Annotated in this window: 187 protein-coding genes, 1 tRNA gene and 6 pseudogenes (2 of these 194 only partly in view); 100 read left to right on the forward strand and 94 right to left on the reverse strand. The window is 57.4% G+C overall.

Annotated elements, in window-relative coordinates; translation table 11 throughout:
* Positions 1 to 665 carry the 5' portion of a uroporphyrinogen decarboxylase gene (hemE, locus tag GA0071314_RS00535; protein WP_074394823.1) on the reverse strand. Its footprint begins 451 nt before the window's first position, so 665 of the gene's 1116 nt are visible here — the first part of the coding sequence; the start codon lies at positions 663 to 665; its stop codon lies off the left edge, out of view.
* Positions 666 to 892: 227 nt separating this feature from the next.
* Here hemE and ribA point away from each other — a divergent pair, with 227 nt between their 5' ends.
* Both ribA and trhA read left to right on the forward strand, forming a co-directional pair.
* Positions 893 to 1528: a GTP cyclohydrolase II gene (gene ribA / locus GA0071314_RS00540; RefSeq protein ID WP_074394824.1), complete on the forward strand. Its 636-nt coding sequence runs from the start codon at positions 893 to 895 to the stop codon at positions 1526 to 1528.
* 46 nt (positions 1529 to 1574) lie between these two features.
* Positions 1575 to 2261, forward strand: a complete 687-nt coding sequence (gene trhA / locus GA0071314_RS00545) for a PAQR family membrane homeostasis protein TrhA (protein WP_231896489.1) — start codon at positions 1575 to 1577, stop codon at positions 2259 to 2261.
* 50 nt (positions 2262 to 2311) lie between these two features.
* Here the strand turns inward: trhA and GA0071314_RS00550 are convergent, their stop codons facing one another.
* From GA0071314_RS00550 to GA0071314_RS00575, 6 genes are all read right to left on the reverse strand, one after another.
* A complete protein-coding gene (locus tag GA0071314_RS00550) occupies positions 2312 to 2806 on the reverse strand; it encodes a metallophosphoesterase family protein (RefSeq protein ID WP_231896490.1) in 495 nt (164 codons plus the stop codon).
* Entirely contained in the window at positions 2806 to 3429 is a 624-nt protein-coding gene (locus tag GA0071314_RS00555; protein ID WP_074394825.1) for a glutathione S-transferase family protein, read from the reverse strand. The genes GA0071314_RS00550 and GA0071314_RS00555 overlap by 1 nt, the downstream gene beginning before the upstream one ends.
* A 69-nt stretch (positions 3430 to 3498) precedes the next feature.
* Entirely contained in the window at positions 3499 to 4257 is a 759-nt protein-coding gene (djlA, locus tag GA0071314_RS00560) for a co-chaperone DjlA (protein WP_074394826.1), read from the reverse strand.
* A 30-nt stretch (positions 4258 to 4287) separates the two neighbouring features.
* Complete coding sequence (gene dxs, locus GA0071314_RS00565) at positions 4288 to 6225, reverse strand: 1-deoxy-D-xylulose-5-phosphate synthase (RefSeq protein ID WP_074394827.1); 1938 nt, start codon at positions 6223 to 6225, stop codon at positions 4288 to 4290.
* Between the two features lie 17 nt (positions 6226 to 6242).
* Positions 6243 to 7136, reverse strand: a complete 894-nt coding sequence (ispA, locus tag GA0071314_RS00570; RefSeq protein ID WP_074394828.1) for a (2E,6E)-farnesyl diphosphate synthase — start codon at positions 7134 to 7136, stop codon at positions 6243 to 6245.
* Positions 7130 to 7417: an exodeoxyribonuclease VII small subunit gene (locus GA0071314_RS00575; protein WP_074394829.1), complete on the reverse strand. Its 288-nt coding sequence runs from the start codon at positions 7415 to 7417 to the stop codon at positions 7130 to 7132. Before GA0071314_RS00575 ends, ispA begins: the two co-directional genes overlap by 7 nt.
* Positions 7418 to 7695: 278 nt before the next feature.
* On the opposite strand from GA0071314_RS00575, the gene serA reads away from it, so the two are divergent.
* Positions 7696 to 8940, forward strand: a complete 1245-nt coding sequence (gene serA / locus GA0071314_RS00580) for a phosphoglycerate dehydrogenase (RefSeq protein WP_074398366.1) — start codon at positions 7696 to 7698, stop codon at positions 8938 to 8940.
* A 123-nt stretch (positions 8941 to 9063) separates the two neighbouring features.
* Here the strand turns inward: serA and GA0071314_RS00585 are convergent, their stop codons facing one another.
* The 4 genes from GA0071314_RS00585 to GA0071314_RS00600 all read right to left on the reverse strand — a co-directional run bounded on the left by GA0071314_RS00585 (position 9064) and on the right by GA0071314_RS00600 (position 13385).
* Positions 9064 to 10104: a WD40/YVTN/BNR-like repeat-containing protein gene (locus GA0071314_RS00585; RefSeq protein ID WP_156524083.1), complete on the reverse strand. Its 1041-nt coding sequence runs from the start codon at positions 10102 to 10104 to the stop codon at positions 9064 to 9066.
* A 159-nt stretch (positions 10105 to 10263) separates the two neighbouring features.
* The gene (locus tag GA0071314_RS00590; protein WP_074394831.1) at positions 10264 to 11394 is read right to left on the reverse strand and encodes a WD40/YVTN/BNR-like repeat-containing protein; all 1131 of its coding nucleotides are present in this window, start codon (positions 11392 to 11394) and stop codon (positions 10264 to 10266) included.
* Positions 11395 to 11527: 133 nt separating this feature from the next.
* The gene (locus GA0071314_RS19950) at positions 11528 to 12238 is read right to left on the reverse strand and encodes a hypothetical protein (RefSeq protein ID WP_074394832.1); all 711 of its coding nucleotides are present in this window, start codon (positions 12236 to 12238) and stop codon (positions 11528 to 11530) included.
* 499 nt (positions 12239 to 12737) lie between these two features.
* Positions 12738 to 13385 (reverse strand): RHS repeat-associated core domain-containing protein, encoded by a 648-nt coding sequence (locus GA0071314_RS00600; RefSeq protein ID WP_074394833.1) that lies wholly within the window; start codon positions 13383 to 13385, stop codon positions 12738 to 12740.
* Positions 13386 to 13446: 61 nt separating this feature from the next.
* Here GA0071314_RS00600 and GA0071314_RS19705 point away from each other — a divergent pair.
* Positions 13447 to 13596: pseudogene (locus GA0071314_RS19705) on the forward strand (transposase); the annotation flags it as partial.
* On the forward strand, positions 13563 to 14567 hold the full coding sequence (locus GA0071314_RS00605; RefSeq protein WP_231896491.1) for an IS3 family transposase: 1005 nt from the start codon (positions 13563 to 13565) through the stop codon (positions 14565 to 14567). The pseudogene GA0071314_RS19705 and the gene GA0071314_RS00605, both read left to right, overlap by 34 nt.
* A 16-nt stretch (positions 14568 to 14583) precedes the next feature.
* On the opposite strand, the pseudogene GA0071314_RS00610 reads toward GA0071314_RS00605, so the two are convergent.
* The 6 genes and pseudogenes from GA0071314_RS00610 to GA0071314_RS00655 all read right to left on the reverse strand — a co-directional run.
* Positions 14584 to 14835: pseudogene (locus tag GA0071314_RS00610) on the reverse strand (type VI secretion system tip protein VgrG); the annotation flags it as partial.
* Positions 14836 to 14986: 151 nt separating this feature from the next.
* Positions 14987 to 15127, reverse strand: coding sequence for a hypothetical protein (locus GA0071314_RS19425; protein WP_156524084.1), 141 nt, complete (start codon positions 15125 to 15127; stop codon positions 14987 to 14989).
* On the reverse strand, positions 15124 to 16755 hold the full coding sequence (locus tag GA0071314_RS00615) for an RHS repeat-associated core domain-containing protein (RefSeq protein ID WP_074394836.1): 1632 nt from the start codon (positions 16753 to 16755) through the stop codon (positions 15124 to 15126). Before GA0071314_RS00615 ends, GA0071314_RS19425 begins: the two co-directional genes overlap by 4 nt.
* A 389-nt stretch (positions 16756 to 17144) precedes the next feature.
* On the reverse strand, positions 17145 to 20729 hold the full coding sequence (locus GA0071314_RS19710) for an RHS repeat-associated core domain-containing protein (protein WP_231896570.1): 3585 nt from the start codon (positions 20727 to 20729) through the stop codon (positions 17145 to 17147).
* Positions 20730 to 20843: 114 nt separating this feature from the next.
* Positions 20844 to 22820, reverse strand: a pseudogene (locus tag GA0071314_RS19715) (type VI secretion system Vgr family protein); the annotation flags it as partial.
* Between the two features lie 214 nt (positions 22821 to 23034).
* Complete coding sequence (locus GA0071314_RS00655; protein WP_074394838.1) at positions 23035 to 23724, reverse strand: pirin family protein; 690 nt, start codon at positions 23722 to 23724, stop codon at positions 23035 to 23037.
* A gap of 211 nt (positions 23725 to 23935) precedes the next feature.
* On the opposite strand from GA0071314_RS00655, the gene trhO reads away from it, so the two are divergent.
* From trhO to ybiO, 4 genes are all read left to right on the forward strand, one after another.
* A complete protein-coding gene (trhO, locus tag GA0071314_RS00660) occupies positions 23936 to 24889 on the forward strand; it encodes an oxygen-dependent tRNA uridine(34) hydroxylase TrhO (protein WP_074394839.1) in 954 nt (317 codons plus the stop codon).
* Between the two features lie 134 nt (positions 24890 to 25023).
* Entirely contained in the window at positions 25024 to 25848 is an 825-nt protein-coding gene (locus tag GA0071314_RS00665; RefSeq protein WP_074394840.1) for an IclR family transcriptional regulator domain-containing protein, read from the forward strand.
* A complete protein-coding gene (locus GA0071314_RS00670; protein WP_074394841.1) occupies positions 25848 to 26276 on the forward strand; it encodes a YqaA family protein in 429 nt (142 codons plus the stop codon). Before GA0071314_RS00665 ends, GA0071314_RS00670 begins: the two co-directional genes overlap by 1 nt.
* A gap of 235 nt (positions 26277 to 26511) precedes the next feature.
* Positions 26512 to 28914, forward strand: coding sequence for a mechanosensitive channel protein (ybiO, locus tag GA0071314_RS00675; RefSeq protein WP_074394842.1), 2403 nt, complete (start codon positions 26512 to 26514; stop codon positions 28912 to 28914).
* A gap of 69 nt (positions 28915 to 28983) precedes the next feature.
* Here the strand turns inward: ybiO and GA0071314_RS00680 are convergent, their stop codons facing one another.
* Positions 28984 to 29730 (reverse strand): SDR family NAD(P)-dependent oxidoreductase, encoded by a 747-nt coding sequence (locus GA0071314_RS00680; RefSeq protein WP_074394843.1) that lies wholly within the window; start codon positions 29728 to 29730, stop codon positions 28984 to 28986.
* Between the two features lie 148 nt (positions 29731 to 29878).
* On the opposite strand from GA0071314_RS00680, the gene folK reads away from it, so the two are divergent.
* The 5 genes from folK to hglS all read left to right on the forward strand — a co-directional run bounded on the left by folK (position 29879) and on the right by hglS (position 37174).
* The gene (folK, locus tag GA0071314_RS00685) at positions 29879 to 30316 is read left to right on the forward strand and encodes a 2-amino-4-hydroxy-6-hydroxymethyldihydropteridine diphosphokinase (protein ID WP_074394844.1); all 438 of its coding nucleotides are present in this window, start codon (positions 29879 to 29881) and stop codon (positions 30314 to 30316) included.
* 84 nt (positions 30317 to 30400) lie between these two features.
* Entirely contained in the window at positions 30401 to 31222 is an 822-nt protein-coding gene (locus tag GA0071314_RS00690; protein WP_074394845.1) for a flagellin N-terminal helical domain-containing protein, read from the forward strand.
* Positions 31223 to 31429: 207 nt separating this feature from the next.
* Positions 31430 to 32683: a 2-aminoadipate transaminase gene (locus GA0071314_RS00695; RefSeq protein ID WP_074394846.1), complete on the forward strand. Its 1254-nt coding sequence runs from the start codon at positions 31430 to 31432 to the stop codon at positions 32681 to 32683.
* On the forward strand, positions 32680 to 35799 hold the full coding sequence (ydiJ, locus tag GA0071314_RS00700; protein WP_074394847.1) for a D-2-hydroxyglutarate dehydrogenase YdiJ: 3120 nt from the start codon (positions 32680 to 32682) through the stop codon (positions 35797 to 35799). The genes GA0071314_RS00695 and ydiJ overlap by 4 nt, the downstream gene beginning before the upstream one ends.
* 1 nt (position 35800) lies before the next feature.
* Positions 35801 to 37174, forward strand: a complete 1374-nt coding sequence (hglS, locus tag GA0071314_RS00705) for a 2-oxoadipate dioxygenase/decarboxylase HglS (protein WP_074394848.1) — start codon at positions 35801 to 35803, stop codon at positions 37172 to 37174.
* 146 nt (positions 37175 to 37320) lie between these two features.
* On the opposite strand, the gene amaA is transcribed toward hglS, so the two are convergent.
* From amaA to amaB, 3 genes are all read right to left on the reverse strand, one after another.
* The gene (gene amaA / locus GA0071314_RS00710; RefSeq protein WP_074394849.1) at positions 37321 to 38613 is read right to left on the reverse strand and encodes an L-pipecolate oxidase; all 1293 of its coding nucleotides are present in this window, start codon (positions 38611 to 38613) and stop codon (positions 37321 to 37323) included.
* Between the two features lie 54 nt (positions 38614 to 38667).
* Positions 38668 to 40125 (reverse strand): Na+/H+ antiporter NhaC, encoded by a 1458-nt coding sequence (gene nhaC / locus GA0071314_RS00715; protein ID WP_074394850.1) that lies wholly within the window; start codon positions 40123 to 40125, stop codon positions 38668 to 38670.
* A 70-nt stretch (positions 40126 to 40195) separates the two neighbouring features.
* The gene (amaB, locus tag GA0071314_RS00720) at positions 40196 to 41689 is read right to left on the reverse strand and encodes an L-piperidine-6-carboxylate dehydrogenase (protein ID WP_074394851.1); all 1494 of its coding nucleotides are present in this window, start codon (positions 41687 to 41689) and stop codon (positions 40196 to 40198) included.
* 123 nt (positions 41690 to 41812) lie between these two features.
* Between amaB and gcvA the strand changes: the two genes are divergently transcribed.
* Entirely contained in the window at positions 41813 to 42697 is an 885-nt protein-coding gene (gene gcvA / locus GA0071314_RS00725; RefSeq protein WP_074394852.1) for a transcriptional regulator GcvA, read from the forward strand.
* A 41-nt stretch (positions 42698 to 42738) separates the two neighbouring features.
* Here gcvA and GA0071314_RS00730 read toward each other — a convergent pair whose 3' ends face one another.
* Complete coding sequence (locus tag GA0071314_RS00730; RefSeq protein ID WP_074394853.1) at positions 42739 to 44298, reverse strand: BCCT family transporter; 1560 nt, start codon at positions 44296 to 44298, stop codon at positions 42739 to 42741.
* A 245-nt stretch (positions 44299 to 44543) separates the two neighbouring features.
* Positions 44544 to 45296 (reverse strand): DUF481 domain-containing protein, encoded by a 753-nt coding sequence (locus GA0071314_RS00735; RefSeq protein WP_074394854.1) that lies wholly within the window; start codon positions 45294 to 45296, stop codon positions 44544 to 44546.
* A gap of 147 nt (positions 45297 to 45443) precedes the next feature.
* Here GA0071314_RS00735 and GA0071314_RS00740 point away from each other — a divergent pair, with 147 nt between their 5' ends.
* The 19 genes from GA0071314_RS00740 (at position 45444) to GA0071314_RS00830 (ending at position 65798) form a co-directional block, all read left to right on the forward strand.
* A complete protein-coding gene (locus tag GA0071314_RS00740) occupies positions 45444 to 47138 on the forward strand; it encodes an ATP-binding protein (RefSeq protein WP_074394855.1) in 1695 nt (564 codons plus the stop codon).
* Between the two features lie 63 nt (positions 47139 to 47201).
* On the forward strand, positions 47202 to 47933 hold the full coding sequence (locus GA0071314_RS00745) for a response regulator (protein ID WP_074394856.1): 732 nt from the start codon (positions 47202 to 47204) through the stop codon (positions 47931 to 47933).
* Between the two features lie 158 nt (positions 47934 to 48091).
* Positions 48092 to 49090: a Bug family tripartite tricarboxylate transporter substrate binding protein gene (locus GA0071314_RS00750; RefSeq protein ID WP_074394857.1), complete on the forward strand. Its 999-nt coding sequence runs from the start codon at positions 48092 to 48094 to the stop codon at positions 49088 to 49090.
* Positions 49091 to 49186: 96 nt separating this feature from the next.
* Positions 49187 to 49669 (forward strand): tripartite tricarboxylate transporter TctB family protein, encoded by a 483-nt coding sequence (locus GA0071314_RS00755; protein ID WP_074394858.1) that lies wholly within the window; start codon positions 49187 to 49189, stop codon positions 49667 to 49669.
* 49 nt (positions 49670 to 49718) lie between these two features.
* Complete coding sequence (locus GA0071314_RS00760; protein ID WP_074394859.1) at positions 49719 to 51215, forward strand: tripartite tricarboxylate transporter permease; 1497 nt, start codon at positions 49719 to 49721, stop codon at positions 51213 to 51215.
* A gap of 365 nt (positions 51216 to 51580) precedes the next feature.
* Positions 51581 to 52936 (forward strand): urea ABC transporter substrate-binding protein, encoded by a 1356-nt coding sequence (urtA, locus tag GA0071314_RS00765; RefSeq protein WP_074394860.1) that lies wholly within the window; start codon positions 51581 to 51583, stop codon positions 52934 to 52936.
* Positions 52937 to 53091: 155 nt separating this feature from the next.
* Positions 53092 to 54681, forward strand: coding sequence for an urea ABC transporter permease subunit UrtB (urtB, locus tag GA0071314_RS00770; protein ID WP_074394861.1), 1590 nt, complete (start codon positions 53092 to 53094; stop codon positions 54679 to 54681).
* A gap of 6 nt (positions 54682 to 54687) precedes the next feature.
* Complete coding sequence (gene urtC, locus GA0071314_RS00775) at positions 54688 to 55821, forward strand: urea ABC transporter permease subunit UrtC (RefSeq protein ID WP_074394862.1); 1134 nt, start codon at positions 54688 to 54690, stop codon at positions 55819 to 55821.
* Positions 55818 to 56654 carry an urea ABC transporter ATP-binding protein UrtD gene (gene urtD, locus GA0071314_RS00780; protein WP_074394863.1) on the forward strand — a complete coding sequence of 279 codons (837 nt, stop codon included), beginning with the start codon at positions 55818 to 55820 and terminating at the stop codon, positions 56652 to 56654. Before urtC ends, urtD begins: the two co-directional genes overlap by 4 nt.
* Entirely contained in the window at positions 56654 to 57364 is a 711-nt protein-coding gene (urtE, locus tag GA0071314_RS00785) for an urea ABC transporter ATP-binding subunit UrtE (RefSeq protein WP_074394864.1), read from the forward strand. Before urtD ends, urtE begins: the two co-directional genes overlap by 1 nt.
* Positions 57361 to 58263, forward strand: a complete 903-nt coding sequence (locus tag GA0071314_RS00790) for an urease accessory protein UreD (protein WP_074394865.1) — start codon at positions 57361 to 57363, stop codon at positions 58261 to 58263. Before urtE ends, GA0071314_RS00790 begins: the two co-directional genes overlap by 4 nt.
* A 37-nt stretch (positions 58264 to 58300) precedes the next feature.
* Positions 58301 to 58603, forward strand: a complete 303-nt coding sequence (gene ureA, locus GA0071314_RS00795; RefSeq protein ID WP_027337131.1) for an urease subunit gamma — start codon at positions 58301 to 58303, stop codon at positions 58601 to 58603.
* Positions 58604 to 58615: 12 nt separating this feature from the next.
* Positions 58616 to 58936: an urease subunit beta gene (locus tag GA0071314_RS00800; RefSeq protein WP_074394866.1), complete on the forward strand. Its 321-nt coding sequence runs from the start codon at positions 58616 to 58618 to the stop codon at positions 58934 to 58936.
* Entirely contained in the window at positions 58933 to 60648 is a 1716-nt protein-coding gene (ureC, locus tag GA0071314_RS00805; RefSeq protein ID WP_074394867.1) for an urease subunit alpha, read from the forward strand. Before GA0071314_RS00800 ends, ureC begins: the two co-directional genes overlap by 4 nt.
* A 174-nt stretch (positions 60649 to 60822) precedes the next feature.
* Positions 60823 to 61353 (forward strand): urease accessory protein UreE, encoded by a 531-nt coding sequence (gene ureE / locus GA0071314_RS00810; protein WP_074394868.1) that lies wholly within the window; start codon positions 60823 to 60825, stop codon positions 61351 to 61353.
* Positions 61343 to 62056 carry an urease accessory protein UreF gene (locus GA0071314_RS00815; RefSeq protein ID WP_197668835.1) on the forward strand — a complete coding sequence of 238 codons (714 nt, stop codon included), beginning with the start codon at positions 61343 to 61345 and terminating at the stop codon, positions 62054 to 62056. The genes ureE and GA0071314_RS00815 overlap by 11 nt, the downstream gene beginning before the upstream one ends.
* Before the next feature lie 13 nt (positions 62057 to 62069).
* The gene (gene ureG, locus GA0071314_RS00820) at positions 62070 to 62699 is read left to right on the forward strand and encodes an urease accessory protein UreG (RefSeq protein ID WP_027337126.1); all 630 of its coding nucleotides are present in this window, start codon (positions 62070 to 62072) and stop codon (positions 62697 to 62699) included.
* Positions 62700 to 62997: 298 nt separating this feature from the next.
* On the forward strand, positions 62998 to 64755 hold the full coding sequence (locus GA0071314_RS00825; RefSeq protein ID WP_074394870.1) for a methyl-accepting chemotaxis protein: 1758 nt from the start codon (positions 62998 to 63000) through the stop codon (positions 64753 to 64755).
* Positions 64756 to 64844: 89 nt separating this feature from the next.
* Entirely contained in the window at positions 64845 to 65798 is a 954-nt protein-coding gene (locus tag GA0071314_RS00830; RefSeq protein ID WP_074394871.1) for a D-2-hydroxyacid dehydrogenase family protein, read from the forward strand.
* A 22-nt stretch (positions 65799 to 65820) separates the two neighbouring features.
* Here the strand turns inward: GA0071314_RS00830 and GA0071314_RS00835 are convergent, their stop codons facing one another.
* Genes GA0071314_RS00835 through GA0071314_RS00845 form a run of 3 tightly spaced genes read right to left on the reverse strand, consistent with a single transcriptional unit; the run spans position 65821 to position 68594 of the window.
* Positions 65821 to 67080, reverse strand: a complete 1260-nt coding sequence (locus tag GA0071314_RS00835) for a TRAP transporter large permease (protein ID WP_074394872.1) — start codon at positions 67078 to 67080, stop codon at positions 65821 to 65823.
* A complete protein-coding gene (locus tag GA0071314_RS00840; protein ID WP_074394873.1) occupies positions 67077 to 67601 on the reverse strand; it encodes a TRAP transporter small permease in 525 nt (174 codons plus the stop codon). The genes GA0071314_RS00835 and GA0071314_RS00840 overlap by 4 nt, the downstream gene beginning before the upstream one ends.
* Positions 67602 to 68594 carry a TRAP transporter substrate-binding protein gene (locus tag GA0071314_RS00845; RefSeq protein WP_074394874.1) on the reverse strand — a complete coding sequence of 331 codons (993 nt, stop codon included), beginning with the start codon at positions 68592 to 68594 and terminating at the stop codon, positions 67602 to 67604. It abuts the gene before it with no gap.
* Between the two features lie 143 nt (positions 68595 to 68737).
* On the opposite strand from GA0071314_RS00845, the gene GA0071314_RS00850 reads away from it, so the two are divergent.
* Positions 68738 to 68814, forward strand: a tRNA-Arg gene (locus GA0071314_RS00850).
* 154 nt (positions 68815 to 68968) lie between these two features.
* Here the strand turns inward: GA0071314_RS00850 and GA0071314_RS00855 are convergent.
* Positions 68969 to 69667, reverse strand: coding sequence for a hypothetical protein (locus GA0071314_RS00855; RefSeq protein ID WP_074394875.1), 699 nt, complete (start codon positions 69665 to 69667; stop codon positions 68969 to 68971).
* Positions 69668 to 70021: 354 nt separating this feature from the next.
* On the opposite strand from GA0071314_RS00855, the gene GA0071314_RS00860 reads away from it, so the two are divergent.
* The 3 genes from GA0071314_RS00860 to tnpC are packed head-to-tail and all read left to right on the forward strand — an operon-like array spanning position 70022 to position 72229.
* The gene (locus GA0071314_RS00860; RefSeq protein ID WP_074394876.1) at positions 70022 to 70234 is read left to right on the forward strand and encodes a hypothetical protein; all 213 of its coding nucleotides are present in this window, start codon (positions 70022 to 70024) and stop codon (positions 70232 to 70234) included.
* A complete protein-coding gene (tnpB, locus tag GA0071314_RS00865) occupies positions 70231 to 70587 on the forward strand; it encodes an IS66 family insertion sequence element accessory protein TnpB (protein WP_074394877.1) in 357 nt (118 codons plus the stop codon). Before GA0071314_RS00860 ends, tnpB begins: the two co-directional genes overlap by 4 nt.
* A gap of 46 nt (positions 70588 to 70633) precedes the next feature.
* The gene (gene tnpC / locus GA0071314_RS00870) at positions 70634 to 72229 is read left to right on the forward strand and encodes an IS66 family transposase (protein ID WP_074398367.1); all 1596 of its coding nucleotides are present in this window, start codon (positions 70634 to 70636) and stop codon (positions 72227 to 72229) included.
* 288 nt (positions 72230 to 72517) lie between these two features.
* Here tnpC and GA0071314_RS00875 read toward each other — a convergent pair whose 3' ends face one another.
* The 3 genes from GA0071314_RS00875 to GA0071314_RS00885 all read right to left on the reverse strand — a co-directional run bounded on the left by GA0071314_RS00875 (position 72518) and on the right by GA0071314_RS00885 (position 75495).
* Positions 72518 to 72940 (reverse strand): hypothetical protein, encoded by a 423-nt coding sequence (locus tag GA0071314_RS00875; RefSeq protein WP_074394878.1) that lies wholly within the window; start codon positions 72938 to 72940, stop codon positions 72518 to 72520.
* Positions 72941 to 73164: 224 nt separating this feature from the next.
* The gene (locus tag GA0071314_RS00880; protein WP_074394879.1) at positions 73165 to 74739 is read right to left on the reverse strand and encodes a transposase; all 1575 of its coding nucleotides are present in this window, start codon (positions 74737 to 74739) and stop codon (positions 73165 to 73167) included.
* A 132-nt stretch (positions 74740 to 74871) separates the two neighbouring features.
* Positions 74872 to 75495, reverse strand: a complete 624-nt coding sequence (locus GA0071314_RS00885) for a peptidase E (RefSeq protein WP_074394880.1) — start codon at positions 75493 to 75495, stop codon at positions 74872 to 74874.
* Positions 75496 to 76159: 664 nt separating this feature from the next.
* On the opposite strand from GA0071314_RS00885, the gene GA0071314_RS00895 reads away from it, so the two are divergent.
* Entirely contained in the window at positions 76160 to 77716 is a 1557-nt protein-coding gene (locus tag GA0071314_RS00895) for a Na+/H+ antiporter NhaC family protein (protein WP_074394882.1), read from the forward strand.
* A 99-nt stretch (positions 77717 to 77815) separates the two neighbouring features.
* Here the strand turns inward: GA0071314_RS00895 and GA0071314_RS00900 are convergent.
* Positions 77816 to 78154 (reverse strand): annotated as a pseudogene (locus tag GA0071314_RS00900) (NYN domain-containing protein); the annotation flags it as partial.
* Between the two features lie 101 nt (positions 78155 to 78255).
* Between GA0071314_RS00900 and GA0071314_RS00905 the strand changes: the two are divergent.
* Complete coding sequence (locus GA0071314_RS00905; protein ID WP_074394883.1) at positions 78256 to 79248, forward strand: IS30 family transposase; 993 nt, start codon at positions 78256 to 78258, stop codon at positions 79246 to 79248.
* A 6-nt stretch (positions 79249 to 79254) separates the two neighbouring features.
* Here GA0071314_RS00905 and GA0071314_RS19720 read toward each other — a convergent pair.
* Both GA0071314_RS19720 and GA0071314_RS00915 read right to left on the reverse strand, forming a co-directional pair.
* Positions 79255 to 79338: pseudogene (locus GA0071314_RS19720) on the reverse strand (NYN domain-containing protein); the annotation flags it as partial.
* A 203-nt stretch (positions 79339 to 79541) separates the two neighbouring features.
* Positions 79542 to 81164: a BCCT family transporter gene (locus tag GA0071314_RS00915; protein WP_074394884.1), complete on the reverse strand. Its 1623-nt coding sequence runs from the start codon at positions 81162 to 81164 to the stop codon at positions 79542 to 79544.
* Between the two features lie 305 nt (positions 81165 to 81469).
* Between GA0071314_RS00915 and GA0071314_RS00920 the strand changes: the two genes are divergently transcribed.
* Positions 81470 to 82441 (forward strand): AraC family transcriptional regulator, encoded by a 972-nt coding sequence (locus tag GA0071314_RS00920; RefSeq protein ID WP_082934163.1) that lies wholly within the window; start codon positions 81470 to 81472, stop codon positions 82439 to 82441.
* 107 nt (positions 82442 to 82548) lie between these two features.
* Here GA0071314_RS00920 and GA0071314_RS00925 read toward each other — a convergent pair whose 3' ends face one another.
* The 4 genes from GA0071314_RS00925 to GA0071314_RS00940 form a co-directional block, all read right to left on the reverse strand.
* A complete protein-coding gene (locus GA0071314_RS00925; protein WP_074394885.1) occupies positions 82549 to 82896 on the reverse strand; it encodes a hypothetical protein in 348 nt (115 codons plus the stop codon).
* Positions 82897 to 83231: 335 nt separating this feature from the next.
* Positions 83232 to 84725, reverse strand: a complete 1494-nt coding sequence (locus GA0071314_RS00930; protein WP_074394886.1) for a tripartite tricarboxylate transporter permease — start codon at positions 84723 to 84725, stop codon at positions 83232 to 83234.
* A 12-nt stretch (positions 84726 to 84737) separates the two neighbouring features.
* The gene (locus tag GA0071314_RS00935; protein WP_074394887.1) at positions 84738 to 85187 is read right to left on the reverse strand and encodes a tripartite tricarboxylate transporter TctB family protein; all 450 of its coding nucleotides are present in this window, start codon (positions 85185 to 85187) and stop codon (positions 84738 to 84740) included.
* Positions 85184 to 86176, reverse strand: a complete 993-nt coding sequence (locus GA0071314_RS00940; protein WP_074394888.1) for a Bug family tripartite tricarboxylate transporter substrate binding protein — start codon at positions 86174 to 86176, stop codon at positions 85184 to 85186. The genes GA0071314_RS00935 and GA0071314_RS00940 overlap by 4 nt, the downstream gene beginning before the upstream one ends.
* Before the next feature lie 138 nt (positions 86177 to 86314).
* Between GA0071314_RS00940 and GA0071314_RS00945 the strand changes: the two genes are divergently transcribed.
* From GA0071314_RS00945 to GA0071314_RS00955, 3 genes are read left to right on the forward strand one after another with little or no spacing between them, the layout of a single operon-like run.
* Positions 86315 to 86983 carry a response regulator gene (locus GA0071314_RS00945; protein WP_074394889.1) on the forward strand — a complete coding sequence of 223 codons (669 nt, stop codon included), beginning with the start codon at positions 86315 to 86317 and terminating at the stop codon, positions 86981 to 86983.
* Complete coding sequence (locus GA0071314_RS00950) at positions 86980 to 88377, forward strand: sensor histidine kinase (protein ID WP_074394890.1); 1398 nt, start codon at positions 86980 to 86982, stop codon at positions 88375 to 88377. The genes GA0071314_RS00945 and GA0071314_RS00950 overlap by 4 nt, the downstream gene beginning before the upstream one ends.
* Complete coding sequence (locus tag GA0071314_RS00955) at positions 88377 to 89420, forward strand: ABC transporter substrate-binding protein (protein ID WP_082934164.1); 1044 nt, start codon at positions 88377 to 88379, stop codon at positions 89418 to 89420. The genes GA0071314_RS00950 and GA0071314_RS00955 overlap by 1 nt, the downstream gene beginning before the upstream one ends.
* Positions 89421 to 89849: 429 nt before the next feature.
* On the opposite strand, the gene GA0071314_RS00960 is transcribed toward GA0071314_RS00955, so the two are convergent.
* From GA0071314_RS00960 to GA0071314_RS00980, 5 genes are all read right to left on the reverse strand, one after another.
* The gene (locus tag GA0071314_RS00960; protein WP_074394891.1) at positions 89850 to 90569 is read right to left on the reverse strand and encodes an LrgB family protein; all 720 of its coding nucleotides are present in this window, start codon (positions 90567 to 90569) and stop codon (positions 89850 to 89852) included.
* A gap of 3 nt (positions 90570 to 90572) precedes the next feature.
* Positions 90573 to 90926 (reverse strand): CidA/LrgA family protein, encoded by a 354-nt coding sequence (locus GA0071314_RS00965; RefSeq protein WP_074394892.1) that lies wholly within the window; start codon positions 90924 to 90926, stop codon positions 90573 to 90575.
* 202 nt (positions 90927 to 91128) lie between these two features.
* Positions 91129 to 92436 carry an ATP-grasp domain-containing protein gene (locus GA0071314_RS00970; RefSeq protein ID WP_074394893.1) on the reverse strand — a complete coding sequence of 436 codons (1308 nt, stop codon included), beginning with the start codon at positions 92434 to 92436 and terminating at the stop codon, positions 91129 to 91131.
* Between the two features lie 507 nt (positions 92437 to 92943).
* Positions 92944 to 94284 carry an HlyD family type I secretion periplasmic adaptor subunit gene (locus GA0071314_RS00975; RefSeq protein ID WP_074394894.1) on the reverse strand — a complete coding sequence of 447 codons (1341 nt, stop codon included), beginning with the start codon at positions 94282 to 94284 and terminating at the stop codon, positions 92944 to 92946.
* Entirely contained in the window at positions 94281 to 96050 is a 1770-nt protein-coding gene (locus tag GA0071314_RS00980) for a type I secretion system permease/ATPase (RefSeq protein ID WP_074394895.1), read from the reverse strand. Before GA0071314_RS00980 ends, GA0071314_RS00975 begins: the two co-directional genes overlap by 4 nt.
* A 643-nt stretch (positions 96051 to 96693) precedes the next feature.
* Between GA0071314_RS00980 and GA0071314_RS00985 the strand changes: the two genes are divergently transcribed.
* Entirely contained in the window at positions 96694 to 111435 is a 14742-nt protein-coding gene (locus GA0071314_RS00985; protein WP_156524085.1) for a carbohydrate-binding protein, read from the forward strand.
* Positions 111436 to 111738: 303 nt separating this feature from the next.
* Here GA0071314_RS00985 and GA0071314_RS00990 read toward each other — a convergent pair whose 3' ends face one another.
* Entirely contained in the window at positions 111739 to 112122 is a 384-nt protein-coding gene (locus tag GA0071314_RS00990; RefSeq protein ID WP_074394897.1) for a histone-like nucleoid-structuring protein, MvaT/MvaU family, read from the reverse strand.
* 479 nt (positions 112123 to 112601) lie between these two features.
* Here GA0071314_RS00990 and GA0071314_RS00995 point away from each other — a divergent pair, with 479 nt between their 5' ends.
* Together GA0071314_RS00995 and GA0071314_RS01000 are read left to right on the forward strand one after the other, a co-directional pair.
* The gene (locus GA0071314_RS00995; protein ID WP_074394898.1) at positions 112602 to 113543 is read left to right on the forward strand and encodes a cobyrinic acid a,c-diamide synthase; all 942 of its coding nucleotides are present in this window, start codon (positions 112602 to 112604) and stop codon (positions 113541 to 113543) included.
* A 48-nt stretch (positions 113544 to 113591) separates the two neighbouring features.
* Entirely contained in the window at positions 113592 to 114848 is a 1257-nt protein-coding gene (locus tag GA0071314_RS01000; RefSeq protein WP_074394899.1) for a toxic anion resistance protein, read from the forward strand.
* A gap of 9 nt (positions 114849 to 114857) precedes the next feature.
* Here GA0071314_RS01000 and GA0071314_RS01005 read toward each other — a convergent pair whose 3' ends face one another.
* The 21 genes from GA0071314_RS01005 to GA0071314_RS01105 form a co-directional block, all read right to left on the reverse strand.
* Positions 114858 to 115145, reverse strand: a complete 288-nt coding sequence (locus GA0071314_RS01005) for a conserved coiled coil protein (protein ID WP_074394900.1) — start codon at positions 115143 to 115145, stop codon at positions 114858 to 114860.
* An 81-nt stretch (positions 115146 to 115226) separates the two neighbouring features.
* The gene (gene arfB, locus GA0071314_RS01010; RefSeq protein ID WP_074394901.1) at positions 115227 to 115640 is read right to left on the reverse strand and encodes an alternative ribosome rescue aminoacyl-tRNA hydrolase ArfB; all 414 of its coding nucleotides are present in this window, start codon (positions 115638 to 115640) and stop codon (positions 115227 to 115229) included.
* A 99-nt stretch (positions 115641 to 115739) separates the two neighbouring features.
* Positions 115740 to 116339, reverse strand: a complete 600-nt coding sequence (locus GA0071314_RS01015; RefSeq protein ID WP_074394902.1) for a 4'-phosphopantetheinyl transferase family protein — start codon at positions 116337 to 116339, stop codon at positions 115740 to 115742.
* On the reverse strand, positions 116339 to 117598 hold the full coding sequence (locus GA0071314_RS01020) for a beta-ketoacyl-ACP synthase (protein WP_074394903.1): 1260 nt from the start codon (positions 117596 to 117598) through the stop codon (positions 116339 to 116341). Before GA0071314_RS01020 ends, GA0071314_RS01015 begins: the two co-directional genes overlap by 1 nt.
* The gene (gene fabG, locus GA0071314_RS01025) at positions 117598 to 118323 is read right to left on the reverse strand and encodes a 3-oxoacyl-ACP reductase FabG (RefSeq protein WP_074394904.1); all 726 of its coding nucleotides are present in this window, start codon (positions 118321 to 118323) and stop codon (positions 117598 to 117600) included. The genes GA0071314_RS01020 and fabG overlap by 1 nt, the downstream gene beginning before the upstream one ends.
* Positions 118320 to 118814: an ApeP family dehydratase gene (locus GA0071314_RS01030; protein WP_074394905.1), complete on the reverse strand. Its 495-nt coding sequence runs from the start codon at positions 118812 to 118814 to the stop codon at positions 118320 to 118322. The genes fabG and GA0071314_RS01030 overlap by 4 nt, the downstream gene beginning before the upstream one ends.
* Positions 118807 to 120000: a beta-ketoacyl-[acyl-carrier-protein] synthase family protein gene (locus tag GA0071314_RS01035; RefSeq protein ID WP_074394906.1), complete on the reverse strand. Its 1194-nt coding sequence runs from the start codon at positions 119998 to 120000 to the stop codon at positions 118807 to 118809. The genes GA0071314_RS01030 and GA0071314_RS01035 overlap by 8 nt, the downstream gene beginning before the upstream one ends.
* On the reverse strand, positions 119985 to 120551 hold the full coding sequence (locus GA0071314_RS01040) for a DUF3261 domain-containing protein (RefSeq protein ID WP_074394907.1): 567 nt from the start codon (positions 120549 to 120551) through the stop codon (positions 119985 to 119987). The genes GA0071314_RS01035 and GA0071314_RS01040 overlap by 16 nt, the downstream gene beginning before the upstream one ends.
* Positions 120552 to 120554: 3 nt before the next feature.
* Positions 120555 to 121814: an NAD(P)/FAD-dependent oxidoreductase gene (locus tag GA0071314_RS01045; RefSeq protein WP_074394908.1), complete on the reverse strand. Its 1260-nt coding sequence runs from the start codon at positions 121812 to 121814 to the stop codon at positions 120555 to 120557.
* Between the two features lie 23 nt (positions 121815 to 121837).
* Positions 121838 to 124147, reverse strand: coding sequence for an MMPL family transporter (locus GA0071314_RS01050; protein WP_074394909.1), 2310 nt, complete (start codon positions 124145 to 124147; stop codon positions 121838 to 121840).
* Positions 124144 to 124719 (reverse strand): LolA family protein, encoded by a 576-nt coding sequence (locus GA0071314_RS01055; RefSeq protein ID WP_231896492.1) that lies wholly within the window; start codon positions 124717 to 124719, stop codon positions 124144 to 124146. The genes GA0071314_RS01050 and GA0071314_RS01055 overlap by 4 nt, the downstream gene beginning before the upstream one ends.
* On the reverse strand, positions 124716 to 125156 hold the full coding sequence (locus GA0071314_RS01060) for an acyl-CoA thioesterase (RefSeq protein ID WP_074394910.1): 441 nt from the start codon (positions 125154 to 125156) through the stop codon (positions 124716 to 124718). Before GA0071314_RS01060 ends, GA0071314_RS01055 begins: the two co-directional genes overlap by 4 nt.
* On the reverse strand, positions 125146 to 126717 hold the full coding sequence (locus GA0071314_RS01065) for an HAL/PAL/TAL family ammonia-lyase (protein WP_082934166.1): 1572 nt from the start codon (positions 126715 to 126717) through the stop codon (positions 125146 to 125148). The genes GA0071314_RS01060 and GA0071314_RS01065 overlap by 11 nt, the downstream gene beginning before the upstream one ends.
* Positions 126701 to 127642 (reverse strand): LpxL/LpxP family acyltransferase, encoded by a 942-nt coding sequence (locus GA0071314_RS01070; protein ID WP_074394911.1) that lies wholly within the window; start codon positions 127640 to 127642, stop codon positions 126701 to 126703. The genes GA0071314_RS01065 and GA0071314_RS01070 overlap by 17 nt, the downstream gene beginning before the upstream one ends.
* Positions 127639 to 128409, reverse strand: a complete 771-nt coding sequence (locus tag GA0071314_RS01075) for a glycosyltransferase family 2 protein (protein ID WP_074394912.1) — start codon at positions 128407 to 128409, stop codon at positions 127639 to 127641. The genes GA0071314_RS01070 and GA0071314_RS01075 overlap by 4 nt, the downstream gene beginning before the upstream one ends.
* Positions 128402 to 130105, reverse strand: a complete 1704-nt coding sequence (locus tag GA0071314_RS01080; RefSeq protein ID WP_074394913.1) for an AMP-binding protein — start codon at positions 130103 to 130105, stop codon at positions 128402 to 128404. The genes GA0071314_RS01075 and GA0071314_RS01080 overlap by 8 nt, the downstream gene beginning before the upstream one ends.
* Positions 130102 to 130638 (reverse strand): hypothetical protein, encoded by a 537-nt coding sequence (locus GA0071314_RS01085; protein WP_074394914.1) that lies wholly within the window; start codon positions 130636 to 130638, stop codon positions 130102 to 130104. Before GA0071314_RS01085 ends, GA0071314_RS01080 begins: the two co-directional genes overlap by 4 nt.
* Positions 130639 to 130641: 3 nt before the next feature.
* Entirely contained in the window at positions 130642 to 130908 is a 267-nt protein-coding gene (locus GA0071314_RS01090) for an acyl carrier protein (protein ID WP_231896493.1), read from the reverse strand.
* Positions 130898 to 131167: a phosphopantetheine-binding protein gene (locus GA0071314_RS01095; protein WP_074398372.1), complete on the reverse strand. Its 270-nt coding sequence runs from the start codon at positions 131165 to 131167 to the stop codon at positions 130898 to 130900. Before GA0071314_RS01095 ends, GA0071314_RS01090 begins: the two co-directional genes overlap by 11 nt.
* The gene (locus GA0071314_RS01100; RefSeq protein ID WP_074394916.1) at positions 131139 to 131927 is read right to left on the reverse strand and encodes a lysophospholipid acyltransferase family protein; all 789 of its coding nucleotides are present in this window, start codon (positions 131925 to 131927) and stop codon (positions 131139 to 131141) included. The genes GA0071314_RS01095 and GA0071314_RS01100 overlap by 29 nt, the downstream gene beginning before the upstream one ends.
* On the reverse strand, positions 131924 to 132595 hold the full coding sequence (locus GA0071314_RS01105) for a beta-ketoacyl synthase chain length factor (protein WP_074394917.1): 672 nt from the start codon (positions 132593 to 132595) through the stop codon (positions 131924 to 131926). The genes GA0071314_RS01100 and GA0071314_RS01105 overlap by 4 nt, the downstream gene beginning before the upstream one ends.
* Before the next feature lie 225 nt (positions 132596 to 132820).
* Between GA0071314_RS01105 and GA0071314_RS01110 the strand changes: the two genes are divergently transcribed.
* On the forward strand, positions 132821 to 133342 hold the full coding sequence (locus GA0071314_RS01110; protein ID WP_074394918.1) for a DUF4410 domain-containing protein: 522 nt from the start codon (positions 132821 to 132823) through the stop codon (positions 133340 to 133342).
* A gap of 270 nt (positions 133343 to 133612) precedes the next feature.
* Here the strand turns inward: GA0071314_RS01110 and GA0071314_RS01115 are convergent, their stop codons facing one another.
* Positions 133613 to 134521, reverse strand: a complete 909-nt coding sequence (locus GA0071314_RS01115) for a LysR substrate-binding domain-containing protein (RefSeq protein ID WP_074394919.1) — start codon at positions 134519 to 134521, stop codon at positions 133613 to 133615.
* A gap of 177 nt (positions 134522 to 134698) precedes the next feature.
* Between GA0071314_RS01115 and GA0071314_RS01120 the strand changes: the two genes are divergently transcribed.
* The 7 genes from GA0071314_RS01120 (at position 134699) to GA0071314_RS01150 (ending at position 141480) form a co-directional block, all read left to right on the forward strand.
* Entirely contained in the window at positions 134699 to 135499 is an 801-nt protein-coding gene (locus tag GA0071314_RS01120; RefSeq protein ID WP_074394920.1) for a citryl-CoA lyase, read from the forward strand.
* Positions 135500 to 135510: 11 nt separating this feature from the next.
* Complete coding sequence (locus GA0071314_RS01125) at positions 135511 to 136653, forward strand: CaiB/BaiF CoA transferase family protein (protein WP_074394921.1); 1143 nt, start codon at positions 135511 to 135513, stop codon at positions 136651 to 136653.
* 93 nt (positions 136654 to 136746) lie between these two features.
* The gene (locus tag GA0071314_RS01130; protein WP_074394922.1) at positions 136747 to 137688 is read left to right on the forward strand and encodes a dioxygenase family protein; all 942 of its coding nucleotides are present in this window, start codon (positions 136747 to 136749) and stop codon (positions 137686 to 137688) included.
* 64 nt (positions 137689 to 137752) lie between these two features.
* Positions 137753 to 138862, forward strand: a complete 1110-nt coding sequence (locus GA0071314_RS01135; protein ID WP_082934167.1) for a C4-dicarboxylate TRAP transporter substrate-binding protein — start codon at positions 137753 to 137755, stop codon at positions 138860 to 138862.
* An 81-nt stretch (positions 138863 to 138943) separates the two neighbouring features.
* Positions 138944 to 139525: a TRAP transporter small permease subunit gene (locus GA0071314_RS01140; protein WP_074394923.1), complete on the forward strand. Its 582-nt coding sequence runs from the start codon at positions 138944 to 138946 to the stop codon at positions 139523 to 139525.
* Positions 139522 to 140844 (forward strand): TRAP transporter large permease, encoded by a 1323-nt coding sequence (locus GA0071314_RS01145; protein ID WP_074394924.1) that lies wholly within the window; start codon positions 139522 to 139524, stop codon positions 140842 to 140844. Before GA0071314_RS01140 ends, GA0071314_RS01145 begins: the two co-directional genes overlap by 4 nt.
* Positions 140845 to 140880: 36 nt before the next feature.
* The gene (locus GA0071314_RS01150; protein WP_074394925.1) at positions 140881 to 141480 is read left to right on the forward strand and encodes a malonic semialdehyde reductase; all 600 of its coding nucleotides are present in this window, start codon (positions 140881 to 140883) and stop codon (positions 141478 to 141480) included.
* A 135-nt stretch (positions 141481 to 141615) separates the two neighbouring features.
* On the opposite strand, the gene GA0071314_RS01155 is transcribed toward GA0071314_RS01150, so the two are convergent.
* Positions 141616 to 142137, reverse strand: coding sequence for a DUF805 domain-containing protein (locus GA0071314_RS01155; protein ID WP_074394926.1), 522 nt, complete (start codon positions 142135 to 142137; stop codon positions 141616 to 141618).
* Positions 142138 to 142614: 477 nt separating this feature from the next.
* On the opposite strand from GA0071314_RS01155, the gene nfsA reads away from it, so the two are divergent.
* Positions 142615 to 143346: an oxygen-insensitive NADPH nitroreductase gene (gene nfsA / locus GA0071314_RS01160; protein ID WP_074394927.1), complete on the forward strand. Its 732-nt coding sequence runs from the start codon at positions 142615 to 142617 to the stop codon at positions 143344 to 143346.
* Between the two features lie 145 nt (positions 143347 to 143491).
* Here nfsA and GA0071314_RS01165 read toward each other — a convergent pair whose 3' ends face one another.
* On the reverse strand, positions 143492 to 144055 hold the full coding sequence (locus tag GA0071314_RS01165; RefSeq protein WP_074394928.1) for a flavin reductase family protein: 564 nt from the start codon (positions 144053 to 144055) through the stop codon (positions 143492 to 143494).
* 422 nt (positions 144056 to 144477) lie between these two features.
* Here GA0071314_RS01165 and GA0071314_RS01175 point away from each other — a divergent pair, with 422 nt between their 5' ends.
* The 10 genes from GA0071314_RS01175 to GA0071314_RS01220 all read left to right on the forward strand — a co-directional run bounded on the left by GA0071314_RS01175 (position 144478) and on the right by GA0071314_RS01220 (position 158162).
* Positions 144478 to 145707, forward strand: coding sequence for a CaiB/BaiF CoA transferase family protein (locus GA0071314_RS01175; protein ID WP_074394929.1), 1230 nt, complete (start codon positions 144478 to 144480; stop codon positions 145705 to 145707).
* Positions 145704 to 147083, forward strand: a complete 1380-nt coding sequence (locus GA0071314_RS01180) for an MmgE/PrpD family protein (RefSeq protein ID WP_082934168.1) — start codon at positions 145704 to 145706, stop codon at positions 147081 to 147083. Before GA0071314_RS01175 ends, GA0071314_RS01180 begins: the two co-directional genes overlap by 4 nt.
* Positions 147084 to 147190: 107 nt before the next feature.
* On the forward strand, positions 147191 to 148174 hold the full coding sequence (locus GA0071314_RS01185) for a tripartite tricarboxylate transporter substrate binding protein (RefSeq protein ID WP_074394930.1): 984 nt from the start codon (positions 147191 to 147193) through the stop codon (positions 148172 to 148174).
* A 228-nt stretch (positions 148175 to 148402) separates the two neighbouring features.
* Entirely contained in the window at positions 148403 to 149200 is a 798-nt protein-coding gene (locus GA0071314_RS01190) for an enoyl-CoA hydratase/isomerase family protein (protein WP_074394931.1), read from the forward strand.
* Positions 149197 to 151323 carry an acetate--CoA ligase family protein gene (locus GA0071314_RS01195; protein WP_074394932.1) on the forward strand — a complete coding sequence of 709 codons (2127 nt, stop codon included), beginning with the start codon at positions 149197 to 149199 and terminating at the stop codon, positions 151321 to 151323. The genes GA0071314_RS01190 and GA0071314_RS01195 overlap by 4 nt, the downstream gene beginning before the upstream one ends.
* Complete coding sequence (locus GA0071314_RS01200; RefSeq protein ID WP_074394933.1) at positions 151316 to 153427, forward strand: 3-hydroxyacyl-CoA dehydrogenase NAD-binding domain-containing protein; 2112 nt, start codon at positions 151316 to 151318, stop codon at positions 153425 to 153427. Before GA0071314_RS01195 ends, GA0071314_RS01200 begins: the two co-directional genes overlap by 8 nt.
* A gap of 5 nt (positions 153428 to 153432) precedes the next feature.
* On the forward strand, positions 153433 to 154647 hold the full coding sequence (gene pcaF / locus GA0071314_RS01205) for a 3-oxoadipyl-CoA thiolase (protein ID WP_074394934.1): 1215 nt from the start codon (positions 153433 to 153435) through the stop codon (positions 154645 to 154647).
* Positions 154648 to 154889: 242 nt separating this feature from the next.
* A complete protein-coding gene (locus GA0071314_RS01210; protein ID WP_074394935.1) occupies positions 154890 to 155393 on the forward strand; it encodes a tripartite tricarboxylate transporter TctB family protein in 504 nt (167 codons plus the stop codon).
* Positions 155394 to 155402: 9 nt separating this feature from the next.
* Positions 155403 to 156899 (forward strand): tripartite tricarboxylate transporter permease, encoded by a 1497-nt coding sequence (locus GA0071314_RS01215; RefSeq protein WP_074394936.1) that lies wholly within the window; start codon positions 155403 to 155405, stop codon positions 156897 to 156899.
* A gap of 48 nt (positions 156900 to 156947) precedes the next feature.
* Positions 156948 to 158162 carry an MFS transporter gene (locus tag GA0071314_RS01220; protein ID WP_082934170.1) on the forward strand — a complete coding sequence of 405 codons (1215 nt, stop codon included), beginning with the start codon at positions 156948 to 156950 and terminating at the stop codon, positions 158160 to 158162.
* Between the two features lie 7 nt (positions 158163 to 158169).
* On the opposite strand, the gene GA0071314_RS01225 is transcribed toward GA0071314_RS01220, so the two are convergent.
* Positions 158170 to 159069 (reverse strand): LysR substrate-binding domain-containing protein, encoded by a 900-nt coding sequence (locus tag GA0071314_RS01225; RefSeq protein WP_074398376.1) that lies wholly within the window; start codon positions 159067 to 159069, stop codon positions 158170 to 158172.
* Positions 159070 to 159530: 461 nt separating this feature from the next.
* Here GA0071314_RS01225 and GA0071314_RS01230 point away from each other — a divergent pair, with 461 nt between their 5' ends.
* The 10 genes from GA0071314_RS01230 to GA0071314_RS01275 all read left to right on the forward strand — a co-directional run bounded on the left by GA0071314_RS01230 (position 159531) and on the right by GA0071314_RS01275 (position 169968).
* Positions 159531 to 160184 carry a DUF1826 domain-containing protein gene (locus GA0071314_RS01230; protein WP_074394937.1) on the forward strand — a complete coding sequence of 218 codons (654 nt, stop codon included), beginning with the start codon at positions 159531 to 159533 and terminating at the stop codon, positions 160182 to 160184.
* 152 nt (positions 160185 to 160336) lie between these two features.
* A complete protein-coding gene (gene cysS / locus GA0071314_RS01235) occupies positions 160337 to 161773 on the forward strand; it encodes a cysteine--tRNA ligase (protein ID WP_074394938.1) in 1437 nt (478 codons plus the stop codon).
* A 15-nt stretch (positions 161774 to 161788) separates the two neighbouring features.
* Entirely contained in the window at positions 161789 to 162910 is a 1122-nt protein-coding gene (locus GA0071314_RS01240) for an NAD(P)/FAD-dependent oxidoreductase (RefSeq protein WP_074394939.1), read from the forward strand.
* Entirely contained in the window at positions 162904 to 163917 is a 1014-nt protein-coding gene (locus tag GA0071314_RS01245; RefSeq protein ID WP_074394940.1) for an arsenic resistance protein, read from the forward strand. Before GA0071314_RS01240 ends, GA0071314_RS01245 begins: the two co-directional genes overlap by 7 nt.
* Positions 163918 to 163933: 16 nt before the next feature.
* Positions 163934 to 165940: a threonine--tRNA ligase gene (gene thrS / locus GA0071314_RS01250; protein ID WP_074394941.1), complete on the forward strand. Its 2007-nt coding sequence runs from the start codon at positions 163934 to 163936 to the stop codon at positions 165938 to 165940.
* 141 nt (positions 165941 to 166081) lie between these two features.
* The gene (dksA, locus tag GA0071314_RS01255; protein ID WP_231896573.1) at positions 166082 to 166471 is read left to right on the forward strand and encodes an RNA polymerase-binding protein DksA; all 390 of its coding nucleotides are present in this window, start codon (positions 166082 to 166084) and stop codon (positions 166469 to 166471) included.
* Between the two features lie 6 nt (positions 166472 to 166477).
* Complete coding sequence (locus GA0071314_RS01260) at positions 166478 to 167569, forward strand: CobW family GTP-binding protein (RefSeq protein ID WP_074394943.1); 1092 nt, start codon at positions 166478 to 166480, stop codon at positions 167567 to 167569.
* Positions 167566 to 168456 carry a GTP cyclohydrolase FolE2 gene (gene folE2, locus GA0071314_RS01265; RefSeq protein ID WP_074394944.1) on the forward strand — a complete coding sequence of 297 codons (891 nt, stop codon included), beginning with the start codon at positions 167566 to 167568 and terminating at the stop codon, positions 168454 to 168456. The genes GA0071314_RS01260 and folE2 overlap by 4 nt, the downstream gene beginning before the upstream one ends.
* A gap of 211 nt (positions 168457 to 168667) precedes the next feature.
* Positions 168668 to 169132, forward strand: a complete 465-nt coding sequence (locus tag GA0071314_RS01270) for a DUF2243 domain-containing protein (protein ID WP_074394945.1) — start codon at positions 168668 to 168670, stop codon at positions 169130 to 169132.
* Positions 169129 to 169968, forward strand: coding sequence for a cytochrome c oxidase assembly protein (locus tag GA0071314_RS01275; protein ID WP_231896494.1), 840 nt, complete (start codon positions 169129 to 169131; stop codon positions 169966 to 169968). Before GA0071314_RS01270 ends, GA0071314_RS01275 begins: the two co-directional genes overlap by 4 nt.
* Here GA0071314_RS01275 and speB read toward each other — a convergent pair.
* Complete coding sequence (speB, locus tag GA0071314_RS01280; RefSeq protein ID WP_074394946.1) at positions 169912 to 170823, reverse strand: agmatinase; 912 nt, start codon at positions 170821 to 170823, stop codon at positions 169912 to 169914. The genes GA0071314_RS01275 and speB overlap by 57 nt on opposite strands.
* A 135-nt stretch (positions 170824 to 170958) precedes the next feature.
* Here speB and GA0071314_RS01285 point away from each other — a divergent pair, with 135 nt between their 5' ends.
* The 6 genes from GA0071314_RS01285 to katG all read left to right on the forward strand — a co-directional run bounded on the left by GA0071314_RS01285 (position 170959) and on the right by katG (position 180548).
* Positions 170959 to 171903: a LysR family transcriptional regulator gene (locus GA0071314_RS01285; protein ID WP_074394947.1), complete on the forward strand. Its 945-nt coding sequence runs from the start codon at positions 170959 to 170961 to the stop codon at positions 171901 to 171903.
* A 138-nt stretch (positions 171904 to 172041) separates the two neighbouring features.
* A complete protein-coding gene (locus GA0071314_RS01290; protein ID WP_074394948.1) occupies positions 172042 to 173616 on the forward strand; it encodes a Re/Si-specific NAD(P)(+) transhydrogenase subunit alpha in 1575 nt (524 codons plus the stop codon).
* A gap of 16 nt (positions 173617 to 173632) precedes the next feature.
* Positions 173633 to 175075, forward strand: a complete 1443-nt coding sequence (locus tag GA0071314_RS01295) for an NAD(P)(+) transhydrogenase (Re/Si-specific) subunit beta (RefSeq protein WP_074394949.1) — start codon at positions 173633 to 173635, stop codon at positions 175073 to 175075.
* 152 nt (positions 175076 to 175227) lie between these two features.
* Entirely contained in the window at positions 175228 to 176985 is a 1758-nt protein-coding gene (locus GA0071314_RS01300) for an ABC transporter transmembrane domain-containing protein (RefSeq protein ID WP_074394950.1), read from the forward strand.
* Positions 176986 to 177064: 79 nt separating this feature from the next.
* The gene (locus GA0071314_RS01305) at positions 177065 to 178075 is read left to right on the forward strand and encodes an aldo/keto reductase (RefSeq protein WP_074394951.1); all 1011 of its coding nucleotides are present in this window, start codon (positions 177065 to 177067) and stop codon (positions 178073 to 178075) included.
* 316 nt (positions 178076 to 178391) lie between these two features.
* Positions 178392 to 180548 carry a catalase/peroxidase HPI gene (gene katG, locus GA0071314_RS01310; protein ID WP_074394952.1) on the forward strand — a complete coding sequence of 719 codons (2157 nt, stop codon included), beginning with the start codon at positions 178392 to 178394 and terminating at the stop codon, positions 180546 to 180548.
* A 78-nt stretch (positions 180549 to 180626) separates the two neighbouring features.
* Here the strand turns inward: katG and GA0071314_RS01315 are convergent, their stop codons facing one another.
* Complete coding sequence (locus GA0071314_RS01315) at positions 180627 to 181079, reverse strand: Rrf2 family transcriptional regulator (protein ID WP_074394953.1); 453 nt, start codon at positions 181077 to 181079, stop codon at positions 180627 to 180629.
* Between the two features lie 208 nt (positions 181080 to 181287).
* Between GA0071314_RS01315 and hmpA the strand changes: the two genes are divergently transcribed.
* On the forward strand, positions 181288 to 182466 hold the full coding sequence (gene hmpA / locus GA0071314_RS01320; protein WP_074394954.1) for an NO-inducible flavohemoprotein: 1179 nt from the start codon (positions 181288 to 181290) through the stop codon (positions 182464 to 182466).
* On the opposite strand, the gene GA0071314_RS01325 is transcribed toward hmpA, so the two are convergent.
* From GA0071314_RS01325 to GA0071314_RS01335, 3 genes are read right to left on the reverse strand one after another with little or no spacing between them, the layout of a single operon-like run.
* Positions 182463 to 183398, reverse strand: coding sequence for a biotin-dependent carboxyltransferase family protein (locus GA0071314_RS01325; RefSeq protein WP_231896495.1), 936 nt, complete (start codon positions 183396 to 183398; stop codon positions 182463 to 182465). The two genes, hmpA and GA0071314_RS01325, sit on opposite strands and share 4 nt — an antisense overlap.
* Positions 183395 to 184114, reverse strand: a complete 720-nt coding sequence (gene pxpB / locus GA0071314_RS01330) for a 5-oxoprolinase subunit PxpB (RefSeq protein ID WP_269449423.1) — start codon at positions 184112 to 184114, stop codon at positions 183395 to 183397. Before pxpB ends, GA0071314_RS01325 begins: the two co-directional genes overlap by 4 nt.
* A complete protein-coding gene (locus GA0071314_RS01335; RefSeq protein WP_074394955.1) occupies positions 184111 to 184863 on the reverse strand; it encodes a 5-oxoprolinase subunit PxpA in 753 nt (250 codons plus the stop codon). Before GA0071314_RS01335 ends, pxpB begins: the two co-directional genes overlap by 4 nt.
* Before the next feature lie 278 nt (positions 184864 to 185141).
* Here GA0071314_RS01335 and GA0071314_RS01340 point away from each other — a divergent pair.
* From GA0071314_RS01340 to GA0071314_RS01350, 3 genes and pseudogenes are all read left to right on the forward strand, one after another.
* Positions 185142 to 186125: pseudogene (locus GA0071314_RS01340) on the forward strand (TRAP transporter substrate-binding protein).
* A 63-nt stretch (positions 186126 to 186188) separates the two neighbouring features.
* Positions 186189 to 186752: a TRAP transporter small permease gene (locus GA0071314_RS01345; protein WP_074394956.1), complete on the forward strand. Its 564-nt coding sequence runs from the start codon at positions 186189 to 186191 to the stop codon at positions 186750 to 186752.
* 24 nt (positions 186753 to 186776) lie between these two features.
* Entirely contained in the window at positions 186777 to 188081 is a 1305-nt protein-coding gene (locus GA0071314_RS01350) for a TRAP transporter large permease (protein ID WP_074394957.1), read from the forward strand.
* 14 nt (positions 188082 to 188095) lie between these two features.
* Here the strand turns inward: GA0071314_RS01350 and GA0071314_RS01355 are convergent, their stop codons facing one another.
* Positions 188096 to 189628, reverse strand: coding sequence for a sensor domain-containing diguanylate cyclase (locus GA0071314_RS01355; RefSeq protein WP_074394958.1), 1533 nt, complete (start codon positions 189626 to 189628; stop codon positions 188096 to 188098).
* 180 nt (positions 189629 to 189808) lie between these two features.
* On the opposite strand from GA0071314_RS01355, the gene GA0071314_RS01360 reads away from it, so the two are divergent.
* Positions 189809 to 192487: an EAL domain-containing protein gene (locus GA0071314_RS01360; protein WP_074394959.1), complete on the forward strand. Its 2679-nt coding sequence runs from the start codon at positions 189809 to 189811 to the stop codon at positions 192485 to 192487.
* On the opposite strand, the gene GA0071314_RS01365 is transcribed toward GA0071314_RS01360, so the two are convergent.
* From GA0071314_RS01365 to GA0071314_RS01380, 4 genes are all read right to left on the reverse strand, one after another.
* Positions 192484 to 193230 carry a sulfite exporter TauE/SafE family protein gene (locus GA0071314_RS01365; protein WP_074394960.1) on the reverse strand — a complete coding sequence of 249 codons (747 nt, stop codon included), beginning with the start codon at positions 193228 to 193230 and terminating at the stop codon, positions 192484 to 192486. The genes GA0071314_RS01360 and GA0071314_RS01365 overlap by 4 nt on opposite strands.
* Positions 193231 to 193330: 100 nt before the next feature.
* Positions 193331 to 194134 carry a 5-deoxy-glucuronate isomerase gene (iolB, locus tag GA0071314_RS01370; RefSeq protein ID WP_074394961.1) on the reverse strand — a complete coding sequence of 268 codons (804 nt, stop codon included), beginning with the start codon at positions 194132 to 194134 and terminating at the stop codon, positions 193331 to 193333.
* Positions 194135 to 194145: 11 nt separating this feature from the next.
* Positions 194146 to 195153, reverse strand: a complete 1008-nt coding sequence (gene iolG, locus GA0071314_RS01375) for an inositol 2-dehydrogenase (RefSeq protein ID WP_074394962.1) — start codon at positions 195151 to 195153, stop codon at positions 194146 to 194148.
* 32 nt (positions 195154 to 195185) lie between these two features.
* Positions 195186 to 196043: a MurR/RpiR family transcriptional regulator gene (locus GA0071314_RS01380; RefSeq protein ID WP_074394963.1), complete on the reverse strand. Its 858-nt coding sequence runs from the start codon at positions 196041 to 196043 to the stop codon at positions 195186 to 195188.
* Positions 196044 to 196251: 208 nt separating this feature from the next.
* Between GA0071314_RS01380 and GA0071314_RS01385 the strand changes: the two genes are divergently transcribed.
* The 7 genes from GA0071314_RS01385 to GA0071314_RS01415 all read left to right on the forward strand — a co-directional run bounded on the left by GA0071314_RS01385 (position 196252) and on the right by GA0071314_RS01415 (position 205311).
* The gene (locus GA0071314_RS01385; protein WP_074394964.1) at positions 196252 to 197181 is read left to right on the forward strand and encodes a sugar ABC transporter substrate-binding protein; all 930 of its coding nucleotides are present in this window, start codon (positions 196252 to 196254) and stop codon (positions 197179 to 197181) included.
* 49 nt (positions 197182 to 197230) lie between these two features.
* Complete coding sequence (locus GA0071314_RS01390; protein ID WP_074394965.1) at positions 197231 to 198367, forward strand: ABC transporter permease; 1137 nt, start codon at positions 197231 to 197233, stop codon at positions 198365 to 198367.
* Between the two features lies 1 nt (position 198368).
* The gene (locus tag GA0071314_RS01395; protein WP_074394966.1) at positions 198369 to 199265 is read left to right on the forward strand and encodes an ATP-binding cassette domain-containing protein; all 897 of its coding nucleotides are present in this window, start codon (positions 198369 to 198371) and stop codon (positions 199263 to 199265) included.
* 29 nt (positions 199266 to 199294) lie between these two features.
* Positions 199295 to 201253 carry a bifunctional 5-dehydro-2-deoxygluconokinase/5-dehydro-2-deoxyphosphogluconate aldolase gene (locus GA0071314_RS01400; protein WP_074394967.1) on the forward strand — a complete coding sequence of 653 codons (1959 nt, stop codon included), beginning with the start codon at positions 199295 to 199297 and terminating at the stop codon, positions 201251 to 201253.
* A gap of 1 nt (position 201254) precedes the next feature.
* Positions 201255 to 203102, forward strand: a complete 1848-nt coding sequence (iolD, locus tag GA0071314_RS01405; RefSeq protein ID WP_074394968.1) for a 3D-(3,5/4)-trihydroxycyclohexane-1,2-dione acylhydrolase (decyclizing) — start codon at positions 201255 to 201257, stop codon at positions 203100 to 203102.
* Between the two features lie 31 nt (positions 203103 to 203133).
* Positions 203134 to 204036 (forward strand): myo-inosose-2 dehydratase, encoded by a 903-nt coding sequence (gene iolE / locus GA0071314_RS01410; protein ID WP_074394969.1) that lies wholly within the window; start codon positions 203134 to 203136, stop codon positions 204034 to 204036.
* A 153-nt stretch (positions 204037 to 204189) separates the two neighbouring features.
* Positions 204190 to 205311, forward strand: coding sequence for a Gfo/Idh/MocA family protein (locus GA0071314_RS01415; RefSeq protein WP_074394970.1), 1122 nt, complete (start codon positions 204190 to 204192; stop codon positions 205309 to 205311).
* 67 nt (positions 205312 to 205378) lie between these two features.
* On the opposite strand, the gene mgtE is transcribed toward GA0071314_RS01415, so the two are convergent.
* The 3 genes from mgtE to GA0071314_RS01430 form a co-directional block, all read right to left on the reverse strand.
* Positions 205379 to 206734, reverse strand: a complete 1356-nt coding sequence (gene mgtE / locus GA0071314_RS01420) for a magnesium transporter (protein ID WP_074394971.1) — start codon at positions 206732 to 206734, stop codon at positions 205379 to 205381.
* Between the two features lie 157 nt (positions 206735 to 206891).
* The gene (locus GA0071314_RS01425) at positions 206892 to 207230 is read right to left on the reverse strand and encodes a DUF6482 family protein (protein ID WP_074394972.1); all 339 of its coding nucleotides are present in this window, start codon (positions 207228 to 207230) and stop codon (positions 206892 to 206894) included.
* Positions 207231 to 207359: 129 nt separating this feature from the next.
* The gene (locus GA0071314_RS01430; protein ID WP_074394973.1) at positions 207360 to 208376 is read right to left on the reverse strand and encodes a 1-aminocyclopropane-1-carboxylate deaminase; all 1017 of its coding nucleotides are present in this window, start codon (positions 208374 to 208376) and stop codon (positions 207360 to 207362) included.
* A 236-nt stretch (positions 208377 to 208612) separates the two neighbouring features.
* Between GA0071314_RS01430 and GA0071314_RS01435 the strand changes: the two genes are divergently transcribed.
* The gene (locus GA0071314_RS01435; RefSeq protein WP_074394974.1) at positions 208613 to 209119 is read left to right on the forward strand and encodes an Lrp/AsnC family transcriptional regulator; all 507 of its coding nucleotides are present in this window, start codon (positions 208613 to 208615) and stop codon (positions 209117 to 209119) included.
* Positions 209120 to 209282: 163 nt separating this feature from the next.
* Entirely contained in the window at positions 209283 to 211418 is a 2136-nt protein-coding gene (locus tag GA0071314_RS01440) for a PhoX family protein (protein WP_074394975.1), read from the forward strand.
* A gap of 76 nt (positions 211419 to 211494) precedes the next feature.
* Here GA0071314_RS01440 and GA0071314_RS01445 read toward each other — a convergent pair whose 3' ends face one another.
* Entirely contained in the window at positions 211495 to 211830 is a 336-nt protein-coding gene (locus tag GA0071314_RS01445; protein WP_074394976.1) for a hypothetical protein, read from the reverse strand.
* A 173-nt stretch (positions 211831 to 212003) separates the two neighbouring features.
* Between GA0071314_RS01445 and GA0071314_RS01450 the strand changes: the two genes are divergently transcribed.
* On the forward strand, positions 212004 to 212897 hold the full coding sequence (locus GA0071314_RS01450) for a LysR substrate-binding domain-containing protein (RefSeq protein ID WP_074394977.1): 894 nt from the start codon (positions 212004 to 212006) through the stop codon (positions 212895 to 212897).
* A 16-nt stretch (positions 212898 to 212913) separates the two neighbouring features.
* Here GA0071314_RS01450 and GA0071314_RS01455 read toward each other — a convergent pair whose 3' ends face one another.
* The 3 genes from GA0071314_RS01455 to gabT all read right to left on the reverse strand — a co-directional run bounded on the left by GA0071314_RS01455 (position 212914) and on the right by gabT (position 215446).
* Positions 212914 to 213402: an Lrp/AsnC family transcriptional regulator gene (locus GA0071314_RS01455; protein WP_074394978.1), complete on the reverse strand. Its 489-nt coding sequence runs from the start codon at positions 213400 to 213402 to the stop codon at positions 212914 to 212916.
* 75 nt (positions 213403 to 213477) lie between these two features.
* Positions 213478 to 214122, reverse strand: coding sequence for a hypothetical protein (locus tag GA0071314_RS01460; protein ID WP_074394979.1), 645 nt, complete (start codon positions 214120 to 214122; stop codon positions 213478 to 213480).
* Between the two features lie 31 nt (positions 214123 to 214153).
* Entirely contained in the window at positions 214154 to 215446 is a 1293-nt protein-coding gene (gene gabT / locus GA0071314_RS01465) for a 4-aminobutyrate--2-oxoglutarate transaminase (protein ID WP_074394980.1), read from the reverse strand.
* Positions 215447 to 215786: 340 nt separating this feature from the next.
* On the opposite strand from gabT, the gene GA0071314_RS01470 reads away from it, so the two are divergent.
* A complete protein-coding gene (locus GA0071314_RS01470) occupies positions 215787 to 216713 on the forward strand; it encodes a 2-hydroxyacid dehydrogenase (protein ID WP_074394981.1) in 927 nt (308 codons plus the stop codon).
* A 72-nt stretch (positions 216714 to 216785) separates the two neighbouring features.
* On the opposite strand, the gene GA0071314_RS01475 is transcribed toward GA0071314_RS01470, so the two are convergent.
* The 9 genes from GA0071314_RS01475 to GA0071314_RS01515 all read right to left on the reverse strand — a co-directional run bounded on the left by GA0071314_RS01475 (position 216786) and on the right by GA0071314_RS01515 (position 228710).
* Entirely contained in the window at positions 216786 to 218246 is a 1461-nt protein-coding gene (locus GA0071314_RS01475; protein ID WP_074398380.1) for an NAD-dependent succinate-semialdehyde dehydrogenase, read from the reverse strand.
* A gap of 32 nt (positions 218247 to 218278) precedes the next feature.
* Complete coding sequence (locus tag GA0071314_RS01480) at positions 218279 to 219937, reverse strand: ABC transporter ATP-binding protein (RefSeq protein WP_074394982.1); 1659 nt, start codon at positions 219935 to 219937, stop codon at positions 218279 to 218281.
* A gap of 4 nt (positions 219938 to 219941) precedes the next feature.
* Positions 219942 to 220850 (reverse strand): ABC transporter permease, encoded by a 909-nt coding sequence (locus GA0071314_RS01485; RefSeq protein WP_082934171.1) that lies wholly within the window; start codon positions 220848 to 220850, stop codon positions 219942 to 219944.
* On the reverse strand, positions 220847 to 221803 hold the full coding sequence (locus GA0071314_RS01490) for an ABC transporter permease (protein ID WP_074394983.1): 957 nt from the start codon (positions 221801 to 221803) through the stop codon (positions 220847 to 220849). Before GA0071314_RS01490 ends, GA0071314_RS01485 begins: the two co-directional genes overlap by 4 nt.
* Positions 221804 to 221905: 102 nt before the next feature.
* Positions 221906 to 223546, reverse strand: coding sequence for an ABC transporter substrate-binding protein (locus GA0071314_RS01495; RefSeq protein ID WP_074394984.1), 1641 nt, complete (start codon positions 223544 to 223546; stop codon positions 221906 to 221908).
* Positions 223547 to 223707: 161 nt separating this feature from the next.
* Entirely contained in the window at positions 223708 to 224982 is a 1275-nt protein-coding gene (locus GA0071314_RS01500) for an NAD(P)/FAD-dependent oxidoreductase (protein ID WP_074394985.1), read from the reverse strand.
* 34 nt (positions 224983 to 225016) lie between these two features.
* Positions 225017 to 225691 (reverse strand): haloacid dehalogenase type II, encoded by a 675-nt coding sequence (locus tag GA0071314_RS01505; protein WP_074394986.1) that lies wholly within the window; start codon positions 225689 to 225691, stop codon positions 225017 to 225019.
* A 159-nt stretch (positions 225692 to 225850) separates the two neighbouring features.
* A complete protein-coding gene (locus GA0071314_RS01510; RefSeq protein ID WP_074394987.1) occupies positions 225851 to 227182 on the reverse strand; it encodes an NAD(P)/FAD-dependent oxidoreductase in 1332 nt (443 codons plus the stop codon).
* 52 nt (positions 227183 to 227234) lie between these two features.
* On the reverse strand, positions 227235 to 228710 hold the full coding sequence (locus GA0071314_RS01515) for an aldehyde dehydrogenase family protein (RefSeq protein ID WP_074394988.1): 1476 nt from the start codon (positions 228708 to 228710) through the stop codon (positions 227235 to 227237).
* Positions 228711 to 228975: 265 nt separating this feature from the next.
* On the opposite strand from GA0071314_RS01515, the gene GA0071314_RS01520 reads away from it, so the two are divergent.
* The gene (locus GA0071314_RS01520) at positions 228976 to 229845 is read left to right on the forward strand and encodes a GNAT family N-acetyltransferase (protein ID WP_082934172.1); all 870 of its coding nucleotides are present in this window, start codon (positions 228976 to 228978) and stop codon (positions 229843 to 229845) included.
* A 14-nt stretch (positions 229846 to 229859) separates the two neighbouring features.
* On the forward strand, positions 229860 to 230686 hold the 5' portion of the coding sequence (locus GA0071314_RS01525) for an amidohydrolase (protein ID WP_074394990.1). Its footprint extends 469 nt past the window's final position; the window shows 827 of its 1296 coding nt (coding positions 1-827); it begins with the start codon at positions 229860 to 229862; the stop codon falls past the right edge of the window.

Below are 230686 nucleotides of genomic sequence, written 5' to 3' on the forward strand. Positions count from 1 at the left end.
AGGTAAGCCGGGGTAGACAGCGCGCCGCCCCAGGTATCAAAAATCTGTACCGCCTGGGCGCCCGCACGAATCTGCGCGTTGAGGTAGTCGGTTACCGCCTGGGCCAGCGTATCCAGCAGCTGGTGCATGGTGTCCGGCGTGTCATAGAGCATGGTTTTCAGGTGGCGGAAATCTTTACTCGAACCGCCCTCGACCATGTAGGTGGCGAGTGTCCAGGGGCTGCCGGAAAAACCAATTAACGGCATGCGACCGTTCAGTTCACGGCGAATGGTCGAGACCGCGCGCATGACGTAATCTAGGTCGCGCTCGGCGTCGGGGACGCTCAGCGCGGCCACCTCTTCTAGGGTACGCACGGTTTTTCTGAATTTGGGGCCTTCGCCAGTTTCGAAATAAAGCCCCAGGCCCATGGCATCGGGGATCGTCAGAATATCCGAAAATAAAATAGCGGCATCCAGAGGATAGCGCTCAAGAGGCTGCAGCGTGACCTCGCACGCCAGATCATGGTTGCGACACAGATCCATAAAACTGCCAGCATCGGCGCGTTTGGCACGGTATTCCGGCAGGTAGCGGCCTGCTTGGCGCATCATCCACACCGGAGTGCGGTCAACGGGCTGGCGAGCCAGCGCACGAAGAAAACGGTCGTTTTGCAAAGGTGTGGGGGTCATAAACACTTGCTCTTGAGAAATTTGCCCGCATTGTAGAGGAGCTATTGTACTGGAAGATAGACCGCCTGGCGGCGCGACGCGTGGCAAAAATTGTCGCACCGCGCCGATTTTCTCAATGCTTTGCGGCCAACCTAGCCGTGAGCAGACCGCCGCTTCCTGTTAAACTATCAGCTCATTTTGCCAACACTGGTAGGGGTAACCGGTTTGGTTAATTAGCGAGGTAACCTGTGACCATTCGCTTCATTGCCGCTTCGCGGCTGCCCACGCCCTGGGCGACATTCACCATGCATGGTTTCGAAGATGAAGCCACGGGGAAAGATCATATCGCCTTAACGTTGGGTGATGTGACCGGAGAAGAACCTGTGTTGGGGCGTGTGCATTCGGAGTGTTTGACTGGCGACGCGCTGTTCTCAATGCGCTGCGACTGCGGCTACCAGCTACAAGAAGCGCTGAAGCGAATTGCGGAAGAAGGGCGTGGCGTCTTGCTGTATCTGCGCCAAGAAGGGCGCGGCATTGGTTTATTGAACAAGATTCGCGCCTATCACCTGCAAGACCACGGGGCTGACACCGTCGAGGCCAACGAACAGCTGGGCTTTGGTGCCGATATGCGCCGCTACGACCTATGCGTGCCGATGCTCGACCATCTGGGTGTCAGTGCGCTCAAGCTGATGACCAACAATCCGCGCAAAGTCGATGCCCTGACCCGTGACGGGGTGAGTGTGGTTGAACGCCTGCCCATTACCACCGGTCTTAACCCCCATAACGAACAGTATCTCTCCACCAAAGCAGGCAAGCTTGGCCACATGATGCTGCTGGATGACTTCACCCAGGCCAGCGACGTGGATATTGAGCGCAAGGAATGATAGCGAAGGACGATCTTGAGCTGGTGTTGGACGTTTGGAGTGTCCTATGACCGACCCAATGCATGAGACACATGAGTCGCTCTGTGAATTCAGTCATTTAGAGGAGCGTCTGCATAGCATCACCCACGGCATCGGCGCTGTGCTTAGCTTGGTGGGGATGGCCGTGCTGCTGATAGCGGCGAGCTTCGCAGTCCAGATCGATCCGTGGAAGATCACCAGTTTGAGCTTATATGGCACCACGTTGGTACTGCTGTATACCGCCTCGGCCCTCTACCACACCATTTCTCATCGGCGATGGAAGCAGCGTTTTCAATCTCTTGACCACTGCGCCATTTATCTGCTCATTGCCGGGACTTACACACCGTTTCTGCTCGTCAATATGCGTGGCCCTATAGGCTGGGCCCTATTTGCCGCCGTATGGTCACTGGCGCTGGTGGGTATTGCTTGCAAACTGCGCTGGCCCCAGCGCTTTGCGGTATTACGCGTGGCGATTTATCTGCTCATGGGCTGGATGATTGTACTGGCGTCAGGGGATTTGTCGGCTAATTTATCGTCGACCGGCATAACGCTGTTGGCCGCTGGAGGCATCACCTACACACTGGGGGTTATCTTCTACGCCGTGCGTGCCATCCCCTATAATCACGCCATTTGGCATCTGTTTGTTATCGGCGGAAGCGTTTGCCATTACTTTGCCGTTTATAATGCCGTGCTGCCCCACCCCGCAGTCACCTAAGCGCTTAGCTGCCTCTTTTTCAGGGCGATGACGCGCGATGATGCGTAGCGTCATAGCGATAAATGCATGATCGCGCCACGCAGCTCACGATGGTCTACCCATAGCTTGCCTAAGGTAATAGGGAGCTTGAAACGGCGCTTTCCGGCAGCGCCAGGGTTGAAGAGCAGTTTTCCGGCCTTCCATTCGTTGCGGGGTTTGTGGGAGTGTCCGTGCAGTACAGCGTCGCAAGGCGTCGCCGGGTCAAAATCCTCCAATCGATGAACAAGATGCAGGTGCCGGTCATTAACAATAATGTCTTGATGGACCGGCAGCCTCGTCGACCACGACGCCGTATCGATATTACCCCGCACGCAGTGAACCGGCGCCAGTTTTTCCAGACGCTGTAAAATAGCGCTATCAGCTTCTTTGTTGCCCACATCCCCAAGATGTAGGATTAGCCCGCTCCCCTGCAGCAACACAAGCGCCTCATCGCGCAGTAGCCCGTGGGTATCGGCAATCACACCAATGGGAGAAGCGATGCTGTAATGCAGGGTCGTCGCGCTCACTAACGCTCAGCCGCCGCTTTTTCACGCGCAATGGCGCGTGCCATCGCGGGACGCTGGGCATGGCGTTCGCGGTAGGCGATAAACGGCTCGGGTAGGCGATGTTTCATGCTGGAAGCCCAGCTTAATGTGTGGGTCAGAAACAGATCCGCCAGCGTAAAGGTATTGCCCACTAGCGTTTCCTGGCCCTGATAGCGGCGCTCCAGCGCTTGCAGCGCACGCTGAAATTCCCAAGCGCAGGTGGGTAAAATGGCCGGGATGCGTTTATCCTGAGGCAAGGCAAACTGATGTTTGGCCTGGTTCCACAAGGGCTGTTCCAGTTCGGTGACGATAAAGCTCAGCCATTGCTCTACCTGCGCCCGCTTAATGGCCTCATGAGGCATTAAATGGCCATCGTCATATTGATCGGCCAAATAGCGGCAAATCGGTGCTGACTCAAACAGCTTAACGTCACCATCTTCCAATACCGGCACCTTGCCATCTGGGTGGCGCGCTAAGTGCTCTGGCGTTTGGCCTTCGCCTTTATCCAGCGCCACGTGCTGGCAGCGGTACTCCAGGCCCAGTTCTTCAAGCGTCCAGGTGGCTCGCAGCGAGCGTGACTGGGGAAAACTGTACAGCGTAATCATGATAGCGGGCGCTCCGGTAAATTAAGGTGCCTTCAATTTAGCGGTTGCTCGGCTAGCTGTCACTTAGGATTATTCACGCGCTTTTTGGATACGTTCATAAGCGTTACTGATCTCGCTAGTGCGCGCCTGGGCCACTTCGCGCATGCTTTCAGGTAGCCCTTTACCGGCCAGCTTATCCGGGTGATTTTGGCTCATCAGACGGCGATAGGCTTTCTTGATCTCGGCATCACTGGCGTCTTCCGACACGCCCAGTACCCGGTAAGCGTCTTTAAGCGCTTCTTCACTGGCGCCCTGGGAGTTAGCGGCAGCACCGTGCAGCATGGCTTCGATTTGTTGGACCTCGGCCTCGCTACAGCCCACGCCGCGGGCGACGCGCAGAATCATTTCGTGCTCGGCAGGGTGCAACACGCCGTCTGCGGCAATTGCCGAAAGCTGCACCTGCAGAAATACCTGGCGCATGACGGGCTGGTGCCGGGTGAGGTGGTTCACGCTGGCAAGCTCGGCGTTTAGGTCGAAGTCGTCGGCGCGGCCACGCTCAAAGGCGGCGCGTGCCTTGGCGCGATGCTCGCCTTGCAGGTGCATTTCGTCGAAGAGTTTCTCGGCGACGCCAAGTTCGCCGTCGGTGACTTTGCCGTCGGCTTGGCACAGGCAACCCATTACCGAAAAAATCGATTCCAAAAAGCCTTCTTGAATGCGTGTGCGCGCCACGCCTAAGCGGCGACTGATACGCGTACTCAGCCACCAGCCTAGGCCACCGCCGACTAGCAGGCCAACGGGGCCGCCAGCAGCAAGGCCGATCAGCGCAAATACAATAATCAGAAATAACATGGCAGTCTCTAGCGTTGAGAAAAATAAAGCTTACGGCAGCCGGGCACGGATCGCACGTTCGATGCCCTCGGCATCCAGGCCGCAGTCGTGGAGCAGCTCGGCGGGCGTGCCGTGTTCCACAAACTCATCGGGTAGGCCGAGGTTAAGCACTTCGATTTGAACGCCTTCGGCATGCAGCAGTTCATTCACGGCGCTGCCGGCCCCACCGGCGATAACGTTTTCTTCTAGCGTGACCAGCAGTTCGTGCTCGTCGGCGGCGTGGAGCACAGCATCACGATCCAGCGGCTTGATGGAGCGCATATTGATGTGGGTGGCATCAAGCGTCTCGGCGACCGCGGCAGCGGCACTGTTAACACTGCCAAACGCCAATAGCGCGATGCGAACGCCGTCGCCTGAAGCTTCACGGCGTACCTCGGCTTGGCCAATCGGTAGCGCGTCCAGGTGCTCGGGAATCGCCACGCCGGGGCCGGTTCCGCGGGGGTAGCGCACGGCCGCTGGGCCTTTGTGGTGGTAAGCGGCGCTCAACATTGCTCGGCACTCGGCTTCGTCGGCCGGGGCCAGAATCACCATGCCCGGTACGCAGCGTAAAAAAGAAAGATCCATGCTGCCGTGGTGGGTGGGGCCGTCTTCGCCTACTAGCCCCGCGCGATCAATAGCAAAGGTGACGTCCAGCGCCTGCACGGCGACGTCATGAATCAGTTGGTCGTAGCCGCGCTGTAGAAAGGTGGAGTAAATCGCCACCACGGGCTTCATCCCTTCGCAGGCCATGCCCGCCGCCAGCGTCACCGCGTGCTGCTCGGCAATCGCGACATCGAAATAGCGTTCTGGATATTCCTTGGAGAAGCGAATCAGGTCGGAGCCTTCGCGCATCGCCGGGGTAATTCCCATCAGGCGAGCATCCGCAGCGGCCATATCGCACAGCCAGTCGCCGAACACGTTGCAGTATTTTTTCTTGGCCACGGTTTTGGCCGTATGGTTCGGGGCTACGGGCGCGGCAGTGGGTTTTTGATGCACTGGCGCGCTGGGTTTTTCCAGCTTGGTGATGGCGTGGTAGCCAATCTGGTCGGCTTCGGCGGGCAAAAAGCCCTTGCCCTTGACGGTTTTGATATGCAGAAACTGCGGGCCGTCCAGGTCGCGCAGGTTGTCTAGCGTCTCGGTGAGCGCGTCAAGATCATGACCGTCGATGGGGCCGACATAGTGAAACCCCATCTCTTCAAATAGCGTGGCAGGGCTGACCATGCCTTTCATGTGCTCTTCAGTGCGCCGCGCTAATTCCAGGGCGCCAGGCAGGTGGGAAAGCACCTTTTTGCCTTCTTCACGCATCTTTAAATAGGGCTTGCTGGAGAGCACACGGGCCAAGTAGGTCGCCATGCCGCCAACGTTTTCGGAAATCGACATTTCGTTGTCGTTGAGGATGACCAGCAGTTTGGCATCCACGTGGCCCGCGTGGGCGAGGGCTTCAAACGCCATGCCCGCGCTGAGTGCGCCGTCACCGATAATCGCACACACGCGGCGTGGCACTTTCTGTGCCTGGGCGGCCAGCGCCATGCCCAACGCCGCTGAAATAGAGGTGCTGGAGTGGCCCACGCCGAAGGTGTCGTAGCCAGACTCGGCGCGGCGTGGAAAAGCCGCAAGGCCGCCATGTTGGCGAATGCTCAGCATGGCGTCCCGCCGCCCGGTGAGAATTTTGTGCGGGTACGCTTGGTGGCCGACGTCCCAGACTAAACGGTCTTCGGGTGTGTCGAACGCGTGGTGCAGCGCTACGCTCAGCTCAACCACGCCCAGGCCTGCGCCAAAATGGCCGCCGGAAACGCCCACGCTGTAAAGCAGGTAGGCGCGCAGCTCATCCGCTAGTTGGGCAAGTTGCTTAGCGTTCATGGCCCGCAGGGCAGCGGGGTGATCAAAGGTGTCGAGCAGCGGCGTCGCCGGGCGCTCGCGGGGTATTTCGTCGAACAGCTTCATGGGCATGTTTTCATGGACATTGTTTAGTGGTCGCGCTCGATCATGTAGTGGGCAAGATCGGCCAGTGGTGCGGCATGCTCACCCAGCGGGGCGAGGGCGGCAATGGCCTCGTCAATTAGAGTATGAGCTTTGCGCTGTGCACCCGCTAACCCCAGCAGGCTGGGGTAAGTGGGCTTGGCGCGGGCGGCATCAGCGCCCGATGTCTTGCCGAGCGTGACGGTGTCACCGGTCACGTCGAGGATATCGTCATGAATCTGGAAGGCTAGTCCAATGGCGCGGGCGTAGCGAATCAGCGCCTGTAAACGCGGGTCGTGCTCATCAACAGCGATCAGGCCGCCCAGGCGCACGGCGGCGACGATCAGCGCGCCGGTTTTGTGGGCATGCATATGCTCCATGGCCTCAACATTAGGATGATCGCCGACGGCGGCTAAATCCAACGCTTGACCCGCGACCATGCCGTCGCGCCCAGAGGCGCTGGCAAGCGTGGTCACTAAACTGCCCAGCCGTGGGTGCGCCGTGCGTGCCAATACTTCAAACGCCAGTGCCTGAAGCGCGTCGCCTGCTAATATCGCAGTAGCTTCATCAAACGCTTTGTGGACCGTTGGCTGGCCGCGGCGCAGGTCGTCATCGTCCATGGCAGGCAAGTCGTCGTGGATCAGTGAATAGGCATGGATCAACTCAATAGCGGCAGCGGGTGCGTCGAGATCGTCGTCATGGGCGCCCAGCGCCCGGCCAGCCAGATACACCAGTAACGGGCGCAGGCGTTTGCCACCCACCAGCAAGCCATGGCGCATGGCGGCTTCTAGCCGTGGCTCAGTGGCCGGGCGCGTATCAAACAGCGCATTCAAGGTGGCATCAACGCGGGTGTTGCTGGTGTTATGCTGTTGGGCCAGCCGAACGCCGGGGGGCGCTACCATGGGGGCGTCTCCTTGCTGTCGTCAGGGTCTTCCGTGGGCACCTCGGGGCCTGCAAAAGGGGTTACATCCAAGCGGCCTTCACTATCTTCGCTAAGGGCGCGTACTTTTAGCTCGGCACTGTCCAGGCGTTGCTGGGCGTCGCGGGTCAGGCGTACACCTTGCTCAAAGGCGGTCAGCGCGTCTTCCAATGAGAGTTCGCCAGACTCCAGGCGTTCCACGATCGTTTCAAGCTGCTCAACCGTGGCGGCAAAATCTTGTGCAGGGGGTGTGGTGTCGCTCATTGGGCAATGCCTACCGTTTTCCTGACGCCCTAAAACCGGGCAGCGTATGTGCTTACAAATGCGGTCTTCAAAAATAAGCCCACAGTATACACCGAGGCTAGGGGGTGGCGTCTGCCCTCATGGAGCTTCCCAACGTTCAACTTGTGTCGCGTTCATCTTGACAACGCACACTTTTCATCTCGCCAGCCCAGCGTGAGTGCAGGCGGATGTGCTACCATATTGGCCTTCCGCGAACCGTTACACGGCGCATGCCGCCGACCATAGAGGTTGATTCAGCCATGGCCAAAACGTCCCTGGACAAGAGCAAGATCAAGATCCTGCTACTCGAGGGCGTCCACCAAAGCGCGGTGGACAATTTTCACAACGCAGGTTACGAGAATATTGAGCATCTGCCTACATCGCTTGATGAAGCATCGCTGATCGAGAAGATCAGCGATGTTCACTTCATCGGTATCCGCTCGCGTACTCAACTGAGCGAGCGCGTATTTGAAGCGGCAGAAAAGCTGGTGGGCGTTGGCTGTTTCTGCATCGGTACCAATCAGGTCGACCTCAATGCGGCCCTCAAGCGCGGCATTGCCGTATTCAATGCGCCCTATTCAAATACCCGCTCGGTGGCCGAGTTAGTGCTTGCCGAAGCGATTATGCTGCTGCGCGGTATTCCGGAGAAAAACGCCCGCGCCCATCAGGGCGGTTGGCTGAAATCGGCGAAAAATTCCCACGAGGCGCGCGGCAAAACGCTGGGTATCGTGGGCTATGGCAGCATCGGCGCGCAACTTTCCGTGCTGGCCGAGTCGCTGGGCTTTAACGTCATTTATTACGATGTGATCGCCAAGCTGGGCATGGGCAACGCCAACCAGGTGGCCAACCTTGAAGAGCTACTGGGGCGCTCGGATGTGATCAGCCTGCACGTACCTGACCTGCCCTCTACACGCTGGATGATTGGCGCGAAAGAAATCGCCGCGATGAAGCCCGGGGCGATATTAATCAATGCCTCGCGAGGTAGCGTGGTGGAAATTGAGCCGTTGGCTGAGTCCATCAAAGCAGGCAGTCTCAACGGCGCTGCGATTGATGTCTTCCCGGTAGAGCCAAAAGGCAATGACGAAGAGTTCGAAAGCCCGCTACGCGGATTGGATAACGTCATCCTGACGCCGCATATCGGGGGCTCAACCCTGGAGGCCCAGGAAAATATCGGCATTGAAGTGTCAGAAAAACTGATCACTTACTCCGATAACGGCACCACGGTCACTTCGGTCAACTTCCCCGAAGTGGCGCTGCCCGCGCACCCGGACAAGCACCGCCTGCTGCACATTCACGACAACGTGCCGGGCGTGCTGTCGCAGATCAACCGGGTTCTGTCTGAAAATGGCATCAACATCTCCGGTCAGTATCTGCAGACCAACGAGAAAGTCGGCTATGTGGTCATTGATGTGGATAAAGCCTACGGCCCTCAGGCGCTGGAAGCATTGAAACAGGTGGAGCATACGCTGAAGATTCGTGCCCTTTATTCGGCGCAGAATAGCTAAAACTTAGCGTCAGCGGTACAAAACGGCCCCTCATTGTAGGGGCCGTTTTAGTCTGCTTTTCTTCAGAGCATTGATGACGCTTGCCAGAAAGCCGTGGTGGCCGCTGCCAAAGTGCTGCACGCTTTAGGGAATCTCACGCCGATACAGTGAATAACCAGCCACCCGCCAACGCTCGCCCGTGCGGGTGTCGTAGTAGCCTCCCTGAGCGCTACGGCCTTCATCCTCTATACGCCAGTCAGCACCGCCATCGTAGCTAACCGCAGTCACATCATTGCCCAACAGACTGCCTTCGTTCACACCATCAAACAACAAACCTTCTTCCGGCGTGATATAGAGGGCATAGCCCACCAGATCACTATCGAACTCGTGCAGCTCAGTGAGTTGATCGCCATTCCAGTGCCAGATCGAAGTAGGGTGATGTATCAACTGCTCCTTGGGCATCAGCGACATGGGGCGTCCTTTGCGGGCGAGAATATAGACCTCTCCTTGCTCATTCGCGGCAATATCGTTAACACCGTAATCGCCGATGGCGACCTCAAAGCGTGGTTCGGTTTCTCCCCACGGCAGTGAGTAGATAACGCTTTCGCCTCGGGCTTGATCGAAGAACGCCATACGCAGCACGTTATCCTGGCCAAGGGCAACTAAATCGAAACGCTGCCGTTCATTTTCCGGATCACGCGCTTCCGCTGGTACAGGGATTTCCTCCCAGTGCTCCCCGCCATCCTCGGTGCGCCAAATGTGGGGGCCCCAGCCAATCAGATAGCCCCGCTGGGCATCGAGAAACCGAAATGTCGAAATATTTTGATCTTCGGGCCAGCGTAACTTCTCCCAGGACTCGCCCTGGTCGGTAGATTTAAAAAGTTGGGTCGCCTGAGGGTGGTAACGCTCACCTGCAGGCTTATTAGCAGTACGGTCTGACCAGCCTGTCGCTAGATATAAGGTATTCCAATCTGGAGACAGCCACCAATCTGCCTGCTGAGCAGGTTCTTCAAAGCGTCGTTCAACACCTTTTTCTAGAGAGCCACTGAGAATACGTACCGTACGACGGTTGATTATTTCTGCGGGGCTGTACATCCAGCGCTCACTGTACTCAAGCTTAACATTCTCGTTTACTTCTTCATCTGTTCTATGCTTGAAAGTAGTTTCAGGGTTCGTGAGTTTCATTGACAAAATTTGCTCATTACGCATCCGAAAATCCCCTGGCCCGTAAGGGGTGTCCTCTTTCATAAAGTCGTTACTAACACGCTCCCACTCCGTGCCATGGATGAAGGCCCAGTAGACAAATAGCACGCTCCCTAATAGGAAGCCATAGCGCTTTTTCATTTAAGGAATTTCGCGGCGGTAGAGCGAATAACCAGCCACCCGCCAACGTTCGCCTGTGCGGGTGTCGTAGTAGCCCCCCTGAGCGCTGCGACCTTCATCCTCTATACGCCAGTCAGCACCACCATCGTAGCTAACCGCAGTCACATCATTGCCCAACAGACTGCCTTCGTTCACGCCATCAAATAACAAACCTTCTTCCGGCGTGATATAGAGGGCATAGCCCACCAGATCACTGTCGAACTCGTGCAGTTCTGCCAATTGATCGCCATTCCAGTGCCAGATAGATGTAGGGTGATGTATCAACTGCTCTTTGGGCATCAGCGACATGGGGCGTCCTTTGCGGGCGAGAATATAGACCTCACCTTGCTCATTCGCGGCAATATCATTTACACCGTAATCGCCGATGGCGACCTCAAAGCGTGGTTCGGTTTCTCCCCACGGCAGTGAGTAGATAACGCTTTCGCCTCGGGCTTGATCGAAGAACGCCATACGCAGCACGTTATCCTGACCGAGGGCGACTAAATCGAAACGCTGCCGTTCATCTTCCGGATCACGTGCTTCCGCAGGCACAGGGATTTCCTCCCAGTGCTCACCGCCATCCTCGGTGCGCCAAATGTGGGGGCCCCAGCCAATCAGGTAGCCCCGCTGGGCATCGAGAAACCGAAATGTTGAAATATTTTGGTCTTCGGGCCAGCGTAACTTCTCCCAGGACTCGCCCTGGTCGGTAGATTTAAAGAGTTGGGTGAGCTGCGGCGTGTAGCGCTCGCCCGGAGCAGGATCCATGTGATAGTCCATCCATCCCGTCGCGAGATAGAGGGTATCCCAATCAGGGGAGAGCCACCAGTCGGCCTGCTGAGCAGGCTCTTCAAAGCGCCGTTCAACCCCTTCCTCAAGCGAGCCACTAAGGATGCGTACTGTGCGGCGGTTGGCACGCTCAGCGGGACTGGCCATCCAGTGCTCACTGTACTCAAGCTTAACATTCGCGTTCACTTCTTCATCTGTTCTATGCTTGAAAGTAGTTTCAGGATTCGTGAGTTTCATTGACAATATCTGCTCACCACTCATTCGAAAATCCCCCGGCCCGTAAGGGGTGTCTTCCTTCATAAAGTTGTTACTGATGCGCTCCCACATGCCCCCACTCCCTATCACGTATCCTGCTATCAAAATGACCAATGTTGCTGCTGCCCACTGATATCGGCGCATAGTGGCTCCTAGCGTGTATGATTCATCAGCCGCGAGCGCCTGCTCCACAGCGCTGAGACCTTCATTTACCGCCCGCCCAGCCTTGAGCAACGCGCACCCAGCAACTGGCGGTGTCGTTGGGTTCGGCGTAGCAGTCCCAGGGGAACTGGACTTTCACCCGGCCGTGTTCGTCGCAGTGAATCTCTTCGCCTTCCGGGCCGACCACAAAGGCGACCTGTGGGCCATCGACGCGGGGTTTGGGGTTGGGCGTGGCCCGCCAGTGGGCATCGCCGTGGATCCGCATGACCTGGTTGTGGTAGCGGGTCATCCCGTTGGCATCCCCCTGGGTGATACCGTCCTCTTCCAGCGCCTGGGGTTGCTCGCCGATGTGGTTCACTTCAATGGCCTGCCAGTCGCGGTTGAGACTGTCGGTGTCGTGGTCGGTCAGACTAAAGCGCAGGCCGGTGCTACTGCCCACAAAGTGATAGCGCTCCTCCCGGCCCAGACTGTCGGTGACCAGGGTGTGATCCACATGATAGGTATAAGAGCGCGACAGCCCACCGGCTTCCTGCTGGCCCACCACCGGGCCATCCGGCGCGTGGCGATCCCAGGTGTAGTGGGCTTCCATGCCGCCGGGTACCCGGTGGGCTGTGAGCATATGCGCTTGCCACTCAAACTCGCGCACCACCTCGCCGTGGCGGTGGCGCACCGCAATCAAATCCCCCACCGGGCTATAGGAGTAGCGCACCAGCCAACAGTGCTGATCGTCATCTTTATATTGGTTAATAATCATTTGCAGTGCAGAAGCTCTATACAATACGCATGACTAATGCGCTACTCCAATACGCCGTATGACCGGAAATACGGCCAAAATACAAATAACCATCGACTATCGTTGTAATAGAGGGTATACCTTCGCCCCTATGACATAGCGTCATCTTATTTCCCCAGTATCACGGTCAATGACGAGACAGCTAGCGCTCTTCTTCTGCGAATGTGAAGGGACAATATCCAGGTTGCGATTATTGGTTGAATCCGGAATTAATATGGTCACATATAGTAATCGAGCACCATGGAAGTCAGTGCAGAAAAGTAAAGATTGATGAAAATCATTACTTTCCAAAATCCATCATCCTTTGGTACTCCCATAACCTGTGGATATAAAAATAATATTAACATCCATACGGCAAAGTATTCTCTATACAGCAGTAAACTAACCCATAAGAAAGCGCAAAAAAAACAAAAAGATATTAATGCTTTTACAGGTGTTTTAATTCCCATGAAACATTGCCTCAAGAGCTCGGTAGACAACTTCTTCGTTTTCCACATGAGGATTTTTTTTTGATTAGATCCTCTACCGCTTCGGACACATCACCATATAAAGCGGTAGGGCCCAAGCGGGTAAGTGTTCCCATGAAAGCTCTTCCAGCCATGAATCCTTCGCCGCAGTAATCCTTTACTCTGGAATTTGCCTCTTCGCGCACAAAGTCATTCGAAGCATAGAGCCTAGCTGCCTCATCAATTGTATTACCCTCTATTGTTACTCGCCTCATCTCTTCTCTACCTAGCAGCCCCACATTTCTAGATAGAGTTCTGAGGAAATTAACATTTCCTCCTATAACAGATGCAGCTCCCTGCCCAAAGCCAATCAAATGATTACTACTGACGCTACAGCTCTTAGTTGCTGATTCGGCCTGTTCCGCAGATCTGGAAATGAGACTTGACTGTGAATAAGGGCCGCCGCCTAGCCCATAAGGCCCACCACTCAACCCTAGCGGGTCCACCATCCCCGTCGGATTCGTCACATAGCTATACAAATTCGTGCCACCATTGAGCCCAATCGGATCCTGGCTGATATACCGCCCCTGCTGCGGGTCATAATAGCGGTGGCGGTTGTAGTAAAGCCCGCTCTCTTCGTCTTGCCATTGGCCCTGCGACATCACCCCCTGATTGAGTAGCGCTACACTTTAGAGTCCGATCCTATGGGTAAGGAGATTGGACATGAAGAAGCGTTTCAGCGAAGAACAGATCATTGGTTTCCTGGGCGAAGCCGAAGCGGGGCTGCCCATCAAAGAGCTATGCCGTCGGCACGGTTTCTCAGAAGCCAGTTACTATCTATGGCGGAGCAAGTTTGGCGGCATGAGCGTCCCCGATGCCAAGCGACTCAAAGAACTCGAAGCCGAAAATGGACGCTTGAAAAAGCTGCTCGCAGAGTCGCTACTGGAAATGGAGGTCACTCGCGAGGCGCTGAGAAAAAAGTGGTGAGCGCCCCGGCACGCCGAGACGTGGTGCGCTTTATGGTGTCACGTGGCCTGAGTGAGCGCAGAGCGCTCCGTGTCATTCGTATGAGTGCCAGTGCATTGCGCTACCAGCCGGCCCCTGACCGCAATGAGACATTGCGTGAACGCATTGTTGCCTTGGCACACCGGCATCGCCGCTATGGCGCTGGCATGATCTACCTGAAGCTGCGTCAGGCCGGAGAACCGGTCAATCACAAGCGTGTTGAGCGTCTGTATGCGGAAGCTCGCTTGCAGGTGAAGCGTCGCAAGCGCAAGAAGGTTCCCATGTCTGAGCGAAAGCCACTTGGTCGCCCTGGGGCTGCCAATCAGGTCTGGTCAATGGATTTTGTGTTTGACCGGACGGCAGACGGACGAGTGATAAAGAGCCTCACGGTTGTCGATGACGCCACCCATGAAGCCGTGGCGATCGTGCCTGAACGTGCCATTAGCGGACTGTTTTTAACACGTATTCTGGATCACCTGGCCCTACAACGTGGCCTACCGAGCGCCATTCGTACGGATAATGGAAAGGAGTTCTGTGGGCGCGCCATGCTGTCATGGGCGCATCTACGTGGCGTTGCCCTGTTTTTAATCGAACCTGGAAAACCCAACCAAAACGCCTACATCGAATCGTTCAATGGGCGCTTTCGAGATGAATGCCTAAATGAGCATTGGTTCACCAGCCTTCAACACGCCCAGGCTGTCATCGAGGCATGGCGGCGGGAGTACAACGAAGAAAGACCGAAGAAGAGTCTTGGAGGGCTGACACCGTCAGCCTATGCCGAGCAACTGGTGGTAAAACACGATAAAGTTATTTCTGACTCTAAACCCGGGTGCTACTGAAGATGGGGTGACGTCGAATCTCTTCGCCTTCCGGGCCGACCACAAAGGCGACCTGGGGGCCATCGACGCGGGGTTTGGGGTTGGGCGTGGCGCGCCAGCGGGCATCGCCGGGAATCAGCGTGACCTGGTTGTGATAACGGGTCATACCGTCTTCTTCCTGCGCCTGGGGTTGCTCGCCGATGTGGTTCACTTCAATGGCCTGCCAGTCGTGGTTGAGGCTGTCGGCGTCGTGGTCGGTCAGACTAAAGCGCAGGCCGGGGGCCACTGCCAACAAAGTGGTAGCGCTCCTCCCGGCCAAGTATGTTTAACCCAGGCATGTGATTAACTTTTCATTACTGATCCTTTTTTTTGTAAGAAAAATTAGAGTGGCAATCCCTAAAGCTACTAATAAAATAGAGTAAATTTTTCTCAGGCTTTCATCATTTAATACCCCCCCCCCTCCCTATTTCTCCAGTGAAAAAAACATTTATACCAGCAGCTATTGACAGCACTCCAAGAAGCAAAAAACCAAAATTAATTTTTTTAGCCTTTCTTAATAGTTTTTCTTGATATTTTTTCATCTCAAAACCTCTTTGGGGCTTGTGAAGAAGTCTATTAAAAAACCGCCAGCACCATAAAAGTCCGGCGTAGGGCTAGTTCCTCCCACAGCGCTATCAATGAAGTCTAAAGCCGCGCCTTGTACACCTGGATTCGCTACTCCAACAGCCGCCCCCGGCGAGACGGTCGCAACACTGCACAGAGCACGCAGGCTAAGTTGGTTGGCGCCTGCGGCGGAAGCACTACTTGCCCCAGGTGCGGCGGCACCTACCATGGGGGCTCCCAACGCGGCTGAAGCTGCAGGCAGCGTGATGTTGTTACGTGATGCGCCCTGGAATTCTAGCGCTTCTGCGTATTGTGGATCTTTCGCAAAGGCTGACGTGCTGGATGGGAATAATGCACCAATACCGGGACGGTAATCCCCGCCTGTCAAGTGCTGCCCCGCAGGCTTTGGTGTAGGTGCTGGCCTATTAGCACCTTGTGCTTCCCGTGCAGCTACACCAAATGGCTCTAAATGATGCATATTTGCCCCAAACAACCCCAGCGGATCCAGCATCCCCGTCGGATTGGTGACGTAGCCATACAAATTCGTGCCGCCATTGAGGCCAATCGGGTCCTGACTAATGTACCTACCTTGCTGCGGGTCGTAGTAACGGTGGCGGTTGTAGTAGAGGCCGCTCTCTTCGTCATGCCATTGGCCCTGGAAGCGGATGGGTTGGGTGACGTTGCGCATAGCGCGCTGGTTTTTGACGGCTGCCCAGTCGTCGGGTTCGGCGAGCCAACGGGATTGGCCGTTGGGGGTAACCAGTTGCATCGGTGTGCCCAGGGCGTCGGTGATGTAGGCGCTGACTAATGGGCCCTGTTGGGTGTCATCGATACGCAGCATGGGCACAAAACTGCCCGGCTCGTAGACGACGGTGGTGCGCTGGTCGTCCGTTTCTTCCCGAACGATTCGATCACCGTCCCAGCCGTAGTGGGTGGTGGCCGTGGTGCCGTTAGGGTGGCGCACGGTTTTGCTGATGCGGCGGCCTAGGCCATCGGAGCGGTAAGTTGCTTCGCGGGTAGCCCCTAGCTCGCTGGTGTGGGTCAGGTGCACTAGGCGATTGGCGCCGTCGTAGCTCAGGGTTAAACGTTCGCCGTTGGGCTGTTGGCGTTCGATCAGGTTACCAGCACCGTCGTAGCGGTAGCGGGTACCGTTGAGCTGAGAGAGGCGGTTATCCGGTAGCGCCTGCTGATTGTCTTGCTGCTCTAACCGATTACCCGCCGCGTCCACGCTGTAGCGGTGGGCATGATCGCCGTGCTGGCTGCCGATCAAGCGCCCGGCGGCGTCGTAGCGATAGGCGATCACTTTTTCTGCTGGATCATCTTGCAGGCTGCGGAAACTCATCTGGCCCAGGGCGTCGTATTGATAGGATTGCTGACTGGTGGTGTCCGGGCTGCGCAGGGTGAGGTGATCCAACTGGCTGAGGTTGGTATACCCTCGTTCCAGCATTAATGGCTGATGGTACGCATTGGCACCGGTGCTGAGGCGGCGTTGGGTCTCCCGATGCAGGGCATCGGGTTCCAGGGCGATCTCAAGATCCAGGCCGGGGGCGTTCATACCGTGCAGGTGGCCGCTGCTGACGATATACCGAAGTTTTATGTAAGTCATGCCGAAAGGTGCTTACTGGTACGCTACCGCCAAGGAAAACAGAACATGCCTCCTTTGGTGGGTGATGAATAGGCGCAACATCCATGTTGCGTTTTTTTATTACTCCCTTTTTCAGCCTATCAATAGGCATAAAAGAATAGAGCAGGAAGTAAGAGCCAGATAAACAACGCAAAGCCAAGTCTAGGTATGGCTTTAAGAAATGATGGCCTAGTTATAAAAAAAAACTTATACAGCGGCGAAAAGCTAAAAAAACCAATTATAAAAAAAAACAATTGAATTAATCCGGGAAGCTTAATAATGGCTAGAAAATAAAGGACATACAATGGAAGCATTACCACGCCTTCCACCAGCCTTATTCTCCAAATATCCGAACTTACTTGTTTAATCATTTAATTTTCACCCGGGACACACGTCCCCGCTTCAAAGTGTCTATCCGAAAGCCCATCACCATCAAGATCATAGTATCTGGATTGCTTGACACTAATATCGCTGATATTAATCATCCCCCCCACAAAAACAAAGAAAGGGTGAACTTTCGAAACCGCAGCAGTAGCAGGGTCAATCTTGGAAAGTCCACCAGTAACTTTGCCCCAGACCTTATTTAACCCCCAGTTCCCTATCTTTTCTAAATTTGATCTAGGCGCAGGCGGAAAGCGAGAATAAGGATTGCCGGTACGCCTTATTGGCCGACTAGATTGATCGCCTGGACGACGTCCTTGGCGACCAGATCGATCAATATCCCCTGGGCGATCAAACAACCCCAACGGATCCACCATCTCTGTCGGATTGGTCACATACTCATACAAGTTCGTACCACCGCTGAGCCCAATCGGATCCTGACTAATATACCGCCCCTGCTGCGGGTCATAATAGCGGTGGCGGTTGTAGTAAAGCCCGCTTTCTTCATCGTGCCACTGGCCTTGGAAGCGGATCGGTTGGGTAACGTTGCGCACGGCGCGTTGGTTTTTGACGGCTGCCCAGTCGTCGGGTTCGGCGAGCCAGCGGGATTGGCCGTTGGGGGTGACCAGCTGCATCGGGGTGCCCAGGGCGTCGGTGATATAGGCGCTGAGTACTTGGCCTTGCTGTGTGTCGTCGATACGCAGCAGGGGCACAAAACTGCCTGGCTCGTAGACGACGGTGGTGCGCTGGTCGTCCGTTTCTTCCCGTACGATTCGATCACCGTCCCAGCCGTAGTGGGTAGTGGCGGAGGTGCCGTTGGTGTGGCGCACGGTTTTGCTGATGCGTCTTCCCAGGCCGTCGTAGCGGTAGGTGGCTTCGCGGGTCGCTCCCAGCTCGCTGGCGTGGATCAGGTGCACTAGGCGATTGGCGCCGTCATAGCCCAGTGTTAGGCGTTCGCCATTGGGCTGTTGGCGTTCGATCAGGTTGCCGGCGCCGTCGTAGCGATAGCGCGCCCCTTTGAGTTGGGTGAGGCGGTTATCCGTCAGTCCTTGCTGCTTGTCTACACCCTGCTCTAACCGGTTACCCGCCGCATCCACGCTGTAGCGGTGGGCATGATCGCCGTGCTGGCTGCCGATCAAGCGCCCGGCGGCGTCGTAACTGTAGGCGATGACTTTTTCTGCCGGATCGCCTTGCAGGCTGCGGAAACTCATCCGGCCCAGAGCGTCGTACTGGTAGTCCTGCTGGCTGGTGCTGTCCGGGCTGCGCAAGGTGAGGTGATCCAACTGGCCCAGTTCTGTGTAGCCTCGCTCCAGCACCAGCGGCTGATTGTGCGCATTGGCGCTGGTGCTGAGGCGGCGTTGGGTCTCCCGGTGCAGGGCGTCGGGTTCCAGGGCGATCTCAAGATCCAGGCCGGGGGCGCTTAGGCCGTGTAGGTGGCCGCTGCCGTAGGTGTGCCAGTTGAGTGCCGGGAGGTCGCCGAACTGGCTGGCCTGGGGCGCACCTGTCGCCGTCAGGCTATGCTGGAGTTGCCACTGCCAGCCGCTAACGGCATGCCGCTGCTGTTCGCCGATTAAGCGCTGGGCGCGGTCGTAGCTAAAGGCCACTTCGCCATTATCGTTGGTGACGCTAAGTAACTGACCATTCCTTCCCCACTGATACTGCTCCGTGCTGGCCGGGGCGTGCTCCGTGGCGGGCAGGTGTCGGGCGGTGAGGCGACCGGCTGCGTCATAGTCGTAACGGGTGACCAGCGGTTGGTCGTCGGGGCCTGTGCGGTTGGCTTCGATACGTTCGATCAGTCGCCCGGCATCATCGTAGCGGTACTGCTGCTCGCGGCCATCGGGGCCGGTCTCGCTGGCAAGGCGATCCATCTCGTCATAGGCAAAGCGGTAGACCGCGCCGTTGCCTAGGGTCAGTTCGCTGAGACGGCCAATGTCGTCGTAAGCGGTAAACTGCTGGCTGCCGTCGGCCTCAATGCGCTGCACCGGTCGGCCGTAGTCATCAAAGAAGAACTGCTGCCGAAAGCCTTGGGGGCCTTCCAACTCTACCAAGCGCCCCAGGGTATCCACATGGTGGTGCCAGTAGAGCCCGTCGGGGAGCTGGGTGGCGATGCGCCGACCCATCTCGTTGTGTTGGGTGAGGGTGGTCTCGTTCAACGCATTGGTGACGCTGGCCAAATAGCCGTTTCGGTCGTAGGCGTACTCGGTACGCTGCTGAGAACAGTCGATCTGGGCGGTGACCTGGCCCAGGGCATTCCACTCGCGCTGGTGGGTGGCCCCGCCCGCATCGGTGAGGGTCGTGGGGCGGTCGGGCAAATCGGCATTGTCGTATGCGAAGGCGGTGGTGCCTTCGGGCCCAGTGACGTCCAGCGGATGGCCGAGCTCGTTACGCTTAATCTGCCAGCGCTGCTCCTCCGGCCCTTCGATACTGATCGGCTGGCCCAGGACATCCCGCTCCATGGCCCAGCGCGCACCATCCGGGTCGATCTGAGCGATTACCTGCCCGTACTCATCCCGCTCGATCAGCGTCTCGTGGCCCATCGGATCCACGGTGGCGACTTTATGCCCGGCGCGGTCATAGCGGAACTCGATCCGCGAACCGTCGGCGCGGGTGTGCGCCGTCCAGCGGCGGCCGGGGCCGCTGCCGAAAAAGTGGTAGCGCTCCTCCCGGCCCAGGCTGTCGGTGACCAGGGTGTGATCCACATGATAGGTATAAGAGCGCGACAACCCACCGGCTTCCTGCTGGCCCACAACGCGGCCATCCGGCGCGTGGCGATCCCAGGTGTAGTGGGCTTCCATGCCACCGGGTACCCGGTGGGCGGTGAGCATATGGTCTTGCCACTCAAACTCGCGCACCACTTCACCGTGGCGGTGGCGCACCGCAATCAAATCCCCCACCGGGCTATAGGAGTAGCGCACCAGCCACTCGTCCGCCAGCTCACCGTCGTGTTCCTGCACCAGCTTGACGCCGGTTAAACGTTGGCCGGTATCGCCCTGCATGGCGGGTAACAGGCCATCGTAGACCAGCTGATAGTGGCGCTGGGCGCTGTCGATTACCCGCATCAGCAGATCACGTTCCCAGCGGTACTGGGTGGTATAGCCATTGCGGTCGCGCTCTTCGATTAAGGGCCAGCGGGCGCTATCGTCTGAAGAACTATCGGCTGGGGCAGCAAACACATAGTAAAGCCCGCTGGTATCGCTGAGCACGATACGCTCAGGGTCACTACGTAGCGCCTCATCCAGGGCTTGCCAGCGAGGCGCGTGACTCTCTTCATCGGTTGAGTCGCCCCCACGGCGGATCCATAGCTGCTCGGTGGGCGAAAAGCGCGCCTGGCCGGGGGCCAGTGCGCCAAAGGTAATTTGACGGCCCTGGGCATCGTGGACGATACAGGCATCGTCCTTCAGGGTAATGGCCAGTGATTCGCCTGGGAGCGACCAGCCCTGACCCAGGACGCCTACCTCGCCGTTACTGGAGAGATAGCCACGGCTAAACACAAACGGCCGTGGGGCCGGTAGCGCAAAGTCCGTCTCTGCGGGCAGCAGTTTGGCGCCCAACAGCGGGTTGACAGGGCTACCCACCGCCGGTTGGCAGGCGCTGCAGTTGTCGGCCAGGCCATCGAGAATGGCGGAGTCTTCCAAATCCAGCAGATTACCAATCGAGGAAAGCAGGGTTGAGTCATTGGGCTTAAGCGTTATCTTTTCGCTCGCTTCAGGCGTCGCGGCTCCCGGTAGCAACGCTGCCGCTGCTGCTTGCCCACTGCCATTACCAGAGCTACCCCCAGAGTTGATCTTGACCTGGGCACCAACGATGGTAATGCCACTAGGATCAAGTTTGACGAAGCTTCCCCCGGCCTTGAGGGTGATTTCGGCCCCGGCATCAATCACCGTTTTGCCGCCTGATTTTTGATGCACTTCCCGTCCTGCTTCCAGCAGGTGCGCGCGGCCGATCTTCTCGTGGCGGGAGCCGTCGATTATCAGGTGGTCGTCGCCGTCTACCTTCGTATGGCGGTGGTTATGCACCGTGTGGTGATCGTCGTTATCGATCTCGCTGATGCGGTCGTTGTGCACCTTGAGGTGGCTGTCGCGGCGGATTTCTTCAGTGCGGTCGTTGAGCGTGAGCAGTTCCAGGTCTTTCTGGGCATGGAGCCAAATCTGCTCTTCACCGGCTTCGTCTTCAAAGCGCAGTTCGTTGAAGCCCTCGGCCTTGTGGCTTTGGGTGCGTAGTACCGTGCGGGTCTTGTTTTCCGGCAGCGGGTAGGGCGCGGTATTCACCGCGTGATAAGTACGCCCGGTGACCAGCGGCTGATCGGGGTCGCCTTCCAGAAACGAGACGATGACTTCGTGGCCAATACGCGGAATGGCGATGCTGCCGTAGCCGCCGCCCGCCCAGCCTTGGGCGACCCGCACCCAGCAGCTTGCCGTTTCATTCGGCTCGGCATAGCGGTCCCAGGGAAACTGGACCTTGACCCGGCCGTGTTCGTCGCAGTGAATCTCTTCGCCGTCGGGGCCGACCACAAAGGCGACCTGGGGGCCATCGACGCGGGGCTTGGGGGTGGGCGTGGCGCGCCAGGGGGCATCGCCTGGAATCAGCGTGACCTGGTTGTGATAACGGGTCATGCCGGCACTGTCTGATTGGCTCTCTTTAAGGACTATGCCGTCCTCTTCCAGCGCCTGGGGTTGCTCGCCGACGTGATTCACTTCAATCGCCTGCCAGTCGCGGTTGAGGCTGTCGGTGTCGTGGTCGGTCAGCGTGAAACGCAGGCCGGGGGCCAGTTCGGGCAGGTCGCTTTCTGCACTGGCAGTGATGGCTTCGCGACGCAGCTGTTCCAGGCGGATGCGGGTAAAGGGCTCACCGGAGGCGTCCTGCTTATAGCGGCCAGGGTAGTCGTAGTGTTCGTAGTCAGTATTTTGACCATGCTGCTCAACGTCGCGGCCCAGATGGTCATGCAACTGCGCGTAGGCGGGATTTTTAAAGCTGTAGTCTTTCAGCGTGGCAGACGAACTCGCCACTCGGGCGGTATGGCTAAGCTTACGCACATGGCGCATGGGGGCGGTGCCCCCGGCGCGGCTGTGGTAGCTGCGCTCGCCTAGGCTAGTGAGTAGCTGTGGGTCGTCGGCAAAGATCAGCCGATGGGCGCCGCCGTCGCGTGCTTCAAATTCATGGAAATAAAACAGGCCCTCTTCGGCGGCCAGACGCTCGATGAAGGCGAGGTCGGTCTCGCGGTACTGCACGCAGTACTCGCGTTCGGGGAGCTCACGGGTGACGGCAAAGGCCACGTCGCGGATGCCGCGCTCGTCGCACAGGGTATTGATGATGGTGAGCGGGTCGGCCTTCTGGAAAATCCGCGAGTTGTGGCGCAGGGAAAGCCGCCACAGTGCCGGGCGTAACACCAGCGAGTAGAAGGTGCGCCGGTGACCACGGTCGCCGCGGCCAAACTCGCTAACAATGCCGTGCACCCGGCGCAGCGGTTCGCCGTCCTGCCAGATGGTCAGGGTGGCTTCACGATCCAGCAGCTCAGCCGCGTCCAGGCTGCCGTCGCGGCTGGCCAGGTTCAGCGCCAGCTCAAAAGGTTGGGAGAGCGCTTCGCGGTGGGTGAAGTCGATCACCGCGATGTCGTCCACCCCAGGTAGCGTTAGTGTGAATTGCAGACCTGTCTTATCCGCCCCCATCCTGTCAGACATAATCCCGCTCCCTGGATCGTCAACTGCTAATAAAAACGATCAGAGTAGCGAGCCAGAAGCTAAGCACAACCCTTTGAGGGCAAGTCACAGCGATCTCTTACATGCGTAAGAAATAGCTTACAAGCGCTTGAGATAAAGCTGACACACGGATACCTGGCACCGCCATACGAAAAACTGAATCCAATCCAGCGCCTTTTAGACCTCAGGCCAGATCAAACAGCAACACTTCCCCCGTTGCCTTACCCGTCAGGTTAATCGTCTCTTCCGGCGTAAACGCCGCGGCGTCGCCCGCATTGAGGAGTTCGCCGTTGACCTCTACCGTGCCTTTCACCACGTGCAGCCAAGCATAACGTGTGGTCGGCATGTCTGGCTGTTCGCCCGCGTTAATCAAGGCGCTGTAAAGGTTAACGTCCTGGTTAACACTCACCGAACCCGCCTGGCCATTCTGCGAAGCCACCAAGCGCCATTGGCCCTGGCGCTCGGCTGGCGGAAAGGCTTTTTGCTCGTAGCTGGGCGCAATACCGCGCACAGCGGGCTCGATCCAGATTTGCAGAAAGTGCAGGCCGTTTTCCTTGGAGTGATTGAACTCGCTGTGCAGCACGCCAGTCCCCGCTGACATGCGCTGTACATCACCCGGGCGCATGACCTCGCCGTTGCCCATATTGTCCTGATGGGCCATTTCACCTTCCAACACGTAGGAGATGATCTCCATATCACGGTGCGGGTGGGCGCCAAAACCGTGGCCTGGGGACACGCGGTCTTCGTTGATCACCCGCAGCGCCCGAAAGCCCATGTGGTTAGGGTCCATGTAATTGGCAAACGAAAATGTATGGTAGGAACGCAGCCAGCCATGGTCGGCGTAGCCCCGTTCCTCTGAACGACGGATATTCATTGTAAGCTCCAAAATATAAAGCAGGATGGCATCTAATATACGCCTGCTCGCCCAGGGTGTGGGGTGAAGGTTTCTCAATGATCACATCGAATAAATCGACGTATTGAGGTCGCCCTTGAGCGGCGCGCGCTTTGCGCCAGAGTTTTTGCTAGAATGCGCGCGTTAATTCACCTGGTCCGCCTTTTACGGGGGCGACTACCTGGAGATCGTTATGTCAGCACCTACCTCACCGCCGCGTATTGTGGTCGCGGCGCTGTATAAGTTTGTCACCCTGAATGACTTTGAAGCGCTGCGTGAGCCGCTGCACCAAACCATGCTGGACAACGGCGTGAAAGGCACACTGTTGCTCGCCAAAGAAGGCATTAACGGCACGGTGGCCGGCACCCGAGAGGGCATTGATGCGCTGCTCACCTGGTTGACCGCCGACCCTCGCTTTAGCGATATCGACCACAAAGAGTCGTTCTGCGATGAGCCGCCGTTCTACCGCACCAAGGTGAAGCTGAAAAAAGAGATCGTCACCCTGGGCGTTGCTGACATTGACCCCAACGACACCGTGGGCACCTACGTCGAGCCGGAGCACTGGAACGATATTATTGCCGACCCGGAAGTGCTGGTGATCGATACGCGCAATGATTACGAAGTGGAGATCGGCAGCTTTGAGGGGGCGGTTGACCCTAAAACCACTACCTTCCGCGAATTTCCCGAGTACGTGCGCGAGCATTACAACCCGGAAAAGCATAAAAAAGTCGCCATGTTCTGCACCGGCGGCATCCGCTGTGAAAAAGCCTCCAGCTTTATGCTCAAGGAAGGCTTTGACGAGGTCTACCACCTTAAAGGCGGCGTGCTGAACTACCTGGAAAAAGTCCCCGAAGAACAGTCGCTGTGGCGCGGCGAGTGCTTTGTGTTCGATAACCGGGTGACCGTTCGCCATGATTTAAGCGAAGGCGAATTCGAGCAGTGCCACGCCTGCCGTCGGCCGATTTCAGTTGAGGATATGCAGTCGTCTGCCTACGAGCCCGGCATTAGCTGCCCTCACTGCATCGACTCGCTGCCCGAGAAAACCCGCGCCGCGGCCCGTGAGCGTCAGCGCCAGATTGACTTAGCCAAAGCCCGCGGCGAGCCCCATCCGCTGGGCCGTGATATGCGTAAAGCCTCGTCCAGTTAGCGTCTTAGTGACGGATGCGCCGGGGTGGAATGCATTTCCGTAAACGCGACAGCGGCCAGGTTGGCACGTTATCCTTATGCTCTGTACGCCTTTGAGAGAGGTGCCTTCACGAGAGCTTTTCAGGAGAGAGCCAGGTGAGTGACGTAAAGCGCAGGACCGTTGGCCGGCCGGCCACTACGGCGAAAGCTGGCGGTGGGCATAGTCAGTCGTTGGTGCGTGGTTTAAATCTGTTGGAATACCTAGCCAGCAGCCCCGAAGGCTTGGCGCTATCCGCACTGGCGGAAATGGCCGATCTAGCCCCTTCCACGACCCACCGCTTGCTGCAGGCGCTGCAAAGCCAGGGTTTTGTCAGCCAGGAAAACGAGCAGGGCCTGTGGCGTATCGATGTGAAAACATTTCGCATCGGCAATAGCTTTCTTGAGGCCCGCGACGTGGTCGCCACCAGTCGCCCGTTTTTGCGTCGCTTGACGGCTGAAACTGGTGAAACCGCCAATCTGGGGATTCGCGATGCCGATACAGCGGTGTTTCTTGCCCAGCACGAATCGCCGCAGATGATGCGCATGATTACTCGGCTCGGCTCCCGAGCACCCTTGCACGCCTCAGGCGTCGGCAAAGCCCTGTTGGCGTGGATGCCCGATGATGACCGTGATCAGCTGTTGGCACGGGGCGAGCTTGTCCGAGTAACCGAAAATACCCTCTACAAGCCCGACTCTATACTGAACGAGATACAGCGTATCCGCGGCCAAGGCTTCGCCTGTGACCGGGAAGAGCATGCCATTGGCCTGCACTGCGTGGCCGCCTGCGTCAATGACGAACATGGCATGCCACTGGCGGCCATTTCGGTTTCCGGCCCCGTGGCGCGGATTCCCGAGTCACGGCTGTTGGAGCTGGGCGCGCTGGTTCGCCGCGTGGCGGATGAGATTACCCTACAGCTGGGCGGGCAGCTCACCTCGCCCTGATGGTTAGCCTGTTTTGGGTGGCCTTGTTAAGCGCTACCCTTCTACCCGGTGGGTCGGAGGTCTGGCTCGCGCGGCAGTGGTGCCTGGACCAGCCCGCCCTCGCGTTGTGGTTCGTCGCCACCGCCGGGAACACGCTGGGTAGCCTGGTCAATGTGGCGTTAGGCCGCTATGCGCGTCGTTTCCAGGATCGTCGCTGGTTTCCTGCTTCTCCCTCGCAGCTTGCTCGCGCTGAACGTTGGTATCACCGTGCTGGCGAGGCCAGCCTTCTACTCTCCTGGCTGCCGATTATCGGTGACCCGCTGACCGTGATGGCCGGGGTGCTGCGCCTTGCCTGGTGGCGTGCGCTGATGTGGATTCTGATCGCGAAGGGCGCACGCTACGCGCTGATACTCAGTTTGGCGCAGTCGTGGCTGGGGCCTTACTGCTAGGCCGCATAGGCACACCCTATTGCCTTGCATACTGTCTCACTGCCGTTGCGATAAGCAACGGCGTGTATAAAGTTGTTATATAACAACGCGGCCCTATCCTCTTTTCGCTCCTCGTCATGTTAGGCTTAGCAACTTGTACAATGCTTACATGTCGAGACGTGTTAATTGTTGTTTGCATAAATAAGCGCAGTCGTTTGATTGATGAGACGACTCACCATCAAAGGGAGACTTCGGTGTGACGCCACTACGTTTACTACCCTGGCTCGGCGTTTGGCTGATAACGCTGGTTGCAATGATTGCAACACCTGCGTTTGCGCAAAGCGGCGCGGACAGTGACAACGGCGACGCTGCACAGGCGACTGAGCCGCAAACTTATGAATCCCTGGCGGACTTGCTGGAGGATGAGCAGGGGCGCCAGGAGCTCATTGATTTGCTGCGCAGCCAAGCCGCGGAGCTTTCCGAATCTGACTCGGAAGCTGCTGAAGAAGCCGCACAAGGCAGTGATATCGCCCCTGAAGACGTGTCGCTGCCTCGCCAGTTGGCGGAGCTTACCAGCAGCGTTGTCAGTGATGTGGGTAGTCAGTTTGAGCAAATAGTGTCGTTGGTAAGTAGCCTTTTTGTCGGTGGCGGAGAAAGCACTTTTGACATGGCGGCTTTCACAAGCGCCGCGATTAATCTGGGCATCGTGATTGCCGCTACCTTTGCGATGTTTGTCGTGTTCCGTCGGTTGGCGAAACCGCTATTCACCAAGATCAGCGGCTGGTCGCGGGAGGGCTCAGGCCTGACCCCTGTACTGCGCCTGATTGGTTGTGTGGCAGTTGCCGCGGTGATTGATGTATTGCTGGTGGCCCTTGCTTACGTGGGTGGTAACCTCATAGCGACCTTTGCGGTCGGCGAAACGGGTGATCTGTCGACGAGAGCCTCACTGTTTCTCAATGCCTTTTTAATTATCGAACTGCTGAAAGCCGCCGTGCGGATGCTATTTTCCTCGCGCTACGAGGGATTGCGTCTACTGCCAATCTCAGCTCGGGAAGCCTCGTACTGGAACCGTTGGCTGGCCCGCCTGATCGGCATGGTCGGCTACGGGCTAATGGTGGTGGTGCCGCTAGTCAACTTTTACTTGTCTGCATCGCTCGGTCAGGCACTCGGCACTTTGATCATGCTGTTCGCGTTTATTTATGCCGTGGTGGTGGTGCTGAAAAATCGTGTACGGCTACGCGATAACTTGAACGCCGTGGGTGCGCGCTCAACACTGACGGCAAGCCGGGTTTCGTTTCAACTGTTTGCCCGCACCTGGCACCTGTTCGCGCTGTTCTATTTCCTAATGGTCTTTGTGCTGACGCTGGTTCGCCCTGGTGACGCACTGCCGTTCGTGCTGTTCGCCACGCTGAAAACACTGGCGGCGGTGGTCGTAGGACTGCTGGTCTCGGCGTTTATCACCCAAACTATTGGTCGGCGAATTCAGCTATCGCCCGATATGCGCCGCAAACTGCCGCTGTTGGAGAAACGCCTTAATAGCTACGTGCCCAACGCGCTGCGTATTCTGCGCACAGTGATCGTAGTGGCGGTGATCATGGTGGTGCTGGATGCCTGGGGAGCCTTTGATTTAGCCGCCTGGTATGCCTCCGAAGCGGGAGCGGGTCTGGTAGGTAAATTAACCAGCGTCGCTATTATCCTTATCGTCGCTATCGGCGCATGGTTGGGGTTGGCCAGCTTGATCGAGCACAAGCTCAACCCGGATACCGGGATAGGCGAACCGACCGCTCGGGCTAAAACACTGCTGAGCCTATTCCGCAATGCGCTGGCCATCGCCATGGTGACGATTACCGGGATGATCGTGTTGTCGGAAATCGGCATCAACATCGGCCCGCTAATTGCCGGTGCCGGTGTGCTGGGTCTGGCGATTGGTTTTGGCGCGCAAAAGCTGGTGCAGGATGTGATTACCGGCGTATTCATACAGATAGAAAATGCCATGAATACCGGCGATGTGGTGACCGTAGGCGGAGTGACCGGTACCGCTGAAAAACTTAGCATTCGTTCGGTGGGCATTCGAGACTTAAACGGTACCTTTCATATCGTGCCGTTCTCGAGTGTCGATACAGTGTCCAACTACATGCGTGAGTTTGGCAACCACGTGGGCGAGTACGGTATTGCCTACCGTGAAAGCATCGACGAAGCCATCGAGCAGCTTAAGGTCGCCTTCGAGGATCTTAAGGCCAGCGAGGAGCACAGCCATAAGTTGCTGGAAGACCTCACCGTTGCCGGGGTTATCGCACTTGCCGATAACTCGGTCAACATCCGCGTGGTGATCAAAACGACGCCGGGTGACCAGTGGGCTGTTGGGCGTGCCTACAACCGCTTGGTTAAGCTGCGCTTTGATGAGGCCGGTATCGAAATACCGTTCCCGCATACGACTCTCTACTTCGGTGAAAACAAGGATGGCAGTGCGCCACCCGCCAACGTGCGCGTGATCGATTCCACCGCCGAACAAAAAGACGCCGAACCCACGCCCAAGAAAGATACCGGCGTGCAACAGAAGGCTGCGTCCTCGCAAGATGTACAGCAAACATCGGATGCGGATCATCTCAAACCCGACCACAGCGATGTTGATGACCCCGACGCGCCTGATGGGCGCTAGGGAATAGCGCAATAAAAAAAGGGGCTGCCTTCAGGGCGGCCCCTTTGCGTTAGTCGCAGCGTGACCGCATTAACCGGGATAGTTTTCCGAATGGCGGCCTTCCAGGTTGATCGACTCGCCGCCGTCGACAAACAGGATTTGCCCTGCAACAAAATCGTTGTTGAGCAGATAATGCAATGCCTGCACCAAATGGTCGGGGTCGCCTTGTTGCCTAACTGGAATGCCATCGATCCGCCAATCAATATAGTCGCTGGTGCGCTGAGAAGCAGGCAATACCACGCCAGGCGCAATACCATTCACGCGGATACGTGGGGCAAACTCCAACGCTGCCATGCGGGTCATCTCCGCGAGGCTTTTTTTGGACAGCAAATAGGCCGCGTAGGGGTATTGGTGGTAGGCGACCTTGTTATCGATGATGTTGATTACCTGACCCTTGTCGACCGCATTGGCAAAGTGTCGAGTTAACAGCAGAGGGGTAAACAGATTCACCCTGAACTGGGTTTCCAGCATGGCCAAGTCAGTCTCGGCCAGTGGCGCGGGCGTATAGGCGGACGCACTGTTGAGCAAGACACTTAGCTGAGGGAATCGCTGCGTGGCCTGCTCAATCAGTTGCGCTACGTCGTCGCGCATGAAATCGCAGGCAAATAGTTCGCAGGCTCGTCCTTTTGCGCGGATGCCTTCGGCCACTTCCTCCGCTTCATCGCGGGAGCGATTGACGTGCAGCGCGATATCGTAGCCTGCCGCGGCCAGCGATTCGGCAAAATGACGCCCCAGACGAGTGGCGCCGCCGGTGACCAATGCTGCCGGTGTGCTCATTGAACGATCCTCATCGTGATAGGTTGGCTAGACTTAACGACTGTCTGCGTGAGGGCAGCGTTTGTCAATAAATTGTACAGCACTTGCACAAACGTTGGAGGGCGCTAGGCTGGAGCTACCTGGGTGCTTCGTACAAGGATGACTAGCTATGTCTCTGCCACGTTTATATGCCCCGCTCGACACCACGCTTCACGAATGCGTTATCTCGCTGGGTTCGAACATTGATCCCGAGCGCCATGCAACGGAAGCGCTGGATATACTCTGCCAGGAATGCGAGCTATTGGGCCGCTCTCGAGAGATCATCACCACGCCGGTCGGCTACCAACAGCAGCCAAACTTTCTCAATGCGGCCTTACTGGTGCGCACGCGCTTATCGATGAGTGACTTTCGCGCTTACCTTAAAAGCGTGGAAGACCGGCTGGGGCGTGTACGAGGCCCGATTAAATCGGGGCCGCGCACCATGGATCTCGATATTGTCGCCTGGGATGGTGAGCTGGTGGATGAGGGATACCTTCACCATGACTACGTACGGGTACCCGTTGACGAGTTACTTTTGGCGGCCAAACGTAAAAAAAACCTTTGTTAAGCTAACGCTGGTCGCTTGACGGCCGATAACTCGTATTCCTATGGCTGTTTCACCTTTAAGCGCCGCGTCGCTTGGGAGAGATCGGTGTTAAGCCTCAAAACCAATATCAGTTCCTTGCTTACCCTGCAGCACCTGCGAGGTAGCCAGCAGTCGATGCAAACCGCCATGCAGCGGCTGTCGTCGGGCCTGCGGATTAATAGCGCCAAGGATGACCCGGCGGGGCAAGCCATTGCCAATCGCATGGAAGCTCACGTTCGCGGTATGAACCAGGCGATCCGCAACACCAACGATGGCATCTCGATGGTGCAAACAGCGGAAGGCTCGCTGAACCTCATCAATGACAGCCTGCAGCGCATGCGCGAACTCAGCGTTCAAGCCGCGAATGGCACCAACTCCTCCTCCGATCTTGCCTCTATCCAGCTAGAAATTGATCAGCGCCTGGAAGAGATCGATCGTATTGCCGGGCAGAGTAATTTTAACGGCATTAAGCTGATGGCAAGCGACCAAACGCTCAATATCCAGGTGGGGGTCAATGCGGGGGATGTGATTGGCGTGCAATTTGAGGCCATGGGCGTAGGGGCGCTGAATCTGGACGCTTTCAGCGTTTTAGACGATGGCTCGGCCACGCCCAATCCGATGGATGCTATCGACGAAGCGATCAACCGAGTGGATCGCCAGCGTAGCTATCTGGGTGCAACCCAAAACCGTTTTGATAGCGTGGTGGACGGACTCAACACCAATATCGTCAATACCTCCGCCGCCCAGTCGCGCATTCAGGACGCTGACTACGCTAAGGAAGTCTCCAACCTGTTACGCGCGCAAATTCTCCAGCAAGTCGGCATCAGCATGCTGGGCCGTATTAACCAGCAACCGCAGATGATTATGCGGCTGCTGGAAGGTCTGTAGCCCCCTTATTATTTACTTCTGGGATACATAAATAAAAAAATCATTCCTTTTTTGCAGTGTTTCGCATTTTTTTCTTTAAATACCTGCCTATTTTGCTTCTAACATTCCAGTTTGGAATGCATTGAGCGTTTTTTTTCGTTTGTGAACCTTTGCATGAATTTGCTTTGATACTGTCATTCACACGAAATGACAGGAGACGTCACGGCAATGGTTCTTCCCCATGTAAGTGCCGCGCTGGGTGTCATACACCCGATTTGTATTGCGCGTGGGCGTAATGCTGAAGTTTGGGATGAAGCAGGGCAGCGCTATATCGATTTTATCGGCGGCATTGGCGTGCTGAATCTTGGCCATAGCCACCCAGCGGTCGTCGAAGCCATTAAAGCCCAAGTCGAGACCTTGATGCATTCTGCCTTTAACGCGCTGCCGCATCGTGGCTATTTAGCGGTGGCGGAAGCGCTGAATCAGTTCGTGCCGGTCTCGTATCCGCTGTCGTGCATGCTGACGAACAGTGGCGCGGAGGCTACCGAAAATGCGCTTAAAGTTGCCCGCGGCGTGACGGGGCGGCAAGCGGTGATTGCGTTTGATGACGCTTTTCATGGCCGGACACTGGCAGCGTTAAACCTGAATGGCAAAGTTAAACCTTACAAATCGGGATTAGGCGCCTTGCCGGGGCCGGTTTATCACCTGCCTTTTCCCAGCCGGGACAGCGGTGTGACAGCGGAGCAGGCGCTTACTGCGCTGGAGAGGCTGTTTGACGTTGAAATACCCGCCGATGAAGTCGCCAGCATTATCGTTGAGCCCATCCAGGGAGAAGGGGGATTTCGTTTACTCTGCCCGCAGTTTGCCAAAGCACTGCGAGACGTTTGCGACAAACACAACATCTTGTTGATTTGTGACGAGATTCAGTCTGGCTTTGGGCGAACTGGCCAGCGATTTGGCTTTACCCATTTGGGCATTGAGCCGGATCTCTTGCTAATGGGGAAAAGCATGGCCGCAGGCCTGCCGCTGGCCGCTGTGGTAGGTCGGCGCGAATTAATGGATGCGTTGCCCAAAGGGGCCTTGGGCGGCACTTACTCGGGTAATGCGGTGGCCTGCGCGGCGGCACTGGCCGTAATGGATGTCATGCAGGAAGAAGCGCTAAGTGCATGGTCAAATGCACAAGAAGCGGCGATTGTCAGTGCTTATCAACGCTGGAAAGCAAGCGAGCGCTTCCCCATGGTGGGAGCGATGACAGGCGTTGGTGCTATGCGCGGCATTGTTTTTGAAGACACTGAAAATGCGACGGGGGCGGAGCACTTGGCCAACCTCTTGGTAGCCAGTCGTGATGCCGGGGTTTTATTAATGCCCAGTGGCCGTAAACGTAATGTCTTGCGCTTATTGCCTCCCTTGACCACCGAGCCAGAGATCATGGCAGAGGGCCTGGGGCTCATCGAGCAGGCGCTGGAGACGCTTGAGGCATGATCGCAACGCTGGGTGAGGCGCCGCTGGCAAGTCATTATGCTGAGTTCCTTGAAGCGCTGGCGGCCTGCGGCTTCGAAGGCGAAATAGCGCCTGACTATGCCAACCGCACGGTGCTGGCGACGGATAACTCGATTTACCAGCGCCTGCCCCAGGCGGCGGTCTATCCCAAGCATGCCGAAGACCTGGAGCGCCTGACCCGACTGGTCGCGCAAACCACCCACCGGGGTATTGTGCTAACGCCCAGAGGCGGCGGTACCGGCACCAACGGTCAGTCTTTGACCGACGGCATTGTGGTAGACATCTCCCGCCATATGAACCGGATCCTTGAAATCGACGTTGAGAACCGCCGGGTGCGCGTTCAGGCCGGGGTGATCAAGGATCAGCTCAACGCTGCGCTGAAGCCCCACGGGCTGTTTTTTGCCCCAGAGCTCTCCACCTCTAATCGCGCCACCATTGGCGGCATGATTTCCACCGATGCCAGCGGCCAGGGCAGCTGTGAATACGGCAAAACCCGCGACCACGTGCTTGAACTCGATACCGTTCTGATTGGCGGAAAGCACCTGCACAGTCGTGCGCTAACCCCGGACGAAGAACAGGCCGAGCGCCAGCAGGAAGGCATTCTGGGCCGCGTGCATACTACCGCTGCCGAGATTATCGACCAGCAGCGTGAGCTGATTGCGGCAAAATTTCCGCCGCTCAACCGCTGCTTGACCGGCTACGACTTGGCCCACCTGCGCGACGGCGAGGGGCAGCTCAACCTCAACAGCCTGCTGTGCGGCTCGGAAGGCTCGCTGGGCTTTTTAAATGAAGCGGTGCTGAACGTGCTGCCGATTCCCGAGCACTCCATCCTGGTCAATGTGCGCTATACCAGTTTTATGGACGCCCTGCGGGATGCCAAAGCATTAATGACTGCCAGCGCGCAGCCTACCTCGATTGAGACCATCGACGACACCGTGCTGCAACTGGCTATGGAGGACTTCGTCTGGGACAGCGTAGCGGAGTTTTTCCCCGCCTCCGGTAGCACGCCGATTCGTGGCATTAACCTGATCGAGTTTAATGACGATGATCCTGAGCGATTGGCTGAGCGAGTGCGTACCTTCGCCGATCTTCTTAGCCAGGATCCCACGGTGGAGCGCTTAGGCTACACCCTGGCCGAAGGCCGTCCACAGATTCAAAAAGTCTACGCCATGCGCAAACGCTCGGTGGGGTTGCTCGGCAATGTGGAGGGGGAAGAGCGCCCGATTCCCTTTGTGGAAGATACCGCCGTACCGCCGGAGCATCTGGCGGACTTTATTGCCGAGTTCCGCGCCGCGCTGGATGCCCGCGGTCTTTCTTACGGGATGTTTGGCCATGTGGATGCGGGAGTACTCCACGTACGCCCCGCCATCGATATGAAGGATTCCGAGCAGGAAAAACTGATTCGTGCGGTCTCCGATGAAGTCGCAGCGCTGACCCAAAAATATGGCGGCCTGCTGTGGGGCGAACACGGCAAAGGTGTGCGCTCGGAGTACGCCCCCCGGTTCTTTGGCGAGCTCTACCCCAGCCTACAGCGGGTCAAAGCCGCCTTTGATCCGTTTAACCAGCTTAACCCCGGCAAGATCGCAACGCCCTCCGAGAGCGGCGAGCTCATCGCCAAGGATAGCGACCCCGATCTGCTGACCATTGATGGCGTGCCCATGCGCGGCCAGCTTGACCGCACCATCGACGAGCGTGCCTGGCAGGCCTACGACGCCGCGGTTTACTGCAACGGCAACGGCGCCTGCTACAACTACGACCTTGACGACCCCATGTGCCCCTCCTGGAAGGCCACACGGGATCGTCGCCACTCGCCCAAAGGCCGCGCCAGCCTGATCCGCGAATGGCTGCGGTTGCAGACCCAGGCGGGCATCGATGTGGTCGAGGAGTCGCGCAAGAAGAAAGCCGAGGGCGGCTGGGGCTTTATTAAGCGCTTTCCGCTGCGGGTGGCGAACACGCTAAGCCGCAAGCAGCACCACGACTACTCCCACGAGGTTTACGACGCCATGGCGGGCTGTTTGGCGTGTAAATCCTGCGCGGGTCAGTGCCCGATAAAAGTGAACGTACCGCAGTTCCGTTCGCAGTTTTTGGAGGTCTACCACGGCCGCTACCTGCGCCCGCTGCGCGACTACGTGATTGGCGGCACCGAATTTATGCTGCCCACCCTGGCCAAGGCCGCACCGCTGTATAACACGGTGATTGGCCAGCGCTGGGTAGAGCAACTGATGCGCCGCACCTTGGGCATGAACGATTCACCGACGCTTTCACGGGCCAGCGTCAAAAAGCAGCTCAGCGCCTGGGGCGTCGCCGAAGCAACGCCGCTCTCGCTGGCGCTGTTAACCGAACAGCAGCGCGCCAACAGCGTGATACTTGTTCAGGACGCCTTCACCACTCACTTTGAAGCCAAGCTGGTGATGGACGTCGTAGAACTGCTGTCGCGTCTGAATCTACGCGTATTCGTGATGCCCTTCTCCGCGAACGGCAAACCGCTCCAGGTGCAGGGCTTTTTGGGCGCCTTCGAGCGCACCGCCGCCAAACAGGCCGAGCGGCTACGCACCCTGGCCCGCTTCGATATCCCCCTGGTGGGCATCGACCCGGCGATGACGCTCACCTATCGCCAGGAGTACGTTAAAGCGTTAGGCGAAGACGCGGTGCCGGAGGTGCTGATGCTGCAGGAGTGGCTGGCGACTCGCATCAATACGTTGGCGCCCAGCCAGCTCACACTAACCGACCTGGGTTTTAAGCTGCTCTCCCACTGCACCGAGAAGACCAACGCGCCGGGTAGCCCCAAAGCGTGGCAGCAGGTGTTCGCGGCGTTTGGGTTAGAGCTCGAACTGATGGCCACCGGCTGCTGCGGTATGTCCGGCACCTACGGCCATGAAGCCCGTAATACCGCGACGTCACAAACGATCTATGCCCAGTCCTGGCAGCCCCAGGTAGAGGCCGAGGAAAACGCAGGCAAGATACTGGCCACCGGCTACTCCTGCCGCAGCCAGGTGAAGCGCTACTCAGCGCAAACCTTGCACCATCCCCTACAGGCGCTATTGGCGCAATTGAAGTCGGTATCTCTTAACCCAACAACAGACACGGGAGAGCAATAAAATGACCCAAGCAGACCTTCTTTCCACCAATGATGTTCGCGATCGTTTCTCCAAGGCCATGTCGGCCATGTATCAAGCCGAAGTGCCGCAGTACGGCACGCTGCTGGAACTGGTGGACACTGTTAACCAGGAAACCCTTAGCCAGCAGCCTGAACTGCACCGCCGGTTGGAAGCCCAGGGCGAGTTGGCACGTTTGAGCGTCGAACGCCACGGGGCCATTCGCGTGGGAACCGCCGCAGAGCTTGCCATGCTGCGCCGTCTGTTTGCCGTCATGGGCATGTATCCGGTGGGTTATTACGACCTGTCTGAAGCGGGGGTGCCGGTTCACTCAACGGCCTTTCGGCCTATTGATGACGACGCCCTAGCGATGAACCCTTTCCGGGTGTTTACCTCGCTCCTGCGTTTAGAGCTCATTGAAGATGAGGCGCTGCGCCAGCGTTCAGAAGAGATCCTGGCGAAGCGGGATATTTTTACTCCGGGCGCCCGCGAGCTTATCGAACGTCATGAAACCCAGGGGGGATTAACCAGCGAGGAAGCCGACCAGTTTGTCACGGAAGCCCTGGAAACCTTCCGCTGGCATCAGGATGCCACGGTCGATCTGGATACCTATCAGGCGCTACACGACGAGCACCGGTTGATTGCCGATGTGGTGTGCTTTCGCGGGCCGCACATCAATCACCTGACGCCGCGTACCTTGGACATCGATGAAGTACAGCGCCGCATGCCGGAGATGGGCATGAACCCGAAAGCCGTCATTGAAGGGCCGCCGCGTCGTGAGTGCCCCATTTTGTTGCGTCAAACCAGCTTTAAAGCATTGGAAGAGTCGATTCGCTTTGCCGGGAACGCCCAAGGTACCCATACCGCCCGTTTTGGTGAAATCGAGCAGCGCGGTATGGCGCTAACGCCGAAAGGCCGTGCGCTGTATGACCAGTTGCTCAATGAAGGCCGCCAACAGACCGCTGGGCTGGGTAACGACGCACACCAAAGGGTCATGAAAGACGTCTTCGCCAAGTTTCCTGATAATGATGAGACCATGCGCCGGGAAGGCCTGGCGTACTTTCACTACCATCTGACAGCCGCCGGGCAGACCACTAAAGGGAGTGCCGGTCACGATATTGAGGCGTTGATCGAACAAGGCTTGGTGGAAGCCCAACCCATTACCTATGAGGACTTTCTACCGGTCAGCGCGGCGGGTATTTTCCAGTCGAACCTGGGGGGAGGGCAGAACGAGGCCTATGCAGGTAACGCTAATCGTGATGCCTTCGAAGAGGCGCTGGGGGAACGGGTCACCGATGAACTATCACTCTATTCGGAACGCGAAAACGCTTCTAAAGCCAAGGTGTTGGCAGCGTTAAAAGGTGAAGCATTCGTTTAGAGCCTGCATGCAGCACAAGGATGTGCTGCAGTGTCTTTAAGTTAAAGGATGGCATTTAGACAATAAGCTAAACACAAAAACGTGCGCATGCGGTTAACTCGCGGCGCACGTTTTTATTTAAAGAATCGTAAGTAGTGACACTCTGATTAAATCAGCACCCGTAGGCACTGGCCTGCATGATACAGCGAGAAGCCGCTTTCATAGGCGCAGCTCCATAACGGGCGTGCTTTAATGGGGTTAGGCTGCGATAACGGCAGAGGGAGCAGGCTGTCATCGCCCTTGGCAATATAGTGAGCAAAGCCCTCGCCGACCACGGTACCGGTGGTAATGCCGCGCCCGTTGTAACCGGTAGCTGACAATATTCCGGGGGCCGGTTCAAAAATACGTAAGGTGTGGTCAGGGGTAAAGGCGACCTTGCCAGTCCAGGTGTATTGCCAGCGAACGTTGCCGAGCGCAGGAAAGTAGTGGTTCTGTATCGTATCGGCCCAACGGGTCAGATAGTTCAGCGGCTTGCCTTCGCCTTTACCCAGGCTGCCCAGTAACAGGCGACCTTCCTTATCGCGACGGATGCTGCTCAGCACGGTGCGCGTGTCCCAGGCACCTTGCTTACCTGGAAGTATCGCCTTGGCGGCTTCGCCGGTAAGCGGTTCCGACGCCAGTTGATAGTAATGCCCGGTAAAAAAGTGCTTGCGGACTTGATTCCAGTCATCTTCGCTATAAGCGTTGGTGGCCAACACAATCTGGTTCGCGGTCACGCTGCCGCCTTGGGTCAACACGCGCCAGCGGTCTCCTTGTCGTTCGATACCGGTGACTGCGCTTTGACAGTAAAGCGTGGCGCCTAAGTGGGCCGCCGCGCGAGCAAGCCCCCGCGTATAGGCGCACGGATTGAGTGTGCCCGCGCGCTCATCAAGAAGTGCTGCCTGTATCTGGGACGTGCCGGTCGCACGCTCGCATGCCTCTCCTTCCAAGAGCGTCACCGGCGCCCCACGGTGTTGCAATTGATCGCGACGGCGGGCGAGCTCCTGGCAACCTTTGGCGTTATGGCCAAGATGCAAGGTGCCTGTTCGGGTGGCATCGCAGGCGATCCCATGGCGCTCGATGAGGTCGAAGACTTTTGACGGCGCGCCGCCCAGCACCGTGTTGGCCCGCTCACCGTTCTCTTTGCCCAGTGCGGCCACAATGTCATCGGGGGGTATCCAAAGCCCGGCATTGACCAGACCCACATTGCGCCCTGACCCGCCACTGGGGATATCCCCAGCCTCCAGCAAGGTTGCTTGGATACCTTGCTCGGCCAGGTGCAACGCGGTGGAGAGACCCGTAATCCCACCGCCCACCACACACACATCGACCTCTTCATGGCTGGCTAACGTGGGGTAGTCCAGCGGTGTTTCAGCACTTGTTTCGGGCCAAAGGCAGCGCTCGGAGAGGGTCGTTGGCATGTTAATACCTCCTTAAAAAGAAGCGCAGGTCGGCCCAGGGCCGACCTTAGGTGGCTATGAAGTCGCTTGAGAGGTGGGCACAGCGTGCGGCGCTTCAGTCTCGTTTGTTTCAGGCTGCTCAGGTTCGTCGCGGGGAATAAAGCGGCCGGTGAGTGCCCAAAGCAGTCCGAATAGCGGCGATAGCCAGCAGGCAAAGGCGAAAGGTGCATAAGCCAGTGTGGGGACGCCGATGGTCGACGACACAAACCCACCGCCCATGTTCCAGGGAATCAAGGGAGAAGAGAGCGTGCCGTTGTCTTCGATGGAGCGCGACAGCGTACAAGTCTTGTAGCCCATGGCCTGATACTGACCTTTTAGCAGGCGGCCGGGTAACACTAGCGTTGTATACACATCGCCGATAATCGTGCTCACCGCGAGGGTCGTGCCGGAGCTTGTCGCCACTAGGCTGAAGCGACCTTTAATCAGCCGCATTAGCTGCTTGATGATCGCATCCACCGCGCCGTACGCCTCCAGCATCCCAGCGAACCCCAACGCAAAGAACGTCAAGGTAACCACCCAGGTCATTGAGAGTACGCCACCACTGCTTAAAAGTTCATCAATCGCTGAATTGCCGGTATTGCTGCTAAAACCATTCTGCATGGCATCGAATACCGCGTGTAAGGTTTCGCCTTGAACACCGATGGCCACCAAGCCGCCGATCGCTGCGCCGGTAAAGATGGTGGGAAAGGGGGGAAATTTGAACAGTGCCAGACCAATCACCACAACGGGGGGAATCAGGGTGATCCAGGAAAGGGTAAAGGTGTCATCAAGGGCCTGGCGAAAGGTGGCGATATCCGTGCTGCGCTCAAACTCACCGCCATAGTCAGCGCCCAACCACACATAAAGCACCAACGCTATGAGCATCGCGGGCACGGTGGTCGCCATCATGCTGCGTATATGGCTCCATAGATCCGTTTCACAGACCGCCGGTGTCAAATTGGTCGTCTCTGATAAGGGCGACATTTTATCGCCAAAGAAGGCGCCTGAAACGAGCGCCCCGCCCGTAAGGTGCATGGGAATACCCAACCCCTCCCCGATGCCCATCAGAGCAAGCCCGAGAGTCCCGACCGTCCCCCAGGATGTGCCCGTTGCGAGCGATACCAGGGCACTAATCACACAAGTAGCGACGAGGAAATAGGAGGGAGAAACCAGTTGAAAACCATAATACATCAGCGTGGGCACTGTGCCGGAAAGGATCCAGGTGCCAATCACCATGCCGACCGCCAAGAGAATAAAAATGGCGGGCATGCCGAGCTTGACCACCTCCAGCATTGAGGCTTCCATTTTTTCCCAGGGAACGCCCCGTATGCGCCCGCACATGGCGCAAATCATAATGCCGAACGCTAACGGAATATGGGGAGTAAAGTCGGAGAAAACAAAAAACTGCAGTATAAGAATGGCGGTAGTGGCCAGCAGCGGTAGTAGCGCCATCGCGAGGCCCGGCGTCGGGCCGATTTGGACATCGTCACGCATACATCACCTTCTTTTTTTGTGTTGTTCATAAGGGCTCCTGACACAAGAGCCCTTGCTTGTTGGGGAAGGGTTAGTCGAATTTAATGCCTTGGGCTAATGGGAGCTCACGGGAGTAGTTCACGGTGTTGGTTTGGCGACGCATATAGCTTTTCCAGACGTCAGACCCTGACTCACGACCGCCACCGGTCTCTTTCTCGCCGCCAAAGGCGCCGCCAATTTCCGCGCCGCTGGGGCCGATGTTGACGTTAGCGATGCCGCAGTCACTACCGACGGCGGAGACGAAGGTTTCAGCCTCACGCACATCGGTCGTAAAGATGCAGGAGGATAGCCCCTGGGGAACGTCATTATTGGTGGCAATGGCCTCATCCAGATCTTGATAGGTGAGTACATAGAGAATGGGCGCAAAGGTTTCGTGCTTGACCAGCGAATTTTGCTCGCTTACCTCAACAATGGCGGGTTCCACGTAGTAGCCATCATCGCTACTGGCAACGTCGACACGGTCTCCACCGAAGACATTCGCACCCTGCTCACGCGCTTTGGCCAGTACGCTCTGCATGGCGTCGAAGGCCTGGTGATCGATCAAGGGGCCTACCAGATTGCCTTCCAGTGGGTTGCCGATGCTCACCCCTTGATAAGCCTTTTTCAGCCGCGCCAACACGTCATCCTTGATGGACTCATGAACGATCAGGCGACGAAGCGTGGTGCAGCGCTGGCCTGCCGTACCGACCGCGGAGAAGAGAATGGCGCGCGTCGCCATGTCCAGATCGGCACTCGGTGCCAAAATCATCGCATTGTTGCCGCCCAGCTCGAGAATGCTACGGCCAAAGCGCGCCGCCACTTTGGGGCCGACTTCGCGACCCATACGGGTGCTGCCAGTGGCACTGATAAGCGCTACGCGTGAGTCATCCACTAGCTGCTCGCCTGCTGCCCGTTCGCCAATAATCACCTGGCTCAAATGCTTGGGCGCTTCATCACCGAACGCCTCTATCGCGCGATCCAATAACGCTTGGCAGGCGAGTGCGGTTAACGGGGTTTTTTCAGAAGGCTTCCATAGCAGGCTATTGCCACATACCAGTGCCAGTGCTGAATTCCATGCCCAGGGAGCAACAGGGAAGTTGAACGCGGTAATCAGGCCAATCGGGCCTAGTGGGTGCCAGCTCTCACGCATATGGTGGCCGGGGCGCTCGGAAGCAATGGTCAGGCCAAACAACTGGCGAGATTGGCCAACGGCGAGATCGCAAATATCGATCATTTCCTGAACTTCGCCCAGACCTTCAGGAAGGATCTTGCCGCACTCCCAGGTGACCAGCTCACCCAATGATTGTTTATGTTCACGCAGCTGCTCGCCAAACAGGCGAACCAATTCACCGCGGCGGGGCGCTGGCACACACTTCCAGGCTGAAAAAGCTTTTTCTGCATTCGCGATAGCGGTATCCACTTCGCTGCTGGAGGAGGTTGTTAGACGACCAATCTCGCTGCCATCAATGGGGGTGGTGACAACAAGGTCACCGCCTTGATACTGCTCTTTTGCGACGCCCATTTTTTCCATCAGGGAATGAATCATTGCTTCACCAAATGTTGAGTTGTGAGTAAATTGGTTACGGGGCCAGTATTGCTAGGGTATTGGTGAGCCATCAAACGATGTTTATGAAAAACGTCATTCCTTTATTTCATGAGGTGGGTTGTGATGCGACGTCGACATTTGCCTTCATTAAGCGGCTTGCACTGTTTTGAAGCAGCGGCACGTCATCTCAGTTTCACCCGTGCAGCGGATGAGCTAAGCCTGACTCAGAGCGCCGTGAGCAAGCAGGTCTCTCATCTGGAAGCGACGCTGCAACATCCGCTATTCAGGCGGGTAAGAAAGCGGTTGCATCTAACGCCAGAAGGGGCGGTTTACTTGAGTGAAGCGCGCAAAATCTTGGCCCAAGTGGAGATGTCGACGCGCTATATGCAGTCCTATGGCGTGGAGTCCGATGTATTGAATGTTGCCACCTTGCCCACTTTTGGTGCGCGTTGGCTCATCCCTCGATTGAACGGATTTCGTTTTAAACACCCAAGCATTAACCTCAACATTTCGAATCGGGCCGAACCTTTTGATATGCAAAAGGAGCGTATTGAGATCGCGTTCTTTTTTGGCCATGGGGTATGGCCGCGTGCCGAATGTATTAAGTTATTGGATGAGGAGGTCGTGCCTGTCTGCGCGCCTGGTGTGATGGAGCAAACGGATGTCAATGACCCGCTGGCGCTCACCAGGATGATCCTGTTGCAGGTATCGACGCGCCCGGAAGCCTGGCACGACTGGTTTGAAGCCCAGGACCTGTATACCGAGCACAGCTACCACGGGCCAAGGTTTGATACCTTTTATATGGCACTAAGAGCGGCGCGAGCAGGGTGTGGTGTTGCGTTAGTGCCGAGATTCCTTGCTCAAGAAGAGCTTGATGAGGGGAAACTGGTCATTCCCTGGCCGTTCTCACTCAACAGCCAGGATGCTTACTATATGGCCTACCCAGAACACATGGCGGATCTGCATAAGGTCAAATCATTTACTGAATGGATTAAAGCACGACTTTAAAGTGCTGAGCCGTTTTGCTTAACCACTCAGCACTTTGGGGCTCACTCAATAATGCCCTGCTCCCGCGCCATGGCATAAGCCGCCTTGGGGCCGTGCCATAACGTGGGCAGCAATATCAACGACACCGGAATCGCGGTGATCACGATAAACTGCTGAAGCGCGCTGATCTGACCGGCGCCCATGTTCAGCAACACCGCTGCCATCAACGCCATGGCGATACCCCAAAAGGCGCGCACGTAGGGGCTTGGGTCATCGTGACCGGCGCCGACCACGGCAATCGCGTAGCTCATCGAGTCACCGGTAGTGGCCACGAAGATGGTGGTCAACAGCAGGATCGCCAGCGCCATCCAGGTACCGCCGGGCAGCGCCTGGGCCACGGCCAATGTCGCCACATCAAACTGGAAATTGTTCAGCGCTTCGGTCAGTTCAATGGCGCCGTTCAGCTGATAGTAAATGCCCGAACCGCCCAGCAGGGTAAACCAAACCGAGGTGGCGATCGGCGCAATGACGGCGACGGCGATAATCATCTGGCGAATGGTACGGCCGCGCGAAATGCGTGCCACGAAGATCGCCATCAGCGGCGCGTAGCCGATGAACCAGGCAAAGAAGAACACCGTCCACCACTGCATCCACCAGTCGGGCGCGGTGTCCGCGGTAGTGGTCGCCATGGTGAAGAATTCGCTGATGTAGGTGCCCATGCCCGCGACATAGCTGTTGGCGAGGAACAAGGTTGGGCCGAAAATAAAGATCACCGCGCCGATCGCCAGGGCGAGCAGGACGTTAAACCGGCTGAGCAACTGAATGCCTTTGTGGATGCCGCTCATGGACGACAGCACATAGATGCTGCCCAGCGCGGCAAGAATGATCAGTTGGCCGGTATAGCCTTCTGGCAAACCAAACAACTCGTGTAAACCGAAACTGACCTGGGTCGCCAGAAAACCGATTGGCCCCACGGTGCCGGCCACCAGGGCGATCACGCAGCAGGCATCAATCACGCCACCTAGTGGCCCGCGCAATAGACGCTCGCCGAGTACCGGGTAGAGCAGCGTACGCGGCTGAAGCGGCTGACCTTTCACATAGTGCGCGTGGGCCAGCACGATCGCCGACAGCGACCCGAGCACCGCCCAGGCCAGAAAGCCCCAGTGGTTAAATGATTGGGCTAGTGCGTTGGCGACTGCTTCTGGCGTACCCGCCTCGCTGTCAAACGCGGGCGGGGTGACTACGAAATGATAGACCGGCTCGCCCGCTGCGAAAAATACCCCGCCCCCGGCCAGCAGGGTGCACAAAATAATTGATAGCCACTTGAAAGTGCTCATTTCTGGCGCATCGAGGTTGCCAATCTTGGCGTTGGCGGCGGGGGTAAAGGCCAAGCCAATAGCAATCAAGAAGGTGGCGATCAACAGCAACTGAAAGTAGGTGCCAAACACGCGTGCCGTCCAGGCGAAGCCGGTGCTGATGCTATTGGCAACGAGGTCGACGTCGTAAAGCGACAGACCAATAAAGGCCACGATAAAACCGATGCTAAGCAGTAGCATCAATGGGTCGCCGAGTACGCGCACGCCACTAGGGCGCGAAGGCGCGTCTTGAGTTGATTGTGTCATGAGAGTCCGTTGTAGGGTTGGGCAAGGTATCTGCCAAACGTAGCAGCTTGCCGCGTTGAAAAGTGGCGCAAAAAAAAGCGCCATTCAGTGAATGGCGCTAGGACAGGAAACTTTGCGTATTGTAACGCCTTTATAGACCAACGTCTAACGTCTGTTGCTGCATTTTGGTGCGCCCGCTAGTGAGGTTGGCCGGTGAAAGCACACGCCCTCAGCTCTGACAGAAGGCGTTAACCGTTAATTGGTTGCTACCAGTTGTAAAGCAGCGACGCGCTAGTAGTGGTGTCGCTGCGTTTATCGGCTTCTTCCGGAGGCTCAGAGTTGTGTTTGATCTCGTGGGAGAGCCGCAGCGAGAGCTTGGAGTTCAGCCTAGCGGTCAAGGCGGTAAGCGAGCGCGTGGTGACGTTTTTGCGCGTATATTCCAGCGACATTTCTTGACTGATATCGGCGTAGTCGGCAAATGACCAGCGATAATCGACCGCCGAATAGGCAACCCCAAACCGTTCGTTGCCATGCCCACGAAGCCGGTCATGGCGATAGCCAGGCCCCGCCTCCAGTGACAGTTTGTGAGTGTCATTATCCAACAGTTGCCGACCGTAACCGCCAATGGCGCTTAGCTGCTGGTCGTAACCTGCAAAGCGGTCTTTTTCCCAGCGGGCAAAGCCAAACAGGTAGTGCGGACCATTAAGGTCATAGCGTTCGCGGCCCGCCAGCAGGTACTGCTCGGCACTGGTTTCATCCTCTCTGCGCACGTGGCGCACCTCGCCGCGCAGCGAGTGGGTCAAATTGCCCGTTAGCCACTGTAAGCGAGTTTTCCCGATCAGCGTTTCACTGTTGGTGTTACCCGCCAGACGGTTATAGCCCAATTCGGTGTCGCCGCTAAAGATGGGGGCATCCTCCGGCGGAGGAGAGGGGGCATAAAACGGGCTTGCCGTCGCCGAGTTTGCCAATAGGCAAGCCACCACCAGAATGCATAATGGGCTCCAGCCCTTTAACAACATGACGTTCTCCTTGGCATGACGCTCTTCCAGGTCTGAGCGAGGCACTTTAAGGGTTAATGTGTAGCGAGTTAAGTAGTTAGCGGCGAAGTTTACCCCCCTACGAGTGCGCGTGCCATAATGAGGCGGTTACCGCTTGTGAGTGCCGTTATGTCTGCCCCCCGCTCCAAAACCTTAGCTGAACTGCAGCGCTGGCGTCGTACCCGATCAAGGCGGCGCTGGTATAAGCGCAGCTTTCGCCTGCAGGTTATGTTACTGGTAGGGCTGCTGCTGGCGGGCATGCTGTTGGCCCAAGGCACCTATCTGAATCACCGTAAAGCCGAAATTATCAGTACGCAAATGGGCGAACGGGCCTTGGCGGTGGCCAAGACGGTGGCTGCGATGCCCGAGTTGATCGAAGCCTTTGACGATGAGAATCCCTCAAGCGTCATACAGCCGCTGGCCGAGCGCGTGCGGCGTGAAACCAGTGCGCGATATGTCGTGGTAGGCAATACCCAGAGCGTGCGTTATTCCCATCCCGTTGCTGAGCGCATCGGCTTAACCATGGTGGGCGGTGATAATGCACCAGCGCTTGAGGATGGCGAATCCTATGTGTCTGAAGCGACCGGCACACTGGGCACCGCCATGCGCGGCAAAACCCCGGTGCGCGATGAGGAGGGGAATATCATCGGCATTGTCTCGGTCGGATTTATGCTTGACCGCGTCGAGATGGATGTTGCCCGTTATACCAGCCTCGGCTGGGGGCTAGTAGCGCTAATGATTGTGCTGGGGTTTGCCGGTGCCTATTGGCTCTCCCAGCATCTAAAACGTGTCATTTTGGGGCTGGAGCCCTATGAAATTGCCCGACTGGCGATGGAAAAAGAAGCTATCTTGCAATCGATTCACGAAGGTATTTTGGCGGTGAATCGTGAAGGTCAAATTACCCTGGTTAACCAGCAGGCGCGACGCTTTCTCAATTTGACCGATGAGTATGTGTTGCTAGGCCAGCCCATCCGCGAAGTGGTACCCAACTCGCGGTTACTGGAGGTTTTGAGGCACGGTGAGCAAGAGTTCGACCAACAAATGTGGCTGGGGGATCATCCCGTGGTGGTGAATCGCGTGCCGATTCTGCACGAGGGGGAAATCGAAGGCGCCGTGGCGACCTTCCGCAGCCGCCGCGAGATCGTCGACCTTTCCCAGGCGCTGACCCAGGCTAGTCGTGATGTGGACATGCTGCGCGCCCAGGCCCACGAGTTCTCCAACAAGCTTTACACTATTTCAGGGTTGTTGCAGCTCAAACGCATCGATGAAGCTCTGGCGCTCATCCACCAGGAAACAGAGCGCGCCCAGGCGCAAATGAGCTTTTTGATGCGTAACGTCGCGGATACCGTTTTGAGCGGCACCCTGATGGGCAAATTGACCCGTGCCCGCGAACTGGGAGTAACGCTTGAGATTGACGAGCAAAGCTCGCTTAGCAGCCCGCTAACCCCGACCGGTCAAGAGGTGGTGATGAGCGTGGTCGGCAACCTGCTGGACAACGCTTGCCACGCGGCTTTACACGGCCCGAACGAGCCCCCCCGGGTGCGGCTATTCTTCACTGATTTAGGTGAGCAACTGCTGATTGAAGTTGAGGATAATGGGCCGGGCGTGCCCGAGGACCACGCTGAGTCGATTTTTAGTGAAGGCTTTTCGACCAAATCCGGCCAACACCAGGGGTTGGGGCTCGCCCTGGTGGCGCGGCTGTGTCGCCAGCATGGCGGTACGGTAACACTGGAGGATGGAGAGCTCGGCGGTGCTTGTTTTATTGCGGTGTTAGACCGTACGTTGTGCGCCCCCGCGGCTTCCCCATCGCCCGTGATAAGCTAGCTAGGCTTTGATTTACTTAGCCCACGTATATTAACAATCAATCACCGCGGCAAGAGGGACGTTATGTCGGCGACAGGCTACGGTATTTTGGTGGTGGAAGACGATTTCCGCATTGCCGATATTCATCGCGCGTTTATCGAGCAGAGCGAGGGATTCTACGTCGTAGGGATGGCGCGCAACGGCGCCGAAGCAAACGCCTTAATGGTCGAGCACGGCCAGCACGTGCAGCTGATTCTGCTGGATGCCTACCTGCCTGACGTTGAAGGCCTTTCGCTATTATGGTCGTTACGCCGTGCGTATGTGCATGTGGATATCGTCATGGTCACCGCCGCCCGAGAAGTAGACACCATTAGTGAGGCGCTGCGCGGCGGCGTGTTTGATTATCTTATCAAGCCGATTGAAGCGAGCCGTATGACGCAAATGCTGGCGCGTTTTCGCCGCGAGCGCGAAGCACTGGCCTGCCGCGCCGAGATGAATCAGGCCGAGCTTGACCAGGTTCTGGCCCGGGCCCAGCCAGCGGAAACCAGCACCGCCAGCGGGCGTAGTTTGCCAAAAGGCATCGACCCGCTGACCCTGCAACGGGTGGTCGAGGCATTGGGCAGTGGCGATGACCCACAAACTGCCATGCAGGTCGCTCGTATGCTGGGGGCAAGCCGCTCCACCGCACGGCGGTATTTGGAATTTTTAGTCGCCGAGCAAGCGGTTAGCGCAGAGTTGGGATACGGCGATGTGGGCCGGCCCGAGCGCCGTTATCGATTGCTTAACGATACATGGAGTTGGCAAACACCGCTGTGATCAAAATGAACAAAATGCACACAAAGAACTTTTTGTCGTTTATGTTCAGAAACTTGTTGGCAGGGGAGGGTTCTTTTAACGTTCGCGGCGTACACCACACAACAACATCAATTACATCAATACCTACACAACAACATTGATAAGTGGAGAACGTCATCATGCCCTTGCTTTCTATCAAGCGCCTTAGCGTCATTGCTTTGCCATTCGCCGCGCTCAGCGCTATTGCTGGCCATGTCCAGGCCCAAGAGTGGACGCCCGATGGTTCAGTCGAGTTCGTCGCCCCTGCTAACCCTGGTGGCGGTTGGGACACGCTTGTGCGCACCATGTCGCGAGTGATTCAGCAAGAAGAACTCTCCGACGAGCGCTTTGCCGCTATCAACGTACCCGGTGGTGGCGGTGCCGTTGCCTGGGCGCAGGTCGCCCGCGACGAAGGCAACCCCCAGAAGCTGTTTGCCACCAGCCCACCGATGATTTTGGTGCCGCTGGCAGAAGCCTCGCGCCATGACCACACCGACTTCACGCCCATCGCACGGATCAATACCGACTATTCCATCGTACTGGTAGACGCGGATTCCGACTATGAAACGCTGGAAGACCTGCTCACCGCGCTGGAAGAAGACCCCAACCTGAGTGTGGGTGGCGGCAGTGCGCCAGGCTCGATGGACCATATCTCGATTGCCGGGTTGGCCTCGGCGGCGGGTCTTGATGCGGCTTCCGTCAACTACGTTCCCTTCTCGGGCGGCGGCGATGCCATGACGAACCTCATGGGTGGGCATATTGAAGCGGTGATCGGCGGCGCCGGTGAAGCCGTGGGCCAGCTTGGCGACGATAGCGAGCTACGCGCCCTTGGGGTCTCTTCCGAAGAGCGTCTAGGCGGTGCGTTGAGCGATGTGCCGACCTATCAGGAGCAAGGCTACGACTACACCTTCGATATCTGGCGCGGTGTGATGGGTGCACCCGACATGCCCGAAGAAGCGGTGGCCTATTATGAAGACCTGTTCACCGAGATGATGGAAACCGACAGCTGGCGCGAAGCGAGTGACCAGTTGGGCTGGATTGACTCCTACCAGGATAGCGAAACCTTCGGTAATTTCCTGGATGAGCAGCAAGCCGAGTTCAAGGATGTGCTGAGTGAACTGGGTTTGCTGAGCGAATAATCCCCATGTCTTGACGTGTACTTGCCCAGGGCCCTAGCGCCCTGGGCGGATACGCTATAACCGCGAGGGGTGTCCTACTCCTTCGGAGAGATTTCCATGACGCGATTGAATACCAACCAATGGCTGGCCGTAGTGCTGCTGGCTTTCTCAGTGCTATATCTTGCCCTAGCCTGGCAGGTGCCGGCATTCCCAATGCCACGGCCGGTCGATTCTGACCTATTCCCGAAAGTGCTGGGCAGCTTGCTTGCGCTACTCTCGGTCTGCCTATTCTTTGAAAAGCCTGCGGCGCAGGAAGAGGATGATGAGCCGGAAGACACCACCCAGCATGGTCCGTTCTGGCTCTCTCCCTGGGGGCGGGTGATCGTGACCTCAGTAGCCATTGCTGTCTATGCTGCCTTGCTGGTGCCGCTGGGGTTTGTGCTGGCCTCCGGACTGCTCTCTGTGGGCTTAACACATTATTACGGCTATCGTCGCCACAGTATTAATATCGCCTGTTCACTGAGTGTTGTGCTGGGTCTTTACCTAGTCATGACGAAAGTGATGGACGTCTATTTGCCGACCGGTGTGCTGCCGTTTTAACTGAGCCGTTTGAGTCGACTCGCATGGTGGGTCGTCGGGAGTAAATCCTATGGAAGCGTTTAATAATCTTATGTACGGCTTTGGCATCGCGCTTGAGCCGATCAATATCGCCTATGTTTTTGCCGGTGTGTTTGCCGGGACGATTATCGGTATGCTGCCGGGGCTGGGGCCGATCAGCGCGTTGGCCCTGATGATTCCGATTACCTTTTCCATGGACCCTTCCTCAGGACTTATCTTGATGGCCGGGGTTTATTATGGGGCTATTTTTGGCGGTTCTACGTCGTCGATTCTGCTTAACGCCCCTGGCGTGGCGGGCACCGTGGCGACCTCGTTTGACGGTTACCCGATGGCTAAAAAAGGTCAGGCGGGTAAAGCCCTGGCGATTGCAGCCTACGCCTCTTTTACCGGCGGAACGGTGTCGGTTATTTTCCTGATGTTAGTGGCCCCGCTGCTTTCCAAAGTAGCAGTTAGCTTTGGCCCACCGGAATATTTTGCACTAATGGCACTGGGCCTGACCGCCGTGGTATCGCTGTCGGATAAATCGCTGGTCAAGGGGCTGATTGCCGCCGTGGTGGGGGTGATCATTTCGATTGTGGGCATTGATATGCAGACCGGCACGGAGCGTTTCACGTTCGGTTCCGCCCACCTGTTGGATGGCATTGATTTTCTGGTGGTCGCACTGGGTGTTTTTGCCCTGGCCGAGGTGTTTTACATGCTGCTGCGCGGTGGTGGCGGTAAGGAAAAGCCACGCAACGCCATTGGCTCGTTAAAGCTTTCGCGGGCTGAAGTGAAGGAAATCGCGGGCCCGGTAGGTCGCAGCTCGGTGCTCGGGTTTTTCACTGGGGTGCTTCCAGGGGCTGGGGCCACCATTGGCTCGTTTTTGGGCTACAGCATGGAGAAGCGTCTGGCCAAAGATGGCGACACCTTTGGGACCGGTAATATTAAAGGCGTGGCCGCCCCTGAGGCCGCCAACAACGCTGCCTGTACCGGGTCCTTTGTGCCGCTGCTCACCCTTGGTGTGCCCGGCTCGGGTACCACGGCGGTCTTGCTGGGTGCACTTTTGGTGATGGGCGTTAACCCAGGGCCGGCGATGATGGAGCAGCGCCCCGATGTGTTCTGGGGGGTCGTTGCGAGTATGTACATCGGCAACATCTTCCTGCTGGTGCTCAACCTGCCGCTGATTCCGCTGATCGCCAAGATACTCGACCTGCCACGCCCGCTGCTGCTGTCGATGATTCTTATCTTCTGCATGATTGGTGTTTATGGGCTGAGCTTTAGCGTGTTCGATCTGTTCCTACTGCTTGGCTTCGGCCTGATCGGTTTGGGTATGCGACTGTTTGGCTTCCCGGCAGCGCCATTGATTCTGGCGCTGATTCTAGGCAGCCTGATGGAAGAGTCCATGCGCCGCGCGCTGCAAATCTCCGGCGGCGATTGGGGCATCTTTATCGCTAAGCCGATTTCTCTGGGATTGTTGTCCTTGGCATTGCTCTCACTGTTCATGCCGCTGGTGAAGAAGCTCCGCAAACGCAAGGCGGTAAATAGCTAGGAAGGTATGACCAGATACGTTATCCAGCTAAGTTTGTGCATAACGTATACGTGTTAGGTAAAGCGCCCTGGGTGGTCCCTGGGGCGCTTTTTTAATGGGCGCCCGCTGATGGTGCGTTGAATGCTATTGGTGCATGGTTAGCGTGCGCTGATGGAGTGTGGGTGCGCTATTCTAGTGCATTTAGGCATTTTTGACTTTTTAAGCGTTAGCTTAAATAACTGATTATGCTTTTATAAATCGGCAATGTGCCACTCTGGCGCAACCCTTGCAAAAACTTGTTGCTAGTAGACGTATACCAGCGTTTTGCGCTTGGCATACGAGACCAATAAACAAGCCCCCAGCATAAGGGGTGCAAGGAGATTCAAGTGACCACTTTCCTACGCAAGACACACCCTAAGACCTCCCAAGTGTTCTCAACTGCCCTGCTAACCGCCGCTGTGATGGGGGCCAGCACGCAGGCCATCGCGCAGGACGATGACCCGATTAAAGTGGGTATTCTGCACTCCCTCTCTGGAACTATGGCGATCAGCGAGACGGTTCTTAAAGATACCGTTGAGCTGTTGATTGAACAGCAAAATGAAGAAGGCGGTCTGCTAGGCCGTGATATTGAAGCGGTAGTGGTGGACCCGGCTTCCGACTGGCCGCTATTTGCCGAGCGTGCCCGCGAGCTGCTTGAGCAGGAAGAGGTCGATGTCATCTTCGGCAACTGGACCTCGGTATCGCGCAAGTCGGTACTGCCGGTGGTGGAAGAACTCAACGGTCTGCTGTTCTACCCGGTGCAGTATGAAGGCGAAGAGTCTTCGGAAAACGTCTTCTACACCGGCGCCGCTCCCAACCAGCAGGCGATTCCAGCGGTTAACTATCTGAAAAATGAAGTGGGCGTGGAGCGTTGGGTGTTGGCCGGTACCGACTACGTTTACCCGCGTACTACCAACCGTATCCTCGAAGCCTATCTGAAAGAAGAATTTGGCGTGGCCGATGAAGACATCATGGTCAACTACACGCCCTTTGGTCACTCCGATTGGCAGAATATCGTCTCGGAAATCGGCCGCTTCGGCAGCGAAGGTAAGAAAACCGCCGTGGTCTCCACGGTTAACGGCGATGCCAACGTGCCGTTCTACCGCGAGCTAGGTAACCAGGGCATCGACGCGGCGGATATTCCTGTGGTTGCTTTCTCGGTAGGCGAGCAGGAACTGACCGGGATCGATACCGCACCGCTGGTCGGCCACCTGGCGGCCTGGAACTACTTCATGAGCGTGGATAGTGACGCCAACTACGACTTTATCGACGCCTGGATTGAGCATACCGGCGAAGACGACGCCGTGACCAACGACCCGATGGAAGCCCACTACATCGGCTTCAACATGTGGGTAGAGGCCGTGGAGAAAGCCGGTACAACCGATGTAGATGCGGTCAAGGAAGCGATTATTGGTGTGACCGTGCCCAACCTGTCGGGCGGTTCAGCGGCGATGATGCCTAACCACCACATCACCAAGCCGGTCATGATCGGGGAAATTCAGGATGACGGTCAGTTCGCCGTGGTTTGGGAAACACCCTCTACCGTTGCGGGCGATGCGTGGTCGGACTACCTGCCGGGCTCGCGGGACTTGATCAGCGACTGGCGTAAGCCGATGGAATGCGGCAACTACAACGTGGCGGAAAACCGCTGCATGGGCAGCGATGCCGAAGAGCAAGCGGAAGAAGCGCTCTCTGAGGATTAATGTCCTGGGGGCGGCGTTCAGCCGCCCCTGCGTTGTTTTATCCGCTCACCTCATCCATTTACCTATGCGTCGCGTTGTGTTTGGCGACGTGTAGGGCACGCCACTCAAAGGATTAACCCATGAGGATCCCTTGCTATTCGTGGACGCCACGCGTCATGACAAGGATCGTCACCTGTCTCTTCATCAGCCTACTGGCCTGGCTACCCATGACGGTTCAGGCGCAGGAAGACGATGGTCAAGCCCTGCTGGAGGCGTTGGATACGCGCTCATTTGACGATAAATCAGAAGCTATTACCGCCATTATCGAAAGCGAGCACGAGCGTGCCGACGAGTGGCTGCAGGCGCTTCTGGACAGCGATTTACAGCGCCTGAAAGACGACGGCCGCTTCGTGATCGCAGTTGACAGTGCGGGGCTGGATGTCTCGATAGAAGACGCCTTAACCGGCGAGTCGATGGACGATGTGACCCGCCGCGACCTGGACCGCCTGACCATCAACAATGCGCTGCGAAGCCAGTTGCGCTCGGCGATTTCGCTGGTGGAGTTGTACGCTGGTGACCGCGACGCCCGCCTGGATGCGGCGGAGGGGCTGATTGGCGACGTCGAAGAAGATCAGGTTGAGCCGCTCACCAACCGGCTGGACGAAGAGCCTTCGGCGGCGGTACGCGACCGGTTGAATCAAGCCTTGGCGGTCTATCGCCTGAATCAGGGCGACGTCGAGGCAGTAGAGGTGCTGTCGGGCAGCCTGAATAGCAACATCCGGGTGGCGCTGAATCGCGCCGCCCAATCGGATGATCCGCTGGTGGTCGATGCGGCCACCGCCGCGCTGGCCGATATCGAGCAAAATCTCAAGATCAGTCGCGCTGCCGAAACGCTTTACTTCGGGCTCTCCATGGGGTCGGTGTTGGTGCTGGCAGCCATTGGCCTGGCAATTACCTTTGGCGTGATGGGTGTGATCAATATGGCCCATGGCGAGCTGATCATGCTGGGTGCCTATACCACCTGGGCCATGCAGCAGTTGCTACCCGGCCAACCGGGGCTAGCGCTGATACTGGCCATTCCGGCCGGCTTTATGGTGTCCGCGCTGGTGGGTGTGGCGATAGAGCGCGGCGTTATTCAGTTTCTCAAGGGCCGCCCGCTGGAGACGCTGTTGGCGACATTCGGTGTCAGCCTGATTCTCCAGCAACTGGTGCGTACGGTGATCTCGCCACAAAATCGTACCGTTATCACGCCTGAGTGGATGAGCGGTTCGCTGGTGGTTAACGATGCCCTGTCGCTCACGCTTAATCGAATGTATGTGATTGGTTTTGCGCTGGTGGTATTTGCCGGGTTGATATTGATTATGCGCCGCACCCGGCTGGGGCTTGAGGTGCGCGCGGTCACCCAGAACCGCAACATGGCCCGCTCCATGGGCATCCGCGCCACCCGGGTCGATATCATGACGTTTGCGCTGGGCTCGGGCGTCGCCGGGCTTGCCGGTGTTGCACTCTCGCAGCTCACCAATGTTGGCCCCAATTTGGGACAAAGCTACATCATCGATTCCTTCATGGTGGTGGTATTTGGCGGCGTGGGTAACCTGTGGGGCACGCTGGTGGCGGGCATGTCGCTGGGCGTGATCAACCAGGTGCTGGAACCCTGGGCCGGGGCTGTGCTTGCCAAAATTATCGTGCTGGTGTTCATCATTCTGTTTATTCAAAAGCGCCCCCGCGGACTCTTTCCGCAGAAGGGCCGGGCGGCGGAGGGCTAATCGACCATGTGGCTAACACGACCCTTCAACGAACGCTCGACGCAAATATTCTTGCTGATTCTCACAGTGGCGGTCATCGCCGTGACGGTGCTGCACCTGGCAGTACCTGCAGGGCATCCGCTGTATGTGTCAGGCTATACCGTAGGGCTACTGGGCAAGTATTTAACCTACGCCCTGCTGGCCGTCGCGGTGGATCTGGTATGGGGCTATCTGGGGATTTTGAGCCTCGGCCACGGCGCCTTTTTTGCCATCGGTGGCTATGCCATGGGCATGTACCTGATGCGCCAGATTGGTGATCGTGGTACCTACGGCGACCCTGTTCTGCCCGACTTTATGGTGTTCCTGAACTGGGACAGCCTGCCCTGGTACTGGCTCGGGTTCGATATGGCCTGGTTTGCCTTTGCCATGGTGCTGCTGGCGCCCGGCGCGCTGGCGCTGGTGTTCGGCTGGCTGGCCTTTCGCTCGCGGGTGACCGGGGTGTATCTGTCGATCATTACCCAGGCCATGACCTTTGCACTGATGTTGGCGTTTTTCCGTAACGAAATGGGCTTTGGCGGTAATAACGGTCTGACCGATTTCCGTGAATTGCTGGGCTTTGACCTGCGCAGCGGGGCCACCAGGTTAGGTTTGTTTATTGCCTCTGGGGTGGCGCTGGCGCTGGGCTATTTGATATGCCGGTCGATTGTAAGCAGCAAGCTCGGCCGTGTGTGCGTGGCCACCCGAGATGCCGAGGCACGCACGCGGTTTCTTGGCTACCGCGTTGAGCGTTTTCAGCTATTTGTGTTTGTCGTTTCCGCCATGCTGGCTGGTGTGGCGGGTGCGCTCTACGTGCCGCAAGTGGGGATCATCAACCCCAGCGAGTTTGATCCGCTATTTTCCATCGAAATTGTGCTGTGGGTCGCACTGGGCGGTCGCGCATCGCTTTACGGCGCGGTGATCGGTGCGGTGCTGGTGAACTATGCCAAAACCGTATTTACTGGCGTGATGCCCGATGCCTGGTTATTTGCGCTGGGTGGGCTATTCGTGTTCGTCACGGTGTTCTTGCCCAAAGGCGTCGCGGGGGTGCTGGGCAATGCCAAGCGCCGGCAAAACGATGAGCCAACCGACACATCGACTCCGGATAAGGAGGCAACGGCATGAGTTTTTTCCAAGCGCTCACCGAACGCGATCGGGTGTTCGATTTCATGACGCCCCAGGCCTCAACGGTCGACGTGCGCCACGGGCCGATTCTCTACATGGAGGATGTCACCGTCAGCTTTGATGGCTTTAAAGCGATCAACAACCTGAACCTGACCATCGACGACGGCGAACTGCGCTGCATCATCGGCCCCAACGGCGCCGGTAAAACCACCATGATGGACATCATCACCGGCAAAACCCGGCCCAATGAAGGCAGCGTGTGGTTTGGTAGTCGCCATAACCTGCTGCATATGAATGAACCCGAGATTGCCAGCCTGGGCATTGGGCGTAAGTTTCAGAAGCCCACGGTATTCGAGGCGCTGACGGTATTTGAAAACCTGGAACTGGCCATGGCCGCCGACAAGCGTATTCTCCCCACGCTGACCGCGCGCATGACCGGCGACATTAAAGACCGCATCGAAGAAGTCCTTGGTACCATCGGGCTCACCGCGCTGCGCCATCGCCCGGCGGGCATTCTTTCCCACGGGCAGAAACAGTGGCTGGAAATTGGCATGCTGCTGATGCAGCGCCCGCGCCTCTTGCTGGTGGACGAACCCGTCGCCGGGATGACCGAGCAGGAGATGGAGCGCACCGCTGAGCTGCTCACCGGTTTGGCAGGCCAGCAGTCGGTGGTGGTGGTCGAGCATGACATGGGCTTTGTGCGCTCGATTGCCCGCCAGGTGACCGTGCTGCACCAGGGCAGCGTGCTGGCGGAAGGCACCATGGATGAGGTCTCGAGTGACCCAAGCGTCGTCGAGGTTTATCTGGGTGCCGATGACGAGGAGGCCGCCTGATGCTGGCAATCGAAAAGCTCAATCAGTTTTACGGTGAAAGCCACACCCTGTGGGATTTGGATATTGACGTGCCTGCCGGGCAGTGCACTTGCGTGATGGGTCGCAATGGCGTGGGTAAAACGACGCTGCTCAAAGCCGTTATGGGCGAGGTCGCGGTGAAAAGCGGTGCGTTGCGCTTTACCCGCGTCGACAAGGACGAGATCGAACTGACTCAAAAAGCCGTTGAAGAACGCTCACGGCTGGGTATTGGCTATGTGCCCCAAGGGCGTCAGATATTTCCGCTGCTAACGGTGGAAGACAACCTGCGCACGGGCTTGGCGGCCCGCAGTGACGGGCTGAAAAAAATCCCTGAGCGCGTCTATGAGCTGTTCCCGGTGCTTAAAGAGATGAAAAACCGCCGCGGTGGCGATCTTTCCGGGGGGCAACAGCAGCAGCTAGCGATTGGAAGGGCGCTGGTGATTGAGCCCAAGTTGCTGATTCTGGATGAGCCTGGCGAGGGCATCCAGCCCAATATCGTCGCCCAAATCGGCCAGGTGATCCGCCAGCTGATCAACGAAGACGGGTTGACGGTATTATTGGTTGAGCAGAAGCTGCCCTTTGCGCGCAAGTACGCTGACCGTTTCGTGATTATGGATCGCGGGCGGCCGGTGGCGAAAGGCGACATCAGCGAGCTTTCCGATGAACTGATCCAACAACATTTGACGGTATGACCGCACTGACCCCGTTATCCACCTCGACCTCATCGCCTGACGCCACGGCATCGGGCCACCGCTTCGATCAAGGCCGCCACTGGGCGGCCTCGCTGGCGTTACGCTTTGCGCCCCGCAGCGGCGCGACGCGCCTGCTCCACGCCCGCCACCAGGGGCCGCTTCGGGTTCAGCGTCCGTTTTACCCAGAGGGCAGTGATGGTGCCTGTCACGTTTACCTGTTGCACCCGCCTGGCGGGCTGGTGAGTGGCGATGCGCTGACTATTAACGCCCATGTGGAAAACGGCGCTCACGCGTTACTCACGACGCCCGCGGCTAATAAGCTTTATAAAGCCGACAGCCAAGGCGTGGCCTGGACACAGCACACGCGGCTAAGCGTTGAGGATGGCGCCGTCCTTGAGTGGCTACCCCAGGAAACCATTGCCTTTGATGGCTCCCGGGGCGAGCAGCGCACCCAGATCGAGCTTCAGGGAAACGCCCGCTGCTTAGGCTGGGAGGTGATGGCGCTGGGCCGTCCGGCGAGTGACTTGCCGTATCTTAGCGGGCGCATCGAGCAGCACTTTCGTTTGACCCTGGATGGCAAGCCGCTATGGCTGGAGCGCCAGCCGTTGGACCCATTGCACCCGCGGTTTGCCGGGCGCTGGGGTCAAGGCGGCGCCACCGTTCAGGCCACACTCTGGGCGGTGGGTATTGACGACCCCGCCGAGGCGATAGAGGCGCTGCGTGAAACGCTGCCCGACAACCCGCGCTGGGCGGTGACCGTGCGCCAAGGTGTTCTGCTGCTGCGCTACCTGGGCCAATCGCGCAATGAAGCCTGGGCGCTGTGCGAGCAGGCCTGGCAAATTTTGCGCCCCCGTTGGATAGAACGTGAGTCGCATACACCGCGTATTTGGTTAACTTAATTGGCATCACTGGAATGTACTGCTGGAGACATGCCCCATGGAATTAACCCCAAGAGACAAAGACAAGCTGCTGCTGTTTTCCGCGGCACAGTTGGCCGAGCGCCGTAAAGCACGCGGCCTTAAGCTCAACTACCCGGAAGCCGTGGCGCTGATCAGCTTCGAGATCATGGAGGGGGCTCGCGATGGCCGCAGCGTGGCCGATTTGATGAGCTTTGGCCGCGAGATCCTCAGCCGCGATGACGTGATGGAGGGGGTGGCCGAGATGGTCGACGAGGTGCAGGTGGAGGCCACTTTCCCCGACGGCACCAAGCTGGTCACTGTCCATACCCCGATCAACTAGGAGGCTGCTGCCATGATTCCCGGTGAGTATCAGTTAAGAGACGGCGATATCGAGCTTTGCAAAGGGCGTGAGCGAATTAGCGTCGAAGTGGCCAATACCGGCGACCGACCCATTCAGATCGGGTCCCACTACCACTTTGCCGAAGCCAACCCGGCGCTGGTGTTCGATCGTGACAAGACGCGTGGCTACCGGCTGGACGTGGCGGCGGGCACGGCGATTCGCTTCGAGCCCGGCCAGACCCGCGAAGTCACCTTGATTCCCTATGTCGGCAAGCGGGAAATTTACGGTTTCCGCGGCGATGTGATGGGCGCGCTGGAGGGAGGTAAACAATGAAACCGGATAACAAGATCAGTCGGCAAGCCTACGCCGATATGTACGGCCCGACAGTGGGCGACCGCGTGCGCCTGGGCGATACCGAGCTGTGGATCGAAGTCGAAAAAGACGCCACCCACTACGGCGATGAAGTGAAATTCGGCGGCGGCAAAGTCATCCGCGACGGCATGGGCCAGAGCCAGCGCGCCGATGACACGGTCATGGACACCGTCATCACCAACGCGCTGATTTTAGACTGGTGGGGTATCGTTAAAGCCGATGTAGGTATTCAAAACGGCCGCATCGCCGCGATTGGCAAGGCAGGCAACCCGGATACCCAACCTGACGTTGAGATCGTGATTGGCCCCGGCACTGAAATCATCTCCGGCGAAGGCAAGATTCTGACCGCGGGCGGCATCGACTCCCACATCCACTTTATCTGTCCCCAGCAGGTGGAAGAGGCGCTGATGAGCGGCGTCACCACCATGCTCGGCGGTGGCACCGGCCCGGCGACCGGGACCAACGCCACCACCTGCACGCCCGGCCCCTGGCACATTGGCAAGATGCTGCAAGCCGTGGACGATATGCCCATGAACATCGGCTTTCTGGGCAAAGGGAACGCCAGCCTGCCCGAGTCTCTGGAGCTCCAGCTTCAAGCGGGCGCCATGGGGCTTAAACTGCACGAAGATTGGGGCACCACACCGGCGTCGATCAATAACTGCCTCAACGTGGCGGATGCCTACGATGTCCAGGTGGCGATCCACACCGATACGCTGAACGAATCGGGCTTTGTAGAAGACACCCTGGCCGCCTTTAAAGAGCGCTGCATTCACACTTACCACACCGAAGGGGCGGGCGGCGGCCACGCGCCGGACATCCTCACCGCCTGCTCGAAAGCCTATGTGCTGCCGTCCTCCACCAACCCGACGCGGCCCTACACGGTCAACACCATCGACGAACACCTCGATATGCTGATGGTGTGCCACCACCTCGACCCCAATATCCCCGAAGACGTGGCCTTCGCCGACTCGCGCATTCGCCGCGAAACCATCGCCGCTGAGGATATTCTCCACGACCTGGGCGTGATCTCGATGATCGCCTCGGACTCCCAGGCCATGGGGCGGGTGGGTGAAGTGGTTTGCCGCACCTGGCAGACGGCCCACAAGATGAAGGTACAGCGTGGCCTGCTGCCGGAAGATGAAGCCCTGGGCGCCGATAACGTCCGCGCCAAGCGCTATATTGCCAAGTACACCATTAATCCGGCGATTACCCACGGCATTGCCCACGAAGTGGGCTCGGTGGAAGTTGGCAAGCTTGCTGACCTGGTGCTGTGGAAACCGGCCTTCTTCGGCGTCAAACCGGCGATGATGATCAAGGGTGGCATGATCGCCGCCGCGCCCATGGGCGACCCCAATGCGTCCATCCCCACGCCGCAGCCGGTGCATTATCGCTATATGTTCGGCGCCTTGGGCCGGGCGGCCAGCCAAACCCGGCTGAGCTTTGTCAGCCAGGCCGCGCTGGATGCGGGAATCAAACAGACCCTGGGGCTGAATAGCGAACTGGCGGCGTGCAAAAACGTGCGCCAGGTGCGTAAGCAGGATATGAAGCTCAATGATGCCTGCCCCGATTTGACCGTCGACCCGCAAACCTACGAAGTCCGTTGCGACGGTGAAATTTTGACCTGCGAGCCTGCTACCGAATTGCCGCTGGCTCAGCGTTATCATTTGTTTTGAATAGCGCACTATGACCGCCAGCAAGTGCAGTGCCGGGGGTAGGTCTACGTGAGGGCGCTGTAAATACATCCCTGTACGCTACTTTTGCCATCCATGGCAAAAGACCCTCACTACGACCTACCCCCGGCTCGGCTGCTGGGTGCTTAACTGCAGGTTCTTAACAGGACGATACCAATGCTTAAACTCATAGAACGTTTAGGGCCTATAGACGAGAGCGCGGCGAGCGACACGCTGACGCTGCCCTTTGAGCTTCGCATTCGTGGGCGCTTAAAAGCCCAAAGCGATAGCGGCCGCGAGCTGGGCCTGTTTCTGGATCGCGGCCCGGTGCTACGCAGCGGTGAAGGCCTAAAAGCCGAGAGCGGCGAAATCGTGCGCGTATGCGCCGCCGTAGAACCGGTGGTCACCGCGCGAGTAAGTGCTGGCTTACCGCTGGCGCGGCTCGCCTACCACCTCGGTAATCGCCACGTGCAGCTGGCGCTGGGGGAAGACGACCAGGGCGGCTGGGTGCGCTTTCCGCCGGACCACGTGCTGGAAGAGCTTGCCGCGTTGCTGGGTGCCGAGCTCGAGCATCACGACGCCACCTTCGACCCGGAACCTGGCGCCTATAACCAGATAGGTGGCGGTGGTCACTCCCACGGGCATGGCCATTCTCACGACCACGCGCATGACCATGCACACGACCATGAGCACCACCATGCCCACTGAGTCCGCCGCCCCGCAGAACCAGGGCGATGAGCTGGCGCTGCTCGGCCTGATGCAACTGGTCAGCCCGGCGCTGCCGATCGGCGCCTTTGCGTTCTCGCAGGGCTTGGAAAGCGCCTTCGAGCTTGATTGGGTGCGCGATGAAGCAAGCCTTACCGAGTGGCTAAGCGGCGTATTGGAAGACGGCTTAACCCGCTGCGAGCTGCCAGTACTTGCGAGGCTGCATACAGCGCTGGCGCAGGGCGATGCCGCAACGGTCGCCGAGTGGGATCAATGGCTGGCCGCTACCCGGGAAACCGCCGAGCTGGCCGCCGAAGATAGCCGCCTGGGCGCCTCACTCAAGCGCCTGCTGGGCAGTCTTGATCTGTTGCCAAGTGAAGACTTACTAACGCCCTTGCTACCGACGCAGGCAGGCTATGTCACGCTGTTTGCCTACACCGCCCACACTCGTGGCGTGTCTGAACGGCAAACGCTGCTGGGCTTTGCCTGGGCGTGGCTGGAAAACCAACTGGCCGTCGCCTGCAAGGCGCTGCCGCTCGGCCACACCGCGGCCCAGCGTGTGATTGAAGAGCTACGTCCGGCGCTTGTTACCGCCGTAGACCAGGCACTTTCGCTTGACGACGAAGAACTCGGCCCGGTACTGCCCGGCCTGGCGTTGGCCAGCGCGCTTCACGAAACTCAATATTCCCGCTTGTTTAGAAGTTAAGGAGGAGAGAACGATGACACACTGTTTACGCATTGGCGTGGGTGGCCCGGTGGGGTCGGGCAAGACCGCGCTGCTCAAGCAGCTCTGCCTGGCGCTGCGTGACCACTACGATATCGCCGTGGTGACCAACGACATCTACACCCGTGAAGACGCCGACTTTTTGCTTAAGCACGATGCGCTGCCAGCCGACCGCATCCTGGGGGTGGAAACCGGTGGCTGCCCGCACACGGCGATTCGCGAAGATGCTTCCATGAATCTGGCCGCGATTGACGAGCTGCAGGAGCGTCACCCCAAGCTGGAACTGGTGCTGGTAGAGTCCGGCGGGGATAACTTATCGGCGACCTTCAGCCCCGAGCTTTCGGATTTAACGCTCTACGTGATCGATGTGTCCGCAGGCGATAAAATTCCGCGCAAGGGTGGGCCGGGGATTACCAAATCCGACCTGCTGATTATCAACAAGATTGATATCGCCGAGCAGGTGCACGCATCGCTGGACGTGATGGAGCGCGATTCGAAGAAGATGCGTGGGGAGCGGCCCTTTGTATTCACCAATCTGTATGATGGCGTTGGGCTTGAGGAAATCATCCGCTTTATCCTCGATAAAGGGATGCTGGATGAGCGCCGCACGGCGATTGCGGGCTAGCATAGGAAGACCAATAAAAAAGTCGCCCCGACCAGGCGGTTGAAGGGTCGAGGCGACTGAACAAAGCGGGTGGCATCTAGCCTTAAAACGGGCCGTCCCTGGCCACCACATCCCTACAGTGAACCTCCATGCTTTGTATCTCCTTAACTTATGTTATGAACTCCCTGATATTGCTCCAAATAATCTTTAAAAGCAGAAAAATAGTACTAAATAATTAAAGTTTAACTAACGTTTGTCGATAAAGGATTAATAATAATTCTAATAACCTTTAACTCACAAATGCTGGAACTTGCTCACAATGACTACCTCTGAACCGTCCCGTCGTGGAGGCTTTGGCCTGCAAACCAAAGTCCTTATGCTTGTCTTGCTCCCATTGTTCCTGGTCACGGTTGCGCTAGTCGGGTTTAAAGCCTACAGCACAACCCAGGACGCCCACGACGTGCTGGCGGAACAGCGCGAACAGTTAATTGAAGAACGCCGCAGGGCGGTGCGCGACGTGGTGCAAATGGCGAAAACGGCCATTGAGCCGATTTACGAAGATGCCGGTGCCAACGATGAGGAAGCCAAACAACAGGCTGCCGAGATTGTGCGCTCCATGCGCTTCGAGGATAACAACTACATCTTTATCTACGATTATGAGGGTAACAATATCGTGACGGCGCCTGCGCCGGATCGCGAAGGCACCAACATGATCGACGCCAAGGGGCCGGATGGCACCTATATCATCCGCGATATCGTGGAGCTTGCCAGCGAGGGCGGCGGTTTTTACGAATACGTCTGGGAATACCCGGGCACCGATGAACCGCAGCCGAAGCACTCCTTTGTTGATCAACTTGATAAATGGGGCTGGGCAATCGGTGCCGGCGTTTACGTCACCGATGTCGAGCCCACAATGGCCGAGATTGAGGCGGCCACGGCTGCCGATTTGCGCCAGGGCATTATCTTCGCAGCCTTGCTTGGGTTGGCGTTGTTTGTCGTGGTCGCCTTAGTGGCCTATGTCTTCGTGCGTCGTACCGTTGGGCCGATCAAGCGTACGGCCGCTGCCATGAACGATATCGCCCAGGGCCGCGGTGATTTGACCCGGCGTCTCTCGGTGGAGAGCAACGACGAAATCGGCAACCTGGCGGTGCAGTTCAACGCCTTTGTCGAACGCATGCAGCATACCCTGCGGGATGTCCGCCACAGCACCACCAGCGTTTACGACTCCGCCGGCGAAATCTCCCGCAGCAGCGAAGAGCTGTCCACGCGAACCGAGCAAGCCGCCGCCAACCTTCAGGAAACCTCCGCCTCCATGGAGGAGATCACCTCAACCGTTAACCATAGCGCCGATAATGCCCAGCAGGCCAACAAGCTGGTGCAGTCGACCGCCGAGGTGGCCCATCAGGGCGAAGCGTCCATGGCGCAGGTCGAGCGCACCATGCAGGATATCAATGAGTCGGCTAGCCGCATCAGCGATATCATCACCATGATCGACTCCATTGCCTTCCAGACCAATATTCTGGCGCTCAACGCCTCGGTGGAAGCCGCCCGAGCGGGCGAGCACGGCCGTGGCTTTGCCGTGGTGGCAGAGGAAGTTCGCACCCTGGCGAGCCGCTCAAGCGATGCCTCCAAGGAAATCCGCGCGCTGATCGACGCTTCGGTGCAGCACACCCATTCCGGTGCGGAGTTGGTGCGCAATGCCGGTGCCACCATGCGCGAAATCGTCGAGAGCGTGGCCAAGGTGACCGACGTCATCGGCGAGATCAGCGCCGGGGCAAAAGAGCAGAGCAGCGGTATCGGCCAGATCAATACCGCCGTGGCCGAGATGGACACCATGACCCAGCAAAACGCGGCGATGGTGCAGCAATCGACCACCGCCGCCGCCGATATGCGTCGTCATGCCGAGCACCTGAGAGAGCTGATCAACTCCTTTGTGTTAGGGGACGGGGAGCCCGCACAGCGGCGCCAAGCGCTGCCTCCTAGCGCCTCAGCGCCGGCTAACAAGGAGTTAAAGCGACCCGCGCTATCCTCCAAGCCGAAGGCAACCTCAGGCGGCGATGATTGGGAAGAGTTTTAGGCACCCGCTATCGCTTTTGATGTAGGTTAAAGGGGCTTGCCAGTTGGCAAGCCCCTTTTAATATCTCCATAGAATCAGGAGCCGCTGTGATGCATATTGTCATCCCCGATGATTATCAGGATTGCGTCCGCACGCTGGATGCCTTTGCCAAGCTGGCAGGCCATCAGGTCACCGTCTATAACGACACGGTGACCGATGAAGACCAGTTGGTGGCACGCTTTCAAGACGCCGAGGCCCTGGTGCTGATTCGTGAACGCACGCCGATAACCGCGTCGTTGCTGGCACGGCTGCCCAAGCTCAAGGTGATCAGCCAGACCGGTGGCGGGGCGGCCCATGTGGATATGGCCGCCTGCCGCCAGCACGGCGTGACCGTGTTGGCGGGCACCGGCTCGCCGTATGCCGCCGCCGAGCTTACCTGGGGGCTGGTGCTGGCCGCCATGCGGCATATTCCCGACGAAGTGAACAACCTTAAGGCAGGGCGCTGGCAGCGCACGCTGGGTACCGGCTTGAAAGGCCGCACGCTGGGTATTTTTGGCTACGGCAAAATTGGCCAGCTGGTGGCGCGTTACGGCCAGGCGTTTGAAATGAACGTGCTGGTGTGGGGACGAGAGACGACCCGCGAGCGAGCCGCGGCGGCTGGGCTTGCGGTGGCAGGCTCCCAGGCGGACTTCTTCGCGCGCAGCGATGTGCTCAGCCTTCACCTGCGGCTAAACCCGCAAACCCGCGGCATCGTCACCGCCGAAAACCTCGCCAGCATGAAGCCCACGGCGCTGCTGGTGAATACCAGTCGTGCCCCGCTGGTGGCAGACGGCGCGCTTGAAGCCGCGCTCAACGCCGGGCGGCCCGGTATGGCCGCCGTAGATGTGTTCGATGACGAGCCGGTGCGGGCGCACCCGCTGCTGGAACTGGCTAACTTCGTGGCGACCCCGCACCTGGGCTACGTCGAAAAAGACAGCTACGAGCTCTACTTCGGTGATGCCTTCGACAATCTCCTGGCCTTCGATGCCGGTCAGCCGGTGCGCAACCTGGCCGCAGGGGAATAACGATTCCCCTGCATTTATAAGCTCAGCCCGACAAGCCAAGCCACATCGGTACGTAAACGACCAATAGCAGCACGCCGATCAACCCAAGCAAATAGGGCACGATGGCCTGGGTGATGCGTTCCAGCGGCAACTGCGTCACCGAAGAGGCCACGTACAGGTTGATGGCCACCGGCGGGGTGATCATGCCGATGGATAGCCCCACCACGATGATCAGGCCGAAGTGGATCGGGTCGATGCCCAACTGCAGTGCAAGCGGCAGCAGCACCGGCGTCAGAATGATCAAGGCGCTGGCGGTTTCGATAAACACCCCGGTGAGCAGAATCACCGCGACGATCAGCAGCATGATCACGTACGGGTCGGTGGACAGTGACAGCACCGATTGGGCAATTGCCCCCGGCACCTGCCAACTGGAGAGCGTCCAACTGAGCACCGCCGACATGGCAATCACCAGCATGATCACCGAGGTGGTCATCGCCGAGCGGATCAGCAGCCGATACACATCAGGGAAGGTGAGGTCACGGTACACAAACAGCGACACCATGATGGCGTAGTTCACCGCCACCACGGCGGCTTCAGACGGCGTAAAGATGCCCGAGAAGATGCCGCCCAGGATAATCACCGGGGTCATCAGCCCCCAGCTGGCGTCTTTAAAGGTGCGCAGAATCACCGGCCACGACAGCGGCGTGCCTTTGGGATATTGGCGCCGATAGGCCTGAATAATGGCAATCGCCATCAGCCCCAGGCCCATCGCCAGGCCCGGCAGAAAGCCGTTCAAGAACAGCTTGGATACCGACTGCTGGGCGATGACCGCGTAGATGATCATCGGCACCGAGGGCGGAATCACCACCCCGATGGTGCCGCTGGCGGCGATGAGGCCGGCCGCCGATGCCGGATCGTAGCCCTTACGCTTGAGTTCGGGCACCAGGCTTGAGCCCACGGCGGCGGTCGTGGCGGCGCCCGAGCCGGAAATCGCGGCAAAGAACATCCCCGCCATGATCGAGACGAGCGACAGCCCGCCGCGCATGAAGCCCACCAATGAATCGGCAAAGCTGACCAGCTTTTCGCTGACCTTGCCCTGGGCCATTAAATCGCCGGCCAGAATAAACATTGGAATGGCGACCAGCGCGAAGGAGTTGATGCCCTGAAACATCTGCTGGGGCACCACCATCAATGGCACCCCTGCCTGATAAAGCGCAAACAGCGTGCTGGCGCCAATCGCGAAAGCAATGGGCACGCTGAGCAGCATCAGACCAAAAAACAGCCCAAACAGGAGCAGCGTCATAGCGGCGTCTCCCTGGGCTCATGGGTATCGCCGGTGAGTATCAGCTCTACGGCATCGACCAGCGCATACCAGGCCATCACGCCGGCGCAGAAGGGCACCACGGCGTAGACGTACGACATCGGCACGCGCATGGCCGCCGACTTCTGGAAGCTCTGCACCTGCATGTATTCCACGCTGATCACCGCCAGGGCGATCAAGAAGGCCACCACCACCAGCGTAGCCAGCAACCGCGCCAACTGACGCAGCCGAACGGGCAGGGCATCAACGGCAAAGGTCACCGCGATATGCCGGCCGCGCTGAAAGGCCGACGTCCCGGCAAGAAACGTCAGCCACACCAGCAAGAAGCGTGCGAGTTCTTCGGTCCATTCCACCGCGCTAAACAGCACGCGGGAAAGGATTTGTAACGTGATAACGCCAATCAGGGCCGCCATGCCCACAAACACCACGGGCTGGATGACGCCATCCAGCCCGCGCTCAACACGGCGCAGCCCAACGATCAGCGAGTGGGCGCGTTGGGTCACTTATTCCAATGCCTCCCGAATGCGCGGCAGGTAATCACCAAACTGCTCGGCGTATTCGTCATACACCGGCTGCACGGCGTCCTGGAATGCTTCGATATCGGGCGAGTCGTTAATTTCCATGCCCGCCTCGCGTAGCTCGGCGAGCTGTTCTGCTTCCATTTCGGCGTTCACCTGGCGCTCATGCTCGGCAGCCTCTTGAGCGGCTTCTTCCAGAATCGTTTGGGCGTCTTCGGGGAGTTGGTTCCACACGGAAGCCCCCATGACGAAAATTGCCGGCGCATAGGTGTGGCGCGAGAGCGTCATGTAATTCTGGGTTTCGTCCAGGTTGAACGAGTGAATCACGTTGACCGGGTTTTCCTGGCCGTCGATGGTGCCCTGCTGCATGGCAGTGAGCGCTTCGGTCCAGGCCATGGGGATGGCGTTCGCGCCCAGCTCGCGGAAGGTGTCGGTATACACCGGATTTTCCATCACGCGGATACGCAGGCCGTCCAAATCGTCCGGCGTGTTAACCGCGCGCTCGCTGTTAGTCAGGTTGCGGAAACCGCGCTCGGCGTAGGCCAGACCCTTCAGGTTCACCTCGGAGAGTTTGTCCAGCAGTTCCTGGCCGATGGGGCCGTCGAGTACCTCGTAGGCGGCTTCGGGCGAGGGGAACAGGAACGGCAGCTCAAACACCGCCATTTCCTCGACAAAGTTGGCCACCGGCCCGTTAGTGATCACACCCATATCGACGGTGCCGATCTGCATGCCTTCCAGCAGCGTGCGTTCGTCACCCAGCGAGGCGTTGGGATGAATTTCAATATCCACCTTGCCGTCGGTGCGTTCTTCGACAAGCTCTTCAAATTTGGTGGCCGCAATATGGAAGCCGTCCTGTTCGTTGACCACATGCGCCAGGCGCAGAGTAACGGGTTCCATATCGTCAACGGAGGCGTTAGCGCCACTTACCAGCGCCAGTGAGATGCCCAGTGCCAGCGTGCTGCGTGCAAATGTTTTCATTTTATTGTGTTCCCAATTTTTTAACGTGCAGAAGTGCTCGGTAAGCATGCACCAAGCATGGGAAAAGGGTCAATTGACTTAAGCCCCCAAAGCGCTCTGCGGCTGGACACAGCGCGCCCGCGCGGGTAGGATACGCCCCCTAAGCGCCCGTAGCTCAGTTGGATAGAGTATCGGCCTCCGAAGCCGAGGGTCGCAGGTTCAAATCCTGCCGGGCGCGCCAGAATCATCAAATGGCCTGCGAGAAATCGCGGGCCATTTTTTTGGCTGGTATGGGTCTGGCGGTTTTTTAGGTGATATTGATATAACGCCAGCCAGCATGCGCGGCTACGAGATGAAGGCGAAGCCACAATGTAGTAGACGTCGCCGTGCCTGGCCTAGTTATGTTGTGTATTCATTGACGCCTGAACTTTCGCTCGAGACTCCTCAAAAGATGGTCGAAAATGTGGTTTAAATTCTTGCTCTAAGGTCATCGATATGGTGTCTAAATGTGAGCAAATGTAGCTGTCCAAGGTAGTAAAAACACGAGCAAGCTGTGATTTATAGTTTTCCATACCTAAAAATTCATCGAGCACTTTTAATGAGTGAAGATGTGCATTTATGGCACGCCAAGATGCAAAAAGACTTTCATAGCACACTAAAAAATCAAACGAACGGCGGCCAAATTTTTTGATAATTAGATTCGGGTCTTCGTTGCCTTGATAGCGAGTATAAACTGAACAAAACTCTGCAGCATGGTGACTTAAAATACTATTCAGCGTTTTTCCACCCATTGTCGATATTTCACGTTCTAATTCAGATTTAACCACCGATGCAAAAAACGAGATATCAGACTCGATTTTTTGTAACTTTAAAGTATCAAGAGTGTATTGCTGCTGCTTTTGATGAGCTTTGATCTGAGCATATAAAAAGCTAACAGATATAACAGTAACTATTGGACCTAAGATGCCACCAAAGAAACTTCCCATTTCAGCCCATTTTGTATGATCGCTCCACAACCCGATCCCGAATTGACTGATGTAAAGCCAAATCGGAATTAGCAAAGCCAAGAAAAAGGTGAAACCTAATATTCTCAATCATTTACTCCTAGAACATAACGCCGCGTATATATAGAGGCACGAGCTTGCGAGCGTCCTGCAGCCGCTTGCAACGGCAAACTGGTACGCCTCGTTATACATTTTGAAGCATCTGAGACAGTGTTTGGGCTGAGATCGAAAGTGCTGCCGATACCGCCGCAATAGAGTTCCAGAACGATTGTACGCGAAACTTAGCGGACATATCCCAACCATCTAAGGATACGCCACCTAAGTTTGGGGTTTCGCCTTGCTTCTTAGCTTTTGCTTTACGTCTGTAAGCGCGCCATAAACCCCATCTACCCACATTAACGTTGTCTGATCACACTGATGGTCTCTTTTGCTTTGGAGATCATCATGAGCCGCGAACTCAATCCCACTCAAGCGTTTTGGTTAGGGCATCTGTCTTATGCTGCCGCGTTGCAGATGCCGTTAAGTGAATATGCCAACGCACAGGCAGTGACGTTAGCCGACCTGATGGCGTGGGAAAATCGGTTAATCGTGCAAGGCTTCCCCGTGCCACCGCGTTGTCGTCCCGCCCGGTTTGTCGCGGTGGAGGTGGTCGCATGATTCGTCCAGGCACTGACCTAAAGGTTTACCTGTGCCGAGAGCCCGTGGATATGCGTAAGCAAATCGATGGCTTGGCACTGCTGGTTCAGGAAGCCATGGCCTTGAACCCGTTCGATCAAGCGCTGTTCGTGTTCGGTAATCGCCAGCGGGATAAAGTGAAACTGCTGTTCTGGGAACGTAACGGTTTTGTGGTGTGGTACAAGCGCTTGGAGCGTGAGCGGTTTAAATGGCCAACGCACCTTAATGGCGAGACCGTGACGTTAACCGGCCAAGAGCTTAACTGGCTGCTGGATGGCTACGACCTGAAGGCCATGAAGCCTCACAAAGCGCTGTATTTTCAGCGAGTTGGCTAACAAAATCGCCTCCTATTTTGGTGGCGCTTTTGGTATACTACGCGGTATGAAAAACACGGCCTCTTCCTCGACGACGGTTACCCAGCTTGAGCGCAAGCTGGCCGCTGCTGACGCTGAAAATGCGCGGCTATTGGCGTTGATGGAAAAAAAGGAAGCGCAGTGGGAAGCCACCAAACAGTCGCTATTTGAACAGTTCCGGCTTGCCCTGGAGCGTCAGTTCGGCCCTTCCACCGAGAAGTACCGTGTCGACCAGCAAGATCTGCTTATCAATGAAGCGGAAGTGTCGGTTGACGAGGAAGACAACGATGCTGCACCGGAGTGCGACGCCACCGCTGATGACGCGACGATCGACACTGCCACGCCTGCTAAGCGTCGTACACGCGGCGGGCGTATTGCGCTACCGCCAGAGCTACCGCGTGTCGAGATCGTCCATGAACTGCCCGACGATGCTCGCCACTGCCACGATGACGGCACCGCGCTAAAGGTGATCGGTGAGGAGGTCAGCGAGGAGTTGCATGTGGTGCCCGCGCGGATCGAGGTGATCCGCCATGTGCGACACAAATATGCCTGCCCGACGTGCGAAGAGGGCGTCAACACAGCCCCAGCACCCGCCAAACTGTTGCCCAAGAGTAATGCCAGCGCCACGCTGCTCGCCTATATCGCGACGGCTAAATACCAGGACGCGCTACCGCTTTATCGGCAAAGCCAGATCTTTGCCCGCCATGGCGCCGAGATCCCCCGCAATACCCTGGCACGCTGGATGGTGCAGGCGGGAGAACGGATCACCCCGTTGATCGACACGTTGCGCCATCACCTCTTAAACGCCCCGCTGATCCACATGGATGAGACGACGCTCCAGGTGAATCAAGAAGCGGATCGTGCCGCCAGTGCCACCTCGTATATGTGGGTGCAGCGCGGTGGTCCGCCGGGACAACAAGTCGTTCTGTTCGACTACGCCGCCAGCCGCGCCGGACGGGTGCCCGTTGACCTGCTGGGCGACTATGCGGGGCGCTTAATCACCGATGGCTATGAAGGCTACGCCGAGATCGTGCGTCGCAATGGGATCACCCATGCGGGCTGCTGGGCGCATGCCCGGCGCAAGTTCATCGAGGCCCAGAAGGTGCAGCCCAAAGGCAAAACTGGCAAAGCCGACTGGGCGCTGAACCAGATCCGTAAGCTGTACGGCGTGGAAAAACAGGCGAAGGCCCTTGAGCCTGAGACGCGTCACGCGCTGCGTGACCAGAAGAGCCGCCCACTGATCGATCAACTGCGCACCTGGCTCGACAAGTCACTGGCCCAGGTGTTGCCCAAAAGCGCGCTGGGGAAAGCCCTACACTATCTAGATAACCAGTGGCCTCGCCTGACCCGGTTCCTGGACGATGGCCTGATCCCGTTCGACAACAATCCGGCAGAGAACGCTATCCGCCCGTTCGTGGTGGGGCGTAAAAACTGGCTGTTCAGCCACACCCCGAGCGGTGCTCACGCCAGCGCGGCGATCTACAGCCTGATCGAAACCGCCAAAGCCAATGGCCTCTCGCCTTACGACTACTTGCAGTACGTCTTTGCGACACTGCCCGCCCTCGACGATGATGAGCTCCACACGCTGCTGCCCTGGCAGTGGAAAGAGACATTGCCGGTCTAAGCGACGCGTGAATAGATGGGGTTAGTGGAGCGCTTACTTACGTCTCTCTACCTCCTTCTCGCGAGTAACCTTTACTACGCTCGACCGCAACCAACAAGCTGCGGAAATGAAGCCTGAAGCAATAGCAATTAATCCCAAAATATTCATAAATGTACCCAGGTCGCGCAATTTACGACAGATGCGTAACGCCATTGTTCAGCGGCAGCCTTGGCAGAGCGGAGCGGCGACAAGGCTGTCCGGTGGAGGGCCCATCGGGCCTGGAACGAGCTGAAACAAATTGTTAGTGTTCTAGCTATAATCTTTATTGGACATGCGATCACGTATGTCATCAATCAGTCTCGCTCCGGCGGAAGTGGTCATTGAAACCACGAAAGATGTCGCTCCAAAAACTGTCAGCTTGTCTGATTCGAATTCCCCTAGCCCAATTACAAAAACTAAAGGTATAAGTAACAGCAAACCAATAACAAAATTGAAAAGCGCATATGTACCGAACTCCACTGGTGGATAATCATCCCATAGATATCCAACTCCGTCCCCAACGAACTGGCCAGCGAATCCCGTTGCCGCACCAATAATTGCGCCCCCTAAAGCCGTAGCGCCTGTAGGGTCAATTATCCCCACCATTGCTCCTGCAGTTGCTCCACTTGCTGCACTTCCAGTCGCGTTTTTAAAGGATTTTTTCCAAGACCACGTCTTATCTGGATTTTTCATTGTTCTATCCTCCAATGGTCAGGGTTATCTGTTGAACACTAACGAGGCTGTAGAAAAACCTGATTTCGAGCCATCTCCACCGCCTGTTATCCTTATTTATTTACCCAGCCGGTCATCTGGCTGAGTAATCTTAATGTCGGCATTTAGCCACTTGAGCGCCCAGCTTAAGCCAGTTGAAGACAGTGTTTTGCGCTCACAAAGCAACATACCCCACTCCAAGCCCTTCATGACGCGTCCAAATGGCCATAATTCGCTAGCTTCTCAATATTGTGCACCAAGCAGTATAGCTGCCACTGACCTTGCACCTTTTTCTTACCCCGAAGGCTGAAGCGGTTCAGTCTTTTTGTCGTGCCAATATTGCCGAACACCGGCTCTACGACTGACATTCGATGACTGTAAATTTCTTTGCCCTTGGGGCTATCGACTCGGTGCTTCATCCAGCCGGTATAATTGGGTAAGTTATTGTTCCCGATAATAAAAGACACTTGTCGCCCAGCGCCGTTGCGATGGTCGGCCGAGCTTGGGTTCTGCATGCACCGGTATTTCTTTGGGCAATGCCGACATTGCAGTAAACGGCCTTCGAAGTGCACCCGGATCTTGCCATTGTCGGCTTCCCGCTGCCCTCGATAGGTCAGCTTTTCGCCAGCTGGACAGATACACGTTAGCTTTACAGGATCAAATTGGAACGCGCTGGCGGGCGTCGTCTCTCGCCAGCCTTTGTCCGGCAGGTTCTGATGGCGCTTGCCGTATTTGTCTTTCTGGTCGGCGAACTTCGGATCTCGGCTGCGGAACTGGTTATCGGGGATGTAGCCATTGATCTGTCGTTCGTGCAGGTACTTCATATTCGCTTCATTGGCGAAGCCGGTATCCGCGGTGACGACGGTGCCTTGCTGGTAGATATTTTCCGCAATCTCCAGCTTCTGAAAACGGGCTTCGACCGTTTCCAGTACGGGCTGCAAAGTGTGGTGTTCCTGGCCTTCACCAAAGGCCTGAGCGTCAATGACGATCTGGTGTTTTTTATCCACCGTGGCGACACCGTTATAGCCCTGGATCGTGCCCTTGCTGGTCGTCATTTTGGCACTTTCGTTATCGGTCAGATTGCTCTTCACTTCCTTGATTCGCTTCCCCCGGCCCATCCTTGGGCTGTGCGTCTTTAGGAAACGATCCACTTTGTTCATGGCGGTATCTAGCGAGAGAATCGTCTTGGCCCGTCGGATATCCCGATCCAGATCGGCTTCCGTCTCGGCCTCATCACGCGCGTAGTGCTCCAGTAGGTGATGCCGAATCAGGCCTCTCAGTTTCTCACGTTTCTCGTCCAATTCTTTGAACGTGCCAGACCACTCTTTTGAGGCATCGGAGGACATCTTGCAGCCATCAATCGCAAAGAGTTCGTTACCTAGCAAGCCTTGTTCGTGGCACACCAGCAGCACTTGTTCGAACAGCACTTCAATCTCATCGACATGGCGGCTAACGAAGCTGGCCAGTGTGGTGAAGTGGGGAACGGTATCGCAAGAAAGGGCTTTGAAAATAATATTGGTCTCGCAGCTCCACTGCATCTCGCGACTGGAGGTGATGCCTTTTGAGTAAGCAAACAGGATAATCTTAAGCAGGATGGCCGGATCGTAGGCCAGCCGACCGGTCGCATCGTTGCGGTACTTGGGATGGAAAACGGATAAGTCGAGCTTGTACTCGATCAGGTAGTGCACGGCGTGTTCAAAGGTACCTGGCTGGAGCTGATCCTGGTAGTTGATCACCACCATGGCGTTCTGATCGTAGTTATAAGCCTTGAAGCGCGGCATGCTGACCACTCCTCGTCTGTTTCCTCGATCCTACCAAAACTTAGGCGTCCGCGGGTTTTTCTACAGCCTCAACGCTTTACTCACCGGAAAATGACGAGCGCCAGCGAGATATTTTTCCGGTGCAGTAACTTGTTAAGTTTTGGCATCCCAAACTTCAAATTTATTGTCATGAATGACAATCGCTTGTGTGTTGCTAATTGGGCAAAGATCTATTTTCCCTTCATAGGTAGAGATGATTCTTTCGACTGACTCTTTGAATGGAAAGTTTGTATGATGAGGAACCGGATAAAAATCAATCATGCCTAATGATGAAAACGTGCCAATGTTCGACGCGGCAGTGAAATCATCCATGTCTCTTACATAGTCAATATTGCGTGAAAGCACAATGGAACCGGCAGACTCACCAATATACATTTTCCCTGAATTTATTTGTTCAGATATGACTTTATCCGCGCCTGTTCTTTTCAGCTCTTGAAGCAGAAAGAAAGTATTGCCACCAGTAACATAGATATAATCATTCTTGTGGAGCGTACTATCTATTTTCTCCTTGGTTGCCGTTGAAATTTCAAGCTCGTCAACAATTAGCCCGCGTTTTTCAAGGGCCTTCTTGCCAGCATCCACATAAAATTTAACATCTTCAACAAGACTCGCCGTAGGTATGAATGTAACAGTTTTGCCGGCACATTTTTCCTCAGCGAACTTCACGAACAAATCTGCTACATCCACGAAAGACGAAGTTAAAAACATCTTTTTCATTACACCTCCTTTCTACCCGAACACTTCTCTAGAAACTTAACAGGTATTAAACCGCGCGTTCTATGATTGGATGAAGGTGCTGGCACTTTTGTCCGACAAAAACAGCCAGCTAAGTCATCCCAAGCCTATGATCTTTTTGGCTATTAATTTTCATTAGGCTGTATATCCAAAATTCGTGCGCCTGCTGCCTTTCCCGATACGTCTGCTCTGCTTCAACCATGGCACCAGCACAGGCTGGGCTAGGGTTACTCAATTGGTGCGCCTAGTAATAGGTCCATTCTAGCGAGCCTTACAGTTGCCGCATCCTGTAAAGCAGTCTCTTTCTTTAAGCTTAATTTCGCAACCGTTGTAGAAAGGGTAGTGATGAAAATCACTGCTATCTTGTTGACTAGCCTCAACGCCTCCCCCACCTCTGCGCTTATGACGCCAAGCGCAAGAACGCCTTGATGAAATCTACGTCGGTGCATTGGCTCTGCCGACCACGCCTTATCTGTTTTCACGCAAAGATGTGATAGCCGGTTTACACTGACACAAACGACCGTATTATACGCCACGTCGTGTTCCTTAATTATCTTAAGGGTGTGCTGGGAGCCGCCCATTCATGGTTAGGTGTGCCTTTATATTCCTGGTAAGACCGATAACAATTCAATGATGGAGACGATTTATGTCCTTTGGTCTGTTTTCCCTGTTTCCTCCGTTGCTGGCGATTGTGCTCGCACTCGTAACCCGCAACGTAATTCCTGCGTTATTTTGCGGGGTATGGCTGGGGGCGACGATGCTCAGCGGTGGCAACCCGGCGGCTGGGCTCTACGATAGCTTTGCGGAGTTCATCATTCCTAGTGTGGGCGATGAGTGGAGTGCCACCGTCCTCATATACTGCGGTCTATTTGGGATATTGATCACCGTACTACAGCGAACCGGTGGTGCTCATGCCATTGCCCGGGCGATTAGCGCCAAAGTGGCCTCTCCGCGTGGTGCTCAAGGGGCTACCATGGGGTTCGGGGTGCTGATTTTCTTCGAGGACTACTTCAATGCCCTAACGGTAGGGAGTGTCATGCGTCCGATCACCGATCGCATGCGTGTCTCACGCGAGAAACTTGCCTACATTGTCGATTCGACCTCGGCACCGATGTGCCTTTTGGGGCCCGTCTCCACGTGGGTCGTCTTCGTGATGGGGCTGATTGGTACCCAGCTTGGCGAAATGGATTTAACGGGTTCGGAATACCTGATTTACCTTTCGTCGATTCCCCTCAATTTCTATGCCTGGCTGGCGTTGCTATTGATTCTCGTGATCGTCGTTACCCAATGGGACTTCGGCCCCATGGCGCGTGCCGAAGAGCGTGCCCGGACCAGTGGTAAGCTGATGGCAGATAGTGCCCAGCCGCCCTCCGATCGGGAAGCGACCGAAATGCAGGTGGTGTCTGAGGAGCGCTCGCGCAAACGCAACATGATTGTGCCGATCGTGGTGCTAATAGGGATGATTCCGCCGCTGTTCATGTGGACCGGTAATTTCCCCGAGAATGATGTGATCACGGCGATGGGGGAGGCCAATGGTGGCCAATCAATCCTGATCGCTACTTTTTTAGCAGTGAGCGTAGCGCTGGGCATGGGCCTACAACAGCGATTATTCGATTTTCGCGAATCGATGGACCTAGTGGTCACCGGTATCAAAAGCATGACGCTAGTTTACATCATCCTCACCCTGGCTTGGTCAATCGGTAGCGTGACCTCGGAGTTGGGCACCGCGGATTATCTCGTCACGTTGGCCGAGGCCAGCATTGCGCCGAGTATGATTCCGGTACTGCTGTTCTTGATTGGCTCGCTCGTCGCGTTTACCACCGGGACCTCTTATGGCACCTTCGCGATCATGATCCCTATCGCCATGCCTGTGGCTGTTGCAATGGATATGTCACTATCGTTGGCCATCGCCGCAGTGCTCAGTGGCGGCATCTTCGGCGATCATTGCTCGCCAATTTCGGACACTACCATTCTCTCATCGGCAGGTTCTTCCTGTGATCACATCGACCACGTGCGGACCCAGTTACCCTATGCGCTGAGTGCGGGAACAGCGGGTATTATGGCTTTCTTCATCGCCGGTTTGACAGAATCAGCCTGGATCGGCGGCCTTAGCGGGGTGGTTTCGCTATTGGTGGTGGTGTGCGTGCTGCGATGGGCATGGGGCACGAAAGCGTATGCGGAGGTTGAGTCGGCTAGCCGATAACCCTGCATAAAAGCCAGCGCCATCATGGTGGCGCTGGCAACTGTTTTGGGGAGCGGATATCTGAGTCTTGCAACTGGTAGGCGTACTGAACTCTGCTTTCTAATCCAACAGAAGCTCTTTCTCGATAGCGAAAAACTCGCTGGCCTCATTCATGAGCGACGCTGCTGTAAATTTAGGAACGCCATAAACTTCAACTTTTTTTCCATATTTAACACGAATCTTGTTTACTAATAAGTCAAAGTCTCCATCGCCTGAGACCAGTACGATAACATCTGCCTGTTCAGCATATTCCATTGCATCAATCGCGATGCCAACATCCCAATCACCTTTTGCAGAGCCATCCGAGCGTTGAATAAAAGGCTTTAGCTTTACGTCAAAACCAATGGCACGGAGTATGGTTTGAAACTCGCGTTGCTTTTTATCGCCTTTGTCTATTGCCTGAATTCATAGAATAACTGCAGCACTTTGGATCATACGGTAGAGGCAGGAGGGCCAGCAGCGGTACCCTCTCCGCCTTACCGACCAAAGTGAAGCAGAGTATGGGATACCGACAACTGACCCAGGCACAACGATATCAAATTTTTGCCCACAGGGATGTAGGGGTGAGCCAACGTCAGATTGCTCAACAGCTTGGCATTCACAGCAGTACCGTGAGCCGTGAGCTGAGACGTAATTCAGGTGCCAAGGGATATGAACCCGCAAAAGCGCAGCGTTACAGCGATCAGAGACGCCGCTCTGCTTGGAAGTGGACAAAGCGACTCCCTAGCCTGATCAATGCCGTAGCTGACAGGCTTAGGGAAGAATGGAGTCCAGAGCAGATTAGCGGTTTTATGGCGCCGTTGACGGGTATAGGGGTGAGTCATCAATGGGTCTATTCGTTGATCTGGGACGATAAGGCCAAGGGTGGCGATTTGTGGCGACACCTCCGCCAGCCCAAGCGTCGCAGTAAACATCGTGCCAATGCCAAAAGCGCAGGACTAGGCAAGATTCCTAAGCGTGTGGGGATAGAGCATCGGCCGCCTGCTATCGAAAGACGCCTCACCATCGGTCACTGGGAAGGCGACACGGTGCTTTATGGGCACAAGCAAGCGGGGATAGTGACGTTGGTAGAGCGACGAAGTGGCTACTTGTTGGCGGCACGTCTTCCAAAGGTAACGGCAGAACTAACGCAGAAAGCCATGGTTCGGTTACTTAAGCCTCGTCGGGGCGCGGTGAAGACGATCACGCTAGACAATGGCTCGGAGTTTGCAGACCACGAGACGGTCGCAAAAGCGGTTAGCGCCTCCGTGTATTTCTGTGATCCTTACTGCTCAGGCCAACGTGGGACAAACGAGAACACCAACGGCCTGATCAGGCAGTATTTTCCGAAAGGTACAGACTTCCGGAAGGTGACTAATGTAGAGCTGCGACGCGTTGTTCACAAGCTGAACGATAGACCCAGAAAGCGGCTGGGATACCGAACCCCAGCCCAGGTGTTCTTAGGAGAATATTCAGGAGCGCTAGAAACCGCGGGTGCTGCACTTATTAGTTGAATTCAGGTTGTAGTCAAAGTTTCTACCGTATGCTTCTCGCACTGTGTAATAAACATTTTGAACATCAATAAATATCGCAACTTTTACCATGAAATATTACCTTTATTCTTTTAGTTGTGGGGGCTAGCAAACACGCCACCGTGCCACGCTTTGCGCTGGATAGAGCTCGTAAGCGTCATGATCCTCAGGCCCATCAGACCTCGGCTCTCTCGATGTGGGGGCGGCTGAAGGGCATTACACAAAACAGGCCTGCGAGAAGTCGCAGGCCTGTTTTGCGTTTGCTTGCCGCTCGCCTAACTATCCTGTGTCAACTCCTCTGGCTTGGGTGGGCTACCCACTTTGACTTCGCTGAATTCCTCATGGGACAGGCCGCGGTACAAGGCGAACATCATGATAAACACCAGGATAAACATCGGCAGGCCGACAACGGTGATCACCTCCTGCAAGGCAGTAAGCCCGGCGTCACCGGCAAGCACGATGAGCATGGCCGCCAGCATGCCTTCAGAGACGCCCCAGAACACCCGCTGATGCCAGGGGCCTGGATCCTCACTGCCTGTGCATAGCATATCGACTACCAGGGACGCGGAGTCTGATGAGGTGGCAAAAAAGATAGCGACAATAACGACCGCCAACCCCTGAACCAGTGTAGCTCCCGGGAAGCTCTCAAAAAATGTGAACATAGCCAGGGGTATGCTTTCGCCGACGGCATCGGACAATATGCCCGCCTGACTCCCCATTGCTTCGCGGGCCTCTGACCCGATACCGTCAATCTCCATGGCAGACCAGCCAAAGATCGCAAACCAGACCAGCGTAAAGATGGAGGGAGCGAACAGCACACCAAAGACGAATTCACGGATAGTCCGCCCCCGGGAAATCCGCGCCACGAAAATCCCGATAAATGGCGACCAGGTGACCGTCCAGGCCCAATAGAACACTGTCCAGCTACCCTGCCACCCCCAGGTGCCGCCTTCGCTGGAATAGCTGGCCAGCGTGTCATTCCAGAAAGCCATTGGCAGCAGATTTGTTATGTATAGGCCAAAGGTCTCGACGACGGCCCGTAAAAGGAAAACGGTCGAACCGGTAAAAAGCACAAATATCATCAAGCCGACGGCCATCGCGATATTGATGTTGGAAAGTCGTTTTACGCCTGAATCCAACCCCGCCACGATCGACCCGACAGCGACGGCCGTCAGGACGGTGATAATGAGCACCTTAGTAATCACGGCATCCGGAACACCAAACAATTCCGTTAACCCCGCATTGATCTGTTGGGTACCCAGGCCGACGGAAACCCCCACGCCAAACAGGGTGCCGAGAATGGCAAAGATATCGAGGGATTTACCCAGGGGGCCGTATATACGATCGCCTATCAGCGGGTAGAATACCGAGCTGAATCGCATTGGCAGTTTATATCGATAAATAAAGTACGCAAAAGCTAGCCCCGGCATGGCGAAAATCGCCCAGGTATGCAGCCCTAGGTGATAAATTGAGAAGCTCATGGCATCGTCGGCGGCTTCCACAGAGAAGGGCTCGACACCCGACCTTGGGGGGGTGGCAAAGTGTGAAATAGGCTCGGCCACGCCCCAGAACATCAACACCGTGCCGATGCCGCCAGCGAACAGCATGGTGAACCAGGAAATGTTGCCATAAGCAGGCTTCGCATCATTGCCACCCAGGCGGATTGCTCCGAAACGGCTGATTGCCACCCACAGCAGGAAGGCCACCCAGCTTGTCACCCCTAAAATAAAGAACCAGCCAAGGTTGGTAACGATCCATTCCCGCCCCGCGCCAAAGGCTGCGCCTATTGGCTCTGGCGCAATCAAAAGCACCACTAGAAAAAGGATCATGATCCCTGCAGACGTGAAAAAAATGATGGGGTCCGTCTTTAGGCCCAGTTTTCTCGCAAGTGCATCCATTACCACTTCTCCCCAAGTCTTTGTCTTTCCGTCACCATAGGGGGTATTCGACGATCACGCCAAGTGACTAGCAAACGTCACCGCCGGTTTTCTCAACGGTAATAGTGTAGAGCTCAACTAATTTTGGGTTGTCACTCTGAGGTATTCCTCGCGCTCTGGTCACGGCGGAGTTACCCCCTGAACCGCCAGTGGCAAGGGTTTGCGTTATTATGCAGCCTTTTTTGCCTGATCCTGTGAATTTTTTGTTCGCAGGCTAATATTTTGCTGGTCTTGGTATACTGTCTCCACGCATATGGAGGTCAGTCATGAATAACGTCGCCTATCCCCACTCTCTAGCCGGTCCAGCGCAGTCAATTGCCGAGCCTATGTGCCAGCAACTCGCCGATCTGGTCTCGGCCAGAATGAGCAATGAGGGTCTGAATGAAACGGATATTCCGGGATTAAGCCTGTTTCGCGTAGACGCGCCTACCAGCTGTATGTCTGCAGTCTACGAGCCGTCTCTCTGCGTCATCGCCCAGGGGCGTGAGGTGGTGCAACTGGGGGATCGGGAAATCGTCTATGATGCGCTCAGCTATATGGTGTCCAGCGTCGACCTGCCGGTTAACAGGTTTGTGGTAGACGCCTCGCCTGAGCATCCGTTTCTAGCCATTAAGATCAATATCGACCCCGCCGAAGTCGCCGAACTGGTGCTGCAGTTGGGCGATTCCCCCCATGCCAGCGAACCCACTGATGCCCCTTATTCAGGCTGTGGTATGTGTGTTGCCCAGGTCGACTTGGGGATTCTGGATGCCATGACCCGGCTGGTTCGGCTACTCGACTCGCCCACGGATGTTCCCGTGCTGGCGCCTTTGATTCGCCGTGAGATCATTTACCGCGCCTTGGTAGGGGAGATGGGCCCACGCATGCGCGAGTTCGCCTCCGCCGACAGCCAGTCAAACCGCATTTTTCAGGTGATTTCGGTACTCAAGGACCGTTTTGCTGAGCCGCTGCGGGTGCGGCAACTGGCGGACGATGTGAATATGAGTGAATCTGCGCTCTATCACAGCTTCAAGCAGGCCACCTGCATGTCGCCGTTACAATTTCAGAAGAAGCTGCGGCTGCACGAAGCGCGCTTATTGATGCTTAGAGAGGGGCTAGAAGCCTCCACTGCCAGCTATCGGGTCGGTTACGAAAGCCCATCGCAATTTAGCCGCGAATACAGCCGCATGTTTGGCGCACCACCGCGGAGTGATATTGCCAAGTTACGTGGCGAAACCCGCATAAGCGTGCCCGCTTAGGTTGCCTTTTCAGTAGTGATGTATCGCTATGTTGCCAAGGCATGAAAACGGGCCACCCGCTTGGGTGGCCCGTGATGTCTGCGCCGCTCTGGATGCGCGTCGGCGCTTTAGCCGCGTGTACCACGCGTCAGGTTCTCAGCATGCTCGGTATGCGATACCTGTTGTGACATGGCCTGATTGTCCTCGACTTCAACACGCTCACTGAACATTCCTTCCTGTGTGCCGCCGACTAAAGGGCTGCCGACGTCGAAGGTAGTGCGGTAGTGAGTGCCTTGGTTGTCGAAGGCTTGGCCATCATCTGCCAGTTGGTTGATGCCTTCCCGTGTGCCGACTTGGGCCGGGCTGCCAGTGTCGAAGCGTGCCTGGGTTGGCTCTGCGGCGGTGGCTTGAGCGGCCATGCCCAGAACCAGGGCGCCAGCGGTGAGGGTCTGCATAATGATAGTGGCGTATTTCATGGAATGACTTCCTCTCGTTGAATGATATAGCCGCAAAATCCAGGGGTGTTGGCTGCATGCCTGTTCGCATCGATCCAGTGGAACAGGGCGCGATAGATCCCCGGTTGGCGGCATATTGGCCGTTACGACCATGAGAGAAATGATAGTGATGTTAGACTGCTAACAATAGGCGTATTTCTCGCTGAAGATTGCCTAATTCTGTAAATTTCATCTATCAATGCAGTTATTCAAGATATACCACTGCATTTTATAGCGTATGTAGATGATTGTGATAGCGCTGGTCTATGGCTGTAAAGCCACCCCTTACTGAAACCCAGCGCTTCTCGTTGTTGGTGTTAGCGTCTGGCCGCGAGTAGTTTTGGTACTAACCAGGGCAGTACTAGCAGTAAGGCAGCGGCAACCCACAGCCCCAGTGAAATGCCTGACTGCCATAGAATCCCGACTTCGCCACCGCTAATGGACAGAGCACGGCGGAGGTTCTGCTCCATCAAGCCCCCCAGCACGTAGCCGAGAATCACTGGCGCCAGAGAGAATCCCATCTTGCGCAGGAGATAACCAAACACACCGATGACAAGCATCAGGTAGATAGCAAAAAGATCGGAGTGCAACTGATAGACGCCAACGAACGCCAGAATAGCAATGGCGGGTACCAGTACCCAGCGCGGAATGGTCAGCACGCGAGCAAATACGCCAGCCAGTGGCAGATTGAGGATCAGTAACACTACATTGCCAATGTAAAGTGAGGCGATCAGGCCGCCCGCCACTTCAGGCTGCTCGGTAAACATCATTGGCCCGGGAGTGATGTTGTAAAGCATCAGCGCCCCAAGCAATACGGCCGTGGTGCCAGAGCCCGGTATGCCAAGCGTCAGCATAGGCACGAAGGAGCCGACTGCAGCGGCGTTATTGGCCGACTCTGGTGCTGCCAATCCGCGCATGTCGCCCTTGCCAAAGGTGTTGTCCTTGTCGGAAAGGCGCTTCTCGGTGGTGTAGGAGACGGCACCAGCCACCGACGCACCGGTTCCAGGTAGAACGCCAATGATAAAGCCGAGCAACCCCGAGCGACCGATAGCGCCTTTACACGCCAACACCTCTTTGAGGGTGACAAACACGCGACCCAGAGGCGGGAGCTTGCCGTCGTCCTCCGAGCGGTGGGCATGTTCAAGCATCAGCAGAATTTCGCTGATGGCAAACAGTCCGATGATCATCACCACAAAGTCGATGCCATCGTAGAGCTCTGGCAAACCGAAGGTGTAGCGCAACACGCCGCTACCGGAGTCAACCCCTACGGTGCCAATGATCACGCCAAGCACCGCGCCAATGGCGGTCTTGATGGGATCTTTGCCCATCATCACTGACATGGAGGAGAAAGCGAAGATCATGAGCGCAAAAAATTCTGCCGGGCCGAACATCACTGCGACCTCTGCCAGTAGCGGCGCAAAGAGTGTCAGGCCAATAATGGCAATGGTAGCGCCAATGAATGAACTGACGGCCGAAAGGCCTAGAGCGGGGCCTGCGAGCCCTTGCTGTGCCAGTGGGTAGCCATCCAGGGTGGTCATGACAGCGCCGGCATCACCGGGCACATTGAGCAGGATGCTCGACATGCGCCCGCCGTATTCAGCGCCGGTATAGACGGCGGCCAGCAGGATCAGCGATGACTCAGCTGGCAAGCCAAGGGTGTAGGCCAGCGGCATTAGAATGGCGATGCCGTTGATCGGGCCAATGCCTGGCAAGGCGCCAAACAGGGTGCCCAGCAGGGCGCCAAGAAAGGCCAGGCCCAGGTTGAGAGGGGTTAGAGCAACCCCGAAGCCGTCGATCAGGAAATCGAACATCTCAGCGATCCTTTAGATGAAGCTGGCGAACAAGTAGCCAGAAGGCAGACTGATGCCAAGGGCGGCGGTGAACAGAAAATAGCCGACAATCGACATGACAATGCCGGTGATCAGGGCTTTGCCCCAGGTCGCATCGAACAGTCGCGCCAGGGCTGTTATCACCAACAGCGATGAGGCGATAAACCCCAGTTGTGTGAACAAGACGGCGTAGGCCAACAGCAAGACCAGCACCAGTATCAACCTGAGCGCCAGTGCCTTGTGCGGCCAACTGCCGTTATCGCCGGGTCTGAAAATCAGCACCAATGATAGTAGTATCAGCAAAATCGACAGCCCCAGCGGAAAGGCCTTGGGGCCCACGGGTTCGGAGCTGAAGGGCATTTCCATTTGGGCGGCCTGGACGGCGATAAACGCCGCCAGACCGATCAGGGCTATGCCCATTACGCGGTCGGCGGCGATTCTCATTGCGTTAGCCCCACTTCTTCAGCCAATCCTTTAAACTCGGCAACCTGCTCCTGGACGTAGCTGTCAAAATCTTCGCCGAAGCGTGACATCGGGAACAGGCCGCGCGCCTCACGCAGCTCGGCAAAGACAGGATCTTCTGCCACCGCCTGCATGCGTTCGATCCAGGCCTCATAGGCTTCATCGCTGACTTCAGGGCCCATGTAATAGCCACGCCAGATCGGCCATTCCACGTCGTAGCCCTGCTCGGCTGCGGTGGGGATCTCGGCGTAGGGGCCGCCCATCCGCTCTTCGGAAAGTGACGCCAGTACGCGGATCTTGCCGCTCTCAAGCTGAGACTTGAGTTCCGAAAGGTCGCCGGTGAACACCTGGATGTGGTCGCCCAGCAATGCCGCCAGGGCCTCACCGCCACCCTCGAAGGCAACGTAGCGCAGATCTCGCGGGGATATATCGCCAGACTTGGCGGTCAGGGCGGCCTTCATCCAGTCTTGGCTGCCGACCGTTCCGCCAGCACCGAAGGCAATCTCGTTGGGATCTTCTTTCAGGTCGGCCATCAGCTCGTCAAGGTTTTCCCACGGTGCATCGGAACTGACGACGATAGCGCCATAGTCGACGCCGAGCGCGCCCAGCCAGCGAACCTCATCAGCGTCGTACTCGCCAAACTTGCCAAGCGCCAGGTTGACGGCAGCTCCGGTACTGGCGGCTACAATAAGGCTGGGATCATCGGTGCGTACACCGTTAACGTGGTTGTAAGCCACCGCGCCGATGCCGCCGGGCATATAGCTCACCATCATCGGTTTGCTTATCAGCCCTGTATCCTGAAGGCCATTGGCCGCCAGTCGGCACGTCAAATCGTAGCCTCCACCGGGTTTGGCAGGCGCGATGCACTCGGTGGACTCTGGGATCGTCTGCGCGTAGGCGTGGCCGAAAAACAATGCACTTCCGATCACTGCAAGGCCAGAGGTGCGGCGAAGGATTGGGTTGATCTTCATGGCGATCTCCTGTTCTCTTGTTTTAGTCGGGGCGGGAAAGATCCAAGCCCGGTCATGCCAGATGACCCTCGCCATGTTAGGTAGTTAACCTTTCACCAACCTGTCATCTCACCAATACCGCTCTGAGACTTTAGTCATATGCGCCTAATCATTGTTGAAGACGATCCGATGATCGCCCGCTCTCTGGACAATGCGCTTGCTCGGCTGAGTAATACGGTTGATATCTTCTCGCTTGCCAGCGAGGCGCGTGCGGCGTTGCGGAATGACACTTTCGATCTTATTTTGCTTGATCTGGGCTTGCCCGATGGTGACGGCCTTGAATTACTGGGTGAGTTACGTGATCGCAACGACAGAACACCTGTGCTGATTCTCACGGCCCGGGACGGCATCGATGACCGAGTCCGTGGTCTTGACCTGGGCGCGGACGACTACCTTGCCAAACCGTTCTCGGTTGCAGAGCTTGAAGCCCGAGTGCGTGCCTTGCTGCGACGCAGCCAGCAGCGTAGCGATAACCGGTTGAAATATGGATCTTTGTGCCTGGATCCAACTGCCGGCGCCGCGACACTCGATGGCACAATACTTGAACTACCCCGCCGTGAGCTGCGCTTGCTTGAAGGGCTGCTGTTACACGCGGGCAATATTGCTCCACGCGAGATGCTGGAAGGGCGAGTGTTTAGCTACGGTGACGTTGGCCCCAACGCACTGGAAGTTTATGTGAGCCGCCTACGCAAGCGACTTCAAGGGAGTTGCCTGCGTATCCGAACATTTCGTGGCCTGGGCTATCGCCTTGAGGATACGCAAAGGTGATTCATGTTAAAGGCACGCTAAAAGCGCGTCTGGCTATCTTGCTAATGGTCATGGTCTCGGGCCTTGGTACGCTACTGTTGATAGAGGCTTATTATTCAACCCAGCGCGCGGCTGAGCGTGCTTACGATAGTCAGCTTGAAGCGGCGGCACTGACGACCGCCGAGTCGGTTCAATGGGAAGGTAGCGACCCTGTCGTAAGGATTCCTCCCGCCGCCCTGCAAATTCTGGCCACCTCTCATCAGGAGCGGGTCTTCTACGCCGTGCTCGACCATAACGGACGACGAATTTCGGCCAACCTCGATATCCCTATACCCAAGGCAGGGCGAGACAGGGCGGCCATCGAGCCAACCTGGCTCGATCTGACGCAGGCAGGGACGCGCTGGAGGTTGCATGGTAGAGAATACGACTCGGCGGGATGGGACATTCAAGATCCGGTGCAGATCTGGGTGGGGCATACGGTCAGTGGGCGCCAGGCACTGGCAAAAGAGCTGTTCGATCGAGCGGTCATTCGTTTTATCGCCATGGTGCTGCTGGCAGGCATCCTGATGCTGTTGGCGATGCGAGTGGCATTGAAACCGATGCGCAAGCTGCGTCATCAATTGCGGCGCCGCAAGGCCGATGACATACGGCCCCTCAATGCCGACGTTCCGGAAGAATTACGTGAAATGGTCGAAACGCTCGATACCCTGTTTACCCGCCAGCGCGAAAGCCGCGACAACCTGCTACGTTTCACGGCTGACGCCAGCCATCAGCTCAAGACCCCACTAGCGGGCTTGCAGAGTACCAGCGAGCTGGCCTTGCACAGCCGTGAGCCTGGTGAGTGGTATCGAGCTCTGTCGGACGTCCACGACGGTGCAAAGCGCACCAGTCGCCTTGCCAGCCAGCTGTTGAGCCTTGCGCGCCTGCGCCATATTGAAGAGGCTGACGAGCTCATGCCGCTCGACCTGAAAACCACGCTACATGACACCGTGCTTGAATGGGCGCAACGTGAAGTGGCGATGAACCATGATCTGGGGCTGGACGAGCTGCCTGCCGGGCCTGTCATGGTTCGGGCGCAAGCGTGGGCGCTCCGTGAGCTGCTGGGCAACTTGATCGATAACGCAGTTCGCTATACCCCTTCAGGTAGCGTCATTACCCTGGGACTAAAGAACATCGACAATCACATCATACTTTATATCGAGGATAACGGTCCTGGGGTGGATCCCGAGGTTCGCAATCGGATGTTTCAACCCTTCGAACGCGGCGGGCGTCAGGATACGCACGGATCAGGCCTCGGTCTGGCCATTGTTGATTCCATTGCGCAACGCCATGCGGCCGAACTGCGGGTCAAAGAAAGACAGCCTCATGGGCTTCGGTTTGAGCTGCATTTTCTAGCCATAAGAGAGGAAACCTAATGCACCGCCTATGGCTGATGACGGCCCTGCTGGTTGTCTGTTTTTCATCCTCTCAGCGTTTGCAAGCGATGCCCCTGGTGGTAGAAGCCGCTTTGGATCGACAGGTAGTCGCGCCTCTGCTGGAGGCTTTCGAACAAGCCCACCCCGATATCGAACTCACCTACCGTGACCGTTCAACATTGCAAGTCAATGACTTGATAGAGACAGCGGATCCGCCACCCGACGTGGTAATCAGCTCTGCAATGCCCTGGCAGATGAACCGGGTGAACCAAGGCTATGCTCAACCATTGGATTCTGCACAGGCCAGTGAATGGCCTGACTGGGCAAAATGGCGTAATGAGCTATTTGGCTTCACTTTTGAGCCGATCGTCATGGCTTACCGGCTTGATTTAACGCGTCATATCCTGCCACCGCAAACCCATGCGGATCTTCACACGCTGCTAAGCGAGCAGCGTGAGATGTTACAGGGTAAGGTAACCACCTACTCTCCGTCAGAAAGCGGGATTGGCTACACCTTGTTTCAGCAGGATGCGCGTTATACAGACAAGTTTTGGGATCTGGTGACGGTATTGGGAGATGCCGACGCACAGCTCGAATCCAATACTCGCGCGATGCTTGAAGGGATTACAGAAGGGCGCTATTGGCTGGGTTACAACCTGTTGGGTTCCTACGCCATGGTGTGGGCACAGGAAAATCCTGAGGTGATTGTGCAGGTGCCCCAGGACTATGCCTTGGTGATGATGCGGACAGGGTTTATCCATCGTGATGCCCCGCATCCGCGGGCAGCGCAAACCTTTATGAACTTTCTACTCAGCCGCGATGGCCAGCGTGTCCTGGCGTCGCAAACACCGCTTTTCAGCGTGCGGCCCGATGTTGTTGGTCCCTACACCGCTCAACGCTTACGCGATCAAGTTGGCGACCGCCTCTATCCCATTACACTCAACGCATCGGTGCTTGCCTTTGTTGATGCGCTACGTCGCGATGCGTTTATGGCGCGGTGGCAACGAGAGTTCAGTCGCTATCAAAGCGGTAACGATGAGTGATGGCTGCACCAGATTTTACCCTTAACGATGATGACCGAAATTGACTCATGTCAGCACGGGTTTGGTCACCACGGCAACAAGTTCTTCTTGGCCGTTGAGCGTATGCCAAGAGCGGCATAAGATAGTTCACGCTGGCTGAATCACTATACTAAAAAAATATATGGCGTTAATGGGTAGATATAATGTTAAGCAATTTTTGGTAAAACTAATTGAGCAGCAATTCCTTATCGATATTTATAGAATCACTGGCTTCGTTGATAAGTGATGCTGCTGTAAACTTAGGGGTGCTATAAGCTTTAACGCTTTTACCATGTTTAGTGCGAATTTTATTGACGAGTAAGTCAAAACCCCCCATCGCCTGTTACTAGCACTATAATGTCTGCTGGTTTCTTTTTGCATAAAATATAACTTGTGTTCCGTGAGTCGTATTCAATTCAAGCCGAGTAATTGACTGACAAGCGGAATCAACACGGAGCTGAATATCCCCGTCATGCCCATCGCCAAGCCGGCAAAAGCGCCTGCGAGGGTGCTGCGTTGCATGGCATAGGCCGTTCCGAACCCGTGTGCGGCCAGGCCCAGAGCGAAGCCGCTTGAGGTATGTGAACGCACCTTGAGAACACGAAATACCAGTGGGGCTAACAGGCAGCCCATCATGCCGGTGGTCAATGATAAACCGGCGGATAGTGATGGGAACCCGCCTATCTGTTCCGAGATGCCAATGGCGATGGGAGACGTGACTGATTTAGGGGCCATTGATAGCAACAGCGCATCGCTGGCACCAAAAAGCTGGCCAATCAACACAGTGGTCACGACGGCCGTCAGGCTGCCGCTTAGGCAAACTACCAGCAATGGCAGCAGCATTTGGCGAATACGTGCACGGTGATCATAAAGGGGCACGGCCAGAGCGACGGTGGCGGGACCCAGCAGGAAATGAATAAACTGCGCCCCTTCAAAGTAGGTGTCGTAGTCGGTGCCGCTAAGGGTCAGCAGCAAGATGATCATCAACATAGCAACCAGCACAGGATGTAGCAGCGCCGTGCCACCTGCCTTATGATTAAGCGCACTGGCTACCAGATAAGCCCCCAGAGTAATCACAATCCAGAATAGTGGCCGAGCGTTGAAGTAAACCCAAAAACTGGTGAGCTCCATCGCTTATTCCTTATGCTTGTATTGACGTGTTTCCCACGCCTGCAGCATCCAGCCGGTTAGCGACAGGGTAATAAGGGTGCTCAGTAGCAGCGACACCAGGATCGTAAGCCACTGCTGGGCGAGTGTCTCTGCAAATAGCATCAAGCCTACGCCCGCTGGCACAAACAGCAGCGATAAATGCCGAACTAAGCCCTCGGCGGGTAAGCGTAGGCCATCGGGCACGCGGCCAAAGAGCATCAGCCCAATCAGTAGGAGCATCATTCCCGCCACCGGGCCTGGAATTGGCCAGCCGAACCATACCATTAGCCATTCGCCAATTAATTGGCAAATCAGCAGTATCAAAAAACCCTGAACCATATTGCGTTACCTCGCCAGTTGTTTCGGAAAGGGGTGAGCGGTGTATATCCATATGGCGAGCTCACCACGTTACGGATATTTTTGATACATGCTATGGGATTACTGGCAAAAAAACGTAGGGCGCGCCTACCAGCATCAGGAATTTAAGTATTCCGGAGACTGATGACGCGCCCATCGTGCTACGTTTTGCGTTTAAGGAGCGCTAGACGTAGAAGTCCAAGTCTTCCTGCTTTTTGAGTAGATCGCGCATCTCGATGGGGTCGTCGCCAAAGAAGAAGACAAGGCCCCAGTGCGTCCCGAAGGCCGACCGATCAGGAACGGTTTCTTCCGTCGGTGCAACCAGTTCGTGTGACTCGAAGTAGGGGTGGTCAACACATTCTGAAGGCATTTCCAGTTTGCTGACTACACGACGCCTTGGATATACACCGAAGCAACCCGCGTAGCCTTTCGCGTCGACCACTTCGCGGGGGAAGAACGCATCGACTTCTTCAGTGGTGCTTTTGGGGTCGAACACCAACATGGATGCCTGGTACGCGTTGAATCCGTAGGCTTTCTCGATTAGCTCAAACGCCTTGAACCCAGGCGGGCGGTAGGCAACCTCGCCAAAGTACATCTCGCCGTCTGCCGTGACGAAGTACTCGGGATGAATTAGGCCGAACTGGATATCGAACGTTTTGATCAACAACTCGATCTGTTTGGTAATCGCGTTGCGCCAGCTCTCGAGCTGCTCGGTCGCGGGGACGAATACCGAATAGCCCAGGGTGACGTATTCCGAAATGTTGAGGAACTTGATTTTGCCATTGTGGATCCAGGCTTCAACGGCAAACTCCCAACCGCTCAAGTGGCTTTCCATCAGCAGCGGGTATTCCTCGTCTGGAATATGGTCAATTTCATCTATGGTGCGGATCATGCGGTGTCCAAGGCAGCCAGCTTTGTCGAATGCCTTGACGTGAATCGGGTCGTCCGGGTCTCCGTCGAGCTTGAGCAGCGTTTGGTTGACGCGCTTCATGAAGCGAACGATGTCTTCTTTCTCATGCGCCTCTTCGAAAATCCCCACGCGAATACCGCCAAGCTGTGCACGGCGCTTCATAAGCGCTTTGTCACGGAATAGGATGGACTGCCCGAACATGCGAGGGCTGTCTAGCAGGACGGAATTAATCGCACCAGACCACTCGACGGTTTCTTCGAACAGGGGGATGGCCACGTCGACGCCTTCGGCCTTGAGCCGCTCGGCGATTTCCATAGACCGATCATTCAAGCGGATAAAATCCCACGAAATGAAAGGTATGTTGTTGGCGGCACAGAAGTCCTCCGCCCATTCTGGAGCAACTACCACATAGCGGCGATCAAATTTTTGTGCCGCTTTAATCGCATTAACGCTCCAGCCAAGTAGGGCGATATATCCCTTGTTTGGATCCTTTGGGGTCTCGGTTCCCTTAACCGAGTCCATTTCTGGATCGCGCCAAGCGGCTACGGCTTCGGGTAATTGCTTTTCTGATGTTATCGACATTCGATGTTCTCCTTTGCTGGGTGACCCAGACAGGCCGCGCCGACATTAGAGCGCACTGGGTGAAAAAGCCGCAGCCAGTGTTGTGTAGAGATGATCGAACATGCCAGCACTAGGGAAGTTTTTAAGCGTATTACTTCCTTCAAGCTAGTCGATTTCTTTACAAATGGCAATCGAGTTGTAGGGTTTTTGATGAAAGGTTGTAGAGGTTTTACTGCTGCGATTCACTTCGTAAGCTGTACGAATCAGGAGTACGAGAATTCAATATTTGCCTGAAGGTCTGCGTTGGGACGCTGTCATCTAAAGTACACCAACCATGCTTTATGGGAGCCACATCTTTATATGCTTTTTGCTAGGTCGGAAGGCTGAAAATGGGCGTACGTGTTTGCCTTATTTATGGGGTAGCTGGATGTGTTATTAAGGCGTTTAATAATTGAATTAAAAGCTAAAAAGGATATTGAGCCGTTAGCCCAATATCCCAATCACGGCCTTTAAACGAGTTCTTCTTCCTCAATCTTCACGTATGGCACGGGCCAGCATGTCGGTGATGGGTTTGGCCATGTAGCTGGAGAAGCTTCTTTCGCCTGTACGCAACATCACTTCGGCGGGCATACCGGCAAGCAGCTTCATGGTCTCGGTCATATCTTCTTCGCCTTCGGTGGTGACGCGCAGACGTACCTTGTAGTAGCGGGCCCGGGTCGCTTCGTCCTCAAAGCTATTGGCGCTTACGTGGATGACTTCGCCGTCGATGACGTTTGAAAGACGCTGGTTGAAAGCGCTGAAACGGATCTCGGCGGGCTGACCCATGTAGAGGTGGTCAATATCATGGTCCGGTACCTTGGCTTCGACGATGAACCCCACATCGGTTGGCACGATATCCAGCAGGGGGTCACCCGAACGGATAACGCCGCCCAGCGTATGCACTTTCAGGCCCACTACTGTGCCTGAAACCGGTGCTAGCACTTCGGTGCGGTTCACCTTGTCCATCAGGGCAGTGAGCCGCTCTTCGGCGTCGGCCACTTCGGCCTGGGTCTGGCGTAGAGCCTCGCCCACTTGCTGCTGAAACTCCTGCAGGCGAACCTGCTTTTGCAGCGCGTTTTCACTGATTTGTGAATGCAGCCGGGCAACTTCTGAGGCGTGCTGGGCATTGACGCTCTGGTATTCGAGGCTTTCTCGCTCCAGTTCGTGCATCCGCTGGCTGCTGATCATGCCATTTTGAAACAGTTTGCGGTGATTGGCGGCGTCGCCTTCGAGCGAGCTGATGCGCCGCTGATTGATGTTCTGCGTATTGATCAGGCCTTCAATCTGCTCGTTCATTTGCACAATCTGCTCGTCAAGAGACGCCAGCGTACTGGTGAGCGACTCACGCCGGGAGTCGAATAAGCGGCGCTGGACATCAAGCACCTCCTTCACTCGGGGATGCTCCGAGGCGGTAAGCTCCTCGGGAAAGCTTAGCGTCTCGGCGTTGCTCAGCTCAGCCAAAAGCCGTACCTCGGTGGCGCGGCTGATAAGGTAGTCAGAGCGGGTGACCTGCAGTTGGGAGCGTGCCTGGGTGTCGTCCAGTACCATCAGCACATCCCCGGTTTCAACATGGTCGCCATCTTCAACCTCAATATGTTTGATGATTCCGCCTTCCAGGTGCTGAACCGTTTTGGTAAAACTTTCTACCGACACAGAGCCTGGTGCCACAACGGAAACCGCCAGATTGGCGAACACTGACCAACTGCCAAACCCCCCAACGGCGATGATCAAAATGGCGATGCCCAGTCGGCGGTAGCGCGTATCTTCGAGCGGTAATTCATCGCTTTTTGCGGGTGCGATGCCGGGCCCTTGAGGCTTCTGCATACTCATGACGGGGTCTCCTCGCCGCCATGGCGGCCTCGTGCGCTAGGTTTTAGTGACGCGACGCGCTGGGACGGCACAGGGCGGCCGCCATCTGCCGTCATGCGTGTAACGGGCGCTATTCTGGTGGGTGGTTTGAGCGAGGCGATCTGGCCTTCTTTCAGCACCAGTACCCGATCGACATTTCTCAGTAGGAGCGAGCGGTGAGTAATGATCAATGCCGTGGTGCCTTCCTGGCGTAGCCGAACCAAGCAGTGGGCAAGGGCCTGCTCACCGGCATCGTCCAGATTGGCATCGGGCTCGTCCATGACGACCAACACGGGCTTGCCATACAGCGCCCGCGCCAGGCCGATACGCTGGCGCTGGCCTGCGGAGAGGGCGTTTCCTCCGTGGGAGAGCCAGGTGTCATAGCCGTTGGGTTGTTCAAGAATCATGTCATGCACGCCAGCTCTCTGTGCCGCCAGTACCACCGCTTGGGGGTCGACTTCGTCAAAGCGGGCGATATTTTCCGAGATCGTGCCATCGAACAGCTCGATATCCTGGGGCAGGTAACCGATGTGGGGGCCCAGGGCGATACGATTCCACTGGGTAATGTCGGCACCGTCCAGGCGCACACAGCCGAACTGGCTTGGCCAGATGCCTAGCGCCACGCGGGCCAGGGTCGACTTGCCGGAGGCGCTGGGCCCCACGATGGCGATGTGTTCGCCCTTGGCGATGGTCAGGTTGATATCGCGCAGGGTCGCCAGTTTCTGTCCAGGTGGTGCCGCCGTCACCCCCTCAAGCGTGAGGCGTCCTTTAGGGTTGGGAAGTGGCATGCGCGGCTCTTCAGCAGGAATCGCCGTCAGCAGCTCTTCGAGACGCGCCTTGGCGGTGCGAGCTCCAGAGAACCCCTTCCAGCCGTTAATCATCTGATCAATAGGGGCCAAGGCGCGTCCCATCAGAATGGAACCCGCGATCATCATGCCGGGCGTTAGGTCGCCCGCCAGTACCAGATACGCTCCTAGGCCGAGAATCAGCGACTGGAACATCAGCCTGAGCACCTTGGAGGTATTGGTGATCAGCCCGGCTCTGTCGCTGGCTTTGGATTGCAGGACCAGGTATTCGCGATGGCGCACGCTCCAGCGGCCCATAATGCCCGGCAACATGCCCATGGCGTGGAGCACCTCGGCGTTTCTCAGGTTGCTGTTGGCCAGGTCCTGGGACATCACATGCTGGCTGTTGGCGTCATTCAGCAGCGCTTTGGTGGTGACCTCGTTGATGATGGCAAGTGTCGTCAGGATGATGCCCGCCCCCAGGGCGAACAGCCCAAACCAAGGGTGGAACAACGCCAGCACGCCGATATAAATCGGCACCCAAGGCGCATCGAAGAAAGCAAACAGGCCGTTTCCAGAAAGAAACTGGCGCAGTGTCGTCAGGTCATTCAGCGGCTGGGCCGAGGGCTTGCCGGGCATCATCAGCGAGCGTTTGAACATCGCCGAATAAAGTCGCTGGCTGATCTGCACATCGAGTTTATTGCCGATCCTTACGAGGATGCGTGACCGCATCAGCTCAAGCCCCCCCATCACCACAAACAGGAAAACCACGACCAGGGTCAGCATCAGCAGCGTTTCCTGACTGCGCGTGGTGATGACCCGATCATAGACCTGCAACATGTAAAGCGGTGGCACGAGCATCAGCAGATTAATAAACAAACTGAATAGACCAACATAAAGGAAGCTGCGTTTGCAGGTGCTAAGCACTTTCTGCAAGTCCGACCCTTCGTGCGAATTCAACATGGCTGAGCTCCAGAGCATTGTTGGGTGGTGCTTAAGGCCCAGCTATCACGCTACCGACAAGAGGGGTCTTGCCATCAATGATGCGGGTCACCATGAGAGGACTTATCGCCTAATGGCCAGCTACCTGCCGCGAGGCGATGCCGCTCTTTTGTAATCATTATGTAAATAATATGTTAGTTAGCGTATCAGGTTCTTTTTGAAGGCAGAGGATCAATTTTTTAGTTTTGTTTGAGTTAATCACTCGTGCGCAAATTTGGATTAACCAACACTTACCGTGAGTCGGCAACGTTATTTTTCTAACGAAAACCACCGATTTTTTATGTCACGTTTAGCGGTCTCAATATTGTCGAGATCGGCACTATTTATTTTAAGTGTATGTTTTTAATTGCTTTTATGCTTATATATTTTTGACAAATTGTAACAATTGGATACATTCTGGTGCTCTTGGTCTTATCTTGCCACCCTGGAAAGCTCGATTAGACTCACCAAGTGTCGCTCCGATTTGCCAGCGGTTATAGGGCTATATGCTGCCACTTGCGGAAGGGATCATTGTAACAAGCGCTGTAACAAAAGCTTGGTGGGTGCTCACAGGCGCACATTCTGGTGTGTTTGAAGAATTCTAATGAAAACCGTGAGGTGGACCATGTTTTCGATGTCATTTGTTTCCGGTCAGGCGAAGTCTCTACTGGGTGCCGTTCATGAAGGCGGACGTTGGGGTAGAGATACCTTCCAAGGCCATCAACTGCACGTGGAGCCTCACCCCTCTCCTTGGGAATCGTCTATCAAAGCGATGCGCATGGCATGGGAAGACGCTCGCAATGAAGTGTCAGTATTCGAGAGTTTTGAGCGGCCCTTTGTCTTCGAGAACCTGCCCACGCCAGCGCTGGGACGGCTGAAAATGCGCCTGGAAGCCATGGACGAATGGGGCCAGGTACTACCCCATTCGAATATGAGCATTGACCTGGATGTGGTGCCAGAAAGTGAGGGCATCGCGGAAGCTGCATCCGAGCCATTCGCCGCCACGCTCGCGGAGGAGCCCATTCTTGCGCAGGCAGACGAAGGCGTTTTTGCCCAGGCGATACTGGTGGACACCTTCACACCGATACGTATTCAGGCAGAAGATGACGACGCCAGCGATGGTGCCTCGGCGGTCATTTCGGGCGACGGTATCAACGTGGTCGATGATCCCGAAAGCCAACCCAATGCCGTCAACGCCGACGGCCAGGCCTACGTCGATTACGGCGACGGTGTTAACGGCGGTGAGACGCTGACCTTTACCTTCAGCGTTGAAGAAGCAGGTGAGTACGAGTTGGCGCTGGGTTATGCCTTGAGCCAGAACGACGATGGTACGGATCGAAACCGCCCCCTGCGGCTGGACGTCAACGACGAGTTAGTGGATCGCATGTTCGATCTGCCCAGCACCACCCTGACCAACGACTCAACCGACTTTAGCGAATTTGGCGAACGCACCATTCGCGTGCAGCTAGAGGCGGGCGAGAACACGGTAACCTTTACCTCCAACGGTGCCAGCGGCCCCAATATTGACTATCTGGAAGTGCGCGCGCCTGCCTCAGACGTTTACGTGGTTCAGGCGGAAGATCTTGTGCTGTCGCCTGCGGCTGACAACAAAGACGGTGAAACCAACCGTGTGGTCACCGTCGACAACATCGCCGACTTTACCACTGGTAACGAAACCTTCCGTGTGGGCGCCGAGGGCGCAAGCTATCTCGATTGGGCGTTCGGCAATGCCGATGCCTACGGCGAGTTCACTCTGGATGTCGCCACCGCCGGTACCTACAACGTCACCGTGACCTATGCCTCTGCAGGTAATCCGCGTCCGTTGGACCTATCCCTGGTCGATGGCGAAGCGCTTAGTTCACTTGGAACCTTTAATTTTGCGGAGACAAGTGAGCCCGTTTACTACCCAGACGACGTGAACGACGATGTGCCCACGGCCAACCAGCCAGCTGTACCCGGCGGTAACAACACGCGGCAGAGCGAGTGGGAAGGCTGGTCCACCGAGACCATTGAAATTTCCCTTGCCGCAGGCAGCAACACCCTGCGATTAGGCGGTGCCGCCAACGGCCCCAATATCGACAAGATCGAAGTGGCGTTACTTGAGGCCGACCCGGTCGATCCTACCGGGCCGGTGATTGATCCGGTCGTCGTTCAGGCCGAAGACGCCGAATTGGGTGTCGATAACGACGCCGGCACCCTGGTACGCGACGCCGAGAACCCCGAGAGCGGTGCAAGTTTCCAAGGCCTTCGTGCCGACTATTCCGGTACCGGCTATGTCGACTACGGCAGCGTGCCTGGCGATAGCCTGACCTTCACGGTCAACGTGGCAGAAGCAGGCGACTACGACCTGAACTTCCGCTATGCCACCAATGATGCCAGGCCGATGGATTTTTCGGTGAATGGCGCGGCTACAAGCTCGCTTGCTTTCCTGTCAACCGACCCTGACGGCGGAGGCGCGGAGGAAGGCTTCGACCACTGGGGATACGAGACCCTGACCGCATCGCTGGTTGCCGGTGAGAATACACTCGTGATGAGCATCCCCGCTGGAGCGAACAAGGGGCCCAACCTCGACCGCATTGAAGTCACCACTGCGGGTACCGGTCCAGTGGGCGATGTCCAGGCGGATGCCGATGAGACACCGTTGGCTTTCAGCGCCGACAACCTCTTGATTAACGGCGCCAACGCCAATGCGGCCGGGTTTAGCGTGACGGGGCTTGATGATGACATCGTATCTGTCGGGGTGAGCTTCGATGAGGGCGTCACCGTCGAAGACGTCACGCCAGACGCCGACGGCAACTTCACCCTGGATCTCTCAGGGCAAGACGACGGTGATCTCACCGCCACACTGATCGCCATGGACGCCTTTGGCAACCGCGCTGAGCAGTCACTTGATCTCACCCTGGATACCACGGCCGACGAGGGCGACGATCTGGCACTGGAAGGTCCTGCCGCCGAGATCGAACCCGATGACAGCGACACGGTGGTGTTTAGTGTTGCGGGCGTCGACGCCGACTCTACGCTTGAAGTCAGCTTCGATGGCGGCGCCACTCGCCAGACGGCCACCAGCGATGGCGATACCCTTTCAGTGGATCTATCGGGGCAGAGCCCAGGCGAGGTGACGGTAACGCTTATCGTCACAGACGCCGCCGGTAACGAAGCAAGCGTAGCAGACACCGTGACACTGGCTGGAGCGACCGACCCGGAACCGGTGGCGATCGATGTCATCTTCGACGACGCTATCATCAGCGCCTACAACGACACCCAGGACAATCCGGCAAGCGGCACGGGCGCTGTGGTGGAAGACGACGGTGCCACGCTCACGCTGAATGACAACGTCTGGAAACGCGCCGAGCTGCCGAGCAGCTACACCATTACCGGGCAAACGTTGCTGACGCTGGACGTGGCTATCTCGGAATCGCCGGTACCGGAAATCGTCGCGATCGGGTTCGATGCCGACGACAACCCCTTCAACGGCGGCAATAGCGTCTATCAGCTCGGCGGCACCCAGACCCAGGGCGGGTTTGTCGACCTGCGCGGCCAGGGCGTCGACAATGAGGACGGCACTTTCCGCTTCACCATTGATCTGTCGGCGCATGCCGGCACCACCATCGACTCGCTGGTGTTCGTCAACGACGATGACCTGGGCGCCAAGGGCAGCACGAGCTTCAGCGGCGTGAGCCTTTCCGAAGATGAGGTAGTGGACACCAACAACGCGCCGCGCGTAGTCGGCGGCGGCATTGCGGACCTCACGCTGGATGAAGGCTCAAATATCGAGGTCGACCTGCCCTTCGTCGATGACGATGGCGACGCGCTTAGCTTCAGCTTCGTGGTCACCGACGGCGACGGCCAGCCGGTCACCGTGGACGGCCTGAGCGTCGCCGACCAGGTGCTCAGCGGCAGCCTCGAAGGACTCGCCCCCGGCGACTACACCATTTCGGTGACCGCCGATGACGGCACTACCAGCACCTCGACCGACTTCGCACTGACGGTCGAGAACGTCAATGACGCGCCGGTGGCCGAACCGGTGGCACTGGAGCCTTACTTTGGCGAAGTCGGTGAGAGCTTTATCCAGATTCCGCTCGCGGACTTTGAGTCACTGTTTTCCGACCCCGATGGCGACAGCCTGACGCTCTCCGCCGAGGATCTGCCCGCCGGGCTTGAGGTAGTAGATGGCGTTATTCAGGGCACGCCGAGCCAAGGCGGCACCTTTGATGTAGTGATTCGCGCCACCGATCCGGCTGGCCTTTCCGACACCCAAACGCTGAGCTTCGTGATCGAAGGCACGCAAGTGGGTGATGCCATTACCATCGAGGCGGAAAACTTCACCGATCTCGATGCGTCCAACCTGATCGTGACCGGCAGCGCAAGCGCCTCCAACGAACAGCTGATCCGGCTGACCAGTAACGAACCCGCGACTATCGGTACCGACCTGGCAGCCGGTGGCGTAGAGCCCGGTTGGTACGTGGCCCGGCTGTATGTGTTCGATGAAAACGATGGTGAAGGCTCATTGACGCTGACCATCGGCGATACCGTGCTTGAAGCGCGCAATACCGCAAGCGACAGCCTGAGCTCCGATGTGGTGCTCAGCGACGACTTTGGCACCATCGTGGGCGAAGGCCCCCGTGGTAATGCGGGTCAGAGCGGTAACCGCAAGGAAATTGCCTTCGAAACGCCTTTCGAGGTGACCGCCGGTGACCTGGCGAGCCTTGAGCTGCGCGGTGCTGACGGTGAGCTGATGCGCATCGACTCCTTGGTGTTTGAACGCATTGAGGAGCCGACCAACACCGCCCCAACGCTTGAAGGCTTGGCGAGCGACCTCAGCGTCGACGAGAACAGTTCAGCCGTGGCCAGTCTGGTGATCGACGATGCCGATGGTGACAACCTGACCATCACGCTGTCCGGTGCCGATGCGGCGCTATTTACTTACGATGAGGTGAGCGGGGAGCTTGCGTTCGTCAACCCGCCGGACGCCGAACTGGCTGCCGACAGCAATGAAGACGGCGTGTATGAACTGACGGTCACCGTCTCCGACGGTGAAGACAGCGTCTCGCAGGACACCCTGATTACGGTGGCGGACCTCAACGAGAGTATCGTCATCGATCAGACGGCGTATTCGATTGATGAGAACCTGACCGAGATCGGCGCGATTCCGGTGGTCGACGAAGATGGTGCTACGACAGGCCTGAGCGCACCGGTGTTCGCTATTACCGGCGGCGCCGATGCACCGCTGTTTACCATCGACGAGACGACCGGCGTACTGAGTTTCACCAGCGCCCGCGACTTCGAGCTTCCGGTGGATGACGATGAAGATGGCGTTTACGAAGTCGAGGTCACGGTAACCGATGGCGATCTGAGCGACGTTCAGACCCTGGAAGTCACCGTTGATGATGTCGACGAAGCGCCCTTCACGCCGCTCAGCCTGCAAGTGCAGGACGGCACGGTGACCAGCTTCGATGACGACGCCAACGAAACGGATACCACCATTCGCAATGCGGATAATCCCGAAGATAATCCAGATTTAGAGAACGGCCTGCGCCCGGACTTTTCCGGCACCGGCTATCTGGACTTCGGCGATACCGCTGGTGACAACGTCACCTGGCAGGTCGAGGTGGCACAAGCGGGCGAGTATGACATTAGCGTGCGCTATGCCACCAACTCCGATCGTCCGCTGGATCTGGTCATCAATGGCGGTGCGCCGGTCGTGCTCGACATGCTGGCGACCGACCCAGACGGCACCGGGCCGGAGGAAGGTTTCGACAATTGGCTGTTCGAGACCGTCACCGTGACCCTGGAAGCGGGTACCAACAGCATCGAACTGGCGATTCCGGAAGGCGCGACCACCGGCCCCAATATCGACCGTATCGAAATCACCGAGGGCGGCAGCGGACCGATCCCCGTCGATGACAGCGCGGATGAAGATGGCAACCTGACCCTGACCGCTGCAGCCGATACCCTGGAACCCGATCAGCTTGATGCAGCGCTGTTCAATGTGAGCGGTGCCGATGACGACATTGTTAGCTATGAAGTCAGCTTCGACGGCGGCACCACGCGTACGGAAGTAACGCCTGAGGCCAATGGCGATATCACGGTGGATCTAAGCGGCCAAAGCGGTGACGTTACCGTGACGCTGATCGTCACCGATGCGGTAGGCAACGAGGCCGAGGCCAGCGATAGCGTGACCATCGATGACGGCAGCGTGGTCGTGGAGCCCATCACTCTGCAAGGAGAGGAGGCGAGCGTCACCGATGTCGGTGGCACCGGCCAGGGGGCCGTCACGCGTGTGGTGGATGCTGATAATCCCGATGACTTTGAAAACTTCCGCGAAGGCGCGGTGGGTGACGCCTATCTGGACTTCGGTACCGATGCCGGTGATCAGATCACGTTCAATATCGACGCACCCGCAGCGGGTACCTACACGGCGACGATTCGTTACGCTAACGGCGCCGCCACCCCTCGGCCGCTCGACCTGACGGTCAATGGCAGTGCGCAACCGCAGGTGCCTTTTGCCAACGCGCCGGACGATGGCGTCAACGACCCCTGGGATGAATGGTTGGAGCAGGAGGTACAGGTCACCTTCGAAGAGGGCGCCAATACCTTCACGCTGACCATCCCCACGGTGGCTAACGGTGGTACGAACAACGGCCCCAACATCGATCAGGTCGTGTTCAGCTTCGATGATGGTGATACAACCCCAGCGCCGTTCACCTTCGAGATTCAGGGCGAGGCGTTGTCGATCGACGATGATGAGCCTACTCCCGATACCGTGGTGCGTGACGCCAGCAATCCTGAAACTAACGAAGCGGCGGGCCCCGATGGGCTATGGGATGGCTATACCGGCAGCGGCTATCTCGATATGGGGGGCGAAGTGGGTGATGCGGCCTTCTTTGACGTGGAGGTCGAGGAAGCCGGTACCTATACCCTGAGCGTACGCTACACCAATGGTGATGGAAGTGGCGCAAATCGGCCCATGGATATACTGGTGGGCGGCGAGTCGCAGGGTGAGATTGCCTTCCCCGTTACCGGTGAAGGGAATGACGGCTGGCTGAACTGGCAAGAGGCTACGATCGAGGTTGAACTTGAGGCCGGCAGCAATACCATTCGCCTGGAAAACCTGACCACCAACGGCCCTAACATCGATAGCCTCAGCGTGACTCGCGAGGGTGTCGAGCCTCCGGAGGTGGTCGAGCCCGTTGATCGCTTCTCGGTCAAGATCAACTTCCAGCCCGAGGGCGTGGCGGTGCCGGAAGGCTATATTGCCGATAACGGCAAAGCCTTCGGCACGCAGTCGGTGACCATCGATGGCCAGACCTACCAGTACGGCTGGGTCACCGAGGAATCGATCTACGACGATGAACCCGGCACGACGCCGCTGGATATCAGCGAGCTGACCAGCGTCGCGGTCAATGACCGTACCGATGATATCGCGGGTCTCGACCCGCGTCAGGGCACCTATGCCCACTTCGATCAGCCCGGAAGCGAGTATGTACGCGCCGGCTGGGAAATCGAGCTGGAAGACGGCTACTACGAGGTCACCATCTCGATTGGCGACACCTCCGGGCCTTATGACAGCCGTAACGTGCTGAATGCGGAAGGCGAGCTGTTCAACGACCCCTTCACCCCGTTCCGGCCAGACGACTTCCCGGCGGATGGCAATCCGGGCAACGACACAGAAGGCGCACGTTCTGATCTGGTGACGCGCATCGTGCAGGTGACGGACGGCCGGCTGACGCTCGACTCGATGGGACTCGACAACGAGAACACCGAGATCCAGTACATCGAGATCCAGTCGCTGCCCGACCTGACCCCGGATGATGATCGTGAAGCGCCGCAGGACTACGCCTTCTTCACCGATGCCCGCGCGATTGCTGGCGTCGGGGAAAACGAAGTGGAAGTTGACCTCGACGCAGAAGACGGTGCTATTCCCACGGGCGTTGACCCGACCTCGGACATCTTCGTGGGAATTTCGGTGGTCGACGGGCGTGGCGGCGCCTTGCTGGAAAGCCTGAACGACGGCTCGGTGAAGCTGTTCGAAACGGTTACCGGCGAGGAAGTCTCGTTCAACGTCAATACTACCGGTGGCTTTGACTCGCTGACCATTTCGCCGAGCCAGATGCTCAAGCCGTTTACCAGCTATACCCTGGTGATCGACGGCTTCCGTGACCGCGGCCCTAACGATGATAATGATGCCCCGACCCGCGAGTTCCAGAAGTACACCAACACCTTCGTTACCGGTGAAGAACCGGAGGTGGTCGCTCGCGACGTAGCGTTCAACGATGTGGTCGAGCTCAACGGTGAAGCGGACAATGCCTTCGGCTTCACGTCGCTTGAGATGAGCCCCGACGGCGCCTTCATGTACATCGCGACCATCGGCGGTGATCTGTTGCGCTACAACGTCGATCCGGTCGACGGCTCGCTATCCAACCGCCAGGACCTGAGCCTGCCGAACGATTACTTCGACCAGCCCGGGGAGAGTCAGCAACGTGGCATCATCGGCTTGGTGGTGGATCCCACCGACCCGAACGTGCTGTGGATCACCGATAACTACCCGATCCCGCTCAATGGACGCGATAACGGTGTGCCGGAGTTCAGCGGCCGCATTACCAAGATCACGCTGGACGGCGGTAGTGATTTTTCCGGTACCGCCGAGCCCTACATCACCGGGCTGCCGCGCTCCAACGGCGACCACGTGACCAATAGCCTCGAGTTCCGCGCCAACCCGGACTATGACGCGGCGACCAACCCTGATGTGCCGACGCATCTGCTGTATCTGATTCAGGGCTCCAACTCGGCCATGGGTGAGCCGGATAGCGCCTGGGGCAATAGGCCCGAGCGTTTGCTTAATGCTGCCGTCATGGAGATCGACCCCACCCGCGACGCGCCTCCCGGGGGCTTTGATGTCTCTACCGAGCCTGTGCCCGACAACGGCCAGAACACCCGCTTCGATGACCCGGATGGCCATCCCAAGGATGATCCTATCCCCATGGGCGACGGCGAGTTCCTGGTGTTCGATGAACGCGGTGTGGCGACGGTGCAGGACGCCGATGGCAACGTGCTCCAGAGCTACTACGACCCCTACGCCGAAGACGCGGTGTTAACCATCTTCGCCACCGGGGCGCGCAACGCCTACGACCTGGTATGGCACTCCAATGGCTTCCTGTACGTACCGACCAACGGCTCGGCGGCGGGCGGCAACGTGCCGGACGATCCCTCAACACCTGAAGATGAACGCTTCCTGAACGTTGAGAAGCAGGACGACTATCTGTTCAAGATGGTGGAAGGGGGATACTACGGACACCCCAACCCGCTTCGGGATGAGTACATCATGAACGGCGGTAACCCGACCGGGGGCAGCGATCCGAATCAGGTGGATCGCTATCCGACGGGTACCAACCCCGAGGGTAACTATGATATTTCCGGGGTCTACTCGCTGGGCGAGAACCGCTCTCCCAATGGTGCGGTGGAGTACACTAGCGATGTGTTTGGTGGCAACCTGCAGGGCAATGTGCTGTTCACCGAGTACTCAGGCGGTGATGACGTGCGCAGCATTACGCTCGACGCCAACGGCAACGTGATCGGTGACGATGTGCTGCGCGATCCCGACGGCAATGTCATTACCTACGTCGATCCGCTGGATATTATCGAGAACCCGGTGACCGGCCAGCTATATCTGCTGACCTTGAACCGGGGTAACGGGCAGAGCCAGATCATTCGCCTCGATCCGGCGCCAGGCGGCGTAGTGGATGCTGTGGATCCCGATCCCGGCGACGATCTGGTATCGCTGCTAGTCATCCAGGCGGAAGATAACACTCCCAACGATGGCACATCGGTGACTATCGCCGATGGCGCGGGTGCGGAAATCCAGATACGTGACATCGACAACCCCGAAACCACCGAGGGCTTGCCGAACGGTCTACGCCCCGGTGCCTTTGGACTGGATGGCAATACCGATGGTAATGACGGTGTGCCTGGCGGCTACGCCGACTACGGCAGCACCAATGCCGACTTCATGACCTTCGGGTTTAATCTGGCCGCAGACGATGCTGGCGATTCGGTCCTGCGTATTCGCTACGCCAACGGTGGCGACACTAACCGACCGCTTGAAGTGTTCGTCAACAACCAGAGCGTTGGCGTCTATAACTTCGGCCCCGCGCCGGCTGGCATCGTCGATACGGACGAGCGCTGGGCCGAGTGGATGACGCAGGATATCGAAGCGGCCCTGGTCGTCGGTGAAAACACCGTGCGCCTGCAGGCCACGAACAATACCGGCCCCAACATCGACCAGCTTGAAGTATTGCAGTCGCCGCCTGACAGCACCTCGGGCTTCACCGATTACGAAGCTGAAGATGCATCGCTTGACGGCCCCGTGGTCGTGCCCGAAAGCGTCGACGATCGCAACGCGTCCGGTGAGGGCTTTGTCGACTTCGATGGCGCGGGCGACCAGACCATCACCTGGACCGTCGAGGTCGATGAGACCGGCAATTACGAGGTTGGCTTCCGCTACGCCCTGGCGGCAAGCAAGGCCGACCGCCCGATGGAAGTGACCGTCAACGGCGTTAGCCTGGGGCAGCTCAACTTCCCAGGCCAGAGTAATGAAGCGGAAAGCGACTGGTTCTTCCAGGAACTGCTGCTCAACCTGCAAGCGGGCAGCAACACCATCAGCGTCACGGCACCGGAAGCCAACGGCCCCAATGTCGACCTGTTGCGAGTGCCTGACGCCCCGGCCGATAACTTCATGCCGGTGTATGCCGATGTATCCGATGGCGCGCGCATTGAGCTTGAGAGCGGTGATAGCGCACGGACCATTAACGACCTGACGGCCGACTTCTACTTTACCGTGGATGCCGATGGGCTCTATCGCCTGGATCTGGCGGCCAACGCCGGTGCCAGCGATGGTCAGGGCTTGACCCTAACCCTCAACGGCCAGCCAGTGGACGTATTGTCCTATCCGGGTGAGGGCGATGCCGGGGAAGAAGGCACCTATGTCGAACTGGAAGCCGGTGTGGAGTATAACCTGCGTGTTGTCTCAAGCGCCGACGGTGCCGATGAGCTGGACTACCTCGACGTCACACCGCTGACCGGGGATGAAGGGGCTGACATCGGCGTACAAAGCGGCGATGCCGCCTACTACTCCGACCGGCTGCACTTCAGCTACCTGGAGAACAACAGCGCCTCGGCGGACGATCGTGATTTCAAGGAAAGTGCTACCGTCACGATCTCCAACACGGGCACCAGCGAGCTTGCGATTCTCGATGCCGATATTGATGGCCCCTTCGTGCTGGAGGATCCGAGCGCCTTTGACGGCCTGACGCTCGCTGCCGGGGAGTCGCTGGAGGTCACGGTGCTGTTCGACCGTGACAGCTATACGGCGCCCACCAACGACGCTGGCGACGGGGTGTTCGAAGGGCGAATTCGCCTGGTGACCAACGATGCCGATTCGCCGATTGCCGAAATCCATATGGCCGGCTTCTGGCAGGCGCGGGACGAGGGCGGCTGGGAACCCAACGTCAATGAAGTGTGGGAGGTGTTCGGCTTCGGAAACCGTATCGACGGCCTGACCACCGTGGGCGGCGGGGAGAATTCGGTATTGAATGACTTCGATCTCTACCGCCCCGTTAACGACGACGAGGTGTTGTCGCGCTACTGGACGCTGGCTGATGGTGCCGGAGAGGCGAAGATCACCCAACTGGCGGCCTACCATGGCCCCAGCGGGGCAACGCTGGGTATCCATAATCCAGGCAACAAGGGTCAGGACATCATCTTCAGCGATCATGCAGGCGACAATAACCAGACCCTTCTGCCGATAAAAGGAAATGGTGATTTTGCCACCGCGAGCTTCTCGCTTGCCGATATTCCTAGCAGCTGGGCTGGCGAAGGCGTGTTTGGCATCGAGGTGGCAAACCTGTCCACCGACCCCTCGCTGAACCCCGAGGGAGGTGGCACGCCGCCTGCCGATGCTGATGGCATCGAGCGCGGCTATACGGTGCGCATGTTCCGGGCACTCGATGCCGAGGGCAACGTGATTCCCAATACCTATCTGGGCATCATGGATTACACCGGTATCAACTACGACTACAACGACAACATGTTCCTCATTGAGGGCGTGTCGCCCGTCGCCGGTGGTGATCTCACGGTGATCAATAACGACGGCATCCCGTCCAACGATCGCCTGGTGATGTCGCGCATCGAGAACCCCGCCAACGCCGCGCAAGAAGTGCACGACGAGGTGACCATCACGCTCAGAAACGACGGTTTCGAGACCCTTGATATCAACAGCATCGAGGTCAGTGATACCACCCTGTTCGAACTGACCGAGGCGTTTGCAGCGGTCAGCCTGGAGCCGGGCGAGTCCATCGACGTCACCGTGCGCTTCATCGCCGATGATCCTAACGACGCCAGTCTGTATGAGGCGAGCCTGGTGATCAACTCAAGCGATTCGGACGAGGGCGAGAAGGTTATCCAACTGGCCGGTCTGGCCCAGAACCAGTCCGAGAGCGGGCAGGAACCGCTGGTTCAGGAAATCATCAACGCCTTTGGCTACACCACCAACGTGGCCGAAGGGCAGATGAACCAGGGCGGGCTGGTGGAAGCCAACGGCGACGAGATTCTGTCACCGTACTTCCAGCGTGCCGACGGCAGTTCGCCAATCAAGATCACCCAGTTGGCGGCTTATCACACCCAGGGCGACGTGGCCCGCCTGTTCATCCACGATGTGGATAGCCGCAATCTCGACGAGATTCTGGCCCACGACGAGGCCGATGGTCAGACGCTACTGCCGCGCACGCTCAACGACGGTGATTTGCTGACCACGACGACCCTTGATCGCGATGCGCCGTTTGGCTTCTTTGCCGAAATATCGGGCCGCCAGGGTTACATTTCCTGGTCCGATCCGGATGCCAACCTGTATGAGGACACCATCGATGAGATCGGTAACCCAGGCACCAACCTCAACTGGGACGAGAACGACGGCCACCTGATTCGCGTCTATGTGGCCAAGGACGCCGATGGCAACGTGATCCCGGACACCTATATCGTGATCCAGGACTACGCGGGGGTGAACTACGACTACAACGACAATATCTTCCTGGTCGAGAACGTTCAGACCTACGACCCCACTGGGGCGGAAGATGCCGATGGCAACGGCCGGGTGGACTTGTACGACGACGATGACGGCGACGGCGTGCCGAACTTCCTCGACGACCCGGACCCGGTCGATCAAACTGCCTTTAATGACAGTGAAACAGCCTGGGCGGTGGGCAGCGATGGCTTTACGCTGGAAGCCAAACTGTTCGATAACGGCGGCCAGGGGGTGGCGTATAACGACACTACCACGGCGCACCAGGGAGCAGCTTTCCGTTCTGACGAGGCGGTGGATATCTCCAACGGCACCGAGGCGCTGGGCTACATCGCCGATGGTGAGTGGGTCGAGTACACCCTCAACGTCGAGACGGCGGGCACCTATACGCTTAGCTTCTCGACCTCCGCGACCACCGATGGCAAGTCCATCACCGCGGCCTTTGAGCAGGGGGGCGGCTTCTATACCCCGGCGCAGGTGCAAGACTTGCCCAACACCGGCAGCTTCACCAGCTTCCAGACCGTCGGTCCGCTGACCTTTGAACTGGAAGAGGGCGAGCAGGTGCTGCGACTGACCTTTAACGGCGGCCAATTGGATCTGGCCTCGTTCACGCTGGACTTTGAAGCACCGGTGGACGATGGTCAGAGCGCCTATAACGACAGCCAAACCGCCTGGGAGGTGGGCGCTGAGGGGCTGAATCTGGAAGCGCGTTTCTATGACAACGGCGGCCAGGGCGTTGCCTACAACGACACCACCGCGGCCCACCAGGGTGATGCCTTCCGCGCCGACGAAGCGGTGGATATCTCCACGCCTTCACAGGCGATTGGCTTCATCGAGGACGGCGAGTGGGTGGAATACACCATCAACGTGGCGGAAGACGGCGTCTACGACCTCGACTTCCTGACCTCGATGGACTCCTCCAACCCAGCCGCCCGCTCGATAACCGCGAGTTTCGCCAAGGGTGATACGCCCTACGTGACGGCGTCGCCGGTTGGGGTTTCACCGACGGGAAGCTGGACGAACTTCACCCAGACTGACACTACACAGGTAGCGCTTGAAGCCGGTGAGCAGGTGTTACGGCTGACCTTCAATGGTGGGCCTATGGATTTGGCCTCGTTCAATCTGGTACCTGTTGAGCCACCTCCGGTAGACGACAGTCAGCAGGCGTTCACGGAAAGCGGTGACCCTTGGCAGGTGGGTAGTGACTTCACGCTGGAAGCGGTCAACTACGATGAAGGCGGCCAGGACGTAGCCTACAACGATGCCGATGCCGAACAGATTGGCTCGGACTTCCGCCCGGGAGATGGCGTGGATATCGTCGGTGACGGCGACGCTATCGGCTGGGTGGACGAGGGCGAATGGGTGGAATACACCCTCAACGTCCAGCAGGCAGGGGTCTATGACCTGTCGTTCCTGTCAGCCCTTGGCGATGGTAGCGGTGCTCAGCGCAGCATCACGGCGACCTTTACCAAAGGCGACGGCTCACCCTACGCATCGACCGACCCGGAGGTGATAGCGCCGACCGGTGGCTGGGGCGACTTCCAGCCCACCGATGCCACCCAGGTGGCGTTGGAGGCCGGTGAGCAGGTGCTGCGGCTGACCTTCAACGGCGGCTCGCAGGATCTGGCTTCGTTCAGTCTGGCGCGTGATGGGCAGCAAGCCTTTAACGCGGGGGGAACCCCCTGGCTGGTGGATGCTGAGGACGGCTTGGCGCTTGATGCGGTCAACTACGATGAAGGCGGCCAGGGCGTTGCCTATAACGATGCCGATGCCGCTCAGATTGGTACGGACTTCCGCCCGGGTGAAGGCGTGGATATCGTTGGGCAGGGCGAAGCAATCGGCTGGGTGGATGAAGGAGAATGGGTGGAATACACCATCGACGTCGAACAGGCTGGCAGCCACACCCTGTCGTTCGTTACTTCCAACCCTAACAACGGGCGCAGTATTACCGCATCGGTTGAGCAGGATGGCGTGACCTACGATCAAGCAAGTGGCTCAGTGCCGAACTCCGGCGCCTGGGGTAACTTCGTCGATGGGCCCTCGGTGACACTCGATCTGGAGGAAGGGGTTCAGGTACTACGTCTCACCTTCAACGGAGGCTCTCAGGACTTGGCCTCGTTCCAACTCAGTCGCGATGCGGATATCAATGCAGCCAGTGCCTCTAACATGGATATGATGATGGCCATGTCCACTGATGCTGATGGCGTTTCTTCCAACGAAGAAGAGCTGGTCGCATTGAGTGATGATGTCAGCATCAGTGGGGTGCAGGAGGGTGACCAGGGCGCCTTGATGTAAGGTTTGCTCAAGGTCTAGCACCCGCTTAGCGGTACTGATGATGTAGACCGCGTTAATAAAGCCTGCGAGATATCGCAGGCTTTTTTTTGCGTTTGTGACCCTGAAAACTTCGTTCTCCCAAGGTCATGATTTTTTATCTATTGGTTTCGATTAGGCGGTATATACGCAATTCGCGTTCCTGCTGCCTTTCCCAATATGCTCGCTTGGAGTCGTTAGCGACCATAGCGTAAGGTATTTTGTTCGTCCAATTGCAGAGTAAGTACGCAAAGCGATGAGCTTCTTTAGAGAGTCATCAATCGCGGCTTATGCCTGCTCCTGCACGACCCAACTGACAACTTCTTCATTGCCATATTTAGCTTTCCACTCCTGAATGACCTTGTGGTTTCCACCACGTGTCTCGACCACTTGGCCCGTGTGTGGGTTTTTGTAAACCTTTAAAGCACGTTTTTTACGAGTGCCCGTGCTGCTGTCCTTAGACCCTTTGGTTGATGTGCTGGTGTATGTAGGGTCCAGCATTTCACACACATCACGTGCCGCTTTGCCATGCTCCGCCATAAGGGCTTGCAGTTTCTCTTTGAATTCAAGCTCTTTCTTGAGTTCGCTGTTACTTTCAAGCGCTTGCAGCTCTTCTTGCAGTTGCTTTAGCAGCTGCTCTTTTTTGATGTAATCATTCAATACTGACGCCATCTCAGTTTCCCCATGTTTTTAATTTAAGTAATGTCCACTATTTTCATTATACACGCCAACATTTAATTGTTTAAATTTTAATCTAAAAATGGTGGTATGTGGCATATTGATTTATATCGCTATATTGCGCAACCGCACTTTTAATTTTTGATATAAAATGATCCGGTAAAGCCTATATTTTGTTCGCCAAGACGGCGTTGGATAAAACCCCGTCAGTCCTTTTTCATGATGATTTATGCGGCGAGGTGGGGAGTCCGTTAGCTTATAGGTAACGTCGCTACGTTTAGCGCTCTTAGACTCCAAGGCGATCATTGTTTGAAGGAACGCTAGCGGGCTCAAGGAGACCCAGAAGGCTTTCTTTTCAGCGACAATCTCAGACCACTTCGAGGATGGTTGAAAGGCTGCAACGCACATGGCTGGTGCTTATCGCCCCGGCTCGGTTACTCTACACATTCAATCCATGAAGGATAGTCGCATTAATGTTGGGTTTCCTGCAGGGATTTTCCTACGGTCTTTTCATGACCTGCCTGCCCTGGCTAATGGTCGGGCTCTTCAATCCTGCCCTGGCGCTTCCGCTGGCGGCTCCCGGCCGCCTGCAGGTGATCCTCCGCTATTGTCTGGTAGTGCCTTTTATCAGCATGTTGCTTTGGCTGACGTCTCTGTGGGGTGGTTTCAGCCCCAGCCTGCTTGGCTGGCTTGCTGGCATTGTCGCCATTCCGGTGGCGTTACCCGTCGAGCGAACGCTGCGCGGCTGGTTGGCCCGTCGCCGTGAGCGTCGGCTTGAGGTTCAACGAGCGGCCGAGGCGCGTCAGCGCCGGGCTCAGGAAGAGCGCAAGGCCTATGAGGAGGGAGTGTCGGTGCTTGATCCGGCGCGGCCGCCTGAGGGAGCCGACGACCTTGTGTTGGCTATGTGCCGAGCGAAGCAGAGCCTGTTGGACGTTAACCGCCCCGACCTGGCAATTCTGGCGGATCGCCTCTACAGCCGCTACCGTCATGTGATGGATGTGCTGAGCGGTCGTTTCCACAGTGGCGAGCTGGCGTTCGAGCGTTCGCGCGGCCTGGTGACTCAGGTGTGTCTTGGCGCGGTGGATACGCTGACGACTATGGCGTCCCAAGCACGCGGCGTCGTTCGGGTGGACGGTGATTACGTGCGGCGACGTCTGGAACGGGGGGGCATGCGGCTGAGCGAAGAGGAGCGCGCCGCCCTGGTGCGCCGCCTGGATCTGCTGGTGGAGACCGAGCACCGGCTGAATGAACGCTCCGCCCGTATCGAATCGGCGCTGACCGTGCTCGATGATACCGCCGTTTCCCTGGCACGTATCGAGACGGCGCGCCCCCAGGCGTCGGTGACCACCGAGCAGGCGCTGGAGGATTTGCGCCGCTTCGTCGAAGGTGCCGACCGTTACGCTCGTAAGGATTAAGCCGACCGGCACTGATGCTGCACGGCTTTCACGACCCAGGAGATGCCCATGACCCAGCAACCGGATGACAAACCTCGCCTCTCCCTGCCGCCGGTGGCCGAGATCGCCAGTCAGCTGGGAGTTAGCCAGTCCGATTCGGCCGACCCCGATGACCGTGACCTCGACCTCGACCTCGACCCTGAGCTTGAGGCAATGGCTGACCGCTTTGTCGACGAGGTGCTCGCCGAGGATGGCGATGAGTCGTTGGTGCGCCAGCGCCGAGCCGTGGACGAGATGGGGCTTGAGCTACAGCAGCAGGCCGCCCATCGCAGCGCCATGCTACAGACGCCGCTGCGTAAGCTAGCCCACCAGGGCGACGAAGGAGGGCCGGTCGCCCAGGCACTGGTTAGCCTGCGCGGGCGCATGGAAGGGCTTGATCCTGCTCGCCATCGTCTAGCGCCGAGTACGTTGGATCGCGTTTTGGCGATGATTCCCGGCATCGACAGCCGCGTGCAGCGCTACTTCCGCAAGTTCGAGAATGCTCAACAGGCGCTGGACGCCATCATTGAAGAGCTGGAGGGCGGGCGTGACATGCTGCATCGAGACAACCTCACCCTGAACGATGACCAGCAAGCCCTAAATGAAATCCTAAGCGAGCTCAACCGCCAAGTCGCGCTAGGTCGCTTGATTGATCGTCGCTTGAAGGACGATATTGCCGCGCGAGATACCGATGACCCGCGGCGTCACTTTATCGAAGAAGAGCTGCTTTTTCCCCTTCGTCAGCGCATCGTCGATCTTCAGCAGCAACTGGCGGTGAGCCAGCAAGGCGTGCTGGCGCTGGAGGTGATCATCCGCAACAACCGCGAATTAATGCGCGGCGTGGACAGAGCCATAAACGTCACCGTTTCGGCCCTCACCGTGGCGGTCACCGTGGCCATGGCGATGGCCAATCAGCGTCTGGTACTGGATCGCATCGAAGCTCTCAATTCCACCACCTCGCAGATGATCGGCGGGACTGCCAAGGCCCTTCGCCAGCAGGGCGTGGACATCCAAAAGCGGGCCTCTTCGGCGATGCTCGACATGCAAGTGCTCGAAGAGGCCTTCAGCGAGGTCATGGGCGCGATTGATGATCTCTCAAACTATCGTCAGGAGGCTCTGCCCCGGCTGGATGAGCAGATCAATCGCCTGGCGACCTTGTCTCGCCAGGGCAATGCGTCCATCGAGCGCCTCCGCGAGGGTAGTGAGGTGCAACTGCAGAACAATGACGTTGATACGCCAGCGTCAGGCAATCACGGCCCAACGGATACACCAGAATCAACCAGGTAACGCGCGGTGTTACTTGAAATGGGAGGAGGCGTCCCTGAACGCCTTGCGCATCAACTCCCAGGCGTCATCCATACCCTGGCGGACGGTGTCCCAGGCTGCTTCGCTGGCATGCTGGAGTTCATCGAGCCTTTGTTGCGTTTCCGCCTGGCGTTTCTTGAGCCGCTCTATGTCCTCCTGGTACTTGACCCTGGCCTCGTCACTGGCCTGGCGGGCCTTGGCGGCTAGCCTGTCGATCTCAGCATTCCACTCGTCTAACCGGGCTTTCATTTCCTCAACGAACTCGTCGCGTTGACTCATGATGACACCTCCCATTGCGGTAGCGGGCAGGTCACAAGCCGGCATTTAATGGCGTCGATGATGCTTATGCCACTCTGAGCCTTATAGTGTGACCTTGCCGCGCAGGTTTTTGGTTTTGCCTTTGCGGGTTTTCGCATCCACACGCTTGCGTTTGGCGGAGCGGGTGGGCTTGGTTGGTTTGCGTGTCTTCTGTTGCTTGACCGCTTCGCGAATCAGCTCGCGCAGCCGTGCTAGGGCATCCTCGCGGTTGTGCTCCTGGGTGCGAAAGCGCTGAGCCTTGATGATGACCACGCCCTCTTGGGTGATGCGCTGGTCGGTCAGCGCCAGCAGGCGCTCTTTGTAAAAGGGCGGTAGGGTCGAGCGCTGAATATCGAAACGCAGGTGAATAGCCGAGGCCACCTTGTTGACGTTTTGGCCGCCAGCACCCTGCGCGCGGATAGGGTTCAGCTCAATCTCCCAGTCGGCCAGTTCCACCGTGTTGGAAATATGCAGCATAGGGCTCCTTAACGTGTGGGCAGCAACGCGATGCTTTGTAATGGAGGCATTGATCACGTTAGCACTAGTATAAGTCTATCGTCTGAAGCGCATGCGTGCTTACGAACGTTTTAACTCGAACTTTTTAAAGGGTAATTCTGGCAAGCAATCAATATGCAGGTTGAAGGCATGGCTGACAACGCTAATGGTCCAGCCCTGCGACTGCCAAATCCATGCATGAGCGTTTCCATGAGGAGCAAGTCGTGCGAGCCGGGTCGAAAGTAGGCTGGAAGGTGGTTCATGACTAACGCTATCTAACTTGTAGAGGGCTTCATACAACGTCCAGGCGCGGTAGAAGGCAGCCAGCGGGTCTTTCGCTTTTAGAATAGCGCGTTTTACGTCGGGCTCAGGCAGTAGTTCAACAAGAGACGACAGACGTGCAGCATGGCGGGCCCGGGTGTGCTCTATATCGATGCCCACGGGGACATTCGACACGCCCGCCAGTACCCGCTTATCGCTATGGCTAAGACTGGCCTGGTAAGGGGCCTTTAGGGCGGGGTGCCTCGGCACTCCGCTGCCTCTAGGCGACCAGTCGGCAAGAGGACACTCAATCCCTTGCCGCTTGGCAAGTACACTCAGTAGCTCCCGGCCTCGCTGTGAGAGCGCGGCGCCAACGTGTGTTGCACTCACTTGCGCAATGATAAGGTTGAGGCGTGGCATTAAGGCCAGCGACGGAAGATCAACGAGGTGTTGATACCACCGAACGCAAAGTTGTTGCTCATGACATACTCACAGTCGATGTGGCGTGCTTCACCGCGCAGGTAATCGAGCTCTGCGCAGGCGTCATCGGGCTGGTCGAGGTTGGTGGTGGCATGGAACCAGCCTTCGCGCATCATCTCGATCGCCACCCAGGCTTCCAGTGCACCACAGGCTCCCAGTGTATGGCCGGTAAAACTTTTGAAGGCGCTGATCGGCATGTTGGGGCCGAACACGGCATGGGTGGCGTGGCTTTCGGCAATATCGCCACGATCGGTGGCGGTGCCGTGGGCGCTGACATAGCCAATTTGCCCGGTGTCTAGTCCAGCGTCGTCAAGCGCTTGGCGGATGGCGCGCTCCATCATGCCTGCATCGGGCTGAGTGACATGCCGACCATCGCTGTTGGTGCCGAAGCCGACCAGCTCGGCGTAGATGTTGGCACCACGTGCCTCGGCGTGTTCGAGTTCCTCAAGGATCAGGGTACCTGCCCCTTCGCCGATCACCAGGCCATCGCGCTCGGCATCGAAGGGGCGAGGCGAGGTATGTGGGGCATCGTTACGGGTGCTGGTGGCGAACAGCGTATCGAAGACGGCCGCTTCAGATGCCGACAGCTCCTCACAGCCCCCGGCAATCATCGCGGTCTGGCGGCCGAAGCGAATGGCTTCGTAGGCGTAACCGATGCCCTGGCTGCCCGATGTACAGGCGCTGGAGGTGGTATGGATACGGCCCCGCACGCCAAGGAATACCCCGATATTAACCGGCGCAGTATGCGCCATCATGCGAATATAGGAATTGGCATTAAGCCCATCGGTCGACTTGTTGATCAGCATGTTGCCGAAATCGGCCACCGCATCGGGTTCACCTGCCGAGGCCCCGTAGGCGATGCCCATGTCGCCGCTGCCCACTAGCGGAGCGTCGAGCAGGCCTGCATCCGCCAGCGCCAGTTCACTGGCGCGGGTGGCCATTTGCGCGCCGCGGCCCATGCTGCGCAGCGCGCGCCGGTGATAGTGGTCGGGCAACGTAAAATCACTCACAGGCGCGCCCAGGCGGGTATTGAGGCCTTCGTAGCTGGACCAGTCCGCCATGTGTTGGATGCCGCTTTCCAGGCGCTCCAAGCGGGCCCGAATGCTCGGCCAGTCATTGCCGATCGGTGAGAAACCGGCTATCCCGGTCACCACCACTCTTCGACCCAGCCCATCCTGGCGTAGTGCAGTGTTTGGCATCAGCACATCCCTCCATTAACGGCGAACACTTGCCGGGTGATATAGCTGGCATCGGATGAGCACAAAAAGCCTACCGTGGCGGCGACTTCTTCGCTGGTCCCGGTGCGGCGCATGGGGATCAGCTTGAGCGCCTCCTCGGTCGCCAGTTCGTCGGTCATGTCGGTGTCGATCAATCCGGGCGCGACGCAGTTGACGGTAATTTTCCGCTTGGCCAACTCCACCGCCAGGGCCTTCATCGCCCCGATCAGTCCCGCCTTGGCAGCGCTGTAGTTGACCTGGCCGCGGTTGCCCATCAACCCTGACACCGACGACATCACCACAATGCGGCCCGCTTTGCGGCGGCGAATCATCGGCATGACTAACGGTTTGATGACGTTGTAAAAGCCATCGAGATTGGTGTGGATGACGCTGTCCCAGTCTTCGTCAGACAGTGCAGGGAAGGCGCCGTCGGCGGTAATTCCGGCATTGCAAACGGCGCCGTAATAGGCCCCATGCGCTTCGATGTCGTTTTCAATGGCCTCGCGTGCCGCTTCGCGGTCGGCGACATCAAAGCACAGGATGCGGGCATCGCGCCCCAGAGCACGGATGTCATCGGCGACCGCCTCGGCGGCGTCTTTGTGTTGTCGGCAGTGCAGCACAATATCGAAGCCATCCCGCGCCAGGCGCAGGGCGATGGCACGACCGATGCCGCGGCTCGAACCGGTGATCAAAATGGTATCGGTCATGGGTGGCTCCCTGGTTGTATAGCCTCCAGCGCCTGTGTTGATTCGGGCTGAAAGACGTTGAGCGTGGAGGTGGCGAGCCGGTGGTTTTCACTGTCCAACAGCTGTCCGCTAAAAGCGCCGAGTCCGTTGTCGGCGCGAAAGTCGAGGGTGACCTCAATACGTATCGGCTGGTCGAACGCGAACTGCGGGGTTAGGCATTGATAGCGCCGGGTGCCGAGCAAAAAACCAATACCTGGCTTGTCACCGCCTGTTATCGCCTGTACGCCCGCCCAGGCGGCAACCGCCTGGGCGAGCCATTCAAGCCCTACCCAGCCCGGAATGCCCAGGGAGGTGGCGAACAGGTCGTCGCGCCGTGGCGTGACTCTGGCATGCAGGTATTCATCGCCCACCTCGAGCAGAGTATCGAGCAGGCACATGCCATGACGATGCGGTACGTAGGGCGCGATATCGCAAGGCAGATCCGGTTTTTTTACGGCCGGTGAATCAGTCATTAACACGTTCCAACAGCAAGGCAATATTGTTGCCACCGAACGCGAAGGCGTTGCTGAGTGCGCGGCGGCAGTCGCGTTTCTCGGCGGCGGCATAGGTAAGTGGCGACAGTGCCGGGTCGAGTTGGCCATCGTGCACGTGGGGCGGTAAACGGCCACCATCCAGGGTCAGCCAGCAGAAGGCGGCTTCCAACGCGCCGCATGCGCCCAGGGTGTGGCCGGTCAAGGCCTTGGTCGAACTGCAGGGCAGCGTATCGTCGAGGACATGACTGACGGCCAAGGCTTCCATGCTGTCGTTCTGGCGGGTGGCGGTACCGTGCAGGTTGAGATAGTCGATGTCTGAGGCACCCAGCCGTGCCATGGTCAGCGCGGCCTGCATGGCCGCGATAGCCCCCGTTCCGTCCGGGTGCGGTGAGGAAATATGATAGCCATCGCTGGACTCACCATAGCCGCTGAGCTGGATGCCTCCGGTTTCACCGGTAACCAGAAACAACGCCGCTGCTTCGCCGAGGTTAATACCGCAACGATTGATCGAGAAGGGCTGGCAGGGACTATCGCTGAGCGCTTCAAGCGAGGCGAAACCGTTCACGGTCAGGCTGCAAAGGCTATCGGCACCCCCCGCGATGACCGCATCGCAGGCTCCGGTTGCCAGCAAGCGCTTGGCACTGGCCAGCGCCCGGGCACTGGAGGTACAAGCGGTGGATAGCGTATACGCCGGGCCATCGAGGCCAAGCCACTCGGCAACGAAACATGCCGACGAGCCGATTTCATGGCGCTGATAACGAAAATCTTCGGGCCAATCGCCGTGTTGCTGGCGTTTGGCCAAGGCGATTTCGGTTTCGCCGATACCCGAGGTGCTGGTACCCAGCACGACGCCAATCCGAGCCCCAGGATGCCGCTGACGAAACGCATCGAGGGTCGGCGCGAGCTGCTTCACGGCGGCGGCCAGCAGCTGGTTATTCCGCGAACGGTGCGCCATCGGTAGGCTCTCGGCATCGGGCAAGGCAGACGTCACCCTGCCCAGCGGCAAGGGGCGGCCAGGCGTGAAGGTGTCGTCGAGCACCAGACCGCGACGGCCATTGAACAGCGCATCGGCGATGGTCGCCAGGTCGTCGCCCAACGGGCAGACCAGCGCCGGCGGCAACAGGCGGCAAGGCTGTGCCTGGAGTGGGGTCAATTGGCTGGACATGGGGCGTCCATCGGGTCGGCGTCGTCAGCAAGGGGGGCGATGTATAAGCGGTAATCGGCTTCCAGATCCTCAATAAGCCGACATTCCGTGTCGCCAGTGATGCGCGCGATGAGGCGATCCCGGTAGCGGACGGTTCGCTCGCCGCGTTCTTCCTCCAGCGACCAGGGTTCCTCCTCGAAGGCCTGGGATAGGGCCGATGCGGGCCATAGGCTCCAGCTCAAGCGACTAGCAAGCCACTCGGCGGTAAACGGCGGGTCGAACGACTTGTCGGAGAGAAAGCGGCTGCCAGTGTCATCATGCACTAACGTCAATAAGCGCTGGCCTTGGGGGCTGAGCAGCGCCAGGCGCACCGATTGACCGTCCTGGCGCAAGGCGCCAATCAGCACTTGCCGCTCACCGTCATGTTCGAATGTCAGCTTTTGTTTCTGAGACTCCCGCTCCGGCAGCCTTTCAAGCGCAGGAATAGGCGCATTCGCCGGTCGCCCAGCGCAGCCGATAAGAAGAAAAAGAGCTGCTAGCAATAGCATGAAACGAGGTAAAAAATATCGCATCACTCAAACCTCGCTGATGTCAGGAAAGGTGTTGTCGGTACAGGCCTTAGCCAGCGTATTGAGCCGTCGGCGACTAGCGGCGACCAAGGGATTATTGATGTCCCATGCATAGCCCGCAAGCACTGAACTGATCATCGAGCGAATGCGGGGTGTTTGCGTCTCGTTGAAGATGATGCGCGGCAGGCGTCCATCGTACCAAGCGTCGACAAACTCACGAAAGGTGGCGATGCCGCGTCGCAGCGGTTGTTCGAACTCGCTATCCCAATCGATGCTTTCACCGGCAAGCTGACGTTCGACCAACGGGGCGGCACGCACGGCCGAGTCCAGCGCAATCGTCACGCCTGAGGAAAACACCGGGTCAAGGAACTCACCGGCATTACCCAGCAGGGCAAAGCCCGGGCCGTGTAACCGCTCAACATCACTGGAATAACCCTCCAGGCGGCCGACGTCGCGGATGGCGTGGGCGTTTGCCAGTAGCTTGGCAAGCCGAGGTTCTGCATTGATAAAGTGCCACAGCCGCTGGCTATCGTCGACGCCCGCGGCGTTGAGTGTGGCGCTATCGCCCACCACGCCGATGGAGGCGCGGCCATCGCGGAAAGGAATCAGCCAGTACCAGATGCCCGGATGCTCAGGGTGCACGCCGATCAGAATCTTCTCGCGGTCATGATTTGGGCAGTCTATGCGATCCTCGACGTGCGTAAACAAGGCGCAGCGCGATGCCAGTGACGAGGGGCGGGCAAGCCCGGTCAGTTTTGCAAGCACGCGCCCATAGCCGCTGGCATCCAGCACGAAGCGTGCGTTGAGCGTGCGATGCTCACCGCTGGCATCGACCAATATGAGGCTTGGCCGGTCATGATCGGCGGTGAAGGCGTCAACGCGTGTCTCGAACTCCACCTCGGCGCCGGCTTGGCGTGCGCCTTCGATCAGCCGCTGGTCGAAATCGCTGCGTTCAACCTGCCAGGTGGTGCCGGGGCCGGGGCTGAATTTGTCGCGAAAATCGACCGCGGAATAGCGGTCTCGCCAGGTAAAGGCGGCGCCATTCTTGACTTGAAAGTCACCTGCCTGCGCCGCGTCGAGCAGGCCGCAGGTGTCGAGATGCGCCATGCATTGCGGCAGCAGGCTTTCACCAATCGAGAAACGTGGAAACAGGCTGCGTTCGATAACCCGTACGCGTAGACCTCGCCGGGCGAGCCATGCAGCCGCGGCAGCGCCCGAAGGGCCCGCGCCAATAATCGCCACATCAGTGGTTTCATGCAGTTCCATAGCGTTTGTGTCTCCTGATACCGTCATGGCTGATGGGGTTGGGAAATGGCGTGCCGTGTCTCAGCCCTGGCGAACGGCACCAGTGCCCACACCGCGGCGAGGCCCACAAGGCAGGTGAGGCCCAAATAATGCAATGCCGGTGTTGAGCTGAACGATAGCAAGCCAAAGGCCAGCAAGCTGGAGGCGCAGGACAGGCTGATGGCGAGCCACACCGCGGGGCTATCAGGATGCTCGGTACTGAAGATGCCCGCGTCGAGCCCAATGCCCAGTACCAGTAACAACCCTAGCAGGTGGAACAGCGTCAGGCCGATGTTGAGTGCGCTAAATAGCGCCAGGGTTACCAACACGGCGCCCAAGGGTGGCAGTAACACACGCCAGGCCCGCCCGCGATAGCGCCAGCCAAACACCAGCGCTAAACCCAGCGCAGCAATGCCCAAGCACAGGGCAATTTGCTCACGCAGTCGCGACAGGGTGTCTGTGAGCGTGGCCACCCGATCCTGGTAGTGGACATGATCTGGTGCGGCGAGCTCATCAAGCGCTTGCTGGGCGTGCTCATCGGCGCCGCCCAGCGTCACCAGGGCGGCCAATTGCGGGTGCGTGTCCTCCGCCGTGTCAGTCTCGCCCATCCACAGTGTGCTATCGGCACGACCTGCCGACATCTTAAGCCACGCTTCTATCGTCAGCAGCGGCACGCTGCGTAGCGGTTGTTGAGCCTCTTCGAGAAGCGTGTCGGGAAGCCCGGCCTCGGCGACCCAGTCTGGCAGGGCATCGCTATAGGCTTGGCGCACGTGTTCCAGGTTGGCTTGCTGTGTCGCCGGTGACGGCACTGCTTGAGCGAGGTGGCGGTAGTGCGCCAGATGCCCTTCGGCCTGTAGATCCGCCAATGACGTGTCCAGGGCTTCCAGGCGTTCCAGCAGCAAGGCTTCATGCTCTGCCGTGACGATGAGATATTGGTTATCGGTGGAGCGTTCCATTAGCGTCTGTACGCGTTGCTGCTCGGCAATCAGCGAGTCGGGCGAGGGGTTCAATTGGCGCAGGTCGTCGTTGGCGGTTAGCCGCGTGACGATCAACACCATCGCGAATAGGCCGAGCAACCCCAGCAGACCCCAGCGGTAGGGCGCGTGAGGCGGCAGCCGCACGCGGTTCAGCTGGGTGGCGATGCGTTGCGTCGCAATGTGGGGGCGTGGGGACCACCAGGGTAACCATAAGCGCACCGTCAACCAGGCGCCGACCAACCCTAGCGCGGCGAAGGTGGCCATTTGGCGCAAGCCTGGCATCGGCGTGATGAGTTGAATAAGGTAAGCCGCCAAACTGGAAACTAAGCCTAATAGTAGCCCCGGCCAGAGGTAAGCCAGTCCACGCTCGGGCGCCAGCTGCCGAGCGCATTGCAGGTGCAGCGCATAGTCGACCGCGACGCCGATCAAGCTGGCGCCAAATGCCAGCGTTAGCAGATGCAGCGTGCCGAATAGCCACCAGGTGACAGGCAGGGCAAACAACACGCCGCAGGTGATCGGCAATAATAGGCTGACCAGTACCGAGCCACGCCGAAACGTCGCCCATAGCAGCAACCCGATGCCCAGCAATGAGCCAAGCCCAATGGTCGAGATTTCGCGTTTGGCCTGTGCCGCCCCAGCCGCGGCATGGAAGACCAGGCCACTGCGCAACATCTCAGCCTCGGGATGCGCCGTCTGGAAGTCCGCCAACGCTGTAGACAGGCGTTGCTGCAGCTCCATATCGTAGGGGCTTGCCGACAGCTGGCCACTGACGATAAACCAGCGCGTGCCTTGCTCACTCACGCTGGGCAGACCATCGCGTAGCCGAATGGGGCTGTCGAGCCGCTGTTCAAGCCAGGCATCGAGCAGGCCGAAAGGGTCGCGTCTGGGTTCGACCTCGCTACCCAGCGAATGCAGCCGTGTCAGGCCACGCTGTACCCAAGCATCGTTATCAGCGTCGGCGAGGGAGTCGGTCAGCAGGCGATAGCGATAAGGCGATAAATCATTTGCGGGGTTCTCGAAGCCGTCAACGTCGAAGTCGCTGACGCTAGCGGATGCCTCCAGTCGTTCCTTTAGGTCGGCTACCAAGCGTTCGGGCGAATCCCCCTTCACCAGCAGTACAAAGCGGTTCTCGACGACGTGGCTGAGGCTTTGTTCGGCTTGCTCGATCAAGGCTGTCTGCTGGCTGTCGGGCAGCAGCGCGGTAATGCGTGTATCAAGCGGCGCGCCCTTGCTCAGCAAGCTGGCCAGTAATAGGGCGCAGCCCAGCAGCAGCCCGGCCCAGCCCCAGGCCGCGAGGCGTTCGCGATGAGTGGGGCTAGGCGGTTGGACATGGTTCACGGCGATGAATCACCGTCGTCGAGGTCATCGCAAGAAGCGGCCGTCAGGGTCAGATCGAGCCGGTCATCGTTGGTGAACTCAAGGGCGACTTTCTCTACGCGTTGGTCACCGCTCACCACCAGTTGATTAAGCCGTTCGCTGACGCTTGATTGATTGGGCGTTAGCGTGGCCTGCCAGTTGTCCAACTCGCCGCTGAGTTCGATGGTGAAATGCTCCTCCAGGGCCTGCCAATGGCCTCCAAGAAGCCCGCTAAACACCGGGGCGATGACCTGAAATCCCGCGGGCAAGTCGTCGTTGTCTTCACTCAGCACAACACGTTCCTGCACCGGCGAGGTCGTCTCCCAGACGAGACCCTCGTCGCGTTGCTCAAAATGGCCTCGGCTATCCAGCTGTGTCTCAAGATCGACCAGGTGGCGGGTTTGCTCGAAGCGGCCGCACTGCGGCGCGTGCTTGGCTAAGCGGTCGGCAAGGGCGGCGCCATCGGGCGCTGCCCAGGTGGTCGGGCTGAGCATCAGGCTCAGCACGGTCACTGTTACCGTGATAGCGGGGTACCAGAAAAGTCGCTGTCTCATGTGTTGGCCTCCTGCCAGGCGATCAGCCGCTCAACTAACGCGGGTGGCGACGCCAGGCGCATTTCATGGTCGTCGAGGCCTACCGCCACCTGCACGCTCCAGGCGCGTGTCAGGCGTTTGCGCGTTTCGGCATCGCGAATGGTGTAATCAATCTTGAGCCGATGCTCCCATTCACTCATGCGTGCCTCAATGGCGATACGTTGGGCAAACAGGGCCGGACCCGCATAGCGCAGGCGCAGGTCGATTACCGGCCAGGCGAATCCCGAGGCCTGCATTTGGGGGTAGTTATAGTCGATAGCATCCAGCAGTTCGCAACGGGCGATTTCCAGATACCGCACATAGTGGCCATGCCAGGCCACCTGCATCATGTCGACATCGTGGAAGGGAATCACCAGCTCGGTCTCGCCCCGTGGCAACGGGCGGTCGTCAGGTGTCATACAAGCTCCAGCGGCGTTGGCGAATCAGGTCACATAGACTGCGCAGTTCGGCTTCCAGAGCACGGTCCTCTTCCAGCACCGGGAAGACGGACCGGCACTCATCCACAAAGTCAGCCAGGCGCGTAGGAGGCGGCGTGGCGTCGTCGAGGTGGCTGCGCAGTTCAACGGCCTGGCAGGTGGCGTGCAGGGTGGCGGCGGCGACCTGCTCCACGAGGGTCAGGATACGCAGTGCATCGCGGGCGGCAATGGTGCCCATGCTAACCTTGTCCTGGTTGTGGCATTCGGTAGAGCGCGAAAACACGCTGGCCGGCATGGTCAGCTTGAGCGCCTCGGCCGTCCACGCTGACGCGCCGATCTGTACCGCCTTGTAGCCGTGGTTGAGACTAGCCCGCTCAGGCGCCGCGCCACTCAGGTTGCTGGGTAGGCCGTGATTGAAACGAGTGTCGACCAGCTGCGCCAGTTGGCGATCGAGCAGGTCGGCCAGGTTGGCACAGGCCTGCTTGAGGCTGTCCATGACAAACGCCACATGCCCCCCATAAAAGTGGCCGCCGTGCATGACCTTGCCGTGCTCGGCGTCGATTAATGGGTTGTCGTTGGCGCTGTTGAGTTCGGTCTCGAGGAACTGGCGCCACCAGGGCAGCGAGTCTTCCACGACGCCGATCACATGCGGGGCGCAGCGCGTCGAGTAACGATCCTGCAGGCGCGGGGAATTGCGCGGCGTGTCGGGCGCGTGAAGGTCGTCCCGCAAGCGCTCGGCGACCCGGTTCTGGCCGGGGTGCGGCTTGGCGGCGAACAGGTCGGCGTCAAAATGGTAAGGGTTGCCGTCCAGCGCGTAGACTGATAAGCCGGTGATGCGCGTAGAGAGCTGGGTCAGATAGCTTGTCCGTGCGAACGCGAACACGCCCAGCGCCGTCATCACCGCCGTGCCGTTCATCAGCGCCAGGCCTTCCTTGGGCTTGAGACGATACGGGGTGAGGCCATGCGCTGCGAACACCTCCGCCGTGGCGCGGCGTTGCCCACGCTCGAAGACGTCGCGTTCGCCGCACAGTACGGCGGCCAGGTACGACAACGGCGTCAGGTCACCGCTGGCGCCCACCGACCCCTCTTCGGGAATAACGGGTACGACATCGTGTTCCAGTAACCAGACCAGGCGTTCGAGCAGTTCGACGCTGACCCCTGACACGCCGCGACACAGCGACACCAGGCGTACCATGACCACGGCCCGCGAGGCTTCCACCGAGAGCACATCGCCCAGGCCGCAGCCATGGAAGGTATATAGCTGGCGGGGCAGTTGTTCCAAGTCGGCGGCGGAGACGTCGCGGGTGCAGGAGTCGCCATAGCCGGTAGTGACGCCGTAAACCGTGCCCTCTTCTTCGAGCAGGCGCTCGAGAAACGCATTGCCGCGGGCGATGCGCTCACGGAACGCGGGTGCCGTCGACAGCACGACGCGGCGTCGGCCTTCGGCGACCGCCAACACTTCCTCGAGCGTGACGATCGAGCCATCCAGGGTAAGGGGCGCGCTGACCTTGGCGTCAGCGGCCGGGTCATGGTGCGTCGTCATGGGGGTAGTCAATGTCGTTGATCCAGAAGGGGTAGAAATTGAACCATTGCAGCGGGTGACGCCGCACGCGCTCAGCCAGTTGGTCGGCATAACGTTGCATCGCGTCGGCAATCCAGGCTTCACGCTGCCGACGTGGCAACTGCTGGGTGTCGTCGATGGCATCGAAATCGATCCGGAAGCGGCCATCCTCACGTACACAGGCCAACGCATACAGCGGGCAGCGGAGCAGCGCCGCCAGCCAGAAGGGGCCTTCGGGAAACAGGGCGGCATCCCCCAGGAAGTTAACACGCTGAGTGCGTTCTCCCGACAGCGGGAGACGGTCGGCGGCAATCACCACATATCCGCCGGCATTGATGTGTTCGGCCAGGGACTGGGCGGTCGCGGGGGTAATTTCGCTGACTTCCATTATATGCGGGCGTGGTCGGCCCGTGACGCGCTCTAGCAGCGCATTGAATTTGCGGGCGTTGCGGGTATGCATCATCACCCTCAGCTTAAGTGCTTGGTGTCGCTCAGCAAGCGCGTTAACCACGTCGAGATTGCCATGATGCGCGACGAGAATCAGGCCGCCGCGCCCGCCAGCGATGGCCGTCACAAAATGCTCGATACCCTTGCCGGCCAGTTTGTCATCGGGGATATCTCCGCTCCACGCGGCGACCTTATCCATCAAAGTATCGCCGAAGGCCAGGAAATGTCGATAGCTTTGCCACCGCCTTGCGAGTGGACGTTTCGCGAGGCTTGGAGTGAGGCGCTGAAGGTAGGCCTGGGAGGCACGCCTTGCCGTACCGTGCATCACGAAATACCAGAGTATGACCGGCCATAGCACGATCCGGAACGGCCAGCGCCCCAGGTAACGCTGTATCGCCACCATCAGGGTCATGCCAATAACACTGCCACGCTCGCCGATGCTTGCCCAGTGCCGGTTCATGGGCGCACCTTGCTCGACGGTTGTCGAAAGCGCCGGATGAGCAGGCGGGGAAGGCGCCACAGCATGCCGAAGAATAACCGGGTATGCATGGCGGCGATCTGGCGGTTGTCGCGCCACAGGGCGTAATGGCTCACGCCATCGTCGGGGTATTGCACCCGCACAGGCTGGTTGGACACAGCGCCACCTGCCCAGTGCCAGCGCACCAGTACTTCGGTGTCAAAGGTCATGCGGTCGCCACAGGCGTGGCGTTCCAGCAGGTGATTGAGCGGCGCAACCGGGTAAAGCCTGACGCCGCACATGGAATCGCGGATATCCAGGGACAAGGTGTTGATCCATACCCACACGTGCGTTGCATAGCGGCCGTAGAAGCGTATTTTTGGCACGCTGGCATCGTAACGAGGGTAGCCGATCACCAGCGTTTCGGGCGACGTGTCCAGTTCAGCGAGAAAGGCAGGCAAGTCGTCGCTGGCATGTTGGCCGTCGGCATCCACCTGCAGGGCATGGGTGAAGCCCAACTGCTGGGCGTGTGCCAGTCCGGCACGCACCGCCGCGCCCTTGCCCTGATTATAGGCAAGCCGCAGCAGGTGGTGGCCCTGTTCCGCGAGGCGGTCGAGTTCGGTGGCACACTCGGCATCACAGCCATCATCGACCAGCAGCAGCGGTATCCCCAGCGCAGCGAGTTTTTCGCACACCGGCCCGACCGTGGCGGGGTGGTTATAGACGGGAATGAGAACGCAGGGGGAGTACTTGGTACAGTATTCAGCCATGTTGCTCTCCCTCCTGGATATGCATGCGAACCTGTCCGCTACAATGCCGTCCTTCGTGTGAATCAATATAGAAAGCCAAGCCGTCGTCCCGGCGTGTCAGTTTCAGCGTGAAACGGGCTCCAGGGCGTAATACTCGCTGGAATTTCAAGCGTTCGATACCCTGAAACTCGCCGAGTTGCCCGAAGCGTTCACCGGCGAAATTAATCGCCCACTGTACCATGACCACCCCTGGCACCAGCGGATACTCATCGAAGTGGCCTTCGAGAAAAATCAAACGCTCCGGCACTTCCAGCGTTAGGGTGCAGGTGTCGGGGTCCGGGCGATCATCGCCTAGCCAGCGTGGCGATTTGGGGTCATCAAGGTCAGCGAATAGCTGGTTGATCAGCGAGCGGTCGAGCTTGCTCTGAGTATTGCACGGCAGGGCATCGACGAAGCGCCAGTAGCGAGGGATGGTGACCCGCTCCAGGTGATGCGATAAATGCGTTCGTAAGCGCTGAATCAGTGCATGGCGGGTGGCGTGTTCGTGCGGAATCACCGCGCTGGGCAGCACGGCCACGACGCCTAGCCGCCCGTCACTCCGGCCAAGATCGATACAACGTGCGTCGCTGATTTCCGGCGCGGTGGCGAGGATACGCTCGATATGCGACAAGGAAACCCGCTTGCCCGCGATCTTTACCACGCGATCCGCGCGGCCCAGCAGCTCGAAGCCATTGCGCACGGGTGTCACTCGGTCTGGCTGGTGCCACCAGCGTTGAGGGTCCTCAAGAAAGGGCGAACGCAGCGCTAAGTACTCATCCTCACACGCTACCTGCACACCGGGTAGGGGTTGCCAGGCAGCGCTTAAGGTTTGGCGACGCTGGGCGATCCCGCCTGTTTCGGTACTGCCATAGATTTCAATCACCGGAGCATGCAGTAACGTTTCGCTGCGCTGGGCATGCGCTGAAGCCAGCGGCGCGCCCGAGGAAAACAGGCGTAGGGGGCGAGGAAGGTCGCGCCACGGCAGGTGCTCCGGCAAACGCGTCAATTGAGCGGGGGAGCTTACAACCACCGGCGCAAGGCCGGCATCGCCAGCGTCCTTCAGCCGCGCGGCCAGCGTCTCAGGGTAACAGCACGCGTCGCCACAAAAGGCAGCGCTGGCGCATAGAGGATGCAGCACGCCGGTCAGCAACCCATAAATATGCTGGTGACTGACCTGAGAAATGACGCAACAATCAGCCAGCGGCCACAGCTGCGCATGGGCCGCTAATTCTGCTTCGAGCTGGTCAAACCGTTTGGTGAGACGCACAGGCGCGCCCGTCGAGCCTGAAGTATGCAGGACAACCGCCGTCGCTGTTGAACGAAGCGGCGCCGGTTGAGGAAGCGGCTCACCCGCAGCATGTTCGACTCGGTTGCCGGGAGCGTCGGGCAGCGTGCCGTCAACTTCCTGAGCAATGCGTGCCAGTGTTGCGGGACGATCATCGGCGGGCAGGACCGCCACACGACCGCTCTCCCACAGGGCAATCAAGGCTGCGCAAAATTCCCCAGGGTGAGGTTGATAGAGTAACCATTCACCGCCAGGTTGGTCGGCCAGCCAGTGATGCCAGGCATCGATTCGCGGCGCGAGCGAAAGCGGGTCGACCCAGTGCTGAGGGAGGATGCGGTGGTGGCGCGCGAGTTTCCGACGCCAGGGTAGCTGGGTGAGCGGCACGAATGTCACGACAGGCTTCTCCGCAAACGGTGGCGCAACAGCCATTCCCCGGAGAACATAAGCGCGATCAGCCCATAGCTGATGACGCCGTTGTACAGCGTCCAGGTGGCCAGGTCGGCATATAAAGCGGTCCAGGCGGCGATGCTGCCGTTGAGCACAAAAAAACCGCACCACGCCCAGGTGACGCGGCGGGTATAGGCAACGCCGGTCGGCGGCAGGTCGGGCTCTTTCAGTCGCGCCAGGCGCTCGACAATCGGCATGCCCCGCCACAGGCTGGAGAGAAAAACGGCCAGCATCAGGGCGTTGATGGCGACAGGGTAGGCACGCATGCCTAGGTCGGCGTAGCCTAATCCACCGAGCACAAGCATCAATACCGCTACCATGATCGCCAGATAGCGAGCCTGCGACATCCGCCAGGCGAGTAGCGCTGCCCCGGCGACCAGCAGTGGCCAGCTACCTACATGGCCATGCAGCACAAAGACCAGTACCGGCCAGGCCACTGCCAGCAGTACGCTGAGTGTGTTGATTCCTTGCCTTGGCATATCTCAGCGTTGCATCAGGCGTTCGACGGCATTGACCACGTCATCGATGGTGCGCACCGATTTGAAGTCGTCGGGGTTGATGCGCCGGCCGGTGAATTGCTTGAGCTCGACGACCAGGTCCACAGCATCGATGCTGTCGATATCCAGGTCTTCATAGAGGCGTGCCTGGGGTTTGATATCGTGAGAATCGAGCTCAAATAACTCGATCAGCGTCTTGCTCACGTGAGTAAAGATTTTCGTACGCTCAGTGGCAGCAACATCAGTCGACACGGCGGGCCTCCACGAGTGCCTGCAGGGCATTCAGGTTGGCGAAGTGCTGGCGTGTTTCCTCGGCTTCGGCATCTAGCTTGATACCGTAGCGCTTCTGCAATGCCAAACCAAGCTCCAGGGCATCGATGGAATCGAGTCCTAGCCCGTCGCCAAATAAAGGGGCTTCAGGGTCGATATCGTCTGGCGCAATATCCTCAAGCTCCAGCGTGTCGATGATCATGCGCTTGAGTTCAAGCGTCAGGTCGGAGGGTTCGCTCATCATGTAAGTGTTCCAATTCCCTATTGAAGTGATCGCTTAGCCGACGTGTCAGTTGTCTGGCGAGCTGCCCGGTCGGCTGCTGATTGTCTGTATTGACGGGCAGATCGTGAAGCACACGCAGATCCATCTGCACCTTGCGGATAGGAATCCGGTACCAAGGCTCCCCTTTGGTCAGCGTGGTCGGCGTGCATTGTATCAGTACCGGTGTGATATCCGTGCCCGAGCGCAGGGCAATATTGGCGCCCCCGCGACGAAACTTGATCGGCCGCTGGGGGGCGGTTCGCGTGCCTTCGGGAAACAGAATCAAAGAATTGCCTTTCGCCAGGCTCGCCTTGGCTGCCTCGAGCACCGCTTCAGGGTCGGCATTGGTAATATAACCCGCCGCCAGGATGGGGCCACGGGTGAACGGGTTGTTGGCCAGCTTGCCCTTGACGATACAGTCAGCGTTGGGGACATAGGCCAACAGAAACACCACATCGATCAGCGAAGGGTGGTTGGCCAGTACTAGCAACCCAGGGCGCTGCAAACGCTCCATATGTTCGAAACGATAATCCAGTACGCCGAGTTTCTGCATGAGCGTGGCGAATAAGCGGAAACAGCGCTGGATCAACCGGCGTGCAATTCGCTGACGACGTTCGCTATTGCGAATACACAGTCGGATAAGGGGGGCGACCACTAAACCAATGACCAGGCCACCGATACCGAACATCAAAAACGAGATGGCCGTCCCTAACCCACGGCGCCACTGATCAAGCGTCATCCTGCCTCCAGTCGCCAGCGCAGCAAGCCGTCAAGAAATGGGGTGTCGGCATTCAACCAGGCGATCACATCAGCCGGTGTGGGGCGTGAGGGCGATGAAACTGGCTGGGACTCAAGCTTGGTTCCCGGGCCAAATGATAGCCGCATACCCACCGCGCTAGGTAAGCCGGGGTCTTCGGCATACCCCTGATAGGGGGCAGGCAGGGGCCCCTCAGAGAAAACGATTACGACCGCTGGGTATCCTTCAACGAGATAGCCGTTTGCCTCACAAAGCAGCGCGTCGAATTCATTACCGCAGGCACCCAAGGCTTGTAAGGGTAGGTGGTGTCGATTGGCGATCGAGTGCACGCCCAAGACGGCATTGTGAACAGACATCGAAAAGCGGGTTGGGGAGATCGGCTCTCCCTGCGTGATCGATTCCAGCATTTGCAGCGTATGGGACGCATCACCATGGCGTGAGGCATGAATCAGTGGGCACGCACTTTCGGAGTCTAGCAGACTCAAAATGCCACACGTCGCGCGGCCGACTTCGTCCAAGCGACGACGCAGCATCGGCGGAAGCGGGGAAGCGCTGACGTTAGACGAGAGGTCGTGCTGACGGCGTATTGCAACGCTTGGCTGAGCCGCGCTCCACGCCTGCCAGTCCTCAAGGTGAAAGGCTGCGGGCATATCGCTGTCTTTGCATAAGGATGGCCGACAAGGTTAACTTGCCGATGCTGTTGGCTCAAGTTGTTTAGGGCTTGCTGTGCTCTTTATATGATGTCAATAAGGAGTGGCTAATAAAAAAATTTAAAAATAGCTAAAGAAAATATTTAAGCTTCCGATAATAACAAATTCCTTGAGGAGTCTAATAATTCCTAGGGTATTAATTAAAAGAAAAGGGAGCTAAGAGAAATGATGAGATATTTGCTGATTGCCGTTGTTGTGCTGCTTGTTTCGGGCTGCGGATCAGCCCAAGTGAGGACAGACCAAGCGGCTGCGCCACTCGATAGATATACGCAATTTCATGTGGACAACGTCGACGTCAGTTCGACCGAGAAAGGTGAGAAATTTGCCACGCTTAATGAGGAGTTTGATGAGTATGCGACCAGTCGCCTACTTGGAGTGATCAAGGAAGCTGGACGCTTCCAGCTCGCCACTGACGAGCAAGTATCAGAGGTAAGTACGATAGTCGCAGAGGCAAATATCGATGTCACTTATGGAAGCAGAGCAAAGCGGTATTGGGTAGGATTTGGCGCTGGGAAAGGAACCGTGCGCTCTACGCTTGTGCTACGTGATGCAGTCAGCGAAGAGACGTTGTTACAGTTATCCAGCGATAGTGATTTAACCGTGGGGGCATTTGGTGGGAGCATGGATGCAACCATTCGGGATAATATTGATGAATTGATGGCCGAACTTAAGCAACAGCTATTATAGTTTCACGCCTAAATGTATCTTTTGGTCTTTGGTAATAAGTCTAGGCCAGCCGGTAAAGTGCTTTAGGCGATTACGCGTAGCGAGTCTATTATTTCGCTGGGTTGAAGCAATCGTTTTTTTAAGACTAAGAAAATTTTGAGGCCTTTTAGTGCTTCAGTGCTTCAGTGCTTCAGTGCTTCAGTGCTTCAGTGCTTCAGTGCTTATGTTTCTGTCGAAAAATAAGTGAAAGCGATGAGCACACAGCCTTGATTGAGTCGCCAAAAATCTTCGCTAGGGTGAGGTGTGGCTGATGATATGGATTCCCTGATTGACGACTTGTCGAATCGTGTCTGCCATAAAGCGGCTGACGGCTGAACGCTCGGTTTGCTGCGACCAGAGCAAGCCCGGCGTGCGTACTGGGGTGGGGCTTTCAATCGGAATAGCACTGACACCAGATTCACCGCTCAAGGCGTTTTCGGACACAATGCTACATAAATCGGTACGTCGTACCAGCTCGATCATGGGCGAGATAGCATTGAGCTCAGCCACAATTTGGGGCTGCGCGCCAGCCGCCTCGAAGCACTCATTAAGCATCTGGCGCGTCGAAAAGTGTGGCGCCAGCAGCGTCATACGCTGGCCGTTGAGTTCGACCATACGCAATCGCTTGCGTTTGGCAAGCGGGTGGTGGCTCGCGACGATTAGCTTGAGCTCTTCGTTATAGAGTGGCTCAAAACGAAGGCCGCGAGATACCGCTGGCCGGTATGAGATGCCCATATCTAAGCTTCCCCTGACTAGCCCCTCGCTGATCTGATCGCCGGAAAGTTCTTCCACGACCACTTTGACGTGCGGAAACCGCTGTATGAATACGGAAAGACACAGCGGGATAAGCTGTACGTTAAAACTGTGAGTCGCGGCGATGCGTAGCTCGCCGTGCAACTCTTCTGGGGCTGCCTTCATGGCGCCAAGCGTCTGATCGACCTGCTTCACAATCGGAGCCACATGCTTCTGAAAGCTCAGGCCTGCTTCAGTAATCACCACTTTTTTGCCGACTCGGGCAAACAGCGGCTGCCCTAGCTCTTCTTCTAACTGGCGGATTTGATGCGACAGCGTGGACTGGGTCACGTGCACGCGCTTGGCCGCGCTGGTGAAGTTAAGGGTCTCGGCAATGGCCAAGAAGTAGCGCATATGACGCAGTTCCATAAGCCAACCTCTACTATCGATGGATTAACGATCGATGGTATCGCTTATTTCTATAGAAATTAATCATTTTTATTCATTGTTACGTCCTCCTATATTCAGTGCTATCAAGCGTTATACACCCACGAACGCAAGCGCCATCGGCGCCTTACCCGTTCGTCTACATTCGCGGAGCGAGACATGAAGATAGGGCGCGAGACAATTCCAAAAACCGCCATAAGCACGTCGAACGCTGACACCATCGTGGTGCGGGGCAAAGACCTCAGCCAGGAGTTAATAGGCCAGACAACGTTTACCGACTACTTTTTAATGCTTTTGGATGGCCAGCCCGCGAGTGAGACACGGTGTCGCGTGCTGGATGCGACCCTGGTGGCGATTGCGGAACACGGGCTGGTGCCTAGCGTACAGGCGAGCCGCATGACGTATGCCGCGTCACCGGAAGCGCTACAAGGCGCTGTGGCGGCGGGGTTACTGGGCTGTGGTTCGGTGATTTTAGGCGCGTCCCAAGCCGCGGGGGAGCTATTTGATCGCATTGGGCAAGTAGCTGACGGCGGTAAGTCGCTTGAGCAAGCGGTGCACGATGTGATCACTGATCTGCGCGCCAAGCGGGAGCCGATCCCCGGTTATGGCCACCCGCTACACAAAGAACGCGACCCACGCGTGGATGCGCTGTTTAACGTGGCTCGCGAGGCAGGTGCAGACCTACGCTATGTAGCTATCGCCGAAGCCGTTGAAAACGCCATTCCCGAGATCGTTGGCAAAACACTGAAGCTGAATGTCTCGGCGGCGATCCCTGCGGTGTTGCTGGGTGCAGGTTTCCCACTCAAAGCGCTGAGAGGTGTGCCGTTATTGGCCCGCACCGCTGGCCTTATCGCCCATCTGCTGGAAGAGTCCGAACAGCCGTGTGGCTTTGCGCTCTCCTACCAAGCGGCCCAACAGGTCGAATACACCGGTGAAGTTCCGCCGGGTTTCAAGCGCTAGGAGAGTAGCTCATGAGCAAAGTACTCGACGGTATTACGGTTATTGAGCAGGGCACGTTCATTACTGGGCCAGCGGCTGGAATGTTGTTGGCCGATCTAGGCGCCAACGTGATCAAGGTGGAAATGCCGGGTAAGGGCGATCCATTCCGGGCGTTTAAGGGCGGGCTATACAGTCCGCACTACCAGACTTACAACCGAAACAAACGCAGCATTGCGCTGAATACGAAAGAGCCCGAAGATCTCGAAACGTTTGACGCACTGATTCGTGATGCTGACGTTTATATCCAGAATTTCCGCCCCGGCACCGCGGAGCGGCTGGGAGCCGGTGAGAGTCGCTTAAGGACCATGAACCCAGGGCTTATTTATTGTGCCATTAGTGGTTTTGGGCAAGACGGCCCCTATGCGGCGCGCCCCAGCTACGACACGGTGGCCCAGGCGGCGAGTGGTTTTTTGAAGCTCTTGATTAACCCAGCAAACCCACGGGTCGTGGGGCCCGCGATGGCCGATGCGATGTCGGGCTTCTATGCCGCCTATGGCATTCTTGGTGCACTGGTGGAGCGTGGCCGCACTGGTAAAGGTCGCCGGGTAGACGTCTCCATGCTTGAGGCGATGTGCCACTTTAACCTTGATGCTTTTACCCATTACCTATCTGAAAACGAGGTGATGGGGCCTTACAGCCGTCCTCAGGTGTCTCAGTCCTACGTAATGGAGTGCGCCGACGGTAAATGGGTGGCGCTGCATATGTCCTCCCCCGAGAAGTTTTGGCAGGGCTTGGCGAACGCCATGGAGTATCCGGAGCTGCTGCAGGATGGACGCTTTGCGACACGCGAAGGGCGCATCGATAACCAGGAACAGATGATCGAGGTGCTCAAACAAGTATTCAAGCGCCATGACCGGACCACCTGGTGCCAACGCTTGGAAGCCGAGGATGTGCCCCACGCGCCGATGTACGACACCGATGAAGTGCTGGAAGACCCGCAGGTGAAGCACCTGCAACTGGAGGTGAGTACCCAGCACCCCACGATAGGCACTTTCCGAACGGTTCGATCGCCAGTGTCTTACGACGGTGTCAGGCCGCTAGAGGTGAGCGCGCCCCCTATTTTGAACGAGCATCATGATGAAATCATTCAAGAGCTGAAATTGCGCAAGCGCTGAATGAACCGTATCGCCGCGTTTAAGTGACAACTAATAACAAATCATCGTCAGTGGAGTGTCTAGCTGACACAACACTCCATAGGAGCGTTAATCATGTTCGACCTGCCCAGGAAAGAAGACATCGTCAACCATGGCATTCCCTCAACACCAGACGACATTACCGATATTGTCATCAAGGCATTTAGTCATACTCAAGATGACCGATTGAGGGAAATTCTTACGAGTTTGGTTAAGCACCTGCATGCGTTCGGGCGCGAGGTGAAGCTGACCGAGGAGGAGTTCACCGCCGCTATTAATGCCGTTACGCGCTTGGGCCATCTCACCAAAGATCGCCATAACGAGACCATGGTGATGTCGGATGCCCTGGGGTTCTCCACGCTGGTGATGATTATGAATCAAGACCGGACTGACGAGCAGATCTCTCCCGCGCTGCTGGGTCCGTTCTATACCCGCAAAGATCCGGAGTATCCGCTGGGGACCAATATTGCCCGCGATAAGCCCCGTGAGAACGACATTCCTCTATTTGTCTCGGGGCAGGTTAAAAGCCGCGATGGGCAACCGCTAGCCAATGCGCTTGTGGAAGTGTGGCAGGCTTCGCCGGAAGGGTTGTACGAAAATCAGGACGACCGTCAGCCACATATGAATCTGCGTGGCAAATTTCACACTGATGATAACGGCCACTATCACTTCCGCACGCTAAGGCCCGCCAGCTACCCCATTCCTACCCATGGCCTAGTGGGTGACATGCTACAAGCGCAGGGTCGTCACCCGTTTCGGGCGGCGCATATTCACTTCTGCGTTTCTGCAGAAGGCCACCAGACATTGGTGACGCAGATTTTCCCCAAAGATGACTTATTCATCGAGTCTGACTGTGTGTTTGGGGTGACCAGCGCCGATTTAGCCATGGATTTTCCTATGCATAACGATGGCAACGCCCCTGACGCTGATGTGATGGGCCCTTACAGCACACTCACCGCTGATTTTGACCTGTCGCCCGGCGAGTCACGCCTACCAGAATCCCCCATTGGTTCTTAAACCGATGAGCTGACCGATCTAACCGATGGACGCACAACAATAACGTCAACAAAAGAGTCATAACATGAAACTAATTACTACCATCGCCAAGCCTCGCCCTGCCATGACATTGAGCGCGTTAGCCTTATCCATGGCTATCGCACCCTCGCCAGTGAATGCCCAGGAAGTGATCAACCTAACCGTTGGCTCAAGCCATCCGACAACGATTCCTTGGGTGGGTATGATTCCGGATGTGTTCATTAAAAAGGTGAACGAGGTCTTGGAAGAAGAAGGCGAGTACCAAGTCAATTGGACCGAAGCCTACGCCGGCCAGCTTTATGGCACCAACGCCACGCTTACTTCTATTCAAGACGGCATTGCCGATATTGGTTGGGTGTTCAGCTATCTGGAAGGGTCACGGATGCCACTATCGCAGATCAGCGCCTATACCCCGTTCACCACCAGCGACCCGGAGCTGATGCTTGAAGTGATGAACGATCTGGTGCGCTCGGAGCCCGCATTTCGGGCAGAGTGGGAAGATCATGACTTGGTCTTCTTGGGCGCTACCGCCTCGGATACCTACGATATTTATACCGACTTCCCCGTTGAGAGCCTCGACGACCTGGATGGTGCGCGGATTTCCGCCCCTGGTGTGTTGGGTGTGTGGTTAGAGCCGGTTGGCTCGGTGCCGGTAGACGGTACCTTGGCCAGTTACTACACGGATATTCAGACTGGGGTCTCCCAAGGAGTGGTGGGGCTAGCCACCGGTAACCTGTCCGCGCGTGTTTATGAGGTCGCGCCTTACATTACCCAGGCAAATCTCGGCGTGGTGTTTTCGGGTGGCTTGGCCATCAATCAGTTCACTTGGGATGGTTTACCCGAGTCTGTGCAAGACGCGCTAATGCAAGCGGGTGAAACCTATACCCTGGCGCACGGCCGTGATTTAGCCGAGCGCTACGAAAGCTCACTTGAACGTATGGTCGAGCTGGGGGCCGAGCAAAGCACACCGGTACAAATCAATACGCTTTCCGACGAGGAGCGTCAGGAGTGGATTGACGGTATGCCGGACTTGGCGAACCAGTGGATCGAGCGAAACGAAGAGCGCGGCTTACCCGCCAGAGAGCTACTCGAAACGTACATGGACGCCATGCGTGAGCGCGGACATGAGCCTGAACGGGCTTGGGACCAGGAATAACACCTGACCGGTCTTGTGATTCAACTCAATGTCAGGATTCTGCCCGTTAGCAGGCGGGCAGAATGCCAGGAGTAGCGGGCAATGTCTTTTTCTCTGAAGACTCTAATTCTGGGGCGCAGGTGGGGCCACGGCCAGCACAATAGCCTGTTTGGTTATCTAGTGGACGGTCTCAATGCCATCGGTTCCCTACTGATCTTCGCCATTATGGCGATGATTGTTATCGATGTACTGTCGCGAAACCTCTTCAACCTCCCGATTGCTGGGGTGGCCGAACTGGTCGCGGCCTCCATCGTGATGATCGTGTTTCTACAATTGCCGGGCACCCTGAGACACAACCGCATGGCCCAGGCAGATATCTTTATCGCCGGTTTTACGGAAAAGCATCCTCGCCTTGGCCACCTGGTGCAGTGTGTGTTCTTTTTGGCGGGGGCCTACATGCTCTATATCGTCTTTACCGGCACGTTGCCCACCTTCCTACGCGCTTGGGAGCGCAACCAGTTCATGGGCGTGGAGGGGGTGTTCACCTTTCCGGTTTGGCCCATCCGTTTTGTCATCATTAGCTGCGCTGCGATCACCGTCGCTCAGTACCTGCTGCTGTCACTTCAGTCTTTGTGGCTGGCCTGGCGTGGGCAAGTCAGTCTGACTGAGGAGGTCAAGCAATGACAGGTCTTGAAATCGGCATGATCGCCGTTGTACTCATGCTGGCACTCATCTACTTTGGCATGCACATTAGCATCGCACTGATGCTGGTCTCGTTTTTGGCAATTTCTGCCTTGCGCAACCCGGAACTGGCGACACGCATGGTGGCTGCCGCCGCCAACGATTCGCTGGGAAGCTACCTCTACGGGGTGGTGCCTTTGTTTGTCTTGATGGGGCTGCTGGTGGTGATATCCGGTGTGGGCCGGGACACATTTGATGTCTTCCAGTGGTTTACCCGCAAAATACGCGGCGGCTTAGGCATTGCCACCGTGGGCGCCAATGGTATTTTTGCCTCGATCACTGGGATTAGTGTGGCGTCGGCGGCGGTGTTCACTAAGGTGGCCGTGCCGGAAATGCGCCGCCATGGCTACACGTCCAAGTTTTCGGTGGGCGTTGTGGCCGGCAGTTCTGTACTGGGCATGCTCATTCCCCCCTCGTTACTAATGATTGTTTATGGCGTACTTGCCGAGCAGTCTGTCGGGCGGATGTTTATTGCCGGTATTATTCCCGGCATTTTGTTGGCGGTGTCATTTTGTCTGGTCATTTTACTGCTTGCTTACTTCCGGCCAAGTTTTATGCTGCAGCCGCAGGGGGCGGTGGAAGATACCGTGGTAATGGATGAAACACCGCTGTCGCTGTTTCTTAAGCTCGTGCCTATTTTCGCGCTGATGCTGCTGGTACTGGGTGGGCTTTATTCAGGGTTCTTTACCCCGACAGAAGCGGGTGGGGTAGGTGCCTTTGGCGCGCTGTTGTTGGCGCTGCTCAAGCGGCGTCTGAGTCCATCAAAGTTTTATCAAGTCCTCGGCGAAACGGGCTATGTGGCCGTCTCGATACTGTTTTTGATTCTTGCAGCGTCGCTCTACAGCCGGATGCTCTCTCTGACCGGGTTACCGTTAGCGATTGCCCAGTGGGTAACAGCGATGGAGCTCACGGCCTACCATTTCCTATTCCTCTACCTGCTCGTTGTTATCCTTATGGGCTGTATTATCGATTCAGTTTCGATCATGTTGATCGTACTGCCCATCGTACTGCCCATCGCCCAGTTTTTCGGTATGGACTTGATCTGGTTTGGGGTCCTTACAGTCGTCGCGGTAGAGATAGGTTTGATTACGCCGCCGTTCGGTATATCGGTTTATACGGTAAAAGCCGCGCTTGATGACCGTACAGTGCCTGTAAAGGAAATATTTAAAGGCGTCGTGCCTTTCTTTGCGGCAATGATGTTTGTGTTGTTGATCCTGGCACTGTTCCCAGTGCTATCCACCTACTTAGCGTATCGCTACTAAGCTCACCGCGCCCAAGTAAGAGAAAGGAGAATCATAATGACACCAGGTGTACTGGGTAGCCCAGCGCTGAAACAGTTGTTTATTGACGCTCGAACACACGCATACTGGCAGCAACGGTCAGTTAGTGACGATACGCTGCGTGAGCTGTATGACGTAATGAAAATGGCGCCGACGAGTGTGAATTGCAGCCCATTACGTATCCTCTTTCTGCGCACCCGGCAGGCTAAAGAGAAGCTGCTGCCGGCCCTGAAAGAGGGCAATCATCGTAAAGTGGAGGAGGCCCCGGTAACGGCAATATTGGCCTATGACAGGCGTTTTCATGAACACTTGCCAGCATTGTTTCCCCATGCAGATGCCAAAGCGTGGTTTGTCGGTAATGAGCCCTATCGTGAAGAGACCGCTTTTCGTAACAGTAGCCTACAAGGCGGCTATTTCATTCTCGCCGCGCGTGCCCTGGGGCTGGATGTTGGCCCTTTGTCAGGCTTTGATAACGACAAGGTAGATGATCTTTTTTTCGCCGATGATGGCACCCACTACCGCAGCAACTTTCTGTGCAACCTGGGGTACGGTGACGATACGAAACTGCACCCTCGTAGCCCCAGGTTGGCATTCGAACAAGCTTGCCAACTGCTGTAGTGGTCCATCCATCAAAAATGGGCGGCCAGGTAAATAGGTAGCGAGTAATGGGCCTTAACAATGGTCGTCAGTGATGACGTTATTCGTTACTCCTCAGCTTATTATCGGGGAGCTAACGAACTCCAGTTAACTGGCTTACGGGTAGTAAGAAGGTGTTGACTGGAGAGATGAAAAACCAATTATCATGATAGAGGTAAAGATGATTGTGATGAGCACTATGCCTACTTTAACATTATCGCTGGGTGCAGGAGGCTGTTGTCCGTAGCTATTGTCACCTTTCGTTCCAGGGGCAAACAAGAGAACTAACATTAATATAATATTGGCAATAGGAAAAAAGGCTGCCAAGACCCACCAGCCAGTGGCATCAAGATCATTTAGACGCCTAATGGGAATAATGAAGTTCATCACCAGGGCGACTCCGCCTATTAAGAACGTTATAAAGGTCATTAATATGGTGATGCCGTCGCGATGAAGTATCAGACCAGTGCTGATGGTGAGTAGAATTGCCAAGGCGGGCAGTAAGTTAATGAGGTTGAAAAACAGCAAAAAGTGCAGTCGCCCTATTCTGCCGCTACCTGCGAACAATTTTGGGGTAGTTTCTTTTTCTGAGCTAACCTCTTCCTGTGAAGAAGTGTTTTCGAGAGTTGACTCGTTCATTTCAGGTTCTCTTGATTTCTAAAATCGTGTGTGCCCCGTCGCCTTCAGTTAAACCCGTAACGTATAGCGAAGGCATTATTGTGCGGACCACCCGTGGCCGCTACTTAAAGCCAGTTCTTTGCTTTTTCTTTATTTCCTAAAGAGCCGATGGCGCTAGCAGTTTAGTCTTTGATGCGTTCTAGGCTGCTAACGTTGTTAAATGCACTGATAGGAAGTGTTTATAAATTCTTAGGGTGGCTGCGAAAAAGCGAAAGCTACCATACGGAAAAAATACAGATTAGGGAACGCCTAACGTTAAAGAGACAGAAAACTCGTACGCAATGTAAGAAATATCTTACATATTTAGGAGTGATGTAGATAAATGCATGGTTTATTTTTTCGTGATAGAACAGCGCTAGACGCTACTATGTGCAGTGACTTAAGTACGTAACAGGTTATGCCGTTATAGTGTGTGTTTTTTTAGAAACGGAGAAGCCGATGAACGACGTTATCAAGCTGCTAACCTCACACCGCTCGATCCGCAAATTTGAGCAGCGGGAAATGCCGGAGGGACTGCTTGTCGAATTAATCCGCGCGGGGCAAGCGGCTGCCACCTCTAGCCATATTCAGGCCTACAGTGTGATGCGTGTCACTGACATGGCTATCCGGGATCAGTTGGTTGAGCTAACCGGCGGCCAGGGCTATGTGGCGAGCTGCAGTGAGTTTTTGGTGTTTTGTGCCGATATGAAGCGCCCGCTTGAGGCTGCCGAGCGCACCGGTGAAGATGTGGTAAGCGGCATGACCGAGCAGTTGCTGGTCGCCACGGTGGATGTATCGCTGGTGGCGCAAAATGTGGCCATCGCGGCGGAGTCGGAAGGGCTTGGCATCTGCTATATCGGTGGGATACGCAATAATCCCCAGGCCGTCAGTGACCTGTTGGACCTGCCGACGCATGTCTACCCGGTATTTGGCATGTGCATCGGCTATCCCGCTCATGACCCCGATGTTAAGCCCCGTCTACCGGTTGAAGCGGTGCTCAAAGAAAATCATTACCGCGACGACATTGAACAAGTGGCAGCCTTTGATCAAACCATGCAGGCTTACTATCAGGCCCGCAAAGGCGGCAACAAAGACACGGACTGGTCGCACAACCTAACGCCGTTGTTCACGCAGAAGCTGCGCCCACACATGCGTGAATTTCTGATCGAGAAAGGATTTAAGATGAAGTGAGGGCACACCTGCTGACGGTAAGCCAAGGTAGTTGCTTCTCTCTGCCAACCCGCAATTGGACGGTTGCTTAGCCAGCAATTAGACGGTGTGATAGCCCGCAATTGGACGCTGCGCAGAGGCAAGCTATGGGCACGGCTTATCTACCTTAGACAAGCATCGACGGTTTGAACAATGCAGTACGGTCGATGGTGTTGCCTGACAGCAGGAACTCCCCCATGCCCCGGTAATGCAGTGATTCTTCATTATCTGCCGAGGGAGCCGCATGGGCTTTAACGACCTCAAAGATAAACAGGTTGTAGGGTTCAATCATGGCGTCATCGTAAAGCCTGCACTCGAAAGACGCATAGCACTCTTCGATCAGTGGCGCACCGACCTTGGAGGCTTTGCCAGGGGTAAGGCCAAACGCTTTGAACTTGTCGACTTCGCTACCGGAGCAGTTGCCGATACCCACCACCATATCGACAAGCGACGCGGCAGGAATATTGATGACACATTCCCCGCTATTAAGCACAAGCTCGTGGGAGTGATTTCCGGCAGCGATAACGCACCCGATGAGCGAGGGCAAAAACGCCATGACCGTATGCCAACCCATGGTCATGATGTTGGTTTGTTGTCGCCATTGCGATGAGACCAGCACAATCGGGCCAGGCTCAAGAAAGTGCCTGATATTCGAGACAGGAAAATCTTCCTTCATAATCGGTTGTGGCATAAACGACCTCCGATTAGATGGGGTTAGGCAGTCGGGCGGCGCATCAAGGTCATCAATACCCCGGCACCGATTAAGCTACCTGCGCCGCAGCGATGAAGCAGTCTCCGAAACTTGGCGGTCATTAGTTGTCGGCTTATAGTGATAGAAAACTGATTGTAAGGGATAGCACCGATGCAGTAGATGCATCTGGGGAAAAGGCGCCAAATGCGTTTCTGTTGGGTTAGTTCTAGGCCGCTAGTGCCGTGATGCAGTGAGCCAAGAATAATTCCGCACTAAGCTCCTGCTCAGCGAACCATTTGTTAAGCGTAACCTGATTTTTTGTCAGTGCAAACGCTCAGTTTATTTATGCATTGTTAATACACTATAGGTCGGTGAGTGATTTATGCCGATCAATAACAATGAGTAATATCACTGAGGTCGACATGTCTTCCCCGTTCGAAAACATCCGCGTTGTTGATGCTACCCACGTATTGGCCGGCCCCTTTGCTACCTACCAGATGGCGGTGCTGGGTGCAGACGTGATCAAGGTTGAGTCACCCAACGATCCTGATCAAGCGCGTATGCAAGGGACTGACCGCGCGCTCAATGACCAGGGGCTGGGCACTGCCTTTATGTCACAAGCCAGCAATAAGAAAGCCGTGGCGATCGATTTTAAAAACACTGCCGGACGTGACGCGTTAAAGAAGCTACTCGTTACTGCGGACGTATTTGTCGAAAACTACCGACCAGGGGCATTAGAGAAGCTTGGATTGGGCTATGAAACGCTTAAAAAGCTCAACCCCAAGCTGATCTACTGCTCCATTTCCGCTTTTGGCAGCACCGGCCCCCGCCGGGAGCTCACCGCTTACGATAATGTTATCCAAGCCTACTCGGGCATGATGGCGATGACTGGCGACCAGCATACCGGCCCGCTAAAAAGTGGCGCGCCGGTGGTGGATTATGCTACCGGCACTACGGCCGCGTTTGCCATCTCAACGGCCCTGTTTCAGCGGGAACGCAACGGCGGTAAAGGACAGTTTGTGGATGTATCGATGTCTGAGACGGCGCTTATGCTCTCCAGCCCCTACTTAACGGCGTTGCTATGGAACGGCAAAAAACCAGAGCCCAAAGGCAATACCTTTCCCTTCGCCACCATTGGCTGCTACCAAGCGTCTGATCAGCCGTTAATGATTGCCGCCTCTAACTTGACTCAGCAAAAACGCTTATGGACGGCCCTGGGTAGGGAGGACATGATTAAACAGAATAATAATCAACGCCTTGATAACCACGCTGAGGAAGCAAAGGTGATAGCCGAGATTATTAGCACGATGACCGCCGATTACTGGGAAGCGTTTTTGCAGAAACGAAGGATTCCGGCTTCACGAATTAGGCGACTAGAAGAAACACTTGCGGATCCGCACGTTCATTCAAGGGGCGTCTTGCGTACTCAGCCGCTAAGCCCTGACGCTGAACATGAGCTAACTGTGCCGGTGTCAGCGTTTTGCATGTCCGAGGGCACCCGGGGCATTACGTCACCACCGCAAAAAGTGGGCGCTCAAACCGCCGAGGTACTGATGAGCTTAGGTTATTCAAAGCAGGATTTAGCGGCACTTATCGCAGATGGTGCAATAAGCGGGCCTTTAGAGAGGGGCGGTTCAGGAGATCGGTCTTGAATAACACCATGGCTAAACCGCTTGAGCGCCTGGCCCAGACTGCTGATCACTGGAACACCCGCCCGCTAGATGCTGAAATTGACTGGGCCGCTCGTCGGGCACTGCTGGACTGGTTCGCCACCACGCTACCGGGGTGCCGCCAAGCACCGGCCACGCTACTATCTGACGCCTTTGCCGCCACTCGTGGGGAGGGCAGGGCGGTGTGTTATGTGGATGGGCGTCTGGGGTCGCCACGTTACGCCGCTTTGCTAAATGCCACGGCGAGCCACACCGTTGAGTTTGACGACATCTTCAAGGATGGCGGCTACCACCCAGGTAGTTCAACGATTGCGGCTGCATTGGCCGTTGCGCAAGATACCCAGGCTACCCGTGAGCAGCTTCATCGGGCCATTATTGGCGGATATGAAGTGGGCTGCCGCATTGCTCTCGCCATACAGCCAAGCCACTATCGCTTCTGGCACACCTCCGCCACGGTGGGCACCATTGGGTCGGCGGTCTCAACTGCGATGCTGCTCGGCGCCACTTCAAAGCAAATCGCACACGCCATAGCGCTGGCCAGTAGCTTTGCCGGCGGGCATCAGCAGAACTTGCAGGGCGAGGGCATGGCCAAAGCACTGCATGCCGGCCACGCCGCTGATGCAGGGTTGATGGCCGGAATGGCCGCGGCAAAAGGGGTAACCGCATCGCTTGACAGTCTACATGCCAGCAATGGATTTGCGGCTGCCACTAGCGACTCAAATGGCAATTGGGACGCAGCGCTAGAGGGGCTTGATGACTGGACACCGATTACCCGCATGACGGTGAAAAACCATGGCTGTTGCGGCCATATTTTTCCCGCGCTGGATGGCTTGAAAGCACTGCAAGCCTCCGCGCCCATTATAGCGGAGAGCATTGAATCCATCCATATCGAAGGCTACGGCGCGACCTACTCGATGTGCAATCGTCCTACCCCTTCATCAGCTCAAGAGGCGCGCTTCAGTATTCAGTACTGTATCGCCGCTTACTTGGTGCTGGGCAAGGTTAGGCTGCAAGCCTTCGAGCCGCCGGCGCTGGAAGATGCTCGTATCCGCGCGTTAATGCCCAAGGTGAGTGTCGCAGAACGCGCCGATATTGCGGCCCGATACCCCCGCCAGCGGATGGCCAATATTATCGTCACCACCGTCGATGGCAATAGCTACCAACATTGGCAAGAAACACGAAAAGGGGATCCTGAGGATCCCATGACCGACGCTGAACTGCTCGAAAAATATCAGGAGCTAGTAAGTAACTTGCTATCAGCTTCCTCACGGCAAGCGCTTCAATACACCGTGATGTCAACTAACTTACTGCCAGGGGCGTTTGAGTTGCATGGTTTCGAGACTCCAACAATAAGTTAATCAACCCCCAATGTATCGTTGGTGGTCGATAACTTTAGGCTGTGCCAGCATTCATTAAGTGATAGTGATCACTACCATTACAAAAGTATTCAATAATGAGGTAGAAAATGTTTAAAGATAAAAAGAAGTTTGCATCCCTTGTTCTATCGAGCATTGCCGCTACGTCATTTATGTCAGCAAGCACCTTGGCAACTGCTAATGACGGTGAGTGGCCTCAGGATGACGTTCGGGTGATTATGCACACCAAAGCAGGTGGTTCTGCCGATGTCTTTATGCGAACACTTGCAGAGTCATTAGAGTCCCAGACTGGCCAGTCGATTACAGTGATTAATTCGCCCGGCGGTGGAGGTGCCAGTCAAATGACGCGGGTACGCGCTGCTGAGCCTGATGGCTTAACGCTGGGTATAAATACGCTTTCACACTTCACCGGCATGCTAACGAACTTGGAAGGCGTGTTTTCCATTGACGACTTTGAGTGGATAGCGACTGCACAGTCTGATCCCAACTTAATCTGGACGCGTACCGACTCACCAATAGACGATCTAGATGCATTAATTGAAGCAGCCGAGCAAAGCGATGAAAAAGTTACCGTCGGTGGATTTGGGTCGCAAGGCTCCACTCAGCATATTGGACTTAGCATGCTCGAAAATGTTGCCGATGTAGAGTTTGAGTGGGTTCCTTTCAATTCAACGCCTGATATTGTTTCGGCTGTGCTGGGCGGACATGTTGATGTGGGTATGTCCAACTTAAGCGGAGCTCAGTCCTACTTTGAAGCGGATCGCTTAAAGGGGCTTGGGGTGCATGGGGAGGATCGTTTAGATGGCCTCCCCGATGTTGCTACTTTTGAAGAGCAGGGCTACAACGTCGACTCAAGCTGGGTGCAGGTGAGGGGGGTATTTGGCCCAGCTGGTATCCCTATGGAAACACAACAGCAAATTGCTGATGCGTTTCACGAAGCCATGCAGACCGAGCATTACCAAGACTATGCGCGTAGCGCTGGGGTTACCGACTCGTCGATGGGGCCAGAAGAGTTCACCGAGTTTGCCAGTCAAATTAGTGAAACAGCTCAGAAAGAGCTAGATAAAGACTAATAAAATTTTGGCTATTTAAAAAGATAGGCGGCGAATTTTTTCGTCGCCTATTAATGCCTTGAACGATAAATTATTTGCCTCTCCTTTTTTACTATCCTTCTTTTTTTCATAACAATTTAATAGGCATCCCCTTATTTTTAATTAATTGTGGAAGTGGGGGTTTATTGACAAGATTGTTATCTGTGTTTTTTTAATTTCGTGAATAACAACTTATTATAGGATGTTTTTATGACTCAAGATTCGTTAGTGTCCTGTTCTATTCAAAACGGCATTGCTCTGCTAACGCTAAATCGCCCCGACAAGCGCAACGCTATGAGCGATGCTATGCGCGCTGAGTTAGTGGCCCATTTACTTGATCTTCGTACTGACCGCTCGGTACGCGCCGTTGTACTAACCGGAAGTGGCAAAGGGTTTTGCGCGGGCGGTGATATCGCGGGTATGAAAACGCGCATGGAAGCCGACCCCGCCACCGTTGGCTTTAACGGCTGGGAGCGCCAGCAGGGCGTTCACTACGCAGCGAGCCTGCTGCTGAATTTACCCATTCCGACGGTGGCGGCTGTGAACGGCGCCGCCGCAGGCTTGGGCGCAGATTTAGCGCTCTCCTGCGATTTCGTGATTGCCTCTGACTATGCCCACTTTACCTGGGCTTATATTGCCCGCGGGCTGATTCCAGACGGCGGTGGCATGTACTTCTTGCCACGCCGGGTAGGGCTAGCACGCGCCAAAGCGCTGATCTTTAGCGGTCGGCGGGTCAATGCCGATGAGGCGCTGCAGCTCGGGATTGCTGATCAGCGCTGTAGTGCTGATGAATTGCTTAGCACCGCCCACACCATGGCGGAAGAGATGAGCAGCGGGTCACGCACGGCGGTGGCGTTGACCAAATCGATTATTAATAAAAGCTACGAAATGTCTGAAAGCCAAGTGTTCGCCGAAGGCAGTAAAGCGCAGGGCATCTGCTACACCTCCGAAGAGCACCGTGCCTCGGTGCAGGCATTCCTTGATCGTATGAAGGAGGCTCCACAATGAGCCAGATCCACGCCCTCCTAAATCCTAAGAGTATCGCGGTTATCGGTGCCTCCGCAGACCCCAAAAAAACCTCCGGGTTGCCAGTCTCTTATTTGCTTAAGCACGGTTTTAAAGGCCCGATTTACCCGGTTAACCCGAAAGCCACCGAGATTCAGGGGCTGACCTGTTACCCCAGTGTCGAAGCACTGCCCGAAGCGCCCGATGTTGGTCTTGTGCTGCTGAATGCCAAGCGCAGTATCGACGCCGTGCGCTCCCTGGCCAAGATGGGCTGCCAAGCGGCGGTGGTATTGGCCAGCGGCTATGCCGAGGCTGGCGAGGAAGGCTTGGCGCTGCAGGATGAGTTAAAAGAGGCCGCAGGCTCCATGCGACTCCTCGGCCCTAATACCATCGGGTTGGTTAATTTATCGGCAGGCATTCCGCTCTCCGCCAGCGGTGCGCTGGAAGTTAGCGAACTGCCCAAGGGCAGTGTCGCGGTGGTTTCCCAAAGTGGCGGCATTCTGGGCGCGCTTCTGTCGCGGGCCGCTGGGCGTGGCATTGGTTTATCGTCGCTGATTGCCACCAGTAATGAGGTGGATTTGGAAGTCAGCGATTTTGTTGACTACTTGGTTGATGATCCGAACACCAAGGTGATTGCGCTCTATCTGGAGAGCGTTCGTCACCCGGCGCGTTTCCGTGAGGTTGCCCTGCGCGCGCGGGCGGCGGGCAAGCCGCTGGTGGTCTTCAAAATTGGCCGTTCCGAAGCCGGGGCCAGCGCAGCAAGCTCTCACACCGGTGCCCTGGCGGGGGAAGACCGGGTTTACGATGCCTTCTTCAGTGAGTTGGGGGTTATCCGGGTTAATACCTTTGACGAGTTCTTGGACGTGCCTGCGGTACTCGTTGCTGGCCGCCAACTGGCCGGGCGTCGGGTTGCGGTGCTGACCTCAACCGGGGGCGCCGGTACGCTGATTGCCGATAGCCTCGGCGTCAACGGCTTTGATACGCCCGCGCCTGATCATGCTACGGCAGAAAAACTGCGCGCCTTGCAAGGCGATACGCCGACCGCGCTAGACCGTAACCCCATTGATGTGACGCTGGCGGGGCTGCAGCCTGACTTGCTGCGCCAAGCTATTCGTATACTGCTGGAAAGCGATAGCTACGACGCCTTGATCGTGATTATTGGTTCCTCCGGGTTGGCGATGCCCGACCTTGTCGTGGGGGCCATCAGTGACAGCCTGGCGACCAACAATAAGCCGCTCCTGGCCTACGTTAGCCCTTACGCCCCAGGTACGCTGCAGCGCTTGAATCGTGCCTCGATCCCCGGCTTTAGCTCACCGGAGAGCTGCAGCGCGGTGCTGGAAGCACTGCACTTTATCGGCAGGCCTTTGCTTGGCGGCGGTGAGTCGCCCCAGGTAGCGCTACCCAATTTAACTGCCTTGCCTAAGGGCTCAATTGACGAGGCCACGGCGAAACAACTGTTCGCCCAGGCAGGCATTAACGTACCGCCCAGCCGGGTGGTGCACAGCCGCGAAGAGGCGGAACGCGCGGCCAAAGAGCTGGACGCCCCCGTGGTGCTCAAGGTGATGGATGCCAGCCTGATGCACAAAAGCGATATTGGTGGCGTTGCACTGCATTTAAATGCCGAGACGATTGGTCAGCGGTTTGATCAGATGGTGAGCGACGTTGAAGCCCAGGTTGCACGCCGCCCTGATACCTTCCTGGTGGAAGCCATGGTGACAGGTGGGCATGAGCTGATCCTCGGCGCTAACCGTGATGCGTTAGGGACGGCGATTCTGCTGGGTGCAGGTGGGGTCACGGCGGAGCTGTTTAAGGATACGACGATTCGCCTCTTACCTGAACAAGCGCCAGAGCAGGGCGGCCTAACCCTGGAGCAGGCGCGGGAAATGATGCAGCAGCTAACGACTTGGCCACTACTCGATGGCTATCGCGGTGCGCCACGGCGTGATACCGAAGCGCTTGCCCAAGCGATTGTCGCCTTCTCAGCCTTGGCCGCTGGGTTAGGTGACCGTCTGACCACTGCTGAAATTAATCCGCTGTTTGTGATGCCGGAAGGCCAAGGTGTTGTGGCCGCTGATGCGGTACTGGTAATTGAGGGTGGCGTGGAAGGAGGTGGCGCCCATGGCTGATTCATCCATCATTTCACCCACCACGGGCCGGGTGCACCTTAGCCAGGAAGGGCAAATTGCTATTATCACCCTGGATAACCCGCCGGTGAATAGCAGCAACGACGCGGTGCGCCGGGGCATTTTGGCTGCTTTGGAGAAGATTGATACGCAGCAGAGTCGCGCCGTGGTGCTGATGGGCAAAGGCCCGAACCTAATGGCGGGGGCCGACCTGCGCGAGTTGGCGCACGAGCCCACGGAACCAACGCTGCCCCAGGTCACCGGCGCGCTTAGCGCTTTTCCACTACCGGTGATTGCGGTGATTAGCGGCCATACCCTGGGGGGCGGCTTGGAGCTGGCATTGGCCTGCGATAGCCGCATCGCCACCCCCACCGCGCTGCTAGGCCTGCCTGAAGTTACGGTAGGCGTGATCCCTGGTGCAGGTGGCACCCAGCGCCTGCCCCGGGTGGTGGGCCTGCCCAAGGCGCTGGAGATGATTGTCTCCGGTAAACCTATTACGGCGGTTGAAGCTCACCACCTGGGGTTGGTCGATGAGCTGCTCCAGGCCGCCCAGGGGGAAGCCCGCGGGGACGAGCAGGAAGCAGAGGTAGTAAAGGCGGTAGTGGCTTATGCCAACCGCTATCAGGGCGGCAAACAACCGCTGGCAGCGCGCGACGTGCCTCCAGCGGATGCGCAAGCACTGCAAGCCTATATTGATAAGCTGCTAAAGCGCGCCCGTGGTTTGCCTGCCGCACCGGTCGCCGCCGAGATGGTAATGAAAGCGGCCACGCTCAGTTTTAGCGCCGCGATTGCCGAAGAGCGGGCCCAGTTTTTGGCCCTGCGCGGCAGCGAGTCGGCCCAAGCGCTGCGCTATCTGTTTTTTGCCGAGCGCGAAAAACCCTTTGTGCCCACCCAGCCGGTTAAGGCCGCGCCCATCACACGCATTTCAGTGGTAGGTGCAGGTACCATGGGCAGCGGGATTGCCCTTTGTGCACTTAATGCAGGCTATAGCGTCGATCTGGTGGAGTTAAATGAGCAGGCGCTTAAAGCGGGGGTGGCGCGGATTACTCAGGCGTTGGATGAAGGGGTTAAACGTCAGCGGTTAACCCAGGCGCAGCGTGATGACGCGCTATCCCGCCTGAAGCCTACTCAGGATTTACCCGAGGTGGCCGGTACTGACCTGGTCATTGAAGCCATTGTGGAAGACTTGGCCATCAAGCGCTCACTGTTTGCCGATTTGGCCCAGTGGGTTAGCGAAAGCACGCTGCTGGCCAGCAATACCTCCTACCTGGATATCGAGCAGATTGCCGAGGGTATTGCCCACCCGGATCGGGTACTGGGGCTGCATTTTTTCAGTCCTGCCGAGCGCATGCCGTTAATGGAGATCGTGCGCTGTAAAGCCACCAGCGAGCAGACCTTGAGCACCGCCGTGAGCGTTACGCGGCGGCTTAAGAAAAAAGCGATCGTGGTCGCCAATTCCTGGGGCTTTGTGGGCAACCGGCTCTACGCCGCCTATCGGCGCCAGTGCGAGTTCATGCTCGAAGAGGGAGCCAGCCCCGAGCAAGTCGATGCCGCTCTTGAAGCTTATGGCTTCGCCATGGGGCCTTTTAAAGTGGCGGATATGTCCGGATTGGATGTCGCCTGGAAAATGCGCCAGCAAACCGCCGACACTCGCCACCTTAGGCGCTATGTGGGCATACCAGATCGGATCTGCGAAGCGGGTCGTTTAGGGCGCAAAACCGGCAGCGGTTATTACCGCTATGACGACTCAAAGCGGCCGACTTCTGACCCGGAAGTCACCCAGATAATCGAACGTTACCGGGAAGAGCACGCCATCACGCCACAAGCCTTTAGTGAGCAGGACATCCAGCAGCGCGCTGTGCTTGCCTTGATCAACGAGGCCCTGCTTTTACTGGAAGAGGGCGTGTGCCGGCGGCCTGTGGATATTGATATTGCCTTGGTCAATGGCTACGGCTTCCCACGCTGGCGAGGCGGGCCTCTCTTTATTGCCCGCCAGATGAGTGGTAGCCAACTGGAGAGTGAGCTGGACAAGTTGGCTGAAACCAGTGGTAAAGGCCACCAGCGTGCAAACCCGCAGAGCTTGAAAGTTCAGGATTTCGAGGAGTGAGCATCATGACCGATGCATTGATTTGCGATGCGGTTCGTACCCCATTTGGGCGTTTTAACGGCGCACTATCTTCCATTCGAGCCGATGATTTAGGAGCCTTACCCATCCAAGCGTTAATGGACCGCCATGAACAACTGGAGTGGGACAAAATTGATGAAGTGATTTTTGGCTGTGCCAACCAAGCGGGGGAAGATAACCGCAACGTGGCGCGTATGTCGGCGCTGTTAGCAGGACTTCCGACAAGTGTGCCGGGCGTTACGCTTAACCGACTATGCGGCTCTGGCCTGGATGCGGTGGGTAGTGCTGCCCGAGCCTTGCGCTGTGGAGAAGCGCAGTTAATGATTGCGGGTGGCGTTGAAAGCATGAGCCGTTCACCGTATGTCATGGGTAAAGCCGATAAGCCCTTTTCTCGTGCTCAGAAACTGGAGGACACGACCATCGGTTGGCGGTTGATCAACCCTAAGATGAAAGCCGCACATGGCGTCGATGCCTTACCTCAGACGGCTGAGAATGTGGCCGAGGAAGAAGGGGTTTCACGCAGTGATCAGGATGCCTTTGCGCTACGCAGTCAACAGCGCTGGCAGGCTGCTCAGGAAGCGGGTTTCTTTGCTAAAGAAATCATACCTGTGACCGTTTCGCAACGGCGTCAGTCAGATATCATTGTGGAAACGGATGAGCACCCGCGCCCTGAAACAACCTTGAAAGTGTTAAACGACCTGCGTGGCGTCGTAAAAGAGGACGGCACTGTAACTGCTGGCAACGCTTCAGGAATTAACGATGGTGCCTGCGCCTTGCTGTTGGCTAACCCACAAGCAGTAAAACGTTTTGGATTAAGTCCTCGCGCGCGAGTTGTGGCCATGGCCACGGCGGGGGTTGCCCCCAAGGTTATGGGAATGGGCCCCGTGCCTGCCGTGGAGAAAATCTTGCGGATTTCAGGCTTGAGTCTGGAAAAAATGGATGTCATTGAGCTGAATGAGGCATTTGCGGCTCAAGCGTTGGCCGTATGCCGCCGTCTGGGTATAGCAGACGACGACCCTAGAGTTAACCCCAACGGAGGCGCTATTGCGCTTGGCCACCCCTTAGGTGCCTCGGGAGCAAGGTTGGTAACAACGGCGTTGAATCAACTGGAAAACATAGAGGGCCGCTATGCACTCTGTACCATGTGTGTAGGGGTCGGGCAGGGAATTGCGCTAATTGTTGAACGGTTAAGAGGCGGATAAAAATATCTACTGATTTTATCGCTCTTTAGTCATGTCGATTATCCTTTAGTGGTATTTCAGCCTAATGTTAGCGGTGGCCAAGCCTGATAAATGGTCAGTTTTCCTTTTGGCCACCCTGCGCCATGATTAATTGAGACACAGCACTTAGCAATGCCGTGCTGAGTAATACAGTGTTAATAAAAATAAGTATGGTGGCGCTTTTTACTACGCCAATTATTAACTATAAAAACTGGAGTTTGCCAATGCGAAATGATATCCCAGATGCTCCTTTAAGCGAAGGTAAGCATGAGGAACTCAACATAAGAAAAAAGTGGCTAGAACAGGCGGTTTATCTTTTACTATTAGTTGCGACTGCTTTCTACGTAAGAGAAGCCCACAATCTACCCAATTACGGCGACGCTGGTTATGTGGGGGCCAGCGGCTTTCCGTTATTAGTTTCATTACTAATCGGTGTTTCTATCGTTTTGTTAATGATTATTAATATATTGAGTAAGCCAAAAAAAGAAAGTGAGCTTACTATTGGGATAAGACGACCTTTTCAAGTGATGCTGGCCGTTATGGTGATGACCACCTCCGTGTTCCTGCTTGAATGGACTGGGCTGATTGTGGCGATTATGTTTCTCGCTTTTTTAATAATGAAAGTCGGAGGGGAAACACGTTACTCACTATTGCTCACGTTGCCACCGTTGTTGTCTCTTGGTATTTATGCCGTTTTTGTACTTTTGCTTGGCGTCTATTTCGATTGAGGTTGAAAAATGCTTGATAATCTTTTAATAGGGCTGAATGCTTTTGCAGACCCAATGGTGCTTTTAGGGTTGGTTGCGGGGGCTTTTATTGGCTATTTAATTGGTGCTATTCCCGGATTGGGGCCAAGTTTGGGAATCGCCTTGATGATCCCTTTTACTTACAATATGGATCCAATTGTCTCTATCGTCATGCTAGTTGCGCTATTTGCCGCTGCTGAGTACGGCGGAGCTATTTCAGGCATATTGCTAAATTCTCCAGGCACTGCTGCAGCGGTGGCAACAGCCTGGGATGGCTACCCCCTTACCAAGCAGGGTAAAGCCGGTATTGCGCTGAACATCTCGATTATTTCATCGGGGATCGGCATTTTTGTCAGTACCATAATGCTGTTTTTAACCGCCGTGCCGCTCTCAGAGTATGCGTTGAACTTTGGGCCTTCGGCCTACTTTGCGCTCGCTCTGTTGGGGTTGAGTCTGGTGTCGAGCTTTTCCTCAGGTTCATTGCTAAAAGGTGCCCTGGCGATGGGTATTGGTCTTGCATTGGCCACTATCGGTTTGGATGATCAAACTGGCGTTCCGCGTTTTAGCTACCATCCAGATTTTTTTGAAGGGCTGCCGCTAGTGCCTGTGCTACTTGGTTTGTTTGCCCTTTCAGAAGTGCTTTTCATGATTGAGGCGGGAGCAAGCCATAAAGTCAAAAACCAACCCATGAGCGGAATTTTAGAGGTGCCCTTTAAAACCTTTTATAAGATGAAATATCTGTTTTTACGTAGCTCATTAATCGGCTATTTTGTTGGCGTAATTCCTGGTGCAGGGGCCTCAATTGGCTCTTTCATCTCCTATGCGGTCGCTAAGCGTTTTTCAAAGCAGCCTGAGTTGTTTGGCAAGGGCAGCTATGAGGGGATAGCGGCTTCTGAAACAGCCAATAATGCTTCGGTTTCAGGTTCCTTGTCGCCGTTGCTAGCGTTGGGGATTCCGGGCTCCGCTACCACGGCCATTATGATCGGCGCCTTGATGATCCATGGGGTACAACCAGGTCCATTGCTTTTCACTACGGATCCTGAAATTCCTTATACTGTTTTTGTTTCGCTCTGGTTCAGTGTGCCTATCATGGTCTTTATTGGTCTAGCAGGTGCGCGGTTTTGGGCGAAAGTGGCGGACATTCCCCGTCCGGCGATTGCGGCTATTGTGGCATCGATTAGTTTAATCGGCGCTTATGCATCAACGAGCTCAATGTTCCCGGTCTATGTGACGCTAACGTTTGGGGTGGTTGGCTATGTGCTGCGTAAAGCTAATATTCCTTTGGCGCCTATCATCCTGGCACTGGTATTGGGCGAAATGTTGGAAACGAACTTGCGCCGTGCGCTTTCGGTATCCAACGGTGATGTGACCACCTTTATTACCAATCCTCTCAGTGGGACGCTACTGCTCATTGCAGTTCTCTCCTTTTTACTCCCTGCCTTTGGTATGTTTCGCAAAAAAGTAAAAGGGTATCGGCGCGCTAACTAATAAAATGTCCTAGAAAGTAGATGCGATTGACAAGGAGGTCGGCGTGCCATGCAAGAAGAAGGCGAACAACAAGAAGATATGCATCAAAGAGGGGTAAGAAAAGCCTTTACCTGTATTTGTTTAAGCTTAGGCACCGCCTTTCTGGTACAAACCATGTTGCTGGTGGCGGTGCCGCTGGCGGGCATTGAGCTAGGTGCAACGCCGTTAATACTGGGCTTGATCGTTAGTGCTCCCTATGTCTTGCCGCTGTTGCTGGCATTGCCCTTTGGCTCGCTTGTTGCGAGATTAGGTAGCCCCCGTACGCTTCAGATGGGCGCGGTGTCTATGATCACCGGGACCGGTTTATTGGTTTTGGTGCCTGGTTTTTGGGGGTTGATCACGGGGCAGATGGTGATTGGTTTGGCGCAGCTGATGATGATTATCTCAGCCCAAACAGCGATCACTTATCTAGGGCAGGGTACAGCACTGGAAAAATACTTTGGCTGGTACACCACCTATTTATCGATTGGTCAGATGCTGGGGCCGCTATTGGCGGGCTGGATTATCGATTATCGAGGTGGCCCCAGTGCCGCCTTCTATGGCGCTTTTTTATTCTCTTTAATGTCGCTGGTGTCGTTGTTGATGGCTAATCAGCGTTCATCAAAAGGGAGGCAACCTCGTGACGGCTTGCTGGTCAGCGTAGGGCAGCAATGGCAACTACTGAAAACCTCTCTAGGCGTAAAGTTATCGCTGATTATTTCCCTTGCTGCGATGCTGGCATTGGGCGCCCACGGCAGCTACTTTCCTGTTTATCTTGAAAGTTTGGCGCTTTCAGGCACCACGATTGGGCTATTAGTCAGCCTGCGTGCACTTGCTTCCATGGCCATCAGGCCGTTTACCAGTACGATTGTCGGCCTGCTTCGTGGTCGATATGCCACCATGTCGCTCACTCTGCTATTCATGGCGCTGGGTTTAATGCTGGTAGGTGTCACGGGCAATGTCTATTGGCTATGTCTGTTTTCAATTCTGGTGGGGCTGGGGGTAGGGCTTTCTCAGCCACTCTCTATGGTGGTCATCGCAGAATCGGTGCCGGAACGTCAGCGCGCCCATGCCTTGGCGGTTCGTTTGATGGCTAACAGGGCCATGCAGTTTGTCGCGCCGCTATTATTGGGGATTATTACCCAGCTTGGCGGCTTTACGCTGGCGTATTTTGCCTGCGGGGTACTGCTGCTGTTGCATTGGCTGCTGTTTCAACGGCTGAGAAGACAACACGCTATTCAATAATACCCAGTTATTCGGATTGGCCTAAGGGGTGGCCGATCAGCGCCTTCATCCACTCAAGAAACTTAATCAGTGCATCCGATGGGCGGGCATCTTTCGGCCATGTCAGGTAGTAGGCTTCGCCTGTACGGCAAACCGTGTCTGACAAGGCGACAAAATTTCCTTCCTGTAGCTGGCGTTCGACAAACACTTTAATCGCGATGGCGCAGCCAATATTCATCGACGCCGCTTCATAAGCTAACGCCGAGTTATCGAATTTCATGCCAGCGTCTGGATCAATGCCATCTAAACCGCTTTTCGCCAGCCATGTCTTCCAGTCATCTGGGCGAGCCATGGAGTGCAACAGGCGTACCTTGGCAACCTCGTCTTTAGCAAGGTCTTCGCTTTTCCATAAAGCCGCTGACACAATCGGGATCAGCTCTATGTCCACCAGTTTCTCAGCATGAAGCCCTGGCCAGTCTCCATGCCCGGAGCGGATCGCAGCATCAACGCCTTGGGTCTGAAAATCAACGGGCTTTAAAGAAGAAGAAAGCTTGACCTCAAGTAGCGGGTTTTTAGCGTGAAAATCAGCCAGTCTGGGGATTAGCCAGCGTTGCGAAAAAGTTGTGTAGGACTGGATAGAAAGCACATCGCGCTGATTTTTACGTGACACTTTGCGAGACGCGTTTTCAAGTTCGCGGAAGGCATTTTTAACACCCGCGTAAAGCTCCGCGCCCTCCTGGGTAAGCTCAATCCCACGATGCAGTCGGGTGAACAATGCTACGCCAAGATAATCTTCCAGCACCTTGACTTGGCGACTAACCGCTACCTGGGATACATGCAGTTCATCTGCCGCACGAGTTAGGCTGCGAAGACGGGCGGCTACCTCAAACGCTCTTAGCGGATTGAGGGGGAGTAGTGATTGACTCATAAGGTTACCAACGGTGCCGCTGACAGCTGAGGTGTGGGTGAGTGCTGCTGCATAACAATACATTAACACTCTGATAGTAACCCAATGGCTAGTGTGAATCGAGGCTGGCGAGGGGGCTTTGCTGACGTACGTAACGTCTGCCGAGTGGTTAAAGGTGACACCCTGCTTTGGCCGGTCATCGACGGTTAGCTCGAATACATCAGGACGGGAGTAGTGCTTGATTACATCAACGTTGTAGCTCGTCTGAACGAGCTGGGTTGAAAATCACCGAAAGAGGCAGTTAATAAACGTAACCGTGAATCGAAATTGTCACGCACCTAAATGATATGTTATATCATAGCTATTTTTTGAGAGTGAATGTTAACTATCCGATTTGCTCCCCTTAGCGCTGGCGATTCTTACGCTCGCCGCTTCACAAGCTAATACCAGTTATTTTCTTAAGAACGTTTCAGGAGTCATTTATGTCTTCCCTACTGCCCGCCACTCAGTGGACGCTGCCAGACCATGCCGCCGGTGATAATGACATCAGCGTGTTGCCGCGCATCTTTGAAGACGCCATTAACATCGCGATCTTCCAGCGTCCTCTGCCTGCCGATATCGCCTTCAGCGCCCAGGCTCAGTGCCAAACGGATCGCGCCTGGCAATATAGCTGGCTTGGCCATCCTGATGAAGCCTTCTCCGCTGACCTGCTTCGCCACCTGCCCGCCCCGGAGGCGGCAACCCCGCTGGTTGAGGATATGGCGACGATTGCCGAAGCGGTCGCCTTTCTGTTCGATACCCAAACCGTCGGTATTCGCTTGCGCCTGCTTAATAGTGCCATGTGCCCGCGCTTTCACTGCGATAACCTCCCCGTGCGCATGGTAACTACCTATTTCGGCCCGGGCAGTGAATGGCTGCCAGAGTACGCCATTAACCGTGAAGGCCTGGGCGCGCCGCACCCTGACCGGCCCGATATCGCAACCGACACCGCCGCCATTCAACGCCTTTCACCGGGTGATATCGCATTAATCAAAGGAAGTGGTTGGGTTGGCTGCGAAGAGCGAGGCCTGGTGCATAGAAGCCCGGCGTTGGAAAACGGTAGCAAACGGCTGCTGATGAGTATTGATCCTGCTTAGGCATTGCCTGATTAGGGTTGTCCCCCGGTGTCAGGGTAGTTGTCGCCTGTGTGTTTCATAGGGCTAGCTAAGAGTTATGTTATAATGTAACAATAAAGGTTAAATGGTTTTTATGAATAGCTTGGCTAGCTTATTCCCACCGTGGAGACGACATGACGGCGCCAATTCGCCTCTATAACACGCTGACGCGCGCTAAAGATCCGCTTCGCACCGAACGCCCCGACCGGGTGACCCTGTATGTCTGCGGCCCTACGGTTTACAACTTCGCGCATATCGGCAATGCCCGCCCAGCGGTGGTGTTTGACGTCCTTGCGCGCCTGATGCGCCACGACTACCCAGAGGTGGTCTACGCGCGCAATTTTACCGATGTGGATGACAAGATTAATGCCGCCGCGGCAGAAGCCGGCGTGCCGATTGGGGTGATCACCGAACGCTATATTGAGGCCTACCATCAGGATATGCAGGCGCTGGACGTACTGCCGCCGGATATAGAGCCCCGGGTGACCGCGCATATCCCCGATATTGTTGATCTTATCGAAACGCTAATCACCCGCGGCCATGCTTATGTGGCCCAGGGACATGTGCTGTTTGATGTGGCTTCTTATCCTGCGTATGGGGCGCTGTCGGGTCGCCGCCCGGAGGATATGCTGGCCGGCGCCCGGGTCGAAGTCGCCCCTTACAAGCGTAACCCCCTGGACTTCGTGCTGTGGAAACCTTCAACGCCCGAAATGCCTAGCTGGCAGAGCCCCTGGGGTCGCGGACGCCCCGGCTGGCACGTGGAGTGCACGGCAATGATCGGTCAGCACTTGGGGCATACCCTCGATATTCACGGCGGCGGTCAGGATCTGATCTTTCCTCACCACGAGAACGAAATTGCCCAGGGCACCTGCGCCCATGGCGCCCTTTACTGCCATACCTGGGTGCACAACAGCTTTATCACCGTTGAAGGGCAGAAGATGTCCAAGTCCCTCGGCAACGTACTGTTGGTGCGTGATCTGCTCAGTCAGGCGCCCGGCGAAGCGATCCGCTTTGCGCTTCTGGCGACCCACTATCACCACCCGCTGGATTGGAATGCCCGGCGGTTGGCCCAGGCACGGCAAACCCTGGCGCGCTGGTACCGCCGCCTAGCCGCGGCCACTGGGGATGAGCAGGCTGAAGGGGAGCAGAATGAGTGGAAGAGCGTAGCGCCGGATGCCGAGGTGCTGGAAGCGCTGCGGGATGACCTCAATGTGCCCCGTGTTATCAGCCGTCTGCACGAGCTATCAAGCGCCATTGGCGATGCCGCCAATGAAGAAGATGCCCGGTTAGCCGCCCAACGGCTGCGTGCCTCTGCTGGCCTGGTCGGCTTGTTACAGCAACCGGCAGCAAGCGCCTTAAACGCCCTGCGGGAATTACCGGATCAGGCCTCGCCACCAAGGCTGCCCGCCAGCCGGGTGGAGGCGCTGGTGGCAGAACGCCACCAGGCCCGCCTGCAGCGCGATTTTGCCCAGGCAGATGCCTTGCGCCAGACCCTGGAAGCGGCCGGCGTTGTGATCCACGACACCCCACAGGGCACCCAGTGGCAGTTCGCCGACGAGGTGGTGGTATGAGCAAGGAGGCGCGTAATGCAACACTATGATGTGATTATCGTTGGGGCTGGCCCGGCCGGGGTAGGCTTGGCCACCCTGCTGGCAAAACTGCCCGATCTCGACTACACCCTGCTGGAAGGCGGGCGTATCGGTGAGTCGCTGCGCCGCTGGCCCGCACAAACGCGCTTGATCACCCCCTCTTTCTACAGCAACCCCTTCGGCCTGGCCGATCTCAACGCCGTGGATGCCTGGAGTTCGCCCGCCCTATATTGCGGTGTGGAGCACCCCAGCGGCGCCCAGTACGCCGACTACTTAAGCTTTATTGCCCAGCAGCACGCGTTACCTATCCTCGAAGGCTGGCAAGTGCAGCAGGTAGCGCCAGCGGCCGACGGCGGCTTTATCGTCAGCGGCGAACAGGGCGAGCTGCACACCCGCTTTCTGGTATGGGCCACCGGGGAGTATCAGTTTCCCGAGCTGGCGCCGTTCCCCGGGGCTAGTTGGTGCCCCCACTATGCCGAGGTGGAAAACTGGGCAGACTTTACCGCCCCCCGCTATACGGTGATCGGCGGCTACGAAAGTGGCGTCGATGCGGCAGTCAACCTGGTGCAGCTAGGGCGCTCGGTGCGTCTGCTGGTGCGCAAATCCTCCTGGGATCCCAGCAGCCCCCACGATCCCAGCCTGTCGCTGTCACCCTACACACGCAGTCGCCTGGATGAGGCGGTCAACACTGGGCGGCTGGAGATCGTCTTCGGTGCGGATATTGTCGAGGTCATGGCCAATGCGGACAGCGGTTTTAGTGTCCACGCCGCTGATGGCCGCCAGTGGGCCTGCGAGCAGCCCCCCATTCTGGGCACCGGCTTTCTCAGCGGCGGTGGCGCCACCCAGATCGATGCGCTGTGGGAGTGGGATGCGAAGGGGCAGGTCATGCTCACCGAGCTGGACGAATCCACCTTAACGCCAGGGCTGTTTTTAGTCGGCCCCCAGGTGCGCCACGACCCACAAATCTACTGCTTTATCTACAAGTTTCGCCAGCGTTTCAGCATGATCGCCACCTGTTTGGCCGAGCGCTTGGACATTGACGCCTGGGTGCTGGAAGAGGATAACCAGGTATGGGGCGCGTTCGGTAATCAAGAGTGCTGCGAGGATTGCCAATGTTAACCCTGTCCTCCCGCGACCGCTTACCCGCTGCCACGCTGACCTCCAGCCTGCTGGTGATCGCTATTATTATCGGCGCGCTACTCGGCCACTTCGCCCCCACCCGTGGGCAGTGGTTGGGCGATAACGTCGATGCCACGCTGCTTACCATGATTGGTCTGCTGTTCTTCAGCGTGCGTTTAGACGTGCTGGCCCGGCAGGCGAGTAATCTGCGCTTTATGGTTATCGCCATCACGGCTAACTTCATTGTCGTGCCTTTGATTGGCTATGGGGTGGCGTCGCTGTTTATGTCCGCGCACCCACTGCTGATGGTGGGGCTAGTGATCTACTTTATGTCGCCCTGCACCGACTGGTTTCTAGGCTTTACCCGCCTTTCCGGTGGCAATGTCGCCCTCGGCATGGCGCTGATACCGATTAATATGGCGCTACAGCTGCTGCTTTACCCGGTCTATTTGCAGTGGTTTACGCCGCATACGGGAACGGTTGATCCCCAGCTAATCGGCACCACCCTGCTGCACTGGTTTTTGCTGCCCGCGATTGCCGCCCTAACGCTGCACCACACGTTGCGTTTTATGCTTGGCGAGCAGCGTTTTGAGCAGTGCCTAACCTTTGCAGACCGCGCTACCCCCTGGGTGATTGCCTTGCTGGTGCTGCAGATATTCGCCGGTAATATCGCGGCGATCCTGGCGCACCGCTATGTGTTTGCCTGGCTGTTGCTGTCGGTGTTTGTGTTTTTTGTGCTGACGTTTGTGCTTAGCGAAGTGATCAGCCGCGGCTGCCGCCTGGCGTACCCCGAGCACGCGCTCCTCACCATGACCATCGCCGCCCGCAATGCGCCGCTGATGCTGGCGGTGACCATGACGGTACTGCCCGGCCAGCCGCTCATCTATGCCGCTCTGGTGATAGGCATGTTAGTGGAGTTCCCCCACTTAACGCTGCTGCGTCGCATCCTGCTGGCGCTCAGGCGTCGCCGGGCTCAAGCAAGCAGCGCCATTGATTCCCCCTCTTGATAACGAGTTTTACGCGATGACCTTGTCCACCTCAGACATGCCCACATTAGAACAGGCAGTCACTGTTACGCTGCCGGATGGCGCCAAACGCCACTTTGACCACCCGGTTAGCGTCGCCCAGGTGGCGCACGCCATTGGCCCGGGGCTTTCGAAACAGACGCTGGCCGGCAGGCTCGATGGTCGCCTGGTCGATGCCTGCGAGGTGATTGATCACGATGCCCAGCTGCAGATCATTACCCCCAAAGATGACGAAGGGCTAGCGATTATCCGCCACTCCTGCGCTCACCTGGTCGGTCATGCCGTCAAGCAGCTGTACCCCAGCGCCATGATGGTGATTGGCCCGGTGATTGACGATGGTTTCTACTACGATATCGCCTTTGAGCGCCCCTTTACCCCCAGCGACCTCGCCGCCATCGAAGCGCGCATGCATGAGCTGATCGCCCAGGAGTATGAGGTGGTAAAGCGCATGACCCCGCGGGATGAGGCGGCCGAGCTATTTAAGGCGCGCGGTGAGACCTACAAGCAGCGCCTAATCGAAGAGATGCCCGAGGAGGTCACTAGCGTAGGGCTGTATATCCACCAAGAGTATGTGGATATGTGCCGTGGCCCCCACGTGCCCAATACCCGCTTTCTCAAGGCGTTCAAACTGACCAAGCTGGCCGGTGCCTACTGGCGGGGCGATGCCAACAACGAGCAGCTACAGCGCATCTACGGCACCGCCTGGGCGGATAAAAAGCAGCTCAAGGCCTATCTGCAGCACCTTGAAGAGGCGGAAAAGCGTGACCACCGACGTTTGGGTCGCGGCCTGGATCTGTTTCACTTTCAGGAAGATGCGCCAGGCGCGGTGTTCTGGCACCCACGGGGCTGGGCCGTGTTCCAGGAGTTGATCGCCTATATGCGCTGTCGCCAGCAAGCGGCGGGCTATGTGGAGGTTAACTCCCCCGATGTGATGGATCGTAGCCTGTGGGAAATCTCCGGCCACTGGCACAACTATCGCGAGCATATGTTCACCACCGAGACCGAGGATGGCCGCTCGCTGGCGCTCAAACCGATGAACTGCCCCGGCAGCGTGCTGCTCTACCGCCACGGTTTAAAGAGCTACCGCGACCTGCCCATTCGCATGGGCGAGTTTGGCAAGGTGCACCGCTACGAGCCCTCCGGCGCGCTCCATGGGTTGCTCCGGGTGCGCCACTTTACCCAGGACGACGCCCATATCTACTGCACCCCCGGCCAGATGGATGCCGAGTGCCGGGATGTGGTGGCCCTGGTGCTGGATATCTACCGCCAGTTCGGCTTTGAGGATGTGCGCATCAAGCTCTCTACCCGGCCGGAAAACCGCATGGGCGACGATGCCAGCTGGGATTTGCTGGAAGGCGCGCTGGAGCAGTCATTGACGGGTATGGGCCTGGCCTATGAGCTCAACCCCGGTGAAGGGGCTTTCTACGGCCCTAAACTGGAGTTTGTGCTACGCGACGCCATTGGCCGCGACTGGCAGTGCGGAACGCTTCAGGTGGATATGAACCTGCCCGAGCGTTTTGGCCTTGAGTATGTGGATGAAGATGGCAAGCGCAAGCGCCCCGTGATGCTGCACCGGGCGCTGTTTGGCTCACTTGAGCGCTTTATTGGCATTCTTATTGAGCACTATGCGGGTAAGCTCCCGGCCTGGCTGGCGCCGGTGCAGGCGGTGGTGCTGTCGATCACCGACGAACATACTGCCTATGCCCAGGAGGTGGCGCAGCTCCTCAACGGGGCAGGCGTGCGCACCGAGGTGGATGTGCGCAACGAGAAGATCGGTTACAAAATCCGTGAGCAAACCCTGCAGCGCATCCCCTTTTTACTGGTGGCGGGCGCCAAGGAGCGTGACGCGGGCAGTATTGCTCTACGTACTCGTGAGGGTGAAGACATGGGCGTACTCCCCATTCAGCAAGCGGTAACGTTTCTGTTAGACAAAGTTCAAATGCCGGATGCCCCTGAAAATCGTGCTGCCCAGCAGCGCCTGCTTGAACGGTTGACCGCTGTTTAGCATGACAGGCGACATCGCTAATTTTTATTTTACGTTATAACGTTTACTTCAGGGCGAGATTAATCTATGCACGACCAAGGCATAAAAGCCAAAGAACAGCGTGTTGCTGCTGATAAAACGTGGGCAGAGAAGCTACTGGCGATGCCTGCCAGTGACTATATGAACGCCGAGCAGTTGGCATTTTTCCGCCAGCGGCTGCTCGACGAGCGTGCCGAAATAGAGGCGCACTTAAAGGAGATGAAGGACGTTATCGCCTCCCACGAGCGCGATAGCGACGAATCGGATCAAGCTTCTTTTGAGGAGGAACTGCGCCTGGCCTTGAGGCAAGCGGATCGCGAGAGCCGCTTGCTCAACAACATTGAGTCAGCCTTAAAGCGCATTGAGAACGGCGACTATGGCTACTGCGAAGAGACCGGCGAGCCTATTGGCCTAGCCCGGCTAATGTTTAGGCCCACTGCGAAGCTCTGTATTGAGGCGAAAGAGCGCCAGGAACAACAGGAACACCATTATCGCAAAGCACGCTGGGAGTAGGGTGTTATGCAGGAACCGTCATTAATACCGGTCAACCTACTGACCGGCTTCTTAGGCAGCGGCAAAACCACACTGCTCAATCGCTGGGTTCACCAAACCTCCATGCACAACACCCTGGTGGTGATCAATGAGTTTGGTGCCATCGGGTTGGATCATCAACTGATCACCCAAAGCGATGAGCAGGCGGTGATCGAAATGAGTAGCGGCTGCTTATGCTGCACGCTACGTGGGGATTTGAGCCGAACCCTGCAACAAGCGCTTGAAGACCTGGAAGCACAAGATAAACCCTTGCCTGCTCGGGTGGTGATTGAGACCACAGGGCTGGCGGAGCCTACGTCTTTGCTGCAACTGTTGATGACGGATCACTGGCTGGCGCACCGCTTTAAGCTGGATAGCGTGGTGTGCTGCGTGGATGCGGCCAATGGTATGGCAACGCTTAACGCCCACCAGGAGTCGCAACAGCAAATCGCGGTAGCCGATAAGTTATTAATCACCAAAACCGACCTGGCGAGCGAAGACGGCGTTTCCCAGTTAGCAAATCAGCTGGCTAAGTTGAACCCCGCAGCGGAGCAATGGCAGGTGATCAACGGCGAACTCTCGGCAGATTTGCTGGTGGGGGCGGGGGTGCATGGTGGCGACACCAAGGGGTTCCAGGTGGATCGATGGCTCAAAGCCGATAGCTACGCCTTGCATCAGGCCGATACTCGTCCAGCCGCTTTTTCTGCTCCGCTGAAGAATTCGCCATTGAGCCCACATAAGCCCGATGTGCTTTCCCATCACGGCGCTAACATTAATGCCTTCTGTTTTAGTGTGAGCGAGCTTATTGAGCCTGCGGCCCTGGAGGGGTGGCTAGACATTTTGATGTCGTTAATGGGCGACAAAATGCTGCGCATTAAAGCTATTGTGCACCTCACTGATCGGGATACACCGCTAGCGCTACATGGCGTGCAGCATATTTTTCATCCGCCTGCGCCCCTGCCAGCCAACAGTGTGAGCGACCGGGTATCACGCTTTGTGTTTATTACCCAAAACGTTGCGCCCGAAAGCGTGGCCGAGCTCTACAACTTTTTCCACTCCTCCCAAGAGGTAGCCCAATGACCGTTTTAACCTTACCCGATGTCGCAAGCCAAACCACCCGCTTAACGAGCACACTGACGTGGGTAGGGATGGAGGGCATTGCGCTACCTATCCGGCTAGGGGTGAGCGGTGTAAACGCCAAAATTGCGGCAGGGGTTAGCCTTGAGGATCCCGAGGCGCGGGGTATTCATATGTCGCGTCTCTACTTGGCGTTGCAGCCTTTAGAGGAAGCGCCGCTGACCCTCCCGGTGATAAAAGAGGTGTTGAAAACCTTTATCGCGAGTCAAGAAGGGCTCTCCCAGCACGCCTATCTTAGCGTCGAGGGTGAGCTGCTACTCAAGCGTGAAGCGCTGATCAGCCCATTGGCTGGGTGGAAAAGCTACCCTTTTACACTGCGCTGCCAGCTAACCCCTGAGGGTTTTCAAGCCGAGCTGGGGCTGACAGTGGGGTATTCGTCTACCTGCCCCTGCTCAGCGGCGTTGGCGCGGCAATTGGTTCAACAAGCCTTTGAGGAGGACTTTTCGGAAATACCGTTAACCCAGTCGGCGGTATCGGCATGGCTGGGGAGTGAAGAGGGTATATTAGCCACGCCCCACAGCCAGCGCAGCAGCGTCGAATGCCGTTTGCGCCTAGCTGAGGCGGATAACGATGAGCTGCCCATTGAGGGGTTGATCGACCATATCGAAAAGGCGCTAGGTACTGCACTGCAAACCGCCGTGAAGCGCATTGACGAGCAGGCGTTTGCCCTCGCCAACGGGCAAAACCTGATGTTCTGCGAAGACGCGGCAAGGCGTGTAGATAAGGCCCTGCGGCAATCACCGGGGGTCACCGGGTTTCAGCTCAAGGTGGTGCATGCTGAAAGCCTGCACGCCCACAATGCAGTGGCGTGCAGCGAGTGGAATTGGTGAACGTGCATGGGCTTGCTTGGCGCACGGGCGGCTGAACGATTGTTGGCCTTCCGTGCAGCGCTTGTTGAGGATCAATAACGAAACGCACCCAGGAAGCCACTAGCCATTGTCCTCCAACATGGCACCAACCAATTTCTCAGGCGGCATTTTTTGCGTTTGGCATATCGCTTACCTAGTCTGAAGAAGAATATTCAACAGCAGGGATGCGGCAATGAATGTTTCCAACTTCTTTTCACAATCAGATGCTCGCCGTTCGCTATGGGCCGCCGCGCTAGCAGGTGCGGGCATTATGGCGGGTGTTGACGAAATCGTCTTTCACCAGTTGCTTCAGTGGCATCATTTTTTCGACCGCTCGACCCCCATGATAGGCATCGTCTCGGATGGCTTATTACATGCAGCCGAGCTGCTGGCCATTGTGATAGGTGTCATTTTATTAATCGATCTCTCCCAACGAAAGCGCCTGGCCAAGGCGTGGGCCTGGTCCGGGTTCTTTTTAGGCATGGGGGGCTTTCAGCTGTTTGATGGCATTGTTAGCCATAAGATTTTGCGCATTCACCAAATCCGCTACGGGGTGGACCCGCTGCTCTATGACCTTACCTGGAACGCCGCCGCCGTGGTGCTATTGCTGATCGGTGGGTGGCTCTATCATCGCGCCAAGCGCAGGAACCCCGTATGAACATGCCGGCCCCGGCAGACGTGGGCTGGCTTTTAGCGTGGGCGCCGCTAATTGTCGTCGTGCTGTTGACGTGGGGGTACTTGGCAGCTGCCTATGCGCAGCGTTCTACGGCAGCGGGGTGGAGCGGCTGGCGTTGCGGCTTTTTCATCATAGGAAGTCTGCTGTTGGCGATTGCCCTGATGCCTCCGATGATGGACTGGGCTCACCACGACTTGCGTGGCCATATGGCAGCACACTTGTTGATTGGCATGGTGGCCCCTCTGGCGTGGGTGTTGGCGGCGCCTGTGTCGTTATTGCTGCGCAGCCTGCCGCAAGCGGGAGGGCGCAGGCTTGTTGACGTATTGCATAGCAGGCCATTGCAGGTGGTGACGCATCCAGTAAGCGCGCTGTTCCTCAATATCGGCGGTATGTACGCCCTCTATTTAACGCCGCTTTATGCCGCCTCGTTACATAGTCCGTTGCTGCACTATTGGCTGCACGTGCATTTTTTGCTGGCGGGGTATCTATTCTGCTGGGCTATCCTGGCAGGGCCAGATGTCTCACCCCACCGCTTGAGCCTTCGCTTTCGGTTGGTGGTGCTGTTTATATCCATCGCCGCCCATAGCCTGTTAGGTAAGCTGATGTACGGCTATGGCTGGCCACGGGGAACCGCTCATGGGCAAGAAAACATTCAGGCCGCCGCGCAGTGGATGTATTACGGCGGCGACCTGGCAGAAATGCTACTGGCAATGGTGCTGTTGAGCGTTTGGTTACGTCAATCACCCAGGCATCGTGAGAGGTTATTGGCCAGCGACTCGCTTAGAAGCCGCCAGCACATACAAAAACTCAAGCCCTAGCGTTGCAGCGGCAAGCGAGGTGATCTCGCCGTGGTCGTAGGCGGGGTTCACTTCCACCACATCCATTCCTATCAAGTCCATACCCACCATGCCGCGAATCACTTTCAGCATAAAATCGGTCGACATGCCGCCGCAGACCGGCGTGCCCGTACCGGGCGCATAGGCGGGGTCAAGGCCGTCGATGTCCAGGCTCACGTAGACCGGGTGGTGGCCCACGCGAGCGCGAATGCGCTCCAGCACTGCCGCGGCACCGTGTTCGTTGACCCAGTCAGCCTCTAGCACCTCAAAAGGATGGTTGTGGCGGTCGTAGCTTGTGCGTATGCCAATTTGCAGCGAGTGCTCAGGCACCAGCAGGCCTTCTTTTAAGGCATGGTGGAAAATGGTGCCGTGGTCAAAGCGCGTGCCGTGCTCGTAGGTATCGGTATGGGCATCAAGGTGTATTAGGGCCAGCGGGCCATGTTCACGGGCATGCGCGCGTAGCAGCGGCAGGGTGATGTAGTGGTCACCGCCCAGCGTCAGCATCTTTTTGCCCGCCTTTAGCCAGCGCATGGCGTGGGTTTCCAGGTTATCGACCAGGCTTTCGGGCTCGCCATAGGCGTAGTCAACGTTACCTGCATCGCACACGTTTAAGCGTTCTGGCAGAGCGAAATCCCACGGCCAGCGTTTGCCTTCCCAAATCAGGTTGGCGGTACTTTGGCGAATCGCGTTCGGCCCCATGCGGGTGCCCGACCGGCCCGAGCAGGCAAGGTCAAACGGCACGCCGCTAACCACTACCTCTGCATCGGTGGCCTGCGGGTCGGTGGCCTTGGGGACACCCATAAAGGTCGAGATAACGTCACCGAACAAGCTTGGCATCAAGGGCGATGGGTTCACCGAAAGCGTCTCCTAAGCGATTAACTAACCAACAGGCGCTGACAATAACGGAGTGTTCGTAATCGATGAAATGAATGTTTAGAATGAAACCATTCTTTGTATGAATAGCGAGCTACAATGCGCACGCTTCGCCACTTTGACCTTAATCTGCTGTTGGTGTTTGAGACGCTGATGCGTGAGCGTCATGTCACGCGGGCGGCAGAAAAGCTACATTTAAGCCAGCCAGCCATCAGCCACGCGTTGAAGCGGCTACGCGAGGCACTGGACGACCCGCTGCTGGTGCGCACTGAAAACGGCTTACAGCCAACGCCCAGGGCGCAGGCGCTTTTGCCGGTGGTGCAACAGGCACTTGCCGCGCTGCAGAAAGGTTTGGCACCGCCTGCAATCTTCTCACCAAGCGCCACTACCCGGCGCTTTACCCTGGCTACCACCGATTATTTTGAAGAGGTCATGTACCCGGAATTTCTTCGCCAACTGCTTAACATCGCCCCAGGGGTTCGCTTTGCCATCGAGCTGATTACTCCTGAGGTGATTAGCGATGCCTTGGAGCAGCGTCAAGTGGATATGGTGGTTGGGTTGGATAGCCAGCACAGCTTGCCCAGCGGGGTGATACAAACGCCGTGGATGAAAGAAGCGCTGGTATGCCTGGCGGCTACCCATAACGACCGCGTCGGCGATACGCTGGCGTTGGAGCAGTTTGCCCGCCAGCCCCATGTGGAGCTCGCGGATATTAGTGGAATGCTGCCGAGCAATATCGACAGCTGTCTGGCGCGGCATGGCTTACAGCGGCGCGTGATGTCCAAAAACCTGAACTACATTGCCGGTGCCAGGGTGGTGGCGCTGACGGATGCCATTATGACGCTGCCGCGCCAAATGGCCGAGCGCTTTAGTGCTATGCTGCCGGTTCGATTGGTTTCGCCGCCAAGCGAGTTACCCGCGTTGAACATGACGCTGATCCAGCACGGGCTATATGCTAACGACCCTGACATTGTATGGTTAGAGCAGCAGTTGGTCGCGTTTGCCGAGACGTTTACTCAGGCAACGGTTGAATCAAAGGTTTAATCGTCGCGGGTGGTTTCGCCTTAAGATTTACATGTGTCCGAGCGTTAGGCGGTGACGCCCGCCCTATGAATTGTTAGCGTTATTGATTGCCAGCGGCCATATCGACGTTTTATCGAGCCTCAACAAAGGAGAATAAAAGTGAAAATTGGCGCACCGAAGGAAAGTGCCCGGGGGGAGGCGCGCGTCGCGCTCACCCCCGAGAGCGCCCAACATATCCAAAAGCTGGGCCACGAATGCCTGATTGAAGCCGGCGCCGGTGAGGCAGCGGGCTTTAATGATGACGCTTATCGCAACGCGGGCGTCAGCGTGGTGGACGGCGCCGAGGCGCTCTGGCGCGACGCCGAGGTGGTCATTAAAGTCCGCGAGCCTTCCGACGCAGAAGTAACGTTACTGCGCGAAGGACAAACGCTGATTGCCTTCTTCTGGCCCGCACAAAACGAGGCGTTGCTGGAAGCCTGCAAGGCCCAGGGCGCGACCGTCATCGCGATGGACATGGTGCCGCGCATTTCCCGGGCACAGAAGATGGACGCGCTGTCGTCCATGGCCAATATCGCGGGCTACCGCGCGGTCATTGAAGCGGGCAACAACTTTGGCCGCTTTTTCACCGGGCAGGTAACGGCGGCTGGCAAGGTGCCGCCTGCCAAAGTGCTGGTGGTCGGGGCTGGCGTGGCTGGCCTGGCGGCGATTGGTACGGCGACCAGCCTGGGCGCGGTTGTGCGCGCCTTCGATGTGCGTCCCGAAGTGTCCGAGCAAATCGAATCCATGGGCGCAGAGTTCCTGTTCCTCGAGTTTGACGAGAAGACCCAGGATGGCGCCGAGAGCGGTGGCTATGCGGCACCCTCAAGCCCAGAGTTCCGCGAGAAGCAGCTTGCCTGTTTCCGCGAGCAAGCACCGGATGTTGATATTGTCATCACCACCGCGCTGATTCCCGGCAAGCCCGCCCCCAAGCTGTGGCTTGAGGATATGGTCGCGGCGATGAAGCCCGGCTCGGTGATTATCGACCTGGCGGCCGAGAAAGGCGGTAACTGCGATCTAACCAAGCCCGACGAGCGGGTAGTGACTGATAACGGCGTGGTGGTGGTTGGCTACACCGATTTCCCCTCGCGCATGGCGACTCAGTCGTCGCTGCTTTACGCCACCAACATCCGCCACATGTTGACCGATCTAACGCCTGAAAAAGACGGCGTGATCAACCACAACATGGACGACGACGTGGTCCGTGGCGCGACAGTGACCCACCAGGGCGAAGTGACCTTCCCGCCACCGCCGCCCAAGGTGAAAGCGATTGGCGCGGCCAAACCCAAGAAGAAAGAGAAGGAGCCCACGCCGGAGGAGAGAAAGGCCGCCGAGCACGCGGCGTTCAAGGCGCAAACCAAGCGTCAGGTGGGTTTGTTGGCCGCAGGGGGCGCGCTGATGCTGCTGCTCGGCCAGGTGGCGCCGACCTCATTCATGCAGCATTTCATCGTGTTCGTGCTGGCCTGCTTCATCGGTTTCCAGGTGATCTGGAACGTCAGCCACTCGCTGCACACACCCTTGATGGCCGTGACCAATGCGATTTCGGGCATCATCATTCTCGGCGCGATTTTGCAGATCGGCACGAGTAGCGTGATCGTGGGCATATTAGCCGCCATCTCGGTGCTGATTGCGTCCATCAATATTGTCGGTGGCTTCCTGGTGACACGCCGGATGCTTGCCATGTTCCAAAAATCCTAAGCAGCGGAGAAACGATATGTTAGGTCAAGGATTCGTATCTGCTGCGGCGATCGCGGCAAGCGTTTTGTTCATCCTCTCGTTGGGGGGATTAAGTAACCAGGAAAAAGCCAAGCGAGCGGTGTGGTACGGCATCGTCGGCATGGCGGTTGCGGTCTTCTTTACCGCCTTTGGTCCAGGAATCGGTGGCTACTGGTGGCTGATCCCGATGATGATCATCGGCGCCGGCATCGGCGTTTACCTGGCGGGCAAGGTCGAGATGACCGAAATGCCCCAGCTGGTGGCCGCCCTGCACAGCTTTGTCGGCCTGGCGGCGGTGTTCGTCGCCTGGAGCGCGGACCTGGAGCGCCGCCGGGTAATGGCGGCGCAGGCAGCGGACGCCTCCATGGAGCAGTTTTCCGCTTTTGCAGCGCTGGTGGCCACGAAAGCACCTGACGAGCTGATGTTCCTGCAAATCGAGGTGGTGTTCGCCATCTTTATCGGTGCGGTCACCTTCACTGGCTCGGTCATCGCCTTCGGTAAGCTAGCGGGCAAGGTCGATGGCAAACCCCGTCAGCTGCCCGGTGGGCATATGCTCAACGCCGGGGCGGCTGCGGTGTCGCTGCTGCTGGCGATTCTGTACCTCAACGGCGCGGGCTTCTGGACGCTGATCCTGCTGGCGGCGCTTTCGTTCTTTATCGGCTACCACCTGATCATGGGCATCGGCGGGGCGGATATGCCGGTCGTGGTCTCCATGCTCAACAGCTATTCCGGCTGGGCGGCGGCGGCCGTCGGCTTTACGCTGTCGAACGACCTGCTGATCGTCACCGGCGCCCTGGTGGGCTCTTCCGGTGCGATTCTGTCGTACATCATGTGCAAGGCGATGAACCGCAACTTTATCAACGTCATTCTGGGCGGCTTTGGCGGCAGCCAAGGGCCAGCGGCGGAGATTGAAGGCGAGCAGGTGGCGATTGATGCCGGTGGCGTTGCCAGCGCGCTTAACGACGCCGACAGCGTGATTATCGTGCCGGGCTATGGCATGGCGGTGGCTCAGGCGCAAAGCGCGGTGAGCGACCTGGTTCGCAAGCTGCGCGCGGCCGGTAAAGAGGTGCGTTTTGGTATCCACCCGGTGGCGGGGCGTTTGCCGGGGCACATGAATGTGCTGCTGGCCGAGGCCAAGGTGCCCTACGATATCGTGCTGGAAATGGACGAAATCAATGATGATTTCGCTTCGACCGATGTGGTGATCGTGATTGGCTCCAACGACATCGTCAATCCGGCCGCCGAGGAAGACCCCAACAGCCCGATCGCTGGCATGCCGGTGTTGAAGGTCTGGGAAGCCAAGCAGGTATTTATCTGCAAGCGCGGCCAGGGGACCGGCTACTCGGGTATCGAGAACCCGCTGTTCTTCAAGGAAAACAGCCGCATGTTCTACGGCGATGCCCGAGATAGCCTGAATACGCTGTTGCCGTTGGTTGAGTAGCCTTTAGCGACTCATGCAACGATTGAACTGTTAAGTACTGAGCCCGCGATCGATCGCGGGCTTTTTTTATCATTACTATCCAACCGATGGCTGCATGCAACCCGCTTGCCTGCTATGTTCACTAACCGCTTCTTCTGCTGAATGTACCCACCATGACCCAACGCCCTAATCCCCGTGTATTGCTGCGCTTGCTGGGTCTGCTGCGCCCTTATCGTCTGCGCCTGGCGTTGGCTGGTCTGGCGCTGTTATTGGCGTCGGGCAGCGTGTTGTTGCTGGGCAATGGGCTACGACTGGTCATCGACCGCGGTTTTCTGGCGGCGGATGATCAGGCGCTGGCCCAGACACTTGGTTTGATGCTGGCCGTGGTAACGGTGCTGGCGATGGCCTCCGCGTTGCGTTATTACCAGGTCACCTGGATTGGCGAGCGCCTGGCGGCCGACCTGCGTCAGCGCGTGTTTGACCACTTGCTTAGCCTGGAGCCGAGCTTTTTCGAGAGCGCCAGTGACGGTCGTGCCGCCGGGGAAATCGCTTCGCGTCTAACCGCAGATACGAGTGTGTTGCAGAGCCTGTTTGGCTCCTCGGTATCGTTGGCCCTGCGCAATGTGGTGATGCTTATCGGTGCGGTGGTGTTAATGCTGATCACCCAGCCGTGGCTGTCGGCGATGGTGCTGGTGGGTATCCCGGCCACGCTGCTGCCGATCGTGTGGTATGGCCGCCGGGTGCGGCGACTTTCACGCACCAGTCAGGACCGGGTCGCCGAACTTGGCCGCTATGCCGAAGAGGCGCTGAGCGGTATCCAAACGCTCCAGGCGTTTACCCACGAAGCGGAGGATAAAACCCATTATGGTCAGCGCGTGGAACAGGCGTTTGGCAGTGCCGTGGAGCGTACCCAGCAGCGCGCCTGGCTGACCGGTATCGCTATGCTGGTGGTGTTTGCCGCCGTAGGGCTAATGCTCTGGCAGGGTGGTCAGGCGGTGTTGGCCGGCACCATGAGCGCGGGTGAACTTTCGGCGTTTATTTTTTATGCGGTATTAGCGGCAGGGGCCATTGCCACGCTGGCAGAAGTGGCGGGGGATGTGCAGCGCGCGGCAGGCGCGGCGGAGCGGCTGCTGGAGCTGCTTGATACCCAGCCCGCTATCCAGTCGCCCGCAAACCCGCATGCCCTGCCTAACCCGCCGCGTGGCGAGATTACGCTGAAAAATATTAGCTTCACCTACCCCGGCCGGGAAACACCAGCGCTTGAAGGGTTTGATCTGCATATCCAGCCGGGGGAACGGGTGGCCGTGGTAGGGCCTTCAGGGGCGGGCAAGAGCACGCTCTTGGCACTGCTGTTGCGCTTTTATGACCCATGCCACGGGCGCATTACGCTTGATGGCATGGACATCCGCACCCTGGACCTTGCCGCTCTACGCGGCACTATGGGGCTGGTGGCCCAAGAGCCGGTGCTGTTCAGCGGCTCGGTGGCTGACAATCTACGCTATGGTGACCCTGACGCGACAAGCGAAAGGCTGCGAATTGCCGCTCAGGATGCCAGCGCCCTGGATTTCATCGACGCGCTTCCCCAGGGCTTTGATACCCCGCTTGGCCCGGGTGGCGTGCAGCTTTCCGGCGGTCAGCGCCAGCGCCTCGCCATTGCCCGCGCACTGCTCAAAGACCCCGCCGTGCTGTTGCTGGATGAAGCCACCAGTGCTTTGGATGCGGAGAGTGAGCGTCTGGTGCAACAGGCGCTGGACCGGTTGATGGTCGGGCGCACCAGTATCGTGATTGCCCACCGGCTGGCCACGGTAATCGCCGCCGACCGCCTGCTGGTGCTCGACGGCGGCCGGTTAGTGGCGGCGGGGACGCACAGTGAACTGATCAACTCCAGTGCGCTTTATCGCCATCTCGCAGCGTTGCAGTTTGGCGGTTAAACGTTATAAAACGGTGGATAGATCAATCATCGTCGTTACCCAGTAGCGCCTCCAAAGTTGCTCAAGCCGGAGAATGTCCATGTCGAGCTTTTTTCACCGCCTCAGCGCCGTTAACGCCCCGTCTATTGGCCTTGGCTGCATGAATCTTTCCCACGGTTACGGCCAGCAAGTGCCCGAGCAGGAGGCGCTGCGCACTCTTGATGCGGCGTTCGATATGGGCTATCGCCACTTTGATACCGCAACGCTATACGGCGCCACCGCCAACGAAACCCTGCTCGGCCGAGCGCTGAAGGGCAAGCGTGCGTATGTACTGCTGGCCAGCAAGTGCGGCATGGCGATTGAGTCGGCTTCGGGGAAACGGGTGATTGACGGGCACCCTGACACGCTGCGCCGCCAGTGCGATGCCAGTCTCAAACGTCTGCAAACCGACCATATCGACATGTATTACTTACACCGGCTCGACCGACAAGTGCCTATTGAGGAGAGCGTCGGCGCCCTCGCTCGGCTGGTCGATGAGGGTAAGATTGGCAGCATTGGACTATCGGAGATTTCCGCGGCTACCTTGCGTCGAGCACGCCAGGAAGCCCCGATTGGCGCTGTTCAGTCGGAGTACTCGCTGTGGACGCGCAACCCCGAAATTGCCCTGCTAGACGCCTGCCGCGAGGCGGGGACGGCGCTGGTGGCATTTAGCCCGCTCGGACGCGGTTTTTTAGCCGGGGCGGTTACCGATCCCAGCCGTTTGCCGGAGGGCGATATGCGCCGCCACATGCCGCGCTTCAGCGCGGATAATTTTGCCCATAATCGGGCGCTGCTCGAAGGTGTGTCACGCCTAGCCGAGTCGTTGGGCGTCACGTCTGCGCAACTGGCGTTGGCATGGGTAAAAGCCCAAGGCGACGATGTAATACCCATTCCTGGTTCGACATCGCTTGACCATATTCGCGAAAATCTGGCGTCCGAGACACTGTCTCTGGAGGCTAACACCTGCCAACAGTTGACCGCCATGTTGACGCCCGGGCAAGTGGCTGGCGGTCGTTACAGTGACACACAGCAGGCCGATATCGACACGGAAGAATTCCCTATCACTGTGTAAAACCAGGCTGTGCAGCGTTGCTCCTATGGCTACCATCGCTGCGTAGACAGGGGTAGGTCAGTGGTGTACAAGAATTGGCACGGTTACGTTAGAACGCGCTCTTTTAAACCGGTTTCCAAACTGATTTACGGCAAAATAAATACTATAGCTCCAGGCTATTAAAGCAGTCGTTAAATGCAAATTGTGACTATGGTGTTAGTGCTTTAAAACAGTATCAGGAAAAACGAGGTGCGCGCGGGGCCATGTAGGCTAGCGAGCACCCACTGATGGTCGTCTTGGTACTTACCAAGTACGAAAGCAATAAGGGGAGAAAAAAATGAGCGGCAAATGTCCGGTAATGCACGGTGGGAATACCTCCACAGGCACCTCCAACAAGGACTGGTGGCCCGAAGGTCTCAACCTGGATATTCTCCACCAGCAAGATCGCAAATCGAACCCAATGGATCCCGACTTCAACTATCGGGAAGAAGTCAGAAAACTCGACTTCGATGCGCTCAAGCAAGAAGTGCATGCGCTGATGACTGATAGCCAGTCTTGGTGGCCAGCCGACTGGGGCCACTACGGCGGCTTGATGATTCGTATGGCATGGCACTCTGCAGGCACCTACCGTATTGCTGACGGTCGTGGTGGCGGTGGCACCGGCAGCCAGCGTTTTGCCCCGCTTAACTCTTGGCCTGATAACGTCAGCCTGGACAAGGCGCGTCGTTTACTGTGGCCGATCAAGAAAAAATATGGCAACAAAATCAGCTGGGCCGATCTGATGATCCTGGCCGGCACGGTTGCCTATGAATCTATGGGTCTGCCGTCCTACGGCTTCTCTTTCGGTCGTGAAGATATCTGGGAGCCGGAAAAAGACATCTACTGGGGCGATGAAAAAGAGTGGTTGGCGCCCTCCGACGAACGTTACGACGACGTCAACAACCCAGAAACCATGGAAAACCCGCTGGCTGCGGTACAAATGGGGCTTATCTACGTTAACCCCGAAGGTGTCAACGGCCAGCCTGACCCCCTAAAAACCGGTCAGCAGATCCGTGAAACTTTCGCCCGCATGGCGATGAATGACGAAGAAACCGCCGCACTGACGGCCGGTGGCCACACCGTAGGTAAGTGTCACGGTAACGGTGATGCGGCGGCGCTAGATGCGGAACCGGAAGCCTCTGACGTTGAGAATCAAGGCCTGGGTTGGGGCAACCCGACCATGGGTGGCAAGGCGAGCAACGCTGTTACGTCAGGCATCGAAGGTGCCTGGACAACTCACCCGACCCAGTTTGACATGGGCTACTTCGACCTGCTGTTCGGCTACGAGTGGGAACTGAGCAAAAGCCCTGCCGGTGCCCATCAGTGGGAACCAGTAAACATCAAGGAAGAAGACAAGCCGGTTGACGCCAGCGACCCGTCAATTCGTCATAATCCGATCATGACCGATGCGGACATGGCGATGAAGATGGACCCGACCTACCGGGCCATCTGTGAAAAGTTCATGGCCGATCCGGAATACTTTAAAAAGACCTTCGCCAAGGCGTGGTTCAAGCTGACCCACCGCGATCTGGGGCCCAAGTCGCGCTACATTGGCCCGGAAGTGCCTGACGAAGACCTGATCTGGCAGGATCCGATTCCGGCCGGTAACACCGACTACTCCATCGAGAAGGTCAAAAAGCAGATTGCCGAAAGTGGCTTGAGCATCAGTGACGTGATCACCACCGCTTGGGACAGCGCGCGTACCTATCGCGGCTCTGACATGCGCGGCGGTGCCAACGGTGCGCGTATCCGTCTTGCGCCGCAAAAAGACTGGGCGGGCAACGAGCCTGAGCGCTTGGCCAAGGTACTGGCGGTGTACGAAAAAATCTCGGCTGAGTCCGGTGCCAGCATTGCCGACGTAATCGTGCTGGGCGGCAGCGTAGGTATCGAGAAAGCGGCCAAAGCCGCCGGCTACGAGATCCTTGTGCCCTTCACGCCGGGACGCGGCGACGCGACCGACGAGATGACCGATGCCGATTCCTTCGCGCCGCTTGAGCCGCTGGCCGATGGTTTCCGCAACTGGCAGAAGAAAGACTACGTGGTGAAGCCGGAAGAAATGCTGCTTGATCGCGCCCAGTTGATGGGCCTGACCGGTCCGGAACTGACCGTGCTGGTCGGCGGTATGCGCGTCCTTGGCACCAACCATGGTGGCACCAAGCATGGCGCCTTTACCGACCGCGAAGGCCAGTTGACCAACGATTTCTTCGTCAACCTGACCGATATGGGTAACGCCTGGAAGCCAGCGGGCAACAACACTTACGAAATCCGTGATCGCCAAACGGACGCCGTCAAGTGGACTGCCTCGCGCGTTGACCTGGTGTTCGGGTCCAACTCGCTGCTGCGCTCCTACGCGGAAGTCTACGCCCAGGACGATAACGAAGAGAAGTTCGTTAAAGACTTCGTCGCTGCCTGGACCAAAGTAATGAACGCGGACCGCTTTGACCTCATCGTCTAAGTGACCCCGTGATCGATAAGGGCGCTGCCATCAGGCAGCGCCCTTTTTTTATCGCTGCGTTTTGTCGCTCAGGGCTGGCTAGGCTGTTATGTCCAGCGCAGGGATGCGCAATAGCTGGCGTAGCTGAGGCAGTCGCTCTTCCAGCAAGTCTGCCAGGGTGTAGCGGTCCAGCACTGCAAAAAATGCCTCAAGGGCATCGTTGAGCACCGGCGGTAAGCGGCAGGCGGGGGTGATCACGCAGGCGTTTTTATCGCGAAAGCATTCCACCAGGCCAAATTCGGGTTCGGTATCGCGCACCAGCGCGCCCAGCCGGATAGTGGCCGGGTCGCGCTTCAGCCACAGGCCGCCGTTTTTGCCGCGCAGGGCGGTGAGATAGCCTTTTTGATTGAGCTCCTGGACGATCTTCATCACGTGATGGCGCGAGACGTTATAGGTCGAGGCGATTTCGTCGATCGTCGCGCGCTCCTCGCCTTTCACCGCCAGGTACAGCAGCACGCGAATGGAGTAATCGGTAAAACTGGTCAGGTGCATAAGCAGTCCGCGCGGGTCGAATGGCTCAAACCATCATTGTACGGTGAATCGGGACCAAGGCGAAGCGCGTCCAGGACGTGTTTCAACGCGGGGGAGTCGAGCGCTGTGGCAGATTGTCGCTATGGATTGGCGGGCATATTTAAAGATGTATTATGGATACTACTTTAATAAAAAGACACGTCGTATCACCCAATCCGCGAGGCTCACCATGCTGACTCAAGACCAAGAAGCGTTAATTGCCGCCACCGCTCCCGTCGTGGCGGAACACTTGAATACCATCACCCAGCGTTTTTACCCGCTGATGTTTGAGCGCTACCCGAGTGTGAAGCCGCTGTTCAATCAGGTTCACCAGCAAAACGGCGCGCAACCAAGGGCGTTGGCAGGCGCTGTATTGGCTTACGTGGGGATTCGTCAGGACCCGGCCAAAGCGCGCCAAACACTCGAAACGGTCGTCAATAAGCACGTGTCGCTGGGCATCGAGCCCTATCAATACCCGATTGTCGGTGAGTGTCTGATGATGGCGATAGGCGAGGTATTGGGCGACGCCGTCACCCCTGAAATCGCCGATGCATGGAGCGCGCTGTACCAGGAATTAGCCGACCTGCTGATCGATCTGGAAGAAAAACGCTACCAGGAATTTGAACAACGTGAGGGTGGCTGGCGGGGCACGCGGCGCTTCCATGTGGCGGATAGTCAGCAGGAAAGCGCGGTAATTCGCTCGTTTATCCTGGAGCCCGAAGACGGCGGTCCGGTGGCTGAGCATGCCCCTGGCCAGTATATCGGCGTCAAGGTGACTATCGATGGCGAGCCGGTACATCGCCACTACAGTTTATCAGCAACGCCCAACGGTCGGGCCTATCGGCTGTCTATCAAGCGCGAAAGCGACGGTCGCGTCAGCCGATACTTCCACGACCAGTTAGCCAATGGTGGGGTGGTTGAGCTGCTTCCCCCGGCGGGCGAGATGACGCTGGTACCCGGCGACGCCCCGCTGATGTTGATCAGCGGCGGTGTGGGCCAGACCCCACTGTTGCCGATGGCCAAACAAGCACTTGGTCAAGGGCGCCGGGTGGTTTATCTGCACGCGGCACAAACCCCTGAGTATTGGGCCTTTGCCGATGAGCTACGCGCGCTTGAAAAGGCTTACCCAGAACAGTTCAAACTGGTCACCGTGTTTGAACAAAGCGCTGAGGGCGATCATCAAGGGCGCATTAATCAGGCGCTATTGGCCGACTATTTACCCGAAGGCGCGCACTGCTACTTCGTTGGTCCCCACGGCATGATGGAAGTCGTCGAGCAGTCGCTCAAGCAACTGGGCGTGGCGGAATCGCACCGCCATTACGAACACTTCGGTCCTGCCATGCCCCTTAACGCGGTTAACGCTGCCTAAGCAGTAGCCCACTGGGCGTGTTGCCGACGGTAGTCGGCCTGGGCGTGGCTGGCGCTGACCGGCATCAGCCACACCTCGGTGCCGGGCAGGCATTGCGCCAGCGCCGCGCAGGCGCTCGGCGTCAATGCCCCCAGGCGCGGGTAGCCGCCAATGGTCTGGCGGTCGTTCATCAATACAATGGGCTGGCCGTCGGGGGGTACCTGCACCGCCCCCAGCGGTATGCCTTCCGAAACGATGCCGGTCAGGGTTCCGCTGAGTACCGGACCGGTTAACCGTACGCCCATGCGGTCGGCGCGGTTATCCACCTGCCAGGGCGTGTTGAACGCCTGATAAAGGCTGCGGCCGGAAAAGCTCGACGCCTGGGACCCCAGGACCATGGGCAGGCGACAGCCTGACGTCGGCATCACCGGCCCAACCCCATCAGGCAGCGTGCGCGAGGAATGGTCGTTGCCCTGCCAGGTTAAACGCTCGCCCGCCTTGAGTGGCTGTCCGTCTTCGTTGAGGCCGCCCAGTTGCTCGCGCGCGGTGCAGGCGCGACTGCCCAGTACCTCGGGTGCGTTGAGCCCCCCGGGAAACGCCAAATAGGCACGCAGGCCATGGCGAGGCTGCTGAAATACCAATTGCTGACCTGAGCGCAGGGTAAAGCTGGCGTTCGGCGCCAGCGGTTGGCCGTCCACCGTCGCGGCTAAATCAGCGCCGGTCAGCGCCAGCGTAATTTCGCCGTGGGCTTTTAGTGTCAGGCCTCCGCCCATGACGATTTCCAGCGCCGCGCTGTTCAGCGGGTTGCCCAATAGCCAGTTGGCCCAGTAAAACGCGATCCAGTCGGCGGCGCCGCCTTGAGTCACGCCCAAATGGCCGACGCCGAAGCGACCGGCATCCTGAATCAGCGCCAGCGGGCCTGCTTGTTTGACCTCCAACATGGCTTGGCTCACGGGCGTTCCTCCATGGGCGTGGTATCGCCGCCCTGGTCCTCGAACTCGGCGCGGGAAATCGACCGAAAGCGCACGCTATCGCCGGGGCGCAATAACGGCTCGCCGCGTTTGGCGTGTTCAAATAGTGGTACGGCGGTGCGCCCCAGCAGGTTCCAGCCGCCGGGCGAGGGCAGCGGATAAATAGCGGTTTGGCGATCGGCGATGCCCACACTACCTGCAGCCACGTGACGCCTCGGGGTCGTCAGGCGCGGGGTGGCGATGGCGTCATCCACCAACCCCATGAACCCGTATCCCGGCGCAAACCCCAGCGCAAACACGCAGTACTCATCCTGGCAGTGCTGGTCGATAAGCTCGGCAATGCTCATTCCCGCCCGCTTGGCCACCCGCGCAAGGTCGGGCCCGACGCTCTCGTCATACCACACGGGAATTTCATGGCGTTGGCCTTGCCGGGTATCGGCGGGCGACAGGTCGGCCAGAGCGTCTCGAGCGCGTGCCAGGGCTTCCGCGTGGCTGAGCTGGCGGCAGTCGTAGTGCAGCAATAGCGTGGTGTAGGACGGCAGCAGGTCGACCAGCGTCTCGCCAAAGGCATCGCGCAGCGCATGGTCGGCGGCCAGAATCCAGGCCATGTTGGTGACGTCGATGGTATCGAACAGCCTCACCATCAAGGCTTCCATGCCAGCGGTTTCAATGCATCGTTTTTCAATACGTCGTTTCACGCCGACTCCAGGTCGTTGAACGCCTCGCGAATGGCGCGCACTGCGGCCACCGATTCAGGGTTGTCGCCGTGCACGCAGAGCGTGTCGCAGGGCAAGGCTAGCGAGGTGCTGTCGCGGGCGGTGAGCGGCTCGCCCTTGGCCAGCATGACGGCCTGGTCAACGATGGTGGTCTGGTCGTGGTGGACGGCGTCGGGAAGCCGCCGCGAGGCCAGGTGGCCGTTGGCTTCGTAGGAGCGGTCGGCAAAGGTTTCAAACCAGATGGTGAGGCCCAGCTTGTCGGCCAGTTCGCGATGCGGTTCAGGGTTGGCGGTGGCCATCACCATCAGCGGCAGACGGGCGTCGAAGGCGCGCACCGCGCGCATCACCCCTTCGAGCAGCGCCGGGTTGGCGGCCATATCGTTGTACATGGCACCGTGGGGTTTGACATAGCTGAGCTGGGTGCCCTCCGCCTGGCAGATACCCGCCAGGGCGCCCATTTGATAGAGCACCATATCCTCGACTTCGCCGGGCGAACAGGCCATGGAGCGGCGGCCGAATCCCATCAAATCCGGGTAGCCCGGGTGCGCGCCGATACGCACCTTGTGCTTGGCCGCCAGCCTGACCGTTCGGCGCATGACGTGCGGGTCGGAGGCATGGTAGCCGCAGGCGATGTTGGCGCAATCGACATGGGGCATGACCTCGTCGTCCAGGCCGATCGACCAGTTGCCAAAACTCTCGCCCATATCGCAGTTGAGTAGCGGAAGGGTCATGGGGCCTCCTGTTGTTATTCACGCGCCTGTCGAGCGACGAATTAGCGCGTCATCGAATCTCTATTCACTATATGGACGGGGTGCCGTCCCTGCCAGGCGTTTTGGGCGTCGCCAAGGGTATCGTGCTGTTATGCCGTGGAAAAAGGGTTGACGCACAAGCACTGTAAGATTATCAACGACACTACGCTATAGCTTAAAGGTGATGAAAAAGCACCGCCTACGTCAAGCTCGCAATAACATGACGCAACATCACAATATCGATAAGAGGGCTTTTGATTATGCGTACGTCCATTGCAACACCACTTATTTTAGCCACAGCGTGCAGCCTCGCCGCGTCTGCCCAGGCCGCCGAATGGACAATGGCAACGCCTTATGGCGACGCCAGTTTCCATACTAAAAACACCAAACAATTTGCCGAAGATGTCGCCGAGGCAACCGATGATGAGTTGACCATCAACGTGCAAAGCGGGGGCTCCCTTGTGTCCCACGGTGAGATCAAGCCATCGGTGCGCCGCGGTACCATCGATGCGGGGGAAGTGTTTCTCTCGGTACTCTCCAATGACGACCCGATTTTTGAGGTCGATACCCTGCCTGGCGTTGCAGGTGGCTACGATGAGGCTTACGCGCTTTGGGAAGCGACCAAACCAATGATTACCGAGCTATTCGAGGAAGAAGGTTTGATTCCGCTTTACGCGGTTGCCTGGCCTGCCCAGGGCATATACACCGACGAGTAATTGAGCGATCCGGAGCAGTTCGACGGTTTGCGCGTGCGTGCGCCCAACATCAATACCCAACGGTTTATCGAAAACCTGGGTGGCAGCCCTACCGAAACGGAAGAGTCGGACATTCCTACGGCGTTTAGCACTGGCCGTGTAGATGCCATGATTACCTCAAGCTCCACGGGCAACTCAATGTCGGCCTGGGACTATGTCTCGCATTACACCGATGCCAACCTGTGGCTGCCGAAAAATATCGTGTTTATCAGCCAGCGCAGCTTTGATGCATTGGATGAAGATACCCAGGAAGCGCTGTTAGAGGCGGCTGAGAAAGCTGAAGAACGTGGCTGGGAAATGAGTCGTGAAGACAACGAAGCCAGTCTTGCCAAGCTTGAAGAAGAAGGCATTACCGTTGCTGAGCCCAACGACGCCGTCTCTGAGGCGTTGCAGGAAGCAGGCGATGAGCTGTTCGCTGATTGGGAATCGCGCGCCGATGACCAAGCCAAGGAAGCGCTTGAGTCTTACCGTGACCAGCTCGACGATTGAGGCACCCATCAAGCGGTGCAGGGGGCTACCCTTGCACCGCTTTGCGCGTAAGAGGCCGAAGCCATGACATTCAAATTCGATAAGCTCTATCGGCTGGGCGCTTGGGGGGCTGCGCTTTGCATGATAGCGATTTGCGCGCTGATAGCGTTTCAGGTGTTTTTTCGCATGGTCGATGCACTGTTAGTGATGGCGGGTATCGCACGGCTAAACATTAGCATTACTGGCGTCTCTGAAATGGCGTCTTACCTGCTGGTGGGCGCTACCTTCTTGGGGTTGGCGTATACCTTCGTTCACCATGCGCATATACGCATGACACTGCTGATTTCACGTTTGCCCTCGGTGTTACGGGTGTGGTTCGAGGTATTTGGCTTGATCGTTGCCATTACGCTAAGCCTATTGCTTTGCTACGGACTGATTGCGTTGGCCCGCGAGAGCCTGGCGTATAACGATGTCTCCTCTGGTTTTATGTCGATTCCATTGTGGATCCCGCAAACCGTGCTAGCCACCAGCGTTGCCTTGCTGTGTCTGGCGTTGATTGAGGCGCTGCTGATGGCGTTGCGCATTGCGGCCCAGGATCCTTCGCGTTTTCGCGAGGTAATGGCCCGCGATGAACGCGACGAACCCTGATCCTCATTTTGTTGGAGACACCTCGTGCTATTACTTAGCGTAGTCACCGTTTTAACCCTGCTTGTGCTGTTGGGCAGCGGCGTGTGGATCGCCTTTGCGCTGATTGGCACCGCCTGGATGGCGCTGGCCATGTTCAGCACTTTTGACCCAGGCTCCGTGTTGGCATCGGATTTTTGGGGGGCCAGCTATGGCTGGGACTTAACCGCGTTGCCAATGTTTATCTGGATGGGGGAGATACTGTTCCGCTCGGGGCTTGCCGATAACATGTTTCGTGGGCTTTCGCCCTGGCTAAACCGTTTCCCCGGACGTTTGCTACACACCAATATTATCGGCAGCGGTATGTTCGCAGCGGTTTGCGGTTCGTCGGCGGCCACCTGTGCCACCGTAGGCAAGATGACCCTGCCGGAGCTTGAGCGGCGCGGCTACGACAGCAACATGGCGATTGGCACCCTGGCGAGCGCCTCGACGCTTGGGCTGCTGATTCCGCCGTCTATCGTGCTCATCGTCTACGGCGTGGTGACCGAGCAATCTATCTCACGACTTTTCATGGCGGGGATTGGCCCGGGTATCATGATCCTGGCGCTGTTCATGGGGTATCTGGTGCTGTGGTCACTGCTCAAGGGAAATCGCGAGGGACTCACCGGCGAAGACGAATCGAGCATGAGCTTTGCCGAAAAGCTGCGTAACACCTGGTCGTTGATACCCATCCTGCTGTTGATAGGTGGGATTATCGTATCGATTTACGGCGGGCTGGCGTCGCCCACCGAGGCGGCGGCAGTCGGCGTGGTGTTGTCGATGCTGATCGCTCGCTGGAACGGACATTTCAACCGCGATATCTTTCAAGACTCACTTTTTGCGGCGGTACGCACGGCGTGTATGATCGCCTTCATCATTGCCGGGGCGTCGTTTCTTACCTCGGCCATGGGCTTTACCCAGGTGCCGATGAAACTGGCGCAAGCGATTGGCGAAATGGGGCTTTCACCTACCATGCTGCTGGTGGCGTTAACCTTGCTGCTGCTGGTGATGGGCTGCTTTTTGGACGGCATTTCACTGATTTTGCTAGTGACGGCGATCATAATGCCGCTGGTGGAAACCGCCGGTTTTGACCTGATCTGGTTTGGCATTTACTTGGTGATCGTGGTCGAAATGTCGCAGATTACTCCGCCCGTGGGTTTCAATCTGTTTGTGATACAGGGCCTCACCGGCAAGGATATTTTGACCATCACCAAAGCCACGCTGCCGTTCTTTCTGCTAATGCTGGTGGCGATTGCCTTGATGCACGCTTTTCCAAACATTGCGCTTTACCTTCCCTACGCAATGAATCGGTAAGCTGGGCGTCTTGCTTACTGATGTCCGTAAATGGAAATGCCGCTGCGCCCGGTGTGCTTGATGAAGTACATGCTTTGGTCGGCGGCATCGATAAGTTCTCGGCCGGTTTCAAAACCGCCGTCGCTCAGGCAGGCAATGCCAATCGACACAGACACGAAAAGCGGCGTGCCCTCGATTGTTTCCATCGGTGTTTCTTTCAGGCGCTTGGCAATGCGCTTGGCGAAGCGGTACGCCCCTTTGGCGAACTCATCGGGAAGAATAATCAAAAACTCTTCGCCGCCGTAGCGGCCGGCTAAATCGCCTTCGCGGACCAGCGAGCCCAACACTTGGCCAAAGCGCTCCAATACGCGGTCGCCGGTTTGATGACCAAAGCGGTCGTTGAGTTTTTTGAAGTGGTCGAGATCGATAAAGACCACCGACATGGTGCGGTCTTGCTCCCGACAAAGCTCAAAACGCCGATTTAACTGCTCCTCCAGCCAAGCCCGGTTGGCAAGCCCGGTGAGCGTATCACGCCGGCTACGCTCCTCCAGTTCGGTTTGGCGCTGGCGCAGGCACTCCAGTTCTTCCTGCTGGGCGTCTAAACGCGCATTGAGTGCAAGTGTTTGTTGGAAGAGCAGCTGCTGCGCTTGAATAATCAACGCTTCGTTGTCGTGCGCTGACGGCATCGTGAGCTCGAACAGGTCTGCCAGTGTTGGCAGCTGACGTTGTACGTTGTTCAATAAATCTTTCAGCGAGATATTGGGTGTGGTGCCCAAAGACTTAAGTTGCCGTATGAGCGTAACAAGGGCCTGGCTTGGATTATCCGATAGCCAGGCATCGGCGATCGGGCCCGAGAGGCGTAAGCAGAGCAGGTATGTATCCGTTTGCGCGGTAATCTCATGGTGACTGTCACTGATCGCTTGGGCCAGTGAAACAGGTACGCCCCATTTAGCCGCGAGCCAGCCCCCTACGGAGGGGTGGTCACAGCCAAAACGTGTGCGCTCGCCTTGGCTGATCTGCGCGTGAGAACGGGGGATGCTATCGTACAGTTCATGAGCATCCTTGGGGTAAACCGCTAATAACGCCAGCATGCCGATGTCTTGGAGTAGCGCGGCGGTAAATACAAAGCTTGCGCGGTCGGGACACAGCTGCTCGGCGAGATAGCGTGCCGCAATGGCGGAGACGATGGAGCGCCCCCAAATACGCTGAATGTGATCATCTGCACGTCGGTCGCGCCAAAGGCTAAAACTCATCACCGCGGCGAGTGTGGCGTCCAGGCCCAGCCGAGACGTCGCCTCAAGACACGAATGCGCTTCTGTATGGTGACGCGCATAAAACGCACTATTGGCAAGAGAAATCAGCCGCAGCGTCAACGCCGGGTCTTGCTCAATGGCATGGCCGTAATCGTTCAAGGTGGCATCGGGGCATCCGGCGACTTCTAATACGCGAATCGCAACCGTCGGTAGTGTTGGCAGCTTAGTGCATTGCGTCAAGTCACTCTGCAAAAAATCAGGCAGGGCGGGTGTAGCCAGCTGCTCTGTGTTATCACTAATGATAATGCCCGTCATATTGGCTCCTCTTATGTTACTAGCTTAGAGCCCCGGCTATTATTTTTCACCTTATATTGTTAGAAGGTTGGCTAATACCTTGGACGGATACAGCGATTCTCAAGTAATCGTTTAGTAGGAGTGCTTCACCGTCAAGGCACTTCAAGATAAGCTGAGTTAAACAGGGCAGTGAGTAACGCAATGCACACGGGGATCGAAGCGGCGGATATCTTTCGGCAGTTGGCTGAAGGCATGGGGCAGACGGGCACGCCCCAGTTTTATCCAACGCTGGTGGAGCGGCTGTCCAATCTGCTGGGCGTTGACCATGTATTTGTCGCCAGCGTCAGCGAAGAGAACTGTGCGCAAACGTTGGCGGTTTGGTCAAATGGCCGTCATCTACCCAATATTACCTATTCTCTGGCCGGCACTCCCTGCGAGAGCGTGGTGGGGCACGCGCCTTGTCTTTACTCTTGCGGCGTGCAACGCCGCTTTCCACACGACCATTTACTTGAAGAGCTTGGGGCCGAGAGCTATATGGGCATGCCGTTATTCGCCAGCGACGGCACGCCCATTGGCTTACTGGCGCTGCTTAAAAATTCGCCCATGTCACTGGATGGCCTAGCCAGCGAAGTGCTGAGTATCGTGGCGGCTCAAGCCGGTGCGGAGCTGGGGCGTCAGCAGGCGGAGGCGGCGCTTAAGAACAGCGAGGCAGCGGCTCTGGAAAGCGAGCGGCGTTTGGATACGCTCCTCAATCATCTTCCGGGCATGGCGTATCGCTGTCGAAACGATGACGACTGGACGATGGAGTTGGTCAGTCAGGGTGCTTATTCACTCACCGGTTACCACCCACATGAACTGGTAGGCAACCAGCTCATCAGCTTCGCCGAACTGACACATGCCCAGGATGCATCGCGAGTGTTTCATGAGGTGCAGAAGGCCATTGATGATAAACGCCCTTACCAAGTGATTTATCGACTTCATCATCGCGATGGCCGTTTACGCTGGATGTGGGAGCAAGGCCAAGCGGTGTTTGATGAGGCAGGCGACGTTGCTTGCCTGGAAGGGTTTATCTCCGATGTTACCGATAATCACGAGGCACAGCGCGTTCAACAAGCGGTAATGCAGGTAGCCTCAACGGTTACTTCCCGCGTGGGTGATGATTACTTTCAGCAGTTAATCGGTACCCTGGTGGAGCTGTTGGATGCCGATGGTGGCTTTATTGCGGTGCTCAATCGGCCTTCCCACGAGGCCACCGAGCGTTCCCGTTTGGCGGCCACTGTCAGTACGGTGAGCGTCATCGCTGACGGTGAGCCTCTCAGAAATCAGACCTTTGTGTTGAGTGGGTCGCCCAGCGAACAAGTGGTCAGCGAACGCGAGGCCGTGGCCCACAGTGGTCAATACAAGCCGATTCCGGGAAAAGCGATTCAAGCACAGGCCTGGATAGGCCGCCGCTTGGACAACGCCGATGGCGAAGCAATTGGGGTGATGATGGTGTTCTACCGCGAGCCGCTCAACACCAACGCTTTTGCGACCTCTGTACTGCGCATTTTATCAACCGGGGCCTCGGCTGAGTTGGAACGCCGACGTGACCAGCGCCGCATGTACCAGCTGGCTTATATTGATGGCACTACGGGACTTGCGAACCGTGTGCGCTTTATGGAAGTTCAAGCCAATATGCTGCGCGAGGCCGCCCAAAAGCATCACTCGCTACGCTTGATCCTGCTCGATATTCGCCGCTTTAAAGAAATCAATGATACTCACGGTCATCAGGTGGGTGACCAATTGTTGGCCACCATCGCAGGCCGTTTGCAGCATGCCATTCCAGAAGGCAGCACCTTGGCACGCTTATCCGGTGATGAATTTGCGATACTCGTGACCAACCCTAGCGAAGCGCAATTGACCGCTACGTTGGACGGCCTATGCGACGCGGTAGGTAAAACCATTCGGCTGGAGCACAATGCCTTCAACCTGGAAGTGAGTATCGGTTTTGCTTGCTACCCAACCGATGCTTCGGTGGCCGGTGAGCTATTCAAAGCTGCCAGTATTGCCTTGCATCACGCTAAGCGCGATGGCGGCGTATGCCCCTTTAGCCATGACATGATGCGTCTTCAGCGGCGTCGCCAGAAAATGGCAGAGCGTTTGCATCAAGCCGTGGTTGATAATCGCCTGTCACTTTGTTATCAGCCACAAGTGAATCTCGAGACCGGCCAACTGACCGGTGCTGAGGCGCTGTGCCGATGGTACGAACCTGGTTGGGGCTGGATCAGCCCCGGTGAGTTTATTCCTCTAGCGGAGGAGCGAGGGCTGATTCGGGTGTTAGGCGATTGGGTGCTAGCGGAAGCCTCAAGGCAATTGGGCGTATGGCGGGCTCAGGGAAAGACCTTGCCAGGGCGGCTTTCGATTAACATCGCCGCCCAGCAGTTTGCCGACCCGCAGTTGGCTTCGCATATCGCCGACATCACCCAAGACGTGCCCGCATCGGCATTGGCGTTGGAGCTTACCGAAAGTGACTTTATGCGTGACCCCGACCAAGCGGTCGCGATTACCCAGGCGATGCGTGCAGCGGGATATGCGCTGTATATTGATGACTTTGGCACGGGATATTCATCGCTCTCTTATCTGCGACGTTTCGCACCCGACGCGCTTAAAATCGATATCTCGTTCGTACGCGACATGCTCGACAATCAGCATGATCGCGCTATCGTGCAGACCATTATTGCCATGGCCAAAGCGCTTGAAATGAAAACCTTGGCTGAAGGGGTGGAGCATCAGGAGCAGGCCACACTGCTGGCCGATATGGGTTGCCTTGAAGCGCAGGGGTTTTTATTTGGTCGCCCCCAGCCAGCCGATGAATTTGCCGCCGAGTGGTTAGCTCGCTAGCCGCTTAGTGCCTGCCAAATCAGATTAAAGCCGACCAAAAACATGGCCAGAATCACCAGGCGGTAAAACAGCGCTTCGTTGACGCGGCTTTGTAGCCAAAGGCCGTTGCGTACGCCGATCCAGGCGATGGGTACCAGCACTAGCGAGGCCCAGGCGCTGGTCACGTTAATCTCGCCAAGCCACATGTACGGCGCCAGCTTGATCACGTTGACCACGGCAAAGGTGACGGCGCAGGTGGCGATAAAGGTTTCTTTCGACAGCTTACGCGGCAGCAGGTACACGTTCAGCGGCGGTGCCCCCGCATGGGCCATGAAGCTGGTAAACCCGCAGACGCTCGCCGCAGGCAACGCCCAGCGGGCGGAAATCGGCTTCTTGGCGACGGGTTTCAGCAGCATATAGGTGGCGAATAGCAAGGTGATCACGCCGAGCGTCAGGCGCAAGCCCTGTTCGCTCAGGCTGTCGAACAGCAGCGTCCCTACCGCCACGCCGATAAACAGCCCCGGCACAAAGCGCCATACCTCGGCCACCGCCTGCCTGCCCCACCACGCCTTCACCGCAAACACATCCATTACCAGTAACAGCGGTAATAAAAGGCCCGCCGCCTGCGCCGGGCTGATCGCCAGCGCCATCAACGGCACCGACAGCGTGCCGAAACCACCCGCAAAGCCGCCTTTGGAAACGCCGGTGAGGTAGACCGAAAACACAATCAGTAGCCAGGCGATGAGGGAGTAGTCGGGGAGCATAGGTCTCTCTCGATTTTAGCGGTCAATAAAAAGCCCCGCATTAAGCGGGGCACGACAGCATAGCACTAGATAAATGTTAGCGGGCAAATGGTGTGGCGGTTTAAGACTGCATCAACCACTCGTGGTCGGGGTCATTATGAAACTTCCACACGCGTTTAGGGCCCGCCATCACGTTCAAGTAATAAAGCGAGTAGCCGTGAGCCGCGCCCACTGGGTGGTAGCCTTTGGGCACCAGCACACAGCAGCCGTTTTCGACCGCCATGGTCTCATCAAGGCTGCGGTCATCGGTGTAGACACGCTGAAAGGCAAAACCCTGAGCGGGGTTAATACGGTGGTAGTAGGTTTCTTCCAGCAGCGACTCATGGGGTAAGTTATCCACATCGTGTTTGTGGGGCGGATAACTCGACCAGTTACCCGCGGGTGTGAATACTTCCACCACCAGCAGGCTATCGGCGGGCTCGGTTTCCGGCAAAATATCGTGCACATGGCGGGTGTTGGTGCCCTGGCCACGGGTGCTCTGCTTGATGTTGTCAGGCGCGATCAGCCTGGGGGCGTGATTGCCATGCCCAGGGGCGGCGCACACCGCTAGCTCTAGATCCGTTGTCGCTTCCACCGCGTAGCTAACCCCATTGGGCAGATAAACCGCGTAGGGCGGGATTTGCTCAAAGATATCCATGCGCTCGCCGATATCTTCAAAGCGGTGCTCGCCGCAGGTCACCGTGGCGAGCCCGGTGAGCAGCACCAGACAGACTTCATGGTTATCGCTGCTGGCCTCCAGGCGCTGACCTTTGGCGAGTGTGTGCACCCGGAAGCCAACGTGCGTCCAGCCAGCAGACTTCGGGGTAACGTCGATCACGGTGCCTTGGGCATCTGGGGCGGTGGGGTGAACCAGTAGTGAAGCCATAGGTTGCTCCTTTATTTATCAAGGTCGGCATCAGCCTGAAGCAGGATTTTGCGGCCTCCGCGCATCGAACGTTCTGCTGCGTCGGCGAGGCGCAATGCTTCCAAGCCATCCTGGGCGCCTGCAAGAGGGGCACGCTTTTCGCGCCAAGCATCGACAAAGTCGCCAATCTCTAATCGATAAGCCTCGGCGTAGCGTTCTAAGAAAAACCACTTGGGTTTCTCTTCCACTTGGCCTGCTTCACCAGTGAAGCGTAGACGGGTGTCGCTTTCGTTTTGTGCTTGGAGCATGCCTTGGCTACCAAAGGCTTCGATGCGTTGATCGTAGCCGTAGCAGGCGCGCCGTGAGTTGCTGATTTGGCAGAGCTTGCCACTGGCGGTGGTGAGCGTGACCATGGCGGTATCTATATCCCCCGCTTCGCCAATGGCTGGGTCGATAATGCTACTGCCGACGGCAAAAACACTCTCGATGGGTTCATCAAGTAGCCAGCGCGCCATGTCCAGATCGTGGATCATCATGTCCCGGAACAGGCCGCCGGACTCAGCCACATACTCGGCAGGCGGGGGAGAGGGGTCGCGGCTAATAATTGTCAGCGTTTCAAGTGCGCCAATACGCCCTTCGGTAATCGCTTTTTTCAGTGCTGCAAACTGAGGATCGTGGCGGCGGTTAAAGCCTAGTGCACAGGTCACAGGATGCTCACTGAGTACCTGCAGAGCATCTCGCGTACGCGCTAAATCCAGGGCGATGGGTTTTTCGCACAGTACGGCTTTGCCAGAACGGGCGGCACGTTCCAGATACTCCGCATGAGTAGGCGTGCTGGAGGCAATCAGGACGGCATCAATGGTGTCGTCTGAAAATATCTCATCAACGGAAACCGCATTGCTACCGTACTGTTCGGCCAGAGCTTCCGCGGCGGGCTGGTGAAAATCGGCCACGGCGGCCAGCGTAACGTTCGGGTGTGAGTGAATGGCCTGGGCATGCACCTTGCCGATGCGGCCAGCGCCGATAAGCGCGAGTTTCATAAGCTCTCCTGCGTTGTTGTTAGTGTTGGCGTCTAGGCCTTGCGCTGTTTTTCCTGTCCTTTATCACGTGTTTTGTCCTGCCTCACGCCCAAACCAATCGCTAAGGCTTGTGTTAGGCAAAGCGAAGCGGTCAAACCACGAAAACTCTTTACCTCGGCTTCATTAACCACGAAGACCACATTGGCGAAGCGAGCGAGCGGGCTAAGGTTGGAATCGGTAATTACCACTATAGGTAGCCCGCGCTGTTGGGCGTCTTCACAGGCTTTTTGGCTCTCTTCGGCGTAGGGCGAAAAGCTAATCGTCAAAAGGGCATCATGTTGACTCATGGCACGCAGTTGCTCGCCGTACATGCCTCCCAAGCCGCTGACGAGTAAGGCGGGTTTGTCCACATGGGCCAGGGCATAGGTCATATAGCTCGCCACCACAAAGCTGCGTCTAGCGCCCATCACGTGAATAGCCTGGGCTTTTTCAAAGATATCCAGCGCTTTCTCTAAATTTGCCGGGTCGATACGGCTAGGTAGTTGCTCCAGTACGGCCCGGTTGGCGTCGGCAAACTCCCACAGGAGCTGAGTACTGTCTGGAGTTTCTCCGGTAGCGCTACGGACTGCGCGAATACGTTCGGTGTAGTTGGGTAGCTCGTCCACCAGGCGGCTGCGAAACAGCTGCTGCATTTCAGAAAAACCGTTAAAGCCCAGGCTATTGGCCAAGCGAATCAGGGTGGAGGGCGTGACCTCCGCCTGCTGGGCAATTTTCGCTACGGTGGCCAGCGCAACTTCCTGTGGGTGGTCGAGCATGAAGCGCGCGGTTTGCTGCAGCCGCTTACTTAGCGTGGCGTACTCGGCCGTGATCAGCGTTTCAAGCTCGCTGTAGCTTTGGGGCGGTTGTGGCATAGAAAAATTCCTCGGCGGTTAGGCATCCATCGCGCCGCAAAGTGGCAAGTTGCTCTGCAGTCTAGTTGATTGAAATAAATATTCCATTTATACCAAAGTATAGAATAAATAATTTGCTGGTTTTGGTTTTTAGAATCTATATTCCATAGTGCAAAAGCACTCCACGTCTCACAACAACCAACAAAGACAACGTAAGAGGACATCAACAATGGCACGCTTATCAACATGGTTACTCACTGCCGCCGCCGCTAGTTTCATCAGCACCACCTACGCTGATGAAAGCCGGTTTGTCATGGTGACGCATGGCATTCCTTCGGATCCTTTCTGGTCGGTGGTGAAAAATGGTGCGGAAGATGCCGCTGATTTGGTAGGTGCGCGTCTGGAATATCGCGCGCCTTCCTCTTTTGACATGGCCAAAATGCAGCAGCTTGTCGATGCAGCGATTGCGTCAGACCCCGATGGACTGATTGTGTCGTTTACGGATGAAGACGCACTGGGCGATGTGATACAGGAAGCCTCCGACAGCGGTATTCCCGTGATTACCATTAACTCGGGCGGCGATGTGTCGGGAGACTACGGTGCTCGCTTACATATAGGCCAGAGTGAATACGAAGCCGGCAAGCAAGCCGCAGAACGCATGCAGGAAAAGGGCGTCGAGAAGGGGCTTTGCATCAATCACGAGCAAGGTAATCAGGGACTTGACCAGCGCTGTGATGGGTTCATTGAAGGCTTTGATGGCAATGCTGAGCAGCTCGCCACCAGTCATGACCCGACCGAAATTCGCAACGCTATCATCGCCTACCTAAATGACAACGATGATATTCGCGGTCTGCTCACGCTTGGCTCTTTAGCAGCGGAACCCATGATTCGTGCCATGCGAGAGCAAGGTGCTACCGACATGTTCACGTTAGGCACCTTTGATTTGTCGCCCGGTATTCTAGAAGCGCTGGAGCAAGAGGAACTCGATTTTGCGATCGACCAGCAACAGTACATGCAGGGTTACCTGCCGGTTATGTTCCTCGACCAATACGTCAAAAATGGTTTGCTACCCGCTGGGGATGTGGCGACCGGTCCTGGCTTCGTGACGTCAGATAATGCGGCGCAAGTAATGGAGCTGAGCGAACAAGGTATCCGTTAAGCACCCGACAATGAACAGGCTTGGCTCAGCCAAGCCTGAGGAGCGAATCATGACTGCTACCCCTTCAGCCGATCAAACCCCGCCAGCGCAAACTATAGAAAGCAGCGATGAGCGGATTCAACGTATTCCTATGTGGAAGAAAGCGCTCAGTCGTCCGGAATTAGGTGCGCTTGCCGGCACGGTATTGGTACTGGCCTTTTTTATTGTCGCCTCCCGGGGTACCGGCATGTTTACCCCTTCAGGCGTTCTCAACTTTCTTGAAGTGTCCGCTCAGTTGGGGATTATCGCGACCGCTGCGGCGTTATTGATGATAGGCGGTGAATTCGACCTGTCGATTGGCTCAATGATTGGTTTGGCAGGGATCCTTATTGCCATTCCCGCCGTTGAATACGGCTGGCCACTCTGGTCGGCGATTATGCTTGCCCTCTCGTGCGCCGCCTTGGTTGGCTGGTTCAATGGGTACCTGGTTAACCGCACTGGATTGCCATCTTTTATTGTCACGCTTGGGTTTCTTTTTATCCTTCGTGGCTTGGCAATTGGTATTAGCCGTTTGCTGACAGGCCGCACTCAAGTGGGCGGAATTCAAGACCACGCTGAAGGAGACTGGCTGGCAACCCTCTTTACCGGTGAGGTGGGTAATGGACTTTTTGTGTGGCTCGCTGACCAGGGGCTGATGGCGACAAATTTCGCTGGCAACCCCGTTGTTTCCGGTATTCCTGTCTCCATTGTGTGGTGGCTGGGTTTGACCGCGGTAGCGACATGGGTACTGCTTTGCACGCCCTATGGGAATTGGATTTTTGCCAGCGGCGGTGATGCCAATGCGGCTCGCAACTCCGGTGTGCCCGTGCACCGCGTCAAAATCTCGTTATTCATGTTCACTGCTCTGTGCGCAACGATCTTTGCCTGCCTGCAAGTGATGGATACGGGCTCAGCTGATACCAGCCGTGGTCTGCTTAAAGAGCTGGAGGCAATTATTGCGGTTGTCATCGGTGGGGCTTTGTTGACTGGCGGCTATGGGTCGGCCATTGGGGCCGCGCTGGGGGCATTGATCTTTGGCATGGTGCAAATGGGGATCTTCTACACCGGAGTGAATACCGACTGGTTTGAGGTTTTTTTAGGCGTAATGCTGCTGGTTGCCGTGTTGTTTAACAACTTTATGCGCAAAAAGGCGATGGAGGCCAAATAATATGACATCTCTCACGCCCATGATCGAAATGCGCAATGTCAGTAAGCACTTTGGCAGCGTCATCGCGTTAAGCGATATCTCTATGCAGGTTTATGCAGGCCAGGTGATGTGCCTGCTTGGGGATAACGGTGCGGGTAAGTCGACGCTGATTAAAACGCTGTCTGGCGTCCATCGCCCTACCCACGGTGAGTTGCTACTGGATGGTAAGACCGTTTACTTCAAATCTCCTGCCTACGCCTTGGATGCGGGCATCGCCACGGTCTTCCAAGACCTGGCAATGATTCCCCTGATGTCGATTACCCGTAACTTCTTTATGGGCCGCGAGCCAACGGTGGGCTGGGGGCCGTTCAAGCGTATCAATTGGAAATACGCTGACCAGATTGCCAAAGCGGAAATGGCAAAAATCGGTATTGATGTGCGTGACCCAAGCCAGCCGGTGGGCACACTTTCCGGCGGTGAGCGCCAATGCGTGGCGATTGCCAGAGCCGTTTATTTCGGCGCCAAAGTGTTGATTCTGGATGAGCCAACGTCAGCACTTGGGGTCAAGCAAGCCTCCGTGGTCTTACGCTATATCGCCAAAGCGCGTGCCGATGGTCTGGCGGTGATCTTTATTACCCACAATGTTCACCATGCCTTCCCGGTGGCTGATGCGTTCACCCTGCTGTCGCGCGGCGGCAGCTTGGGCTCATTCAGCAAAGAAGACGTCTCACGCGAGGAAATACTTAACATGATGGCCGGAGGCGCAGAGCTGGAGAGCCTGGATGCCGAGCTCGCAGAGTTTCAACGCAGTGATCGCGAGAAAAAAGCCAATAGCGCTGCTGCCGATCAACCCACGCCAAAGACCGCTGGCGGGATTGTCGATGAGCCTGCCGAAAAACGTTTAGCAGGCGGATATTAAGTATAAGAAAGTGACGTGGGGAGAATTTCATGCGGAATAACAGTATGCAACACCGGCCGCTTGATCTGATTTGCCTGGGGCGGGTGGCGGTTGATCTTTACGCCGAGCAGATCGGCAGCCGTTTGGAAGATGTGGCCAGCTTTGCCAAGTATCTGGGTGGCAGTTCCGGCAACATGGCCTATGGTACCGCGCGGCTTGGGCTGAAATCCGCCATGCTCTCGCGGGTGGGCAATGAACAGATGGGCAACTTCGTGCGCGAAGAGCTGGAGCGGGTGGGGGTGGATACCTCCGCGCTACAAACCGATCCTGAGCGCCATACCGGCCTGGTGCTGCTGGCGTTAAAAGACCGCGAAAGCTTTCCGCTGCTGTTTTACCGTCGCGACTGCGCCGATATGGCCATCGACGCTGACGCCATCGACCCTGAATTTATCGCCCGGGCAAAAGCGCTGGCGATTACCGGCACGCATCTTTCCACCGATACCACCCGCCGAGCCTGCCGCAAAGCGCTGGACGCCGCTGCCAAACATGGCGTGAAGCGGGTGCTGGATATCGACTACCGCCCCGTGCTTTGGGGGCTGACCAACCCCGGCGATGGTGAAACCCGCTTTATCGCCGATGATAAAGTGACCACCGACCTGCAGCGCTGGTTGCCGGACTTTGACCTGATTGTAGGCACCGAAGAAGAGTTTCATATTGCCGGCGGCAGCACGGAGACCTTAACGGCTTTGCGTGCAGTGCGTGAAGTTAGCGAGGCCATCCTGGTATGCAAGTTGGGGCCCATGGGCTGTGTGGTGTTTGAAGGTGCCATTCCGAATCGCTTTGAAGACGGTATTTTAGTCAAGGGCGTCCAGGTAGAGGTGCTTAATGTGCTGGGTGCCGGGGATGCCTTTATGAGTGGCCTGCTGCGCGGCTGGCTGCGCGGTGAACCCTGGCGAACCAGTGCCGGTTATGCCAACGCCTGCGGCGCGCTGGTGGTCTCCCGTCACGGCTGCGCCCCGGCCATGCCCACCGAAGACGAGTTATTTGATTACCTGGCGCGCCGCGACGAAGTAATCCGACCGGATATTGATCAGCGCTTAAACCACTTACACCGCGTCACCACCCGAGTGCCTGCTCACTGGCCCGAAGTGTTGGGTCTGGCATTTGACCACCGTCGCCAGCTCACCGATATGGCCCGCGAAGAGTATGCCGACATCGCGCGTCTGCCAGCACTCAAAAAACTCCTGGTCATCGCCGCCGAAGAGGGCGCCAGGCTGGGCGGTATTGCCACGCCTGCGATTCTGGTGGACGACGTGCTGGGTCAGGAAGCGCTCAATCAAGCCAGCGGCAAAGGCTGGTGGATCGGTCGACCGGTGGAGCTGCCGGGATCACGCCCGCTGCGTTTCCAGCATGGCGATGATTTAGGCGCCTGCCTGCGCCACTGGCCCAGAGAACAGATCATTAAATGCCTGGTGTTTTACCACCCCGACGACGAGATTGTGCTGCGTCTGGAACAGGAGGAGCGGCTGCGCCAGCTCTACCAGGCGGCCTGTGGCTATGGGCTGGAGCTGCTGATTGAAGTTATTCCCCCCGCAAGTATGCCCAGCGATGACACCACGCTGCCGCGCAGTCTGCAGCGGCTCTACAACCTGGGCATTCGCCCCGATTGGTGGAAGCTCCCCGCCCTGTCAGATGCTGCCTGGCAGGCGGTGGGCGAGACCATTGAACGCGAGGATGCCTACTGCCGTGGGGTGGTACTGCTCGGACTGGACGCACCTATGGACGATATGAAGCGCGGCTTCGAAGCAGCGGCCAAGCACTCATGCTGTAAAGGGTTCACCGTTGGACGCACGCTATTTGCCAACGCCAGCCGCGATTGGCTGGCGGGGCGTATCAATGATGCCAGCTTGTTAGAGCGGGTCGCCCAAAACTATGCCGAGCTGATAAAGGCGTGGCGGCAATTAAGGCAGGCGCAGCCGCAAACCCTGGCCCACACGGAGGAGGCGTAAGATGAGCACCATTCGACTCACCATGGCCCAGGCGCTGGTCAAGTACCTTGCCGCCCAGCGTATCGAGCTAGATGGTCAGGAAGTGGCGCTGTTTGAAGGCGTGTTTGCGATTTTTGGTCACGGCAATGTGGCCGGGATGGGTGAAGCGCTCTATCACGTACAAGACACGCTGCCCACCTTCCGCGCCCATAACGAACAGTCTATGGCCCACGCGGCGATTGCTTTTGCCAAAGCCAATGGCCGTAAGCGCCTAATGGCGGCAACCAGTTCGATTGGCCCAGGGGCGACCAATATGGTCACCGCCGCGGCACTTGCCCATGCCAACCGGCTGCCGATCCTGCTGCTACCAGGGGACACCTTTGCCACCCGCGAACCCGATCCGGTACTCCAGCAGGTGGAGCATTTCGGTGACCCGACCATTACCGTCAACGACTGTTTTCGCCCGGTATCGCGCTACTTCGACCGTATTAACCGCCCGGAACAGCTGCTGACCAGCCTGCCCCAGGCGATGGCCACCCTGCTTGACCCGGAGCACTGCGGCCCTGCGACCCTGGCGCTGCCCCAGGATGTGCAAACCTTCGCCTACGATTATCCGTTGGCCTTTTTTGCCCCCAAGGTACATCGCATTCGCCGCTCGCCGCCGGATGCTTACGAGCTTCGCCAAGCCATCGCCGCGCTTCAGCAGGCCAAGCGTCCGCTGATCATCGCCGGGGGCGGCGTGCACTACGCCGCTGCCTGCGACGCCCTGGCCGAGTTTGCTAAAGCACGCGGCATCCCGGTCGCCGAAACCCAGGCGGGTAAAGGCGCGCTGGCGGATAGCCACCCCTGCGCGGTAGGTGCCATTGGGGTGACCGGCAGCGCAGCTGCTAACCAGTTGGCGGAGCAGGCCGATGTCATTTTGGCCGTGGGCACGCGACTGCAGGACTTTACCACCGGCTCCCGGGCGCTGTTTGAAGGCAACGAAAAAACGCTGATCGCCCTCAACGTTGGCCGCTTCGACAGCCTGAAACATCAAGCGCTTCCGCTAAGCTGCGACGCCTTGGTCGGTCTGGGGCAACTCGACGCGGCGCTGGGTGAATGGTGCGGCGGCGATGAATGGCGCGAGCAGACCGGAACGCTCAAGCGCGAATGGGCCGAGGCAGTACATCGCATAACCGCCGATCAAGGGCTGGCGCTGCCCACTGATGCCCAGGTGATCGGTGCCGTCAATCGCCAGGCTGGCAACGATACCACGGTGGTATGCGCGGCCGGTGGATTGCCCGGCGAGCTGCATAAGCTCTGGCAATGCTCCGGCCCCGGCAGCTATCACGTCGAGTACGGTTTCTCCTGCATGGGCTATGAAATAGCGGGCGGGCTGGGCGTCAAGATGGCCAAACCTGAGCGGGAAGTGGTGGTGATGGTCGGCGACGGCAGTTACCTGATGCACAACTCCGAGCTGGCCACCTCGGTGATGCTGGGCCACAAGCTGATAGTGGTGGTGTTGGATAACCGCGGCTACGGCTGTATCAACCGCCTGCAGCAGGCCACCGGCGGGGCTGGGTTCAACAACCTGCTGGAAGATTGCCGCACTGTGGAGGCGGGTGCCCCCAAAACCGATTTTGCCGCTCATGCCAAAGCGTTGGGCTGTGAGTCTGAATCGGTGACCGGTATTGCGGAATTGGAGCAGGCGCTGGTGCGTGCTCGCAGCGCCACCTCGACCTATGTGATTGCCCTGGACACCGACCCATTACCCAGCACTCAGGAAGGCGGTGCCTGGTGGGAAGTCGCCGTGCCCGAAGTTTCCGAGCGGGAAGCGGTCAATAAAGCCTATCAAGGGTACCGCGAAGCCAAGCGGCGCCAACGCCATTAATGCCAACGCACATCATCACAAGGAATACGCTATGCCAACGGTTACTTTAGGCATCAATCCGCTCACCTGGACGAATGATGACTTGCCCAGCCTGGGCGGCGCAACGCCCCTGGAAACCTGTTTAAAAGAGGGCCGCGAAGCGGGCTTTAGCGGCTTTGAGCTAGGCAATAAATTCCCCCGCACGCCCGACGTCTTGAATCAGGTGCTGAGCGCCCACGACCTGACGCTTGTGTCGGGCTGGTACTCCGCGCGCCTGCTTGAACGCAGTCCCGAGGAAGAGATTGACGCCGTTCAGGATCATATGAACCTGCTCAAGCAGTGCGGTGCCAAGGTGATGGTGTTGTGTGAAGTCACCCACTGTGTACACGGCGATCAGGAGCGCCCGCTCTCCCAGCGTCCGCACCTTTCCGAGCAGGAGTGGCAGCGCCTGCTGCATGGCCTGGAGGTGGTCGGCGACTATCTGAAATCCCAGGGTATACAGCTGGTGTATCACCACCACCTGGGTACGGTGATCGAAAGTCAGGCCGACGTCGAGCGCTTGATGGACAACACCGGCGAAGGCGTGGGGCTGCTGCTTGATTTTGGTCATCTACGCGGTGCAGGTGGTGATCCGCTCGCCATCGCCAAACGCTACAGTGGGCGCATCCATCATGTGCACTGCAAAGACCTGCGCTTCCCAGTGCTGGATTCGGTGCGTAACCGCGACAAAAGCTTTTTAAACGGCGTGTTAGACGGCCTGTTTACGGTGCCGGGGGATGGCAATGTGGATTTTTTGCCCGCCTTAACTCACCTGTGTGAACAGGGCTACAAGGGCTGGTTGGTGGTGGAAGCCGAGCAAGACCCGGAAGTCGCCCACCCGCTGACTTACGCCCGCCTGGGCTATCGCAATTTGCGTCGGCTTGCTGAGCAGGCGGGTTTTGACGTTGCCAGCTAAACATCGCCAGCGTCGCTGAAGCCCTCGCATATCCTGGTTCAGTGCAAGGCACATCTACGCGTCGTTGAGAAGGTGTCGAGCGGGGGGGGGAGTCGCCAGTCAGCGACAGAGGGCGTTTGTGAATTATCGACTTTGTCCATTGGAATCATGACAATGAAAACCCTCAAGATTGGCCTAATCGGCACCGGCTTTATGGGCAAAGCCCACGCCATTGCCTTTAATGCGGCGTCCAGTGTTTTTGAGCTGCCCGCTAAACCGGTGTGCGAACTGTTGGCGGATGCCGACCTCGCCACTGCAGAAAGCCGGGCGCGTGCCTGGGGGTTTGCCCGCGCCACCGACGATTGGCGCGCCCTGGTGACAGACAGTGAAGTGGATGTGGTAGATATCTGCGCACCTAATTTCCTGCACAAAGAGATGGCGCTGGCCGCCATTGCCGCGGGCAAGCATGTTTACGCTGAAAAGCCGCTGGCGCTAAGTAGCGCCGATGCCGCCGAGATGGTCGCCGCGGCTGAAAAAGCGGGCGTGAAAACCCTGGTGGGCTTTAACTACATTCGCAATTCCGTCACCCAGCTGGCTCGCCAGATTGTCACCAGCGGCGACATCGGAGAGCTGATTCACTTTCGTGGACGACACAACGAGGATTACCTGCTCGACCCGGCAAAGCCCCACGACTGGCATACCACGCGGGCGACCGCTGGCGCCGGTGCGTTAGGCGATGTGGGCTCGCATATTCTCAATATGGCCGAGTTTTTAACCGGGCAGCGCATTACCGAGGTATGCGGCCAACTACAGACCGTTATCACGATGCGGCCGAAGGCCGACGGTAGTGGTATGGCCGCAGTGGAAAATGACGACCAGGCCCAGGCCATGCTGCGCTTTGACCAGGGGTTAATCGGCAATATCGAGACGTCTCGGGTGGCCGCTGGCCGCAAAATGGGCTTGGCCTATACGTTAACGGGCACCAAAGGCGCCATAGTGTTTGATCAGGAGCGCATGAGCGAGCTGCAGCTTTATCGCCATGGCGACGCCCACGGCAGGCGCGGCTTCACCACCCTGTTAGCGGGCCCCGAACACCCCGACTATGCGGCGTTCAGCCCCGCGCCGGGTCATGGCTTGGGCTATAACGATCAGAAAATTATCGAGGTGCGTGATCTGGTCGAGGGCATTATTAACCACCGCCCCCTCTATCCCGATTTTCGCGAAGCGGCTCGGGTCAATCGGCTGATCGATGCTATCGAAAGGTCAGATCAGGCGGGGCAGTGGTTACGGGTGTAGTCGTTGCTACGATCCAAGCGCTGGGTTCTGCTTTGGGAAGGCCCAGCGCCTGCCTGGAAGGGAAAACTCATAATATAATCAGCGTCGCGAGCCCCAGGAACGACAAAAATCCCACCACATCGGTGACGGTAGTTAGAATCACCGCGCCGGATAAAGCGGGATCAATCTGCAGCTTTTTCAATACCAATGGAATTAGCACTCCAGAGACATTGGCCAGGCTCATATTGATAAAGATAGCCAGGGTAATGACCAGCGTAATCATGGCATCGCCAAACCACATATGGGCAATTAAACCAACCACTAGCGCCCAAACCAAGCCGTTGGTCATGCCCACCCACAGCTCTTTGTTATAAAGCCATTTTATATTGTTACCCGCGAGCTGCCCTAGAGCCAAACCGCGTATGACGACGGTGAGGGTTTGGCTACCGGCAATACCTCCCATGCTGGCAACTACCGGCATTAAAATCGCCAGCGCCACAATTTGATCTAAGGCCGCTTCAAACCGCCCAATCACGAAAGCCGCTAAGAAAGCCGTTAACAGATTAATACCAAGCCAAATGCCGCGGCTTTTAGCACTGCGCATGATAGGGGTAAAAACTTCTTCTTCATCGCTGACGCCGGACATATGTTTAAACGTCATATCAGCATCATCTTGGGTGATTTCTAATACGTCGGCGGAGTTGAGCTGACCAACCAATAACCCCTCGCTATCGCATACGGGTACAAAGTGAAGTTCTTTAGAGCGTAATAACGCGGCGGCGTCGCTGACTTTCATTTGATCATTTAGGGTGAAGAAATCATCCATATAATCATCAACTACGGCATCTTGCGGTTGCTTGATTAAATCCATCAGGCTCAAGGTGCCGAGTAAGCGTTTATCCTTATCCGTAATCATGATCTGCTGTGACTCATCATCTAGCAGATGATGAATGCGGATATAGCGCTGTACGGCTTCTAACGAGACGCCCTGTTTCACATTGACCGTTTCAGGGTCCATGTAACGCCCAACTACATCATCTTCATAGGCATGCAGATTCTCGACCTGGGCACGAATTTCTTGATCCAGGCTGGCGTAAACGCTGGTTTTTATGGCCTCGTCAGCAACATCCAGTACTTCAGCTACTTCCTGGGCGTCCAGGCCCTTGACGATCTGCTCCACATCGCTGGCCGATAAGTCTTCGATGTAGTCAGCCCGGATGTCTTCATCGACTTCGGCCAATACTTCGCCGATGAGCTCTTCTGGAATGTACTCCCATAGAAGATCGCGGGTTTTTGCGGGAAAAGACTCGAGTGTGCGCGCAATGGCCAGGGTGTCCAGCTCTGCGAATAGCGCTTTCAGGGCGTGGGTATCTTCTTCGTCTAACCGCTTTTGAAGATACAGCAGTTGCTCTTCATTATTGATGTATTTTTCATCATCGAGCATAGAGTCCATCCTTTGGGAAACTGGTTTTCAACACAGACACTTGAAAGCTCTTGATGGCACTGTATCAATGTTATAGACAGGCGTGGCTGAACGCCATAGAGGCTTTTCATGCGCGGGTTATTGCCGTTAGCTGGAAGCGCATACTCGTTGCCAGCGCTTACCCCTGCGTTGCAAATGCCACCCGTACGCCGTAGGCCATGCGCTGTTTAGTGGACACGGGTGGAATATCGGTGCCCACCATTTCATCGGCGGCATCGGCCCAGGTCAGCGTGCCATGAGTGAATCCCAGCGGTGCCAGTGCGCGACTGACCCACTGTGTGCCCGTAAAGCGCTGGGTTTCGCCTTGCTTGTCAGTGAGCAAACAGACGGCGTTATCCTGATGCAGGCGAACGATATACCACCCCATATCCAACCCATGTAGTTCAACGTCGGGGAGCGGGGCGGGTAATTGGGCCAGTTCGTCAAGGGTGACACGTGCGGGGAGAGTGGAAGGCATGGCGTATCCTCATCAGTGAATAGGCTATACACCAAGACTAAAGGTTGTACTTTATTTGTACAGCAGTAGCCGCCTGATCGGCGTTATTTAGGCGCTCAATCAGACGGGACGAGGTAGGCGTTTTACGCCTTAGCCATTACGAAACAGGAAGCTGTAGGCGTTTAGTGCAGGTACGCCGCCCAGGTGGACGTACAGCACTTTGGAGCCCGCTGGGAACTCACCGTTGCGCACCATATCGATCATGCCGTGCATGGATTTGCCTTCGTAAACCGGGTCGGTGAGTACGCCCTCCAGGCGGGCGCACAGGCGAATAGCCTCTAATGTGCCTTCATTGGGTAGGCCATATTCCGGGCCGCCATAGCGGGTATCCAAAATGACATCGTCATCGGTAATGCCGCCTTCCAGCTCTACCAGTTCGGCGGTGTTGCGGGCGATACGCAGGATCTGTTCGCGGGTTTGCTCAGGCTTGGCAGAGGCGTCAATGCCAATCACTCGCTGGGCACGGCCATCGGCGGCAAAGCCCACCACCATCCCCGCCTGAGTGCTGCCGGTGACCGAGCACACCACGATATAGTCGAATTTGAAGCCCAGCTCTTTCTCCTGCTGGCGAACCTCTTCGGCAAAGCCTACAAAACCTAAGCCGCCGTTCGGGTGTTCGGAGCAGCCAGCGGGGATCGGGAAAGGCTTGCCGCCCAGCTGGCGAACATCTTCCATCGCCTGCTCCCAGCTGGGGCGAATGCCGATATCGAACCCCGCGTCGTCCAAGCGCACGTCGGCGCCCATGATGCGCGACATCTCGATATTGCCTACCCGGTCATACACTGCGTCGGAATAGTTGACCCAGTTCTCCTGTACCAGCACGCACTGCATGCCCAAATGAGCGGCCACGGCGGCCACCTGGCGGGTCTGGTTGGACTGAATGCCGCCAATCGATACCAGCGTATCGCAGCCCTGTTCCAGCGCTTCGGGAATCAAGTACTCCAGCTTGCGGGTTTTGTTACCGCCAAAGGCCAGACCGCTGTTGCAGTCTTCGCGCTTGGCGTAGAGCTCCACGTCACCCCCCAGGTGTTCACTCAGACGTTTGAGTGGCGTAATGGGGGAGGGGCCAAAGGTGAGCGGGTAACGTGGAAAGCGTTCTAGGTTCATAGCAGGCTCCTGCATATAAGCGTTTCAGTGCGAAATAGAAAGCTCGCTTGGCGAGGGTTTAGATGAAAGATTTAGGTAAAAGCTTCGTGTGAACAGTTGGCGGGCTCTGCTATTTATACTAAGTGTTAGCTGATGTTTTTGTGTTGCAAAATAAGAGGCTTTAAAGCAATAAGTGTTGGCATTAAATGATTTATATGGTTTTAAATGGTGTCTAAAGATCAATAAGGTAAATAATAGTGCGCTCAAAAACTTCCCGTTCAGGCGCCGAGCCTGATGATCAGGCGGCTGAACTAGACCGAACAGACCGACGTATTCTGAAGCTGCTGCAAGACGACGCTACGCTCTCCAATGTGGCGCTGGCCGAGCAGGTGAGCCTGAGCCCTGCGGCGTGCTTACGCCGGGTGGAAAAGCTCAAACGGGACGGGGTGATCAGCCGGGTGGTGGCGCATTTAGACCCGGAGCAGCTACAGGCAGGCATGGTGGTGCTGATTGGCGTGGTGCTGGATCGCTCGACGCCGGAATCCTTCGCTGCCTTTGAAGAGGCGGCCCAAAAAGTATCCGGCTGTATGGAGTGCCACGTGGTCACCGGGGAGTTTGACTACTTTATGTTGGTACGCACCCGGGACAGCCAAAGCTTCAACAGACTACACGCCGAACAGTTGCTCTACCTGCCCGGCGTGCGTCAAATCCGCTCGTTTATGGGCCTGCGACAGGTGGTCTCGACCCATAAGGTGCTGGTGTAGCTTGGCCAAGTTAATGGCTACCAAGTGTGCTCGGTTACTGGTCATTTCCTTATGCCGTCCGCGTTCATCTAAATGCAGACATGCCGTCATCGTGCTGTCACTCAGCGTGGTTAGGATCCTCTAATGTTACATCGTTGACCGTAATGATCAGAGGGAAACCATCATGAGCAAGGAAATCGAAGATCATCGTCTGTTTAATCAGAGTGGTAATGAGCCATTTGCTGACATACTGGCACAGCATGTGTCGCGGCGTGATGTCATGCGCGGCGGCCTGAGCGTGGCGGCTGCCTCAATGCTTAGTTTTGGCGGTGCTGCTCAAGCGCTTGCCTCCAACGGATCACAAAAAACACCGCTCACGCTGGCCTTTGAGGCGGTCCGGGGTTCGCATACCGATGCCGTCGTGGTGCCTGACGGCTACGTGGCTCAGGTATTAGTGCCATGGGGCACGCCGCTAAATCAAAATGACTCGTGGCAGCCTGACCAGCCAATGACCCCTGAGCGTCAAGCGGCGAGCGTGGGCATGCACCATGACGGCATGGCCGGTTTTGCCCTGGATGCCGATAACGCCTCGCGCCGTTTTGTGCTGGCGCTCAATAACGAATACATCGATCAAACCGCGCTGTGGGCCCCTCAGGGCGGTCCCACTAACGCTGATGAGGGTGAGCGCCCAGCGGAGGAGTCGCGCACCGAGATCAACGCGCACGGTGTCACCATTGTAGAGGTTGAAAAAGACGCCAATGGGCAATGGGCGCATGTACCGGGCTCCCGCTATAACCGCCGCTTTACCAGCGCAACGGAAATGGATCTGGCGGGCCCTGTGGCGGGCAGCGACTACGTTAAAACGCGCTTCTCTCCGGCGGGCACCCAAACCCGCGGTACCAACAATAACTGCGGTAACGGCGTCACCCCCTGGGGCACCTACATTGCCTGTGAAGAGAACTGGCCTAACGTCTTCGTCAACACTGGCGAGCGCTTCCAGGACGACGCCCGGATTGGCATTCCCACCGAGCGTGGCCGTTACGCCTGGGAAACGTCGGCAGGCGATGCCTCAGAAGAAAACGACGAGTTTGCCCGTTTTAACATCACGCCACGCGGCGAGCGCGCCGAGGATGATTATCGTAACGAAGCGCGCACCTTCGGTTATCAGGTCGAGATCGACCCCTATAGCGATGCCCGCGCCGTCAAGCGCACGGCACTGGGCCGGTTCCGCCATGAAGGGTGCTGGTTAGGCAAGCTGGAAGCTGGCCAGCCAATCGTTTATTACTCCGGTCACGATGCCCGCAACGAGTACGTATATAAATACGTGTCCGACGCCGCCTGGGATCCTGCCGATGCCAACCGGCCGGGCGAGGCGTACGACCGTCTTTCCATTGGCCATAAATATCTCGATAACGGCACCCTGTACGTAGCCCGCTTTCATGCCGACGGCAGCGGTGAGTGGCTGCCGCTGACGCCCGAGGCTGAGACCCGGGATGGCCGTACATTGGCGGCGGCGCTGGGCCTGGAAGAGAACGATTTAGCCGGTGTGATTATCAATACCTGCGATGCGGCGGACCTGCTGGGGGCCACGCCGATGGATCGGCCCGAATGGGCCTCTGTTGACCCTGCATCGGGCGAGGTGTATCTCACTCTGACGAATAACTCACAGCGCATCGCTGAAGATTCACAGCCAACCTATACCAACGACGGTGAGCGCTTGGAGCAGGTGGGGGTAGGTTATGACTTGGCACCCACTAACGCGGCTAATCCACGTGCCAATAACGAGGCTGGTCACATTATTCGCTGGCGCGAAAGTCGCCTGCCAGATGCGTTCCGCTGGGAAATATTTGTATTTGGCGCGGCGGAAGATGATGCCGATAACCCCTCAGGACTGAATGAAATGAATCAATTTGCCAGCCCCGATGGTCTTTGGTTCGACGAACGTGGCGAGGGGCAAGGCATTCTATGGATTCAGACCGATAATGGCTATGAAGGGGTAGCGGAGTACACCAACGACCAACTGCTCGCCGTTGTGCCAAGGGCATTGGACGATATTAGCGGTACGGGGCCGGTGGTCAACAGCAGCAACCAGCAGCAGCTAAAGCGCTTTGCGGTCGGGCCAAACGGCTGCGAAGTCACCGGTATTTTTGCCACGCCGGATAAAACCGCGCTGTTTATCAACATTCAACACCCAAGTAACTGGCCAGCGGATGGCAATGAACTCGTGCAAGATGCCACCGTTGCCGCCAGCGGCGACGTTCGCCCACGGGCATCGACCGTGGTGATTCAAAAGCGCGATGGTGGGCCGGTAGGCGTTTAGTCCCCAAGCTGAAACACGCCTTGGCAAGACCATAACAAGCGTCGAACCTCTCCCAGGTTCGACGCTTTTTTCAATGCTAGCTTGGCGGCACATGACATTGTTTCTGTCGCGCCTCTAACGCCTGAATGGCATCGACCTTTAGTGGCAGTTGGTTGGCCCAGAGAATATCGCCTCGGGAGTGGCCAATATCCCGCAGTACGAGGTCGTCGTAATCTAATAGCGGCAATATATGGCGACGATACAACCGCCGTCGAAGGTAGCGCCACCAGCGCATATCCAGCGCTCGAATTATCCGCATCGAGGGCATGGCAGGCGTGTAAAACTGCAATTGCGGGGGCTTGGGCGGCGGCGCCAACTGGCTGGCTTTTTCCCATGCCTGATGGGCATGTTGGGTAGGGGCTTCACACTTCATCGCGCACCTCCTTTTTCACTCCTGCGGTTGGCTAAACGGGCCCACTCGGCAGGTGTGTTATGTGATTAATAAGTGGAGGGTCGCGACCTCTGTTACCAGCTTGGCGTGCTGACTTGGATCAATCAAACGAAAAGATCTACACTGTGTGTTAAGTTTTTCTGAAAGGTGGCGTGATGAATCAACTCTCTACCATAGCTCCCAGCCGGACGGCCTTGCCGCTACTGGATAGCGAGGTGCTGCGCACCTTTGTGACGATTGCGGAGAGCGGCAGTTTTACCCGCGCCGCCCAGCAGTTATTTCGCACCCCTTCCGCCCTGAGCATGCAGATCAAACGCCTGGAAGAGACCCTCGGCCAGACGCTGTTTGTCCGCGAGGCGCGGCATGTCCGCCTGACGGCCGAGGGGGAAGTACTGCTGGGCTATGGACGGCGGCTACTTAAACTCAATGCGGAAGCCGTGACCCAGTTTTTAGCCCCTACCATCGAAGGGCGCGTGGGGCTGGGGATAACGGACGACGTGGTGGGACGTATTTTGCCGACGGTACTGGCCCAGTTTGCCCGATCGCACCCGGCGGTGCAGGTCGATGTCGAGGTGGGGCGCAGCAAAGATCTGCTCGCCAGGTTGGATGAGGGCGAGCTTGATCTCGCCCTGGTGATGGCTGGAGGGCCTGGTCAGGCGGCGCGGGGAGAAATCGTCCACAGCGAACCGCTGGTATGGGCGGGTCGTGAAGACGGCGTTGCCGTGCAGCGAACGCCACTGCCGGTAACTCTGGCCCAGCAGGGGTGTGCGTGGCGTCGAATTACCCTCAATGCTCTTGATCAAGCGGGGATTGCTTACCGCATTGCTTACTCCTGCGACCACTGTGCCGGGCAGGAGGCCGCTATGCTGGCCGATTTGGCCGTGACGGCTTTCCCCAAAAGCCTGGTCCGCCCGCCGCTCAAACGCCTGCACAACGAATCGCTGCCGCCGCTAGGTGATTACCAAGTGGCACTGGTAAAGCGTGCAGGCAGTGGTGATGCCAGCGAGGTATTGGCTGATCGGGTGGTGGAGGCGTTTCGGGAGGGGTGAAGGTAATGCGCTAAGGTTAACCCTCCATTAAAGTGCGAAGCGGAAGCTGCTCTTTATTGATTGGCGTCTTGATAACGATATAGCTGAAATATTTTTCGATACCGATTTCGTCCTCGATCAGTGCCTCCATGACGCGCTGATAATGGGCAATGCTGCGCGTTATAAAGCGCAGCAAATAGTCATAGCCGCCGCTAATAAGGTGGCACTCCATGACTTCATCGACCTGGCGAATTTTCTGTTCGAAGCGCAGAAAATCTTCCCGGTGGTGGTCCGTCAGGGTGATCTCAGTAAAGACGGTGACGCTCTCCATCATTTTTGCAAGGTTGAGTCGAGCTTGAAACGAAGTGATATAGCCAGCGGCTTCTAATCGTTTGACGCGCTGTAGACAGGGACTGGGCGATAGCCCGACAGCATCGGCCAAATGGACGTTAGTCATCCGTCCATCCGCTTGAAGCTGAACGAGAATATTAATGTCGATACGATCAAGACGGACGCTGGCCACCATGCAAAGTCCTCTACATTATTAGGGTTGCTAGGGGGGCGGTAAATACGCCCCATTAGTTTGAACTAATACCTTTGTCTAAAGCAATTCGCCGCGTAGAGCAAGCTGATGCTGATAAATAAAATCGCTTAGCGAGATACATGACGGCGTTTGCGGCTGGTCCGCTTTGGCACTGCGCGTGATACGGCAGTGCCCGCCTCGGCTATTAGCAGATGCAGGGCCCGCGGTTAAGAGCAGGACGTGGCTATCCGCCTCCATCTCCCGAAGCTTGGCGCGCGCGCCCACAAAGCTGCCGGTGGTGAACCGCTCGTTAACTGAAAGGCCGATGCGCTGGTTAAACGCGAAGAACTCCTGCTCATTGAGGGACGTCACCACTCTGAGCTGATAGAACTTGCGCAGATAGTGGATCGCCCCAGGGGCATCTTCATAAAGGGATCCAAAGCCAAGTGAGCTGGCGAATTCGATCCCTTCCTGCCAATCCACCTCCAGCCCCCAGCGGTTGGCCAGGGCGCGATAGACCGTGCAGTGAGCCGAAACGGCGCCCATCTGCTCATCCGTGAGTTCATGCAACGCCTGCACATAGTCTGCTAATACCTGCTCCACTGGGGGAGGAGCAGGTAGCATCGCCAACAGTGGCGATAGACCGCGAATAATGTCTCTGTCTCGATCGATCAGAACGCCATGGGCATCCATGCATAGCGTCGTATAGTCGGTCAATTGCATGACGTCCTGCTCTCCTGGCATTGGCGATGAATTAGTGCGTGGTGTTCGATAATGCGTTGTCTAACATCCCTACTGCTTCGTCGACTTGTTCGTCGCTGGTATTCAGCGGCGCCAGGAAGCGAATGACATTGCGATGAACACCACACTTGATCACCAGCAAACCCGTTGCACGGCAGTGATCGATGACCTGTTGCACCAGGGCGGCGTCTTCAGGTGTGGCCCGCGGGCCCTTGAGAAGCTCGATGGCAAGCATTGGGCCTTGTCCGCGGACGTCGGCAATCAAAGGATGCTTGGCTTGCAGCTGGCGCAATCCTGTTTCCAGGCGTTTGCCCATGGCGATGCCACGTTCAATCAGTTGCTCATCGGCAAAAATATCCAGCACCGCCAGTGCCGCCGCACAGCTCAGCGCGCTGCCGCCATAGGTGCCGCCGAGCCCACCCGGCGCGGGTGCTTGCATCATCTCGGTACGCCCAACCACGCCTGAAATCGGCAAGCCTCCGCCCAGGCTCTTCGCGACAGTGACCAGGTCTGGCTGGATATGGCTGTGTTCAAAGCCAAACATCCTGCCCGTGCGCCCGAAGCCGGTTTGAATTTCATCGGCGATGAGCACAATGCCGTGGCGTTCCGTCAAGGCGCGCAGTGCCTGCATAAACTCGACCGGCGCAGGCAGGAAGCCACCATCACCCTGTACCGGCTCGATCAGGATAGCGGCGACCTGCTCGGGGACGACTTCCGTGGCGAAAAGGGTGTCCAACTCCGCAAGCACATCCTCACTGCTGACGCCACGCAGCGCATCCGGGTAGCTCACGTGGTGGATAGCGGGGGCAAAGGGGCCAAAATTCTGCTGATAGGGCTGGCTCATACCCGTGAGCGTAGTGCCCAACAGCGTGCGTCCATGAAAGCCGCCGCGAAAGGCGATCACGTTGGGGCGCCCTGTATGGGAGCGGGCAATTTTGATGGCGTTTTCCACCGCTTCAGCACCGGAGGTAAAGAGCACGCTTTGGTAGTCCTGTGTGCCGCCGACCAGCTTGGCCAGCTGGCTAGCCAGTTCTATATAGCCAGGGTAGGCAGCCACCTGGAAACTCATATGGGAAATACGTTCCACCTGGGCCTGAACCGCTGCCACCACCCGTGGGTGATTGTGGCCGACATTGAGCACGCCGATACCCCCCACAAAATCCAAATAGCGCTTGCCGTCGACGTCATAGACGTCGCTGCCGCAGGCATGGGAAATGACGATAGGGTGGGCGTTCACCACACCGCGGGGAATGCACTGCTCGCGCTGGCTTAGCATGGCGTAGGAAGGGTGGGCGGCGGTATTCATCTGCGGGCTCCTTAAACATATTCATGGTTATAGTCACGATGTTCATGTTGTGGTGTGTTGGCGCCGCCTTTAGATAGAACGAGAGAGCGAACGCCAATACCCATACGTTCTTGAGCTTACCGTTGTTAGCAAGCTAGATGCGCTTGGCATGGCCTCGGTAACCGCGTAATCCTTCGTATTTACTGGCTTGTGCAGCATCATCCACTGTCATGGGGAGCGCAGTGTAATCTGCCACTTAAACGTGGATTTAGGCCCATGGCTTCGCTTCACCACTGTCAAAACGGTATCCGCTGCCTCTCAAACCACCGTAGGATGACGTTTTAGCTAAGGAGACGCTGCGATGGCACTGCTGTATAAATCTGACCCGGTGCGCGGCGCCCGGTGGAAGGAACTGTTTGCCCAACACGCGCCGGATATTGAGTTCCGCCAATGGCCCGATATCGGCGACCCTCATGAGATCCGCTATTTGTTGGCGTGGACGCCCCCGGAAAACATCATGGCGTGCCTGCCCTCCCTTGAAGTGCTGTTTGCCACCTCTGCGGGAGTCGATCAGTTTGATTTTGACGCCCTGCCTCCAGAGCTGCCGGTGGTGCGGATGCTCGACCCCGCCATTGAGCGCGGCATGATTGAGTACGCTACCTTTGCAACGCTGTGGCTGCACCGCCGCATGGGCGACTATGTGCGCCAGCAGCGCGAGGGGAAATGGCAGGCGCATATGCTTGTGCCGACTGAAAAACGACGCATCGGTATCCTCGGCTTGGGCCAGCTTGGCTGCGCCATCGCCACCCATCTGGCAGGTTACGGTTTTGACGTGCGCGGCTGGTCGCGTTCGCCAAAGCAGGTGGCGAATGTTCACTGCCACAGCGGCCAGGCAGCGCTGGATGGGTTCCTGGCTGAAAGCGATATTGTGATCTGCGTGTTACCGCTGACCGACGCTACGCGCGGTATTCTCAATAGCGACCTTTTTGCGCGTATGCCCGAAGGCGCGGCCTTGATCAACATTGGCCGGGGCGAGCACCTGGTTGATCACGACCTGACGCAAGCCCTCGACGACGGGCATCTGAGCGCGGCGGTATTAGATGTGTTAAGCGAAGAGCCGCCCGCCGATGACCACCCCTTCTGGCAAGACGAGCGGATTTTGCTGACCCCCCACGTAGCCGCGATGACGCAGCCGGATAGCGCTTTCCCGATCCTGCTGGACAACCTGCGTCGTTATCAACGCGGTGAGCCAATGATTGGCCGTGTCGACCTGCAGCGTGGTTACTAGCATAGCGTTTCCCCACTCGCTCGCTGTGTATCGGCGAGCGAGTGGGGTATGTTGGCGTTCGTTAAGTACGTGTTAGTTCAGTCCGCCCATATGAAACGCTTTCTCTTCCAGGTACTCATCCAGCCCCTGGCGGGCACCTTCACGGCCCAGGCCTGACTGTTTCATGCCACCAAACGGCGCGACTTCCATTGAAATAGAACCAGTGTTAAGGCCGACCATGCCGAATTCCAGCGCTTCACCGACCCGCCAGGCCCGGCGCACGCTCTCGGTGAAGAAGTAGGCGGCGAGCCCAAAGGGCGTCGCGTTGGCAATACGAATAGCCTCTTCTTCGTGCTCAAACTGCATAATGGGGGCGACGGGGCCAAAGGTCTCTTCCTGGGTGACCAGCATGGCTTCGGTGACTTTGGTGAGCAGTACCGGCGCCACAAAGCGATCCTGACCACTGGGCACCTCACCGACCACCCGTTCAGCACCGTGGGACAAAGCGTCATCGAGATGGCGGGCGACTTTGCTCACCGCCTGATCATTGATCAGTGGGCCAATAGTGGTGCCTTCCTGCATGCCGTCGCCACAGCGCAACGCCTCGATTTCGGTTGCCAGGCGGGCGACAAAGCGGTCATGAATGCCGGATTGAACCAGGATGCGGTTGGCGCAAACACAGGTCTGGCCCGCGTTGCGGAACTTGCTCGCCATGGCACCGGCCACCGCCAGTTCCAGGTCGGCATCGTCAAACACGATCAGCGGGGCATTGCCGCCCAACTCCAGGCTGAGGCGCTTGATATCGTCGGCACTCTGGCGCATCAGCAGGCTACCCACCCGGGTCGAGCCGGTGAAGGAGAGCTTGCGCACGGTGGGATTGGAAGTCAGTTCGCCGCCAATGCCTTCGGGCAACCCGGTGACAATATTCACCACGCCTGGGGGAAAACCAGCACGCTCCGCGAGCACTGCCAAGGCCAATGCTGAAAGCGGCGTCAGCTCCGACGGTTTGATCACAATCGGGCAGCCGGCCGCTAACGCGGGCGCGCACTTGCGGGTAATCATGGCGATGGGGAAGTTCCAGGGGGTAATCGCACCGCACACGCCCACCGGCTGTTTGAGGACCACAATGCGGCGATCCGCGCTGGGCGAGGGGATGGTCTCGCCATAGGCGCGGCGTGCCTCTTCCGCAAACCATTTGATAAAACTTGCGCCGTACTTAACCTCCCCTTGTGATTCGGCCAGCGGCTTGCCCTGTTCCAGGGTCATCAATACCGCCAAGTCCTCACTGTTTTCCAGTATCAGCGCATGCCAGCGCTCCAGCAGTGCTGCGCGCGCTGCCGCTGTTTGCGCACGCCAGTCGGGCCAGGCCGCTTCGGCGGTCTCTATCGCACGGCGGGTTTCGCTGGCACCCATGCTGGGTACGCTAGCCAGTGCTTCGCCGCTGGCGGGGTTGGTGACGGTCAGCGTGGCCGCATCGTCGGCGTCGCACCATTGTGCGTTGATAAAGGCCTGCTCGCGGAGCAGTTGAGAGTCGCTGAGGGGCAAAGACGGCATGCTTTTCTCCTGGTCATCAATAGGGTTAGTGGTTAAACGGGCGCGGTTGACGGCTGCGTATGGGTCGACCATTGGCACCCTTCCAGCCAGCCCGGCTGTAGCTCTGGCACCGAGCCAATCAGCTTGCGGGTGTAGGCGTGCTGTGGCTGGTTGAGCACCGTGCTGCAGGGGCCGAACTCCACACACTCCCCCTGGTAAAGCACCATGACGTCGTCGCACAGCGAGCGTACCGTCGAGATATCGTGGCTAATAAACAGGTAGGCAACGCCAAGCTCACGGCGCAGTTCAGCCAGCAGCTCGAGAATGGCGGCGCCTACCACGGTATCTAACGCCGAGGTCACTTCATCGCAGAGAATCAGGTCGGGTTCTGCGGCTAGCGCCCGGGCGAGATTGACGCGCTGCTTCTGGCCGCCTGACAACTCACTGGGCTTGCGGTCGAGCAGGGAGGGCGACAGTTTGACCAAGTCCATCAGTTCCTCGACCCGACGCTGTCGGGCATCGCGGCTCATCTGAAAATAAGTTTCCAGTGGCCGGTTGAGCAGCCGCCTCACCGAGTGGGCGGGGTTGAGCGCATTGTCGGCGCTCTGGAAGACGATCTGGATACGCCGAAACTGGTCGGGGGTGCGTCCGCGCAGCGTCGGCGGTAGCTCACGGCAATTGAACTGAACTTCACCCCGTGACGGCGCCACCAGGCCAGCAACTGCCCTGGCAAGCGTCGATTTGCCCGACCCGGATTCACCAATCACGCCTAGCGCCTGGCCGCGATCGATGCGCAGTTGGATATGATCCAGCACGACATTTTTCGGGAGCCCACTGCGATCACAGCGCCCGTAGCCCACTTGAAGATCATCAATGCGCAACAGTTCGTCGCCGCCGGACGGCAGGCTGGGGGGCATGTGGGCCTCGGGACGCGCCGCCGCCAATAAGCTGCGCGTGTAGGCATGGCCCGGATTGTCCAGGATTTGCCCAATGGGCCCTTGCTCCTGCTCCTCCCCGGCCTGTAGCACCAGCACGTGATCGGCAATCTGCGCCACCACGGCGAGGTCATGAGAGACATACAGCGCCGTGGTACCCCGCTCGCGCATCACGCGCTTGAAGGCCCGCAGCACATCCACCTGGGTGGTCACATCCAGTGCGGTGGTTGGCTCGTCCAGAATTACCAGCGCGGGGTCGGTGATCAGGGCCATGGCGGCCATAAGCCGCTGTAGCTGGCCCCCGGAAACCTGATGAGGGTAACGGATGCCGATATTTTCCGGGTCGGGCAGGGCCAGCTCGCCAAACAGCTGAATGGCTTTCTGCTGCGCTTGTTGACGATCCATCACGCCGTGAATGAGCGCGCCTTCGATGACCTGGTCCATCAGGCGGCGCGAGGGGTTGAAGGCGGCCGCGGCGCTTTGGGCAATGTAGGTCACCCGGTGGCCGCGCAGCGCGCGGGTCTCCACGGCCGAGAGCGACAGGATATCGGTCTCGCCCAGCTGCACGCTGCCGCCGGCGATCCGGCAGCCGCGCCGGGCATAGCCCATCATGGCCAGGGCAATGGTGGTCTTGCCCGAACCGGACTCACCGATTAGCGACATCACTTCGCCTGGCTTGAGCGTGAAATTGATCTGGCTGACGATCGTGCGCTCATCCTCACCAGGCGGGGTCGCACAGATATCAAGATCGCGTACGATCAGCGATTCACCTTGCATGGCGTCACTCCTTCTGGTTTTCGCGGCTGTTCGAGAGGCTGTCGATCAACAGGTTGGCGCCGACGGTTAATGAGCCAATCGCGAGGGCTGGGGCAATCACGGCCAATGCGCCTTCGCTAAGCCCACCGATGTTTTCACGCACCAGGGAGCCCAGGTCGGCGACGGGAGGCTGGACACCCAGCCCCAAGAAGCTCATGCCGCTGAGCAGCAGTACGATGAACACAAAGCGCATGCCCATATCGGTGAGCACGGGCTGGATCATGTTGGGAAAAATTTCCACGGCGGCGATGTACAGCCGTCCCTCTCCCCGGGTACGGGCGACTTGAACGTACTCCAGGGTGGAGAGGTTCTTGGCCAGGCTATGGGCAATACGAAACGAGCCCGGCGCGTAGCTGAGCACTGCCGCCAAAATCAGCAGTGGGATAGAGGTGCCAAAGGCGGAGACCATCACCAGGGCCATCATTTTGCTGGGGATCGAGATCAGCGTATCGAATATCCGCCGAACGCTCTCCTCGAGCCAGCGGGGCAGGAGCACCGTCAACATGCCAAAGCCCGCGCCAACCAGAGTTGACAGTAACGCGGCCACCAGCGCCAGCCCCACGGTATAGCGTGCCCCGGTGAGCATGCGGCTGAGCATATCGCGGCCCATGTAGTCGGTGCCCAGCAGGTGGGCCGTGGTCGCGCCGCCATAAATCTCATCAGAGACAAAGGCGCCCATGGGATACGGTGCCAACAGTGGCCCAAACAGAGCGACGAGCAGCCAGAAGCTGAATAGGCTGAGACCAATCCAGCGGGTGAGCTGCCACCCTGAACGATTGCGCTGTTTGGGTACCGCTATCGGCAGGCGGCTTCTTGGCGAGACATAGGGATGACGGTTGCCCTTGGCAGCGGGCATTGTCTTGGTATCGTTCATCGGTTTCGCAGCCTCGGGTTGGAGAGAATCGCGCACAGGTCAGCCAACATGACCAGCAGCAGATAAGTGCCGCAAAAGATCATGGCGCAGGCCTGTACCAGGGCGAGATCGCGATTGGAAACCGCATCGACCATCAAACTGGCGATGCCTGGATAGTTGAAGATGGTTTCGACGATGATCACCCCGCCCAGTAGGTAGGAGAGGCTAAGTGCCACCGCATTGGCAATCGGGCCAACGGCATTAGGCAACGCATGGCGGAGTACACGCCGCATGGGTGGAACGCCCTTGAGCCGCGCCATCTCCACATAAGCGCTGTCGAGCTGATCGATCAAGGCCGCCCGTGTCATACGTGCCATTTGAGCAATCAACACGCTGCACAGGGTGAGCACCGGCATGGCGTAAACTTTCATGAAGGCGCCCAAACTGTCGACGGTAGACGTGTAGGAGAGCGCCGGTAGCCAGCCGAGCTGCACGGCGAAAATCAGCACCGCCAGGGTGGCGACCAGAAACTCGGGCACCGCCACCATCGACAAGGTGATCAGGTTCAGGGTGCGGTCGAGCACGCCACCCCGGCGCATGGCAGCGGTAATGCCCATAATGATCGCCACGGGGACGGAAATTACGGTGGTAATGGCGGCTAACAACAGCGAATTGGGGAGCCGGTCACTGATCAGTTTAATGACCTCTGTATCATTACTGGCAGAGCGCCCCAGGTCCCCGGTGACAAAGCCACTCAGCCATTGCCAGTAACGCAGCAAGGGCGGTTGATTGAGACCTAATTGGGCGCGCAGCGCCTCCACCTGTTCCGGCGTGGCAAACTGCCCCAGTATCTGTTGGGCGGTATCCCCTGGCAGCAGCGAGGTGATTGCAAAGATCACCAGCGATACCATCAGCAGGGTAATAAGACTGGAGGCCAGGCGACCTAGCACCAGTCCAAAGAGAGAGTCGCGCATCGTTCTTCTCCGGCGCAAGAGCCATGTTCGTCATCACCAAGCGTCGTTAGGCGCTTTTGTGATGATGCCCATGGCTCGTGATGACAGTAGGGAGAGCAGGGATCAGCCTTTCCACCAGATATGTTCGGCGAACATATAGCCCATAAAACTGCCCAGGGGCACGGTGCGGTCCATGCCACCAATGCGTGCATCAAAGCTTTCGACATTGCTCAGGAAGACGGGAATGCCGATGCCGCCCTCTTCATGGATCATGGTCTGCATGTCGGCGTACATCTGCTTACGGGTGCCCTCATCGGGTTCACCTCGTGAGGCAATCAATAGCTGATCGAACTGCTCGTTCTGCCAACCGGCTTCGTTCCAGGAAGCACTCGAGAGGAAAAACTGGGAGAGCAAAATATTCGCCGTTGGGCGCGGGTTGATATTGCCGAACCCCAGCGGATGCTTCATCCAGTGATTGGACCAGTAGCCGTCGGAGGGAACCCGTTTGATATCAAGGTTGAGCCCTGCCTGAGAGGCGGATTGCTGAAGCAGCACCGCCATATCTTCCGACGAGGAAGCTGCAGGCGACGCCACCAGTGGCACGGTTGCGCCAGACAGTCCTGCCTTGGCAAGCAAGGAGGAGGCGCGATCCGGGTCGTACTCACGCTGGGGCAGCCCATCGAAGTAATAAGGAGAGCTCGAGATAATCGGCTGGTCGTTGGCGATCTCGCCATAACCGCGCAGGGCGACGCGCTTGATCTGCTCGCGATCGAAGAGATACTTCATCGCCTCGCGGAATTCCGGGCGACTGGTGGGCTCTTTGTCGAAGCGCATCACCAGGTCGGTGTAGTTACCGGCGTTCGTCGCTTTCACCTGGTAACCGTCCTTGGTCTTCATGCGCTCTGCAGAGGTACCGCTCACCTCATTGATCATATGCACATCGCCCGAGAGCAGCGCATTGACCCTTGAGGATTCGTCGCTGATCCCCACCATCTCGATGGCATCCAGATAGGGATAGCCATCGCGCCAGTAGTTCTCATTGCGAACGCCTATTGAACGAACGCCGGGGGTAAACTCCTGGCACTTAAAGGCGCCGGTACCCACACCTTTAGAGAAGTCGGTCGTGCCGTCTGCCACAATCACCAGGTGCGAAACGGCCAGGATGGAGGGCAATTCGATATTGGGAGAGGAAAGATTGAATTCGACGCGGTGATCATCCAGGGCCTTGATACTTTCGATTTGCTCGACCATGGAGGCAACTTTGGAACCTGTTTCGGGATCCTTATGTCGCATAATCGAAAAAATCACATCCTGGGGCGTCAGTGGTTTGCCATCGTGGAAGGTGACGCCACGACGCAGGGTAAATATCCAGTGGCTGCCGTTGTCGGTATTTTCAAACGACTCGGCCAGGCAGGGCTGGGGTGTCAGATCCTCATCGTACTGGGTCAGGCCGTTATAAAACATGTAGGCGCGCGCATAGTCGATGGCCGTCGCCCCCAAGGCAGGATCCAGCGTATCTTTCGTGGACGCCGAGTGCGCCGCAACCCGAATACGGCCGCCGTACTGGGGCTTCGCGCTTTCGCTATCCGCCGCCCAGGCTGAAGAGAAACCGGGAAAAGCACCAGACGCGGCGGCAAAGACGCCCGCCGCGCCAATGACCTTCATGGCGTCGCGTCGAGACAGCCCGCGCTGCATGGCGTTGTAAACCTGCATGCTTTGCTCGGGAGAAACAAACAGATCATTGGGTTTTTTATCGCGTGTCATAAGCCTTCTCCTTACTGCGATTAAATATTGTTGTGAGTCTGGCAGCGCGTGCTTGGCTGTTTTTTTAGTGGCCTTGTTCTTAATAGCCCTGTTTTTATAGTTGCTGTTTTGATCACTCTCTTGGTGAGTTTGGGAAGCAGTGTGAGTGCTGTGGTGATGGCTTAATGCAATCGATCCTGTAGTCGGTACCAACTGCCCACCAGGGGTAAAAACCACGGTTTGCCAAAATGACCGGGGATAGCTGGCCATTTGGTATCCTGCCAAGGATGGTGTTGGCGGTTGCCAAGCATCACCTCGGCTAACACATGCCCCATATGCACCGACATCTGTACCCCATGGCCGCTATAGCCCATGGCGTAGTACATGCCGTTGTGCTGTCCTGCATGGGGAAACCGGTCTTTGCTCATATCGACCAGGCCGCCCCAGCAGTAGTCGAGCCGGATCCCTTTTAGTTGGGGAAAGGCCTCTTCCAGGCCGCGGCGCAGTATCTCGCCGCTCTTGGCATCCGATTGGCTGCCGGACATGGCAAAGCGTGCCCGCCCGCCAAACAGCAGCCGATTATCGGCAGTCAGCCGGAAGTAGTGACCGACAATGCGGCTGGTGACATAAGAGCGCCGCTGGGGTAGTAGCTGGGCACACTGGGCGGCTGAAAGCGGTTCGGTGACGACGATGAAGCTACCCACCGGCACCAAGCGGCGGCGAAACCAACTAAGTGGGCCTGTCTGCGAAGCGCCGGTGGCCAGCAGCACGTTTTCGGCACGAATATCGCCCTTGGGTGTGCCTAGTCGGTACGCTGATTTCTCGAGGGTGACGCGGGTCATCGGCGTACGTTCAAAAATATGCGCGCCATGCCTGGCTGCCGCGTCGGCTAAGCCGACGCCGAAGCGCCCCATATGCATCTGGCCGCCGTTACGCTGCAGCAGCCCGCCATGGTAGAGCTTTGAATCCACCTCCTCTCGAACGGCGGCGGCGGAGAGCATCTCCACGTCGCTATCCACGTCACGGCGAATGGCGTCGCAGGTGCGCGCGAGCTTGTCGTAGTGCTCCGGTTTAGCCGCCAGTTTCAGTTTGCCGTGGCGCAGGTAGTCGCAGTCGATCGCCTCTTCGCCAATCACACGCTCGACGCTGGAGACCGCCTCGGCGTAGGTGGTGTAGTGGGCAATCGCCTGCTCACGGCCAAGCTGCTCGACCAGGCTGGCGTAGTCCTGGGCCACGCCGGTGTTGCACTGGCCGCCGTTGCGCCCCGAGGCTTCACCAATGATTTGGCCCGCCTCCAGGAGCGCCACGCGGGCCCCACCCCGGGCCAGCGTGCGGGCAGCCGACAGCCCGGTAAAGCCACCGCCCACCACCGCCACGTCGTAGTGCTCTTGGGTGAGTGCCTGCTGGCCCCCGGTAAAGGGCGGCGCTGTGGACAGCCAATAGGAGTTGAGTTGCATGGGCGGCTCCTGCGCGGTGGGAGAAACAGTCAGCTTAGAGGCCGACTAACGCGGGCAAATCGCGGATATCGTTAATCTTGGTCGCCCCGTAGCCGTCGCAATAGGGCTCGTGGTTGCGCGCCACAAACGCCTTGTTCTTGATGCCCATCAGGTGAGCTGAAATAAGGTCATAGCGGAAGCTCGATGAAACGTGCAGCAGCTCTTCGGGGTGGCAGTCCAGGCTGTCGATCATGGCTTCGAAGGCGGCTAAGCGTGGCTTGTAAACTTTGAAGGTATCGGCGGTGAAGACCTTGTGAAAGGGCACCTCGAGCTTCTGCACGTTCGACATGATTTGGCTGTCATCGGCGTTGGAGTAAATCACCAGGGGGATTTTGTCGGCAATTTTCGAAAGCCCCTCAATCACGTCCGGGTGTGGGCCCCAGGTAGGGACGGCGTTGTAATAGAGCATGCCTTCGTTGTCGCGGTATTCGATGCCCCAACGTTTGCAGGTGCGTTCCAGCGCCGCACAGAGGGTTTCTGCGTAGGATTTCCACTCGCCAAGGACTTCGTCGAAACGGTAGGCGCCAAAGTCTTTCACGAAGCGCTCCATGCGGTCGGCATCGGGGATGCGATCGGCAAAAATTTCGCGCGTCATACGCCCCATCTGGAAGTTGGTGAGTGTGCCGTAACAATCAAAGGTGATGTATTTAGGACGCATAATCTCGCTCATTTTGTTTGATCCTCGTTTGTCGTGATTGGAGAGTCTTTGGTGCAGCCACTCATTTCATTACAGCATTCTTGAGCAGGCGCCAGACGCTGAAAGTACGCGCCCGGCTAACACAAACCGTCTTTTTTTGGGATGGATGCAGCATAGAATGCGGCAGGCCGCTCACATCATTTCAGGCTGGCGGATACGGCTGCCATCGGAGAAGCGGTTGATGTGGTAAGGGGTGGGGTCGACCACGGGAGTGGCATTGGTCGCCAAATCCGCCGCCAGTTTTCCCGCACCAGGGCCAATGCCGAAGCCGTGGCCGCTACAGCCAGCGGCGACGATAAAGCCAGGGATGCTCTCAACCGGGGAGATGATGGGTATCATATCCGGGGTGGTATCGATCATCCCGGCCCAGGCGCGGGCAATATGGATACCTTTCAGTTCGGGGTACTCTGCCTTCAGTTCTGCCAGGGCGGCACGTGCCTGGGGAAGATCCGGGGTGGGGTCAAGCACGCGCTGGCGCTCAAATGGCGATACCTGATCAAACTGCCAACTGCCTGCCGCTTCAGGCCCGTTGAAGAAAGACGCGCCAATGCGTATCTGCAGCTTCTTGGCTAATTTGCTGCGGTAGGCGGCGTAGAATTTGCTTGCGTAACGTAGCCCCTGGGGGCTGATTTCCACCCGGCCAAGCCCTGGTAGCGCCAAGGTGTAGCTGCCATCCAGGCGGCGGCGCAGCGCGACCTTGGGGGTGATCAAGCAGCCCGGAGTGACCTCTGGCGCGGCGGTGGTTTGCAGCGCGGTGCCCATGATATTGGCCGAGGGTAGCTCAACGCCGTGGCGACGGCAGAAGCGAGAACTCCAGGCCCCTCCTGCGCAGATGACCGTCGAGGCTTTGATCAATCCATGCTCCGTCCAAACGCCGCTCACCCGCCCGTCATGCAGGTCCAGGCCGCGCACCGCACAGTTTTGGTGAAGGTAGGCGCCGTGTTCACGGGCCCCATTCGCGATGGCCGAGCACGCCATTGAGGGTTCGGCCTGGGCATCGCTGGGCGACCATACGCCACCAATACAGGTTGAGGTGGTGCCGGGGGCGCGCTTGCGGGCTTCTTCGCCACTCAACATATGGCTGATAAAGCCGCGTTCCTGGGCCTGTTGCCCCCAGGCTTCCCACTTGGCAAGGGTCGCTTGGCTATCCGTGGTGTAAACGATACCGTTGCGCCGAAACCCCACGTCGCGGCCGATCTCTTGGGAGAACGCCTCCCAGCGATCGAGGCTATACATGGCCAGCGGCAGTTCGAACATGTCGCGATTCTGCTGGCGCACCCAGCCCCAGTTGCGGCTTGACTGCTCAGCGCCGATAAGCCCCTTCTCCAGCAGCGCCACCGAGACCCCTTGGCTAGCCAACTCATAGGCGGCGGTCGTCCCCACGATGCCGCCACCGATTACCACCACATCCACCTGCTCGGGAAGGGCCGGGCTGTCGTGTACGGCGTCCACGTTGATAAACATGCTTGCTACCTCTACTTGGTAGATAAAATCACTATCCAATACGCTGGATTACTCACTGGTCGAGATCGATCAGCACGCTTTTATGCTGCAGGCAGGCGTCAAAGGCCGCGCGGCCCAGGTCGCGGCCCACCCCTGAACGTTTGTAGCCGCCAGTGGGCAGAATGTAATCGTTACTGCGACCGTAGCGGTTAACCCATACCGTGCCCGCCGAGAGGCTTCTTACCGTGCGCAGCGCACGCCCCAGGTCAGCGGTATGAATGCCCGCCGCCAGGCCGTAGACATCGTGTTCGGCCAGCGCTAAGGCCTCTTCTTCACCCTCGAAGGTTTGGATAGTTAACACCGGGCCGAAGATTTCTTCCTCCACGGCGGGATTGTGGCGGTCATTCGTATGCAGCAGGGTGGGCTTGTAGAAGTGGCCGCCATCATTGCGTTCAAAGCGCTCTCCACCACTCAGCAGCTCAGCGCCCGCCTCGCGGGAGCGCGCCACGATGGATTCAATGCGCTCCAATTGGATAGCGGAAATAATCGGCGAAAACCAACCGCCAGCCTGCCAGGTGTGGCCAGGGGTAAGGGTTTTGAACAGACCGCTAAGCCGCTCAACCATGGGCTCAAGCAACTCCCGTTGGATCAATAGCCGCGAGCCTGCAACGCACACTTGCCCGGCGTTGCCGGTAATCGCGGCGGCCAGGGTTTTGGCGGTGCGATCAATATCCGGGATATCGGCAAACACCAGTTGCGGGCTCTTGCCACCCAGCTCCAGAGTGACCGGCTTGGGCCCGGTTTCGGCACAGGCGCCCATGATGGTGCGCCCGGTCACCGTTGAGCCGGTGAAGGTGACCTTGGCCACAGAGGGGTGACGACAGAGCGCGTCGCCAGTTAACGGCCCGTTGCCCTGGATAACGTTGAGCACCCCTGGTGGCATGCCCGCCTCAATGGCTAGCTCGGCCAGCCGCACGGCGGTGAAAGGCGTCATCTCGGAGGGTTTGAGCACCACCGTGTTGCCTGCGGCCAGCGCGGGGGCGACTTTCCAGCAGGTCATGCTGAGGGGAAAGTTCCAGGGCGCGATCGCGCCAACGACGCCCAACGGCTCGGCAATCTGCATACCCAGGTGGTCGTGGGCGGTCGCCGCGACCTCGCCGCCGTGCTTGTCGGCGAATTCCGCAAAGAAGCGAATACCCTCGGCGGTGTAGGGCACATCCCAGGCCCGGGTCTGATCGATCGGCCGGGTGGAACCAAGTGATTCCAGCGGGGCGAGATAGTCAATATCGGCTTCAATCAGCTCTGCCCAGCGGCGCATAACCCGTGCCCGCTCCCGCGGCGCGCAGCGTGACCAGTCACCGCGCATAAACGCCTGTTGGGCGCTGGCGACGGCATCATCGACGCGACTGGCATCGGCCAGGGGCAGCTCGGCATAGACGGCCCCGTCGGAGGGACGGGATACACTGAGCGCGCTTGGGTCAGTTACGCGCTGACCCTGAATAAAGTGCGCACAGGGCAAGGCAATGCGGGCAGGATCGAAACTTGGCATGTTAGTCCTTGATTAGAGATATTTAATAATAAGGAATGGTGACGGCATCCAATGGGTGTCTTGCTTGCCTACCATCCTAGGTCGGATGCCCCAGCATGGGGTGCTGAGTACAGGGGGCTTGGGCGCAGGTGATGCGCTCCCCTATAGCCGCGACGGTTAAATCTGCTGAATTGCGCCAAGTGCCCGTTTACGGCGTGGCATCGCGCCGCCCTGAGTGCCAAAGTAGCAGCAAACCAAACAACCCCAGCGCAAGGAAAATCGTGCGATGACTCACTCCCCTTCGACGACTGCTTCAGCTAGTGCTCCCGCCCGCTTTGAGCGTGAGGGCTTAACGTGGCGACCCATGACCGTTAACGATCTTGAGGCGGCGCATCGCCTGTCCCATAAACTTGGCTGGCCCCACCGCGTCGACGATTGGCGCCAGATGCTTGAGGTGGGAGAAGGCGTTGTCCTGGAAAGCGTCGGCGGTGAACTGGTGGGCACTGGGCTCTGCTTCAATCAAGGGGCCGTGGCCACCCTGGGGCTGGTGGTGATTAGCGACGATTGGCAGGGCCTCGGGCTCGGGCGCGAGATGATGGTACGGCTGATGGCGCTGGCGGGCCCACGAACGCTGCTATTAGTGGCCACGAAAGCGGGCCAGCCCCTGTACCAAAAACTGGGCTTTGAACCGTGCAATCGCATCTGCCAATACCAAGGAGTGGTCACCGGCGCACCGCCTGCGCCGCGTGAGCCGGGTTTACGTCCGATGGAGGCAATCGATCAGGCGATACTGATCGCGCTCTCACCCGACAGCCCGGCTCATGCGGTGGCCGTTCAATCGGCTAATAGAGGGGTGGTGATTGAAAAGGCAGGTGTCATTGAAGGGTTTGCGCTAAAGCGTACCTATGGGCGCGGCGAGCATATTGGCCCCATTCTGGCGCGCAGTGCCGAACAGGCGCAGGCGCTGGTGTTGGCGCTGCTGACGGATGCTGAGGGTGATTTTATACGCATTGATTTAGTCGATCCCAACGACGATAGCTGGCTGACGGCGTTAGGACTCACCTGTGTCGATCAAATCACCCGCATGCGCTGTGGCGAGGCTGTCGAGGAGGGGCCGTTAACGCGCTTTGGCATGCTGACTCAGGCGCTGGGCTAACTCGGAGGCAGCTTATGAACGCGAATATCATGGATGCCGCGAATGCCCTCGCTCCTCAGCTCTCTGCCCTGCGGCGTGACTTTCACCGCTATCCCGAGCAGGGGTGGATGGAGTTCCGCACCGCCAGCCTTGTGGCTGAACGGCTTAGCCAGTTGGGGTTCAGCGTTCAACTGGGAAAAGCAGTGGTGAGTGAGTGCACGCGCATGGGCGTGCCAGATGCTCAAACGCTGGACGAAGCCTTGGCACGTGCACGTACTCAGGGTGCCGTTGAGCGCTGGCTGCCTGCCCTGGAAGGGGGCTTTACCGGCGTTGTGGGTACGCTGGATACGCAGCGCCTGGGGCCAACCCAGGCGTTCCGTTTCGACCTTGATGCCCTGCCAATCGTTGAGTCCAGCGAGGGTGATCACCGTCCTTACCAAGCGGGCTTCCACTCGCTCAATCAAGGCTCCATGCACGCCTGCGGCCATGATGGCCATACCACCATCGGGTTGGGCATGGCGGAACTGCTGAGCCAGTTTTCCAGCCAGCTGTGCGGCAAAATAAAATTGATTTTCCAGCCAGCCGAAGAGGGCGTGCGGGGCGCCCAGTCGATGGTCGAAGCGGGTGTCGTCGATGACGTTGATAGATTGGTCGCCACGCATCTGGGCCTTGGGCACCCCAGCGGCCATGTAATTTGCGCCGCCGATGGCTTTCTGGCCACCACCAAGCTGGATGTGCGCTTTTCAGGCAAGGCGGCCCATGCCGGCGGTCAGCCAGAAGTTGGCCAGAATGCCTTGCTGGCGGCCGCCCAGGCGACCCTTGGTTTGCACGCCATCGCCCCCCATAGCCAAGGCGCTGCGCG

It is taken from the genome of Halomonas sp. HL-93 (genome assembly GCF_900086985.1).
Taxonomy (GTDB): Bacteria; Pseudomonadota; Gammaproteobacteria; order Pseudomonadales; family Halomonadaceae; genus Vreelandella.

Bases quoted from the DNA above. Each gene is read 5' to 3' on its own strand.
- trhA (WP_231896489.1), top strand. From the start codon at position 1,575: ATGACCGACCCAATGCATGAGACACATGAGTCGCTCTGTGAATTCAGT.
- GA0071314_RS00555 (WP_074394825.1), bottom strand. From the start codon at position 3,429: ATGATTACGCTGTACAGTTTTCCCCAGTCACGCTCGCTGCGAGCCACC.
- djlA (WP_074394826.1), bottom strand. From the start codon at position 4,257: ATGTTATTTCTGATTATTGTATTTGCGCTGATCGGCCTTGCTGCTGGC.
- dxs (WP_074394827.1), bottom strand. From the start codon at position 6,225: ATGCCCATGAAGCTGTTCGACGAAATACCCCGCGAGCGCCCGGCGACG.
- ispA (WP_074394828.1), bottom strand. From the start codon at position 7,136: ATGGTAGCGCCCCCCGGCGTTCGGCTGGCCCAACAGCATAACACCAGC.
- GA0071314_RS00575 (WP_074394829.1), bottom strand. From the start codon at position 7,417: ATGAGCGACACCACACCCCCTGCACAAGATTTTGCCGCCACGGTTGAG.
- serA (WP_074398366.1), top strand. From the start codon at position 7,696: ATGGCCAAAACGTCCCTGGACAAGAGCAAGATCAAGATCCTGCTACTC.
- GA0071314_RS00585 (WP_156524083.1), bottom strand. From the start codon at position 10,104: ATGAAACTCACGAACCCTGAAACTACTTTCAAGCATAGAACAGATGAA.
- GA0071314_RS00590 (WP_074394831.1), bottom strand. From the start codon at position 11,394: ATGTGGGAGCGCATCAGTAACAACTTTATGAAGGAAGACACCCCTTAC.
- GA0071314_RS19950 (WP_074394832.1), bottom strand. From the start codon at position 12,238: ATGATTATTAACCAATATAAAGATGACGATCAGCACTGTTGGCTGGTG.
- GA0071314_RS00600 (WP_074394833.1), bottom strand. From the start codon at position 13,385: ATGTCGCAGGGCCAATGGCAAGACGAAGAGAGCGGGCTTTACTACAAC.
- GA0071314_RS00605 (WP_231896491.1), top strand. From the start codon at position 13,563: ATGGCGGAGCAAGTTTGGCGGCATGAGCGTCCCCGATGCCAAGCGACT.
- GA0071314_RS19425 (WP_156524084.1), bottom strand. From the start codon at position 15,127: ATGAAAAAATATCAAGAAAAACTATTAAGAAAGGCTAAAAAAATTAAT.
- GA0071314_RS00615 (WP_074394836.1), bottom strand. From the start codon at position 16,755: ATGACTTACATAAAACTTCGGTATATCGTCAGCAGCGGCCACCTGCAC.
- GA0071314_RS00655 (WP_074394838.1), bottom strand. From the start codon at position 23,724: ATGAATATCCGTCGTTCAGAGGAACGGGGCTACGCCGACCATGGCTGG.
- trhO (WP_074394839.1), top strand. From the start codon at position 23,936: ATGTCAGCACCTACCTCACCGCCGCGTATTGTGGTCGCGGCGCTGTAT.
- GA0071314_RS00670 (WP_074394841.1), top strand. From the start codon at position 25,848: ATGGTTAGCCTGTTTTGGGTGGCCTTGTTAAGCGCTACCCTTCTACCC.
- GA0071314_RS00680 (WP_074394843.1), bottom strand. From the start codon at position 29,730: ATGAGCACACCGGCAGCATTGGTCACCGGCGGCGCCACTCGTCTGGGG.
- folK (WP_074394844.1), top strand. From the start codon at position 29,879: ATGTCTCTGCCACGTTTATATGCCCCGCTCGACACCACGCTTCACGAA.
- GA0071314_RS00695 (WP_074394846.1), top strand. From the start codon at position 31,430: ATGGTTCTTCCCCATGTAAGTGCCGCGCTGGGTGTCATACACCCGATT.
- ydiJ (WP_074394847.1), top strand. From the start codon at position 32,680: ATGATCGCAACGCTGGGTGAGGCGCCGCTGGCAAGTCATTATGCTGAG.
- hglS (WP_074394848.1), top strand. From the start codon at position 35,801: ATGACCCAAGCAGACCTTCTTTCCACCAATGATGTTCGCGATCGTTTC.
- amaA (WP_074394849.1), bottom strand. From the start codon at position 38,613: ATGCCAACGACCCTCTCCGAGCGCTGCCTTTGGCCCGAAACAAGTGCT.
- nhaC (WP_074394850.1), bottom strand. From the start codon at position 40,125: ATGCGTGACGATGTCCAAATCGGCCCGACGCCGGGCCTCGCGATGGCG.
- amaB (WP_074394851.1), bottom strand. From the start codon at position 41,689: ATGATTCATTCCCTGATGGAAAAAATGGGCGTCGCAAAAGAGCAGTAT.
- gcvA (WP_074394852.1), top strand. From the start codon at position 41,813: ATGCGACGTCGACATTTGCCTTCATTAAGCGGCTTGCACTGTTTTGAA.
- GA0071314_RS00730 (WP_074394853.1), bottom strand. From the start codon at position 44,298: ATGACACAATCAACTCAAGACGCGCCTTCGCGCCCTAGTGGCGTGCGC.
- GA0071314_RS00735 (WP_074394854.1), bottom strand. From the start codon at position 45,296: ATGTTGTTAAAGGGCTGGAGCCCATTATGCATTCTGGTGGTGGCTTGC.
- GA0071314_RS00740 (WP_074394855.1), top strand. From the start codon at position 45,444: ATGTCTGCCCCCCGCTCCAAAACCTTAGCTGAACTGCAGCGCTGGCGT.
- GA0071314_RS00745 (WP_074394856.1), top strand. From the start codon at position 47,202: ATGTCGGCGACAGGCTACGGTATTTTGGTGGTGGAAGACGATTTCCGC.
- GA0071314_RS00750 (WP_074394857.1), top strand. From the start codon at position 48,092: ATGCCCTTGCTTTCTATCAAGCGCCTTAGCGTCATTGCTTTGCCATTC.
- GA0071314_RS00755 (WP_074394858.1), top strand. From the start codon at position 49,187: ATGACGCGATTGAATACCAACCAATGGCTGGCCGTAGTGCTGCTGGCT.
- GA0071314_RS00760 (WP_074394859.1), top strand. From the start codon at position 49,719: ATGGAAGCGTTTAATAATCTTATGTACGGCTTTGGCATCGCGCTTGAG.
- urtB (WP_074394861.1), top strand. From the start codon at position 53,092: ATGACAAGGATCGTCACCTGTCTCTTCATCAGCCTACTGGCCTGGCTA.
- urtC (WP_074394862.1), top strand. From the start codon at position 54,688: ATGTGGCTAACACGACCCTTCAACGAACGCTCGACGCAAATATTCTTG.
- urtD (WP_074394863.1), top strand. From the start codon at position 55,818: ATGAGTTTTTTCCAAGCGCTCACCGAACGCGATCGGGTGTTCGATTTC.
- urtE (WP_074394864.1), top strand. From the start codon at position 56,654: ATGCTGGCAATCGAAAAGCTCAATCAGTTTTACGGTGAAAGCCACACC.
- GA0071314_RS00790 (WP_074394865.1), top strand. From the start codon at position 57,361: ATGACCGCACTGACCCCGTTATCCACCTCGACCTCATCGCCTGACGCC.
- ureA (WP_027337131.1), top strand. From the start codon at position 58,301: ATGGAATTAACCCCAAGAGACAAAGACAAGCTGCTGCTGTTTTCCGCG.
- GA0071314_RS00800 (WP_074394866.1), top strand. From the start codon at position 58,616: ATGATTCCCGGTGAGTATCAGTTAAGAGACGGCGATATCGAGCTTTGC.
- ureC (WP_074394867.1), top strand. From the start codon at position 58,933: ATGAAACCGGATAACAAGATCAGTCGGCAAGCCTACGCCGATATGTAC.
- ureE (WP_074394868.1), top strand. From the start codon at position 60,823: ATGCTTAAACTCATAGAACGTTTAGGGCCTATAGACGAGAGCGCGGCG.
- GA0071314_RS00815 (WP_197668835.1), top strand. From the start codon at position 61,343: ATGCCCACTGAGTCCGCCGCCCCGCAGAACCAGGGCGATGAGCTGGCG.
- ureG (WP_027337126.1), top strand. From the start codon at position 62,070: ATGACACACTGTTTACGCATTGGCGTGGGTGGCCCGGTGGGGTCGGGC.
- GA0071314_RS00825 (WP_074394870.1), top strand. From the start codon at position 62,998: ATGACTACCTCTGAACCGTCCCGTCGTGGAGGCTTTGGCCTGCAAACC.
- GA0071314_RS00830 (WP_074394871.1), top strand. From the start codon at position 64,845: ATGCATATTGTCATCCCCGATGATTATCAGGATTGCGTCCGCACGCTG.
- GA0071314_RS00835 (WP_074394872.1), bottom strand. From the start codon at position 67,080: ATGACGCTGCTCCTGTTTGGGCTGTTTTTTGGTCTGATGCTGCTCAGC.
- GA0071314_RS00845 (WP_074394874.1), bottom strand. From the start codon at position 68,594: ATGAAAACATTTGCACGCAGCACGCTGGCACTGGGCATCTCACTGGCG.
- GA0071314_RS00860 (WP_074394876.1), top strand. From the start codon at position 70,022: ATGAGCCGCGAACTCAATCCCACTCAAGCGTTTTGGTTAGGGCATCTG.
- tnpB (WP_074394877.1), top strand. From the start codon at position 70,231: ATGATTCGTCCAGGCACTGACCTAAAGGTTTACCTGTGCCGAGAGCCC.
- tnpC (WP_074398367.1), top strand. From the start codon at position 70,634: ATGAAAAACACGGCCTCTTCCTCGACGACGGTTACCCAGCTTGAGCGC.
- GA0071314_RS00875 (WP_074394878.1), bottom strand. From the start codon at position 72,940: ATGAAAAATCCAGATAAGACGTGGTCTTGGAAAAAATCCTTTAAAAAC.
- GA0071314_RS00880 (WP_074394879.1), bottom strand. From the start codon at position 74,739: ATGCCGCGCTTCAAGGCTTATAACTACGATCAGAACGCCATGGTGGTG.
- GA0071314_RS00885 (WP_074394880.1), bottom strand. From the start codon at position 75,495: ATGAAAAAGATGTTTTTAACTTCGTCTTTCGTGGATGTAGCAGATTTG.
- GA0071314_RS00895 (WP_074394882.1), top strand. From the start codon at position 76,160: ATGTCCTTTGGTCTGTTTTCCCTGTTTCCTCCGTTGCTGGCGATTGTG.
- GA0071314_RS00905 (WP_074394883.1), top strand. From the start codon at position 78,256: ATGGGATACCGACAACTGACCCAGGCACAACGATATCAAATTTTTGCC.
- GA0071314_RS00915 (WP_074394884.1), bottom strand. From the start codon at position 81,164: ATGGATGCACTTGCGAGAAAACTGGGCCTAAAGACGGACCCCATCATT.
- GA0071314_RS00920 (WP_082934163.1), top strand. From the start codon at position 81,470: ATGAATAACGTCGCCTATCCCCACTCTCTAGCCGGTCCAGCGCAGTCA.
- GA0071314_RS00925 (WP_074394885.1), bottom strand. From the start codon at position 82,896: ATGAAATACGCCACTATCATTATGCAGACCCTCACCGCTGGCGCCCTG.
- GA0071314_RS00930 (WP_074394886.1), bottom strand. From the start codon at position 84,725: ATGTTCGATTTCCTGATCGACGGCTTCGGGGTTGCTCTAACCCCTCTC.
- GA0071314_RS00935 (WP_074394887.1), bottom strand. From the start codon at position 85,187: ATGAGAATCGCCGCCGACCGCGTAATGGGCATAGCCCTGATCGGTCTG.
- GA0071314_RS00940 (WP_074394888.1), bottom strand. From the start codon at position 86,176: ATGAAGATCAACCCAATCCTTCGCCGCACCTCTGGCCTTGCAGTGATC.
- GA0071314_RS00945 (WP_074394889.1), top strand. From the start codon at position 86,315: ATGCGCCTAATCATTGTTGAAGACGATCCGATGATCGCCCGCTCTCTG.
- GA0071314_RS00955 (WP_082934164.1), top strand. From the start codon at position 88,377: ATGCACCGCCTATGGCTGATGACGGCCCTGCTGGTTGTCTGTTTTTCA.
- GA0071314_RS00960 (WP_074394891.1), bottom strand. From the start codon at position 90,569: ATGGAGCTCACCAGTTTTTGGGTTTACTTCAACGCTCGGCCACTATTC.
- GA0071314_RS00965 (WP_074394892.1), bottom strand. From the start codon at position 90,926: ATGGTTCAGGGTTTTTTGATACTGCTGATTTGCCAATTAATTGGCGAA.
- GA0071314_RS00970 (WP_074394893.1), bottom strand. From the start codon at position 92,436: ATGTCGATAACATCAGAAAAGCAATTACCCGAAGCCGTAGCCGCTTGG.
- GA0071314_RS00975 (WP_074394894.1), bottom strand. From the start codon at position 94,284: ATGAGTATGCAGAAGCCTCAAGGGCCCGGCATCGCACCCGCAAAAAGC.
- GA0071314_RS00980 (WP_074394895.1), bottom strand. From the start codon at position 96,050: ATGTTGAATTCGCACGAAGGGTCGGACTTGCAGAAAGTGCTTAGCACC.
- GA0071314_RS00985 (WP_156524085.1), top strand. From the start codon at position 96,694: ATGTTTTCGATGTCATTTGTTTCCGGTCAGGCGAAGTCTCTACTGGGT.
- GA0071314_RS00990 (WP_074394897.1), bottom strand. From the start codon at position 112,122: ATGGCGTCAGTATTGAATGATTACATCAAAAAAGAGCAGCTGCTAAAG.
- GA0071314_RS00995 (WP_074394898.1), top strand. From the start codon at position 112,602: ATGTTGGGTTTCCTGCAGGGATTTTCCTACGGTCTTTTCATGACCTGC.
- GA0071314_RS01000 (WP_074394899.1), top strand. From the start codon at position 113,592: ATGACCCAGCAACCGGATGACAAACCTCGCCTCTCCCTGCCGCCGGTG.
- GA0071314_RS01005 (WP_074394900.1), bottom strand. From the start codon at position 115,145: ATGAGTCAACGCGACGAGTTCGTTGAGGAAATGAAAGCCCGGTTAGAC.
- arfB (WP_074394901.1), bottom strand. From the start codon at position 115,640: ATGCTGCATATTTCCAACACGGTGGAACTGGCCGACTGGGAGATTGAG.
- GA0071314_RS01015 (WP_074394902.1), bottom strand. From the start codon at position 116,339: ATGCCACGCCTCAACCTTATCATTGCGCAAGTGAGTGCAACACACGTT.
- GA0071314_RS01020 (WP_074394903.1), bottom strand. From the start codon at position 117,598: ATGCCAAACACTGCACTACGCCAGGATGGGCTGGGTCGAAGAGTGGTG.
- fabG (WP_074394904.1), bottom strand. From the start codon at position 118,323: ATGACCGATACCATTTTGATCACCGGTTCGAGCCGCGGCATCGGTCGT.
- GA0071314_RS01030 (WP_074394905.1), bottom strand. From the start codon at position 118,814: ATGACTGATTCACCGGCCGTAAAAAAACCGGATCTGCCTTGCGATATC.
- GA0071314_RS01035 (WP_074394906.1), bottom strand. From the start codon at position 120,000: ATGTCCAGCCAATTGACCCCACTCCAGGCACAGCCTTGCCGCCTGTTG.
- GA0071314_RS01040 (WP_074394907.1), bottom strand. From the start codon at position 120,551: ATGCGATATTTTTTACCTCGTTTCATGCTATTGCTAGCAGCTCTTTTT.
- GA0071314_RS01045 (WP_074394908.1), bottom strand. From the start codon at position 121,814: ATGGAACTGCATGAAACCACTGATGTGGCGATTATTGGCGCGGGCCCT.
- GA0071314_RS01055 (WP_231896492.1), bottom strand. From the start codon at position 124,719: ATGAGACAGCGACTTTTCTGGTACCCCGCTATCACGGTAACAGTGACC.
- GA0071314_RS01060 (WP_074394910.1), bottom strand. From the start codon at position 125,156: ATGACACCTGACGACCGCCCGTTGCCACGGGGCGAGACCGAGCTGGTG.
- GA0071314_RS01065 (WP_082934166.1), bottom strand. From the start codon at position 126,717: ATGACGACGCACCATGACCCGGCCGCTGACGCCAAGGTCAGCGCGCCC.
- GA0071314_RS01070 (WP_074394911.1), bottom strand. From the start codon at position 127,642: ATGAACCGGCACTGGGCAAGCATCGGCGAGCGTGGCAGTGTTATTGGC.
- GA0071314_RS01075 (WP_074394912.1), bottom strand. From the start codon at position 128,409: ATGGCTGAATACTGTACCAAGTACTCCCCCTGCGTTCTCATTCCCGTC.
- GA0071314_RS01085 (WP_074394914.1), bottom strand. From the start codon at position 130,638: ATGCCAAGGCAAGGAATCAACACACTCAGCGTACTGCTGGCAGTGGCC.
- GA0071314_RS01095 (WP_074398372.1), bottom strand. From the start codon at position 131,167: ATGAGCGAACCCTCCGACCTGACGCTTGAACTCAAGCGCATGATCATC.
- GA0071314_RS01100 (WP_074394916.1), bottom strand. From the start codon at position 131,927: ATGACGCTTGATCAGTGGCGCCGTGGGTTAGGGACGGCCATCTCGTTT.
- GA0071314_RS01105 (WP_074394917.1), bottom strand. From the start codon at position 132,595: ATGCCCGCAGCCTTTCACCTTGAGGACTGGCAGGCGTGGAGCGCGGCT.
- GA0071314_RS01110 (WP_074394918.1), top strand. From the start codon at position 132,821: ATGATGAGATATTTGCTGATTGCCGTTGTTGTGCTGCTTGTTTCGGGC.
- GA0071314_RS01115 (WP_074394919.1), bottom strand. From the start codon at position 134,521: ATGGAACTGCGTCATATGCGCTACTTCTTGGCCATTGCCGAGACCCTT.
- GA0071314_RS01120 (WP_074394920.1), top strand. From the start codon at position 134,699: ATGAAGATAGGGCGCGAGACAATTCCAAAAACCGCCATAAGCACGTCG.
- GA0071314_RS01125 (WP_074394921.1), top strand. From the start codon at position 135,511: ATGAGCAAAGTACTCGACGGTATTACGGTTATTGAGCAGGGCACGTTC.
- GA0071314_RS01130 (WP_074394922.1), top strand. From the start codon at position 136,747: ATGTTCGACCTGCCCAGGAAAGAAGACATCGTCAACCATGGCATTCCC.
- GA0071314_RS01135 (WP_082934167.1), top strand. From the start codon at position 137,753: ATGAAACTAATTACTACCATCGCCAAGCCTCGCCCTGCCATGACATTG.
- GA0071314_RS01140 (WP_074394923.1), top strand. From the start codon at position 138,944: ATGTCTTTTTCTCTGAAGACTCTAATTCTGGGGCGCAGGTGGGGCCAC.
- GA0071314_RS01145 (WP_074394924.1), top strand. From the start codon at position 139,522: ATGACAGGTCTTGAAATCGGCATGATCGCCGTTGTACTCATGCTGGCA.
- GA0071314_RS01150 (WP_074394925.1), top strand. From the start codon at position 140,881: ATGACACCAGGTGTACTGGGTAGCCCAGCGCTGAAACAGTTGTTTATT.
- GA0071314_RS01155 (WP_074394926.1), bottom strand. From the start codon at position 142,137: ATGAACGAGTCAACTCTCGAAAACACTTCTTCACAGGAAGAGGTTAGC.
- nfsA (WP_074394927.1), top strand. From the start codon at position 142,615: ATGAACGACGTTATCAAGCTGCTAACCTCACACCGCTCGATCCGCAAA.
- GA0071314_RS01165 (WP_074394928.1), bottom strand. From the start codon at position 144,055: ATGCCACAACCGATTATGAAGGAAGATTTTCCTGTCTCGAATATCAGG.
- GA0071314_RS01175 (WP_074394929.1), top strand. From the start codon at position 144,478: ATGTCTTCCCCGTTCGAAAACATCCGCGTTGTTGATGCTACCCACGTA.
- GA0071314_RS01185 (WP_074394930.1), top strand. From the start codon at position 147,191: ATGTTTAAAGATAAAAAGAAGTTTGCATCCCTTGTTCTATCGAGCATT.
- GA0071314_RS01190 (WP_074394931.1), top strand. From the start codon at position 148,403: ATGACTCAAGATTCGTTAGTGTCCTGTTCTATTCAAAACGGCATTGCT.
- GA0071314_RS01195 (WP_074394932.1), top strand. From the start codon at position 149,197: ATGAGCCAGATCCACGCCCTCCTAAATCCTAAGAGTATCGCGGTTATC.
- GA0071314_RS01200 (WP_074394933.1), top strand. From the start codon at position 151,316: ATGGCTGATTCATCCATCATTTCACCCACCACGGGCCGGGTGCACCTT.
- pcaF (WP_074394934.1), top strand. From the start codon at position 153,433: ATGACCGATGCATTGATTTGCGATGCGGTTCGTACCCCATTTGGGCGT.
- GA0071314_RS01210 (WP_074394935.1), top strand. From the start codon at position 154,890: ATGCGAAATGATATCCCAGATGCTCCTTTAAGCGAAGGTAAGCATGAG.
- GA0071314_RS01215 (WP_074394936.1), top strand. From the start codon at position 155,403: ATGCTTGATAATCTTTTAATAGGGCTGAATGCTTTTGCAGACCCAATG.
- GA0071314_RS01220 (WP_082934170.1), top strand. From the start codon at position 156,948: ATGCAAGAAGAAGGCGAACAACAAGAAGATATGCATCAAAGAGGGGTA.
- GA0071314_RS01225 (WP_074398376.1), bottom strand. From the start codon at position 159,069: ATGAGTCAATCACTACTCCCCCTCAATCCGCTAAGAGCGTTTGAGGTA.
- GA0071314_RS01230 (WP_074394937.1), top strand. From the start codon at position 159,531: ATGTCTTCCCTACTGCCCGCCACTCAGTGGACGCTGCCAGACCATGCC.
- cysS (WP_074394938.1), top strand. From the start codon at position 160,337: ATGACGGCGCCAATTCGCCTCTATAACACGCTGACGCGCGCTAAAGAT.
- GA0071314_RS01240 (WP_074394939.1), top strand. From the start codon at position 161,789: ATGCAACACTATGATGTGATTATCGTTGGGGCTGGCCCGGCCGGGGTA.
- GA0071314_RS01245 (WP_074394940.1), top strand. From the start codon at position 162,904: ATGTTAACCCTGTCCTCCCGCGACCGCTTACCCGCTGCCACGCTGACC.
- thrS (WP_074394941.1), top strand. From the start codon at position 163,934: ATGACCTTGTCCACCTCAGACATGCCCACATTAGAACAGGCAGTCACT.
- dksA (WP_231896573.1), top strand. From the start codon at position 166,082: ATGCCTGCCAGTGACTATATGAACGCCGAGCAGTTGGCATTTTTCCGC.
- GA0071314_RS01260 (WP_074394943.1), top strand. From the start codon at position 166,478: ATGCAGGAACCGTCATTAATACCGGTCAACCTACTGACCGGCTTCTTA.
- folE2 (WP_074394944.1), top strand. From the start codon at position 167,566: ATGACCGTTTTAACCTTACCCGATGTCGCAAGCCAAACCACCCGCTTA.
- GA0071314_RS01270 (WP_074394945.1), top strand. From the start codon at position 168,668: ATGAATGTTTCCAACTTCTTTTCACAATCAGATGCTCGCCGTTCGCTA.
- GA0071314_RS01275 (WP_231896494.1), top strand. From the start codon at position 169,129: ATGAACATGCCGGCCCCGGCAGACGTGGGCTGGCTTTTAGCGTGGGCG.
- speB (WP_074394946.1), bottom strand. From the start codon at position 170,823: ATGCCAAGCTTGTTCGGTGACGTTATCTCGACCTTTATGGGTGTCCCC.
- GA0071314_RS01285 (WP_074394947.1), top strand. From the start codon at position 170,959: ATGCGCACGCTTCGCCACTTTGACCTTAATCTGCTGTTGGTGTTTGAG.
- GA0071314_RS01295 (WP_074394949.1), top strand. From the start codon at position 173,633: ATGTTAGGTCAAGGATTCGTATCTGCTGCGGCGATCGCGGCAAGCGTT.
- GA0071314_RS01300 (WP_074394950.1), top strand. From the start codon at position 175,228: ATGACCCAACGCCCTAATCCCCGTGTATTGCTGCGCTTGCTGGGTCTG.
- GA0071314_RS01305 (WP_074394951.1), top strand. From the start codon at position 177,065: ATGTCGAGCTTTTTTCACCGCCTCAGCGCCGTTAACGCCCCGTCTATT.
- katG (WP_074394952.1), top strand. From the start codon at position 178,392: ATGAGCGGCAAATGTCCGGTAATGCACGGTGGGAATACCTCCACAGGC.
- GA0071314_RS01315 (WP_074394953.1), bottom strand. From the start codon at position 181,079: ATGCACCTGACCAGTTTTACCGATTACTCCATTCGCGTGCTGCTGTAC.
- hmpA (WP_074394954.1), top strand. From the start codon at position 181,288: ATGCTGACTCAAGACCAAGAAGCGTTAATTGCCGCCACCGCTCCCGTC.
- GA0071314_RS01335 (WP_074394955.1), bottom strand. From the start codon at position 184,863: ATGACCCTTCCGCTACTCAACTGCGATATGGGCGAGAGTTTTGGCAAC.
- GA0071314_RS01345 (WP_074394956.1), top strand. From the start codon at position 186,189: ATGACATTCAAATTCGATAAGCTCTATCGGCTGGGCGCTTGGGGGGCT.
- GA0071314_RS01355 (WP_074394958.1), bottom strand. From the start codon at position 189,628: ATGACGGGCATTATCATTAGTGATAACACAGAGCAGCTGGCTACACCC.
- GA0071314_RS01360 (WP_074394959.1), top strand. From the start codon at position 189,809: ATGCACACGGGGATCGAAGCGGCGGATATCTTTCGGCAGTTGGCTGAA.
- GA0071314_RS01365 (WP_074394960.1), bottom strand. From the start codon at position 193,230: ATGCTCCCCGACTACTCCCTCATCGCCTGGCTACTGATTGTGTTTTCG.
- iolB (WP_074394961.1), bottom strand. From the start codon at position 194,134: ATGGCTTCACTACTGGTTCACCCCACCGCCCCAGATGCCCAAGGCACC.
- iolG (WP_074394962.1), bottom strand. From the start codon at position 195,153: ATGAAACTCGCGCTTATCGGCGCTGGCCGCATCGGCAAGGTGCATGCC.
- GA0071314_RS01380 (WP_074394963.1), bottom strand. From the start codon at position 196,043: ATGCCACAACCGCCCCAAAGCTACAGCGAGCTTGAAACGCTGATCACG.
- GA0071314_RS01385 (WP_074394964.1), top strand. From the start codon at position 196,252: ATGGCACGCTTATCAACATGGTTACTCACTGCCGCCGCCGCTAGTTTC.
- GA0071314_RS01390 (WP_074394965.1), top strand. From the start codon at position 197,231: ATGACTGCTACCCCTTCAGCCGATCAAACCCCGCCAGCGCAAACTATA.
- GA0071314_RS01395 (WP_074394966.1), top strand. From the start codon at position 198,369: ATGACATCTCTCACGCCCATGATCGAAATGCGCAATGTCAGTAAGCAC.
- GA0071314_RS01400 (WP_074394967.1), top strand. From the start codon at position 199,295: ATGCGGAATAACAGTATGCAACACCGGCCGCTTGATCTGATTTGCCTG.
- iolD (WP_074394968.1), top strand. From the start codon at position 201,255: ATGAGCACCATTCGACTCACCATGGCCCAGGCGCTGGTCAAGTACCTT.
- iolE (WP_074394969.1), top strand. From the start codon at position 203,134: ATGCCAACGGTTACTTTAGGCATCAATCCGCTCACCTGGACGAATGAT.
- GA0071314_RS01415 (WP_074394970.1), top strand. From the start codon at position 204,190: ATGAAAACCCTCAAGATTGGCCTAATCGGCACCGGCTTTATGGGCAAA.
- mgtE (WP_074394971.1), bottom strand. From the start codon at position 206,734: ATGCTCGATGATGAAAAATACATCAATAATGAAGAGCAACTGCTGTAT.
- GA0071314_RS01425 (WP_074394972.1), bottom strand. From the start codon at position 207,230: ATGCCTTCCACTCTCCCCGCACGTGTCACCCTTGACGAACTGGCCCAA.
- GA0071314_RS01430 (WP_074394973.1), bottom strand. From the start codon at position 208,376: ATGAACCTAGAACGCTTTCCACGTTACCCGCTCACCTTTGGCCCCTCC.
- GA0071314_RS01440 (WP_074394975.1), top strand. From the start codon at position 209,283: ATGAGCAAGGAAATCGAAGATCATCGTCTGTTTAATCAGAGTGGTAAT.
- GA0071314_RS01445 (WP_074394976.1), bottom strand. From the start codon at position 211,830: ATGAAGTGTGAAGCCCCTACCCAACATGCCCATCAGGCATGGGAAAAA.
- GA0071314_RS01450 (WP_074394977.1), top strand. From the start codon at position 212,004: ATGAATCAACTCTCTACCATAGCTCCCAGCCGGACGGCCTTGCCGCTA.
- GA0071314_RS01455 (WP_074394978.1), bottom strand. From the start codon at position 213,402: ATGGTGGCCAGCGTCCGTCTTGATCGTATCGACATTAATATTCTCGTT.
- GA0071314_RS01460 (WP_074394979.1), bottom strand. From the start codon at position 214,122: ATGCAATTGACCGACTATACGACGCTATGCATGGATGCCCATGGCGTT.
- gabT (WP_074394980.1), bottom strand. From the start codon at position 215,446: ATGAATACCGCCGCCCACCCTTCCTACGCCATGCTAAGCCAGCGCGAG.
- GA0071314_RS01470 (WP_074394981.1), top strand. From the start codon at position 215,787: ATGGCACTGCTGTATAAATCTGACCCGGTGCGCGGCGCCCGGTGGAAG.
- GA0071314_RS01475 (WP_074398380.1), bottom strand. From the start codon at position 218,246: ATGCCGTCTTTGCCCCTCAGCGACTCTCAACTGCTCCGCGAGCAGGCC.
- GA0071314_RS01480 (WP_074394982.1), bottom strand. From the start codon at position 219,937: ATGCAAGGTGAATCGCTGATCGTACGCGATCTTGATATCTGTGCGACC.
- GA0071314_RS01485 (WP_082934171.1), bottom strand. From the start codon at position 220,850: ATGAACGATACCAAGACAATGCCCGCTGCCAAGGGCAACCGTCATCCC.
- GA0071314_RS01490 (WP_074394983.1), bottom strand. From the start codon at position 221,803: ATGCGCGACTCTCTCTTTGGACTGGTGCTAGGTCGCCTGGCCTCCAGT.
- GA0071314_RS01495 (WP_074394984.1), bottom strand. From the start codon at position 223,546: ATGACACGCGATAAAAAACCCAATGATCTGTTTGTTTCTCCCGAGCAA.
- GA0071314_RS01500 (WP_074394985.1), bottom strand. From the start codon at position 224,982: ATGCAACTCAACTCCTATTGGCTGTCCACAGCGCCGCCCTTTACCGGG.
- GA0071314_RS01505 (WP_074394986.1), bottom strand. From the start codon at position 225,691: ATGAGCGAGATTATGCGTCCTAAATACATCACCTTTGATTGTTACGGC.
- GA0071314_RS01510 (WP_074394987.1), bottom strand. From the start codon at position 227,182: ATGTTTATCAACGTGGACGCCGTACACGACAGCCCGGCCCTTCCCGAG.
- GA0071314_RS01515 (WP_074394988.1), bottom strand. From the start codon at position 228,710: ATGCCAAGTTTCGATCCTGCCCGCATTGCCTTGCCCTGTGCGCACTTT.
- GA0071314_RS01520 (WP_082934172.1), top strand. From the start codon at position 228,976: ATGACTCACTCCCCTTCGACGACTGCTTCAGCTAGTGCTCCCGCCCGC.